Raw genomic sequence first — 230,686 nt, forward strand, 5'->3', positions numbered from 1 at the left:
CATAAAAAATTCAAAAAAACTCAAATTAATTTTAAATCGCTCAAAGAACCATCAACACCGATCAAAAAGCACTCAAAACCACCCTATCCAAAGCACAAACCTCCGACAACAACTCAACATCTGGACAATATTCGACCAGCGTAAATTTTGGCGAATACTTCTAACTTTAAACAAAGACTCAAAATAACCACCAAAAAACTAAAAACATTTCCCCATAAACGAAAAAAGACGAGCTTAGCTCGTCTTTTTCTTTACATCAGTAGACCATCTAGTACTTTTCATTTATTAACGAATAGGCGTAGCTGTAATATTTGCACGAAGACTCACATTCTCAAACTGCGCTCCGTAAAATATAGGTTGAGCACCACCCACATGATGATTCATGTTAATTCGATCAATATTTAATTGCTCAAACTCTATTTTTGTATCCACAGCAAACCCTACCGGATTTGTATAACCAGAAGCCAGTTTACTTGCCAAATCGGCGTCAGCCACCAACTCTTCCTGACCAGTAGGATCAAGCAAAACCCGTTTCAATAAACCATCAGCCTGGTCGACATCTTTCACCACGGTTTCAGCAACATCCAAACCTAGCTCTACAGTCAATCCCTTGTCATTAGTTGAAATACCTACAGCCTCAATACCAACTTTCCCATCAGGTCGATACCAAGCAATCCTTGTATCAGCATTGGGATCCATACCATTTACAATAGCAAGCTCATCAGCAGTCAAAGAATCCTTATCAACAAACTTACTGTTAATCGCTACAGTAACACCCTGATCACCACGATCCTCCCAGCGGCCACCACTCACGCCACAAGAAGTCGAATCACCTCCAGAACCACCAATACAAACACCACCAGCACCGCCAGAGCTAATACTTAGGGTAGATTCATGCTCCAGCCTTGATAAAACCACCCGCCCAAGTGAATCACCAGACTGCTTATCACCCAACCGAACATTACCAATATCCATAGTTGATGCATACCAACCGCGATTGAAAACTAAGCCATCACTAGTTACATCTAATTTCGCATCACGCATATAGATGTCATAGGTAACATCATCTAACCACAACCCCGAACGATCCTCGTCAACAGAAATACCAAAAGTCGTATCTGTCAAATGAAGATCACTATTAAAAGTTAAACCATCATTGTCAGCCCCACCAGGCAATAAGGTTACATGACCATTTAAAGTAAAATCTGCTTCCTGAAACACTTGAAGCGGCAACAACAACTCTGTCCCACCCTGTAAAGTAGCACTATTTTTATCATCACCAACTTTAAAACCATCAATACTGTAATGAGCTACCACATCTTCAAAACCAATTCGCACACCATCAAAGAAAGGATCTTCAGAAGATGGAACTGTATTATTTGCATATAGGTAATCAGCATCGATCAGATCGAAGGTTACAGCACCAGAACCATAGCTTTGAATTCCAGACACCCACACAGTATTTCCATTATCGGTATACCCGATATCTGCATTAGCCAAACTCCAGTTAGTATTAATAGTAATCCCTTGATCACCACCATACTGATTCCCCTTCGGGGTTAATTGCAGAGAGTTGGTATAAGTTGTTCCATTTATAGTTTGATCTTCAAATAAATAATCTACATGCACCGATCCAAGACTTGTTTTACCAATGTCATTTCCGGCATTGTATTCTGTCCCCATGTAGATATTTTCTACATCGATCGTTCCTTCAGAACGCTCAGTTTGAAGCCATACACTATCGCCAATAACATCAAAAGTTAGATTTGTTACTTGCGACTGATGAGTTACCCCCGTTAAAGCAACTTCATACTGTTTGCCCTGACTATCGGTATCTATATATCTAAAATCACCATTAGAAAGGGTTTGATCATAGTTAAATGTAAGTCCTTGAACAGGATCTTTACCACCCGCACTGATATATAACTCGCCATTCACATCTGCCGAAGCAGTAATCATCCCAACATTCGGTTGAGCATCCAATCCTGAATTATTAGGGTCAGATGTGAAGTTATTATTTGCCGTATCACGGGTCTTAAATTTAATTTGATCCACAGTAAGTGAAAAGTGATGATCAGGATAAGTAATCAACAACGCTTCCTGACCAGACTTGTAAGGATCATCAACTACATCAAGAGTCCAATCTGTTCCCCAATGCTCATAATCGAATGACACCATTAAGTCGTTGCCATTATCACGATAGAAAAACTCAGCACCTTTAGTAATGGGGTTTCCACTTCCATCTACTTGTACATCACCATTTTCATCACGAAGAAGACCAAAAATCCTACTATTGTAGTTTGAAACGGTCATCCCTTTACCCGCATGGTAAAGACCACCACCAGAAAACTGGAAGTAGTTTTCCATATCAAAATCTAATGCAATCGTGCCGAAACTGTTAGGCGCTGTATTGTCGGAATCAACTCTAATATCATCTACCTGCAGATGAGCCTGCTCTGCAATATGCCTAACCTGCATTTCACCGTCTGCAGTAATGTCGATCATGACATAGCCATGTGCACCCTGGGTATCATCCCCTGTTTTATGAATACTGACACCTTCAAGAGAAAGAGGATTACCATCATCGGTATAGCTCAACTGATCAATTTCAACTTTGGCATCAATCTCTACGGTCAGACCAGCCTGCCCAGTCACACCTGATAAACTATTCTCGTCCAACCATTGTAACTCTGCATGTGTATTAGCTGAAAAAGAGGCAAGAGCAACAGATAAATAAATTGGCTTTAACGTTTTCATAAAAGCTCCTTATTTGTCTGCCGTAGGGAAAATCAATAGGTTCCCAGACATATTAACTTGACCATTGATCCTCACCCCATAAATGTTCGTTTGCTGAAATGAAGCTGAATCATTTGGCGAGGCATGAGATGCATAACCAACGTTATACTGATAATCTTTGAATTTCACAGTAGATGGCAGACCAATTTCCAACACCTCTTGATCAAAAGATGCTCCATCGCCACCGAATCCATCATTAGCCCCAAGAGCTACTGCATTTGCCTCATCTACCGGCTGGCCAGAGTTATCAACCAATTGCCCTGTAACATCACGCTGGTTACCATCAATACGACGAGTACGAATGGTCAAACCTTCAAAAGACAACTCACCTTTCCAGTCATCAATTACATACCAACCATTATCCGCATTACCACCGATTTTATAAGAAAAACGAGCCCCACATCGGCTACTTGTACCATTCGCAACATCAGAACAGGTTCCATAGGTTGCATCAGAAATAGGACCACCGTCTTCGTTAAGACTAAGTTCACCAGATAAATACAAGCCACCCTGAGCTACAGCATCAGACAACTCAGCATCATCAATAGCGGTTAATTCAGCAAAAGCAGTATTTGCAGCAAGAACACATACAGACATCAATGCTGGCAAGACTTTTTTTATTCTTTTCATTGTCATCGCCCCTAACCACCAATATCGTGGGTGGTAAATTTCAAATATTGAATTTGAAGCCCTTCTAGCTTGGAAGTTCCTAAATATGTATCACCTACCTTCAAACCACCTGCGGTTTCAAAGGTAGGATTTGAAATAGTTGGATCACCAATATAGAGACTGCTTTTCGTCTTAATCCCGGGAATGGTGTCATTGTAATAATTGTCGTAAAAATCCTTCTCAGTCGCCGCCCAATCAGACGAATCAGGCTGGTCATTTAAAACGGTACTAATACGTGTCGGCTGACCTGCTGAGGTTGGAGCAGGAAGAGCTTCTACCTCTAACTGAAAATTACCGTCAGACGTCACACTTAACATGGCAGGCTGAATTTCTCCGACACCAATAATCAAGTCCATTGCTAAATGCTTAATATGCACCGCATCCCCACATTTATTGCCATCATTGCCACAGCTGGCAATAAAAACATCAGGTGTATACATATTTAAACGAATATTGGCCAAAGTAAGGTTACGCTGATCATCTGCTGATTCTGAACCTGTAGCTGTCTCATCACCCCAGAGACGAATATAGCTACCATCGAAAACAGCTTCCTTTACATAATAAGTTAATGACGTATCTGAATCAGGGGTACCTTCAAACTCTGCATCAATCTCCAAACCATAGTCGATACGCTCACCACGGAATCCGCCATCTACCGCTTCACGACTACTAAACTTCGCACACTCTGCCGCACCGGCCTTTAAACAGGGATCCATCTTAGTGCCAATCCAAACAGGATCACCTTCAATTGCCACCAAATCCGGCTGAGCTATTTCAAGCACACCTTTGTTGGGCGCACGAATATCCAGATCATCACCATCTCGCTGACTTATCTCTAAAGGATTATTTAAACGACCAATATTTACTGTAGTTGGGTTCACAATAAAAGAGGTGGTGCCATCACCATTCTCGACAAACTCGGCACTACCTTTACCACCAATAAAGAAATTATCGGCTTTAATAGTGACATCCCGACCATCAGACGTTTTAATTCCTGTAATTTGGAACAAAGCCTCTGTGTTAGTAGGATCCACTTCGGAACCCGCATGAAATGAGTAATCTTCAAGAACAATACCTAGACCAGATCCTTTAACCTCGGCCATAGCATCATCATTCATAGGAGACAGTTCAGCCATCGTTAAACCACTGAACAACAAACTTGTAAGTAACGCCACAGGTCTTTTCATTTTTATTATTCCTATGGTTTAAGGAAACAATCCTAACGCTGCATCTGTATATCGAGTCGACTCGATATTTCCACCCACGCCTGGGACACCAATAAGTGCATCTGTCGTCGAAGTCATCCCTGTTGGTAGATTAAAAAACGCGCCTTGTGTTGTTTCAATTAAACTGTTTACATCAATAGATCCATCATTAAGCGTTTTCGCCCATCCTATATCAATGTTCTGATACGACAGGAACATGTCGCCTGCCGTCGTCGAATCATTAATGTTAAGCGTCGCAAGGTTATTTAGTGAAATACAGTTAGCAGAGCAATCCCCAGCTTCACCAAGATGAGTCGCTCGAATATTGGTTGCTGCACCAGTTGAATCTAAAAGCTGGGCAGGAATAGCAGCCGTATCAGGATTGCCATCATGATCAATCATGATCTCAAAATTGCCCGTCAAAGAATTAATATTAGCAGTTAAAGCGCCTGAAACACTACCCGCACCAATACGTAACCCTACGACATCACGAACACCATTACTTTCTGAGAAAGCAAACTCCATATAAGGATCGGTAATTACAAAAGGGACATATTCATAGGTATCAGGGTCGATATAACCCAACCGCAGATTATCAATATCGATATCAGATGCAGAGGAATATCCTGCGCGGTCATACGTCCCCAACTCAAGATTATCTATCGTGGCATTGGTTTCAATAGTTGCGCCTAGTGTGACCCGAAAAAATTCATTCGTCGTTGCATCGGCCTGAACTACATCGTAATCCTCAATGGAAATCATGGCCTGACCAGCAAAAGCAGCCAGCTCGGAATCATCCACCGGAACCAATTCCGCATGTAAAGAGGTAACAAACAGACAACTAAGAATAACAGATGCACTGGTTTTCAAGACTCTGTTCATGAATTCGCTACTTAAATTATTGTTATTGTGTTTATGCGACAAACTGTCATTTTAAATCAATAACACTTTTCCGCAAGACTGATTACAGAATTCTACATTTGGAACAAAGTGTAGTAGCTAGTTAAAAACAGATGTGTGATCTCTACCCCATTTCGGGAAGATTATTGGGAATTTACGTCTAAAAGTATGGATACCCGACAGAAGTGTGTGCGATTTCGCAATTCTGTCAGGCAAAGACAATTTACAAAAGAAAGGTTAGGATACTTTCTCGCCCTTGGCTTGTTTATCTGCATGATAAGAAGAGCGAACCAAAGGACCACTCGCCACCCGCTGAAAACCAAGCTCTTTTGCGATGTTTCCTAGTTCATCAAACTCAGATGGTTCAACAAAGCGATCTACAGGAAGGTGATCTTTACTTGGCTGCAGATACTGACCCAAAGTAATCATATCAACATCATGAGCACGTAAATCTTTCATAACATCGACAATTTCATCAAATGTCTCACCCAGACCAAGCATCAACCCTGACTTAGTAAGAACATCAGGACGACGCGCCTTGTATTGCTTTAGCAAATCCAAAGACCACTGGTAGTCTGAACCAGGGCGAGATTGCTTATACAGCCTAGGCACTGTTTCAAGGTTATGGTTAAACACGTCTGGTGGCGATTGCTCCAGAATATCTAAAGCAATATCCATACGGCCTCTGAAGTCAGGAACAAGCACTTCAATTTCGATATTTGGCGAACGCTTTCGAGTCTCGTTAATACATGCAACAAAGTGAGCCGCGCCACCATCTCTTAAATCATCACGATCAACTGAAGTAACCACCACATAACGCAACCCCATATCAGCAATAGCTTCAGCCAAATGAACAGGTTCGTTCTCATCCAGTGGATTTGGTCGTCCATGAGCAACATCACAGAAAGGGCAGCGACGGGTACAGATGTCACCCATAATCATAAAAGTGGCCGTTCCATGACTAAAACACTCACCCAAGTTCGGGCAAGATGCCTCTTCACATACAGAGTGAAGCTTGTGTTCACGAAGTTGCTGTTTGATACGACTAATTTCAGGAGAAGCAGGAACACGAACGCGAATCCAATCAGGCTTTCTCGGCATTTTATCTGTCGGTATTACTTTCACTGGAATACGAGATGTCTTATCTGCGCCTCGCAACTTTTCCCCTTGAACAACCTTAGGTCGATTGGCTCTGGCTTTAGCTGATTGAGATTGCTCTGTCATGTTTACTTCAAACCTCTAACGGTAATCCTACTTCTTTTATTACATCTGAATAATCAAGCTGCTCTTTTAGACAGCACAATAACCGTGCAGCCACTTGATCCTTATCGACGTTCTCATGAAAGTTTTCCAACTGGGTCATTTGCATCCCGGCATAACCACAAGGATTGATTCTTAAAAATGGCTCCAGATTCATATCCAAATTTAAAGCCAAACCGTGAAATGATTTTCCTCTGCGAATGCGTAAGCCAAGAGATGCAATTTTTTGATCATTAACATACACACCAGGAGCATCTGCTTTTGGATAGGCGGTAATATTAAATTGAGCCAAAACATCCACGATTGCCTGTTCGATGGCTGTGACCAAGAATCTGGGGCCTATGCCTTTTCGTGCCAAATCGATCATGCAATATACAACCAATTGCCCAGGACCATGATAAGTCACCTGTCCACCACGATCCGCCTGCACAACGGGAATATCACCGGTATCCAACAGATGCTCAGCTTTACCTGCTTGGCCTTGTGTAAATACAGGATGATGTTCAAGAAACCACAACTCATCCAACGTGTCTGCTGTTCTGGATTCAGTAAAACCATGCATAGCATCACTTACTGTGCTGTAGTCTTGTAATCCTTCAAGATAACGAGCAATTAGTTTTGCCATTAAAGAACCATTCTCACCCGACTACTGCTCATAAAGGTTTCATGAATTGTTGAAAGGTGCCCTTCACTTTGCGCCACGATTTTTACTGTAATGGATAAAAAACGCCCATTCCGGCTAGGAGCAGATCGCATACCTAACAAGTCAATATCATCTTCAGGCATTAAGCCTCTAAGCGTTTCGATAACAAAGTCCTGAAAATCATGAGCATTCTCTCCAAGAACTTTAATAGGGTAACCAGGGCAGGGAAATTCAATTTTTGGCGGTTCTTGATTTTGCATTACAACTACCTTTTTTACATATCCCTCTAGTATACCTCGTGTCAGAGTGAGTATCTGCCTTTTTGAGACGAAATGTCACTTCTCAACTAAGCACAAGTACTGAACAGCTCTGACTTATGCTTCTGATACAGTTTGGCCATGCGAGTCCAGACCGGGCCAATTTTACCCGTTCCCACAGGTAAGCCATCTAATTCAGTAATGGCACGGATCTCAGCCGTGGAACTCGACATCCAAATTTCATCTGCTTCTTGTAAACGGGACAAACTAATGTCTTCCTCTAACAGCACCATCTGATATCGGGCCGCCAACTCAAAAATAAAGTCTCGAGTAATCCCGGTCAGCAAAAAATCACTCACACAAGGCGTGATGATTTGCTGCTTTTCGACAATAAAAACATTGCTGGCGGTTCCTTCTGTGACAATGCCATCACGATAAAGAATACCCTCGTCTTTTCCGGATTCAGCCACCATCTTCTTTAGCAAGACACTGCCAAGTAAGGAGGTAGATTTAATATCTCCCCGAGCCCAACGAAGATCTTCGAGCGTTATCGCCGAACAAGGCGGGTTACGCCGGGTATCTTTCTTTTGTAAGGAAATAGATTGAGAAGAAGCAAATACAGTAGGAACCAAACCTGTTGGGTAAGTATGTGATCGCTGTGCTGTAACCCCGCGGGTTACTTGAATATAGATAGATTGCTGATCACCCTCGTTTTGATCTATGAGTCGCTCAATGATAAACCGCCACTCATGCATTCCCAGAGGGTTAGGAATACCAGTCTGATCAAGACTGCGAAAAAGTCGTGTAAGGTGCTGCTCTAATCTGAAAGGCTGACGGTTATAAACCATCACTACCTCGTAGACGCCGTCACCAAAAAGAAAGCCTCGATCAAAGACCGAGACTTTTGCTTCATCTGACGGCAACCATTTACCATCAAGATAGACAATAGAAGGCATTAGTCACCAAAGAGTCCAATGAAGAACAACTTGATTGCATCCCATAATCTGGCGAAGAAGCCTGCCTCTTCAACCGGCTTAAGAGCAACCAAGGGTTTCTCGACTAGAGTTTCACCGTTAAGATCGATCTTCAAAAGACCAAGCTCCTGACCTTGCTGTATTGGAGCTTCAATGATGGTATCGACCTCTAAATTTGCTTTTACTTCTTTACGGCTACCACGAGGTACGGTAATCACAATATCATCAATGATCCCTAAAGAAACTTGGTCTTGAACACCTTTCCAGATGCGATTTCTGGTCAGTTCAGCACCGGCTTCATACAACGACAGGGTTTCAAAGTATCTGAATCCGTAGTTCAAAAGCTTTTGGGTTTCTCTTGCTCTGGCCTCTTCACTTCGAGTACCCAACACGACAGAAATCAAACGCATCCCATCTTTTTCAGCAGACGCCACTAAACAATAACCCGCTTCATTAGTGTGTCCGGTTTTCAAACCATCAACAGTAGAATCTCGCCACAACAAACGGTTTCGGTTTGGCTGCTCAATTCCGTTGTACTTAAAAACTTTCTCAGAATAGATTCCGTAAAAATCTGGGTGATCAACAATGGTATGTTCCGCCAAAATTGCCAAATCACGAGCAGACGCATAGTGTTCTTCATGCGGCAATCCGGTTGCATTCATGAAATGAGTGTTCGACATTCCCAACTCTGAAACATACTGATTCATCAAATCGGCAAAGCCCGCTTCAGAACCGGCAACATGTTCAGCCATAGCCACGCTGGCATCATTACCCGATTGAATAATGATTCCTCTCAGTAAATCTTCGACTTTTACTTTCTTACCAACTTCAATGAACATACGAGAGCCAGGCATCCGCCATGCTTTCTCACTCACCAACACTTCATCATCCAGCGAAATATTGCCACGTTGAATTTCTTCTACCGCAATATAGCTGGTCATCATCTTAGTTAGACTGGCAGGCGGTACTCGTTCATCAGGGTTATTTTCAACAAGCACTTTGCCACTGTTTGCATCCAGCAAAATATATGCGGACGCTGCCAACTGTGGTGAAGCCGGAATCAAGGTCGCAGCCAGAGACAGACTTGAAAGACAGAAGAGAAGAAAAGAAATTAGGATATTAAAAGGTTTCGCTTTCATAGCACTCATTTTTTGGTGGAAAGTTTAAAGATAAAAACAAGAATCAGAATATCAGAGGACATCAGATTCTATCAAATACCACGAGGGGTTTTAAAATGCCATTGGACTTTGCCAAGGAGATCATATCTTGGGCTTCTTTCAAAGTTTTTAAAGGTCCAATTTGTACTTTAAAAACGCCAGATTCAGGCTTTATTCTGAAAGAACTATTAGCCCATTGCTCAGATTTTTGACGAAATCGCTTCGCATTATCGAGACTTCCAAACGCGCCGATCTGCACATACCGACTAGGTTCAGCCATGTCGATTGATTCAACCACAACATGTGCTGTTCCTTTGTTGTGATAGCCTAGTTTGGCTGCAGCCGCATAAGACAAATCGATGATTCGTCCCTCATGAAACGGCCCCCGATCATTAACCCTAACCACAACCGAGCGACCATTATCAGTATTAGTCACTCTAACGTAGGAAGGAATCGGCAATGTTTTATGGGCTGCGGACATACCGTACATATCATAGGTTTCACCATTTGACGTCAAGTGACCATGAAACTTATGCCCATACCAGGACGCAATACCTTCTTCCCGATAACCATTAGATGATGGCAATACATTATAGGTTTCACCACGTACTCGATACGTCTTATTACCGCCAGAACTGTACGGCTCCCACTTAGGAACAGCATCCGGCACTTGCGACACATCCACATCAACAGAAGGGCCGTAGTCTTGCTCAACATGATACCGGGACGGTGTGGTACACCCTACCAGATAAAGAGCAATAAAACAGAACGAAACTAATCTAACCAACGTTATGACTCTTTCTTATCCTTGGAATTACGCTTACGTTCAATCTCATCGCCTAGCTGAATCACCGACATTGCGTACAAACGACTGTGATTGTAACGGGTAATCGCATAAAAATTGTTAAATCCAAGCCAAAACTCAGCCCCTAAACGTCCTTGGTACTTAAACAAGGCCGCTTTTTCCTGATCAGGTAAGCTAGCGTCGGTCGCTGGAGTCACACCATACCCAACAAGCTCTTTTATTGTTTTAGTTGGTTCAAGTGACTCATTAGCAATTGACTGATAAGCATCACCAGAAACCCTGGCACGACTGGTAATCAGACCATTACGCACCCAACCGTGCTTTTGAATGTAGTTTGCAACACTACCTATGGCATCGACGGGATTCGCCCAAATATCCTTAGAATCATCGCCATCAAAATCGACAGCATAGGACAAATAACTGCTTGGAATAAACTGACCGAAGCCCATTGCCCCCGCATATGACCCGCGAATTGTTAGTGGATCAAGCTTGTAATCACGACACATAATTAAAAAGGAAGTTAATTCACGACGAAATAGAGGACGTTTCGGGTAGTCAAAGGCCAAGGTCGACAAGGCATCAATAACACGATAACCGCCACCTTGTTTACCATACATAGTTTCAACCCCAATGATAGAAACTATGTACTTGGCTGGGACGCCATACTCGGCTTCCGCACGTTTAAGCGTTTCTTCGTTGTTCTTCCAGAAAGTTACACCACGACCAATGCGAGTTTTATTCACAAACATAGGGCGATACTCTTCCCAGGTTTTGGTTCGCTCTGCGGGTCTGGAAATGGCATCCAAAATAGATTGTTTTTTCTTTGCTTTGCCAATCAGGGTTTCTAACTCAGCACGTTCAAAGCCATGCTTTTCAACCATTTCATCAATAAACTTTACAAACTCCGGATGCTTACTGTAGTCACCAGCCCAGACACTACCACCCCAGATCACTAACCAACACAAAACAACAATACGAAATAAACGATCCATCCTGGTTCTCTTTACCCTTACCAAACAATTAAACGAATACACCCTGTGACCACTTATGATGAAATTCTATCCCTTTATTTCGTCAATAACTTTCTATGAGTATGAATTGACATAAGTACACCAAACCCCGCCATCAAGGTCAAAATAGACGTTCCACCATAACTTACCAAAGGTAACGGAACACCTACTACAGGGAGAATACCACTCACCATACCGATATTTACAAAGACATAAACGAAGAACGTCAGCGTAATACTTCCCGCCAGCAAGCGACTGTACGAGTCCTGCGCCTTAACCGCAATGTATAAACCACGTAATACGATCAGCAAATACATAGACAACAACGCCAGAACACCAAAGAAGCCAAACTCTTCGGCAAACACAGCAATAATAAAGTCGGTATGACTCTCAGGTAAGAAATCCAAATGACTCTGCGTACCGTTCAGCCAGCCTTTACCCCACAACCCGCCTGAACCGATAGCAATTTTTGACTGAATGATATTCCAGCCAGCACCCAACGGATCACTCTCAGGATCAAACAAGGTTAATACCCGTTGTTTTTGATAGTCGCGCATCACAAACTGCCAAAACGGGTAAATCAAGGCGGACACCAAACCGACAAAACCAAAGACAATTCGCCATTTCAAACCAGCCAACAGCAAAATGAAAATACCAGAGGCAGCGATTAATAACGAGGTTCCCAAGTCCGGTTGTTTAGCAATCAACCCCACAGGCACAATAATAATAACCAATGAAATAATCACGTGCTTAAAACTAGGCGGTAGTTTTCGACCAGAGAAGTACCACGCGACCATCATAGGCACAATCAATTTCATGATCTCTGAGGGCTGGAATCGAACAGACCCCAGACTTAACCAGCGCTGGGCCCCCTTCGCCCCGACACCCACTAGCAATACAGCAACCAACAAAGCAACACCAACAACATAGAAATAGGGAGACCATCGCCGCATCGTTGAAATATCAAACTGGGCAATCACAAACATGACCAACACACCGAGTAACAATCGGACGATCTGTTTTTCTACATCCTGAATACTTCCACCACTGCCACTGTAGAGCACAAACAAACCGCCGCCACAGAGACAGAACAACAAGAAAAGCAGTTGCGTATCAATATGCATTCTTAACCAAATACTCGGACGCCGGCTAAAATGAGCCGCCGCATCAGGAAGCGTACGAGAAAAATCTCTCATCAGTTGGCTTCCTCCGTTAAGTATTCGCCCAGAATATGTGCATCAAACATTTTTCGAGCCACAGGTGCCGCCGCATGGCTACCACCACCGCCATTTTCCACAAGAACGGCTACGGCAATTTGAGGATCATCAATCGGAGCAAAGCCCATAAACCACGCATGATCCCGGTGCCACTCTGAAATTTTAGACGCATCGTATTCCTCGTCTTGAGCAATACCTAACACCTGAGCTGTCCCTGTTTTCCCAGCCATTTTATATTTTGCCCCGCGACCGGAAGCTCGAGCCGTACCGCGCGAGCTGTGCATCACGTCTTTCATGGCTGCAAACATTCGATCCCAATTCTCTGGATTTTTCAGAATGATATTTTTGGCTTCGGCCCCTTGAAGGTCCGACTGAATTTGATCCCTTACTTCATTTAGATCACTGTCCATAGTCAGACGAGGTCGCACCCATTTTCCTTTGTTTGCAAAAATGGCTGTCGCAGCTGCCAACTGCAAAGGCGTCACCAACATATAGCCCTGGCCCAGTCCCATATTCAGACTATCTCCTGGGAACCAAGGCAAACCTTTCGCGCCACGTTTCCATTGACGAGTCGGTAACAAGCCACGACGCGCCTCAGAAATATCTAGACTGGTTAAATCCCCAAATCCAAACTTGGCGAGAAAATCAGACATCCGATCAACACCCAAGCGGAATGCTAATTCATAGAAATAGGTATCACAGGATTGAACAACCGCGTAACGTAAATCGACTCTACCGTGGCCACCTCGTTTCCAGTCACGGTAAATGCGTTCATCATTCTTCAGCTGATACTGCCCATAATCCATGATGCTAAAGTTCCAATCCACAACTCCGGACTCAACACCGGCTACGCCCAACATTGGTTTGATGGTGGAACCAGGCGGGTACTGCCCTTTTAGTGCTCGGTTAAACAACGGCTTCGCTTTGGAATCCCTTAATTCTCCGTAAGACTGGTGATCAATACCAAGCACAAACAGGTTCGGATCAAAACTTGGCTCACTCACCAAAGCCAAAATACCACCGGTTTTCGGCTCAATTGCCACCACAGCGCCACGACGTCCATCGAGCAGTTTGCTGGCCGTTTGCTGAAGTCGACTATCCAACGACAGGCGTAAATTTTTTCCTGGTGTTGGCGGAACCCGTTCTATCACTTTTAAGACACGACCACGCGCATCGGCTTCTACTTTCTGAAGCCCCACCATGCCATGCAACGAGCTCTCATAAAAACGTTCTACACCGAGCTTACCAATGTGATTGGTTGCCTGATAATTGGTGGCATCTACTTTCTTCAGTTCTTTCTCATTGATACGCGCCACATAACCCACCACATGTGCAAAAGGCGCACCCAGCGGATAAGAACGAACTAACTTGGCATCCACCGAAACGGCAGGATAACGATGCAGCTCTACGGCCACCGTCGCAATTTCTTCTTCGGTTAATCGGTTCCGAATGGCCACAGGTTCAAGAGGACGACGTCGCTCTTTCAGTCGACGGTTAAACTTTTCGACGTCCTTATCTGTAATTTTGATAATGTCCCGAAGCGACGCAATCAGCGCGTCTTTATCCTTCATTTTCTCGGGGATAATTCCCAAGCTGAAGTTAGGCGTATTTTCGGCCAATAACACGCCGTTTCGATCGAAGATCAACCCTCGGGTGGGCGCAATCGGCTCAACCTGAACCCGGTTTTGTTCCGAAGCAATTTGATATTTTTGAAATTCAACGACTTGCAGATGATACATCCGCAGTAATAACACAGAAATTAAGATCAGCACGACACAAATGGCAACGACAACGCGCCAGAAGAAAATCGTCGAATACTTGGAATGATCGTGTAACGAGAGCCCTTCCATAGACTTAATTCATATCCTTAACCGGCTCTGTGATAGGGATGATTACAAATGATCGACCAGGCTCGATAGATTTGTTCTGAAACCAGCAATCGAACCATAGGATGAGGCAAAGTTAACGAAGATAAGGACCACTTCACGTCGGCTCTGGCAACACAGCGAGCATCCAGACCTTCCGGCCCACCCACCAGCAACGCAACATCACGCCCATTCATTCGCCAACCTTCCATTTGTTCAGATAATTGCTCAGTAGACCAAGACTTACCCAATACCTCAAGCGCAACCACATAATCAGAAGGGGCAATCGCGGCCAGCATGGCATCGCCTTCTTTTTGCATAGCACGAGCGACATCGCGGCCTTTACCCCGCTGCCCCGGAGTAATCTCACATAATTCGAGACTCATATCCGAAGGCATACGACGTGCGTACTCGTCATAACCCTGTGTCACCCAGGAAGGCATTTTTGTTCCAACAGCGATCAAACGTATTTTCATAGTGCGTGTATACAGTGCGTATAAATAATGATGTCTTCAAACAACAAGGCTGATCACGTCATTACCATAAGCAATAACATTGATCAGCCAAGTAAACAGCCTGTCTAATAGTAATATTAACCAGCAGGCTGCTCTTGATCGCGATTTGGAGCCAGCCCAGACCATAAACGCTCAAGGTCATAATGATCTCGGGCTGTTGGCATCATCACATGTACCACCACATCACCAAAATCAATCAACACCCATTCAGCCGCACGTTCACCCTCGGTACCTATTGGGTTTACGCCCTCTTTCTTCATTTCTTCCGCAACGTAATCTGCAATCGATTTCACATGACGGGAAGAGGTTCCAGAGGCAACGATCATATAGTCTGTAACACTAGTTTGATCTTTTACATCCAAGCAAGTGATTTCATTTGCTTTCATGTCTTCAAGTAGATCAACAACTTTTTCTTTTAAACTCTGAGAGTCCATATTTCACTTCAATTTTAAATGCTTTACAGCAATACATTAACGACGGATATGACCGTCACCCAACACAACATATTTCTGAGAGGTCAATCCGTCCAACCCAACAGGTCCACGCGCATGAATCTTGTCAGTAGAGATACCAATCTCAGCACCTAACCCATACTCAAAGCCATCAGCGAATCGAGTAGAGGCATTGACCATCACCGAACTGGAATCAACTTCGGTTATGAATTGACGACTCTTAGTATAGTTCTCTGTAATGATCGCATCCGTATGATGAGAGCCATACTTGTTGATGTGATCAATGGCTTCAGCCATAGACTCCACCACTTTCACAGACAGAATGGGTGCAAGATACTCCGTCGACCAATCTTCTTCTGTTGCCGCTATAAAAGCCGGCGAGAAATCACAACACACAGAGCAACCGCGCAATTCAACGCCTGCTTCCTGATATGCTGAGATCAATTCTGGTAACACGTCCGCTACGCGTGTCTTGGCAACCAACAAGGTTTCCATAGTATTACAGGTACCATAGCGGTGCGTCTTGGCATTCACAGCAATATTCACAGCTTTGGTCAAATCGGCCTGGTCATCGATATAGACATGACAGATACCGTCCAAATGCTTAATCACGGTCACTTTCGCATCACGACTGATGCGTTCAATCAGACCTTTACCACCACGAGGCACAATTACATCCACATATTCAGGCATAGTGATTAACTCGCCAACGGCCGCACGGTCAGTCGTTTCAACTACTTGCACAGCCGACTCAGGCAAACCTGCTTTTGCCAGACCTTCGCGAATACACTTTGCAACCGCCTGATTGGATTCAATCGCTTCGGAACCACCACGCAAAATAGTGGCATTACCTGATTTCAAACACAGGCTCGCCGCTTCAACAGTCACATTAGGACGAGACTCATAAATGATCCCGATTACACCTAGTGGCACACGCATTTTTCCGATCTGAATGCCCGACGGGCGGTAAGCCATGTCGGTAATTTCACCCACTGGGTCCTGAAGTGCTGCAACCTGACGCAAACCTTCAATCATGGTATCGATACGAGCATCTGTCAGTTCAAGACGATCAAGTAAGGCGGCGTCCAAACCATTCGACTTGCCACGCTCCAGATCTTTTTGATTTGCGGTCATTAATTCACTGCGAGATTGTTCTAGCGAATCAGCCATAGCTAACAAGGCCTGATTCTTTTGATTGGTCGTTGCTGCTGCAATGACACGGGAAGCCGCACGGGCACTCTGCCCAAGCTCTTCCATATATGCTTTAATATCCATTCAAAATCCGTAACTGAATACAATCTTCATCGATTTTTGATCAACTTTGACTAGCGATCATGGGGAAATACTTCCATTATAACGGTATTAGCAGTCAGATTGTATGTTCAGTAGTCATAATCCTTTAAGCAGTAATTAAAATAATGAAAACGCCCGGATTCGACACCCTTGTTTTTTCCAGCAGAAAGCTGGAAACCAGTATCGCCATCGCCATTATTGTGGCGGTATTCTCTGTGATCGTTATGATCAGAGCAGACAACTTATTAAACACCCAATCTCTATTTCTGACCTTACCACTGACCCTGGTGCTCATTTTACTCAGCTTCCAAACGCCGTCGAAAGGCCGTGAAGTCAGTGGCGTAGTGATCGTAGCCTCACTTTTCCTAATCACTGTAGTCTTACCCTTTTTATTACGCTCGCAGCTTTCGCCCTGGATTTATTTAATTCCGATTCTGCTGATTAATTTTATGACCTTCCGGTTAAACCTGATTTCCATTGGCATTTACTCAGCCCTGATCTTCACCATGATATATCTGATGCCAACACAGGAAAACGCTCTCCCGACCCTACTGACATTTATTATGGTGTGCGCGCTGTGTTTACTCATGGCGTTTTTAAAAGATCAGATGCTGCTGCGACTTGCAGCTCTGGACATTTTTAACAAAAAAACCGGGTGGCATTTACGCCAAGAACTGAAACCGGCACTCGACCGGGAAATTCAACGCGCCGAACGTGAAGGCAGCGGCCTCAGTTACAGTTTGATTGAATTCCCTACCCAGAAACATCAAACATTTTCCTGGGAACCAGTCATCGCCTTCATCCAGAAAAGCATTCGCCCTTTCGATCAGGTCTTTCATCACAGTCACCGAAAGATTGCCATCATCCATCCTTACGCAACAAAGGACGAAATAGCATCCCGCCTGGAACAAGCACAAAGCCAGCACCCAGACCTCCAATTCAAAGCAGGCGTGACCAGTCTTAATATCGGAGACACCAGCGCCGAGGTCATCAGCAAAGGACGAGCAGCGCTGCTTTGCTGCAAGGATAATCAGCAGGTGGTATGCCATGAAGCTTGAGCTATTTGATCGATCAATACAAAACAAGATCACCGCACTGGCGTATGGATTACTGGCCAGTGTTTTAATCATCATCAGTTTTCACCAGTTTTTTGAGGGTTACATTGCCGCGCTATCCATCAATGTTCCGGCCGGCTTGCTGTTCACCCTACTGGCTATAATTCGCTGGTTAAATAAATCCGAAGTAAATAATGATCGTTTCGGCTACGCAGGTTTTGTTCTAATTGCCTTCATTCTACTCAATGAAATCGAACTCTTACATTCAACCACCATGGTTTGGATGTACACCCTGCCAATGCTGTTTTTTATGACCCAACCACTGGCCACCGCCAGTATCAGCTCAACGATTTTTATTCTCTGCTTAATTCTCACCAGCAACGAAAACAATTTATTAGGATTACAGTATCAGGCCATTTCAGGACTGAGCTTTATGTTCCTATTCTCGGGTCTGTTTGCTTATCATCGAAAAATCCACTCAAAACAACTCTTTAAAGCCGCCAAAGCGCACCCTTCAACAAAATTACCTGACTTTTCAGTTTTCCAACAACAACTTCTGGAAGAAGTGGAACGCGCTAAAGTATCCAAAAACGCGCTATCCGTGATGCTGATCGAAATTGACGACTACCCCAAACTCAAAGAACTCGAAGGCAAAGAAGAAGCGGCGCAAGTGCTCATTAAACTCGGGCGTTTTCTGAATCAAATTACCCGTACCGGCGACATTCTATTTCACGCCGAAGACCACCAGTTCTGGCTTATCCTGCCAAACACAGGCCAAGATGGTGTTGTGGTGATTGATGAAAAGGTGGTTCGCATGGTTCGGGATGAATCCTGGGGACTGATCAGCGCAATCAAAGTCCGTACCAGCACGGCCACTCTGAACAGTAACGACACTGCGCCAATCAACCTGATTGAGCGCTGCTATCGTCGCATGGCCTCTAACTTTGGTCGGCAATAACGTTTGATTAACAAGCTTGCTCATCAATAGTGTTTGCTCAAAAACTGTCATTCCAAAAACAGAAATGACGCATTGAATGCGCTCTGTCACTGGAAATTCATTATTTAATGCATACACTTGTGGCTGCATAACGCCTGCCGATACACACCGGCATTTCAATTGACCCTGATGTTGAGCACTTATGTCCTTTGACTCAATTCTAGACTGGCTAAATCTCAACCCTGAGTGGTTTTTATTAGGTGTATTCCTGACAGCATTCAGCGAATCCCTCGCCATTATCGGACTCATCATGCCAGGTGCCTTCTTAATGTTTGCGCTGATGGTCATGGCAGGCAATCAGGACTTCTCATTGCAAGCGGTGCTCATATGGTCTTTTTTTGGAGCCGTTCTCGGTGACGCCGTAAGCTTTTACTTTGGGCGAACCTTTAAAGACCGCATCCCATCGTTCTGGCCCTTCAACCGAAATCCACAATGGTTACAACAAGGACAGAGTTTTTTCGATCAGCACGGCGGAAAAAGTATTTTCGTCGGGCGCTTTGTCGGACCGGTGCGCCCGATTATCCCAATGATTGCCGGAATGCTGGCAATGCCCAGTGGTAAGTTTCTGGCCGTAAACATTATCTCCGCCGTTGGCTGGGCTATTTGCTACGTTATCCCTGGCTACATTATCGGCGCTGCGATGCGACTCAACATCAGCCTGCCAGAGAATTTTAAAACTGTTTTCTTCACCACCATCATTCTACTCTGCGGCTTTATTGCTCTCGCCGTTTGGGTATACCAGAATCTGCATCCGGATCGTTCCATATACCGCTACATGAAGAAACTCTTCACCTCAAATGACACACTAGAGAGCATCTGGCATAAATTGTCAGCGCCTCGACAAGATGACCCCAGCTTTCCATTACCCTCACTATTAACACTATTAACTTGTCTGACGCTCTTCCTTGGCTGGGTATTCTGGGTAGATTATGCCTCTCACCCGCTTTTTACAGACACCACATTACTCAGTCTCGCCAAACAACTGCATTCAGAATCGGCACAGACCTGGTTGGTGGCTCTCACCATGCTCGGTGACCCCAACCTACTCTACTTTTGCGCAGGACTATTCAGCCTTTATTTGGTAATCAAACGACAATACAGCGTCATTATTCTAATCGCCGCAGTAACCGGATTAAGCTATGTATTAGTAACCGTATTAAAAGAAGCATTTGAGTTAACCCGCCCAGAAGTGTTGGTAACCCCTTTTCCCGGACACTCCTTTCCAAGCGGACATACGGTAGGCGCCACCGTATATTTTGGATTAATTGCCAGCTTTATGGCTCAGGAAGTTGTCACCCATCGCCGTTGGCCTCTGTATCTCGGCGCAGTGATTCTGGCGTTTTTGGTTGGCATTTCACGAGTGTTACTGGGCGTGCACTGGTTCAGTGATGTCATTTGTGGACTATTGCTCGGCGCACTCATTGTGTCACTCGCCCGACTCATCTACAGCCCGTTCAATCAACACTCTTTAACAATGAAAAGATATGACCTCTGGCTTCCTATTGCCTTGGCTGCAGGTTATGCCGGTTATTACTGGTTAGAGTTTGAGAATCAACTGCAACGCTATATCTGGCTGGACTTCGTCACCTCATAACCCCTAGACCGATAACAAAGCCTGACAAACGCAAAACAGATAAGAGTAATAAGAAAAGAAATTAGCTGGATTATTTCTGATACTTATCCAGCAATCGATAGATTTCATCCAAGCGATCGTAGGGATGATTCATTTCAAGCAGCATTTGCTTTTCCGCACCTTCAAAAGGCAGAAGCTCAGCCAAACGCCAACTAATGGAAGACGCATCGTTGTAGGCAATATCACGATGCTTGATGGCAGGGTGTTTCTCCAGGTGCTTTAGCATGATCACCAACTCTTCATGCTCCACCTCTGTGGACATCTGTAGTTCAGCATTCATCTCTTCGATATCCGCTCGCACCAAATGCTGTTTATCACAGTAGGGCGCTGACACCCGGACTCGCTCCACGCCTTCGACGGTAATACCCAACATGCCGTTTTTCAATTGAGTAAAGTCTACAATGCGAACCACTGTACCAACCGACTCAAAGGTCTGACTTAACACATCTGAACTGTCTTTTCGGATACGACACACCACAAATCCATATCCTTCCTTAAAGCATTCCGCCACCATATCGAGATAACGCGGCTCAAAAATCCTAAGATCCAGGCGCATTCCCGGAAACATAACGACATTCAAAGGAAAGATTGGTAGATGATTCATAGCTGCAAAACCCAATAAAACACTAAGCGACAAATCGATCAAAACAAATAGAGCTATTAATGATTATGAACGATGCTGGTCAGTTGTAAATCCGATCTGGATTTCATTCGTCATTTATTTGGGGTCGAGCAGGGGCGATTTCAAGTACTGGCAAGCTTCCTGAATTGGCGATCCTAACCCAAACACAGAACAAATACTTAATGCGTCCCGCACACCGGACATTCAGGGTCTTTTCGAAGCTTGATCATACGCCATTCATGATTCAGGGCATCAAACACCTGCAAACGGCCAATCAACGGCTGGCCAATTTTCGCAACCAGTTTTAGAGCTTCTAATGCCTGCAATACGCCTTGCGAGCCAACCACTGGCCCCAGCACACCGCTCTCAGAACAGGTTAACTCTTGCGCTTCCACTTCACCGTACAAGCACTGATAACACGGCGATGAGTCCACCCCCGGATGATAAACCGACAACTGCCCCTCAAAACCAATCGCCGCCGCCGACACCAAAGGCACACCAGCGCTCCAGCACTGACGATTGATTAAGAAGCGACTATCAAAGTTATCGGTACAATCCAGAACCACATCCACGCTCGCAATGGCAGCCAACAGCGATGAGTCATCCAATCGATAATCAACAGTCTCAACCGTCACCTCAGAGTTATTCGCCAAAACACGTTTAGCTAACGCCTGAACCTTGGATATCCCGACTTGCGCCTGAGTAAACGCCACCTGTCTCTGCAAATTGGTCTGATCAACAACATCGTCATCGACCAACACCAAACGACCAACGCCAGCGGAAGCAAGATACATAGCCGCAGGGTTACCCAACCCACCGGCACCAATAATAAGCATGGAGGAAGCACTAATACGTTGTTGGCCTTCAATATCCACCTGCGACAACATTATTTGGCGACTGTACCGAAGCAACTGATCATCCGACAATTCAACCGTCATAACCTACCCCTTACTTCCTACTTTATTCTTCCATCCAAAGGTAAAACGATCATTACCACCATAGTCTTGCCCCGAGCCCACGCCGAGATAACCAGCTTCAACAAATAAGGCTGCAACACTTGATGCCTGATCATAGCCGTGCTCAATCAACAAACAACCACCCTCAGCCAAAAAAACCAGAGATTCACGAACAATCAACCGAATATCATCCAACCCATCATCTCCGGCAACCAACGCGCTCTTTGGCTCAAACACCACATCCCCTTCCTCAAGATGCTTATCGCACTCAGCAATATACGGGGGATTACTAATGATTAAATGATAACTCTCTGACTCATTCGCCAAATCAAACTGTTCAAACCAGTTACTCTGGAAAAAACGAACCTTTTCAAGGCCGAGTGTTGAGGCATTGAACCGAGCGAGTTCAACCGCTTCAGGAACCCGATCACACCCTGAGATCTCCCAGGAGGGATACTCAGAGGCTAATGCCAGGGCAATGGCGCCGGTTCCCGTTCCCAAATCCACCGCTTTTTTATGAGGACCTATGCTTTGTACTGCAGTGTTGTGTGAATCAGTGTTGTGAGAATCAGTGCGTTGTGAACCTTCACTGACATCCTCCGAAAAATGATCCAGCACCCACTCAATCAAGGTTTCGGTATCAGGGCGAGGAATCAAAGTGGTCGGCGTAACCTTTAAAGGCAGTGACCAGAATTCTTTATAGCCCACAAGGTGCGCAACAGGATGCCCTTGCTGACGACGTTCAACGCACGCAGTTAACGTCAGGTATTGATCATGCGTTAACTGAGTTTCAGGCCAGGTATAGAGAAAAGTGCGGGATTTATCGAGAGTGTGGCAAAGCAGGACCTCAAGATCCAGCTTGGCCGATTCTGAATGAGGCAAAAGCGCTACTGCTTTTGCCAACCATTCTGAGATAGGAGCAGACGTTTCAGGAAACACGGTTTTTTCCAAAATTAACCGCCAAGTTCGGTCAACAATTCTGCCTGATGCTCGTTCACCAGAGGCTGAATCAAACTCCCCAGATCGCCTTCCATTACTTCTGATAACTTATACAAGGTCAGGTTGATACGGTGATCGGTAACACGCCCCTGTGGGTAGTTATAGGTACGAATACGCTCAGAACGATCACCACTTCCCACCAAACTCTTACGCTGATCGGCCTGTTCTTTTTGAGCTGCTTCTTCTTGAGCTGACTTCAAACGCGTCGCCAATAGTGACATCGCTTTTGCACGGTTCTTATGCTGAGAACGCTCGTCCTGACACTCGACCACCACACCCGTTGGAATATGGGTAATACGAATAGCCGAGTCGGTTTTGTTCACGTGCTGACCACCGGCACCGGATGCACGGAATGTATCGATACGAAGGTCGTTCTTATCGATATTCACTTCTTCCAGCTCATCAGCTTCCGGCATGATCGCCACTGTACACGCAGAGGTATGAACGCGGCCCTGAGATTCAGTTTCAGGAACACGCTGAACACGGTGCGCCCCTGACTCAAACTTCAAGCGTGAGTATACGTCCTGACCGACAACACGGGTGATAATCTCTTTATAGCCGCCATGCTCACCTTCGTTCTGACTGATAATTTCGATGCGCCAGCCTTGCGTTTCTGCATAGCGAGAATACATACGGAACAAATCGCCCGAGAAAATAGCGGCTTCATCACCACCCGTACCAGCACGAATTTCCAGATAGACGTTTTTATTGTCGTTCGGGTCTTTCGGAAGCAACAACTTCTGCAGATCCAACTCCAAGGCTTCGATATTATCCTGACAGGTGCCAAATTCTTCCTGGCCCATTGCCTTCATTTCAGGGTCCGGGTCATCCATCAACAACTTTGCTTCTTCAAGGTCGTCCTGAGCCTGCTTGTAATCACCAAAACATTTCACTACCGGCTCGATTTCCGAATACTCTTTCGACAAAGAACGGAATTTGTCCTGATCTGAAATCACATCAGGATCACTTAACAACGCGCCAACCTCTTCATAGCGATCACACAGGTTGTCTAATTTTTCTAGGATTGAAGCTTTCATAGATTACAACTTATTCGTTTACTGGTTAGCGATTCTCAGCACTTGGTTATAAAAGGTTAGACGAGCTAAGAATCCTGAGATTCATTTTGGGAGGCATCATTTAAACCGAACAACTCGCGAGCAGAGTCTATCAGTTCCAAACGACCTTCTGAACTGGCTTGGCGAATATTCACCGTCGGTTCATGTATGAGTTTATTGGTAAGACTGCGAGCCATTTGAGTAAGTACTCGCTCAGGCGATACACCTTTCTTTAACTGAGCCAAAGACTTCTCCAGCTCCGCATCTGAAATTTCAGCGGCCTGCTGACGAAACGCCGTTAAAGTAGAAACTGCATCGAGACTGCGAAGCTGCTGCTGAAACTTCTCAACCCCATAGCCAACCAGCTGCTCAGCATGCTCAGCTGCTTTCTGTCGGCTCTTGCGGTTTTCCTCTACCACTTCATGAAGGTCATCTACGGTGTAGAGGTACACATCTTCCAGATCCGCCACCTGAGGCTCAATATCCCGAGGAACAGCAATATCGGCCATAAACACCGGTTTAAAACGGCGTTTTTTCATCGCACGCTCCACCATGCCCTTCCCTAGTATCGGAAGCTGGCTGGCCGTAGATGAAATAACAATATCCGCATCCGGCAAATAATCAGGAATATCCGACAACATAATGGCTTTGGCAGAGAAGCGCTTAGCAAGCTCTTCCGCTCGCGTTAACGTTCGGTTGGCCACCACAATCTTCGACACGCCCTGCTCTTTAATATGCTTAGTCACCAAATCGATGGTTTCACCCGCACCGATTAAAAGCACATTACATTTGGAAAGATCAGAGAAGATATGTTTAGAGAGACTCACAGCGGCAAAAGCCACAGATACAGGGTTCTCGCCAATGGCCGTTTCAGTACGCACTTGCTTTGCAATAGAAAACGACGATTCAAACAAGCGCATGAGTGTTGACTGAGCACTACCCGCCTCTCGTGCGACACTGTAACTGGATTTAAGCTGACCCAATATCTGAGGCTCACCCAACACCAGCGAATCCAGACCACAGGCAACGCGCATAATATGACGACAGGCTTCTTCATCCTTATGGATATAAGCAGCCATTTCCAGATCATTCGGATCAACCTGATGAAAGTGCGCCATCCACTTAATCAACGGCGCACTGATGTCTTCGTTTGCAGAAAAATAAATTTCTGTGCGATTGCAGGTCGACAAAATAGCCGCCTCGGAAACACCCACCTGATCTTTTAGTCGATGCAATGCGTCCACAACCACTTCAGGATTGAAGGAAACTTTTTCCCTCACCTCAACGGTTGCAGTTTTATGATTTATGCCAAAAATTCCTAACGCCATGCTGTATCGACTTAAGCTCTGTGATCCCTAAGAAAACCCCTCAAATAAGCACCGCAAGATCATTGCAGACTCATTCAGAAGACCCTTAGCTTCCGAGAAATTAAAAACCAGATATTATCCATGGTTTTCCTGTATTAATGTACTTTTTTTTCTGCTTTTTTTCGCAGCATTAAGCTGGTAGTGTTAGTGCCATCGACAACAATTTCAGTTTTAAGGACACACCATGAGACACCTGCTCTGGTCAGCAATAATTTTATTAAGTGGATGCGCTACCTTTACCAATACATCCACCTCCGATCAGACGGATCAGGCACCCACTCAAGAGGCCCAATCTCAAACTCCAGAAGAGTATCCAACCCGTCCTTTTCAAACTGAAACACTCTACAACCTTTTAGTCGCCGAAATCGCCGGTCAACGCAGCCAGTACGACCTTGCGCTGAGTTACTACCTCGACGAAGCCAAAAACACCCAAGATCCGTACGTTGCGGCTCGTGCTTCCCGTATCGCCCAGTATCTCAACGAACCTCTGGCGGCGGCTGAAGCGGCTGACATCTGGCGTGAAAACGACAAACAAAACATTCACGCCCATTTAACGGCTGCCAACAGCTGGCTTAAACAACACGAAGTCGATAAGTCCATTACCGCACTCAAGGATGCGTTAGCGCTGACCGAATCCATCAGCCTTGAGCAAATTTACCTTACCGGTAAAGAACTCCCAAAAGAACTTCAACAACCCCTGATCGATGGCTTGAGCAGAATCATTTCAGAACATCCAAACCACATTCGCCTGCACTTCACCAAAGCACTACTACTCAGTGATTACGGCCGAGACCAAGAAGCACTCGAGGCGATGATCACGCTTAAAAAGTCTGGGGAGATGACGCCACCACATTACATCATGCTGGCGAAACTATACTCCCGAGCTGGCCAAAACGAAGCCACAGTCAACACTCTCGAAGAAGGCTGGGACAAATACACAGGGGACAAAACCCTGGGCCTTCTTTACGGTCAGGCATTGGCGGATAACCAACAAACCGATGATGCTCTGGATATCCTGAATTCGCTGACCCAAACTCATCCAAGCGACGATGAAATTCTAATCTCGGCCGCCCTAATTAACGCTGAGCTAGGTCAATATAAAGCGGCTGAAGATCTTTTCCTTGCCGCAACCCAAACAAAACAGCGTGATAATGCCTGGTATTTCTTAGGCCAATTACATGAACAGCAGCACCATACTGATCAAGCTATTGAGGCCTACAAATCGGTACAAGAAGGCAAAAACCTCATTTCAGCCGTTACTCGTACGGCAACCCTATTGAAAGACTCTCAATCACTGGCCAGTGCTCGCCAATACCTGAGAGAGCTACACTCCAGCCAACCAAACAAAATACCTCGCCTGATCCAAATTGAAGCGGAATTAGTTCGTGAAGCGAGCAATCTTGACGAAGCACTCGCCTTATACAACGAAGCCATCGAGCTCGAACCAACCGACGGTAATCTACTCTACGGTCGTGCTATGGTGCATGATCTAAAAGGAAACATCGAAGGCATGGAAAGTGACTTGAAGACAATTTTGATTCAAGATCCAAACAATGCCATCACGTTAAACGCCCTTGGCTATACATTGGCTGACAAGACAGATCGCTTAGAAGAAGCACAAAGCTATATTGAGCGCGCCTATATCCTGAATCCTAATGACCCAGCCATTATTGATAGTCTGGGCTGGATCTACTTTAAACTTAGAGACTATGAAAAAGCCGAAGTTCTGCTGCTAAAAGCCTATCAAATGTTTAAAGACCAGGAAGTGGCGGCTCACTTAGGTGAAGTGCTTTGGGTTCAAAACAAGAAAGACCAGGCGCTAAAGATTTGGATTGACGGTCTTCGCCACAATCCAAATGGCCCAACACTTCTGGAAACACTAAAACGTTTTAATATTAACGTTAATCACAAAAACCCACAGGAATCCGCTGAAGACGCATCACCTGCTAACCAGCAATAACCCCAAGCAGGAGAATTTAATGCGTATTTTTGGATTAGCGCTACTAATCATTCTTGGCATCTCTGGATGTACCAGCATCCATGAGTTGCCAGAGGATTCTGCGGAAACATCCACCCAAACACCTGCACAATGGCAACAACACCTGAAGCAGGTAAGCGAAGTGAAACACTGGACACTTTCAGGAAAAGTAGGCGTTATCACACCAAACCAAAGCCAAACGGGCTACATCGATTGGCAACAAGACGACTATGATTTCTCCATCAACATTCGTGGCACACTGGGGTTTGGTGGTTTAGATCTTCATGGCAACCAGGATCTGGTCACTATTCATGTAGATGAGAATAATCAACGCACCCTACCAACAGAAATTGCTCTGGAACGGTATCTCGACTGGGAATTCCCAATCAATGCGCTGAAATACTGGGTTAAAGGCATTCCCGATCCTAACTCGCCGGTAACCAGTCAGCATTTTAATCCCAGCGGACAATTAGCCCGACTTAACCAACAAGGCTGGGACATTCGCCTGGTGAATTATGAAAAGCACAAAACCAAGCAAAACACACCCATTGCCTTACCGCACAAAATTATTGCCAGATATAATGGACATAAAGTGAGCCTGGTACTGTCTGACTGGACGCTCAAATAAGTATTTTCATCCCAGTCAAAACCAGAAGTTACCCGCCATAATTGATAACCAGTCAAAATCATGAAACAAACACCTACAACTTTAAGCGTTCCCGCACCCGCCAAACTTAACCTCTTTTTACACATCACCAATCAAAGAAGCGATGGCTATCACGAGCTACAAACAATTTTCCAGTTCATCGATTTGTCCGACACACTAGAGTTCACTCTAACAGATACCGATGAAATCCGGGTTACCCAGCAGAATGCACATTCAACGTCTGAAATCATCGAAGAAAAAGACAACCTCATATATAAAGCAGCAACAGCTTTGCTGCCCTATCGACAAGCCCCCCAAGGGATACGCATTAAGTACGAAAAGCGCATTCCCTCCGGTGCAGGATTGGGAGGCGGCAGCTCAGATGCTGCAACGACGCTATTAGTACTGAATGAATTATGGCAATGCCAACAAAGCCTAGAGCAGTTGCGCGCAATCGGTTTAAAGCTGGGAGCAGACGTCCCCGTTTTTGTTAACGGCACCGCTGCTTTTGCGGAAGGTGTTGGAGAGCACCTGACACCCGTTTCTCCAAACACCCCCTGGTACGTCGTTATTAAACCTAATGCCCATATCAGCACTGCGGAAATTTTTTCCCATCCCGACTTGACTAGAAACACGCCAACCCTCAAAATATCGGCCGCTCTTGAGCATGGTGGTCATAATGACTGCGAAAATGTCGTACGGGCGCTCTATTCTGAGGTTGATCAAGCACTGAAATGGCTAGCTAAATTTAGCCCTTCAAAGCTAACCGGAACAGGAGCGTGTGTGTTCGCAGAGTTTCCTACAGAAAGCGAAGCTCTGGCCGTTGCCCAACAATATGCAGATTCAACTGCTATATTTGTTGCCAAAGGCATGAACGACAATCCTGCCCACAGAGTGTTACAGGAACTAACTTTTTAGAAAGGATTGACCTAGCTAACGCTCTGTTAATAACTTCCTGTGAAAATGTTGGGGTATAGCCAAGCGGTAAGGCAACGGGTTTTGATCCCGTCATGCGGAGGTTCAAATCCTCCTACCTCAGCCAAAAAGCAAGATTAACCCTAGTGTTCAACCAGCTCCCTTCAAAGGTGCCGCGAAGTGTCCAAACTAATGGTCTTTACGGGTAATGCCAACCCGGAACTCGCTAAAAAGGTGGTTGATCAGCTTTGCATTACAATGGGTGATGCAACAGTTGGTCAGTTCAGTGATGGTGAAATTCAGGTAGAACTGAATGAAAACGTACGTGGTAAGGATGTTTTCATCGTTCAATCCACCTGTGTCCCAACAAACGATAATATCATGGAACTGATCATTATGGCTGACGCGCTGCGTCGAGCCTCTGCAGCAAGGATTACTGCTGTTGTTCCTTATTTCGGTTACGCACGTCAGGACCGTCGTCCTCGTTCAGCTCGTGTACCTATCAGTGCGCGCGTTGTTGCAGACATGATGCAAACATCAGGCATCGACCGTGTACTAACCATGGATCTGCACGCAGACCAAATTCAAGGTTTCTTTAGCATCCCGGTAGATAACATTTATGGTTCTCCGGTATTGCTGGATGACATCGAACGTCAAGATTACGAAAAACTAACTGTAGTTTCTCCAGACGTTGGCGGTGTTGTTCGAGCTCGTGCTCTGGCAAAACTGCTGGGCGATGAGCTAGCGATTATCGACAAGCGTCGTCCTCGTGCAAACGAAGCTGAAATCATGCACATCATCGGTGACGTTGAAGGCCGTACCTGTGTATTGATTGATGACATGGTAGATACTGCCGGCACACTTTGCCAAGCAGCTGCCGCGTTGAAAGCAAACGGCGCAGAAAAAGTAGTGGCTTACTGTACTCACCCTGTACTGTCTGGCCCTGCTGTTGAAAGATTGAACTCGTCTCATGTAGATGAGTTAGTAGTAACCGACACCATTCCTTTGAACGAAGCTGCGGCGAACAGCCCACGCATCCGTCAGTTGAGTGTTGCAGGTCTACTGGCTGAATCGGTTCGCCGGATCAGCAACGAAGAATCCATCAGTGCTATGTTCCGCTAAAAATTGCGGTTCCGCTAATTAACACCATTTAATTAGCCCATACACTGAGGAATACACCCCGAATAATCGGGCTTAAACTACTTCCTATCTGACTGGTCGCAAGCAGATAGGAAATTATGAGGTATATACCATGGTTGATTTCGTATTAAACGCAGAAGTTCGCGAAGATCAGGGGAAAGGTGCGAGCCGCCGCCTACGTCGCGAAGCTGGCAAAGTACCTGCTATCGTTTACGGTGGTGCTAAAAACCGTAAGCCACAAGCAATCACTCTTGCTGCAAACGAGTTGGACAAAGCTCTTCAAAGCGAAGCGTTTTTCTCTCACGTTATTACATTGAATGTAGCTGACAAAGCTGAGCAAGTGATCATCAAAGATCTACAGCGTCACCCAGCTAAGCCAGTGATCTATCACGCTGACTTCCTACGCGTAACTAAGAGCACTGTTATCACTAAAACTGTTCCTCTACACTTCATCAACGAAGAGACATGTGTAGGTGTTAAGCAGCAAGGTGGTAAGATCACTCACAACGTTGCAGACGTTCAGATCAAATGTACTCTAAGCAACCTACCTGAGTTCATCGAAGTAGATATGGCTGAAGTTGAAGCAGGCGCAACTCTTCACCTTTCAGACATCGCACTTCCAAAAGGTGTAACTCTAGTTCAGTTGGCTCTTGGTGCTGACCACGATCTAGCAATCGCATCTATCGCTGCTAAGAAAGCAAGCGCTGATGACGAAGCTGCTGCAGAGTAATTCGAAAGAATAACTCTTCTCAGGAAGTAGCTAAGGAACCGGCATGAGTGACATTCGTTTAATCGTAGGTCTGGGAAATCCAGGCGCAGAATACGAACAAACACGTCACAATGCCGGTTTTCTTTTTCTGGATGAAATTGCCCGACAATACCAGGGTAACTTCAAGCTGGAAAAAAAATACGCAGGTGAATACTGCAAAGTAAGAATTAATGGCGAGGAAGTTCATCTTCTCAAGCCAATGACCTACATGAACCGCAGTGGTCAAGCGGTCGGCCCTCTTGCCAACTTCTTCAAAATCTCTCCCGAAGAAATTCTCGTTGTACATGACGAATTAGACATCCCTCCCGGCACAGCCAAGCTCAAAAAAGGCGGCGGTCACGGCGGTCATAATGGACTGAAAGACATTATTCGTTGTCTAGCCAACAGCAAAGAATTTCATCGTCTACGTTTAGGTATCGGACACCCTGGCGACAGTAAATTGGTCGCGAACTATGTTCTGAAAAAAGCACCAGTAACCGAAATGCAGGCCATTGAAGCCACTATCGATGAAGCGGCTCGAATATTACCAACTTTCCTGGCGGGCGACACATCGAAAGCGATGAACCAGTTGCATAGTTTTAAAGCCTAGCGCCTGAAAAGCGAACCCCCGAAAACCTGATTCCCAAACGCACCGAGCCTGAAAATACATCCTCTTGATTTAACTTCGCGTCGGGCTGTCTAGAAAATCATCTATCCCCTATACCTGATCGTAAAAAACCCTATAATACCCCCTTTCAAAATTTCTATTACATCGAACCTTTCGAGCAAACGTCTAACCAGTCCTTGCTCCTATACATACGGGAATCACTCATGGGTTTTAAGTGCGGTATCGTCGGCCTACCTAACGTAGGAAAATCAACTCTGTTTAATGCCTTAACCAAAGCAGAAATTGATGCAGAGAACTTCCCTTTCTGTACCATTGAGCCGAACTCAGGCGTTGTACCTATGCCTGACCCTCGTCTAGACAAGCTTGAAGCAATTGTTAACCCTGAACGCGTTCTACCTACAACTATGGAATTCGTAGACATTGCAGGCCTTGTGAAAGGCGCTTCCAAAGGTGAAGGTCTAGGCAACCAGTTCCTTGCCAACATTCGTGAAACCGATGCGATTGCACACGTGGTTCGCTGCTTCGAAAATGACAATGTAATTCACGTAGAAAACAAAATTGACCCTGCTGATGATGTAGAAGTGATCAACATGGAACTGATTTTGGCGGATCTTGAAAGCGTTGAAAAACAACTTCAACGAGTTCAACGTGTCGCTAAAAGCGGTAATAAAGAAGCGATCAAGCAGAAAGAGCTACTGGAGCGACTGATAGCACACTTCGAAGAAGGCAACCCAGCTCGTACTCTGGAACTTTCGGACGATGAGTGGAAAGAAGTAAAGCAATTCCACTTAATCACCAACAAACCAACCATGTACATCGCCAACGTGGATGAAGAAGGCTTCGAAGATAACCCGCATCTGGACACTGTTCGTGCCATTGCAGAGAAAGAAGGCGCCGTGGTTGTTCCTATCTGTAATAAGTTGGAAGCAGAGATCGCAGAACTGGACGACGAAGAGAAAGAAGAGTTTCTTGAAGATCTGGGTATGGAAGAACCAGGTCTGGATCGTGTTATCCGTGCAGGCTATGAGCTATTAGGCCTTCAGACCTATTTCACAGCAGGCGTAAAAGAAGTACGCGCATGGACAGTAAAAGTCGGCGCAACCGCACCACAAGCTGCTGGAGTGATCCACACAGACTTTGAGAAGGGTTTCATCCGTGCTGAAGTAATCGGTTATGACGACTTCATTGAATATAAGGGTGAATCCGGCGCTAAAGAAGCCGGCAAATGGCGTCTGGAAGGAAAAGATTACGTTGTAAAAGACGGCGATGTCGTTCATTTCCGTTTTAACGTTTAGCCCTGCAAATAGATATTAAAAAAATTGTAAAAAATTAGCGCATATATGTTGACAGAGACTTTCTCGATCCGCATAATGCGCAGCCTGAAGTGGCAACGTAGCTCAGCTGGTTAGAGCACAGCACTCATAATGCTGGGGTCGGCAGTTCAAGTCTGCCCGTTGCTACCACTTATTTTAAAAGCTCGCTTTCATAGCGGGCTTTTTTCGTATTAGCCTCTAAGAAATTTCTTTCTCACCCTACTTTACCCCTACACGACACCTGAACAACAAAACACGACAGCCAATTTCCCTAACATTTTTTAACAATACAAGTCCCGCTAAAAACACTAGACTGGTCAAAATAAGAACAAAGATAAATGATCGAAAATGGCTCAACTCAAAACTATTCTCACTCATCTCAGTGAAAGCATCTTTGATGGCAGTTACGTAGAAAAATCTCAATGCATCTGCTTTTTAATCGCTCTCGCCTTAGGCGCGTTCTCGATTTTGCTGTCTCTCACTTTGTTACTGACAGATCTGAATACGATCAATATGAATCGTGAGGGTTACCAAGAGCTATTAGAAATATCCAGCATATGCTCGCTCTATAACTTGATTCTCGCGATGCTGGGTAACCTCATCAAGAATAAAGACAATCGCGTCTATGCCCATGCCTGTATCTTCAGTTATGTACTGATTAATGTGCTGATTCTGTTTTACATTGGCGTCTATTCAATGGGGACAGGCATAGCCTTGGCAGGAGCGCCCATCATCGGCCTGATCCTGTTTGATCGCCACCTGATCTTCACGGGGTTAGGCAGTGGCGTGATCATTTTCATTGGCTTCAACATTTTCTTACTCACCAACAATCTGGAATACGCCCCCATCGTCCAGCACCAAATTGCGCCCTACCGAGATCCAATCTGGCTGATGACGATGCTGACGTTTGTCAGTGTGCATCTAGGGCTGTTGGTCTACATTGGACACACCTCGATTACACGCTGGAAACAACGTGAAGCGGAAGTCACCTTTTTATCCACAACCGACCCTCTGACCCTGTTATCTAATCGCCGTCACTTGATGGAACACTATCATCAGGAGTACCAACGGGCGATCAGACAACAATCGCCGATCTCGATCTTTCTGGTGGATCTGGATCACTTCAAACAGGTTAACGATACCTATGGACATCTCTGCGGTGATGAAGCATTAAAGATGGCGGCTAAAACCCTGAAAGATACCTTGAGAGAAACCGACCTGGTTGGCCGATATGGAGGAGAGGAATTTCTGGTGATTCTGCCCGATACCAACGGGAGAGCCGCCGTCCAGGTAGCGGATCGCTTCCGTCGAGCCTTACAGGCCAACCCGATTCATTTATCCGATGGCCATCAACTCAACATTACTGCCAGTATCGGCTTGAATACAACCACCCCTAAACACGTGAGCGAGTTAGACCACTTTTTGGCTTCTGCGGATAAAGCGCTCTATGAAGCCAAAAACAACGGACGAAATCAGGTCACGATCGCGATGGAAAGTGAGAACGCTGCTTAGCCATCTCGACAACCTCTACGTCAGGAATCGTCTCATCTGGGTAAGCGTTCCTGACTTTCTCAACCAACTGCTTTGAGAACACCTGATAAAGCAAACGCACGGAAACACTAATTTCGCCTTGATGTTCAGGCAGTTTGAAACGTTCTGTTCGCGTTTCACCGGAAGCAATTCGAGTATCCTTACCGATCTTCACATAACGCCAAAATCTCAACCCAACCGGTTTGCCATCCTCATCGACACCCACTTTGATGAATTTTCGGCTGTCTTTTGGAATATAGCCATCCCTCATCACACCACTCTCAAAAATGGTTTGCCCTTGCTCGTTGGTTGCGATGACCTCTAACCACACCTGACGTCGTGCGCCACCCGGTAGGTGATGCCCTGACCGTTCGTTGGTCACGGCAACCAATAAGTCATCACCATCCATCGACACATCTAAACTGGCGGCAGTTTTTAATATATCGACGCTCATTTTCTGATGCTCTTGGTTACGCATTCCCGTGAAGTAGTAATTACCGCCGGTAAAGTGATGAGAACGAACCTTCGACTTCATTGGCCCGCCATCGGTAGACTGTCCAACCTGACCACTAAAGTTGGTAACATCTGGGGTCATATGGCAATCAATGCAGGTCTTATGCTGATCCGGCTGCTCTGGCGAATTAAATTCAGACGCTAACCACTCACCATAGTTGTCATTAACATTAGCTCCCATGCCGGTGGTGAACTCATTATGGCAAGTCGCACAATAGAGTGAATCCTGATACAGAGACGGGTCAGAATAAGACGCCTTATGAGCTCCCGGCTGAGCATTAATTTGTTTGTCCGCCAACCACTGCATGACCGGGTTCTTCACATTCTCAAAGATATAACTGACCCGATCTTTCAGGTTCACCGTCATATCGGCATTACCCCCCGCATGTTCGGCTTTTACAATACGATGGCAAAACTCACAGCCGGTGCCACGTTCACTCACCGCTTGCCCATGAGCCAATTTATCTTTTAAGGACTGACCTCCAGCTTCATGCATATCACCAAATTCTGAGAAGGCCCGATTCTCACCATTAATTACCATCTGAGGCGCATGACAACCTCGACACAGCACCCGGAACTCTTCCCCTTCCTCTTTCGCCGCAATGTCTTCCTGGAAACGATAGAAAGGGTGGTCCATGTTCATGCCATGATTGGAGTCGGCCCATTGATCGTAAATGGTGCTATGGCAGTCGGCGCACTTGGCCGAATTGATCCAATCCTCTGGATGGGTGTAAGGCGTATCATCCTCCAACCGCAGCCAGGTCGATAAATAGGGTAAGTTCTCCGATGCTCTGACATAGCCGTTAAGCGCCATCATCTGTTTGGCCACATCAATACCAGGCTGATCGGGATCGACACTATCCATACCCCCCTGTGTTTTCTGAATGATGTCGATATAAGCGCCTACCGGATCACCTGCGATCATCTTACGCACATTTACATGCCCGGTGATCGCATTCTGATACTTATCTTTTTGTCCGTCTTTCAGCAGGAAGCGGTTGGTAAAGTTAAAACCGTCGATATGACAGGAATCACAGCTCATCCAGAAATCCCCGGCCATTGCAGGGGAATACTGATCGCTGTTGGCTGAATTAAACAATGCCTTGCCGAGACGCTGTTGAGGTGACAGTGGATCTGTCGCTACCAGTTGAGCAAATTGCTCATCCTGCAGAGAGACCTTCGAAAAAGCACCGCCCTTGCCTAAATCGAATTTAGCCAGATCAAGCGTCATCGCCTGCTGGACAAACAAATCCCGCCCTATTGCTATCAGCCCTTTAGGGTTATTCCCTGGCACATGGCGATAGATCTGTGTTGCTTTTGCGCCCCCTTGAAACTTCTTCCGACGATGACGTTTTTTATTCTTTTTCCCTTGCCGGGACAAATCAAACACCATCAAGTCGTCTGAACCCGCCAGACTCACAACCACTTTCTGATCCTGATCGGTGAACACCGCATCATGAGGATTCGACACAATTCGGGTTTTATTGCCTTTTTCCAGAAGATTAATTTGTTGAAACAGCTGTTTACGCTCATCCACCCGTTCATGTTCTTTGCCCGGAGTTAGATCCAGCACCGAGACCGTAGGAAAGACGGTCGATTGAAACTGAAAGTCATGCCCAAACGACCACAGTACGTGGGGTAACCACGCCTCGCTGCCGTCTGACGATATCGCAATATTATCCAAGCGACGCGGCTTTCCTTGCGGTGTAGTTTTTTCAGCCTGCTCCGGGCTGTCTTGCAGCTGAATCACTTTCTCAAGTGTCGGAATGTCTGAAGACGTCTGATAAATCGACACCTGCCCCGTTAACGCATGAGTAATCAACAAACGACCATCGGCAAGCCAGGCCAATCCACGAGGGGTTTCTGCCGTAGTCACTTCCGATACAAGCTCACCGTTTTTCGACACCACCAGCAACTTGTGCTGCTCAAAACTGGTCACATAGAAGCGCTGCTGTGTCTCATCAAAGACCACACCAAAGGGACGAGATGGCACAACAACTCGATTGAGTTCTTTTAACGAGGAGCCATCCAACAGGATGATTTCGTCTGCTAAATAGTCGGTTGCTAGAATGACTGGAGACCCATTGGTAGAGGAGTTCGACAGGGCAATGCGGCGAATGTCTTTGCCTATGCGAATTTCATTCAGATGCTCACCGGTATCTTTATCAACAACACTGACAGAGCCTGTATCAAAGTTGGCACTGATTAATCGGTTGCGCGTTTCATCCAGAATCAACGAACTGCTCTTGTTGTATGTCATCCCCACAGACGCCAATGGCCAGAGACTTACCCACAACAACAGCAAACAGGTAACGCAACGTCTCATGCATTACCTCCTCTGCGTTTCATTAAGAGATTAACCAGCCTGGATGACTTCAGGTTCAACACACTCCAGCGGAAGGCATGACGAAACACCAAAGGCGTGAGGATAACAGAGGAATAAAAGTGCAGATCCTGAATTAGTACGCTCAAGGCATTACCTGTCACGCCATAAAAGAACAGATACAAACCAGAGGCCACACAAACCAGCAATAACCCTTCGGTCAGCCTTCCTGTTATACGAAGAAAGGATTTCCGGGATCGCATCAATAATTGGCGGTGGGCACTCCAGAACACACCCACCACCCACAAGAACAATGAAATACCAACCATCATGTGAGCGACTAACAACCAGCGCTCAGCTGCCCAACCAACCGACAATTGATCCCAAAGCAAAAAGCCGGTGACAAACATAAAATACATCAGCTTTTCAGCGTTCTTATGTCGATACGCCTGCTTTTGCCAATACCCTTTGAGCGATTGCGCCCATGACAGGTTTTGATGTTCAGAAGAGATTACCGAAGAGGACAGAGGGGCATTCATAACAAACCATCAGACATAAAGTGTCAGCGTAAAACTCGATCGTGTACGTTTTCAGACATCCTATCCAAAATCGTCAAATGGGGTGTTGATATAACGCAAGAGGCCCGGAACTGAAGCGCCCGAGCCTCTCGTGATGCGTATTCTACTCTTAATTAGCACCGGAAATGCGAGCCTTATTTGCCAAGACCGGGGCAATTCCGTACTTACCGCCCGCATGGGTGGTTTTCTTAACACCGTCCTGATCCGAGTCGGCTTTGTCACTCACACCGACCAGCAGGATATGCTCACCACTGTCACCCAGTGCTTCTGACATCTGCATCCCACCGTTCACGACACCATTAAACCAAGACTGATAACGGCTTACCAAGGTTTGAAGATCCAGACCAGTCAGAGTTTCACCTTCCTGATTTTTTAAGTTCAACATCGCAGAGCGTAACGCTCCTGAAATTGCTGCCAAGGTATTTGGTGTGTATTCCGCGACACCCGCCTGATCCACCCAGGTTTGCAGCGTTTTGTCGTACATGGTTTGTTCCGCCGCGAGATAAGCACGACGTGCTGCCTCGAAATAGCGCTCATCCTGAGTTGCCGTGAAGGCCGCCGTTAAACCACGAACCGCAGCAAACTGAGCATCTAACTGTTTAGCCTGTGACGGAATGACTTTCGTGCCTTTGATGACCGCCGAGTCAGACACCACGCCCTGCTTATCCATCAAATGAGTAATCAGGAAATCCGCCTGACGACGTAGCATAGCCAGTGCAGCTTTCCCTTCTTCGGTATGAAGACGACTGTTGCTTGAATCCGCAGAGGCGTAACCCACCGGCATCGCATCCAATGCTCTCTGATAAATAGACAGTGCCACCAGCGAATACGCCGCATCAAACGCGGTCACTTGATTGCCAGCAACCCCTTTTGCCGAGACCTCATCCACAAAGGTTCCCAACTGTTCATTGAAATGCCCTTGCTGAAGATTTTTGAATACCAAAGATGAAACATCCGCCGCGAGAGAAAAGGCATCCTTTCCAACCACATCGTTAGATGGATCGGCATCGGTATTTGCTTGCGGTGCGGCGGCAAAAGGCGCTCCGTCAAACACGGCCAGGAACGCAGGATTTTGGTCTTTATTGGCCTGACGTTGATCGGTCATGGCAAAGAATTCAGCCAACGGCCACAACAACTGCCAATGATCACGTAAGGTAGAACGGCCATCCGCCACCGTTAATTTGCCAATGGCATTGACCCCGTTAACCTTCTTTTCTTCCACGGTTACACGGTGAGGGAACCACACTCTTTGAGTTCCTTTCACAGAGCCTACAGCATTCAAAGCACGGGTACCTAAGGTCTTGCCGTTAAAGGCCAACTGATCTCTCAGGATTAATAGTTTATCGATCGCTTCCTCGGTTAAGACCATGCCATTGAAACCATCAAAGGCAGATACACCCAGGCTGTAAGTGTCGGAATGGTCCATCACCGCACTATCCGCTTCCACCTCTTCGTCAGACTCGGTCACGTGCATTCCACCCAGAAAGTCCTGAGACCACATCACTTCTTTCAACAAGATTCCACCGATGGCCGCTGGCACGAATGCACGATCAAAGGTGTTGGTATCCCAAACCAAGGTAGAGAAGTCCCCACGATAGGCAGGCACACTCTCATTCACAAACAGATAATCTCCGTTTACTTCAACCTCAAGCCCGTGCTGACCGATGGAGGTGGTATTAACCGGCCCCTGAAAATGCGGAGAGCCTGACGCATAAGGAAGAGAAAGCAGATACAGGTTGTCAGGAACTTTCGAGCTGTCCCGTCCGACGGCGTCACTCAACGCCTGAATGCGGTCACTCAGTGATTTAAGCGTACCGCCACGCTGCTGGTTCAACGGGCCATTGGCCAAATGCGGACCCATCTGAGACTGATAATTCAGGGCGTACATTGCCTCTTCCGAATACTCATAGCTGTTGATGCCAGCCGCATAATCAAACACGGTTGGTTGGTTTAGCGCATCGGGATCAAGCACATCCAGATCCAACCCCAACGCTTCCACCAACGGCTCTCCCGACAACTCAAACTCGGTATACGCCAGGAAGTTTGATGCCGGATTCATTGTGCTATCAAGCACCTCAACCTTGGTTTGAGTTTGAGCAGTCACGGGCAGCGACAAAGAAAGAATAGCCACCGACAGAGCAGCAGAAAGACGCGTCCGAGCGACAGGGAACAGAACGGAGTGAATCATGAAAGACCTCGAATCATACAAAAGCGACCACTGCATTCGCAGAGTCATTACTAATAATGATTCTCATTCTATAAAGAAATTTGTAGAGGAAAAGACTTGGGAAAGCGTAACTCATTCTTCATTGATCCAAATCAAGAAGAATGAGTCTCATTTACAGGGGAATACAATTTTCAGCGGTTGGTGTTTCTCACTACGCTCACAGGCAGTGCGGTTATTCAAGCGAAGAAAGATACACAGCGATGTCTTTGATCTCCTGATTAGACAAGCCTTTGGCAATGGCAGTCATCGGAGATTGGTTACGATCACGATGGTCAGTCTTAAACTTTTCCAGCGTTTTGACCAAGTAGGCTGCAGGCTGACTGGCCAAGCGCGGCAGCTGATCCCAGCCTTCGGCTTTTACACCATGACACATCTGACATTTGGCCTGAAAACCGGCTTGACCTTGAGCAGGTGAGGCATTACTTAGCTTCGAGTTCGGCTTCTTAGCCACGAAAGGCTTCGCTTTTTGATGGGAAAAATGGATTGCAAGGTTTACCCGCTCTTCCAGTGATAACTTATCTGCCAACTGACTCATCACATAGTTTTTACGTTTGCCGGTAGCAAACTGTTCAAACTGATTAATTAAATACTTGGCGTTTTGCCCTGCCAGGTTTGGAATAAACTCTCGCTTTGAGTTTCCATCGGTGCCATGACAGTAGCCACACAGACTGGCCTTCTCCTCGCCCAATCGAGCCGACTCCGACTGAGTCTGAGGATTCGACTGAATCGCATCCAACAGTTGATATTGCTCATTCAGATCGGCCTGAACGTTCAGTGCCAATAATAACAAACCGCACAAGATCCATCTCGATGTAGCCCATTTAGACATAGCCCCTCCTTATGAACGCCTTATGTAACGCTTATGGTGTTAACCGCAAGAATGAGTGTTAACCGCCAATAACAGTGTTAACCACAAATAATAGTTTTAACCACAAAAATGAGTGTTAATCACAAGTATTGGTTATTCACTACAAATACTGTGGTTAATCGAAAGGGGGGCACTGTATATGGAGTCACCCAATAAGAAATTGAGACAGATCAATAACCCTTCATTTATCCATACTTCTTATACGTGTTTAACCAATGTCGATCGGAAAGATATTTCACCTCAGCGCTTCGCAACGAAGTTGCATCCGGTATAATGAGCGCCTTCTTCCGTATCTATCGTTAGACAACCGAGGCCAATGTGACTCTTTTTCGCCCCTGTATCGATCTTCATCAAGGTAAAGTAAAACAAATCGTCGGTGGTAGCCTGAATGACCAAGGTGCCGATACCAACTTTGTCAGCCCATACGACTCGACTTACTATGCCGAACTTTACCGGGATCATCAGCTCACAGGCGGACATGTCATTGCGCTTGGCCCCGGCAATCAGGAAGCCGCACTTAATGCACTCAAAGCCTGGCCACAGGGCTTACAGTTTGGCGGTGGCGTCAACAATGAAAATGCGGCGGACTATCTCGAAGCCGGTGCATCTCATGTGATCGTGACCTCTTACTTGTTCGAGGGCGGCGAATTGTCATCCGACCGTTTGGAAGCCATTAAACGGGAAACAGGCAAAGAACACCTGGTGCTGGACTTAAGCTGCCGTAAAACCGAATCCGGCTGGAACATCGCCACCGACCGTTGGCAAACCATCACTCAAACCCAAATCACTCCAGCCACGATCAAAGAACTTTCCGGGCACTGTGCAGAATTCTTAATTCATGCGGCCGATGTGGAAGGTTTGCAAGCAGGCATCGATCAAGACCTGGTAAGCTATCTGGGCGAGATTTGTGATATTCCTGTGACTTACGCCGGTGGCGCTCGTAGTCTGGACGATTTGAAACTGGTACATCAGTTATCCACAGGCAAAGTAGACCTGACCATTGGCAGTGCGTTGGATATTTTCGGGGGCAGCGGCGTGACGCTGGAAGAATGCATCGATTGGAATCAATCGAACTGATGGCATGAATAGACGTTAATCGTTTTCAGTTCGAACGGAAACGATTAACTCGCCCGACGCTTCAGTAACAAAAAACAGAATCGGTCGACAACAAACCTGACAATCTTCAATGTATTCGTCCCCAAGCATGGTCGCGTCCAATACGACCTCAAACCACTCTCCACAATAGGGGCATTGTATGGTGTGATTATCCAAGGGATTCATATACACCTCACACATTGAAACCGCTGATCGACTCGGTACTCTAATCAGTACGCCGAGCCACCAGCGGATATCGCCATTACTTTATTTGGCTAACAAGTCTTTGGCCTGAGTCTGCCAAGTCTCGAAACCTCGAACACCGTTGAACGCCTCAAGGTCTTTTGCTCGCTTTGGATCAACAATATCTTCCAACGAGTTAAAACCAGCTTCCGCCAACTTCTTAACCGTTACCGGACCCACGCCCTTCATTGCTGAAATTTTGGATGCAGAGTTACGTGGCTTGCTGGCAGCCGCTTTTGGTTTGGCTGCTGCAGAGGTTTTCTTAGCCGCAGGTTTTTCAGCCGCTTTTGGAGCTGCAGTCGCTTTAGCAGCAGGGGCTTTCTTGGCCGGAGCTTTCTTGGCAGGGGCCTTCTTCGCGGTAGCTGGCTTGGCTTCGGTCTTAACTTCTTGTTTAGTCTCTGCCTTAGCTGCCGGTTTAACCGCCTTAGGAGCTTCTTTCTTCGGGAACGCAGCCGGGAAACGCGTCGACAACTCATCTTCCAATTGCGCAATGATCTTATCTTTAGCAGCTAACAAGGCTTCCAAGCGCTGATCGAATTCTTGTTGAATCTTCTTGAGTTGCTTTTCGTATTGCTTTTCAAGTTCTTTAATAATTTTCTTGGCTTGTTTGCTCGGATCTTTACGAAGCTTACGCACTTCTTCGGTGAGCTCATCCACCTGCTTTTGCAGTTCCTTCTTGGTAGAGGTCACACGCTCATTGATGTCATTCAACAAATCAGAGCTTTTGCCTTTCGCCTTCTCAAGTTCTTTTTCCAACTTTTTTTTCAAATCTTTTGCCATGGTCATAATTCGTCCAAGTGATTTATGTCTAAGTGAGAGTTACTGTTTGCTTTAGCATAGGCCAGCAAACGCGATTCCTTAACTGACCTTAGTCAATGTTACTGCGCTCGGTTGTTCAGAAAATCTTCAATCAGACCTTCAATAAGCTTTTGTACACTGGTTTCCTGCTCAATAGCAACCATCTTCAAGGCTTTTAGGGTCTTCTTGTCTAATCGCAACGAGGTATTCTTTTTGTTTTTATCTTTTGAGACTTTAGCAGAGGCTTTGAGCTTGTGCTCAACCGACTCTGTTAACTTGGCAGGCTTAACAGATTTGTCCGCAGAATCTGACGATGTCATCTAAGAAGTACTCTACACAGAAGAAACAGGAAAGGTGGTTTCTCTCGAAAGCCCCCTTTCCGGTAGAACTACCTAAGCTGCTTTTTTCAGCGCTTTCTTCAGCTTGGCGACTTTTTTGGTTTGCTTAGCAATCTTTGCTTTGCGTGCTTTGATCTCTTTTTTAATCGCTTTAACTTTCTTAGCCATTGTTCTTTCCTTGTACTAATAAATATGTGAGATAGTCACTAACTTTGTAAGACAGTGACGTAATGACGTCACTTGCCACCCTAGATGTTCCCTAATTGATGTACAACCCTTTTAACAAAAGCTTCATGAAACCTTCATATTAGTAACAAAGTTTGACTGGATTTTTGGATCTCCCAAACCACATATGCAGCTTACCCGTTTGAGGCTTGAGCATGATGATCAAGCCAATGTTCATCAAGTCACAGTTCATCAAGCCAACGTATAAGCGTTGGCAGAAAATCAGGTGCTAACGCTTCCTCTTCCAACCACATCAGCTTTAACCACTCGGCCATACCAAAATCCGTCCCACTGAATTGATCGGCCCGCAGCATGGCATGGGTGGCATTGTTAATTTTCTTGGTGGATACCCACGGATTCGTACGCATCTGCCACTGCGCTAATTCATGTTCCGCATCCACATTCAGATCGCTGTCGCCCCACAGAAGTAACGTCGGACGCTGTATGCCGCGATAGGCTTCAGAGACATTCGATTGGTAGTTCCTCAACACGAAATAAAAACGATCTCGGTCCATTGGGCTGTCCCGAATCCATTTCAGATACTCGTCATAGCTGGGCGAGGTATCGAAGAACGCAATCTCATGATCATAACCGGCAACGCCCTGTTTAATGTCTTCAGGCGTTGCATCTTCGAGCCTCAAACGAGTGGCCGTATAGTATCGACCCTGGTCAATCCATGAGGTAGCAAACCCGATTCCTATGGCGAAACCAATACGAGATGACGAATCCGCTAACAGCTCAGGCATCACCCAACCGGCCTGACTGAACGCCAGAGCTCCCGTCTGGGCAGGCTCAAACCCGAATCGCTGCTGAACCGTAGCAGCGGCTGTGGCAACAAGACCTTGGCGATGCGTCATCGTCATCGTTAGCCAATTCCCAGTTGAACCGCCAACGCCCGGTTTATCCCAACTGAAAATTGCATAGCCCTGTTCACGCAATGGCTGCCATATCAGCTCGTAGAAGCCTTCGGCATCAAACGATGAAGCACCGTCGCCATGAACCAACAAGAGCACGGCTTTTGGTGGCTGATCATTGGTTGGTGCCAAATAATGCCCTTCCAGTTGATTAATTCCGTATTCGAAACGTACCGTTTCCGCATGAATTGAGACGGAAAGACACAACCCTAACCACGCAAGCTGACTCAAGATCCTTGTTACGTTCTTCCACATAGCCTTACGCCCCTTCTCTGTACGCGCTTTTTTCTCAAATAATGAACAGGCATCAAGACATCAGAACGCATAACTCACCCCCACCATACCCATCACGTCTTGTTGATCATAGAAATGAATATTGGAATCTCGATCATGGTACGAAAGCACCGCATCGAAACGTACGCGTTGCCAGTTAAAAGGCGTTATAACAGCTAGACTGATGACGGCTGAGGTCTGGTCATCTTCCCTGACTTTATCAAAAACAGGGTGCGTTTTATCGTAATCAGACGTCTCATACGCTACCCCGGTGGTGAGTTCAATACTCCGGGCGGTATGCACAAGAAACAACTCGGCACCATAACGATCAAAACTAAAGGCGTCTCCGTCTGCATCGGCTCGGGTGTAAATCATCGCAGGCACTAAATACAAGGAAGCGCTGAAAGGCAGAGTCAGAGATAATTCACCTTGATGAAAATCTGCATCACGCCGTAATTGATTGGCTTCCTTGGCAGATAACCCATTTGGCTGATTCATCAAGGATTGCCCTGAGCGTTCGACATCCACGTTCAGCACCGCATAGGTATACCGTAAAGACAGCGGGCCACCATATAAGTAATCCGCCGAGACATACATCCCCTGCGTATCACTGTCACTGGTCTTTCGCTTTGCACCCGTAAGGTATGGATCTTCCCAGACTTCATCAAAACCGGGCAATTTAGGTAGATAAGCCACCGTCAGAAGGGTGCCGTCCTGCTGCTGATGACGCACGCCCAACTCAAACAAAGGATTACCTTCAACCAGCTCATCTTGCGGTGTACCTGCGTACAGCTGGGTTTGTCGATTGGCCAAGGTATAAGAGATCTCTCCCAGCAGGGTGACGGTTTCACCACTGTCGGATTCTGCGTTTTGCGTTAAAGAAGTGAGACGTTCGTTCTCATCAGTGACGGCCGATAAAGAGTCCGTCTCACTCACCAGTACCGCCAACTGTACAAAACCGCCAAAGCCGGGTTCAAAATCCGGCTCAAGAGAACTTGAGAGTTCCGAACTGAAACTCATCGAAGAAAACAAGAACCCCACCAAACCCAATACAGAGGTGTATTTTTGAGTTTGGGTAAAACAGGTTAATCCTGAAGTGCATACCATCGTTAACTCCCTTTGAGCAAAATGCTTTCAAATGAGAGTTAACGGTATCTCAGAGAGGATTAAGATTAGCTTAAGCTAATCAGCCAACAGAATGGCAACTAGTGAATCTCATCCCCTACGCGCAAAATCTTCATGGTATTAGTGCCGCCTTGCGCGTTGATGTAGTTACCTTTGGTTAGGATGACCAGGTCGCCCTGTTCCACAATGCCTTTCTCCAACAAGGTATCGATAGCAAACTGATTTACCTTCTCGTTATCCACATCCGCCGCAACAAATGGAATGCTATGAACCCCACGGTAAAGCACCACCCGTCGCTGAGTACTCAGCTGTGCAGAAAATGAAAAAATAGGAATCTTGGTGCGAATCCGTGACATCAACAACGGGGTTTTCCCTGTTTCCGTCATGCTGACAATGGCTTTCACCCCTTGTAAGTGGTTGGCTGCGTACATCGCCGAGAAGGCAATCCCTTCGTCAATGACTTCAAAGGCTTCATGAATACGGTGCTGAGACACCTGAGTGGTCGGGCTACGCTCCGCGCCTTCACAGATACGATGCATGGCTTCCACCACTTCCACCGGGTACTCGCCCACCGCCGTTTCCGCAGACAACATCACCGCATCGGTACCATCGATCACGGCATTGGCTACGTCCGAGACTTCTGCACGAGTCGGCATCGGGTTGGTAATCATCGATTCCATCATCTGGGTCGCAGTAATCACCACGCGATTTAAGGAACGGGCTCGCTCGATAATGTGCTTCTGAATCGCCACCAGTTCAGCATCACCCACCTCCACGGCAAGATCGCCACGCGCCACCATCACGCCGTTAGACACTCGAATCACTTCGTCCAGCATGTCATGATCGGCCACCAGCTCGGCTCGTTCGATCTTGGCGATTAGTCCGGCATTGGAATCGGCGGCATCCAACAACGCACGGGCTTCCAGCATGTCATTATCATCACGGGGAAAAGATACAGCCACATAGTCAGCGTCAAACTGTGCTGCCACCTTAATATCGGCTTTATCCTTGTCGGTCAGCGCCTTAGCGGAAAGGCCACCGCCCTTCTTGTTAATGCCCTTGTTGTTCGAAAGTACACCACCGATCAGCACTTCACTCTCGATACGAACGCCGTCGTTCGACTTCACCAAAAGCTCAATTCGGCCATCATCCAACAACAGAATATCACCCGGATTGGTATCTCGGATCACCGCTTCATGGTCGATCCCTACCGCCTCTTGAGAACCATCGGCAACGCCCAAGCGGGTATCCAACGCGAAAGCATCGCCCACTTTCAAGGTGATTTTATCGTGCTTGAAACGGGCGATTCGAATTTTCGGGCCCTGTAAATCCGCCAATACCGCTACAAAGCGGCCTAACTTATCGGCGATTTTTCGAACGCGCTGGGCGCGCTGAATGTGATCTTCACTTTCACCGTGTGAAAAATTCAAACGAACCACATCCACGCCTGCGCGAATGATGGCTTCCAATGATTCGTCGGAATCGGTTGCTGGCCCAAGCGTTGCGACTATCTTGGTGCGTCTTAACATGATGACTCTCCCTGCCTGTATGAATTGATAACAGGGTAGCAAGTCTTTGGGGGGAATTCGACGTTGTCTTCGTTCACCGGCCTGGTTAACTAATTTGGTTAACTAATTTGGCTAACTAATTTGGCTAACCTGCTTGGCTAACCAATTTAGTAAACTGTCTTAATTAGCCAGTTGCTGCGCTCGGTATTCTTTCATCGGCCAGAATTTTGCGAGTTCATTCAGCCATGCCTGAATGACTGGCTCATGCAAACGCTGAGCGGCCACCGCAATGCTCAACGTGATTGGCGGAGTACGCCCTTTCCAACTGACACCCCAACCTTCCGCCTCTGCTTTTTCGGCATCGTCTTTTCTTAATAAAGCGATACCTGAACCGGCTTTCACCAACTCACGTATTGCATCTTCGCAATCCACAAACACCGCTTTGGTTGGCTTGGTTTTAGCGTCCTGGAATAGCGTTTCTTTTAACTGATAAAAAGGACAACGCTCAGTGGTATACACCCAAGGGAAGTTAGCCAATTCATCGATGGAAGCGTATGAGATCTTCTCTGCCCAGCAAGCAGGCGCAAGAATCGCAGTTTCAATGTCATCCAAATGAATGGTATGAACATCCAGTGTGGTACATGGCCCAAAGAAAAAACCGGTGTCGAGCTTACCCTGGCGCACATCCACCTGATTATCGAAAGACATGCCGTTAATAAACGACATCTGGAGATCAGGATAATGGGAAGACGCATCGGCCAATAATTCAGGCAGCTTGAGAAAGGCCAGATCGGAATTCAGGCCCACCGAAAGTACACCCCCCACTTGCCCTTTGATCGCTTTGGCTTCGACTTCCATCTGCTGAGACGCGTCGAGAATAGCTTGCGCCTGAACCAACAGTTTTTCTCCTGCCGCCGTCAGAGTCATCCCTTTTGCCGTCCGATTAAACAGCGGAACACCCAGCGATTCTTCCAAGGATTTTAATTTGGCACTGATGGCAGGCTGACTGGTAAATAAGCGATCTGCAGCGCGCGTCAAATGACCTTCTTCCGCCACAGTGACAAAGGCTTTTAGTTGGCTTAATTCCATGATGTTCCCCCATCGTCAATCGTTCAATCTCTCTTTAAAAACAGCTAAACGGCCGTTAACTGAGAGTAGTCTGTATTGAACCCGAATTGCGATGAAAGCTCCATCGCAATTTCAAATGAGGGATATAACAAAAGGTGATCAGCCTTCCGATAACGACTGAATAAAGGCTTCGGATTCTTTAATGGAGTTCTCCATTTCCTTCACCAAACGGGCAACATCTTTCTGAATGGTCTTCAATTCGCCTTTTAAGGAATTGATGGCCTGAGCATTGAGGTTATGTTTAAGGAACAACACCTGATCCTGAAAGGCCGCGAGCACCGGCTTCATTTTCTTTTCTGAACGACGCATGGCTTGAATCAAGCTTTTGTACTTGCGCTTGGTTGTAGCTAACTTCTGAGCACTTTGCTTACGCAGGCTAGCATTACTGTACAGAGACAGCTCGTCTTGCCACTCTTCAAACAAGGCTTCAGACACCTCTTCTACTGAGTCGATCCGCTCTGATACGGCCTCAGCGGCAGCTTTGCTGTCTTCAAATTCATCGTTCAACAAATTGTACTTATCCACAAGTGCCTGATCTTCAATGGTCACTACCGACTGATACTGTTCCAGCGCTGATGCAAACTGAGTCTTTGCTTCAGACTGGGCATCTTTGGCGTCTTCTACACGATCCACCAGGATATCGCGTTTGTGAATGCCCACTTTTTCCATCGCCCCGTAATACATGGAAGAGCAACCGGATAACAACACGAAAGAAAACAGCAGGAATAAAGACTTAATCGAAATCGTACGCATAGAAATACCTTTTGAAGAATGTCAGACAAAACCAGACGATCATAAATAACGAATGGAACGGAGGGGGTGTTTATAAACGAAATCAATCGCGATAGAAACAAACCAGAGCACAAAGAGAAAAAAGAAGCAGACCTGCCAAAGATTACTGAGCATAAGGGGCAAGAATGCTCTGATAGCGTCCGTTCTTTTTGAATGCCGCTAACCGTTCATTGAACTGAGCTAATAACGTTTGTTTAGCGCCTTTCTGAGCACCGAGATAATGAGGCCCGGTATCGATCGGAGTGGGTAAAATCTCCATTTGATCGATAATACCCAGCTCTTTAAAGGTATAGATCCCGGTTAGCTTATTATCGATAAATGCATCCGTGCGCCCCTGCAGCAGTTGATTTATCAGACTGGTACTTTCCCCTTCCACTACAGAAAACAGCCCCTCACTTCGGGCCGTATCAAACGCCTGACCGTAGCTCCAACCGAGTTTGGCACCGATCTTTTTATTTCTAAGGTCATCCATTTGAGCATAAGGGAAAGAACGGTGTTTAACCGTAAACAACACCACTTGTGTGCTGTAAAAATTCTCTGAAAAATCCAGGTATTGGGCTCGTTCCTCAGTCTTAAAGATTCCGGCCACAATCCCTTTTCCTTCTTTAGCCTGCATTAACGCGCGCTTGAACGGCAGACTGTGAACGGTATAGCTGACACCAAGGTCATCAAAAATAGCCGTCACAAGATCAAAATAGACACCACTGGGCGCTTGCCCCGCAGGATGAGACAACGGCGGATCGCCTTCATAGAAGATCAGGGTTTCTTCCGCCATAACATTAGAAGCACAGAGAAAAATGGCTAAGAACGCTATTTCGAAAAGTCTATTCATAGAATCTTTCATAACGAGTGGACTCGTTACATTATAGATGACCTGAGATTGGGAGAGTCTAAACGTGAAGGTAAGCGGTAAATTAAGATGGAAGGCGAGAGACCTCGACCTTCCAGAAAGAAAATAAAGAAGAGAAAATTTAAACCGTCGCTAAATTTCCTTTGCTTTGCAGCCAGTCTTTACGATCACCCGCACGTTTCTTAGCAAGCATCATATCCAGCATTTTGTCGGCTCGATCCTCATCGTCCAGTGTAAGTTGCACTAAACGACGGGTATCCGGGTCCATGGTAGTTTCACGTAACTGAAGCGGGTTCATTTCACCCAACCCTTTGAATCGCTGAACATTGACAGTTCCGCGTTTCTTTTCAGCCTTGATACGATCCAGTACGCCTTCTTTTTCAGCATCGTCCAGTGCGTAGTAAACGTCTTTACCAATGTCGATGCGATACAACGGTGGCATAGCAACATACACGTGACCTTGCTCGACTAACGGACGGAAGTGCTTAACAAACAAGGCACACAACAAGGTCGCAATGTGGAGACCATCCGAGTCCGCATCCGCAAGGATACAAACCTTGCCATAACGGAGCGCATCCAAGCTTTCAGCGCCCGGATCTACACCGACCGCCACCGCAATGTCATGCACTTCTTGTGACGCCAGAATTTCCGCAGAGTCCACTTCCCAGGTATTCAGAATCTTACCGCGCAACGGCATGATCGCCTGGAACTCACGATTTCGGGCTTGCTTAGCCGAACCACCTGCAGAATCCCCTTCCACCAGAAACAATTCACTGCGCATGGTATCCTGACCGGAACAATCCGCCAATTTACCCGGCAGTGCTGGCCCTTGAGTTACTTTCTTACGCGCAACCTTCTTACTCGCCTTTAAACGACGTTGAGCGTTACTGATGCACAGTTCAGCCAACTGCTCAGCCACTTCGGTATGCTGGTTTAGCCATAAGCTAAAGGCATCTTTTACGACACCTGAAACGAATGCAGCACAGTTACGGGAAGATAGCCGCTCTTTGGTCTGACCCGAGAACTGAGGGTCTTCCAACTTAGCTGAAAGCACATAACAACAACGTTCCCAGACATCTTCTGGCGTAAGTTTAATACCACGAGGTAACAAATTGCGGAATTCACAGAATTCACGCATGGCTTCTAATAAACCAGTCCGTAAACCGTTAACGTGCGTCCCACCCTGAGCAGTTGGAATAAGGTTAACGTAACTTTCCTGAATCAGTTCACCACCTTCCGGCAACCACTGCACTGCCCAATCTACAGCCTCATGCTCACCCGCCATCGAGCCTACGAATGGCTCTTGTGGCAGAACTTCATAAACCTGGGTATGACCAGCAAGATAGTCTTTCAAACCGTCCTGATAAAACCACTCTTCGGTTTCATTCAGCGCTTTTTGGACGAAGATAACTTTCAGTCCAGGGCATAATACCGCTTTGGCTCTGAGCACATGGCGTAAGCGCGCCACAGAAAACTTAGGGCTATCAAAATATTGAGGATCAGGATAAAAGCGAACAGTGGTACCTGTGTTCTTCTTACCCACGGTTCCGGTTACTTCCAGCTCTTCAACCTTATCACCATCAGCAAAGGCAATATGGTATTGCTGACCATCACGCTTGATATGAATGTCGACTCGATTAGATAAGGCGTTTACTACGGAGATCCCCACCCCGTGGAGACCACCAGAAAACTGGTAGTTTTTATTAGAGAACTTACCACCGGCGTGTAAACGGGTAAGGATCAATTCAACCCCGGACACCCCTTCTTCCGGGTGTATATCCACCGGCATGCCACGACCATCGTCCTCAATTTCCAGTGAATTATCTTCGTGAAGGGTCACTTTGACCATCTTGGCGTGGCCCGCCAAGGCTTCATCCACCGAGTTATCAATAACTTCTTGTGCTAAATGGTTGGGCCGTGTTGTTTCGGTGTACATCCCTGGGCGTTTTTTTACAGGGTCTAAACCACTCAGAACTTCAATGGACTCGGCGTTGTAATTGGAACTGGTCATAGAAACTCTTTCTTAACTACCTAATTAATCTTCAAGCGGAACGATGATGAGATTTGACGACAGATGCCCCTGGATCGGCGCAAACTGCACAAAAATAAACCAAATCATGACTAGGATAAAGTGAGGTTTTACCTTATGGAATTTTTCATCGAGATGCCAGTGATTTCTAGCACCGGAGTAAAGATTCTGAATTCAAATCAAACACGAAAAAGCACTTAAAACCCGGAATGAGAACGACCGATTTTTCCTAACACTTTGGATAAGCCATCCAGCGTATAAGGCTTGGTCAGAAAATCATTCATCCCCGCATTTAAACAACGATCACGTTCTTCTGTAGAGGTCGCAGCCGTCAATGCCACAATGGGGATATCTAAAAACTCGGACTTGGATCGCAGCAACTTAGTCGCCTCGATACCATCCATCTCAGGCATGTGATAATCCATCATGATGACGTCAAATTCGCCATTTTTCAGGGCCGGTTCAACTTCGGTGCCATTTTCGACGATGGTAACCTGATGTCCCAGTTTAGTAAGCATGGCACGGATGACCTTCTGATTGGTTTTGTCGTCCTCTGCAACCAGAATTTGTAGTGGTCCTTCCAGGATGATCGAGTTTACATCAGCGGCTATTTGCTGCTCTTGGGATAAATGAGCCAAGCATCCGAGATTGAGGGAAACAATAAAGGTCGAACCCTGCCCCTGAATACTTTTCAGAGTAATACCACCGCCCATCATCTCTGCTAACTGACGGGAGATATCCAAACCAAGCCCGGTACCACCGAATTCACGAGTGGTTGATGTATCGGCCTGAGAAAACGGGCTGAACAAGTTCTTTTGTTGTTCTTCCGTCATTCCAATCCCTGTATCCGTTACCGAAATTTCTAACTGGTAGCGCTTATGAACAGGATCAGAACTGCCCGACAATACCACTGAGATTCGCCCCTGCTTAGGGGTAAACTTAATAGCATTCCCGATTAAATTAATCAGAATCTGCTTGATGCGGATTTCATCCCCCAAAAGCTCACCAGGTACTGACTCAGAAATGCGAATCGTGAGCGTCTGCTGATTATGGTGCAACGGGGCATAGAAGGTTGCCTGCACGTCATCCAGCATGTCTTTTACCGAAAACGTCACTTCATCCAGTTCTAACTTACCAGCTTCGATCTTTTTGAAATCCAGAATGTCATTAACCACACTCAGTAAGGAATGCGCTGATTTATCAATGATTCGCGCGAAATAGTCCTGCTCTTCGGAGAGATGTGTTTGCCTCAGTAAATCCAGCATCCCAATAACACCATTCAATGGCGTTCTGATTTCATGACTCATATGAGCCAGGAATTGGGATTTTGCCTGAGATGCGGCTTTTGCAGCTTCGGATTCCTGCTCAACTTTGTGTAGCTGTTTCTGTAATTCCTGTGCCGCCATAATGTCCCGATAGGACCGCAACGCACCAAGCACCACCAGCGATAACTTATTCGCCGTCAGCTCAGTTTTTGCCACATAATCATTAATGTCGTATTCAATGTAAACACGGTCAGCAGGCGCCAACCCAGGTTGTCCGGTTCGAATGATCACTCGAACATTATGATCTTTCAGTTCATTACGAATAAAGTTGACCAGCTTCAAGCCGGCGTCGTCACTTTCCATAACGACATCCAGCAAAATGGCTGCATATTGATTGGGCTTGGACAGCTCTTTCCGAGCTTCTTCTGCGCTATACACGCTGTGAAGCTCTAAGGCTCGACCTTCAAAAGAAAAAGTGCGCAGTGCAAGGCGCGTGATCTGATGGACATCACTGTCATCATCTACAATAAGAACCTGCCAAGGTTCTTTGCCAATAACCTCCTGATCATCTTCGGAGGTTTCCAAGTGATCCGCAAATACCAACTGATCATCTGAGCCAGAAGCAAACAGCGTAGAACTAGAACTCATAACGTTGCGAGGATTCGACGTTTGATCGGGTGATTGAACATGGGTCATCACTGTTATTGCACTTCCTTAAGACAATGCTTGTGTTGGTGGACTAAAAAATTGCTTCATCAGTATTAGTTTAGACTGAAAATCCTCAAAGCTATGATTTCCACCATATTCAATCACTAACGGTGATTGCCAGAATTTATTGGTTGCCTGACGATAATCCAGTGTTTCATCATCCGTTTGTACCAACACAAGATAATCAGACGGTGATGTTACAGAGCTAATATCCAGCGCTTTGAGCTGTGCAACATGTTCTTCTGAAATATCGTATTCTTCACCCGTATAAATATTTTTATTCGGGCCTAAGTAATCCATTAGTAATTCATAGGGCCTTATCGCAGGATTAACCAACACGGTCTTCAGTCCGTATTTCTCCGCCAGGTAGGTCGCGTAAAATCCTCCCAGAGAACTGCCGATCAAGTATATGTCTTCTTGTCGTGCCAACAGGGTTTCAATGCAATCAACCAGCTTGGCAATGGCCTGATCCGGCTCATAATTAAGATCAGGTACTATGTAGTTATCAGATGAAAAACCCAGTATGTCGAGTGAATTACCTATGATCCTTGCCTTGGTCGAATTGGGGGAGCTGTTAAAACCATGAATATATATCAATGACGACATTCAATAAGCCTCCTACTGCGTTGACCAGCCTAAAGCCATCTGCAAAGTTTCTTACCGTTGTTTATTAATACCCTTTAATAGAATAGTCGATTGTAAACTCGACACCAGTTACACGATGTACTTCCGTTTCAATCGAGCCATCCGGTAGTAACTCAAGGTAACGATAACCCGGCGATAAGGTATCCACAGCAAATTCATCAGAGTATTTGGTAAATTGAATACAGGTAGAGGGCGTAGCAAGCAGGCGTTTACCATCGACAAACTCATCCACTTCTTGGTGAACATGCCCCCAAAGCACACCTTTTACTTGAGGATGGCCATCAATTACGTCCATAAACTCTGAGGCGTTCTTAACGCCAATATTATCGATCCAACGAGCGCCTACATTAATGGGATGATGATGAAAACAAACCAGGATGTGTTTGTCCGTCTCCAAGGCAGAGGTCAACAAATCCAGCTCTTGTTGTTTCAGATAGCCATGCACCTTTTGACTGACGGAAGAATCCAGCATAACAATTCGCCAAGCTGGAAGATCGATAATTTTCTGAAGAGCATTGGTGCCGTCGCTGGCTTCAGTAATGACATCATGTTGATCATGATTGCCTGACAACCAATAGAAAGGCACTCCGAAAGCTTCGAGTCTCTGGCGCATACGTCGATAACTCTCAATAGAGCCATCCTGGGAAATATCCCCCGTCGCCAAAACCAGATCAAAGTCAGGTGTCTTCTCTTGAACCAAGGAAGTTACACAGCCAAGGCTATGCTCGGTCTTCATACCCAGCAAATCACCTTCCGTGCTTTTAAACAAATGCGAGTCCGTAATCTGCACAATGCGGACGCGATCAGCTACCACTAACCCTTTCTCCTTGGCTAACAAACCGTTTCATTGTCACTGCAAAATTCAACATATGGAATAATGGATAATAGATTCAATGACCAACAGTTACGAATTTTATTTATTTTAATTATAGACAGTCTAACTATATCGTTGATGAATGACTAATAAATGATAGATAACGCACAAAATAACAGTGCGTAACAATTATAGGAAGAGGCTCAATGAAGGAAAGTCGACGGGTTCACTACGCCGACAAAATATTGGTGAAGGAACTCAGGTGACAGCCATGATCCATACAATAATTTAACCACTGGCCCAAGAAGCGATTTAACTGACATTTTTCATCACGATGATGCATATCGTCATTTGGATAAGAATAGGTGCCCTTAAAACGGCGTTTATTTTGATAGGCAATGACTTCCGCCATTCGTGCATCATGATACAAGCGCACCAACATGGTCGGTGCCGGCAGCCATTCACCCAAATCCACCAACTGAGTCACTTCAACGGTCGCAGTGTATCTGAAGCGTTCGGTGATTTTTAACTGCAAACCGCCCAATTCTCCATGTTCAGATCGTAACTCGTAACGGTATTCATCCTGCTCATCAAATTGCGGCATCAACTTCATCAGCTTCAGATAGTTTCGCTCGCATTGAGAAGACTGTTCGACCAGATCTGGAATGTAACGTTTCGATGGATTCATGTGTACCCCAAGTTTCAATCTCAAGCTGTTAAAGACAACTCAAGCATTGCAAGATTCCTATTATCTAAGTCTAACAGCTTTTGTTCGAAGACTTATTCAAAAGAAACCACTGTAATGCGATTAAGGCCATGGCGTTATTAACGCGGCCAGATGCAAGCAAAACCGGAATCTCGTTCGTCGGGACAAGATGTACCTTGATGTCCTCAGATTCTTCATCCAAGCCTGCAATGCGACCATCCAGACCGGTTGAATCTATTTGGCCATAGAAGATTTTAACATGTTCTGAACTACCACCCGTCGAGGAATAGTAATCGTGAATATGCTCCAGCGCTCCAACCTCACAATGTGCTTCTTCCATCGCTTCCATTCGGGCCACCTCTTCCGCCGGTTTGTTCTTATCCAGCATGCCGGCGACGATTTCTAATGCCCACGGAGAATCACCTTTATCAGCAACCGCAACACCAAGACGAAATTGTTCGACCATTAGGATGCACTCTCGTTCAGGATCATGAAGCAACACTCCCACCGCATGACCACGTTCGAAGAGCTCACGAGTGATCTCCTGACTCCAGCCACCATCAAACAAACGATGGCGTAATTTATAAACATTGAGCCTGAAAAATCCGCGATATCCTTCTTTCTTTTCCAGGATTTCCACATCCTGGTTGGTCATATTTGAAAATGCCATTGGTCGATCCTTCTCGTATGCGTTTCTCGGTTTAAACAGCGGCCAAACATCAACAGGCCGAAATAAAACAAGGCCAGCAATGCTGGCCTTGGAAAGCGGAAACATGTGAGTCGCTATACCTTATGATACAGCTGACTGCCTTGTTCCTTAAACTCATTCGCTTTCTCTTCCATTCCCTGCTCTACCGCTACATCAACGGCATCAATACGATTAGCAGCTGCGTAGTCTTTTACCTCTTGCGAGATTTTCATAGAACAGAACTTCGGTCCGCACATTGAACAGAAGTGGGCTACCTTCGCAGACTCTTTTGGTAAGGTCTCATCATGGAATGAGCGAGCCGTATCTGGATCAAGCGCTAAATTGAATTGGTCTTCCCAACGGAATTCAAAACGTGCTTTAGATAATGCGTTATCCCGAATTTGAGCGCCAGGGTGACCTTTCGCCAAATCAGCCGCATGAGCCGCCAATTTATAGGTGATGATCCCGGTTTTCACGTCATCTTTGTTTGGTAGGCCCAAATGCTCTTTAGGTGTTACGTAACACAACATCGCACAGCCGTACCAACCGATCATCGCCGCACCAATACCCGAGGTAATGTGGTCATATCCCGGCGCGATATCTGTCGTCAAAGGTCCCAAGGTGTAGAAAGGCGCTTCATCACATTCGCGAAGCTGTTTGTCCATGTTCTCTTTGATCAAATGCATTGGCACATGACCTGGGCCTTCAATCATCACCTGAACGTCGTGCTTCCAGGCAATCTTGGTTAATTCACCCAACGTTTCCAGTTCACCAAACTGTGCTTCATCATTAGCATCAGCCACCGAACCTGGACGTAAACCATCACCCAGTGAGAAAGATACGTCGTAGGCTTTACAGATCTCACAGATCTCTTCGAAATGAGTGTAAAGGAAGTTTTCTTTATGATGCGCTAAACACCATTTTGCCATGATGGAACCACCACGAGACACGATCCCGGTTACACGTTTTGCTGTTAATGGAACATAACGAAGCAATACACCGGCGTGAATCGTAAAGTAATCAACCCCTTGCTCGGCCTGCTCAATCAAAGTATCACGGAATACTTCCCAAGTAAGGTCTTCGGCAATGCCGTTTACTTTTTCCAACGCTTGATAAATTGGAACCGTGCCAATCGGCACATGAGAATTACGAATGATCCATTCACGGGTTTCGTGGATGTTCTTACCTGTGGATAAGTCCATCACGGTATCCGCACCCCAACGTGTACCCCACGTTAGCTTTTCTACTTCTTCTTCAATAGAAGAGCCCAACGCCGAATTACCAATATTGCCGTTGATTTTCACCAGGAAGTTACGACCGATGATCATAGGTTCAACTTCAGGGTGGTTGATATTGGCAGGAATGATCGCGCGGCCACGAGCCACTTCTTCTCGAACAAACTCAGGGGTAATCTCTTCCGGAATATTGGCTCCGAAGGATTCTCCCGGGTGCTGTTGTTTAATCAGATCACTGGCCTTTAGGGCTTGCAACTTACTGTTTTCACGGATGGCGATGTATTCCATCTCCGGCGTGATAATGCCCTGACGCGCGTAATGCAGCTGAGTCACGTTCTTGCCCGCTTTCGCTTTGCGCGGCTGACGAGTTAAATCAAAACGTAATTGATCCAAAGACTCATCCGCCATGCGCTCACGGCAGAACTCCGAACTGAAATTATCCAACAGTTCCGTATCCTGACGCTCTTCAATCCATGCGCCACGAACATCAGCCAAACCTTTACGGATATCGATGTCTGCTTGTGGATCGGTATATGGACCTGAGGTGTCATACACCATTACAGGGTCATTCTTCTCACCACCAAACTCGGTCGGGGTGTCGGCCAAAGAGATTTCTCTCATTGGTACTTGAATATCTTTACGAGAACCTTCTACATAGACTTTACGAGAATTAGGAAAAGGCTGAATCGACGCCTGATCTACTTTGGCGTTCTTACTTAGAAAATCTTCTGGAATTGCACTCATATCGTCCTTCTCCTAATCGTAGCCATGAAGCTCAACAAACTTATTTTCAAAACAGAAATCATCTAACACACAAACTCTAAAGGAACTTCTGAATAAGCCAATGTAGCCTATCTGGGACTTTTTGTAATTTTAAAGGCGCTATTTTGTTACAGCTGAGCCAAGCAAACAACCACAAAATCTTTAACGGCATTTTTAAGAAACCATTGGCACAATCCATTTGAACTTAAATTTCATTTGAACACTCTAATTTCCCATCCATTAGAGTCGCCCCGATTCATACAAAGCTTCTATTTTGTTTAGCGTTATATAGTGCGTCTTCATCGCTGGGTCGTATATACTGTGGCGGGGATCGATTTTTAACCAAGACTTCTAACTAAAAGACTAAGGTCACTATCACATGCTGAAAGGACATTTAAAATATTCTGCGCTTTTGCTGACGTTGGGCGTTGCGCCTGCCTGGTCTGCAAACTTGGTCGACATCTACCAAGACGCCATTGTTAAGGATGCAGAGATTGCGGCATCGAAAGCACGTTTCAACAGCAATAAAGAAGTTGAAGAGCAAGCCTTCTCTAGCTTGCTTCCTCAAGTCGGTCTCGGCGCTAGCTATACAAATTCAGACACCACCAACTCCAACATTCCGGATACGGACAGCGAAATTACCGAGTGGAACGTTCAAGGCCGCCAGGTACTGTTTGATGGTTCTGTTTGGAACAACTGGAAAGCAGCACAGAATTCCACTCACGCCGCCCAATACACTTATTTGGCAGATCAGCAAAGTCTGACCCTGCGTACGGCAACAGCGTACATCGAAGTGCTCAGAGCGCATGAAAATTTAACGCTTCGTATTGCCGAAGAAAAAGCCGTTGGCCGCCAGTTAGAACAGACAAAGCAACACTTTGAAGTGGGCTTAATTCCGATTACTGACGTACACGAAGCACAAGCATCTTTCGATGGTGCACGAGTAAATCGTATTGTGGCCCAGAATGATCTCAACATTGCCTTTGAGGATCTGACCAAGCTCACTGGCGAGGTTTATCCTAACCTGGACGCATTGTCACAAGAGTATCCAATCACCGATCCAATTCCGGCATCAGCGGGTGAATGGGTAACCAAAGCACTGGAAAAAAACCCGTCGTTGGCAGCCAGTCAATACGCGGTCAGTGCAGCACAAGAAAGCTTGGATTCATCTCGCGCAGGTCACTACCCTACAATTGATCTAACCGCTAAGTACGGTCAACAAACCATTGATGGTGAAAACCAATTGGCTGATACCGACCCAGAAAACACGGTTGTTTCATTAAACTTCAGCCTGCCTCTTTATGCAGGCGGCGGAGTCAGTGCTTCGGTTCGTCAAGCAACAGCCAACCTTGAAGAAGCACAATACAATCAGATCTTTGCTAATCGCAACATTACTCAGCAAACTCGTACACTCTACTCTCTGGTGACCTCCAGTGTGCTGCGCATCGATGCTCGCAAACAGTCCGTTATCTCGAGCCAAAGTGCCTTGGAAGCAACTGAGTTAGGCTATGAAGTGGGAACACGTAACATCGTTGATGTTCTGATTGCACAGCGCAACCTTTACGAAGCACAACGAAATCTTGCGGATGCACGTTATGATTACATCGTGGCCTATTTCCAGTTGAAGTTGGTATCGGGTGAACTCGCTCAAACCGATATTGAAGAGCTGAATAACTGGTTAACTGGCGGTAAAGTAACCACGGTTGAAGTGACTAAGAATTTATAACTCAAACGTCATTCGGTATTCACACAGAAACATCAGTGAAACACCTATAGAAAAGGCGCCAAATGGCGCCTTTTCTATTTCTACAATTAAATGCTTAGTAACTATCGTTTCAACTCATTATCAATTAATTCCAACAAATAGCTCAGTGCGCCCTGATTCTTTTTAACTACATCAATACTGGCTTTTGACATACGCTGATACAGGTCTCCATCGGTAAACAACTGCTGAACTTCCGACATCAACTCAATGCTGTTCTTAATTTGTTTCACTGACCCTGACTCAATCATCCTTTTCATGATTTCATCAAAGTTAAAGGTATGAGTTCCCGTTAAAATCGGCTTACCTAAGGCAGCAGGTTCCATAGGGTTATGACCACCATGTTCGACAAGACTCCCCCCCATAAAGACTACGTCAGAAGCTTGGTACATCAACATCATCTCACCCATGGTATCGCCAAGGTAAACATCAGTAGAATCACTACATGCTTCACCCTTGCTTCGACGAGCCACTGACAACCCTCTGCGAACAATCAATTGCTCAACAGATCGAAACCGTTCTGGATGGCGGGGAACGATAACCAGAAGCAACTCTGGTAACACACGTTTTAATTGTTGATAGAGATCGAGAAGCTGACTCTCTTCACCTTCATGCGTACTGGCCGCAATGAAAATATCACGATCATTCCCCAGACACTTACGCAACTGGAATGCTTGCTCCGACAATCCATCCGGGATCTGTACATCAAACTTAATACTGCCCGTCACATACAACTGCTGATCAGAGACGCCCAAAGATCTGAATCGTTCGGCATCAGGTTCATTCTGTGCAGCAATAAGCGTCAAACACTTAAGCATTTCTTCTGAGACAAAGCCCACTTTTTTATAACCGGCGGCTGATCGTTCAGACAAACGAGCATTGGCCAAGACCACAGGAATATGCTGTTGATCGGCAATCTTTAGCGTATTGGGCCATAACTCGGTTTCCATAATAATGGCCATCTTAGGGCGAATCTTTTTATAAAAGCGTTTAACCGCAATCGGAAAGTCATACGGAGCATAGACATGGAATACCGAGTCGCCAAATAGGGCCTTTACACGCTCAGACCCTGTCGGTGTCATGGTCGTTACCACCACCTGGCATTCTGGATATTTCTTAAGTAGCTGCTTCACTAACGGCGCTGCAGCAAGTGTTTCACCCACAGATACGGAGTGAACCCAAATCGCTTCTTTTGACGAATCGTAGCGAAACAGACCAAATCGTTCAGCTACCCTTTCACCATAAGCAGGTGCCTTCCTTGATCGATAAGCCAACCTCAACATCACCAAAGGCAAAAGAACATACCAAAGAACACTGTATAAAAACCAAATGGCTTTCGCTTTAGGTGACACACTGACCTCAACTTACATACCAACGAACAATTCTGGGCGAATTATACAGAATTATTTAAGTGATTAATGATGAATCCACGCCAATTCATTAATTTCTTTTAACTGGCCCCAAAGCAGTGAATTTGATAGCATTCTGCCCAGTTTTAAGTTTATGAGATGATTAAAGAATGAAAGCCGTAATTCCTGTTGCAGGGCTGGGTACTCGCATGTTGCCAGCCACAAAAGCAATTCCAAAAGAGATGCTGCCCGTTGTTGATAAGCCCTTAATTCAATACGTGGTCAATGAAGCGATTGCCGCCGGAATCACTGAAATCGTACTGGTCACTCACTCCAGTAAAAATTCCATTGAAAACCACTTTGACACCAGTTTTGAGCTGGAGACCCAACTTGAACGCCGGGTTAAACGTCAACTGCTTGAAGAAGTACGAGCTATCTGTCCAGAACACGTTACTATCATCTCCGTAAGACAAAACGAAGCCAAAGGCTTAGGGCATGCCGTGATGTGTGCTCAATCCGTCGTTGGTGATGACGATGTTGTTGTCTTACTACCCGATGTTTTAATTGATGATGCCTTATCAAATCCGAAAGAAGATAATTTATCGGCAATGATTAAGCGCTTCAAAGAGACGCGATCCAGCCAAATCATGGTGGAAGAAGTCCCTGAAGAATTAGTTCATAAATACGGTGTCGTTAACATTGGTGGAGAGTCTCTGAAATCAGGCGAAAGCAAAGCCATGAGCAGCATTGTGGAAAAGCCAAAACAAGAAGAGGCGCCTTCAAATCAAGCCGTGGTTGGTCGTTACGTACTGTCTAAATTTATCTGGCCGCTTTTGCGTAAAACACCACTAGGTGCTGGAGACGAAATTCAACTCACCGACGCCATTGCCATGTTAATGGATGTCGAGACTGTTGAAGCCTATCGCATTGTCGGAAAAAGCCACGATTGCGGAAGTAAACTAGGCTATATGAAAGCCAATATCGAATATGGCTTACGCCATCCGGAGCTGGATGGGGAATTTGCAGAGTATCTTAAGAGCCTATAAGGCTCTTTATCTTATCTCATAAAGTATCTTACAAACGATTTACCAGAGTATCTAAGAATGAAAATTGCCGTCGCCGGAATTGGTTATGTAGGCCTTTCTAATGCAGTATTACTAGCCCAGCATAACGAAGTAGTAGCCATAGACTTAGTTCAAGACAAAGTAGATCAATTAAATAACAAGATATCTCCAATCGAAGATACTGAAATCAGCGATTATTTAACTAATCACACTCTAAACTTACAAGCGACCACAAACAAAGAGCAAGCTTACAGCAATGCTGACTTCGTAATTATTGCTACGCCCACCGATTACGATCCTGAAACCAATTATTTCAATACAAAGTCGGTAGAAGCCGTAATTCAAGATGTACAAGCCATTCATCCTGATGCAATTATGGTGATTAAATCAACCATTCCGGTGGGTTATACCAAAGACATTAAGAGTCGTTTAAATCTTGATAACTTAATGTTCTCACCAGAATTCCTCCGTGAAGGCAAAGCTTTGTATGACAACCTTTACCCATCTCGAATCATTGTTGGAGAACAAAGCGAACGAGCAGCAACATTCGCACAACTATTACAGCAAGGCGCCATCAAAGAAGATATTCCTGTGCTCTTTACTGACAGTACAGAAGCCGAAGCGGTTAAGCTCTTTTCTAATACATACCTGGCACTACGTGTAGCCTACTTCAATGAACTCGACACCTACGCCGAAACTCATGGTTTAAATACTAAACAAATAATTGAAGGTGTTGGATTAGATCCACGAATCGGCAGTCACTACAACAACCCATCGTTTGGTTATGGCGGTTATTGCCTTCCAAAAGACACCAAACAGCTCAGAGCAAACTACGAAGATGTGCCAAATGAAATTATTGGTGCGATTGTTGAAGCGAACCGTACTCGTAAAGACTTCATTGCTGACTCTATTATTAAGCGAAAGCCAGAAGTTGTTGGTGTATATCGACTAATTATGAAGTCGGGATCTGATAATTTCCGGGCCTCAGCGATGCAGGGTGTGATGAAACGAATCAAAGGCGAAGGCATTGAAGTCGTTATTTACGAACCTGTGCTTGATGAACATGAGTTTGCACACTCTCGGGTAATTAAAGATCTAGAGGAATTCAAACGTATGTCAGATGTCATCATAACCAATCGCATGGCGGATGAACTAAAAGATGTAGAAGACAAGGTTTACACTAGAGATCTGTTCGGTGCTGATTAATACCACAGTATTCCAAAGAGGATAAATGATGCTTAAAGATAAATCAGAGCCACTGTCACAAGATATATGCATCGTAGGTAATGCAACAAGCCTTTTAGAAAAAAACTATGGAAATATGATAGATCAACACACAAGTGTAGTGCGACTGAATAAAGGCTTCCCCCAAAAAAAAGAATCTCAAGGAAAAAAAACGACTCTTGTGGGCACATCATGCCCAATATCCTGGCTTTCATTTCGTTGGTACTTCGGTAAATGTCCTTTAATGTGGATGTCGCCCTCCCAAGAATATTTTCCTAAATGGGTAACAAAGCAAAAAAATTTCTCCCGCTATCCCAAAGAACGATGGGAGGCTCTCAGCCAACGCCTGGGAGGTAAACGCCCATCAACTGGCGCTATGATGATTGATTATATTTGTAATGTTATCAATCCTGATCACCTTCGAATATATGGTTTTGATTTTAAAAGCTCTGACACATTATTTAAGAAAAAACAAAACCTTGGCCCTCACGATTGGGTAGCAGAACAAAAATTCACACAATCAATTATTATTCAAGGGAAAAAATTAGGTAAAGACTGGGACATTGTCCCCTAAGCTCTACGAAAAGCAAATAACAGTATTGAGATAATTACTATACAATAATAACCATTTCAAACCCTCAAATATTTCCACGACACCTTGCTCTATAAGGGATTTAAATGAAAGTTGCATTTATCAACGACACCAGCCTTTTTAGTAATCACTTTGGTTGTCAGTTAGTCGGTCAGGTATATAGAGAACAATTTAAACGTACAGGCCTGGACTTAGTAATTAGTTTGCCTAAAAACTTCAACATCGAAGACTATAAGTCTCAACTAGACTCGGTAGATTTAGTCGTGGTGAATGGAGAGGGATCAATTCACCACGGAAGAAACCCTCACTTACTAGAAATAGCAAAGAAGTATCCCTCTGTTCTTCTAAACTGCGTATATCAGGAAAACCCTAGAAACGACGCACTAAAAGAATTCCTACATATTTCAGCAAGGGAAAGCTACAGTGCCGAAGAGATACAACTGCAAGGTGTAAATTGTCACGTCGTTCCTGATGTCATTTTCGCATCAAGCTTTGTTCGTTCCTTCCCTAAGCCCAACCCAATCAAAGATCTAGGCATCACTGACAACGTGAGAAAAGAATACCAATATAAGTTCGGCCCATTTAAGAAAAGAGTTAAGGGTGACTTCTCTGCTCATAATCACTCTCCAGCCGAATACATTTATCAACTAACTCAATACAGTCGTATTTGTGCCGGTCGCTTTCATGCCGCAGTAATCTCAGCTTTACTTGAAATACCTTTCGCCACATGGGACAGCAACACGTGGAAAACCGAAGCCATGTTAAAAGACATGGGAGTTCCAGAGTATCACTTCAATTCCCGAGAATCAGCCGTTAAAAATACACCCAAAGAGTTTGATCCTCAGATTAAAGAATTCACGAATGTAGCAAAAATTCAAATTGAAGAGAACTTCAATAAAGTCGCTGAACTCGCTAAAACAATGGCTAAATAAATGATTACCAAAGACAACTTACTCATCTGTATTTTTTCTTACAATCAGGACAAGGAGCTGAGTATGCTTCTATCCTCTATTAGAGAGTTCGCTGCCGGTTACGATTGCATCGTGTATGACGACGGTAGCACAAACCCGAATACAGTCACCACGCTCAAAAATAACTCAGATCTCTTTAAAGAACTCTTTTTACTTTCTAAGGAAAAGAAAACTTCATCTAGAGGCCGATTACACCAAAACATACAAAGCTCATATGAGTATGCTCTAGAAAAAGGATATAAGTACCTCTTCTTTGTTCAGGATGATATGCAGTTCGTGCGCCCTCTTAACGAGTTAGTGTTAAACGAGTATTCACAGTATTTCGACGCAGATGAAAACATCATTCAAGTTGACCCTAGATTTTTACGTAGACTCGGCGCCATAAAGATAAATAATGAATTACATGCGTACAGTTTTGAAGATGATGACGATCGTGGTTCCTATGCAGATGTAGGCATCCTGAATGTCGAGCGACTTAACTCTTTAAATTGGAGCTTCGAACCCTCAGAAAGAAAGAATAAAGTCAAAGCTCATAACATGGGATTAAAAAGAATTTTTCCTTTTACACCCATATTTATGCATTTACCTTACCCCGTGATTTACAGGAAAGGGAAAAAGAAAAATAAATTTCCTTACCCATTTGTGAAAAGAGGCCATGTGTTTTATAAGCCTCTATCCGAAAAGGAAATTCAAGAAATGGATAACAGAGATCTGACGGTCATTCCTTATGCCCGAGATCTACTGACTCCTAAAGGATTAAACTTGGCGTTTTTACATTATAAATACGCCAACGAAGGAAAAATCTTCTCTTAATTAAAAAACGTCGATAATCTGAAAGCCTGGTGAGCTAACATCAGGCAGGCTTTCTAAGACCCAAAGTTTCACAATCAGAAAGAACATCTGACCAGCAACATTCCAGCGGAGAGAAATCACCTACCACCCAGTTCTCAATAGAAGTTCGCTCTGATAGAACAGATTCCAATGAAATACGAACAATGTGAGCCTTTTGAGCATGATATTCTGCCAGCGGAGTGGTCAAGGCATTATACTCTGAACTTTCTGGCCTTAAGCTAATAACAGGAAGTCGAGTATTAACCGCTTCTGAAAGCATTGAAGCACTGTCTTCAGTGACATAAACCCTATTCGCGGTGGCAAGCATAGACATCACAGAAGGCTGTTCTATCGTCTTCGATTTCTGCCATAGGATCACCCGACCATTGAATCCTGCCTCTGGCGTTAATCGTTGTTTAAGATAATCTTCAGCACGCTTACCCGTTCTGGGAGAAGTAGAAATTAACCATTGAACACCCTGTGAGCTACAACAAGATAAAATATAATCTGCAATAGCCTTCCAGTGTCTCTCTTCATAAGAAAAGCCTCTGGCATTTCCTCCAATTAACAAACACCAGCCATCCTCTTGATTTGCTAAATTAACTTGCTCAGCCAGGAATTCCTTATAAGTAAAAGATGTAGGTAACATCTCCAGCTCTAATGAAGTCCCTTTGACCGGTGTTGACGGTGTAGAAACCAACAGATCATAGTTCGAAGACGGAAGTCTTTTGGGCTGACCTACAAAATAGGTCTTGGCCCCGGTGCCTGCAGCCATTATATGCATAGGAAACTCAAAGGGAGGAGTCTTAGCTAAAATTATATCCTTATCCCCACAACGGACTGAATTTTTTAAGACAATCTGAGCTAACCAACCAGATAGAAGGTTCGCTCCCCCGAGTAAATTTCGCAGCCAAATTACCAAAAGATAAATCCAACTAAACGCCGTACTTCTCGAGCGTAATTCACAGCGAATAGGTACAACATCGCCATAATTCAAATTCTTCGCAATAGCCAAAAGCTGGGAATTACTGCCATGATACTTTGACAAAAGAACAACAACTCGAGGTATTTGGACTTTATGCATATACACTCACACCTTCCATTGCCTTTTAAAAACTAAAATCATATATGTATAAAACACAACCTTCAAAATTTTGCCTTGCAAACAACTCAACTTAAAACAGCATGTTAAACAATATAAAAGTTAACCCTACATGTTAAGAATTTTTATACTAGTAGATTAATACTTGAATCATCACACTAAAGACTTTTAAAGCCATGCTATTTTTTAACTTTTTCCCTAAAGTTATCGTATAAATTAAAAGCATCAAAAACTGCCTTTAGCTTTGAATCATTCCCTTGACCTATCGCCTTATTTTTCCTTTTTAAAGCAACTAATTGACTCCCCTCTACTACCAGATACCGCTCTCCCCAAGGCCTTATATCTGTAATTGGTTTACAAAACACTCCTTTTTTTAAAGACATTGCTTTTAGCCATACATCATCAGCCCCTGGAGACATTTTCATAAATGTCTCTTTATCCAAAATTTCCTCAGCAAAGCAACCTGGAAAATAAAGAACACCACCAACACCAGTAGGAAAGACATCCAAGCTTGGTTCATCAACCATATACCCCTTCTTCCATTTTTTATATGGAATTAAGTTCCCGCGAGTATCTAATGTTATTCTTTGGGCGCGCTGACAATGAATTACATTCGGCATCGATTGATATGCGCGGTATAATTGGTCAATCATATCGGACGGATATAGGACGTCATCATCGACAGTAAGAATCAGACTGTTAGAATACTCCTTTAATGTATAAAAAAACTTTTTATAAGGCCCTAAATCCTCATCACAAAACCTTACTGACAAGCCTCTTTCCATTTGTTTAATTAAGCTTCTAGGCAAATCTTTTTCTTTATTTGGGAACTCATCAATAGCTAACCACAGAATAATTTTCGATGCTTTTTGCATCTGTTGAAAAATAGATTCTATAGTTAAATAAACATCATTCACTCGATGCCCAAAACTTGTAAGAGACACAACAATTTCATGTGCATTCGCCTGCACCCCAGAATCTTTACAAGTTAATGCCAGCTGATGAAACATAGAAGTTGCTACTATCGTTTTTTGCCTCAGCAATAACGTTCGCTCACTCTTTAACTTTTTCTTTCTATTATTAAACACAACACCCTCAAAATATAAATGCCAATACACGCGATAACCGATTAGAACATTTAAATCAGCCCCATATAACAGCTAAGCAACTTCCCGATTTTTTAAATAATAGAACAAACGAATGTATTCTGAAACGATGTAATCTTGGCTATACCCTTTTTGATAGCCTTCATACGCCTGATTCACTAATTGGTTCCTTAGCTCTTCAGATGCTAATACCTGGTTAATTGCCCCGGTCAGCTCTTCTACGTCATCAATTTCCGTAAGAATACCAGTCACATCATGCTCAATGACTTCACCCGGACCTTGCGATTTAGTCGCAATAATCGGACATTTGTGAGCCCAGGATTCCATGACAATCGAGCCTAATCCTTCATGGCGAGACGGACATACGAATACATCTGCAGTACGCATCAGAGCCGTTACATCGGTACGCCAACCAAGAAAACGAACACGTTCCGAAACACCAAGAGTACTAGCCAAGCTCTTAAGACTTTGCTCCTCTGGGCCTGCACCTGCTAACCACAAGATTGCATCAGGTACATCCACCAAAGACTTTAATAGCACATCAAACCCTTTATTCACATGCAACCGGCCTGCAGCAAGAATTAATGGTTTATCTGTGGGTGTATCAAAACTGTCTCTTGGAAGCGGGTCTACTTCTGTTTCATCAGCGAAATTAGGTATATGAAACACACGCTCTTTTGGCATGCCTCCATCAATAAGATGCTGACAAATTCCTTTAGAAATACCAATCCAGTAGTCCGAGTGTTTGTAATATTTAAGGTTGTAATAATGTCCCAACCTGTTTACCAATATGTAGTCGCCTTTTGGGGTATTACCACTGGCCCGATTCATCCACGTCAGAACGATATCGGGCTTATAGGCGTTTAATGCCCGTCGATACTTGAATCGACCCAACACATCTAACTTCCCACCAAAACTGAACCCTTCAACCTCAATACCAGCCTTAGCCAAGTCATCCACACGTGATTTATGATCTCTGATGAAGGCTTTTTGCTGATAACCGGCTTGTCCTTCAAGCCCTTTGACTAACCGAACAAAAAAATTTTCAGCACCACCCTTCTCTGCTCCAGATAGGACTTGTGCAACTTTTAAGGTTGTTTGAGCCATAAAACTTCTCAATAATTAATTTACTTTTCCGGACTGGACGCCTTCATGAATCAATAAACCATGCGTTCCAGGAAACTCCCCTTTTTCCCGAGCCACGAGTAGATTCTGAATGCGGACCCGGAGATTTTCCGACTTTCTGCAGGCTTTTTTAATGAAGTAGGATTTAGGAAAAAAGACGTCAGGAATAATACTGGAACTACCCAAACCATCAATAACCACCAGGCGATTAATCGTTCCATCCAGCAGCCTTTGGACAACAATGTTATGAACCAGAAGGTCTCTTGAAGGAATTCCCAACAGATTCCAACCAGCAATAAACTCATCAACTGCCCGCTGGCAATCGGGTGTAAACCCTTCATCCCATACATACTGTTTCAAGGTATGAGAAACCGAGCCTGACTCATCACGAATAAGTTCAGAAACCAACCCCTTCCCCATGTCCGTATTTTCAAAGCCAAAACATCGACTAACATAACGATACATTGGCTCACCGATACGCTTATGCAGAGCATTCATAACACGAAACTCTTCCGCATTGTCATCAAAACTGGATAGCGGTCTCAGGTTTTTAGGAAACCCCTTCTTACGTCTCAGATCCTCTAGCGTGAAATCAGGTCGCCTAACTTTCACGCACCGACCAGAATCATTTGGGTGAATAAAACAAAGACGATTACCACCTCTGGCAAACGGCTGTAAGTCAGAGACTTTTAGTGTCATTTCATCGAACCGTCTAAGTTAATATCTCTCGCCCACACATAATCGTGAGAAAAAGGAATTTCCAACGAAGCTTCCAGGATATACTGCGAGTTCAGCTTTGAGCTCATCTCGTCCTGGAAAAACGCACGTGCATTTGCCGCCCACTGCATACGTTTTTCATCATCCGCATGAAATTCCAATATTTTCTTATTTAAATCGTCTTCATCCTTAAAGTAGACCGCACTTTCCTTTGGTAATAACTCATCAAATCGAGGGGACTCATGGGTAAACTGAAGAATGCCATTCCCGGCCAACTGAGCCATACGAGCACTGGAATACCAATAAAAGCCTTCCTGACGATTAAAATTCAGCCCCATTTTGGTATTCTCTAAGGCTCGGTCATAATCCCGGCCCCAAACAGGATCTTCACCAAAACTTCCGTAAGTTTTAAAGGTCATATGAGGATCAAGCACTTCCTTCATTCGACCAACCATCTCTAAACGCTTGGTAAAGTTGGTACTGTTACTACAGAAGAGAAGGTCAATAGGTAACTCATCACTGCGTTTCACCGAGTTATCAAAGCTTTCGATAGACGGGTCAACCGGATTTGGCATGTGATACACCCGAGCTTTCCTACCTTCAAAAATATTCAGCTCTTTACGCCCCGTCGAAACAAACACGGCATCACAAACATCTGCTCGATACTTAATACGTTCTACATTGCTAGGTACGAATAATGGATCATTATTACAATGAACAATTTTACACGCGGGCATTAACTTTCTGATTTCCAACAAGGTCTCGTTAGAAATCATGTCACAATGGCCTGCAATCACCAGATCCGGCTCAAAGGCCGCTACTGTTTCCAGCAACCGTTTATTTGCAGCTTTCTTCCCAAGATCGCGAATACCTAGCGGCGCCTCAAACGCAGCAACATCCCGATCACTGAATACCTGAGTGAAGTGATCATTTTTAATCAAGCCGAACGTTAACTTTTGCGCCCAACTTACACGGGTTTTCCCATAACGGCGCAACTGCTGATAAGCAATATGTAGAACTCTCATTATTAACTCACTTACTCTAGATATTATTTTTAACTTTGCAGAGCTTTTCGATAAACCTTCAATGTCTCTTGAGATTGGTGCTCTAAATAAAATTCTTCCGGCAAGGATATCTCTGGTGGTGAATCCATTGTCGTTAATTCAAAAATACGATCAGCAAAGGCTTGAATATTATCCGCCTCAACTAAACCCCTGGGAAAAGCAGCATTCAGAGACTCACTTGCACCACCACGATTATACGCAACCACCATACATCCCGTTGCCAAAGCTTCCGGCACCGTTCTCCCAAACGGTTCAGATTTATTCGACATATGACAGGTAACATCTGCCAACTTATAGAAATACTGAATATCTGACCTATGCCCCAAGAAACTAACGTGCTCAGTTAATCCTTTAGATTGACAGATCTGCCGTAGTTCATCCTCATAATGGGCTTTATTAGGATCAGCCTCACCAACAATCACTCCGTGATAGGTAGCATCTTTAGCCGCCAATAACGCCATCATATCCAAAAATGCTTCCTGGCCTTTCCAACGGGTTAATCTGCCCGGCATCAAGATGAGCTTTTTACCCCGCAGTTCGGGTTGAGCATTATACAACTCGTCACACCACCCTTCCGGGATAGAAATATCAGAAAAGGCAGAGCGATCCAGTCCCCGATATATACGGGTAATCTTACTTGGCTCTATCTGATAATTATCAAGAATATAGCTGTACACACAGTCAGAGATCGCAATGACCTGCTCTGCCCTCGCCATAATTGCGCTATAGGCATTGACGGAATACATACCATGGAAGGTAGAAACTAGTTTAGGGCGGGAGTGTTCAGGCAGTTTTCTCCAAGCCAACCACACGATCCATGCTGGGACTCTGGAACGAACATGAATGATGTCAGGCTGAAGCTCTTTTAAAAGCTCGCGCATAGCCCGAACTTGGAGTAAAGAGACGGGCGACTTTTTATGCACCGGCATTTCAATATGGCGAGAACCTTCACGCTCTAAACGCTGAACTTGCCGCCCCCCGTTAGAAATCACAATAGACTCATGTCCCTGAGCAACCAGAGTTTTGGCAAACTCAATAGTACCTCGCTCTACGCCACCAGAGTTGAGTTCGGGGAGAACTTGGACTACTTTGAGAGTTTTATTCACTCAAATACCCTTTAATTAACTAAAAGAACAACTATTCATTGAATATCCAATAAAGCGCCACATCCATACACTTGCATTAAATAATGCAATCAAGAAGCCACTTTGCGGCTCGATCTGCCTCAGAGCCAAAAACACTACCAGCCCTAATTTTTAGCATATTATCTACTGACATTATGCGCTGGTCTCGCCTAAGACTGTCCACTCCCTTTGTGATTCTATTGTTCTTTTTAACTGGTAAATCAAATACACCCACCTCAGCACCTGAAGTTAACGCTTCATAAACCATTGAAACACTATCTGGAGTCACCCAAATACAGTCCGACTTGGACATCTGCTCAGGCAGCCATTCAGGTGAAGTATCATAATGACTGATGTAGGTAATCACATCTTTCATTAACTCGTGAACTTCTAACTCAAACGATACAGGTGTTCGCCTTGAATCTGCAATCAACCAGTCTTTTACATTCCTTGTTTTTGAAATTACTCTCTCAATTTGAGAGCAAACCAAAGAAGAATCCCATTGATAATGCTTTGAATCACCTCCTATCAAAATCAACCCACGCCCTGTTGTACGATAATCAACACCTCGAGGCCGAATTTTATTCAACACTCCACAACTTGAGTAAACATTGACATGAGAAGAAGGGTTATCATGCTCAGGGACAATCAGGGCATCAAACCACGACATAGGAATCAAACTTGGCTTCATCAAAATTACAGAAAAACACTGAAACTTACGTTTAATGGCCAACACCAGCTTATGTGTTGAATTTCCTGCCCCAACGACAACATCAGGTATCCAATCCAATTCTACCTGACAACGTTTTGCAATCACATCAAACCAGGAAGCAGTTGTTTCTCGAGCTGAGATCCAGATACTTTCAATCTGTGTTTGCATTCTTAACGATTGTTCTAACCCAAGCAACTGGTTCTTATGCCCTGGCTTTTCATCCGTAACAAAGCAAATTTTAATAGGTATATCAGACATTAAAATTATTCTTCAAATTGACTGTGGTACAGCTGCGCATAGATGCCATCTTTAGCCAATAACTCGTCATGAGTGCCGACCTCTTCAATCTCACCAGAAGCCATAACCACAATACGGTCAGCACCTACAATAGTAGAGAGGCGATGAGCAATCACGATGGTGGTTCGTCCCTTCATCACTTCACTCATAGCAGACTGAATAAAACGTTCAGAAGCGTTATCGAGTGCAGACGTTGCCTCATCCAAAATTAAGATTGGGGCATCTTTTAAAATCGCACGCGCTATCGCTAAACGCTGGCGCTGCCCTCCAGAAAGCATCAAGCCTCGCTCTCCGATAGTGGTATCTAGGCCATGCTCTAAGTCTTTGGCAAATTCCATGACATAAGCAGACCCTGCGGCCTTTAGGATTTCTTCATCAGTAGCACCACTCAACTCACCATAGGCAATATTGTCTTTCAGGGTTCCTTGGAAAAGGAAAACATTCTGACTAACTAACGCAATCTGTTCACGTAAGAACTTCAAATCCAACTCTTGAATTGAAACACCATCCAACAGAATCTGCCCAGATTGAGGCTCATTAAACCGGGGAAGTAAACTCGCTAAAGTACTCTTACCACTTCCAGAATGCCCAACAATGGCAACCATCTCTCCCGCATGAATATCGAGCGAGAAATCGTTAAGGACCTGCTTTCCTTTTTCATAAGCAAAGTTCACGTTTTGCAGTGACAAACCACCTTGCACGTGCTCAATAGTCTTATCCCCATGATCTTTTTCGATCTGAGTATCCAGCAACTCAAATAAGGTACCTGCAGCTGCAATACCCTTTTGCATTTTGCTGTTAACGTTAGTCAAAGTACGAATCGGCTTAGCTACTAATCCAGCAGCCGTAATATATTGAATAAAAAGAGCTTCATCTATCTCCGTTAAATATTCAGGATTCAAACCAATATAAACAAGAATGGCCATTGGAATGGCAATCAACATCTGAACCGCAGGTGTATTAATTGCTCTCACCAAAGCCAGCTTAATGCCCTGCCTGGCAGAGTAGGTACTTGCACCGTTGAAACGGTCATACTCATATTCTTCTCCACCAAAGATGCGAATTTCCTGAAACCCTTGAACAGACTCTGAAGCGGACTGAGTAATGTCCCCCATTGAGTTTTGAATTCTTTTACTTAACAAACGGAATCGCTTGGACGCATAGCCAACTGCCAACGCAATAAACGGCATCGACGTCATAAAAATTAAAGTCAATTCCCAACTCAAATAAATCATGTATCCAAGTAACGCAATTACCGTCATCCCCTCACGTAACAGGACAGTAATCGCTTCGGTCGCGGCACCCACCACTTGCGTGGTATTGTAGGTAATTTTTGAAAGTAAGTGTCCGGAAGACGTCGAAGTAAAATACGAGGCAGGCAAGGATAAAACCTTTTTAAAGACCTCCAACCTCAGAGCATGCACCAACTTCTGGGCGACAATCGAGATGGTATATTGCCCAAGAAAGCTACCAAACCCTCGGACAAAAAACATCAATAAAACGGCGGCAGGTAATGCGAGATATTTTTCCAGCCCAAATGGAATATCAGGGTTATCCTCAACAACCAAGCCAATAATTTCAGGCCAGCCGGCTTGCGAGGAGGAATAAATTGCATAACCGATAAAACTTAAAACAAACAACCACCACTGAGACTTTACGTATGTAAGTAATCTCAGATATACCTGAACCGGTGTTAAATCACCGTCTAAATCTTTTCTTTTCGACATCACATCAACTTTTCAAATTTAGTAGATATCTCACACCAGCAAATAACTGCGGGTAAAAAGCAAAAAACCACATATTGACGACTAACTAACAAATAGGGTTAATAGCCAATATGTGGTTTTTATAATTATTTCAAAAACTTATTTAACCAGCGCCAACCATTCAGGATAAGCTTCACGCTTGCCCATGACCTGATCAAAATACATTGTTTGAAGCTGTTCTGTGATTGGACCTCTCACACCGGTGCCAATCTTACGTCCATCCAGCTCACGAATAGGTAATACTTCCGCAGCTGTTCCGGTAAAGAATGCTTCATCAGCAACATACACTTCATCACGAGTTATGCGCTTTTCTTTAACTTGATAACCAAGATCTGCCGCAAATTTGAAGATAGTATTGCGGGTAATACCGTCCAGGCAGGACGTTAATTCCGGTGTATAAAGCACGCCGTCACGAACGATAAAGATGTTTTCACCGGAGCCTTCCGCCACATAACCTTCGTTATCCAACAGTAGAGCTTCTTCACAACCGCTGTCCAAAGCTTCACGCAACGCCAGCATAGAATTCATGTAGTTACCGTTTGCTTTGGCTTTACACATTGTGATGTTTACATGGTGACGAGTATAAGATGATGTACGAATGCGAATACCTTTGGTCTTCGCTTCCTCACCCATGTACGCAGGCCATTCCCACGCAGCAACCATCACATGAACCTTCAGGTTATCCGCACGTAAGCCCATACCTTCAGAACCGAAGAACACCATAGGACGCAGGTAAGCTTGTTTCAGATTATTCTTCGCTACTGCATCTTTCTGAGCTTGATTCAGTTCTTCTTTAGAAAACGGAATTTCCATACCCAAAATATGTGCAGAGCGATACAAACGGTCGGTATGTTCCTGCAAACGGAAAATCGCAGCACCACGGTCAGTCTCATAAGCACGAACGCCCTCGAAGCACCCCATACCGTAATGCAACGTGTGGGTAAGGACATGGACTTTGGCTTCACGCCAGTCAACCATTTCACCATCAAGCCAAATCAGACCTTCACGATCAGCCATAGTAGGCAAAGCCATGTTCTTACTCCTTTGTAAATGTCATGTACAGTTTTTTAATTGGCGGAACATTATACGTCATCTTCCATAAAATGCTGCCATATTTTAACCACTTTTTGACGATAATCTTGATAACTTGTCAGCTCATCTTCTTCCAGAACCACTTTTTGGTTATCCAGGATTTTACGATGACCTTCAATTCGGAATGCCTTGTATGCATCAATCAGCAAATTGACCTCGGATTCGTCCATAAGTTTCAACGATTCCATCGTCTCCAGAATCCGAATATTGTCAGACCATGTCAGCATATCCGGGTAATCAGCACCCCACTTGAGTACTGCATATTGAGTCATAAACTCAATATCTACAATACCGCCAGCATCATGCTTGAGATGAAACACACCTTCTTTCATGCCATCTTCAGCCGATGCCATACTGGCACGCATCTTTTTCCGCATATCGACCACTGACGCTTTTAAGGTATCTTTTGGAACATTGGCCAAAACCTCTTTACGAACACGATCGAACTGCTCGGCAAGTGCAGATGCGCCAGCGACCACTCTAGCCCTCACCAACGCCTGATGTTCCCATGTCCAAGCATTTTTGAACTGATAATCCTCAAACGCTTTTAAGCTGGCAACCAACATTCCCGAGTTTCCTTCTGGACGAAGTCGCATATCGACCTCATACAAATCCCCCGAAGGCATCATGGTCGTCATGATATGAACAATCCGCTGAACCATTCGCGTATAAAAGGTTTGATTATCTACCTGCTTGGCGCCATCCGTATACTTATTCACATTGGCATTGTGGATAAATACGATATCCAAATCCGAGCCATAGCTAAGTTCAATTCCCCCCAACTTACCATAGCCCACCACTATCAACTGCGGTTCGGAAACAGATCCCTCTTCGTCAGTTGGATAGCCATATCGCTCCACCATTTGATGCCAGGAGATTTCAACCACAGTCTCTAAAATCACTTCTGCGATATAGGTCAGATAATCGCTAGCCTTCATCAAGGGTAATGCCCCCGTCACTTCGGCTGCTGCGACTCGCAATACATGCGCATTTTTAAAATATCGGAGCGCCTCCATTAATGCTTCAAGATCGTCTTCAGGAATGCGAAGCATGTGCTGGCGCAATTCATCTTGCAGCTCTTGTTTATTCGGCGGGGAATAGAGAGATGAAACATTGATCAACTCATCCAGAATAACCGGTGTTTTCGCTAACTGGTTTGCAATCCAGGGGCTGGCATCACACAGCTTAATTAACTGCACCAAAGCCACCGGGTTTTCCATTAACAGCACCAGATAGGCGGTTCTGCGTATCACCGACTCTACAAGAATCAACACCCGCGACAAGGTTTCTGTAGGACGTTCAGAACAGGCCAGCTGGTGAAGTAAGTTCGGAATAAACTGATTTAAACGTTCCTGACCTTCACGCTGTAAGGTTCTGACTTTCTTACTTTGCTTTAAGTCCCTAATCAGCTTCCATGCAGCGGCAGGATCATCAAAGCATTGAGCCTCAAAGACAGCAATCGCCTCATCGTCATCCATCTCGTCCAACCAAACTGAACGCCAACCATCACAGAAACTGGATTCCTGCGTCTGACGTTCTTCATCAGCGGGTTGAATCAAGTCTACAAATTCTGCCGCCACATTTTGTCTGTGTTGATCCAATGCATTACTGAATTCACTCCAACCAGCAAACCCCATTACGTGCGCAACTCTCGCTTGGGCAAAAGCGTCCTCGGGAAGTAATTGTGTCTGACGATCCTGAAGTGCTTGAAGCGCATGCTCTGTATCTCGTAAAAAGTGATAGGCCTTGACCAGATTCTGATAGGCATCAGCACTTAATACACCGCTGTTTTCTAATTGCGCTAAAACAGCCATTAGAGAACGATTCTGTAATCGAACATCCATACCACCATGAATCAGCTGAAACACTTGCGCGATAAACTCCACTTCACGAATACCGCCTCGTCCCAGCTTGATATTGTGTTCCATCCCCTTGCGACGAACCTCACGATTGATCATGTCTTTCAATCCGCGAAGCGCCTCAATCACACTAAAATCAATGTATTTGCGATAGACAAAAGGGCGTAGCATAGTCACTAACTCTTGGGCACGTTCAGCCCCACCAGCCATGACTCGCGCTTTGATCATGGCATAACGTTCCCATTCCCGCCCCTGGCTTTGATAATAACTTTCCAACTGATTGAAGCTCATCACCAAAGGCCCACTGTCGCCATAGGGTCTTAGACGCATATCTACGCGGAATACAAACCCTTCAGCAGTGATAGAATCCAATGTCTGAATGAGCTTCTGACCAACCTTTGTGAAGAATTCCTGATTAGATATTTCACGCTTCCCGTTTTTAGTCCATCCAGATTCAGGAAATGCAAAAATCAGATCAATATCAGAGGATAAATTAAGTTCATCCGCCCCTAATTTCCCCATGCCCAACACCAACATCCGCTGGGGAATCAAATTCCCCTCATAATCCTTGCTGAAAGGCTCGCCCCAAATCGGCATAAGTGCTTCCGTATGCCAATTCATCGTATGTTCAACACAGGCATCTGCGAATCGGCTTAAATCCCTCGTGGTTTCAAATAACTCAGCCAACCCATTAATATCGCGCCAAATCACTCGTATCATCATTTCATGACGAGCCAATCTCAGCTGTTTTGACAAGTTCACTTCAGAATCGACGGAACGAACTAACGCGCCTATTTGTTTAGAATAATAATCCTCGGGAAGCGATTTTCTGAGTGTTTGCTTTTCGATTAACGCCTGAAGAACAGAAGGGTATCGAAGCAGACAATCCACCACATAATCGCTACCGACTACACAGCTCACAAATTCTTTGGCTATCCCATCACCCCCTTGCAGTAACTGACATACCGCATCAATCGAGGATGACTCTTTTATTTGCTGCCACTGCTGCCGCACATGGTTCTGCAACTCCACTGAACTTAATGCTTCAACTTCGTCATTCACTCGACGATCTAATTCATGCAAACCAGACATACATACTCCATGCTCAACACCGCGAGACTTTCAAAAACTTCACCTTAAATAGGCATCCTGACACTTTCAATACTTTTAACAAGGGAATAACAACAAACACGAACTACTTACAAGGACCCAGCCATTAAAACCTCAACCACCTCGTCAGACCACTCCAACCACGCCCTTTCTGAAGACAAACCTCGCTTTAAAGTCAGGTAAGGTAATCGATAACTGTTCTTTTGAGTCGAATCCAATGACAAGTATAGAGATTCTATTGCCTCTAACTTCTGAAGATTCTTTTGATGCAACAACTGATGGCGTTTCACTTCCCGAAGCAACACCGCATCATCGACATGCTTTCCGCCATATAGCATCACTAATAACGCATCATTGGTTTTACTCGGCTTGATCTCGGAAGACAACCAAGCCCTCAAGCCAGCAAGCCCCTTAGATGTGATCTGGTATTTCTTTTTATCTGGCTTTCCCGCTTGCAGTTCTTCCTCAAACGTTACCCACCCTTGATCTGCTAAGTCTTTGAGTTGCTTATAAATCTGCTGATGACTGGCCTTCCAAAAAAAACCAATCGCCTCTTTATACTTCTGAGACAACTCATAACCTGTGGCTGGCCGGTCTGCCAACAACACCAACAACGAATGTTTTAACGACATTTAACGCTCTCAACTCAAATCCAATACTCAATATGCAATAAGTTGCATAATATATAATTTATCTCTACATTAGAACTGAATAAAAATAACACAACTAGAGAATACCCCATGGTTAGAACAGGCAAGCGATATCGTACAGGCAGAGCAGACAATCATTATGATGCCATCGTAATTGGTTCAGGAATTGGCGGACTCTGTAATGCAGCACTCCTATCCAAACTTGGAAAAAAGGTATGTGTACTGGAACAACATTATACAGCGGGTGGTTATACCCACAGCTATGAACGCAACGGCTATGAATGGGATGTGGGCGTTCATTACATCGGTGAAGTACACAAACCTTGGTCAATGATTAGAAAAGTATTTGATGCCATTTCTGATAAAAAACTGGAATGGGCGCCAATGGACGATCTCTATGACAAGATCATCATTGAGGATGAGGTCTATGACTTTTATGCCGGTCGCGGCCCGTTCAAAGAAGAAATCAAAAAGCACTTCCCGAACGAAGCAAAAGCGATCGACAAATACGTCGATCTGCTAAGCGAAGTCAGCAGCAAAGTCCCTAAATTTTTTGCAGGGCAAGCCATGCCACGAAACTTTGGCAAGCTTTATAACAAAGTCAGAAACTTAATACTGCCCAAATACTTTTTCCAAACTACCCGGGAAGTACTGGAAGAGTTAACTCAAGATCAAAAGCTTATTGGAGTTCTAACCGGTCAATGGGGCGATTACGGCCTCCCTCCAGGAGAAGCCAGCTTTATGATGCATGCAATGGTCGCCAAACATTACATTGCAGGAGGAAACTATCCGGTGGGCGGGTCATGGCAAATTGCCAACACCATTATTCCTGTCATACAAAAAGGCGGGGGTGAAGTATTTACTTACGCAGGCGTCGATCAGGTTATTGTAGAGAACAACAAAGCAACCGGTGTACGACTCCAAAACGGTGACATCATTCATGCCGACCAGGTCGTTAGCAACATCGGAGTTCTCCCGACACTTCAACGTCTTTTGCCAGAAACCGCCAGTAAGAAGTACAACCTTAAAAAAGTAGAAAGCGGCGTCAAACTGTCTTCTGCACACTTATGTATTTACGCAGGATTCAAAGGTACCGCTGAAGAACTGGGTATCAATAAAACTAACCTTTGGATCTACCCCGGTTACGACCACGATCGAAACGTTAAAGTCTATAAAGAAAAACCGGAAGGTAATCTTCCTCTGATTTACATTTCCTTCCCGTCAGCAAAAGATCCAACATGGAATGAGCGTTACCCGGGGCGGTCAACCGTAGAAATCGTCACCGTCGGTGAGTGGGATAACTTCTCACAGTGGTCTGAGTCTACATGGAATAAACGTGGCGAAGAATATAATGCGATGAAAGAGCAAATTGCTCAGCAAATGCTGAATGTGCTTTACAAAGAAATGCCTCAGCTACAAGAAGCGCTCGATTATTACGAACTCTCCACCCCGATATCCACCCAATGGTTCCAATGGAATCTAGAAGGTGAAATTTACGGTATCGATCACACGTTGGAACGCTTTAAGCAAGATTGGCTTCATCCGGAAACCCCTATTAAGAATTTCTATCTCACTGGTGCGGATATTGTCACGGCTGGGGTAGGAGGCGCACTCATGGGAGGCGTCATGACAACCTCCTGCATGCTGGGCCTAAAGGAAGGCTACAAGGTGATTAAACTAATAAAAAACGCTTAGTTTTATCTACTCATGGCTAGCAACTCGGCTAGCCATCTCTCATTTTCCAATTAAATTACAAAGACTTGACAAAGCTCTGGTTATTTTTCAACCATCTGTCATGTAATCACAACGAAAAGCCCTCTATAATCTGAAATAATATCTGTTACAAATAATAACTCTAAATTACATTTCGGGATCATGCCATGAAAGCGCTCAAACCAATCAAAGAATTGTCGTTCGCCTCTCTCGCGATTTTGGCGGTTTCAGGTTCAGTTTATGCGGTAGAACCGTTAACTGATGAAGAAATGGGTAAGGCTATCGTGATTGACCCATTTGGAGCAACAGCAGCTGGAGGTCAAATTGATACCACCTTGGCAGGAAGAGAAGACAGCGCTACAAGTGCTGACGAGACAAATCAAGCGTTAGCAACCGACCCCAATTTGAACCCTAGTGAGAATTACTCTCCTATTCCAGAGTTAGGCCTGAGCGACTCCCAAACAGAGCATAGAACTACCATTTTTGGAGACGGAATTAAAATACAAACTCAAGGCAATGTACAAACTATCCATATTGATGCATTAGTTGATAACACTGGAGCCAACAGAGGTTCCCAGACCTACGAAGGACTAAGAATTAACAACACGACTATCATTCGTGAGTATAGATAATTGCTGTTCTAACGTTCTTAATAGAAAGCCCTCGATAAGCGAAAGACTCCATTTCTCAATAAATAATTCTCAAGATACCAATATCAACAAGATTCAAAATTAACATAAAAAAGGCTCCCGAAGGAGCCTTTTTAATCTTACAGAAGATCTTACTTCTGAGTGAACTCTGGGTATGCATCCATACCACATTCTGCCAAGTCCACACCTTCGTATTCTTCTTCTTCGCTTACGCGGATTCCGATTACAGCTTTCAGGATACCCCACACAATCAAGCTAGTTACGAATACCCAGCCGAAGATCGTTGCTGCACCGATTAGCTGACCAGAGAAGCTCACGTCAGAGTTAGTTACAGGTACTAGTAGAAGACCTAGAAGACCAACCACACCGTGTACAGAGATCGCACCTACAGGATCATCAATTTTTAGCTTATCAAGAGTAACGATTGAAAGAACAACCAGAACACCACCTAGCGCACCAAAGATAGTTGCTTCAAGTGCAGTTGGAGTTGATGGCTCAGCGGTAATTGCTACCAGACCAGCTAGCGCACCGTTCAATGCCATAGTTAGGTCAGCTTTCTTGAACATGATACGAGCAAGAACAAGTGCACCTACTACACCACCAGCCGCTGCTGCGTTAGTGTTTAGGAAAACCATTGCTACAGAGTTAGCGTTTGCGATGTCGCCCAGTTTAAGCACTGAGCCACCGTTGAAACCAAACCAACCCATCCAAAGAATGAATGTACCCAAAGTCGCTAGTGGAAGGTTCGCACCTGGAATTGCGTTTACTTCACCGTTAGGACCGTATTTACCTTTACGAGCACCTAGTAGCAATACACCCGCCAGTGCAGCCGATGCACCTGCCATGTGAACAATACCAGAACCTGCAAAGTCAGAGAAACCAAGGTCGCCTAGTGTGTATAGACCGAATACACTGCCACCACCCCAAGTCCAGTTACCTTCCATTGGGTAGATGAATGCAGTCATCACAACAGCGAATGCAAGGAATGCCCATAGCTTCATACGCTCAGCAACGGCACCAGATACGATCGACATTGCTGTTGCAACGAAGACTACCTGGAAGAAGAAGTCAGATGCACCAGAGTAGATTGAACCACCCTCAAAGCCATCTTCACGACCAGCAAATTCACCAAGAACTGCTGCTGTGTCTACGTTAGCGATTCCTGATAGGAAGATTTCGCCACCGTACATAATTGAGTAACCACATACCAAGTACATGATGCAAGAAATCGCAAAAAGAGCGACGTTTTTCGTTAGGATCTCAGTCGTGTTTTTCGCACGTACAAGACCCGCTTCAAGCATGGCGAAACCAGCCGCCATCCACATTACCAGTGCACCACACACTAGGAAATAAAATGTATCAATTGCGTACTGCAACTGATAAACGTTATTTGCTACCTGTTCCATCTTCAGCCCTCCGAATGAGCCTGTTCTAACTTATAAATTTGTAACTAATCTGTTTTCAGGTGTGTTGGAGTAATACGGCTTACACCGCGTCAGCACCTGTTTCACCTGTACGAATACGAATCGCTTGCTCAAGGCTGGTTACGAAAATTTTACCGTCACCGATTTTGCCTGTGTTAGCTGCTTTGCTGATCGCATCGATTACTTGATCTGTCAGATCTTCTGAGATTGCTGCTTCAATTTTTACCTTTGGTAGAAAATCAACAACGTACTCAGCACCGCGATAAAGTTCGGTATGACCTTTTTGACGACCAAAACCTTTAACTTCAGTTACGGTGATCCCTTGAACGCCGATCTCGGAAAGTGCTTCACGCACATCATCCAATTTGAACGGCTTAATAATTGCGGTTACCAATTTCATGGTGTTCTCCCTAAGAGTTATTAGCCTAAAAATGTAAATCTAAAAGTGTTGAATCTGTCTTCGTTAACTCCATCGAAGACTAAATTCGGTATACCGCTCTTGAGCATGGACCGTGCCCATTTTCAAAAAGCTTTATTTTTCATCTAGTTACAAAAGAAAAAATAGAACAGACCTAAATCATTCGGATTAACTCAGGCCATTGGCTAAAAATTATGCACAAATATGAAGCACAAAATTTCAAGTCGACACCACTATAGCGCATTTAGATAATTTTCCGCTATACAGGGGCCCATAGATGGTTCATTTAGAGAAACTGGGTTAGGATGTTTCCAGCCAATTTATGAGTGGAGAAAAAGATGATTCCAAACGAGCTACTGAATACCCTGGCCTCACAGCTAACCCAGGTACTGCCTGGTGCCTCAGGCGCTGCAAGACTGGCTCAGGAAGAAATTCAAAATAACGTAAAAGTCTTGCTGTCTTCGGCACTTAGCAAGCTGGATTTGGTAACCCGTGAAGAATTTGATGCTCAAACCGAAGTTCTTCATAAAACACGAGAAATGATTGAGCAGCTGGAAAAGAAAGTAGCCGAAATGGAGCAAAAGGAGGCATAAACGCCCCTTTAACGAAGCGTCAAAATAGTGCAGTGCCCATTATCGTTCATAGCGACGCACTATTTTGGCGATCTCCTGGGTTTTATAGAGTTGGGTTAATTCACTCTGAAGCCGGTTTACCATCTCATCTGACATCCCCCGATGGCACGCCATCGCACTGAGACTGGTAAAGAACACGTACTCTTCATCAAACGCTTTTGTTTGCTGACCAATAGTATAAGGCGCGCTGAATACATCGGTCGCCCACACAGGTACACGCCCAATCGAGACCATCGTTGCGGCTACCTCATCTTTCAGCGCTTCTATCGTATTAATGCCAAACCCCGATAAATACTCTCTGAGGCCACTGCCCAGATAAGTTACCACAGTATATTTTTTAACATCCTCCAAGGTTTCCAACGCAATATCTGCGTCTGCCAACGTATAGAATGCATATTTATTAATCATAATCGGACCTACCCATTTAAAGTCGGCCTCACGCTCCTGATTTCTCTGTAAAGGGAAAATACAGGTATTTGATTTACTCTTGGCGTAATTGTACGCACGTTTTGAGGGCATAATTTTCCAGCTTTTCTTAACTTTTGCTCTCTCAAACATCAGGTTTGCAATTTCAACCGTCAAGCCCTTCACTTCGCCTGAAGCATTATCCACCCAGCTATAAGGTTTATATTCGTGCGTTACCAGTGTAATAACCTCACCACTCCACACTGGCAGCATCCAAAGATACAACAAAAAAACGGACGCAACTCTACTCAACATCATTACTCGCCCCTTGCGCCAAGCCAACTGGATAACGATTGTTCGTAACTGAAGGTCAATCCCTGCGGTTTCTCATTCGGCAATTTCGGTTTAGGCGCACCTTCCTGTTCTAGCCAGTAGTCCCTATAACGACGAACATTCAGTTTTGGAGAGCACTCCGATCGAGGGAAGTTCATTTCTTGCATGTCTTGTTCCATTCCCAGCGCCATCTTGGTCATGGCTTCTTGAGGAGAAACCTTACCTTCAACGGCATCGGCCACGTTATTCCACCAGTGTTGAGACAAGGTAGGATAGTCTGGCACGTTGATGCCTGTCGGTGTCCACAGGATTCGAGCAGGGCTACGGTAGAACTCAACCAGTCCTCCCAACTTCGGAGCAATCTTGGTCATCGCTTCAGAATTAATATCCGAAAGACGAATAGGGGTTAGTCCAACCAGGGTCTTTTTCAAAGACACCGATTTCGACACAAGAAACTGAGCGTATAACCAAGCTGCATTTCTCTGAGTCTCCGGTGTGCTTTTCAGAAATGTCCAGGAGCCCGCATCCTGATAGCCCAGTTTCATTCCTGACTGCCAATAAGCACCTTTAGGCGACGGCGCCATCCGCCACTTGGTCGTACCATCTTCATTAAGAAGACCCAGTGAGGGATCAGATAAAGCAGCCGTGAACGCCGTATACCAGAAAATTTGCTGAGCAATATTGCCTTGCCCCGGAACACTTCCCGCTTCGGTAAAATTCATTGTTTTCGCTTGTGGCGGAGCAAATCGTTCTAACCAATCGATGTATCGATCCAATGCATAGACAGCAGCCGGGCCATCCAAGGCACCACCGCGCTCAACCGACACAGCTACTGGCCGACAACCCCTCATTCGAACGCCCCATTCATCCACAGGCAATCCATTTGGAATACCTGGATCTCCCGCCCCCGCCATAGACAACCAGGCATCAGAGAATCGCCAACCAAGGGACGGATCTCGCCGTCCATAATCCATGTGGCCATAGACTCGCTGACCATCCAGATTCTTCACATGAACAGAGAAAAACTCGGCAATGTCTTCATACGCAGACCAGTTTTGTGGAACATTCAACTCATAACCATAAATCTCTTTGAAACGGCTTTTTAAATCCGGACGCGAAAACCAGTCATGACGATACCAATACAAATTAGCAAACTGCTGATCCGGCAACTGATAGATCACACCATCAGGACCGGTGGTGAAGCTGAGCCCAATAAAGTCTTCAACGTCCAATGTAGGTAAGGTCACCGAGGTGTCCTGAAGCAAATCAGAAATGGGGTACACCGCTTCTTGCCGATAATGCGTACCGATTAAATCGCTGTCATTGATATAGGCATCGTATAAGTTCATGCCATTTCGAATTTGAGTAGAAATTTTCTTGATGACATCATCTTCACCAGTCAACTCATGAACAACTTGAATACCGGTAATGTCTTTAAAGATTTTTGTTAACTTATTGGCCTCATACCAATGAGTATCAATTCGTTCTGACACCACCCGAATTGTCATGCCTTTATAAGGCAATGCAGCATTAGCAAGCCAGGTAAATTCATCACGCTGGGCATCCCGGCTTAAGGTCGATTGCGTAAACTCATTATGAAGCCAATACTCAATGGCCTTTCGTTGTTGGTCTGATATTTCTCCCTCTGCGTTCACCGGTTCAGCCCCCTGAGATAATCCGCTCCACAGAGAGAAGGTTAAGCACATCAGGCAAAGGTACAAACGAGATAACAGCTGAAAACCATTAGCTAGAAAATAATCAGATAAAGAACGATCAACCAGAGATAGCGTCTTCAAAAATGCTTACTCCTAATGAGAACAAGACCCATGACCCGTATATATACCCTTAAATTCAGGTCACCTTCTCATCAGTTTAGGAAAGAACTGCCTGCTCAGCTAATAAGAATTCCTCATCAAATTAAACTTTGTTTCTTACCTCATCACACCAAGGTGTGATTTCCTGTCGAGCTCACTGCCAGGTTCAAATCAATAGCCCATAGAGTAATCACTGAGAACAAAAAGAAGCATCAATCATAAGGAAACAACATGTCACTGGCCGTCATTCATACGAGAGCCGCACTGGGCTTAAATGCACCGTTGGTAACGGTAGAAACCCACATTTCAGGAGGACTACCGTCATTATCCATTGTTGGTCTACCTGAAACGGCAGTGAAAGAAAGTAAAGACAGAGTTCGAAGCGCCATCATCAACAGTGAGTTTGAATTTCCTCTGGGAAGAATCACCATCCATCTCGGGCCTGCTGACCTCCCAAAAGAAGGCGGGCGATATGACTTGGCCATTGCCATCAGCATTCTGGCCGCATCCAATCAAATCAAAGCAGACAAGCTTTCAAACTATGAGATCATCGGTGAACTGTCGCTGTCAGGAGAAGTTCGTCCCGTCAAAGCGGTACTACCTTCCGCGATCGCTTCACATCAGGCTCAAAAGATTGCGATCGTTCCAGTATTTAATGCGGAAGAAGCCTCACTCCCCGGAAACAACCCTGTAATCGCCGTAAAACAGCTGTCGGAACTGTGTGCCCATTTAAATGAATTAACCACCTTGCCGTTTTTTCACCCCCAAACAAACAGCGATACTCCCTCAGCCCCCCCATCTCAGCTCTGTCTATCGGACATCAAAGGACAACCTCAAGCCAAACGAGCCTTAGAAATCGCTGCAGCCGGGGGTCATAATCTGTTAATGAGCGGCCCTCCCGGCACAGGCAAGACCATGTTAGCAAGCCGCTTAACCAGTATCCTTCCGGAAGTCTCTCATCATGAGTCGTTAGAGATTGCGAAGGTTCAATCAATCAGCAATCCATTGAACATGAACCAGTGGCGTCAGCGCCCGTTTAGATCACCACACCATTCATCTTCCGCAGCGGCACTGGTAGGCGGTGGCTCAACTCCGAAACCCGGAGAAATCACCCAATCCCATTTAGGGGTTCTATTTTTGGACGAATTGCCAGAATTTGATCGGAAAGTATTAGAAGTGTTAAGAGAACCTTTGGAAAGTGGTGAAATTACCATTTCACGAGCCCGACATCAGATTACCTACCCCGCCCAGTTTCAGTTGATTGCCGCGATGAACCCAACCCCCTGTGGAAAAGTCTGCGGCCCCAACGACATTTGCTACTGCACTCCGGCGAAGATCGACAAATATCGGAGTAAATTATCCGGACCCTTACTGGATCGAATCGATCTCCAAATTGAAGTAAACCCCATTCCTAAAGAACTGTTAGTCGCCGGCAGTTCACATCAAGAAGAAACCAGTGTCTCGGTCAAGCAGCGGGTTACCTCAGCCCGAAATCGCCAACTGGCGCGCTCCGGTAAGCCCAACAGCATGCTCACAACCAAAGAAATTGAGGAACATTGCCAAATCAGCCAAGCCGATTTTGACCTGATGAATCAAGCCATTGAGCAGTTAGGTTTATCCGCGCGCTCGTATCATCGCATATTAAAAGTGGCCCGCACGGTGGCGGATTTAAACGACTGCGACACTTTATCCACAGCACATTTAACCGAAGCGTTAAGTTATCGAAAACTGGATTTTCATCGCAGACAATAGATACACAATCAAGAATGGCAGTGTCTATGACCACAGCGGTTAATAATGCCAATGAAATCGAATTCCGGTGTTGTCCAACCCTTGATTGCGATCCTCACAAAAACCGCCGTGCGACAGATGATCGGTCAAAATCGACAAAGCCCAGCGCTCTGAGAACCGCCATCCAACTTCTATGGCTTCACGAAACAATACCCGACAGCCCAACCCCCGCCGTTTGCTTTCAGGCTCTCGTTTTCCGTTATGAACGGTTAACCCGAAAAACGGAATCACAAACAGACCGGAATCAGCTTCGTCCTCAAAGACATCCAATTCCCAGCTATATCCAGCGTATAAATAGCTGGTATTGCCTATGCCGTTAAGCATCAACCCATAGGTGGGTTCCGCATTGAACAACCAATCCACAGGTTCAGTAACCACTTCGCCATTGGCGTCAGTGCCATGTTCAACCCGACTGGCAACCAATCCTTTATTGTGAGCAAAGATGCCGACTCGAAGTTTGGTGATACCATACTCGGAAGCCATATCGGAAGCCATGTCTGAAGTGTCAGTGGATGCGGAATCCGAACTTATGCTTGTACCCGTGTCCGCTGACAGTGGCGGCAGGTAACCCACGCTCAACATCAGTACACCGACAACACAATACACTCGCCTCGTTAGCCGCATAACACCTCGCATTTGAAAGAGCCCAGACATGCCCCGGATCGTCTACAGACCATCTCGACCGACAGAGTCCTTTCCAATAAAGGCATAAAATTAAGTATTAGTCGGAATCCACAGTTAACCAATCGGATTTTTAGATCGATCCCGCCTTCCCTTTCCAGTAAATCGTCGGGAAGTTGCCTATAAAACGTTCGAATAGTCGCCCTTTTTAAAACGACTTCTGTTAGAATTCGCGGATTCCCTTCACCTTGACTTCAAGCCTGCCAGACACTTCATGACACCGATTGAAAAACGCATTCAACAGCTTAACGACCGACAACAAGAAGCGTGTAAATACATCAGTACACCGCTGTTAGTAATTGCCGGTGCAGGCAGTGGTAAAACCAGTGTTATTACCACCAAGATCGCTTATCTCATCGATACCTGCGGGATTAAGGCTCACAACATAGTCGCGGTGACCTTTACCAACAAGGCCGCCCGTGAAATGAAAGAGCGGGTTGGGCAACTGATTCAAGGTAAAGCCAGCCGAGGTTTAACCGTATCTACCTTCCATAACCTGGGTTTGAACATCATTCGAAAGGAATGCAAAACCTTGGGCTATAAATCCGGCTTTTCCATCTTCGATCAACAAGATGCACTCAGCCTGATCAAAGAAATCATGATTCGCCAATACGACGATGACGGAGGTATGGCAGATCAGGTTCAAAACCAGATCTCAAACTGGAAGAATGAAATGCTGATGCCGGAAGACCTGATGAACGTATCAGGTTCTCCCGAAGAAGTGGCTGCCGCAGTGGTTTACGAGCGCTACAATCGCTACTTAAAAGCGTATAACGCGGTTGATTTTGACGACCTCATTTTATTGCCGACGTTACTTTTCCAGAACCATCCTGAAGTGCTGGAAAAGTGGCAACGTAAAGTACATTACATGCTGGTGGACGAGTACCAAGACACCAACACCAGTCAGTACTTACTGGTTAAACAATTGGTAGGCATGCGCGCCAAATTCACCGTAGTAGGTGACGACGATCAGTCCATCTACGCATGGCGTGGCGCCCGTCCCGAGAACCTTACTCAACTAAAGGTCGATTTCCCAAGCCTGAAAGTGGTCAAACTCGAACAAAACTACCGTTCGACCAGTCGCATTCTGAAAGCGGCAAATATTCTGATCGCCAATAACCCACACGAGTTCGACAAGAAACTCTGGTCCGATTACGGCATGGGCGAAGAAATCCGGGTAATTGCCTGTAAGAGTGAAGACGCCGAAGCCGAACGAGTGGCGTCAGACATCATCGAACAACGTCTGCGACGGGGAAATCACTACAGCGATTACGCCATTCTCTACCGCGGGAATCACCAATCCCGTCTGATAGAGATGAAACTCCAGTCCTATCAGATTCCCTACAATCTGTCCGGCGGCACCAGTTTCTTCTCTCGCACCGAAGTCAAAGACATCATGGCGTACCTGAAACTGATCGTGAACCCGGACGATGACAACGCCTTTCTTCGAATCATTAATATCCCGAGACGAGAGATTGGCCCGACCACCCTCGAAAAGCTGAGTGCATTAGCCAACCAGCGGGACGTCAGCTTATTCACAGCCTGTGACGACATAGGCCTCGATCAGGTTTTATCCGAAAAAGCGACAGCGCGTATACGCCAGTTCCATAATTGGATGCAGCGTGTCACTCAAAACTGCTATCAGGGCAACGCCATTGATGCCGTCACCGAAATGATTCGGGACATCGACTACGAAGCCTGGTTACATCAGACCAGCAACAGTCCGGCACAAGCCGAGAAGCGCATGAACAACATCTGGTTTCTGGTGGAATCCTTACAGCGCTCTATTCATCGGGCACAGGAAGACGGCGACGAAGGTGACATCGAAGACGCCATCGCTAAGCTGGTACTGCGTGACATGATGGAACGACAGGAAGAAGAGGAAGAAACCGATAAAGTTCAGTTGATGACACTGCACGCGTCTAAAGGTCTGGAGTACCCCAATGTCTACATCATGGGGATGGAAGAAGAGTTGCTCCCCCACAGAAACAGCATCGATGATGACAACATCGAAGAAGAGCGCCGTTTGATGTATGTGGGAATTACTCGTGCCAAGCGAGTGTTAACACTTACTTACGCTGCAAAACGTAAGCAATATGGTGAGATTTTTAACACCACGCCGAGTCGTTTTCTAGAGGAACTGCCTCAGGAAGATCTAACTTGGCAAGGTGTGAAATCGAAAGAAGATCCTGAAAAGCTTAAAGCCCACGGGCAGGCCACACTCAGCAGTTTGAAGTCATTATTGGGGGACTGATCAGTCCCCTAGACGTTTTCGTCTTCCGTCAGAATAGTCAGCACATCCGCATTCAAATGGCTCTTCGCCATTTGCTGAACATCGCCCTTAGCCAGAACATCCGGCAGTTCATCTTCATCAATAGGACGAGATAACAGGAAGCCCTGAGCACTGTCGCATTGATGTTCCTGCAAGAACAATAAATGCTCTTTGGTCTCAATGCCTTCAGCCACCACATACTTATTGAGTTTGTGGGCCAGGTCGATCACCGAAGTCACGATATGACGGCTTTCTTCACTTTCGTTGGTCGGAGCGATGAAACTGCGGTCGAGTTTAATCACATCCACCGGCAACTGACGAAGATAGCTCAAGGAGGAGTAACCCGTACCAAAATCGTCCAATGCCACGGTTACACCTAAGTTGTTGGCCTGTTTCATTACAGAGGCCGCCAACTCACTGTTGTGGATAAGTACGTTCTCGGTAATTTCCAGCTCCAGTCGGTCACCCGGCATGTCTTGTAAACAGGCTTGCAAATGATCCACCAGCTTATCATCACAAAACTGACGCGCGGATAGGTTAACTGCCAATTTATAGCTGCCGAGTCCGGCACGTTCCAGACCTCGAATGATATTCAAACCGTGGCTGATCACCCAGCGCCCCAGCTGGAAGATCATCTCACCCTGCTCCATCTGAGGGATGAAATGATTGGGCATGATCAGTCCTTTTTCAGGATGACGCCATCGCACCAAAGCTTCAAAGCTGTCGAGATCTCCCGAATCCAGTCGATACTTAGGCTGCAAGAACAGACAAAACTCTTCGTTATCCAACGCCGTTTGCAGCGCAGATTCCAGCTCCAATGCTTTGGAGATATCAATCAGCATCTGATCATTAAAGAAGTGGAAGCTATTTTTACCCTCTTCCTTGGCAGCGTACATCGCCATGTCAGCCTGACGAGTTAAATCTTCAGGGCTGCTGTCCGGGTTATCACAACACACCACGCCAATACTGGCCGTAATCGTCAGTACCCGATTATCGATTTCAATCGGCTGACGGAACTCAGTCAGGATTTTTCTTAGGAAAATATGAATGTCATCCGGGTCTTTGAGGTGACGACAGATGATCGCAAACTCATCCCCGCCCAAACGGCATAAGGTATCTTTTTCTGAAATCAGCTTTTCCAGACGTCGCGCCATTTGCACCAGCAGATGATCACCTGTCATGTGTCCCAGGGTTTCATTGATGCGCTTGAACGAATCCAAATCCAGGAACAACAGACCAATCGACTCTTCCGGATGATCTTTTAATTCACTCACCGCTTCCCGTAATTCGTGCACATACAAGGAACGATTCGGTAAATGCGTTAACGTGTCATACATCGCCAGTCGTTCCAGCTCACCGGTTCTCAGCTCAACTTCCCGACTCAAAAACTCTAAACGACGGGACAAGTCCACGGTCGCAATATCCAACTGATCCACTTCATTAAAGTGACTGCCATGATCCGGAGCCAACCGGTTTCTCACCAGCTCATATTCACCGTCTGCCAGTAATGGCAAGGTTTGATTATGTAAGGTAATTCGCTGAACAGGACGCCAAAGTAAAGCGACTCCAACCAACACCGACAGCATCCCGGCTAACAAAGCAAACAACAGAGAGAAAAGCATCAGTTGCTTACTACTGGCCTGTTCTTCCGTGAGATCGGAAGCAACCAACAGTACATCGCCCAATTGGTTGATCTCCATCGCCCATAACGCCCACGCTTTATCTTTCATCAGCACCTGCTGACCCGAAGACAACAACTCTTTAAGGCTATAGCTGCGGTTCGCAAACACCAATACCTCATTGGTTAACACCTGACTAGTGGACGACATCAACCCCACATTCCAGTTAGCCAAACGACCAAGATAACTCGGATCAGTGCCAACAACGGCCAACGCCAATTCAACACCAAATGAGCGCCCCATCGCGGCAACCACATCCGAAATCGATTGGGCAATCACCATCACATAGCGAGTACCACCATCAAGCAAAATAGGCACACCTATATAAAGGCGACAATCATCAGAACAATGAATAAGAGATTCAGGGCGACTTTTTTGAGGGACCCACTCCAAAAGCTCAGTCACAGGTTTCATACTCACCTGTCCCTTCTGGGCCAACACTTCGGCGCGATCACCCAATAACACGATAGCATCCATCTGGCCGAAGAGATTGAGATTATCCCATTGCAAGTCAATCGCTCGCATTAAGGCAGTCAAATCAGGGTCGGGTACTTTTGCAGAATCGGGAGCGATGTGATTGGCAGCACTCACCGCCAAAGACTCGGTACTGGCAAGCAACATAATCTGGTCAGCAACATCAACTAACCCATCACCAGTCATCGAAATCAGTTGCTTAAAATTTGTACGGTATTTATTTAGCTCAGTTTCAAGGTATCGGTCTTGTCGCTCAGCCGACCAGATATAGGTGGCAACCGCAAACACCAATACAATCAAGGAAGCCACCAGAGCAAAAGCACTCGCCACTTGAAATTTCAAACTGATGAATTTTGAATCAGCTAATCGAGAGCTCATAACACCTAACTCTTTTTTAACGCTCAGAACGTGACGGTAGCCAGTTCGAGTTCTGAATAACACTCGTCCAAGGCCATACCAACTGGGTTTGCTTCAACTTGTTAAATTTTGATCCAAGGGAAAGAAAAGACCCTCAGACAGGCTTTTCACCATAGCTTGTAAGCCAATGATATTCCAGAACTATTTAGCACTTTCTAATGAAACACCGGCGTCAAATCACAAATATCAAATGATTCTCGGCAAGAAACTTCATTGTCTATCGGCTAATGCAGAAAAACCATGAGAAGAAAGCTCAATAATGATCAATGCAACCAACAAAAAGGGCTTCTCATCCCACTACTCAATCATACAAATGACATCAATATAAAGAAGGTCTACACATAAGACAGAATCTATAGGCATAAAAAAAGTGGGCTAATGAATCATTAACCCACTTTTTATTGAGACAAGATCGATACTAGAACTTGCTCATGAACTCAATCGCAGCAGACAACTCTTCATCAGAACAGTTACCACAGGTGCCTTTAGGAGGCATTGAGTTGATACCGCTGATCGCGTTTGCCAATAGCGTATCAAGACCTTTCTCTAAACGAGGTGCCCAGTCAGAAGTACCTTTCTTCGGCGCACCCAACACACCAACACCATGACACGCGCCACAAGAAGCGTTATAAACTTCTTCACCAGAACGAGGACCTGAGGCCGATGCAGTCGCTGCACCAGAAGCCGCAGCACACTCTTCACCCTGAATACACGCAGAACCTACTGGCTGAATACGCTCGCGAATTGCTTCATCACTGTTTGAACTCGCCATTGCCAAGGTAGATAGGATTACACCTGCAAGTACCGCAACAACTGAACGAATGGCTTTCATCATCTTTCAAGACCCCTGTTATCAGCTAATCAGCCTCATTCCTTCTTGAATAAGACCATATAAATTTTGGATCGCGCGATTATACCTGCAATAACCCTAAAGACCAAACGGTTGATATTAAAAGCATAGAGCTATATCAAGAATTCATGGATTAACAGGGCAATGACTCAAAATCTAACACCTACCCTGTCTGTTTTTCGACCAGTTCACATAAATTATTGATCCTACACGACAGGCACGACAAGCAAGTCATTTCTGACTGATTCAGTCACTTTCTAACCGGCAGAAATTCCTGAGACTTGCTACCTTCTTTGCTCACACTCAACAAGTTAATCCTTCGAGGAGACACACAAGCCACCCGTTAAGACGTACAAAAAGCAAAGACCCACACTCAAAACAGAGATCCACAACAAAAATAACAACATCTGGAGATAAATATGAGTACTAACCGAGTCGAAAGACAGTCACGTCTTTTGTCGACACAATTCTTTGCCACTCTGATGGCATTATTACTGATTGGCTTAAGCAGTTATGGCCATGCAACCAATCTATTGGCGGGATTCACCTCCATTCCCGGGCAATTCCCTGAATCCGACTTGTATACCGTCAATGACGACATTGTGGTTACCAGCTTTGACGGAGTTGAGCTGACCGCCAACGTCTTGGTTCCGACCACTGGCGAAGAAAGCTATCCGGCCATCATCTTTATCAACAGCTGGTCGCTGGATGAATACGAGTACATCCCACAAGCCGCGAAACTGGCAGAACAGGGCTATGTGGTTCTTAGCTATGCGACGCGTGGTTTTGGTGAATCCACAGGTGAGATCAACACCGCCGGCCCGAAAGACATGATCGACTTCAGCCGTATGATCGATTGGCTTTTGGCAAATACGCCTGCAGACGCAGAGCGCATTGGTGTCTCCGGGATTTCCTACGGTTCAGGCATCAGCCTGTTAGGTGCGGCTCATGACAGCCGTGTTTCTGCAGTTGTTGCGATGAGCACCTGGGGCGATCTGGTTGAATCACTGTATGCACAGGAAACGCCACGCCTTATCTGGGGCGGTCTGTTAACTTTATTGGGCGAACTCACCGGCAACCCGGAAGAAGACATTGCTAAAAACTACGGCAACCTGATTGTTCACAAGAACATTCCTGAAACGCTGGAATGGGCCTACGGTCGCTCAGCGGTAACCTATGTCGACATCCTCAATGCGCGTAATGTACCGATTTATATTGCCAACAACTTTGGCGACAACCTCTTCCAACCGAACCAAGCACTAGCGCTGTATGAAAAACTGACGACGCCTAAGCGCATCGATTTAAGTCAGGGCATGCACGCGAGCGCCGAATTGTGGGGCTTAATCAACGCAGACAAAGACCACTATCTATGGACCAACACGCAACGCTGGTTTGATCGTTATCTGAAAGGCGAGCAAAACGGCATTGATCAAGAGTCCGCGTTCAACGTTGAACCGAAATACGCCAATGACCAGTATGAGCAACTAGAACAATGGCCAAGCCCACTGGTACAAGATCAGCGTTTGTATCTGCATTCTCGCGGCCTGTTCACCAACGGTGGTCTAAAGACAGAGACCTATCGCCCTTGGTGGACACAAACCGATACCATCCTGTCCGGCCTGGACACCTTGGCTAATACCGGGGTTCCTATGCTGTCGAGTTTGATAGAAGCTGAAATTGATGCCCCTGTGCTTACTTCAATTCCGCTGATCAGCCGTGTCAATGGCATCGTTTTCCAAACAGACCGTCTGGATCAAACCATGAAACTACGCGGTATTCCTAAGCTGAAACTGAACATTCAGCCAAGCAAGTCAAAATACCAGATGGTGGCTTATCTCTACGATGTAGACTCTGTAGGTATTGGTCGTCTGATCACTCATGCTCCATTAACAGATTATGAAGCGGCAGAAGACCGTCGCCAAACAGTAGACCTTAACTTGGTAGCGGCCGCCTACGATGTTCCGGCAGGTCACCGAGTGGCGCTGGTCATTGATACCTTTGACCTTCTGTATGCTCCGCCTACCCTGGAACTGTATTCTCTTAAATTCAAATTCAATAAAGACTACCAGTCCTGGTTGGATTTGCCGATTAAGAACCAGTAATCGGATAATTAGACACGCGATCAAAACCCGGCGCCGGATTTCATGGCGCTGGGTTCATCATACAAATAATAATCACTTGAGAAACAAGCACATAAAACGCCTCTTTTCTCCTGCCATCAATGCACCCCCGCCTCCTCTCATTCTCGTATGAGTCTATAACCAAAAATTATTATCCAATCAGTCAGAAATCTTTAGAATACGCCGCTTTTTTATCGGAGTTCAATCAATGACCAAAGGCTCTCCTTGGGCACTGTTGCCCATGTTGCTGTTCCTAACTTTGTTCATCGGAAGCGGTGTGTATTACCAGGACGCAGGGGTTGATTTCGCCTTTTATGAAATTTCAGCTCCCGTGGCGATTTTACCGGCAATCATTCTTGGCTTGCTCCTAACCAGGGGCAGTATTAATCAACGCTTTGAACACTTCATTAAAGGCTGCAGCGATCCAACCTTGGTCACCATGCTCCTGATCTTTTTGCTGGCCGGTGGTTTTGCCAGTGTTGCCAAAGCCATTGGCGGCGTCGAAGCAACAGTGAATTTTGGTCTCAGTGTTATCCCATCTTCGTTAGTCTTACCCGGACTCTTCGTTATGACCGCCTTTATGGCGACCGCCATGGGTACATCAATGGGCACCATCGCCGCCGTTGCACCCATTGCCGTGGGCTTGGCGGACGCTACCGAATTACCTCTGGCATTAACAGTCGGTACAGTAATGGGTGGGGCTATGTTCGGTGATAACCTGTCGATTATTTCCGACACCACCATCGCCGCCACTCGCACTCAAGGCTGCTCTATGGCCGATAAATTCCGATTAAACTTAAAGATCGCGTTTCCCGCCGCACTGATCACGCTGGTTTGGTTGTTCTTTCAAGGCAGCGAAATCAACAATGCTCCAGTGGAGGAATATAACCTCATCAACATGCTGCCTTATATTGTGGTCTTAGTTCTGGCCGTGGCTGGCTTGAACGTCTTAGCCGTATTACTGACGGGTATTGTTCTGGCAGGCGTTGTGGGTCTTACCATGTTGCCTGACTATCACATCGCTCAATGGTCAAAAGACATTTATGCCGGCTACAGCAGCATGCAGGAAATCATGATTCTATCGCTTCTCATTGCCGGGCTTGGTGCCTTAATGAAGGTCGGAGGAGGCCTAACCTGGGTAGCGAACCAAATCGATAAACTAAGCCGTCGAACGGAAGACACAACAAACCTCAGTGATAATAGCCCTCAGCGCGCAGGGGAAAGCAGCATTGCTTTATCAGTCGCCATCTCAAACCTTTGCACCGCTAACAACACGGTTGCCATCCTGATTTCAGGCAGCTTAGCGAAAGACATTGCCGAACGTTATCGGGTTGACCCTCGTCGCAGTGCCAGCCTAATGGACATTGTGTCTTGTGTGATTCAAGGAATGATTCCGTGGGGTGCTCAGATGTTGTTAGCCGCGTCGATTGCCAAGTTATCACCACTGCAACTAATTGATACCGTCGTCTATTGCTGGGCTCTAGGCGCCATGGCCATTCTTTCGATTGCGTTCCGCTGGCCACGCTTAAAGCCCCAATAGCGGTTTTCATTACGACTAATATTTTCAGATAAGGCTTCTTTCTCAGAAGCCTTATTTTTATCCCGCTCACCAAGGGTTGCTCACATTCGTCATTTACAGACTGTAACCATTTAACCCGGGTTAACGCTCTCGACACCAAATCCACTCTGATATCATACCTGACCAAACTTACAAACTATTAGTTATGGAAAGTAAAGTTAAGGACAACCAATGAAGCAGTTCGATAAGTCCATCCAAATCCCGATCTACCTCAACCAACCCGAATCCCTGCGCTCCGCATTACAGCAATACCAGCAACACCTAACGGCTGGAACGGCCTTCAACAAACATCAGTTTGACATTGAATTTGTTGCCCGCGAAGAAGATGGCACCCGTCGCTTGCAGTTTCAGGATATTGAAAGTGAACACTGGCGTAAGCTGGCTTATCTTTCTTATCGAAAAGGACCGGAATCATGGACCTTTAAGAAAGATGAAACCATCGCCGATGACGATGAATTCTATGTGTCGGAAGCTATTCTGTTTGCCATCGCGTTGCAACACGAGTCCGTCCTCGACGAGCTGGTGAACACGGCCGAAGCCATCGTCGCCTATGCGCGAAAATACAACGACACCAGCGCCATGTGGACTGACGACATGCGAGTATTCGGTGCTGAAGCGCTATTTTTATTGGGCTGCCACGACAGCCAATACCTCACTTTGTTGGCGCAGTTTTTTATCCCATACTGGGACGATGAACACGCCGGCGGTTACAGTGATTATCTGGCCTATTTTGTTCATCAGCATGGCTGGAGCCGGGATGTCATTAACGCCTACATTTGGTGTGATAACGGAGCTGTTCGTTATCAGATGTTTGGCAATGAATGGGAAAGTGATACTCACTATCAGCCGTTGGGCGACTATTTAAAAGCCAACCCGGAAGAATACTCTTGGTTCAAGCAAGCCTTAACTAAACGTCTGTTGACCAGTCCGAAAATGCTGTACTGCGAAGACAGCGACTTTGACAACGCCGACCCGGTGCTCGACTTTTATTTAACCCTGTTGCCCGAAGAAGGTGACCCGTTCAACGAAGAAGACCAGGAAGCACACCGCCAGCAGCATTTTATAACCGCCAGCCTGGAAGACGAGGCACTCGACTTACAACAACAGATCAAAGCACAAACTGACAAACCGTTGGTGTGTTACGCGACGGGTAATTTTTATCAAGAAGAATACTGGGACAACGACACAACAGGTCAGCATCTGCGTAATGTGAAACCGCTGATTTTAGCGTTACCTCAGGGGGATATGGTCTGGCAACATATAATTGATGGCAGCCAGCCGGCAACCGTTGAGGCCTTAACCGAAATCCCTCTGATAGAGCTGGCACAACGACACGCTCCGGCGTTTTATCAGCAACTCAGCGACGATCTGCTTGGCACCCATAACAATCAGGACATCGCCCCGGAACTTGGCCCATTACTGTATGAGCTGCTGGATGAAATGTATTGTGACGATGAAGATGCCGAAGTACTGGCCGACATTATGCCATCCTCCAGTCAGCAACAACGTGGCGAACAGGTATTGCGTCTGCTGGATGTATTCTACCGCCTGTTGGGTCAACGTGAGTTGGGGAGTTTTCTCCCTGTCCGCCTGATTGAGAATTATGAACTGCTGGATACACGCGCCTATTTCAATCGTTACAGCCAGGCGTCAGCAGAGGATCAGGACAAGCTGATCCACGCCCATTTATTAAACGATATTGGCCACACCTTTTGCGACATGGACGAGCTGCTGTGTCATGAGAATTTGGAAGAAGCTCGCGAGCTGTTCAGTGAACACCCGGAGCTGACCAACCCTGCTATCTGGCCGAAAGACAATGATACCTTCGCCATCGGCCAATACGCGCTGATGGCGTTGTTATTACACGATGCCTATAAAAATAATGCGACCAACTCCAACAGCAAAAAACTGGCCGCCGAATTTGCATCGACAAAACCCTGGCAGGCGATGCTCGATTACCTGCGTGAAAATCTCGATATTCTCGGGCAGGGAATTTTTGATCAGCAAGGTATGACGGCAACACAGGTCGAACAGTTGTCCGACTATTTCACTGCCGACGAACCGCAATTAACTCAGCCACAGGTAATAGAGTTATTTCAGCAGTATGCCCATCGCGAAGAAGTGGTGCGCGGTCCTCTGAATATGAACCAGTTCAATCAACAACAGATTGGCTATCACTTTTTAAGTGACCACGATGACAATTATCAGCGTTGTTTATTAATTTGCTTCTGGCTCCTCAAGGCACCTAAAGACTGTGCCTTTAAACAACAAGCCAAACGACTTTGGCAATTGATGGTGGCGTTAGCGCCGGTACGGGTAACCCGGCTGGTGTCCCAGGCCTATTCTACCAACGGTTACCATGTTGAATTCGACGACGGTGCCGATGCGCTGGAGCACTACCGCATCAGGATGTTAGATGCCGGCATCGATCGCGCTTATCTACAGGCTTTTCAGGTGAGCCAATGTCGACTGAATAATTACGACGGTCCGGAAGAATATGAAGAATGGCTGGATAAATTCGCCCATATCGACAGTGATGATCAGTCGGTCTTTGGTCCGCTGCAGCGCCGCGATGCTGAGGCCTTACATCAGGGCCTGCGTTACATTAACGAAAGCACCAAAACCGAATTTTACCGCCGTTTATTACTGAAATACCCGCGTTTCAGCGAGCTCTATCAGCAAGAACTGAACACCGATTTACCCCAAGCGCTGTTGCGCAGTATTCAGCTCAGCCTGAATACGATGAAATGGGAAGACTTCAACGCGACCTTAACAGACGAATTTAGCACCGAGTTTGTTGAGTTGAATGATGAGCGTCTGGCGCTGAAACCGCATCAGGTCAGTGAACAGTTCCGCACACTGAAAGACCTGTCACCACTGGATATCGACTGGCAGAGCCTGTGGTTATTACAAGACAGTGGCGATCACTGGGAAATTATCGGCGGCTCGGAAAAACCGGCCAAAGCATTAAACCAGATTGGCGGTTTTGTGTTGTTGGTGAATAACGAGGTTAACAGCGACCAACTGCTGCAGCGCTGTTATGAGCTGAGCGATCGCGATTTCCGCAGCCAACAACTGCTGGATCAAATCATGAGCTATCTGCAGGGTGACGCCGACTACCAGACGACCCTGGCAATGAGCAAACAGTATCTGCATGGCGAATACTTGAAAGTGCAGGCACCGGATTATCGCCTCAACGGTCTCGATACTCTGATCTGGTTACTGGACGACACCCGCCGAGATCGCCTGACCAAATTACTGCTTAACGTCAATTACCGGGGCTTTAAACTCTTTGAACGCAACCTGGTGGGCCAGCTGCTCGACCAACAGGTACGCGAGGGTAAATTATCCTTACTCAAACGCCTTGCGCTGGACGATGATGAGGATGACTACCAGGAACAAGCCACCGCTCAATTCCTGATATGGATACATGAACTAGGTGTGTGTTATGAACACATCCTCTTGTACTGTATTAAACATTCTCACCTGCAAGCCTGCCAGTTATGGGTACTGGCGTTAACCAGAACCGATGAACTGAAAAAGGTTGCCAAGTTCCTGCGTGCTGATAATCGAACTCGGTTAATGGAAATGCTCGCCGAGCATCCGGAAGCACACGCCTACATGGTTAACTTTGCCAAGGATAAATCACGAGCAGTGCGGGATGTGGTCGGCCGTTTTCACCAGATGTAAAGCCAAAAAGAGTAAATATTCTTTTTAATCAAAGAATTAAGCGTCAAAGTTCGCTTTCTGAGTGCCTAACACCTACACTCCATATACAGTAAGTGTTAGGCATTTTTTAGGTAAAAAAGCAGTATGGATACAAAAATAACAACAACGGATACACAACACACGATCACCAATAAATACGGACAAACCCTTGGCGAGGCATTGGAACATTGGACGCCGCCCAACTCCCCCACCGAGATTCCAACGTCCGGACGCTTTTGTCGACTCGAACGACTGAACCCAAAGCTTCATGGGCAAGCCTTGTACCAAGCAAACGCTGAGGACATTACCCCTGAAAGCTGGACGTATCTGCCTTACGGCCCTTTTCGAGACTTTTCGGAATATCAGGATTGGTTGTCTGAACAGATTCAACAGTCAGATCAAAAGTTCTATGCCATCACTGACCTCAAATCCGGTAAAGCAGTGGGCTTAGCAGCTTACCTTCGGATTGCCCCTAATGCTGGCTCCATTGAAGTGGGTCACCTGAAATTTTCCCCAAGCATGCAACGAACACCAATCTCCACAGAAGCCATGTATTTAATGATGCAACACGCGTTCTCCTTGGGCTATCGACGGTATGAATGGAAATGCAACGACTTCAATGAACCGTCTAAACGTGCAGCACTTCGACTGGGCTTCCAATTTGAGGGTGTTTTTCGACAAGCTCAGGTTGTAAAAGGACATAACCGGGATACCGCCTGGTTCTCCGTCATAGACAAAGAGTGGCCTGTGCTTGAAACCGCATTTCAACAATGGTTGAGCCTTCAGAATTTCGACGACGAAGGAATGCAGGTGGAACGACTATCAGACATCAGGCAGTCCCTAGAGCCTTGATCCTAGTCACTTACAACCAGACAGATAAGTCTCGTACAAAAAAAACTAAAAACCGTTACACAACTGAGGTTGTGTAACTTTTCAGCTCATCTACGCTTAGGGAAGGAAGTTGAAACCATAAAAAGAAGAACAACAAAAAAGGTAGAAACGGATGCAGCGTATTACATGGATTTTGGCGGTGCTCATCTTCTTCGGCAGCTCGATAGCTCAGGCCGCTGATTTTATTTCTCTTAAAGAAGGTCAGCGACGCATCAGTATTGATGAGAACATCTCATACATTAAAGATCAAACGCACGAACTTACCTTTCAAGAACTGTTAACCACACCCGACCAACGCTGGCAAAAGAATGAACGAAGCCAGGTAAACTTTGGTTACTCCGATGCGAGCTATTGGATCAAGTTTTCATTACATAATCAGGACGCTCTCGCGCTCGATCGTATTTTGGAAATCGGCTACGCCGTGCTGGATAACATTGATATTTACTTGGTGAGAGATGGTTTGTATACCGACCATTACATCCTGGGTGACAAGCTTCCTTTCTATGAACGACTGGTTCAGAACCGAAATTTCCTGATTCCGATGCGACTCGAAGTAAACGAAAAAGTCGACGTGTACCTGAAACTACGTACCACCAGCTCGGTTCAAGCCCCAATGGATCTGTGGAACCCCATCGACTTTCATCAGGTGGATCAATCCCGTGTGATATTTCAAGGCATCTACTTCGGCATTGCCTTGGTCATGATTCTCTACAACCTATTTGTTTATCTGGCCGTCAGTGAGAAGACGTATCTACACTACGTCGCCTACATCAGTTGTATGCCGTTATTTCTGGCGTCCCTGAACGGTCTTAGCTTTCAATACCTCTGGCCTACCGCCACTTGGTGGAACGACCAATCTATTGTCTTCTTCCTGAACGGCGTGGTCGTCTTCGGTACCTTCTTTTCACTGCGATTCTTATCCTTAAAACGGGAAGCGCACCGGTGGATCTATCGTTCATTGCATGCCGTTGCCTGGTTAGCCGCACTACTGATGGTATGCTCACTGCTGTTCACTTACCAAACGATGATTCGCCCTACTATTTATGTCGCCGTTACCGCCTGTATCGCCCTGCTGATTGCCGGCATCTATCGCTGTATTCAAGGCGATGTCTCCGCCCGCTACTTCACCGTGGCCTGGACCGCCATGTTGTCAGGCGGAATTGTGTTGGCCCTGAACAAATTCACCTTATTACCTCAAAATGTGATCACAGAAAGTGCCACTCAAATTGGATCAGCCCTGGAGATCATCTTACTGTCCATTGCCCTGGCCGATCGCCTCAATCAGGAAAAGCGCAAAGCTTTTAATGCTCAGATCGAAGCGTTGGAGCATGAACGGGAAGCCCGACAAGCGCAGGAAGAAACATTAAAGATTCAAAAAGAAGCCAACCAAATGCTGGAACAACGTGTCAACGAACGTACCTCGGAACTGGCTGAACTCAACGCGCAACTGATTGAGCTGAACGCCAAAGACGCATTAACCGGGTTAAAGAATCGAGGCTATTTTGATGAGAAGTTCCAACATTACTACACCACAGCGTATCGCTTGCAGAAGCCATTATCGCTATTGATCATCGACATCGATCACTTCAAGCAATTCAATGATAACCACGGCCATTTAGTCGGGGATGAATGTTTAGTCATGGTCGCCACCGCCATCAAACAAGTCATCTCACATCCAGAAGACATAACCTGTCGTTATGGTGGGGAAGAATTTGTGGTCATCCTGCCAGAAACCGATCAACACGGTGCCTATCAAGTTGCAGAAAAGATTCGACAGAAAGTGGCAGAAACGCCGTTCCAAATTGCAGCAGAGCAACTGCAAGTCACTGTCAGTGTGGGAACGAATTCCTTAGTGCCGGTCACGTCGGAAAACAGAAACCAGATGTTTGATCAAGCGGATGAAGCGCTCTACAAAGCCAAGAATCAGGGAAGAAACCAAGTCGCTGGCTATCAACCCAAAGTCATGTTACATCAGGTCTAGGGAGCCTCTGAATAGATAACAAAGAGCCCGACTTACACTTGGTAGCAAGTTCGGGTTCCATTCCAGACCTTATAGGCCAGAGTTTCAAGCTTACGGCCAAGCAGGATTGCAAACACCACATAAGCGGAACTCAGTACCACACGAGCCGGTTCAAACGCAACGTGCAGCCACACCACCAAAAACGCAAAGCTCACCGCACAAAAACCAAACAGCAATTTACTTGCTAACCGATCCTTCAATACAACCTGTAGCACTGGCGTACGTTGACTCCAGAAAAAGATCAAGGCCATCAACACAGGATAAACCAGCAAATGAATCATGCCACTCACGATGACAGGTAGATATAAGCACATCAAACACTTATACCAAAGTTTGCTGGCTTGTGAAGGGCTCAACTGGAAGCTGCTGTCAGGTTTCATAGGGATAATTGTTTCGCCTGGGAGAAAAAGGCGCCCATACTACCAGACTGACCGCATTTGAAAAGAAATTGATCAAAAAATCGACGAAACGGTCATCATCAAACTCAACAATATCGTTCCTTAAACCCTGAGTATGGAATGCAATCAGTTTCAATTATAACGGGAAATAAGAAGCGTAGAAGGAAAGAGAGAATGGCACACCCGGCGCGATTCGAACGCGCGGCCTTCGCCTCCGGAGGGCGACGCTCTATCCAGCTGAGCTACGGGTGCACTTAAGACAAACGCACAGTTTGTCAAAAGAAGGCGGAATTCTAACTTCCTGAACCTTCGCCGTCTAGCTTTAAGCTCATATTCTCTGGAACCTTTTCCACCACCCCTCGACCCTTTTATACTTATGACCTCATTCTTCACTTAATTAGCCAAGCAGGTATTCGTATGTCTTCACCGGAATTAACTCAAGAACAACAAGATAAACTCGACGCAGCTGCGTTCCGACGCCTACTGGCGCATCTCGATAATCGTAAAGACGTACAAAACATTGAATTAATGATCCTCGCAGGGTTCTGCAGAAACTGTTTCTCTAAGTGGTACAAGGCAGCTGCTGACGACCTCGGCGTAGAAGTTACCGATGATCAAGCACGTGAGCGTATTTACGGAATGCCGTACAGCGAATGGAAAGAAAAACATCAATTACCTGCGACCGAAGAACAAATGGCCGCATTTAATGCTCAACAAAAAAGTAAGTAACGATAAGAAATTTTATTGGAAGTGGTTGTAGATTGCATCGTAGCGACCACTTTCTTTCAGTTGCGTTAGCCCCTGATTAAAGCGCTCTAACATTTGCTGCCCTTGTTTGGTTTTCAAGGTGATTAAGTACAAGGGATTCTTCGATATCCATTGAGGGTGAATGGCAATGTCTTTTTCTTGTTCCGGCGCATACTTACGAATCAACTCCTTCCCGACCACATGCGATGCTGGAAAGGCATCAATTCTTCCCGCCAGCAACAGGAAAACCAATTGTTTCTCGTCGACCACTCGATCGAGCTTTAGATCACCAGCTGCCTCCGCCTCAACCAGCTCGTTGGAATAGGCATAATCCTGAACACCTGCAATCTTGTAGGCTTTTAAGTCTTCCAGTGTTTCCCAGTCAAAAGGATACCCTTTACGATAGAAGAACACGTTTCCGGTATCGTAGACAGGTTCACTAAAGAAGTACTTTTCTAAACGCTCATCGGTAATGCGCCAAGCGTAACTGGCATCCACATTGCCTTCATTGAGATTTTCAATCGCACGGCTCCACGGCCAAAAGCGAATACTGGGAGCAATTCCCACTTGCTCAAAACTTTCAACAACGATTTGGGATATAGGGCCGAAGCCTTTGGCTTCAGGACTGATCAATGGTGGCCAGTCACCTGTACCCAAACTGACGGTACTGACAGACGCACCGGAGCCGGCAAAGCTGAGATAGGAACACAACAGCAAGCCCACGAGTGCGGTGACTCGAAGGCTAAACTGTCTATGTAATTGATTCACTAATGAAGCCATACTCAACTCAAACAACGAATCTCGGTCAATACATCCCAACAACGAAAGTCATACAATCAAAGTCAAACAATCAAAGTCAAACAACCTTTTGTTCAATAATCCCTTGAATCAGCTCAATGAGTGAATATCTGACACCGTTACTTCAGGAAGAGTTGGTAGGCAGGATTATCCGTTTCTTCCCAATAACGATAGCCCAACTTGTTCATATATTCTTGTAAAAGTTCACGTTCGCCTTCAGGCACCTGCAAACCAGCCAACACGCGACCATAAGCCGCACCGTGGTTACGATAATGGAACATCGAAATATTCCATTTATGACCCAACTGGTTCAAGAAACGCATCAATGCGCCAGGGCGTTCAGGGAACTCAAAGCGATAAATCACTTCGTTTACTGCGTTCTCAGCACGACCACCCACCATATAGCGAACATGTACTTTCGCCATTTCGTTTTCAGTGAGATCCACCACCAGATAATCATTGTGATTCAATGTCTCAACCAGGGCATGACGATCATTTTGATCCGAAAGTTGAATACCAGCAAAGATCTGAGCCTGATCATCGTCGGCATAACGATAATTGAATTCAGTGATGTTACGTTTACCCAATAGTTCACAGAATTTACGGAAGGCACCCGGGCGCTCAGGGATAGTCACCGCTAATAAGGCTTCTCTCTGCTCACCTATTTCTGCGCGTTCAGCCACATGACGAAGACGATCGAAGTTAGTGTTGGCACCACTGACCACCGCCACTAAATTCTTATCAGTCACACCTTCCCGAGCCACATATTTCTTCAGACCAGCAACACCTAATGCCCCTGCAGGTTCGGCAATCGCACGGGTATCATTGAAGATGTCTTTCATCGCGGCACAAATTTCATCGGTCGAAACGGTCACCACCTCATCGACATAATCGCGCGCGACTTTCCAGGTGTTTTCACCAATCTGAGCCACCGCAACCCCATCAGCAAAGATGCCTACCTGATCGAGAATCACACGTTCATCAGCCTTCATTGCTTCATACAGACACGCCGACTCATCCGATTCCACACCAATCACTTTGATCTCAGGACGCAAATACTTGATGTAAGCCGCAATCCCGGCAATCAGGCCACCACCACCAACAGGCACAAAGATCGCGTCCACATTGCCTTTGGTCTGATGAAGCAGTTCCATCGCGATAGTGCCCTGACCCGCAATAACGTCTTCATCGTCGTAAGGATGGATATAGACATAACCTTTTTCTTCCACCAGCGTCTGACTATACGCATAGGCTTCATCAAAGGTGTCTCCACGCAATACGGCCTCAGCACCGCGTGCTCTGACCGCTTTCACCTTGATGTCCGGAGTGGTGTTCGGCATCACAATGGTACAAGGCAAACCGAGTTGCTGCGCCACCAGCGCCAACCCTTGTGCGTGGTTACCAGCAGACGCGGCTACCAAACCTCGTTTACGCTCTTCCTGCGGCAACTGCATTACCTTATTGCAGGCACCACGAAGCTTAAATGAATAGACCGGCTGGAGATCTTCACGCTTCAGAATAATCTTGTTACCCAAACGCTCTGAGAGAAAACCAGCGTGGTCAATTGGCGATTCAATCGCCACATCGTACACACGCGCCGTCAGGATTCGTTTGATGTATTGCTGAAGCATGATATTACCTTATCAATAACTAGAAATGAGTTGCTCTTCAGAGCACGATTTTGGGAACCCGCTAGCATAACCTGTTTACCCAGAACTGTTAAGCCGTCGGCCCATCTCATGAGGGGTTCAATTTGCCACTCAGGAACTCAGTGAGCGCTATAAAAGTCTGCTACCGTTTGATATGATTCGCGCCAATTCATTCACATTCTTCGGAACCGGAAACATGACACAAGATGAACTCAAACAAGCCGTAGCTAACGCCGCTCTGGAATACATCCTTCCTAAGCTGGATAAAGACAGCGTGGTTGGCATTGGAACCGGTTCCACTGCAAACTTCTTTATCGATGCATTGGCCGAACACAAAGAACTGTTTGATGGCGCCGTTTCCAGCTCCAAAGCGTCAGAAGATCGCTTGAAAGCCCACGGAATTCCGGTCTATGACCTGAACTCTGTGGGTTCTTTCGAGTTCTACATCGACGGTGCCGATGAAACCAACGAACGCCTTGAACTGATCAAAGGCGGCGGTGCGGCACTAACCCGCGAAAAGATCGTTGCCGCCTGTGCGAAAGAGTTCATTTGTATTGCCGACGACAGCAAGATGGTGCCGTTATTGGGCCAATTCCCGCTGCCGGTGGAAGTAATCCCAATGGCACGCAGCTATGTAGCCCGTGAAATTGTGAAGCTGGGTGGCGACCCGGTTTATCGCGAAGGCGTGATCACCGACAACGGTGGCGTCATTCTCGACGTTCACAATCTGAAAATTGCCTCACCGATGGAACTCGAAGAAAAGATCAATCAAATCACCGGCGTCATCACCAATGGCCTGTTCGCTCTTCGCCCTGCGGATGTCTTGATGCTCGGAACAGCCAACGGCGTAAAAACCCTTAAGGCTAACGGATAATGGCGAACTTTCTACGCAAACTTGTCAGCTACCTGCCAGGCACCAAAGCCTGGCAAAAGCGAAAGAAGCTTCAGGAGCTGCGGGTTCTGCTAAAAGCCCAAGGGCAAGACGTCTCTAACCTTAGTGACGATCAACTCGAATACGTGGCGATGGAAGTCCGTCGCCAAGTGAAAGAATCCACTCAAGAATCTACATCCTCGTCAGACAAGAAAACCCTTCACTAACGTCATAGCGCTTAATCCTTTTCTGCCCAGTAATAACCTGTCCGCTCTAGCTAACAAAATCGATAGACTCCTATAACACTTGAGTTACCATAGGAAGACCAGACACTGCAAAGCTGAGCTACTCATGGCATCTGATCACGTTCACGGCGTTATTTTCGACCTCGACGGCACCCTGGTCCATTCATCTCTGGATTTTCAGGCTCTAATGAATGCCGTTAAATGTCCTCCCGGCATCGATCTACTCAGCCATGTGAATGACCAGCCAGAAGCACAGAGAACAGCCTATCTCGAGTTAATTCAACACCACGAATTACAAGATGCCTACGATGCGAGCTGGATAGAAGGGGCGGAACTATTTGTCCAACAAGTCCGCGAGCAAGGACTGCCAATGGCGATTGTAACCCGTAACTATTCAGACGCCGCTCACCTGAAAATTTCTAACAACCAGATTCCCATCGACTTAATTATTACTCGGGAAGATGCACCTGCCAAACCGGACCCAACGGCGCTACTAAACATAGCCAAACAATGGCAGCTGGACCCCAAACACCTAATTTACGTGGGCGATTACCTCTACGACGTACAAGCGGCTGCGAATGCAGGCATGAGATCCTGCTTGTACGTCTCGGATGATCTGCCACACTACTCAGATCAAGCCGATATTGTGTTTAGCTGCTACCAGCAGCTGCATCAACGTTTATTCTCAGACTGAAGACACAACTACTGATCAGTTGCTTCGTTCATCCAACCAGTCGGCGCTCATTGCCCAAGCAAACTGAGAGGCACTGGAGCCACCGAATACGCCGGCATGACCGCCAGGCACCACGTAGAATGACTTATCCTGACTGCCCACCACATCCAGCAAGTGACGCGCGGCACGAATGCCGACAATCTTGTCGTTATCACCAGCAAATGACATCAAGTTCGCTTTGATATCGCTAAAGCTTGCGGTTCCGCCGTTGATTCGAACCCGCCCTTGGGCAAACTGATTGCCTACCGCCAACTTACTGATGATTTCCTGAATCATACCGCCAGGATAATCCGCCATATCCTCAAACCAATTGGACATCGTAGTGTGCTCAGACAACGCCTCACGATCACTAAGGGCGGTCAGTAAATCCCAATAACTGATTAAACTGCCAAGAGGGTTGGTCAACTTAAAGGACAACGCCACCAAACGACCAGGCACATGCAAATGTTCCGGCCGTACCATTGACTTCAACGGGGTATTATTCACACGAGACAACACCTTGGAAGCATGATGCATCACATTCAATAATTGTCCCGCAGGGCCCACTTGCCGAACATCAATAGGGCTTGCCACGGTCACTAGGTTTCTCAGATCCGGGTTCTTAGACCACGCCGCATACAGCAAGCAAAACAAGCCGCCCATGCAATAACCAAACAAGCTGAACTCTTTCTGGCCAGTTAATTCCTGAACCGATTCAATCGCCGCAGGCATCCACTCAGTCACATAATCTTCAAAGGTCAATCCAGCATGACTGCGATCAGGATCACCCCAATCAATCAAATAACAATCGTAACCTCGTGCCAGGTAATAACGTACCAGACTGCGAGTTGGCATCAGATCAAAAATTTGAGCAGTCGCCCCCAGCGGCGGCACGAAAACCAAAGGAATCTTCTTTTTCTCGGAACTGACAGGAACGCTTTCACCATCGACCACAATCGCATCTTCTTGCAATGGGTGATAACGCTTCAAACTCATCAAGCCCTTTTCACACACAACATCGTAGGCACTTTTATCTGACAGGATGAGATTGTCTTTATAAAGCATGCGTTCAGCGGCGTTATTGGCAATGATGAAGCCTTTATTAATCCACTCTTGGGACTTGGCTTTGCCCAATTTAATCAATCCATTCATATTCAACACGCGCATCTCCGAACAACGATTCCAAACAGTTATCCAGACATCCTCTTCCGAATAACAATTCATTTTTAACAAACTTGTTTTAATAGACTCGTCTTAACTAATAGCCTCAGTGTATCGACTCAGTCTAAAAATACATTGACCGTACAGACGAAACCGGTCGGTATATTCAGTCATTTTAATGATATCTAATGACAGAACACCATCAAAACAGTCCCGAATCACTAGAGTCCTCTCGTGATAACTTAAGCTCTCTGGTCATATACAACGCAGCAACGGCCCGGGCTTCTGTAATTTCATTGCCATTGGCGTATTCAATCGCCAAATCAAAATCCGTCGGCACCACTTCGATCGGTTCCGGCTCATCCCCTTCCAAACGCTCTGGATATAGCCCTGTCGCCACTACGACCTGTAGACGGTAGGACATGTAGCCTGGGGAGACCGTCATTTCAGTCAGAAATTCAATGTTCTCCGCACCATAACCAATCTCCTCTTTCAGCTCTCGATTGGCCGCATCAAAAATGGTCTCACCATGTTCAACAAGCCCTTTAGGTAAAGACAATTCGTAACTTTCCGTCCCGGCAGAATACTCTCGAATCAACATCACCTGATTTTGATCGTTGACCGCAACGATCATCACCGCGCCGGCATGATTGCCTTTAGGAACTAAACGCTCATAAGTACGTTCAACACCATTGCTGAACTTCAATTTCTGAGACTGAATCCGAAAAATTGCTGTATCCGCAATGATCTCTTCACTTAGAACACTGGGCTTGATGGGCGTTTTATTGGGCATGGCGACCTCGCTAGGAAACGAACAAAGAGGTCTTTATAATGAGTGAACTGAGTGGCGATTAAAAGCCAAATATGATTTTCTTCCACGATCTATTTGAGCCAATTCCATACCGTCACAACGCCTTGAAACCGGTACTTTATTAACCAAAGGTGCATTTTCTGATATGCCATCATCTTCAACAGCCTCCGTCAACTGGGATCAAATTGACACCGTGTTATTAGACATGGACGGTACTTTACTGGATCTCCATTTCGACAACCATTTCTGGCTCAACCACGTTCCTATGAGATATGCAGAACTGCAAGGCATTACGCTGGAACAGAGCAACGCGGAACTGGTCGAAACCTTTGATGCCTACCGAGGCCGTCTGGAATGGTACTGTCTCGACTTTTGGTCAGAGCAGTTGAAGCTGGACATCGCCGCCTTGAAGAAAGAAGTCGAGCACCTGATCGCCATTCGTCCCGGCGTCGAGCAGTTCTTACAGCAACTATCAGAGTCGCATAAACGCGCCGTACTGGTAACGAACGCACACCAAGGCAGCCTGTCACTGAAACTTGCTAACACCAACATAGATCGCTACCTCGACATGGTGATTTGCTCACACGACTTTGGAAAACCCAAAGAGGACCGTTCCTTCTGGCAGTCACTTCAAACGGTAGAGTCCTTTGACCCGGAGCGAACGTTATTTGTGGATGACAGTGAAAGCGTGCTCGACTCAGCCAGTGATTACGGCATTCGTCATCTTCGCGCGATTGTGAAACCGGACAGCAAACAGCCGGAAAACTTCGACCGACGTTACCCTGCGATCCTTGATTTTTCAGATTTACTCCCCATTTACTGAAATATCCCTAACTCATTCAATGAACGGTGTTCTGATAAATTCCAGAGCACCGTTCAGCAGCACTAACTTCAGGCCAGCTAATGGAAAAAAACGCCCCTCAAAATTCTGATAAAGTTCGTTTGGACAAATGGCTCTGGGCCGCACGTTTCTACAAAACACGGAATTTAGCCAAACAATTCATTGAGGGCGGAAAGGTTCATTACAACGGACAAAGAACCAAACCGAGTCGTTTTGTCGAAGTTGATGCGCTCATCACCTTACGTCAGGGACACACTGAGAAAACCGTACAGGTGTTGGCTCTGGAGGAAAAGCGCAAGAGCGCACCAGAGGCTCAAGCCCTCTATCAAGAAACCGATGAGAGCATCGCAAAGCGTGAGAAAGAAACCGCTCTACGCAAAAGCATGGGGGCAGCCGCCTTCATTATTGATCACAAACCGAACAAGAAAGAACGCCGACAGATCAGTCGTCTAAAGTCCGACATTTTTGAATAGATCGAGCGTCTACACTTAAAGCATTTCAAGAACATCCACCCTTTGGGTTTATAGCAAAAAGGTATCGTTAACTCATGAGTAATTCAGATCAGATCCAACGCTTTATGTTTGAACATCACGACATTCGTGGTGAATTGGTTGGTCTCGATGAAGCCTATCAGGCGGTAATCAACAAACATGATTACGCCGATTCCGTTAAAATCCTGCTGGGCGAATGGATGGCTGCGGCGTCCCTATTAAGTCAAATCCTGAAATTTGAAGGTTCTGTGATTCTTCAGGCTCGCGGCGCAGAAGGCATTGGCCTCCTGATGGCAGAATGTACTCATAAGCAACAAATCCGAGCCATTGCCCAGGTCAATGGAGACGTAACCACCACAAGCATCAAAGAGTTATTTGGTGCCGGTCATTTAGTCATCACTATTCAGCCGTCCAAGGGCAGCCGTTATCAAGGCATTGTACCGATGGACAGTGACTCTCTGGCAGAATGTCTGGAGCACTATTTCCAACAGTCAGAACAGTTACCAACACGCATTTGGCTACAAGCCGATAGAAAGCGAGCAGCCGGACTGTTTTTACAAAAACTCCCAACCGAACAAGATGCCACCGACAGCGAAAAAGAAGAAAGCGATAATCAATGGCAACATGCGGTAACACTGGCAGATACCATCAAAGCCGAAGAACTGTTGAATCTCGATAATGAAACGATATTACATCGTCTCTACCATGAAGAAGACATTCGGTTATTCGACATCGAAGACATTGAATTCCATTGCACTTGCTCAAGAGAGCGTACCGCCGAGTCCATCAAAACCGTTGGAAAAGAGGAATTATTGAGCATTCTTGAGGAAGAACCAGAGATCAAGGTTACCTGTCAATTCTGCAACGAAACCTATCGTTTCGATCAGGTCGACGTTATCGCACTGTTTGAGGGCACCCACTCTGGTGAAGGGCAAAATTCACAAGATGGCTCTGTTCACTAAGACGAGCTAACGTGAAGAATTTGTTGCGTTTTCAAGAATCATTCACATTAACACACACTTTTTTTAGCGTTAACGATAATTTTCTGGCATAATGCCGCGCCTAAAAGTTTATCATGCTCGACTCGCTGAGCGAGTCGAGAAGGTGTTTATTCGGTCACTGCTCTTGAGCAGTTGTTCATTTTATCCGGGGAAATAACAGAATGACCACAACAAGTGACAAGGTTAACTACAACCTATCATCTGCAATACTGGTAGAAGAAGCGCTTGCTCGCGGAGAAGGCCGTCTAGCTGCTAACGGTTCTCTAGTTGTTGAAACTGGTAAGCGTACTGGTCGCTCACCAATGGATCGTTTCATTGTTCAAGAGCCAAGCACTGCAGACGCAATCGATTGGGGCAACATCAACCGCCCATTCGACGCAGATAAGTTCGATGCCCTTTGGGAGCGTGTTGAAGCTTACCTAGCTGAGCAAGATTCTTTCGTTTCTGACGTTCACGTTGGCGCGGATCCTGAGCACTACCTACCTGTTCGCATGACTACGCAAACAGCTTGGCAGAACTTGTTCGGTCGCAATCTGTTCATTCGTCCAACCGAATACAACCCTAAAAACAAACAAGAATGGCAAATTCTTAACGTTGCTGGTTTTGAGTGTGTACCTGAGCGTGACGGCACTAACAGCGACGGCTGCGTCATCATCAACTTCGCAGCACGTAAAGTTCTTCTTGCCGGTATGCGTTACGCAGGTGAGATGAAGAAAGCGATGTTCTCTGTACAGAACTTCCTTCTTCCTGAAAAAGACGTGCTACCAATGCACTGTTCTGCAAACGTTGGCGAAGACGGCGACACTTGCCTATTCTTCGGTCTGTCTGGCACAGGTAAAACTACCCTTTCTGCAGACCCTGAGCGTTACCTAATCGGTGACGACGAGCACGGTTGGGGTGAAGGTACTGTATTCAACCTGGAAGGTGGTTGTTACGCGAAATGTATCGATCTTAGCCAGAAGAACGAACCAATCATCTGGGACGCAATCCGCTTCGGCGCGATCGTTGAGAACGTAATGATCGACAACGATACTCGTCTACCAGACTACAACGACGTATCTCTAACCGAGAACTCTCGTTGTGCTTACCCTCTAGAACACGTTGAGAAGCGCGTTGAAGAGAACCTGGCAGGTGAGCCAAAAGCAATCGTTTTCCTAACGTGCGATATGACAGGTGTTCTTCCTCCTGTTTCTATCCTGACCAAAGAAGCTGCGGCATACCACTTCCTAAGCGGTTACACAGCATTGGTTGGTTCTACCGAAATGGGTTCTGAAGCTGGTCTTAAATCGACTTTCTCTACTTGCTTCGGTGCACCGTTCTTCCCACGTCCAGCAGGCGAATACGCAGAGCTTCTAATGAAGCGTATGGACGCATTCGGCTCTAAAGTTTACTTAGTAAACACTGGTTGGACTGGTGGTGCTTACGGTAAAGGCGGTGAGCGTTTCAGCATTCCAACAACTCGTGCAATTATCGCTGCAATCCAAAGCGGTGCTATTGCTAACGCTGAGACAACTCGCCTACCTATCTTCAACCTGGACATCCCAACTGAAGTTCCAGGCGTAGAAAGCAAGCTTCTTAACCCAGCTGAGTGTTGGGCTGACAGCGCAGCTTACCAAGACACTGCACGTAACCTTGCTGGTCAATTCGTTGAGAACTTCAAGAAGTTCGACGTCTCTGACGAGATCGTTAATGCAGGTCCAACTCTAGACTAACTCTTCTTTAGAGAAGTACTAGAGACAAAAAAGGCGGGATCAATTTTGATCCCGCCTTTTTTATGCCCGATTATTAAGCCTAAGAAAATGCGATTTAAATTTCCTTCTCTGAATAAGCTCGCAGAAACTCACGATCAGGATCTGTAATACGGGTAAACATCAACCCCGTCTTGAAACCAACACTGGACGCCACGGCGTAGCGCACTTCGACAATGGCCTCGATCTGCTTTTTATGCTCTCGATAGATCAAAGGCATTCGAACGAACAATTTTGTACCATTCGGAAACGAAGTATCAGCAATAATCTGAAGCCCACCAGCCGACACATTATCAGTCTTCGCTCGTGACCACTTACCGGACAGATCCTGAAAGCTAACAGTCCAAAACGCCATTCTTCTTGCATCTCTACGACGGTTACTACTTCCGCTATCTTCGGATAGATCAGTGATTGCAAAGGATTCTGTCATACTGCTATTTTTTCTAATTGGTTAAATTTCTGACTCGACATACGTTAATAAATATCACGCATAATAACGACCAATTTTTGTAAGAGTTTGGTAATCATCGTGTTACCAACAAGACCTTTTAGTCTTCTATCAGCCAACCCAATAGTACCTTCTGATACTCCTTACTCAAAGGGTACAAATGCCCCTCGGAGGATAAAAATTCCAGCTGAGCCCCAGGTATAGCCTGAGCCATATGAAACACAAACTCCTTAGGAACGAGCTTATCCTCTCCCCCCTGCACCAGCAAAACCTGAGAGCTTACATCTCGTAACCCAAAAGGCCAGGGCTGCCATTGCGTTGTAAGATCCTGTATGGCCCCATGAGCCCCCTGGGCAAACGCCTCTTCCTGATTTAATAGAAACAACGCCTTAACACCCGGTTGCTCCAAAATAGTTCTATCCGAGAGAGACACCTCTTGTTCCGTAACCTTAAAATAGACATTTGGCAGTTTATGACTGGCCCAGCCAACCATAGAAATCAATCCGTGAAATAATCGAGGCGTTTTATCGGACAGCAGCGGTCCTGGTCGATGGTATTGCTTCATAAGCGCTTTAGCACTTGGCATTTCTCCAAAATTGGAATAACTCGATGCCACCACCACTCGACGAACCAACGCCGGATAATAAGAAGCAACCGCCAGCGACGGAGGTCCTCCGCTGGACCACCCCATCAAAGATACTGGCTGATTTAGCCCCAACCTTTGGTAAAGCCACTTCGTATCCTCCGCATAATCCGACAGTGAATACTCCGCTTTATAATCCGAGCAACCAAACCCCGGACGCTCTAGAACATATAAAGTAATGCCTGCGCTTAGCGCATAATCATGAAAAAATAGTGCTTCAAATCGGGAGCCAGGATTCCCGTGTGCATAAAATACAATACGCTGATTTGAAGCCCCCACACGACTCCATGAGATTTGGCGCCCCTGCTGATTCCTGGCCTGAAATTGTTCATAACTGCCGTAACGCAAGGACAGCTCATCAGGCAATGGCGCACACAATTCGTCAGCTACCACTTCAATATAGCAGCCGAGAAATAGCATCATAAATACCAACAATCGGAAAGCACTGTTAATTCTCAAAAAGAAAATATTAACCATTGAGTCAACTTTTTAAATCCAATACCATTCATCATATTTGTGATAAATCTACGATAATTAGCATTAAAACGTAAGCAGAGAACTCATAGATGACCTACCCAAGAGATATGATTGGCTACGGCCAGCACACCCCAGATCCAAAGTGGCCAAATAAGGCCCGAATCGCAGTCCAATTCGTAATTAACTATGAAGAAGGCGGTGAGAACTGCATCCTGCATGGTGATAAAGCGTCCGAAGCGTTCCTGTCAGAAATCGTAGGAGCACAAGCGTTGGAAGGCGTTCGCCATATGAATATGGAATCCATTTACGAATATGGCAGCCGAGCTGGCTTCTGGCGCCTTCATCGCATGTTCACCGAACGTAACATGCCGGTAACAGTGTATGGTGTGGCAACCGCGTTAGAGAAGAATCCGGATATTGTAGCTGCAATGAACGAAGCCGATTGGGAGATAGCATCACACGGCCTCAAATGGATCGATTATCAGTACATCGACAAGGAAGTAGAACGCGAGCATATCCAACAGGCTATCGATATCCACACAAAAGTAACCGGACAACGTCCACAAGGCTGGTACACAGGACGCATGAGCCCAAACACTCGTGATTTAGTCGTTGAAGCCGGTGGATTCATGTATGACTCAGACGCTTACGCCGATGACCTACCCTATTGGTCGCACGAACACAAAGATCACCTGATCATTCCATACACCTTGGATACAAACGACATGCGCTTTGCCACCAACCAAGGGTTTAACTCAGGCGATCAGTTTTTTAGTTACTTAAAAGACTCTTTTGATGTTTTATACGCTGAAGGAGAAACCGCACCGAAAATGATGAACATTGGCCTACATTGTCGATTGGTCGGTCGTCCTGGTCGTGCAGCCTCTTTAATGCGATTCCTGGACTATGTTCAGTCTCATCAGGATGTATGGGTTACCCGAAGAATTGATATTGCTGAACACTGGCACACACACCATAAGCCTAAGTAAACTCAGCACGATAAGATAACCCTTACCCAGAAACGAAAAAAGCCACGCTGGAGAAACCTCTCCAGCGCGGCTTTTTATTTTGAATCAGGATTGGACTGCTGATTACTTAGCTATTCACCAAGATGTTTCGGCAAAACCAAGTTCAGAACAATTGCAGCAATCGCTGCAAGGCCGATCCCCTTCAGCATCAAATCACCCACTTGCAACGCCATTCCACCAATACCAAACACCAGAGTTACCGCAACAATCACCAGGTTACGAGGCGCGGTAAGATCCGCTTGTGCTTTCACCAGTGTATTCATCCCAATCGCAGCAATGGTGCCGAACAACAAAATCAGGATACCACCCATCACAGGCACAGGAATGGTCGATAACATCGCACCCAGCTTACCGCAGAAGGACAATACGATGGCAAACACCGCCGCCCAAGTCATGATCACAGGGTTAAAGGCTTTCGTAAGCGCAACCGCACCAGATACCTCGGAATAGGTAGTGTTTGGTGGACCACCCACCAGTGCCGCAGCGGAAGTCGCCAGACCATCACCCAACATAGTGCGATGCAAACCAGGCTTTTTCAAAAAGTCTTTGTTTGCTACAGCACTTATCGCCGTCACATCACCAATATGCTCCACCGCTGGCGCAATTGCGATTGGCAAGATATACAGCACCGCCTGCCAGTTCCACTCAGGTAAAGTAAAATTCGGTATCACAAACCAAGCCGCTTCGTTCACCGCCTTGAAATCCACCATGCCATAGGCAATTGCTGCTGCATATCCTGCAATGATTCCGCTCAAAATTGGCAATAACCGGAACAAGCCCTTCGCAAACACCGACACACCGATAGTGACAAACAATGAAATCGCCGCAACAACTAACGCATCCGTTTGATCAACCAACTGAGCCGAACCATCACCGGCTTGCCCCATCGCCATATGAACAGCCACTGGCGCCAAACCAAGACCAATCACCATGATCACAGGCCCAACCACAACTGGCGGTAATAAACGATGAATAAATCCTTGTCCACGCCACGCGATCAGTGCACTCAGTACCATGTACAACACACCTGCGGCCGCCAGACCTGACATGGTCGCAGCTATGCCCCATGTTTGGGTGCCATAAATAATCGGTGCGATGAACGCAAAAGACGACGCCAAAAAGACCGGCACTTCTCGTTTCGTCACCAACTGAAAAATCAGGGTACCGATCCCGGCCGTAAATAATGCCACAGCAGGATCCAAGCCCGTTAAAATAGGCACTAACACCAAGGCGCCAAATGCCACAAACAGCATCTGACCGCCCAGCAGCGCAGTCTGCCAGGTTTTCATGTTATTCATTCAGTTTTCCTTGTATCAGGTAGTAGAGCGTTGGTTCTTATTAGAATCGATTATCGAGTACCAAAGATTTTATCACCGGCATCGCCCAAACCAGGGATGATATAAGCGTTCTCGTTCAAGTGACTATCAACTGATGCCACATACAAATCTACATCAGGATGCGCTTCTTGCACCTTAGCCACACCTTCCGGAGCAGCTACAAGGAACAAGCCCATGATTTTGGTACAACCCGCTTTCTTAAGCAGATCTACGGTAGCAATGAATGAACCACCCGTTGCCAACATAGGATCAATAATCATCGCCACACGCTGATCGATGTCTTTTACCAGTTTTTCAAAGTAATAAACAGGTTCAAAGGTTTCTTCATCACGATACAAGCCAACCACAGAAATCTTGGCACTAGGCATCATCTCAAGGACGCCATCCAACATCCCGATGCCTGCACGAAGAATAGGTACGACAGTTACTTTCTTGCCCTTCAATTTTTCAACTTCAGCAGGTCCGGACCAACAATCCACCGTTACCAATTCAGTTTCAAAGTTCGCCGTTGCTTCATAGGTTAAAAGTGCACCAATTTCTCCCGCTAACTCACGGAAACGCTTAGTGCTGATCTCTTTTTCACGAAGAATGGATAATTTATGTTGGACAAGGGGATGCTTAATTTCATGAACAGCCATGAAGAACTCCAATTAATGCGATGGGCGATGAAAGAAAAGTATTGCCAGATAGGTATAGACTAGCAAAGCTAATGCCACCACCTGACTAATTGGGCAGCTATTTTGCCAAAGGGCGCGTCCGAAGAAAAGCTGTCTTCACAGTCAAAACAAGCTTTTCGTCTGAATTTGTCGATTTTTTGAACAAACAAAACCGTACCTCACGTCACATTTTTACAAAACTTATAATTTCATTTTCTAGACGCAGTGTTATTATCGAAGCAACAATCTAATTTTATCGATACATCTTTCGTTCATATTCATACAAAAATAATAAAAACAGGATGCCAGTCGTGACCAAGCAATTCGTCTATCGCACTTCCATTGTTCTATTTTCTGCAATTCTGACTGCCTGCGGTGGCGGCGGTGGAGGTGGAAGCTCAGACAACACTTTCAAGGGTACGTTTTATGACAGCGAAGTGTCGGGTTTAAGATATGTATCGCCCTCTTTTTCCGGAAAAACAGATAGCAAAGGCCGCTTCGACTATGAACCAGGAGAAACTATTAGCTTCTATATCGGCGACATGCTCCTAGGCACCACAACAGCTCGACAAGCGGTAACACCTATAGAAATCATTGATAGCGTCTATCAGGATGTCATTGAAGAAACCACAACAGACACTACGACGCCAGAAGACCCAGATGCAGAGCCGCAACCTGAACCGGAGCCAGAAACAGATCAAGAGCGAGAAGCTAGAGAAGCCAAGGAGCTAGCTGAATTCACAGAACGAAGAGAAAAGAGACGCGACCGTGGTACGATCAACATGGTTCGCTTTTTAATGAGCCTCGATTCAGATAAAAACCCTGATAACGGAATCCAAATTTCAAATTCCGTCCACAGTTTATTCACCCAAAACAATATCGCTACACCTTACTTTCACAATACCCTGATTGAATTTGGCAAGTCGGATGAAGTTATTAACATCCTAAGCCAAGTTCAAGGAGTTCAGTCTGCATCGAATATTGAGACACTCACATCAGCTGAGGAAGCAAGATTTCATTTCGGAACAACCTTAAAGAAAAAACTAGGAAAAACGGATACCGACCGCGATGGTGTTCCTGATGTAATTGATCAATCTCCTAAAAAAGCCGAAATGTATTCAGATATTGATGGCGATGGCACCCATGACAGCAGCGATGCATATCCGGAGAACCAATTAGAATCGCAAGATACTGACGGAGATGGTACTTGCAGCGAAGAGGATGGCGAGCTAGAGCAAGCATTAATTGATTTTGAGACCAACAACCGACCTAAATGTATCAGTGACTTTTATACCATCAACTTAACGGCTGACACGGGCTATTGCCCATTAGATGAGAATGGCAACCCTCTCGACTGTACCGGAAAATACCGACTTTGTGTTGATCTTGATTCAACCGATGATAAATCCGAGTGCATCGCCGGTGACGGCTGGGGTGACCGAAGTGATCGTTTCCCTACTGACAAGCTTGACAATATAGATTCGGATAACGACTTATACGGTGATAATGCCGAAATTCAATTCTGGGCTGAACGAGACCCAACGGTTGTTGACCCTCACCTGAACAAAAACATTGGCATCGATACCGATGGAGATGGTTATTACGATAAAAGTGAAAAATACCCGAATAACCCAAATGAACACGCGGACGAAGATAAAGATGGCTTATGTACAGCCGCTGAAGTTGCTCAAGCGAAAGCTGATTTCAAGGAAGGCAAAGCACCCAAGTGTGTTTCCGATAGTTTTATAATCAAGAAAGCAAGGCTTCTCGAATGTCTAGCTCTAGGATCAGATCATGCCACAAGTTGCGCTGCCTCCATCTGTCCTAGGGAGCTAGATGAGAATGGAAATATAGTTATAGAGGATAATAAAGAAAAATTAGACGAGAATTGCGTTGGCGGCTTTAAAATCTGTTTAGACCTTGATGGCGATGGTGTTTGTATTGCTGGCGATGGATTTGGTGATAATGACGATGCCTTTGATAAAAATCCCTCAGAACAGATAGATGCCGATAATGACGGCTATGGTGCCAACGAGGACCCAAACGATAACGACCCTAATGTAGGGCTCGATTCGGATAAAGATGGGGTATTCGATCATGACGATGAGTTCCCCTCGGATGCAAATGAACATACAGATACCGATGGGGACGGGTTTGGTGATAACGGTGACGCCTTCCCTAATTACCCTTATGAGTGGTTAGATTTTGACAGGGACGGTGTTGGTGATAACACAGACTACTTTATTTTGGACCCTACCGAGTATCTCGACTCTGATAATGATGGTGTAGGTAACAACGCTGACCTATTCCCTCTTCACAAAGACTACTCTATAGATACTGACTCGGATGGAATGCCTGACGAGTGGGAGACACTGTATGGTCTAAAACCATTAGTAAGTGAAAATGCATTCGCTGATTCAGACAATGATGGCATCACCAATCTTCAAGAGTTTATTAATGGGACGATTCCTACCCTTCCTGATGAAGGAGAGTCCAAATCACCGTCCGATGCTAATACCCTTCATTCTTGGAGCTATCGCGATATCTATACAGGTAAAAACCTGTTTAGAGCCTTTGCAACTCAAGATGCCTCATTAATTGAAGTGATGAATCTAGGCGAAACAGATGCAAATAGCTCGGTAATTGCTCATAACGGCATTGCCTACACCACCCAATCGGGTGCAATGAAGGCAACGAAAGTAGCCACTCAGTCAGAAATTTGGACTGGAACAAATGTTTCAGCCGATCCAGACGCATTATCGCTCAATGAATACTCTATCTGGATAACCAACAATTCGTTTTCTTCAGTAAATATCAATAACGGGCTAAGAACACCGAACTTTAACTTACCTAACTTTCCAAAAGACAAGGAAACCCTCAAAGACTTTATTATCTATCAACCGGATGAAGAGTCTGACACAACCAAGCGTTATCACTTAACTAAAAACAAAACCATTAACTTCCATCCTGCGGTATTTAAGACCGTCAGCTATAAAACAGCTGGATCAGATGACATAGTCACAGCACGTCGAAACAAGTCTAAGTTGTATCAGGATCATTCTTACATCTATCAAGTGATTCGAGACGAGCTAGGCGGCAATGGTTATTTGACCAATGAAATTCAACTCGCTATTTACAACAAAGAGAACGGACAACCTCTACAGAAACTGACTTTTGACGAAGACGGACAGGTGGTAGACGATGAGCCTGAAGATACAGAAATCACGCTAGACACCGACTTTATGGGTATAGCCGAAGCTGAAAGTAATTGCGGAATTAACCTACAAAAGAAAGATCTTATTCTTGTTCAGTGTTATTCCTCGACAGACCATAAAGTATACGCTGTTGCTCACAATAGAAATTATGCTGTCCCTGGTGTCGAGCGTTACACACTCATTAGTACAATTGACTTAAGCGATTATCCGACTGACTTTTTATCAATGGAATCCATTAGCGAAGACAGCCACGTATTAGTACTAACCAATAATTATGTACTAACGATAGATACAACCAATACGAAGGTTAGTGGAGAGCTTGGGCTTTCGGCACAATTAATAAATAACGACCCAGGTTTCCAAGGGGCGAACGGGCGCATCATCCCTCTTCAGACCAACAACAATATGTCATCTGCGTATATAGCCAGCTTCGATAACTTCACTGTATTTGCAGTGAATGGCGGGATAACAACAATTCCTGAGTCACTGGAGGCAATAGATGAAGTCGGCTTAATCTACACAAGAGATGACTCTAATGAGGTTCATGCCTATCGATTGAATGAGTCAGACAACGAAATCCCTAATTGGTGGAAACGCACGTTCGACTTGAATATCTTTAATACTACGAATGACTTTACCTACTCAGTGCCTGACGGTGGAGACACACCAGTGGTGGACAATGCAGATATTGTTGACGCCGATGGGGACAACTTTTCACTAATAGACGAGTATCAAAACCATACAGATCCGACAGTAGCAAATCAAAATAATGATTCAGCTAACTGATCGTTAATAAAATCTGTCAGCAAAGCCGCTCACCTGAGCGGCTTTTTTATGCAGATCATTTCTTACCTGACTATCAACAATCAACAATCAACAATCAACAATCAACACGGCAGTCTAGTTGGCCAAACCTCAGACTAATGTAGAATTAAACAAAACAGGAATAGGAAATACACAGGAAAAAACGGGGCACACACAGCTCAAAAACTTGGTAAGTTCATAGCTTCAGGAAAGCCGTGTGGTTGATGGTCAACACCTAGCCTTGTTGAGTCATCAAGCCCCTTAAAAAGTACAACTCTCGTTGTATTACTCGGAGGGAGTATAAAAACAGAACACCGGAGCGCGGCGTTGCAATCACCAAAACCGTGCCCCACGTCCATTCCCATGGTCGGTAACGGACGTAGTATGACATCTCACTTTATTTGACTTACGCCATTACTTCGACAACCAGCCAATCACTTGCTGACGTTCTTCTTCCGTCATTTGTGTCAGGTTGCCTAACGGCATGTATTTGGAATTAATGACTTCCACTAACTTAGGTTTCAAGAGGTTCACCTGATCCAGCGTTTCAAGCATTACACCGGCCGGAGGCGACGCAAACCCGGCTTGCGTTGGCGATGCCGCATGGCAGCTAGCACAACGTGCTTGAATAATCGCCATACCTTGCTGATCAGTGAAGCCTGCAACAGCCTCTTCATTCACTTCCACCGGCTTTGGTGCAATCCAAACAGCAACGCCCGCCATCATGATGACTGCGATCACCAGAATGGATGGTTTGAATTCACCACGATGACGCAAGTTAAAGAAGTGGCGAGCAAAAGCCAAAATGAAACAGATCGCAGACAACACCAACCAGTTCAGCTCATGGGAATAGGTCATTGGGTAGTGGTTACTGATCATGATGAAGATCAGAGGCAGCGTGAAATAGTTGTTATGGGTTGAGCGCAGTTTTGCAAAGGCCCCGTATTTCGGGTCCGGCGCTTCGCCACGCTGTACCGCTTCTACTAACGCGCGCTGAGAAGGCATGATCCCAAGGAACACGTTGCCCGCCATGATGGTGCCAATCAACGCACCGACATGAATGAAGGCACCACGCGGAGAGAACACTTCACTGGCAAACCACGCCATAAACACTAAGAAAGAGAACAACACCAAGCCAAACGCTTTACCATTATGGCGCAACGGCGTTTTAACCAACATTTCATATACCGCAAAGCCTACTGCGATGTAGCCCATGCCAAGGCCGATGGCTTGCCATTGGGTCAGCTCAAGACGAGAGTTATCGATCAAGAAACTTTCTGCACCGATGTAGTAAACAATCCACAACATGGTCATACCGGTTAACCAGGTAGTGTACGCCTCCCACTTAAACCAGTGCAGGTTTTCCGGCATTTTTTCAGGCCCTAACTTGTACTTGGCCACCTCATAGAAGCCACCGCCATGAATGGCCCACAAGTCACCACCGATGCCTTTGTCTTTCTTCCATTGCGGCGGATTTTCAAGACTGTTGTCCAACCACACAAAGTAGAAAGACGCACCAATCCAAGCGATCCCCGCTATCACATGAAACCAGCGGAAGAATAAATTCGCCCACTCTAATAGATACGCTTCCATTAAGCCGCTCCTACTTCTTTATTTTTGTTAGCTTCCGAGACACTTGAATTGTCACGGTCGTGAACACAGTTACCCGCCACATAAGTCGCACGTACAGCACGGTCATCACCGAGAATGATCATCGCGAACAGCTTCTCAGCCAAGGTCTTACACTTCGACTGCTTTAAGCTCATCAGCGGTGTACTGTTGAAATCCAGTACTGCGAAATCGGCTTCATTGCCTTCTTTGAAGGAACCAATTTTGTCTTCTAATTGAAGCGTCTTGGCATTACCCAAGGTGGCAAGATACAAGCTCTTCAATGCCGACAACTTGTTGCCATTCAACTGAGTCACTTTATAGGCTTCATTCAAAGTTTGGAGCATAGAGAAACTGGTACCACCGCCCACATCGGTAGCCACACTGTAAGCCACCTGCTCCTCTTCCAGCTCTTTGATGTCCAGCAAGCCACTGCCCAAGAACAAGTTAGAAGTCGGACAGAAAGAGACACTCGACCCGGTTTCACGGAAACGCTGATGCTCACGCGGTGTTAAATGAATACCATGCGCAAAGACACTGCGTTTACCCAACAAACCGTATTGATCATAAACGTCCAGATAGTCTTTGCTGTCCGGGAACAACTCCTGAACAAAGGCCACTTCGTCTTTGTTTTCCGAAATGTGCGTTTGCATGTACACATCCGGGTACTCTTCCATCAACTGACCGGCTTTTTGAAGCTGCTCTTCGGTTGAGGTAATGGCAAAACGTGGCGTTACCGCATACAACTGACGGCCATTGTTATGCCAGGCTTCAATTAACTCCTTGCTGTCTTGATAACTGCTTTCCGGAGTATCACACAAGAACTCCGGCGCATTGCGATTCATCATCACCTTACCGCAGATCATACGTGTGTTACGTTGCTCAGATGCTTCAAAGAACGCCTCTACAGACTGCTTATGCACTGTGCCGAACACCAACGCTGTGGTGGTGCCGTTCTTAAGCAATTCATCCAGGAAGAAGTTGGCAATGTTTGATGCGTACTCTTTGTCTTCAAACTGACGCTCTGCCGGAAAGGTGTAGTTATTCAACCAATCCAACAATTGCTCGCCGTAAGACGCAATCACTTCTACTTGAGGAAAGTGAATGTGAGTATCAATCATCCCAGGAATGATCAGGTGATTTTTGTACTCAACCACAGGAATGTCCGAAGACAGTGATGCCAAAACGGCGGCGGCCTCACCTACTTGCGATACCTTACCGTTTTCAATCAGCAAGGCGCCGTCTTCAAAGAATTGGTAGGCATTTTCACCATCCACATCCGGGTCGGACAGGAAGTGCAGAATAGCGGCTCGATAAACAGTCGGGCTCTGTGCATTCATTTGATTCAATCTCTCTAATCAGCTTTTTGTTGATCCATAGTGCCTAGAAGGCTAAAGATCTATCGTTATGTTCAGTGCTTTATCGAAGAAAAACTCTTCGCAGTTATTACCTTCGCCCTTGCGATCCACCACCAGGAAGTCACACACTTTGTTCAATCCAAGGACGGGGTGATGCCAGGTATTCAAATGGTAATTAATACCCTGCGTGCCCTTAGCCAAAAACAAGTGCAAATGCTCAGGGGTTAGCGCTTCCACCGAATCAGCCACCAGCACCAAATAATCTTCACCAGACAGAGGATGAAATGACTGACTGCCTCGCGGATGACGCTCCATCATCTCGATGTTCATCGGCATCGAGCGAGGTTGCGCGCGAAAGATATTGATTACAGCCGTATCTTCCGGCGATGACAATTGCACCTTAGCCAAGGAATCGTAACGCTCAGTATTGCCGCCATTAATCATGATCAGATTATCTTGGGAAATATTCCCAGTCTGATCTTCTATCTCAACCACATCACCAAACGGCGCAAACGCCTCTTTGGTTAATGGCTTTGGTGTTAACTTGTAGCTAGTCATTAACTGCCTCGATACGTCGAGATACCGTAAGCGGATACCAGAAGCGGCACATGATAATGCTCTTCCGGCTTCTCAATACGGAAATCAAAAGTCACCACTGGGTAGAAACAGGTCTTACCTTGCTTCTCAAAATACGGGTCCGTCGCAAATTCAATGCGGTAGATCCCTTTTTCACGTTGCTGACCATCCAACCAGTCGGTAATGCGGCCATCGGCATTGGTTTCACCAGACGCAATCTCAACCAGCTCGCCATCAATTTGCTTGTACAGCTTTACAGCCATACCTTGAGCCGGGCCACCAAGGTTGGTATCTAGAACATGTGTTGTGATAGGGCTTGCCATCGTTAAGTCATCCTTCTAGTAAAGAGCGTTTTACCTCGGTAAATCCGCTCTTATAGATTCATAATCAGCTTATCGTTCAGAAACCTTGGTTTCAGGATTCACATCCGTCGGTAATAACTTATTGATACGGATTGCGGTAATCTTTGCTTGCTCACCGGCTGCAGTTTGCAGCTCCTGTTCGCGAGAATTTGGCAAACGACTCTGCAAAATTTCCAACATTTCTTCAGCGCTTTTACCGGTAGCACACACGATAAAAATAAAGCCGTTTTGCTGTTCGTACTGAGTATTACCATCCGCCAACGCCTGAATGGTTGCTTCATTCGCTTCATTAACCGAGGACTGCTCACCCGAGGCCAACTTCTTGGTATGAGCAAACTTTTTACGAAGGCTGCTGACATCACCAATTTTCGGGTGACCTTCAAACGCTTCTAGAAAATCTGCTTCACCTAAGCCATTCCAAACCTCTAATGCCACTTCCTGACATTGAGCGATGGACACAAACGGACGACGCGCCACCATGCCCTCAATCCAACGGGAAGAAGTACAGCAGTTCTCAAACGCAAAACGCGCATCCTCCTCCGACAGATTATTTAGCTGACTCAAGGTGTAGGTTAGCTCGCTCATACAGGAAAACCCCAAAGGCGAAGTCTGCTAATCCCACCATCTGGATACATCTTGATACGCACATGAGTAAAGGCCGCTTCACCACTGACCAATTCGTCTTTAAAAGTATGCTCACGGTCTTCGTACAACTTGGTTCGACCTATGATTGGCTGCCAATTGATGTCGGCGTTGTTTTTCGTAGTAAGGGTTGCCGCACTCTCGCCACCCTCTTGATTCACAGAAAGTGCATCCGCATGGGCATCGGCTTTCAGCATCTCGATGTCTTTGGCTTGCGCTTCGGTTAATACCGCACCTTCGATAGAGAAGGCATCCGGGTAGTTACCTTTAAAGTGACAGGTATCCACAAGAATCTTTTGGATCGAACCTTTCGCCGCCAATTGAAGAATGTACCAATCGTTATCACGATCTACCGTTGCATCACCAATGGCACGACGACGTTTGGTTTCCCAACCATCACCCATATTGGCGCCGCGCTCAGGCATGATCAGGTTTTCCATGTGACTGAAAAACATGTCTGAACAGACCAATGGGCGTGCACCGTTCTTGATGTAAGCAAGGTCCACCGGCTCACCTTTAAGGAACCAACCCCAATCCGGCGCGATGTCACCATACACACGCAAACGCGCCACACCACCGTCTGGGTAGATATGGAAACGAACGTGCGTCCAAACGCCTTCACTGTCTTCATCAACAACGGCATCAATCAGGTTTTCACTGCCTGGCTGAACTTCTGTAATTGGTACGATTTCAGTCCATTCAGTACTCTCGTCCGGCTCACCTTTGATACGACAGGCTTCCATCGAAACCTTCTGAGGTGCGTTACCCAAGAAATGATTGGTATCGGCATTAATGCCTACGATTTTGCCCTGTGCACCCAATTTAATGATGCACCAGTCGTGGTCCAAACCATCAGACGACGAACCGTCAGGGCGGAAACGACGACGGCGAGATTCCCAGCCGTCCATCCACTTACCGCGATCCGTGTATTTATCATCAATAAAAACGCCACGACCCGGCTTCAGCAGGTTTTCCATCTCAGCGAAGAAATCATCACTGCATGACAGGGTTTGACCACCCAAACGACGACTTGCTAAATCGGTGTATCTTTCAGAAAAGCGATTTGTTTCTACTTTCAATGACATCAGTTCTACCTACTCATAACCCTAGATGAGATAGCCCCTAGATAAGAGCTGTCTTTAATTTCTACTATTTCAATTTCGCACTTGGCGCTTAATTCAAGAGCAAGATCACTATCTGTTTTCTGAAACAGCAGCATGGATGCTGCGGTAGTTCAGAGGCACATGGATGTGCCTTCTGAACGGTGAAAGAAAATACGATAGAATCTTGCTCAGCAAATATGTCGGGAAGTTCAAAGCAACTTTCTGTCGACGTTTAAAAAAGAATTAACTTTTAACCGTCGTATTCTTTATGGTTTCATTCTTAACAGTAAGCACCGCACCTTGCCCTTCCGTGTTGACCTCAGCACCTAACTCGCTGCCCAGCTCTTGCTTAATATCTTTCCAGGCCAGCCCACGTTTTTGTTGCGTCACCTTGCCATCGTTTTCAATGGCAATGAGTTCACCGGCGATGGACACGGCCACTTCCATCGGAAGTTTGCCCGGCACTTCACTCAAGCCAACCGGGCATTTGATCTGGTTAATTTCATCCAATGAAAAGCCGCGATGTTCAAGGCGCTTAACGAAACGCTGAGCTTTGGTGTCCGAACCGATCAGCCCAACATGACGCAATGCGTTACCGGCTTGCAGACGCTTCAACGCCGCCACACATAATTCATAATCTAACTGATGATTATGAGTCAGAATCAACACGTCCGCTCCTTCCGGCAAGGTAGCAATCTCACCACAAGGATCGTCCGTGACGACTTTGGAAACATTGGCAGGCACAGACGCAGGAAACTCCTCTTCACGAGAATCCACCCACGTCACTTTGCATGGCAGACCAGAAAGAATCGACACCAAAGACTTCGCCACATGACCGGCACCAAACAGACCAATGTTGAACTGACAACCGGCAAAGGTTTCCACCAACACCGTGGCACTGCCGCCGCAGCACTGACCTAAAGAAGCACCTAAAGGAAAATGCTGGATTTCTTGAACAGAACGACCTTCGGCAATCATTTCACGGGCTTTGTTGGTCACCACAAATTCGAGATGACCACCCCCAATGGTGTCGAAGGTAGCATCACCGGTAATGACCATTTTGGAGCCCTGATCCCTTGGCGTAGAACCTGTGCATCCCAAGACCGTAATCAAGGCATAAGCCACACCCGACTGCTGACAGTGTTGAATCGCATCAAACCACTTCATCGCAGGCGAGAACTTTTTATTTTCAAAACGGTTACTTTCAAAACTGCCATCATCAAACGCTTTCATAGTCATGACCTTTCTTACTTAACCTATTAAGCGTCCGCTGCGTCTGTATTTGCCATCTGCTCACGAACGGCCATCACCGAGTTCAACACACACTCAGGTGTCGCCGGCGTGTTCATTGGCGGGCTGATGGTGTAATCCGAAATGCTGGAAACTGCATCACGTAAAGCCGACCACACAGCAATACCCAACATGAATGGTGGTTCACCCACAGCTTTCGAACGGTATACCGTCTCTTCACCGTTCGGGCGGTCTTCCAACAGCTTCACTCGGAAATCCATTGGTGTATCACCCACGGCAGGGATTTTATAAGTCGCCGGGCCGTTGGATTGCAGTTTGCCAAGGTTATCCCACACCAGTTCTTCAGTGGTTAACCAACCCATGCCCTGAACAAAGGCGCCTTCAATCTGACCAATATCAATGGCCGGATTCAATGAACGACCCACATCATGAAGAATGTCGGTTCGAAGCACCTTGTATTCACCCGTTAAGGTATCAACCAAGACTTCAGAAACAGCGGCACCATTCGCGTAGTAGTAGAACGGGCGACCTTTGCCGGTTTCACGGTCGTAGTGGATCTTCGGTGTTTTATAGAAGCCGGTCGATGACAGAGGCACGCGCCCCATATACGCCTGCTGAACGAAATCAGCAAACGGTACCCATTGCTCTTCGCCAGCATCATTGGTCACAACTAAGTGATTCGATTGCAGACGAACTTTGTCTTCTGCAACGCCATAATGCTCAGAGGCAAACTTGAACAGGCCTTCTTTAATACGCAGACAGGCATCACGTGCCGCCATACCGTTCAGATCAGAACCCGACGAGGCCGCTGTTGGCGAAGTGTTCGGCACTTTATCGGTACGGGTTGAAGACACCTGAATGGTATCCAAGTCCACCTGAAACTCTTCCGCCACTACTTGCGCCACTTTCAGGAACAGGCCTTGGCCCATTTCGGTACCACCGTGGTTTAGGTGAATACTGCCGTCTGTGTAGATATGAACCAACGCACCGGCTTGGTTCAAGAACTGAACCGTAAACGAAATACCAAATTTAACCGGCGTTAACGCCAAGCCTTTTTTCATGAACGGGCTGTTGGCGTTGAAGGCTTTGATCTTTTCACGACGCTGCCAGTAGTCAGAACTGGCTTCCAGCTGTTCGATCAACTCCGGCAACACATTGTGTTCTACGGTTTGACCGTAATGGGTTTGGTTACGCTCATCGACCTGACCATCGGCGGTTTTGATATGGTCGTGCTTTACGCCATAGAGGTTGCGCTTACGGATGGTCAACGGGTCTTCACCCACATGACGAGCGATGTCGTCCATCATCAGTTCCGCAACCATCATCCCTTGCGGGCCACCGAAACCACGGTAGGCTGTTGCAGACACGGTATGAGTCTTACAACGATGACCCGTTACCGTAGCGTTATTCAGGTAGTACGCGTTATCGGAGTGGAACATGGCACGATCGACAATCGCGTCGGATAAGTCTGGCGAGTTACCACACTTACCGGCCACCATGATTTCGGCACCTTGGATGATGCCGTGTTCATCGACCCCCACATCATAGGTGTTCAGGAAGTCATGGCGCTTACCCGTCATCACCATGTCGTCATGGCGAGACATACGATACTTCACCGGCTTACCGGTTTTGTTCGCCAATAATGCAGCAATACAGGCCAAAGGAGCCGCCTGGGTTTCTTTACCACCGAAACCACCGCCCATACGACGTACTTCCACCTGCACTTTATTGATGCTGACGTTCAATACTTCGGCAACCAGCTTTTGAACTTCGGTCGGATGCTGACTGGAGGTATACACCATCATGCCGCCGTCTTCAGTCGGCATTACAGAACTCACCTGCCCTTCTAAGTAGAAGTGCTCCTGACCTTTTACATACTGCTGGCCTTGAATGCGGTGTGTCGCTTCAGACAAAGCTTTGGCAGAATCACCACGTTTATGCTGATGGGTCGGGCGAACAAAGTGATTCTTTTCTAACGCTTGCTCTACGGTCAGCACCTTATCCAGCACTTCGTATTCGATTTCAGCCAATGCGATCGCTTTCTTCGCTTGCTCAAAACTCTTGGCTGCGACGGCGAAGATGGGTTGACCGACGTATTCACAAATCTCTTCAACCAAAACCGGGTCACCCGGGAATACAGGTCCAATGTCGGTATGACCAGGCACGTCTTTCACCGTAATTACCGCTTCAACACCCGGTGCGGCGCGAACGGCCGAAAGATTCATCAGCTTGATACGCGCATGCGCGTGTTGGCTACCACCAACTGCCACGTGCAACTGATTCGGATATTCCGGCATATCATCAACATACACCGCTTTACCGGTCACATGTTTTTCAGCACTTTCGTGCTTCATGCTCTGCCCTGTTTTACCCTTAGAAGGACGCTCGCGCACTGGTAAGTCTTGAGAGCCAGCAACATTATCAGGAAGATCAATTAACTTACGCATGATAAAACTCTCCCGTCAGGCTGGTTTGGTTGATGATGTCAGAAGTAGCAAGTTCGGAGGTATGCACTTGTTCGATGCGAGAAACCAGTTGAGGATTCAACAACTCAACCGCGCACTTATGAATCAAGCCTTTAGCCACATTGATACGGTAGTCGGCAGTCGCGCGAACATCCGTTAATGGCGTAAAGTCTTTGCTTAACTCGCTTGCCGCTTTAATAAAGGCACTTTCAGAAATGGTTTGACCCAGCAAGGCTTTTTCCAGCTTGCAGGCCGATTTAGGAATCGCCGCCATACCACCAAAGCCAGAACGAACATCCGTGACCTTGTTGTCATCAATGGTAAAGACAAAAGCCGCCAGCACCGCTGAAATATCATCTTCAATACGCTTGGAAATCTTATATACCTTAAGCGCTTGGTTTTCTTTCAAGCGAGGAATTCGAATAGCGCGAATGTATTCGCAAGATTGCAACGCGGTTTGTTTGTAATCGAGGAAGAACTTATCCAAAGACAACCAACGGTGGGTGTTCTTACTGACCAGTTCAATCTCAGCACCTAACGCAATCAATACAGGCGGTGTGTCACCAATCGGTGATGCGTTACCAATGTTGCCACCCAAAGTGCCATTGTTACGCACTTGGCGAGAGCCCAGACGATCCAATAACGCAGCAAATTCCGGGTAATGGGTTTTCAGAGTCGGTTCGATCTCGGCATAGGTCGCGGCCGAACCGATGGTAATGAAGTCGTCCTGAACCTCGATGGTTTTCAACGATGGAATAGAACCAATCGACACCAGCTTGTTGATCGACTTATGAAATTGCGTCACTTCCAAGGCAAGATCGGTTGCACCGGCTACCATACGTGCGTCCGGATGTTCAGACAGTAATTCCTGTAATTGAATTTCATCGTCCACAACCCACGCTTGACCTTTCTTCATAGCGCGGAAGCGCGTACGGGTTTCCGCTTCCACACCGGCGTGTTCAACCGGTTTGGAGACCAATTCTTCCGGCTGCCAGATTTCAACATTGTTTGTGGCTGGGTAGGCATGCATGTTTTTCGCGGCGTCGATGATCGGACGATAGCCGGTACAGCGGCACAAGTTACCAGACAAGGCATCGAGGATTTGATGCTGAGACGGCTCGCCTTCGACGTTTTGATGCAAGGCCGCCAATGACATGATGATGCCCGGCGTACAGAAACCGCACTGGGAACCGTGATAATCCACCATCGCTTGCTGCGCGGGATGCAGTTGTTGACCATCCGCTAAGGCATCAACAGTAATGACGCTTTTGCCATGCAATTGAGATAAGAAAGTGATGCAGCCATTGATGGCTTTATAATGCCATTTGCCTGCATCAACATCGTTATCGTCTTTTGAAACGGGAATTTTCTCACCCAACAAAATACTGCATGCACCACAGTCTCCAGACCCACACCCTTCTTTGGTGCCCGTCAAAGATTGCTGTGTACGTAAATAGCGCAACACCGTCATATTCGGTGAAATATCGGCTTCTTCTACCCACCGACCATTTAGACAAAATTTAATCACGTCAAAACCTGCATCGAGTCTTCAACTTTCCGACAAACGTACAGAAAGCCTGATTTTTATTGTTGGCCTGTATTAATTATGACCTATTTGTAGCATCTGGTATGATCAGACATCCGAAAAAGTAACATTTCCAAATTAATTCCTGACCAAATAGACAAGATTTAAAATAAGATACAATTTTTATTCCAAAAAGAAAACAGGCATCGCATTTTCTTTTTAACCGCCTATCTATTTTAGGTTTATTACGAACGATCACTGAATCCCCCACCAATATAAAATTTCTATTAGCACCAAACATGACCAATTGGTTACATATATGCACCATTCGCACGCACACTTTTACACACCCACCAAAATTGATCATTTAATAACCTAACAATTAATTTACAATATCGTGCTTCGATATTTTTTATCACTCCCTAAGCCATTGATCTAAGTTGACTTTCTGGACAATTTTTACAAAAAGTACTATTTTTCGCACAACTTTTTGAGAGATTGGCAAAGAACTTGCCTTCAAAAACTGTCCATTTGGTCAGGTTAGGTTATGAAACGTATTGAATTAACGAATATCACCAAGCGATATCCAGGCTGTATTGCCAATCAGTCTGTGGCGCTATCTGTGGATGCGGGAGAAATTCATGCACTGCTTGGTGAGAACGGTGCAGGTAAAAGCACCTTGATGAAGATTATCTATGGTGTGGTCAAGCCGGATGAAGGCACCATGCTGTGGGAAGGCCAGCCTGTTACCGTTCAAGGTCCAGCTCATGCCCGAAAACTAGGCATTGGTATGGTTTTCCAGCACTTCTCATTGTTCGAGACCCTAACCGTCGCGGAAAACATTGCGCTTAGCCTGCCAAAAGAAGAAGTGTCCTCACTTGATGCGCTTAAAGCTCGTATCGTTGAAGTCTCCGGTCATTACGGCATGCAGTTGGACCCGGATCGCTATGTTCATACCCTGTCTATCGGTGAGCAACAACGGGTAGAGATTGTTCGCTGTCTGCTGCAAGACGTAAAACTGCTGATCTTGGACGAACCGACGTCAGTACTTACACCGCAAGAAGTGGACACCCTATTCAAAACACTTCATCAGTTATCGGATGAAGGCTGCAGCATTCTGTTTATTTCACACAAGCTGGATGAAGTACGCGCCTTGTGTGATGCCGCGACCATCCTTCGCGGCGGCAAAGTCAGTGGCGATTGCATCCCTAAGGACACCACCACCGAAGAAATTGCTCGGTTGATGGTAGGTGATGACACACCACTGACCGAAGATTATGAGAAGGCCATTGGTAAAGATCCGTTCTTAACCATTCATGCGCTGGATTTTAAATCCGATGACCCGTTTGCTACCGCCTTAAAAGGCATCGACCTGGAAGTAAAAGCCGGAGAAATTCTCGGCATTGCCGGCGTTGCAGGGAATGGGCAGGAAGAATTACTGAACCTGATCAGTGGCGAAGAAACCACCAAAGCGGACAGCATTTGTTTCGAGGGAGACAAGGTCGGTAACCTGACCCCGGAGAAACGTCGCCTTAAAGGTTTGGGCTTTGTTCCGGAAGAACGTTTAGGCCGTGGCGCTGTACCGGATATGTCACTGGAAGAAAATGCCCTGCTCACCGGTTACCAAGGTGAGCTGACCAATAAAGGCTGGATTAACACCGCGAAAGTCAAAGCCTTCGCCAAAGACATCATCGAAAAGTTTAACGTCAAGACCGCCGGTTCGCAGGCCCAAGCCAAGAGTCTTTCTGGCGGGAACCTGCAAAAATACATCATTGGCCGTGAAATTCTTCAGAACCCTAAATTACTGGTGTGTTCACACCCTACCTGGGGCGTCGACATTGGCGCGGCCATTTTGATTCGTCATGCCTTGATTGATTTACGTGATCAAGGCGCTGCCGTTTTAGTGGTCTCGGAAGACATCGACGAGCTGTATTCCATCAGTGATCGTATCTGTGCGATTTGTGATGGACGCCTGTCTCCAATCAAGCCAACTAGTGAAGTATCCATCAATCAACTGGGTATGTGGATGGCAGGGGATTTCAATGCACCGGCCAGCAAAGAAGCAAGTGCAGAGTCAAACCGTTCAGCCTCAGCCAATACCTCACCATCGAATGACACACCATCAAATGACTCATCTTCGAACGAAAGTCCTTCCAACGCAGCGGGAGGTCACTAGCCCATGCTTCATCAATTAACTCTAGAAAAACGGCCTTCTGACTCGAAAACAATGGCCTATCTGTCTCCGGTTTTGGCCATCGTACTAACCCTGGTTAGTGGTGGGCTACTGTTCGCGTCTTTGGGGAAAAGCCCGATGGACGCGCTATACACGTTTTTCGTGTCTCCGTTAACCGATCTCTATGGCTGGACAGAACTTTTCACCAAAGTCGCACCATTGCTGTTGTGCGCTATGGGCTTAACCCTGTGTTTTAAAGCAAAAATCTGGAACATCGGTGCCGAAGGCCAGTTTATTCTCGGTGGTCTTGGCGGTGGCTATCTGGCGCTGGAATTGCTGAGCGTTGAGTCTTACTGGGTACTGCCGGCAGTTCTCTTCTTTGGTGCAATCTGCGGCATGTTATGGGCAGGTTTGGCCGCGCTGTTGAAAACCAAGTTTGGTGCCAATGAAATTCTGACCACCATCATGCTCAACTACATTGCCTTGAACTGGTTGTTGTATGGCGTGCACGGGCCATTGAAAGATCCGGAAGGATTTAACTTCCCGGAATCCGCGATGTTCTCCGAGTTCAGCACATTGCCTTTGGTGTTCGAAGATTACCGACTGAACATCAGCATTTACTTTGCGTTGTTTGCCGTTGCCATCATCTGGGCGCTGCTGTCCAAATCGCTGATTGGTTTCCAGATTTCGGTGATGGGTGAAGATAAATCTGCGGCTCGCTTTGCCGGGTTCAAGGAGAAGCGCCTAACCTGGTTTGCACTCCTCGCTTGTGGCGCGTTAGCCGGTCTAGCAGGCGTGTCTGAAGTGACCGGTCCGGTTGGGCAGCTCACCCCACATATTTCTCCCGGCTATGGTTACGCAGCCATCATCGTGGTGTTTCTTGGCAGAATGCATCCGGTAGGAATTCTACTTGCGTCTATGTTGTTAGCACTTACTTACATGGGCGGTGAGATGGCTCAGATGGATTTATCGTTACCCAAATCCTTAACCGGGTTATTCCAAGGCATGTTGCTGTTCTATCTGCTGGCCTGCGATTTATTAATCAGTTATCGAATTGTACGTACACGAGCTACGAAAACAGCAGTGCAATAGCGAAAACAGCGGTGCAAAAACCGGCTAGGCATAAGCAATACGTAACGCAACACGAACGAAGAAAAGATTATCATTATGGATATCGATTTAATTACTAACATCTTATTTGCGACCGTGCGTACCGGCACCCCGCTGATTCTGATCGCGTTGGGCGAGATGGTCTGTGAGAAATCCGGCGTACTCAATCTCGGTCAGGAAGGCATGGTCTTAATGGGCGCTGTGCTTGGGTTTATCGCTGCGGTCGTCACCGGTAATGCAGGCTTTGGCATCATGGCCGCCATCGTTGCGGGCATGTTAATGTCGGCGCTGTTTGGCTTCCTAGCGATCTCTCTGGTGTCTAACCAAGTAGCCACCGGTCTTGCATTAACCATCTTTGGTATCGGTTTGAGCGCCTTCTTAGGTTCCAACTACGTCGGCATGGGCTTGGAAGGCATCTCAGCTTGGGAAATCCCACTGCTTAGCGACATTCCTATCATCGGCAAGATTCTCTTCTCTCACGATCCATTGGTTTACCTGTCCTGGATCATCTTCGGACTGCTGTTTTGGGTGTTTAAACGCTCTCGTATTGGTCTAACCATTCGTGCCGTCGGTGAAAATCCGGAAGCCGCTAACGCAACCGGTATCTCGGTAATGAAAGTGCGTTATGGCGCAGTGTTATTTGGTGGCGCAATGGCCGGTCTGGCTGGGGGTTACTTGTCCCTTGCTTACACCCCGATGTGGAATGAAGGCATGTCCGCCGGACGCGGCTGGATTGCTCTGGCCCTAGTGGTATTCGCCAGCTGGAAGCCAGAACGCATTCTGTTGGGTGCCTACCTGTTTGGAGCGGCTAGCATCATGCACCTGGTACTTCAGGGATTAGGTTTTGAAGCATCACCCAACCTACTGGCGATGCTGCCGTACGCTGCAACGATTTTAGTACTTGTACTGCTTGCCAATGATTCCATCAAGGCCAAGCTCAGCACGCCATTGGCTCTGGGCCAACCGTATCGTCCACAGGTTTAACGGTAGCCATAGCCAAGAATCGTCAAGAGAGACAACAAGATAATTACAAACAGAACGCTCACCAATTACGTTGAACGTTCTGAATAAAGAAAACAGAAAACGAAAACTCACAATTTAAAAAACTAACAAACTAAAAACGTAAACAGTTTTTACACATTAATGAGGAAGCACTATGACTCGCAACATCACTAAGCTGTTCTCAGCAGCAGCTTTGGCACTTGGCTGTTCATTAGCTAACGCTGATGACCCACTTAAAATCGGTTTCGTATACGTTGGCCCAACCGGTGACGCAGGCTGGACTTACTCGCACGATGAAGCGCGTAAATATGTTGAAGCGCAATTGGGTGACAAGGTTCAAACCAGCTACGTTGAAAGCGTGGCCGAAGGTGCGGACTCCGAGCGAGTAATCCAACAGTTGGCGAAGAAAGGTCACGACCTGATCTTCACTACATCCTTTGGTTATATGAACCCGACCCTGAAAGTTGCGAAACGTTTCCCTAAAGTAAAATTCGAGCACGCGACAGGTTATAAGCGTGGCAAGAACACCGGGACCTACTTCACTCGTGCTTATCAAGGCCGTTATTTATCTGGTTTGATCGCCGGTAAAATGACTAAAACCAACACCATCGGTTACGTTGCGTCATTCCCGATCCCGGAAGTTATTCGTGGCATCAACGCCTTCACTAAAGGCGCTCAGGAAGTAAATCCAGACATCAAAGTTAAAGTGGTTTGGGCAAGCACTTGGTATGACCCTGCCAAAGAGCGTGAAGCAGCGGAAACCTTGATCCTTCAAGGCGCTGACATCTTAACTCAGCACACCGACTCCGCAGCGGTGATTCAAGCGGCTGAATCAAAAGGCGTTTACGCCATCGGTTACCACTCAGACATGTCTGTTTACGGTAAGAAAGCACACTTAACCTCAACCATTCACAACTGGGGCGAACTGTATCTGGCAAAAGCCAAAGCCGTTATGGACGGAACCTGGAAATCTGAAGATGTATGGCCTGGTATTGCTGAAGGCACAACCGACCTGGCACCTCTAAACCCGGTTATCCCTGCAGACGTTCAGCAATTGGTTGCAGAGAAGAAGCAAGCCATCAAAGAAGGCAAGCTGCACGTATTTGATGGCCCGGTATACAACCAAGCGGGTGAAGAAGTGGTTCCTGCTGGTTCAACGCTTGAAGACGGCAAACTGCTTGGCTTCGACTGGTATGTGAAAGGCGTTGAAGGCAAATTGCCTCAGTCTTAATGACCTAATCGAGTCTTTCAATCCTCTGTTCTGGCTGTAGGGAGCCATAGCCCAACCAGCCAGAACAGAGACCCAAACCGACGTGATGATGCGCTTTACCAGATAACAAATAGGCTGAACCAGACACGCTTTAAGCGTTGGATTCAGTGCTGTCGCGCTCGGCTTGAATAACATGACAATAAGAGAAGTAACAACAAGGAAACATCATGAAAACACTTAAAACTTTACCATTAGCAGCTGCTATCGCTGCAGGTTCTATGATGGCTGCAAACGCACAAGCAGAAATGTTCTGGAGCGATAACAGCATTACGTTGCTATACGGATCTGATTACGAGATCACTGATGAAGATATGACGACGATCACGCTTGAGCACGTGTCTGGTCATAACTGGGGTGATGTATTCCTTTTTGTTGACCGTCATAACGGCAGTAACAACGAATACAAAGAAACCTACGGTGAAATTTCTCCACGCATCAGCATCGGTAACCTAGTTGGTTCAAAACTGGAATTCGGTCCTGTAACAGACGTATTCCTGGCTGGTACTTATGAGTTCGGCACAGCGGAAGACAATTCAGGTTTCTCTTTCAGCCAAGACAACTACCTATACGGTATCGGTTTGGACTGGAACCTTCCTGGCTTCAAGTTCTTCCAAACTAATTTCTACTACGCGAACAACGAACAAGTAGAAGACGATCAGCAAGTAACCATCGCTTACGGCGTACCGTTCTCTGTAGGTTCATTAGACATCATGGTCGATGGTTACATTGATTGGTCTACAGGTGAAGAAGATCACGCCTCTGACTTCCACTTCAACCCACAAGTACGTGCAGACGTTGGTAAGTACATGGGTATCACCAAGTCTAAACTGGAAGTTGGCTTCGAGTACTCTTACTGGCACAACAAGTTCGGCAACGGCGACAATGCATTCCCGGTTGCAGTTCTTGGTAATGACAACGACGAAAGCGTATTCAGTGCCTTGGTTAAATTCCATCTTTAATGGAAATAAGTACTCTCTACTGAGTTAAGTCAGTATTTATGTACTTAATGGCCCATGTCCTCTGGGCACGGGCCAATTACCCTGACTATAATTTTTTGACCTTGTCGCACAAAGAATACGAACAATCTGCTAAAATGCGCCACATTAATCAAAATAACAGAAATGATTAGCTTAATGCGCCTTGGACGCATCGTATAAAAGAGGTTTGTTTTGAGTACTGAACCACGTAAATATAAGCCCGGTAAGATTCGTGAACACAACAGCCAGAAGATTCTGGACGCTGCGGAACGAGAATTCGTAAAACACGGCTACAAAGGCACCAGCATGCAATCCATCGCAGATGCAGCCGAACTCCCCAAAGCGAATGTTCACTACTACTTCAAAAGCAAACAGAAACTCTACAGCGCCGTTCTTGAAGAGATCCTGGAGCGCTGGAATGAAGTCATTGCAGACATGAGTGCTGACGGTGACCCGGCCGAAACACTGGAAAACTACATCCGCGCCAAAGTTGACTTATCCATTCGTTTTCCACACGCGTCAAAAATCTTTGCCACTGAAATCATTCAGGGCGCACCAAATCTAAAAGAACACCTACGCACGGAAATGCGTCAGTGGGTTCGTGAAAAAGTAAAAATTATTGAAAGCTGGATTGCCCAAGGCAAGATGGCCAATGTCGACCCGGAACATCTGATCTTCATGATCTGGTCAACCACACAGCATTACGCTGACTTTGAAACTCAAGTGCTGACCATCACCAACAAACTTGAATACGAAGCCGACGACATTCAAAAAATCAGCGACTTCTTGTGTCATATGATTTTGAGTGGCTGTGGATTGAAACCTGCGGCATAAAACGCAGAGTCATAATTAAGAAATACCTAGAAGAAAGGCAACCTAACCTTGCTTTGCCACTCCTTACGTTAAGAAATTTAGGGCAAAAAAAACCGGACTTAATAAGTCCGGTAAAGGTTGGATTCGAGAAATTAGCCGAAGAAACTAACTAACTTGTATACATAGACCGGCCTATTTCAGAGAAGTTCAGAAAAATTGAAAAATTTTTAAAGTTTTTTATAAATTTTTAATAATCCTTTCATTTACAAGGATTTTTACTTAACGCTGAACAGTCAAGCGCAGCAGCGATAAAGGCAGATTAACACGCAAGTCACTGCCATTACCCTAACCCGGTACATGGCAGAAATCCGTCCAACGACTAGAGTTATCCACAACTCTAACCTCTCCTGTACCAGTTAGCCCATTAACACGGAAGCTTCAGCGCTTCGTTAACACTAAAGGCAACTGACATGATACTAACTTCAGAACACACACCCCCTCAGGCGTCCCAGACCCTGTGGATAAAACAGCCGTTGGCCGTCTTTACCGCCAATAATCAGGACGCCAGCAATGGTTTGGTGATTCGCGATGGCAAAATTCTAGAACTGGTCGCCAAAGGTCAAACACCCACTGTGCCTGTGGATAACATCTTCGACGCCTCACGACACGTGCTTCTGCCTGGCTTGATCAATACTCATCATCATCTCTACCAAACCCTCACGCGGGCGTTTCCACCCGCCCTGAATAAACGTCTTTTCCCTTGGTTACAAACCTTATATCCGGTCTGGGCCAAGCTACAACCCGAGATGCTTTCGGCAGCGACCCAATTAGGCTTAGCCGAACTGATGTTGTCAGGCTGCACAACCGTAGCCGACCATCATTACCTGTTTCCAGAAGCCTTAACCGAAGCCATCGACATTCAGGTGGATACTGCAAAACAAATCGGCAGCCGAGTGTTATTCACCCGAGGTTCCATGAGCTTAGGTCAGGATCAAGGCGGCTTACCGCCGCAATCAACGGTCCAAACCGATGAAGTCATTCTGAGAGACTGCGAGAGAGTGATTAAGGCCTTCCACCAGCCTCATGAAGGTGCCATGGTACAAATTGCCTTGGCCCCCTGCTCGCCCTTCTCAGTCACCACAGAACTGATGAAGCAAACGGCGTCCTTGGCCCGACAGCATGGCGTTCGACTTCATACCCACTTGGCAGAGACGGAAGACGAGAATAATTTCTGTCTGAAGGCCTTTGGCTTGCGACCATTGGATTATCTGGAGTCGGTCGATTGGTTAGCCGAAGACGTATGGTTGGCTCATGGGATTCACTTTAACGATGAAGAGGTACAACGCTTAGGCCAAGCCAAAACCGGCATCTGTCACTGCCCGTCTTCGAACATGGTATTGGCATCGGGCATCTGTCGAACCAAAGAGCTGCAAGCCGCCGGTGCGCACGTGGGCTTAGGGGTTGATGGCTCTGCTTCTAACGACTGCTCCAATATGATTCAGGAAGTCCGCCAAGCGATGATGATCAATCGCCTGCGCTACGAAGCTGATGAAGTCAGTCACCTGGATGCGTTGTACTGGGCCACCAAAGGCTCCGCACAAGTGATTGGTCGGTCTGACATTGGAGAGCTTGCGGTGGGCAAACAGGCCGATCTCGCGCTGTTCAATCTCGATGAGCCTAGATTCTCGGGCGCTCATGATCCTCTGGCTGCATTAGTACTGTGTGGGGCTCATCAAGCCGACCACGTAATGGTCTCAGGTAAGTGGCTAGTTACTAACCGTCAGTTTATTAATACAGAAATTACTCAAATTCAGTCCTATCATAGAGAAATGGCTATAAAACTTGTAAATTAGCAGTTATTCACCCGATTAATATTCAAGTCATTAATCGGGTGTCTTTATGTCAACTTCTCACTAAAGGATTAAGCGCTCATGGTGCCGAACAGATTCTATTCACTCCTTGTCCTGCTTATAGGCTCAATTCTGGTATTAAGTGGCTGTGCAAGTAGTACGTCTTCCTTCACCTCACAAGAGCGTCCGCCTCTTCATCAAGCTGCGTTGATGGGGGACATCAATAAGATCAAACAATTACTCGCCTCCGGAGCAAACCCGAACGAACCAGATCACAGTGAGTTCACCCCAATCCATTGGGCTGCTGCAAGTTCATTGGGGCACAACCGTGAAATGATCGAAGTACTTGTTGAGCATGGCGCTAACCCGAACCTCACAATAAATAGTGCAAAGATGGTTCCGCTTCAATTTGTTCATAATGCCGAAGCCGCCAAAGCCCTTATAGACGCTGGAGCAAGGCTAGATACCAGAGATATTGCTAGCGGTACGCCCCTACACAATGCAACAAAGCCAGACATAGCCAAAGTTCTGCTGGATCATGGCGCCGATAGAAACGCCAAGAACGGATTGGGACAGACCCCGGTAGATAAGCTTCGCCAAGCATTGCCATACTTTAATAAAGGCGGTATCTACGACACCATCAGACAACAATACCAAGACACCATCGAGGTGCTGACGAACTATTATCCTAATCAGGCAAATACACCTGTGAACACATCAACGACTGCCTCCACATCAGGCGATGTTTGGCTTGATGAGACACCCAGTCAAAACCCGGCACCAGAAGCGTTCTTAACCCCGGCGGCGATGGCTGCAGTTGAACCGTTAAGCCCGGAACCAGATTTCGACAAAGCGGAAAAAAGAGCCAAAGAACTGGAAGCCAAACAAGCATGCCCAATGTACGACTACGATTGGTTTTATTTGGGTAAGGATTGTCAAAACGAGCTAGCTCAAGGGACTGGCTCCGCCGAAAACCCGTATCAGGAGCTAAAATTTGAAGGCAAGATTGTTGATGGCCTGAAAGTCGAAGGCACACTCTACAAAGGCAAGAAACAAATATACGAAGGCGGCTTCAAAGACGATCAGCCTCACGGATCAGGCGTATGTTTTTATCAAGGGTCACCAGAAGAGTGTCGTTACTACAAAGGCGAGCGAATCGATACGCTGCATAAGCAACGTGAAGAGTTTAAAAAACAACAAGAAATTCTTTCCGAACAAACCAGTCAGCAAAAAGCACAGCCGACCACCACCTACAAGCAGGACGCTTACACCCAAAGTAACTATACAAATAACAACTACTCGCAGCCGGATTACTCCACTCAAGCGCCCAGATACAACACCAGTTACTCAGAACCTGCGAGCACATCCGATCCGGTGTCGGATGCTATTCAGGATGAGCTGATTGAGCAAGGCACCAAGATGCTATTGGATCAATTTTTCTAGGGAAGGATCTGAACAAATCGTTATACCATTAATAAAGCCAGCGTCTCAGCTGGCTTTTTCATTAGCGTCCCCTTTGTTCAGCCATTTTCTTTTGCATAAAGAATACTTACGTGTGATGCATCCTTCGCATGATCTTCAACACGCCTTAACCATTTAGTCCTTTCTTCCTGTAGTGCACATCCACCCTCCCCGATTGTCGAGAATGGCTCGACAGTTTGCGTTATGAATCGAACGTTTCACGCCTTTGTCCGATTGCCTCCCCCTGCTCACTTCTTTAAACAAGGAGCATTCATGCCCAAGGAGCTCACATGTACTACCTATCCATCCTGTTGTTAATCACCGTCTGTCTTTGGCCTGTCATAAGTTACGCTCACACAAGCCCGCCATTGGCCTTATCCAAGTTTTATCAGGCCACTGAAGATCTGACGCATTATTGGGTCAGTGAAAAATACGATGGTGTACGAGCCTACTGGGACGGAAACAAGCTGCTCACCCGCTCAGGGAAAATCATTCACGCACCAACCGAGTGGCTGTCTCAACTACCAGACATTGCGCTGGACGGTGAGCTATGGATAGCGCATCAGCAATTCGATCACGTATCTGGCCTGATCAGACAAAAGCACCCCGATAGCTCGGCATGGCAAGCTATCCAGTTCATGGTCTTTGATCTCCCCAAATATCCGGGCACATTTTCTGAACGATATCACCAGTTAGAAGCCTTGGTAGCGGCATCCCAAGCTCCGAATTTAAGGCTCGTCAAACAAACCTCAATTTCCTCACATCAAGCGTTAGACGCCTTACTTAGCGAAGTTACCCGCAAAGGTGCGGAAGGGCTGATGCTGCGTCGTATCGATACCCTGTATGCATCCGGCAGAACCAATGACCTATTAAAAGTGAAACCCTATATGGACGATGAAGCCGTGGTCATCGACCATCAGCAAGGCCAGGGTAAGTACACTAATCAGCTAGGCGCCTTGATCGTTATGGACAAAAATGGCCGGGAATTTAAGATAGGCACAGGTTTCAGTGATGATCAACGAGCAAATCCACCGGAAGTTGGTGACACCATCAGCTATCAATATCATGGGCGAACCAGTACCGGCCTTCCTAGATTCGCCAGTTTCCTACGTGTCCGATCAGACGAATAAGCCACATTGATACTAAAATGCGGATACCAAAGGTGCCATCCATACTAAAAATTTAAGTGCCAAGTGCAAAATTCTGACCAACCTGTTAGAATTTTCCGCCACAATTTTAGGACTTCATTTGTTTAAGCTTACATTCGTTTTGGCTTACATTCGTTTTGGCTTAAGTCGGTTGGAGAAGGACTCCGAATCGTCAAAGCAGGTATTGAGGACACACTATGAGCAAATATGAACTGGATTTTTTCGTCTCTTGGGAAGAACTCCACAAAGCGGGCCGCCTACTAGCAAAGACCCTTCATGAACTGGGCGAATGGAAAGGCATCCTGACGGTGACCCGAGGCGGTATGGTTCCTTCAGCCATTATTGCTCGTGAACTGAATATCCGCATGATCGACACCATCTGTATTTCCAGTTACGACGGTCAGGATCGAGGCAATTTCCAATTAACCAAAGCACCTAAACTAGATAATCAGGGCAAAGGCTGGTTAATTATTGATGATTTGGTCGACACCGGGAAAACCGCCGCAGAAGTTCGCGCCCGTTATCCAAAAGCACACTTCGCCACCATCTATGCCAAGCCTGCCGGCATTGAGTATGTCGACAGCTACGTTGAAGAAGTGACTCAAAACACCTGGATTCGCTTCCCTTGGGATATGAAACTGAGCTATTCCGACCCGATCGTGAAAGGCGGCTAATTCAAGTCGATCACGGTGATCTATGAGTGGCTGTGATCACAACGGTACGGCGTTATTTCCGTACCGTTTTATCCTTCAGGATCGTAGAACATGTCAGGGTGCTTCAACATAAACTGTTCCATCTCTTCTGGCGGTAACGGTTTACTGAACAGAAACCCTTGGGCCAAATCACAGTTCGTATCCACTAAATAAGCAAACTGCTCTTCCGTCTCCACACCCTCAGCAACCACCTTCAACCCTAATCCATGAGACATCGCAACTGCCGCATTCACCAGTTTAAAATCGGCCGAATTCGTCGCTATATCATTAATGAATTCGCGATCAATTTTGAGGGTATTAAATGCGTAGCGACGAAGGTAGCTTAACGAAGAATACCCCGTTCCAAAATCATCAATCGCCAATCGTACGCCTAACTCCTTCAGATCATTAAGTGCAGTCTGGACATGACGAGTACTGTTCATCAAAACCCCTTCGGTTATCTCCAATTCCAGTAACTGTGTGGATACACCAGCGTCATAGATAATATCCCGAATCTTGGTCACTAAATTTTCACACTCAAACTGTTGCGGTGACAGGTTGACCGCAAAATGGAAACGCTGACCAAACATTTGATGCCACTTGTTGGCCATCTGCACCGATGCTTCCAAGACAAATTCACCAATAGGGACAATCAAACCACTGTGCTCAGCGATTGGTATAAATTCCATCGGCGACACCAATCCCAATTCAGGACTTTGCCATCGGAGCAGAGCTTCAAAGCCAACAATTTTACGGGTCTTCACCTCCACTTTTGGCTGAAAATAAGTGATAAACTCGCCTCGCGCCAAGGCGCCTGTCATATGCTCTTCGAGTGTTAAGCGTCGTGTTACTGCAAGATTCATCTTCCGGGTATAGAAAGAAATTCGATTCTTGCCTAATTGTTTGGCGTGGTGCATGGCCGCATCTGCATGCTTCAGTAAGAACTGAGCCGAATCCGCATCATCAGGAGAAATTGCAATCCCAATACTCGCGGTCAAAATCAAAGGATGCTCATCAATATAATAAGCCCGCTGAAAACTGTTCAATAGATCTTCCGCCAGCGAGGTTACTTCCTCCACACTTCTCACATGCCCTAACAGAACCACAAAATGATCACCGCCGGTTCGCCCCAAGGTATCACTGCCCTTTAAATACTTAAGTAAGCGTCGAGAGACTTCCACCAGCAACTTATTACCCGTTTCGAAATCAAGCGAGTCATTGATCTTCTTGAAATCATCAATATCCAACGACATCACCGCTACTTGCTGGTTGTTGATAGCCGACTCTCTTAGTAATTGCGTGGTACGATCCAGCACCAGATAACGGTTAGGTAAATCCGTCAAGGCATCAAAGTTGGATTGGTAGATAAGCTGCGACGCATGAGCCTTCACCTTGCGATTCAGCATGAAATTCCAATACAAGACAGCAGCAATAATCAGCAGACTGATCGCGCTAATTTGCCAAATCAGCTGATAATTAATCGCTTCCTCTACCTCAATCGATATCCATTTTCTGGCAATGGCCTGTCGCTCTTCCAGACTGATGGAATCCAGCGCTTTTTGTAGAATAGGAACCAACGCTGGCCAATCATTTCTGACGCCCATCGCCAGTTGAAAGTTATAGGGCGTTTGACCAGATACCTTCACATTCTCAATGCCATGCTTGCGAAGTAAATGGCTTGCTGTGGCAATATTGCCGACATAGGCATAGGTTTTACCTTGTGAAACAGCCAGGATCGCCGAGAGAGAGTCTTCAAAAGGAACCAGATTAATCGCGGGGTGGTTCGTGGATAAAATATCTGCGGAGGCATAGCCTTTTTCAATCGCCACCTCTTTCCCATACAAACCACTGATCCCGTCTATGTAACCAATATCATCGCGGGTAATGATCATCATCGGATGGGTTAAGTAAGGTTCGGTGAAGTTCGCATATTGTTTGCGCTGCGGCGTTGCCATTGCACAACTGTAGACATCCAACTGCTTATTTTTTACCAGCTCTGTCAATTTGCTCCACGGTTGTTTGGGGGACGGTACAAACTCAATGCCTAATCGCTTCTCGATCAGTTTCATATAGTCTGCGGCAATCCCCGAGTAGGTTTCACCGTTATAACTTTCAAAAGGTAACCAGGAAGGGTCAGAAGCCAACCGAATCTTGGGATGTGTTTTTAACCACTCTCGCTCCGCACTGGTCAATTGATCCATCACGGATAAAAAGCCCGATTCAGGTTTGGCTGATCGAGGTACGTTCCAACGGGTATAAATCGTCATTAGCTCTTGGTATGAAAACGATTCCAACGCCTTGTCTAAAATAACCGCCAACGTCTTCCAATCTTTTCTGACACCAAAACGTTGCTTCGAGAGATCACGAGTATATAACTGGGCATAGGCCAGATTATCCAGCCCCCGGAGCATTCGAATGTGATTCGACATGGCAATATCAGCAACCGTTGCATCAACCTTGCCAATCGAAACCGCTTCTAATGCATCCACCAGAGTAGGGACATACACAGGTTCGATGTCGGGTATTTGCTCCATGACCAGTGCAGTGGTTGAATAGCCTTCAACCAGCGCAACTGATTTCCCCGACAGAGCCTGAGGCGATGAATAGTCACCAACCTTATCGGGTTGAGTAATAATGAATTGCGACAATGAAATATAAGGTCGGGTGAACTCAAACCATTGCGCCCGCTCAGGTCGTTTGACCAAGGTTGCGATGACATCCACCTTCTTATCGAGCGCTGCGTTATACAAAGTTTTCCATTCATGCTCAGGATACGCTTCGAGTTCGATACCAATTCTACTGGCCAGCTCATTGGCCATATCCACAGCAATCCCGACCAACGCACCTTGTTCATTCAGATAGCTGTATGGGGGATAGTTCCCATCAAAGGCAATGGTGACTTTAGGGTGGGCCTTAAGCCACTGCTCTTCACTGTCGGTCAGTTTCACCGGAGTCGCATCGTCCACCCCACCCAACCAGCGCTGCTGGATCTGACTCTTCTCTTCTTGAGTAATATCGGCCAATGCCCGATCGAGAAGATTTGCAAGAATAGACCAATCTTTTCTCACGCCTATCGCCAAAATCGATCCGTCTTTTTTCAGTCGTCCATGCGCTTTGAGGTTGGTCATCAACTCCTGCCCCATGATGTACAAAGCCACACTGCGATTGCCTGCATAGGCATCGGCTTCACCACGAGCAACCGCATCGAGTGCATGCTGGGTATCAGGGTATTCCTTGATTTGAACATACGGAAACTGCTCAAAGTACTTAACATTGCCAAAGCCTTTTTCAAGGGCCACCACTTTGCCATTGAGATCCTGCTCATCATGCAGGTACGGGGCTGTCTTCTGGCCGATGATGACATGAGGAATGTTGAGATAGGGGGCTGTGAAGTTGAAGTCCACCATTCTCTCTGGTTTAGGCGTTAAATCCATCAAGGCGTCCAACCGTTTTTCCTGAACGTCTTTATATAACTGATGCCACTCGCCCGGCATCAATTTCAGGTGTCCGCCAATACGTCGATTAAGGAGCTCCACATAGTCCGCGCCAATCCCGGCCGACACGCCTTGTTTATTCACAAAATTAAACGGCGGCCAGCCGTTCATGACACCGACATTGATCACGGGGTTGGCATCAAGCCAGTTCCGTTCTTCCTCGGTAAGTTCAAATCCAACAGATGATTCAGAAGCCTGTAATGTCAACGGCATGACAGACATAAACACCAGCCATACCAAAAGCATGACAAGTAAACGTCGGTCTACTCTGGAAACGGTGATGCTTGGTGTTGAGCGGGGACAAAGTGCATTCAATGGAAAAGATCCTGTAAAGTCCTTTTCTTACTCACACACTATAGGTGGCTCTGCCGCTCACCGCCAAAATCAAAAAAAGTTTCTCTTAGGTGTCACATTCTCAACCACTGATTCGTCATATAGGTAACCCACTTTTAATTGATCAAAAAATGGAGATCTATATGTCTAACTATCAAGAACAACTACAACAACTTACAGATTTCGAAAATCATTATCAGTATGATGCTCAATACCTGAAAGATATGTTAACCCTTGCCTACTCAAGCTATGAGAAATTTGCAGGCTTCCAACCCATGGCAAGTCACCGTGACCTACTGCCATTAGAAGCCTTTTGGGTAGCAAAAGTAGCAGGCATGCAAACGGAAGATTGTGGTGGTTGTCTGGAGCTAACGATCAAAATGGCCAAAGAACAAGGCGTCAGCAGCGACATTCTAAACGCAGCACTGAAAGGTGGTCAGGCATTACCTGAGGCACTTCAAGTGGTCTATCAATACGCTCGCCAAGTCGCAGGACAAGGCCAGGTCGACCAAGAAGTAATGGACGCTATCTCGGAATCCTTCAGTAAGGGACAATTGTTAGAATTTGGCGTCATCATCGCAGCAACCAAGGTGTTCCCCACAGTTAAACGCGCAGTTGGAATGAAAGAGGCGTGTGCGTTAATTTCGGTAGATGCAGCCTGACGCGACACTCGACATTCAGCACTCGACACACAGTATGGACAAAATTTTCGAACAATCACGCCAGCGCCTTTTCGGGCTGGCTTATCGCATTACCGGCTCGATCAGTGATTCAGAAGACATTCTTCAAGAATGTTTTCTACGCTGGCAGGCTCAAACCCATGTCATTCAATCGGATCAGGCGTGGTTAACCACCGTTGTGACACGTTTGGCGCTGGATCACATCAAAAGTGCCGAAGAAAAGCGCAAAAGTTACATCGGCCCCTGGTTACCCGAACCCTTGGCAGAACCTGAGGACGAACCCGACAGTCTGCATGAACTGGATCAATCCATTACCATGGCGTTATTAGTGGTACTGGACCAACTGTCCGCAAGTGAACGCGCCGCTTATATTTTGCATGATTTGTTTGATTACAGCTTTGACGAAGTCGCTGACATTCTAGACAAGTCTGCTGCAGCCTGCCGTAAACTCGCCAGTCGGGGGCGCGCCAAGGTTCAGGAGCAACCCACCGTATCCAGCGTTCCTACAGAACAACACAACGCCATGATTGAAGCATTCTTTAATGCTACTCGTCAGGCCGACTCGGAGGGTTTACTGAAACTCTTGAGCAAAGACGTGATCTTTCATTCGGATGGTGGAGGCAAAGCCGCTGCCGGCAGACGAATCTTCCAAGGACAAGCCGATGTGCTGGATTGGATCGAACGCGTTCTGTTTCGCTTCTTTCACCAACCGGACGCCGATATCCAATTCAAACAACATTGGTTTAATGGCGCACCGGGCATGTTGGTGTTCCATGAAGGCCAACTCGTTACCGCATTCAACTTCACGGTGGATGACACGGGTATCCGTCATATTTATGCGCTGCGTAACCCGGACAAACTTCGATTTTTCCAGACCCATTAACTCAGACGACTACCCTGAGATTCTGTCTGGAATCCTTTCGGGCACTACTTCCGGCGACCAGAATCTGGTCGCTATCATTTCCTCCATTGCTTTCCAACTCTTGATGTCCAACTCTTGATGTCCAACTCTTGATTGCGGACCCAGGATTGCCTGCCATACTTACTTCGGAGACTAACGGATTTCCTGGCCCCCAAAATGTTCAGACACCCTTACAACTTACTGAACAACTTACAGAACAACTTACTGAACAACTTGCTGGCATTTTGCATTTGCCTGACGTTAACACCTGCCTACGCTTATCAACTGACAATCATTGATCAATCTGGAGCACCTCTGCCAGATGCCGTCGTCGAGCTGCATACATCGACGAAACCAAAACCGATGAAGGCAACGCAAATGAAAGTAATGCCATCCATCATGGATCAAATCAACAAGGCGTTTGTCCCTGATGTTCTGGTTATTTCGAAAGACAGTTTGGTGGAATTCCCTAACAGCGACAACATCCGCCACCACGTCTACTCCTTCTCAAAACCCAAACCCTTTGAGTTACGGCTCTATTCCGGAAAGCCCGAAGCGCCCATTCGTTTTGAAAATCCGGGTATCGTAGTGCTTGGCTGCAATATCCACGACTCCATGGTGGGCTACATTTACGTTGCCGATAACAACACCACCTACCAGTCCAACCACCGGGGTCGTGTTCAAATTGAAGCACTGCCCGATGCACTGGAACGAGTCTATATCTGGCACCCCAATCTCAGCCAAGGTGTCGACCAACGTATTGAGTTAAATCCGGAACAGCTCTCCCCTGAACACCCTATCCAGTTAGACATCATCAAACCACCGCCGAGAAATACCTTTGAGGCACGCTTCAAACGAAAATTTAACTGATTGAGTCGAATATTCCCTATGCGAGAAACAGTCATAGTCTTTCTATTATTCGTATCCACCAGCACCCTCGCTGGCGGTAAGATTCTGGCCACCCCCGGTGTTTCTCAGGTGGAAGGGTCAGCCGGTGGCGGTCTGGTACCTTGGGCACAACTGGCTGGCTATGCCACTGAAGAGGAAGTATCCGCCTCGGCCTTTTGTACCCGAGCAAAGGTCGATGATTTCCAGTTGGATGTCTGCGGCGCACAGATCAACCTCTATGATCGAATAGAGTTCTCTTACGCCGAACAACGCTTTGAAGTTGACCCGTTGTCGCTGGAATTAAAGCAGCGCATTTTTGGCACCAAGTTCCGGCTCTTTGGCGATGTAATTTACAGCCCCTGGCCACAAGTGGCCTTGGGGGTTCAACACAAGTTTCTTGAGACCGAAGATGTCGCATTTGCGTTAGGGGCCGAGGAAGATCAAGGCACCGATGTATACCTCGCGGCAAGTAAACTACACCTCGGCGCAGCCTTCGGCTACAACCTGTTATGGAACCTCACCCTACGCCACACCAAAGCCAATGAAATGGGGTTATTAGGCTTTGGCGGGCCGGACAAAAGTAACCCGATCCACGCCGAAGCCTCTGCCGCCATCTTACTGAACAAACATCTGGCGATCGGCATCGAGTACCGACAAAAGCCCGACAACCTAGGATTGGAAGAAGATGATTGGCAAGACCTGTTCGTTGCCTGGTTTCCCAACAAACACCTCAGTCTCACCGCCGCCTATCTGGATTTGGGTGCCATCGCCGCCGTTGAAGATCAAACGGGCTGGTATATCTCTTTGACCGGGTATCTTTAATATGGAAGCCACTAACAGAAAGTCACTAGCAGGAAACCACGTTGTGAAACAGATCTTATCGTCTTTACTGATCAGTCTGGTACTCATCGGCTGCTCAACATCCCCTAACCAGTCGACCAACAGCACGCTCTATGAAGAATTAAACGGTCACACAGGTTTAGAACAATTGGTCGATGCCTTTATTGAGCAGATTGCCTACGATGAACAGATCTTTCCCTACTTTGCCAAAGCCAATGTCGATCGATTCAGAGACAACTTCATTACTCATATGTGTGATGTCTCAGGCGGGCCATGCAAATACCAGGGCGATTCCATGATTGACATTCACACCGGCATGAACATCAATGAAGCCGACTTTAACCGGGTGGTCGAGTTACTGATCAATGCCATGGAAGAGATCGGTATCGCTTACCCTACTCAAAACAAGCTGCTGTCTCGATTGGCACCGCTACGCCCAGAGATCATAAATAAGTAACAAGCCATGTTAAGCAACCCTGTTCTCAAGGCTTCTTGCCTCAGACGACACTTGATCCAACCAGGTTTGCCGTTGCGTCTCATCCGACATGATCACCGAACCCAACAACGTACATTGAGTCGTTTCTACGCCACAAAATTTTAGGGTAAAACGATCTAACTGTTCGAGTACCGGCGCGGCCTGAAATTCCAACAACGCGTCAGGGGCATCCATCGTCAATACCAAGTGTGCCGTTTTACCAGCGAGCAACGGAATTGGCTCAGGATTATCTTCTTCAAACTTAAAGGCCACCCCCGGCAAAAAGGTTCGATCAAGCAATCCCTTAAACTTCGCCGGTAAACCGCCCCACCATATCGGAGAAACAATAACGAGATGATCGGCCCAAAGAACGGCGTCCTGAAATTCTTTTAAACAAGGTTCAAGCGGTTGAATGGCATCATAGCCCGTATCCAGACTTGAATTAAACGACATATCTGAAAGATTAAAGCGTCGAACCTCTGATATCTGAGTTGCCCCAGCCTCATAGGCGTTTGCTAATTCGAGGGAAAAACTGTGAACTTTCGGGTTGGCATTAATTAGGAGTGTCTTCATCATTTTAAATCCTCAAGGAGTGAAAAATGATGAGTCTACCGTCTGCCCTATAGGGCAGAGTCAAGACATAGATGAACACTCATTTAGAGAATCTAGACACTCACTGACGTGTTCGATATTACGTTGTATGGTAAGTAGCTGCTGTTGAAACTCCGCTTTCACCTCACGCAGAAAGGTACGAATGCGGGCCCAATCCACCTCACCCTTGTCATAGACAATGACATTCTTCAAACGGGAAAGCGTCACGCCCAATTGCTTCGCTTCGAAGATTAGGCGCAACACCTCAACATCCTGTTCAGCATACACCCGATAACGCCCTTGTCGCTTAGGCGTGCGAATCAAACCCATTTCTTCGTACAAACGAATGGCTTTAATGCTTAACCCGGTTTGTTTTGCGACTTCGCCGATGTACATCTCAAATCCTTTTACTAAGTACTTAACAAAAAGTACGCAACGAAAAGCACTTCACTAAAACGTACATAACGGGCTTCCGCTCTATTGTGTCTCTGAATTCGAAAAATTATAGGAACGAGTTTCTCTCGACCAAGTAGACCAGATACCAATGTCATAGCCATAAGTCAAAGTGACATTTACCGCGTCCATCTCTCTTGAGGCAGGATAAAGATCAAAAACGATATCCGAAATGTTCTTTGAAAGCGTCTGATCAGAGATATTATTTTCCGTCAAACTCGCACTCACATTCACAAATTCAAAAGATTGCTCACCATTAGTACTAGAAGAAACAAATCGCTCACTTTGAACGACAGAAGCCTTTCTTACAGATGGAACGTTAAGAACTTCGACTTGAATATTCAGAAGTTTTTTAAAAGGTTCTTGCGCTACCATATCCTCCATAAAAAACATCACAACAACAGTGACCACAGGCAAGGTACTAATGATTGCAAAATGGGGTTTCCATACGTTTACCGACGACTGAAATGAGCCTTCAGCCTGAACCACATAACTACCCACCACTAAATCATGCAGTGATTGTCTCGTTCGTTTATTGAAAAGATATAAATATGCGGTTGAGAAAATACCGCCAAAAATCACAATCGCCAGAAGATAATGAACAATGGAAAGACCTTCCATAAACTCTGGCGATAGATTTAGACCATTCAGATAAAAAGGAGTAGCAAAAACAACGTATCGAACAACCGACCTTAGTGGAGAAATATAGTCCCCACTTCGATTGACCACCTTAATATCTAATGCTCTTTTACCAAGAGTCTGTCCCTGTCCTATACGGCTATTCAAGATTCCGAAATAACATAACGCTATTGAAAAACCGATTAAGCGAGCGGCGTCTCCCAGGCTCACAAACCAACTTTCAAAAAACAGCCCAAGAAGGAACCCTAAGCCACCCAAAAAAAGTCCATCTAAAACTAGTGCACCGATTCTTCGCCAAAAACCTGAAATGGATGATTCCACTTTCTGTTCTGCGTCCATTCTTTCTTCCACTATTCAGTCCTTTAAATTAAATATTCACGTTTATTCATTAGAACTTTTTCAGCCCTTAAACCCTTTAGCCACGATATAGACCTCGCGAGAACGCGGGCGAGAAGCTGCAGGTTTGCGGATCATCACTTTGTTGAATGAACTGCGAACGTCTTTCAGGTATTCGTCATAGCCCACGCCCTGAAAGACTTTTGCACAGAAGCTGCCATTGGGTTTTAGGACTTGTCGAGCCATGTCCAGCGCCAGTTCCACCAAGTACATAGAAGAGTACTGATCGGTGGCATTTACGCCACTCATGTTTGGGGCCATATCGGAGATCACCACATCCACCGGACGATCATCCAACACCGCCATAATTTCATCAAAGACGCTTTCTTCGGTGAAATCGCCCTGAATGAAGTCGACATCCGGCAGTGAATCCATCGGCAGAATATCCGACGCAATCACCTTACCTTTGTCACCCACCCAAGGGCCGACGATTTGCGACCAACCACCCGGCGCAGAACCCAAATCCATCACGATCATGCCTGGTCGAATGAGTTTGTCTTTCTCATTAATTTCGATCAGTTTATAACTGGCGCGCGAACGATAGCCATCCACCTGAGCACGTTTCACATAAGGGTCATTTACGTGTTCGTCTAACCATTTTTGACTGGTCTTGGATCTCGCCATACTGTTGTTCGCTCTCGGTGTTTATTTTCAAGGAAATGTTTTTAAATAAATGAGTTCAATAGCCGGTTTAAAAACTGTGGTCCAATAAAGGTCGCAGGACGGCATTGTACTCGTCCGACCAGCTTGTCGCAAAACTACCCAAACTGGCTAAAACTCTCTGTATTTTAGCCTGACTTTTAAACACGCTGCGGCTACAATTCGCGCTATTGTTAAATCGACACTATTTGTCTCACTGCTCCCGATTACCTTTGCCGGAGACACCGGCCAGGACACACATTATGATTCGCATTACTGAACTTGCTCTCCCTCTCGATCACCCGGAAGACGCACTCAAAGCCGCCATTCTGAAACGCCTAAAGATCAAAGACGCCGATCTTAATGAGTTTACGGTGTTCAAACGCAGTTACGACGCGCGTAAAAAGAATTCAGAGATCAAATTCGTTTACATCATTGATGCGGATATCAACAACGAAGCGCAGGTGTTAGCGCGCTTTGAAGACGATCATAATGTGAAGGTTGCGCCAGACACCAACTACTACCCTGTTGCTAAAGCGCCGGAAGATTTAAAAGAACGCCCAATCATCATTGGCTTCGGCCCATGCGGTTTGTTTGCTGCCTTAACACTCGCACAAATGGGCTTCAAACCCATCGTATTAGAACGCGGTAAAGAAGTTCGTGCCCGCACCAAAGACACCTGGGCCCTGTGGCGTAAACATCAGCTGACAACCGAATCGAACGTACAATACGGTGAAGGCGGCGCCGGGCTGTTTTCCGATGGCAAACTTTACAGCCAGATTAAAGATCCGAAATTCTATGGCCGTAAGGTGATGAGCGAATTCGTTCGCGCTGGTGCGCCGGAAGAAATCATGTACGTCAGCAAGCCACACATCGGGACCTTCCGTCTGACCGGCGTGGTGTCGAGAATGCGTGAAGAAATTAAAGCGCTTGGCGGTGAAGTTCGTTTCGAAAGCAAAGTCACCGATTTCGACATTGAAGACGGTCAAATCACCGGCGTCACCCTAGCCAATGGTGAAAAACTGCATAGCCGCTATGTGGTGTTAGCACTGGGCCACAGTTCGCGTGACACCTTCCGTATGCTGGAACGCCAAGGCGTGTATCTGGAAGCCAAGCCGTTTGCGATTGGTTTCCGTATCGAACACCCTCAGCCTATGATTGATCAGGCACGCTTGGGTAAATACGCAGGCCACCCGGAACTGGGTGCCGCCGATTATAAAGTAATCCATCACGCCAAAAATGGTCGTGCAGTGTACAGTTTCTGCATGTGCCCTGGCGGTACTGTCGTTGCTGCGACGTCCGAAGACGGCCGCGTAGTGACCAACGGCATGAGCCAATATTCCCGCAACGAGCGCAACGCCAACTCAGGCATTGTGGTTGGTATTCATCCTGAAGAAGATTTCCCTGGCGGCCCACTGGCCGGTGTTGAGCTGCAAGAACAACTGGAAAGTAATGCCTTCCTGATGGGTGGCGAAGACTACACCGCACCAGGCCAGTTGGTCGGTGACTTCATTAAAGGCGTACCGTCTACCGAATTGGGTGACGTTGTCCCGTCTTACAAGCCCGGTATTAAACTGACAGACCTAGCGCCATCATTGCCAGACTACGCCATTGAAGCCATTCGCGAGGCGTTAACCGCCTTCGGTAAGAAGATCAAAGGCTTTGATCGTGACGACGCCATCTTAACCGGGATTGAAACGCGCACCTCTTCGCCAGTTCGAATTAAACGGGATAATGACAGCCTGCAAAGCTTAAACACCCGTGGCTTATACCCGGCCGGTGAAGGCGCAGGCTACGCCGGTGGCATTCTGTCTGCAGGCGTGGATGGCATTAAAGTCGCCGAAGCCTTAGCGAAACAAATGATGGCAGATCTGGAAGGCTAGCAAAGGGGAAAGTAACTCATGAAATTCGACGACATCAAAAAGCTCCACCAGAAAAAATATCGCCAGCAGTTTGGTCACTATCTGGTGGAAGGTGAACATCTGATTCTTGAGTTACAAAAAGCGGTTGCCCAATCCGGCATTGATCTACACACCATTCAGTTGTTTGTGACGGAGAAGTATCAGGATTGGTCTTCCCCTTTTGAAAAGCGTGTCGTGTCATCCAAACAAATGACGCTGCTTTCAGATACCAAATCCCCTCAAGGCATTATCGCCTGTGTGCCTTTGCCTGAGTCAGCCCCAGCTGCCGATCAAAGTGTGTCTGATCAGAGTAAAAGCGAACGCTGTATCTACCTTCATGAAGTGCAAGACCCTGGCAACCTTGGGACCATCCTTCGAACACTGGCTTGGTTTGGCGGCTTTCGCTTATTGCTCAGCCCTAACAGCGTTGATCCGTACAACTCCAAAGTCGTGCGTTCCAGCATGGGCGCCATCTTTCATGTGCCGATGGAATTAGAGGTGTCACTGGATGATTTGGCTGAGCGCTTTGATCGCTTCGCCTACCTTGATATGAACGGAGAAATCATCAAATCCGAAGCCTTTGCCGACTTCCCATGTTATCTGTTTGGCAACGAAGCCCGTGGTGTGCCGAGAGAAGCACTTACCGCACTCAATGCCACCGCCTTTACCATTCCCGGCAACGGTGCCATTGAATCGTTGAATTTAGCGAGTGCGGTGAATATGAGCGTGTTTCAGTTGTCGGTGTGAGGAAAGAAATAACGCTCCCTTTACAGAACTACAGACACTTTATCACTCTTGGCAAAAATCACTTTTTATATTCAACAGTGATTGCTCATCAAAAATTGGTGATAGCAGTAGTCTTGAAGCGTATGGCGAAATAAATAATGAGTGAAGACGCAAACGACTATCCGCCCCACTCAACGAAATAACCTCTGCCACAGTGTTAGCAGGTACAACATTCACATGTTGAAGCTCATACTTTATAAAAGAGCCTCCATGAAGGTAAAACCGCCAAGCCTTAAACTGATCCGTTCGCCATATAACCATTAGCGTTCCCTGACACCCGGCAAAAATTTCTTTTGCATCGACTAACATCACATGCATATCAGATGCGTCACTTCCATCTTCAAATACATTGCCAGAATAAACTTTAGCTTTGTAATCAGTAAGATTAATCCCTCTCTCCTTCAACCCCTGTATAACCTTTGTATACGTTGTAATCCTTTTCTTTTCTTTCTCAGCCACCCACGGCCATACCTCTCTATTTAACTCATTTAAATTTAAAATCTCAGAGGTAGCTTGCTGATAATTGCCCTCAAAATAGCGAGTAACCTTAGCATCAACATTCGAAAAGGCTGCAGGAACAATGGTTGCTACTCCATACACAGAAAATGTCAGTAAACTGTTTTTGAGAACATACAACGCTTCATCTTCTGCTAACTCAGAGTAATTCAGGTCTTTAGAGGCTTCGTGACCAAACTTAATTTCCATCTCCGACGCATTGGTTAAGCTCGCCAACGCGATAAATAAACTAAAGACTATGCCTTTTAAAGCCTTTGTCATCCTGCCTCCGAGTTGTATTAACGCCCTGTCATAAGCCGAACCACAATATCACCACCTTTTCCCAGGCACAAAAAAGGCCTCCGAAGAGGCCATAGGTATAGAACAACAAAAAATTGTTTTTGGCAGTGAATCGATTACTGACGAATACCTTCAACATGAAGTTCCAGCTCAACCGTTTCAGACGCTGGGCCAAGGTTGTAGTCGATACCGAAGTCTTTCAGTTTGATCGTCGTTGAACCGGCGAAACCGTTACGGAAACCACCCCAAGGGTCGTTACCACCACCGATGTGTTCTGCATCAATGGTTACTGATTTAGTAACACCGTGCAGCGTCAAATCACCCACCAATTGGAAAGTGCCGTTGTCACCCGTAACAACCGACTTGCTTTGGAAGATGGCTTTTGGATAAGTGCTCACGTCCAGAAAATCATTGCCACGAAGATGTTTGTCACGCTCTGCGTGGTTTGAATCGACACTCTTGGTATCGATCACAACATTCACTTGGCTTGCCGCCAGATTCTTCTCATCAAAGGTAAATTCACCTTTGAAGTCATTGAAACGGCCTGTTAACCAGCTGTATCCCAGGTGTTTGATTCTGAATTGAATCGAGGCATGTGCGCCTTTGGTATCAATCACATATTTATCAGCCATTGCAGACATTGACATAAGTGAAGCTAACGATGCAGCCAATAAAGTTTTAGTGATCTTGCCTAATTTCATTTGAGTCTCCTATAAGTTTGTTCTTGTCAAATGTGTTCTTGTTAAATGTGTTCTTGTTACGTTCTTTCTAATCCGTGTTCATTGCAGAGTTTTTGAATACTATTGTTTTGACTTACGAGCCTTTGATCATTCGAAGTAACGTCCGATCTTTGTCTATGAAGTGATGTTTCAACGCGCCCAGCGCATGCAGTACCGCCAAACCAATTAAGGTATACGCCACATACTCATGAATCATGCCAGCGATATCGCCCTGGCTTTCGCCACCCGCGATCAGTGCAGGCACTTCAAACAGCCCAAACACATCAACACCATGCCCTTTCGCGGTAGAAATCAAATAGCCGCTGAACATGACCACCAGCATCAATAAATAGAGGCCAAAGTGCGCCAGCTTCGCGCCAACTTTTTCCGCCTTTGAGTGATTTTCCAATGGCTTAGGGTGAACATTGATCATTCGCCAGACCAGACGAAATACAATCAGTATGAACAGCAACACGCCAATGCCTTTATGTATTGGGGGTAAGGTCTGATACAAACTGTCGTAATAGCTCAGCGAACGCATATAGATGCCTGAGGCAAACAGTCCGATGATGGTCAGCGCTGCAATCCAATGTACAGAAATGGTTACCACACCAAAGCGATTTTCAGAATTTTTTAACTGCATTTTAAAACCCTGTTATCCGATACAAGGCCAGATGAAGGCCGCACCGTTGAATGTCTTTCGTAAATTTTTAGCAAGATTATCAATTAACAATCCGATAATCTTCTAGAAAATATAGGCTAGTAATATCGAAATGATCGATATTACTTTTATCTGTTTCTCAGCTAACCGTCTAAAAAGTCAATTTCGTTCTAAACACTATCATGAGAAAGTTTTACACTCTGACCAAAAGATCAGAAAATTGTTCAATAGCCACCGTACCTACAACCTGAACAGCCATAAGCGATGACACATTTAACGTCTGAATCTGCCCGATATCATCATGTTAAGCAGCTGAATAACTTAGAGTTGTTGGACGCACGCTTTCGTCGTCAGACCTTTGGAAAGCACGTGCATGAAGGGTTTTGTATTGGAGTGATTGAAGACGGCGCCCAGGCGTTCTTCCGATCAGGTGAAATTCACGTTGCAGGCACAAACCGCATCATTCTGGTCAATGCTGATCAAGTGCATACCGGATATTCGGCAACAGATCACGGCTGGTCGTATCGGGCCATTTATCCAACGCCGGAACACTTTGAATCGGTAACCAATGAATACGGATTAAATACCGGCACACCCTACTTTGATGCCTCAGTCGTTCATGACCCGTTGATGGCGAATCAACTGCGCCATTTATTCAATGTGATGGCCTCAACTGACAGCTCCACGCTGGAAATTCAAACCTGCTATCTGCAGGTCATCAGCCACTTGATTCAGCGACACAACCGTAGCCGAGCCATGCCGTTAACGACAGGTTCAGAACATTGGGCCATTGAAACCGTTAAGGAATTCCTGACGGCCAATGTAGATCAAAATGTTTCTCTTGATCAATTAAGCGATCTGGTCAATCTAAACCCACATTATTTGGTACGAACATTTCAGAAAACGACGGGGATGCCACCCCATGCGTATCATGTTCAGATTCGCTTACAACAAGCCAAAGCGTTATTATCTCACGGAATGAAACTTCATGACGTGGCCTTAGAAACGGGCTTCAGCGATCAAAGCCATCTGTCTCGCCATTTCAAAAAGGCTGTAGGTGTGACGCCTGGCGTGTTCCAGCGGCAAGTAAATGCATCACCAGTGATTAACCCGCCATTAAATAGCCATCCCCATTAATCTATTTGGTTCTTATTCATCATGTTTCGATAACCTCCATGTGCTAACATCTGTACCAACACTGATAACAAAAGACGAGGTGAAATATGGACACAAGAATCCAATTTCGAGTCGATGAAGAAACCAAACGTTTAGCTCAACAAATGGCTGAAAGCCAAGGCAGAACGCTAAGTGAGGCCTGTCGGGAACTGACAGAGCAATTAGCCGAGCAACAGAGAAAAATTGAATCGCATCAAGAATGGCTAGCAAACGAGGTCAATCAAGCCTTTGCCAAACTGGAAGAAGGTAATGCCCATTTTATTGAGCAGACAGACGCTCAAACAGAAATGGAACGCCGCAAAGCCAACATTCGCAGCAGGTTCAATAAGGCATGATATTCTGGGAAGAAGAGGCGCTTAACGACCGAGAAAAAATATTTGAATACCTTTACCGTTTTAATCCTCTAGCTGCAGAGCAAACTGATTCCCTTATTGAACAAAGAACGCTTATGCTACTAGAACAACCCGAAATGGGCGTTGTTCGAAAAGGAATTAAAGGCCGTTTGCTCATTATTCCTGAGATATCAATGACAGTGTCGTATTGGATCGACGAGCAGCATATTCGAGTCATGCGAGTATTGCATCACAAGCAAAAATTTCCCTTACGATAACTCAAACATGCCCTTCTAAATCACGGCAACGCTAAAACCATCGATTGAATCGTAAGAACACCACTTGTAGAGCGGCGATTAACGTCATTAACCCCGCAACGATCCAAAAGGCATCAGAGTTATCCGCCCCCGGCATTCCTCCGACATTGATTCCCAGCAATCCGGTTAAGAAACCTAGCGGCAGGAAAATCGCAGCAACAATCGAAAGCATGTACATGCGATTATTCATTTGCTCCGACATGGCACTGGCAATTTCATCTTGAGTGATGGACGCTCGTTCGCGAATGGAATCCAAGTCCTCGATATAACGAAGCAAGTGATCTGAAGTCTGTCTTAAATGGATGTAATCATGGTCGCTGATGAAGGAGAAACGATCCGAAATCAGTTTCTGCATTGCCTCACGTTGAGGCGAGAGATAACGTCGTAACACTATGGCCTGACGACGTAAATCCGCCAAATCAGAACGTAACGAGTGAGAGGCACTGTCGATGACCTTTTCTTCCAAAGACGCGATGGTTTCTTCTTGCGCGTGCAAGGTGCCCTGCATACGGCTGATCAATCGGTCGGTCAGCATCACAATGAATTCACCCACCGTAGTCGGCCCAGCCCCTTGCTCAATTTGTTCGACGATGTCTTGTGCCGACAGCAATCGACGCTTGCGGGTGCTGATGATGCGATACGGCTCGATCCAGATCCGAATCGACACCATATCTTCAGGGTCAGAGTTAGGCGCCAGATTTACCCCTCGCAAGGTCAGCAAGGCACCTTGGCCGAATCGGGTACAGCGAGGGCTGGTTTCATCACACAACAAGCCATCGATGATCACCTGATCCAAACCGCTTTTCTCATTCAACCATTGCTGTGCTTTCTCAGAGGTGTAATCCAGATGAATCCAGGCGGGCGCCCCTTCACTGCCAGCGGTTTCCAGGTCACTCCAATTCAGTGTCTGCCCTTTCTGTGCGCCATTCAAACAATAGGCGTACACCAATCCATCGTTGTCTTTCTGCATTTCTTATTTCTCTAGAGATCCTTACCCAACAGCAATAGTAGTTGAGCTATTCAAATCAAACTAGAGAAACAAAAACTTCAGTTAATAAAGACTCACCCCCACGCCTGCCACAAGCCCATCAGACTGATGACAATCAACACCGAACCCAGCACTCGGAAAAAAGTCGGCGTTTCGGCACTGACCATCTTCTCGTGGAAATGCATTCCAATAAAATGACCTACCGTTGCACAAGGTAATAGCCACAAATGGTGAATTAACTGGAAGTCGACGCCCGCCCAAACAAACGCAGCACATTTGATGATGACCAAGATAAACCAGAGTACAAACAGCGTGTCTCGCAGTTGATGTTTTGCCACATGAGAGGCATACACCGCCACGATAAGCGGAGCACCAATCAACGATGTACCACTGATGTAACCGCCCAACATGAGAAAACCGGTGTCGAGCGTTTTACTGTTACTTTTGAAAGGTTTGTTGAGCACATAGCCGATGGCATAGACGGTCACAATAGCAAAGATGATGCTACTCATAATATGGGAAGGCAGACTTAACAAGCCAAACACACCGATCAGCTTAGGAACAATCATTACCCCAAGCGAGTACTTGAGGTATTTCCAGTCGATGGTCGACACCGACTTGTCGGCATTATCATTTGCCAAACCACTCGCCAATGTCTCTTTCTTTACCTTTTGGTGATTGGCTTTTCTGTGACTAGCATTTCTATGACTAGAGAACGCGATCCAAGAGGAGAACACCAACAGGTGCACCGCAATAATCGGCAGGAACACCAGTGGATCATTTACGATCAAGAGCAAGAACGGCAAGCTCAGTACGGCGCCACCAAAACCTAACCCAGAGCGAACAAAGCCACTCCAGACAAACAACAAACCAATGGCGATGTATTGCCAAGTTTCAAGGTTTTCCATTGAACACATCCTTGTCTGAAAGAGGCTGGATTATGCCTGAAGGTCATGTGGCCCACAATTTCCTGCATCTTAATTTCTAACCAGTTACTCAATAGTTCAAAGTCAATTTCGTACAATCTTTCACGGACGGCTTTCACTAAAATTAAACATCAATTCACTCTATTTTTTTATGTACTGTTTTTTAATTATGAACAAATCAACGCTGTTTCTTCATGGGGTACGCGACACCCTTCCGCTGGTCTTGGCCGCTGTGCCCTTTGGCATTTTATTCGGGGCTTTGTGCCAAGCCTTCGAATTGCCTTTGGCACTTTGTCTGGCGATGTCAGTGTTTGTGTTTGCAGGCTCGTCCCAGTTTGTGGCCGCTAACTTACTGGGTATTGGAACGCCCTGGATGATCGTGGTCGGTGCCACCTTCATCGTGAACCTGCGACACATGATGTACAGCGCGAACCTGATGAAACACGTTCGCCCTTACTCGCAATTAAGACGAGCTATGATGGCTTTTGGCTTAACGGATGAAACCTTTGCCACGGTGCTTAATCGTTTGAATCAGTATCAGGACGAACCCTTTTCCGGCAGTTACTACTTCGGTTCCTACGGGTTCATGTACAGCAACTGGATCTTTTGTAGCTGGCTGGGATTTGTATTGGGCGGTCAACTGGATGACCCTCTCGCCTGGGGGCTGGATGTAGCGATGGTGGTCGCCTTCATCGGAATTGTCACTCCTTTACTGGTAAATCATCTGATGTGGTTGAGTGCCATTCTGGCGGGAACCACCGCCGTTTTGTGTCATGACCTGCCGTTTCAATTAGGCATCGTAGCCTCGGCGTTGGTCGCCATCCTGATCCCCACCTGGTTAAGCCTTCGTCAAAAGGCATCTACCCCGGCTCCGACATCGACATCGACCACAGCGTCGGCATCCAGCCTTGAAGACAGTTTTTAGGAATTAATCACGATGAACACAGAATCACTGACAACCGTTATGACAGATACCGAAATGGTGTTGCTCATTGTAGGAATGATGATGGTTACCTTTGGCGTGCGTTACTTCCCGTTTGCCTTGGCATCAAAAGATAACCTGTGGGGGAAATACCAGAACGTGGTCGAAACAGCGCTGGGTTTTGTGCCGGTCGCGGTACTCACCGCGATCATAGTACCAACTGTACTGATCAGAGATGGGGAAACTGTATCTGTCTCTTTGGACAACTTTCATCTATTGTCCTCCCTTGTGGCATTTGCCGTTGCCTATATAACTCGACACACCTTGCTCACAGTAGTGTCCGGTCTTGCCACCTTTGGACTGTTAAAACTTTTCTTTTAGTCAGTCGACTAATATGAACCACAGCTTGTCATAATCTAACCCTCGTATGACGCAAGGTTGGTTCGCACCACTCCGCTTCATCTATCAGTTTGAGGTCTTTGTGAATCGAGACGCACACCTTACTCCGCAACAACTGACACAAGGGATTCTCTTTGGGCTGATCGCAGCCCTGATCTGGGGAGCCTGGCCAGTGGTCTCTGCGCTGGGCGTTCGTCAATCTTTGGGTGCAAACGACCTGATCTTTTTGCGCTTTACCGTATCCGGGCTTATTTTGTTGCCGCTCTTTTATAAACTCCGGTTTCAGGGCGTAAATCTCGGTAAAGGTTTGGTGTTGGCCTGTGGCGCCGGCTTGGGTTACATCTCACTCTGTTTGTACGCACTGTCATTTGCACCCGCCAGCCACTTCGGTATCATCACGCCCAGCTGCATGCTGACCTTTACCACACTCGGCAGTTGGTTGCTGCTCGGAGAAAAACTGTCGCTCAGTCGAGTATTCGGCTTCATCATTATTATTCTCGGCGTGCTATCGATCGGCTGGTCCAGCCTCCACTCCGACATCAGCAACCCGAATTATCCGGAAAGCTGGAAAGGCGACATCATTTTTGTCTTCTGTGGTTCCCTCTGGGCGCTGTACACCATCAGTAGTCGGGTTTGGCAGGTCGAAGCCTTCCATGCCACTACGCTGGTGTCCGTATTATCGATGTTCATTTACGCACCTATTTATTTTTTTCTGACCGATCCCAAACTGTTCAGCGCTCCGGTATCCGAAGTCGCCTTTCAAGGCGTAATGCAGGGAGTGCTGACCGCAGTCCTGGCTCTGCTGTTCTTCAGTAAATCGGTCAATCTCATCGGTGCCAGCAAAGGGGCCGTGTTTGGTGCTTTAGTTCCGGCGGTTGCCCTGCTACTCTCCATCCCTGTATTGAATGAATTTCCGAGTCTGGTGGAAATCATTGGCGTGATGGTGGTAAGTCTGGGAATGCTGTACGCGCTCGGATTACTTAAAATTAGAAAGCTGGAATACACATCACAACGTGGTGGAAGCTGACAACCTAGAAGTAAGCGTATGAACGAACAACAGAAGCAACAACTAAAAGCGATGCTGGCGCAATTTTCGGAACAAGAGAAGCAGGATCTAAAACAGCAGATGGGCATTGATCTGGACACAGAACTGGACCCGGACAACATAGATCCTGAGCTTGCCAAACTGTTGGTCGACAGCGGTGTCTTATCTTCCCGACCAAAACTTTCCAAGGTCGTAGGCACGGACGTAAGCTGTTCATTTTGTGGTAAGCCCAGTGCCGAAGTTGGCGCATTAATCACATCGCCACAAGGCGCAAAAATCTGTCGCCAATGTATTATTCAATATCAGAAAAGTTAGCAATACCCCAAAAGTTAGCATTAAGTATTACTTCACAGCTAAACACCTTTATTCACCAAACCGAAAGGCAAGCTTCCTCAAGCGCCAACGTCAGATTAAAGAGGAAATTTTCCAAAAAACAGCTATAACTAGGGAACCTTTAGAGAAGAGTCGCCGCTCAAGCCAATGCTTTTCTAGAGTGATAACAACGATAAGGAGTCATCGAAATGAAAGTCAAAACTGCATTATTTCTTAGTGCACTGAGTGTGGGTCTATCCGGTGCGTTTGCAACGCAAGCACAAGCTGAGTGTGGTCATTGCTCAGAGGCACCTGCGAATGCCCAAGCGTATATTATCTCTCCTCAACATGGAGAAACCGTAGACCAAACCTTTACCGTAAAATTCGGTCTTACAGGAATGGGAGTTGCACCCGCTGGGATGGATCGCAAACACACAGGTCACCATCACTTGCTGGTGGATGGCAAGCTGCCTCCGATGGATCAGCCAATGGGCAAAAACGTGAAGCACTTTGGTGGTGGTCAAACCGAAACCACGCTAACGCTAACGCCAGGCACACACACCCTGCAATTAATTCTGGGCGACATGAAGCACCAACCGCATAATCCGCCGGTGGTGTCTGAGCCAATCACGATTACAGTGAAATAGTTTTAATACCCATCACAGTCTCGTTTTCCTTGCTGTGGTGGGTTCCCTTCCCAAAACATTAATCAGTTCCTGATAAATTGATCAATGTCACTTAGACTTAATCAAAATGTATTAGTTTTTATATTCTAGAAACAAAGAACACAATCGCTCGAAAAGAGACTGAAGCAATGAGTCATTCTGAATTTGCTGATTATCTGTGCGAACAACTCATGCCGATTGGCCCGGTGCGGGCAAAACGCATGTTCGGTGGATATGGGCTTTTTCTGGACGACCTTATGTTTGGTTTGATTGCGGACGATGTGCTCTACTTAAAAACTGATGAGCTGACGCGACCGAACTTTGAAAGCCTCGGACTGGAACCGTTTTCCTATTCGAAAAAGGATAAAGTCGTTTCACTGAGCTATAGTCAAGCGCCTGAGGATGCGATAGAAGACCCACATTTATTATGCGAGTGGGCAAATGCAGCCTTTGGTGCAGCGCTTCGATCTGCAAACAATAAGAAAAAAAATAAGTAACAAAAGGCGAGCTATGTTCCAAAAAATCCTGCTATGGGTTTTCGTTGTGCTGTTTATTTTATGTGCCGCGTTATACACCCGTTTTTATACATTAGGCCAAGAGTCAAAAGACTATACGGCAATGGGCCTCGAACAAGGCTCATTAATGCCCTGCCCGGACACGCCAAATTGCGTGAACAGTGAATTTCCGGATGATCAGGAGCACTATATTGCGCCGTTGCTCATTACCGATGGCGAATGGACCAGTCTGCAAATTCTATTACGTCAGGCAATTCGCCAGCACGGCGGTATCGTTAAAAACACAAATGAACATTATATGGCCGCCGAGTACACCAGTGGCTGGTTTGAGTTTGTAGACGATATCGAACTGCGTTTCGACCCGGAGATGAAGCTACTGCACATTCGTTCTGCCTCACGAGTAGGTTACAGCGACTTGGGTGTAAACCGGGAGCGTTCCGAACGATTGAAGGGTGTGATCGAGAAACTATTGGTCAGTAATTAATCGATTACGCAATAATCCATCGATTTTCTTCATGTCATAGATACAGAAAATTGACTGGAAGCCTGCCCTCAAGATCTTTATCCTAGCGGTCAACTTTTTCTCTTTTTTGACCGTTAGGTATCCCTCCTGAATGAAACAGACCTCTGACAAGCTCATTATTTGGATCATCATCCTGACCCAATTTGCCAGCCCCTTCATGTTTTCCGGAGTCGCAATCACTCTGCCACAAATGGGTCGCGAACTGGATGCCAGTGCCGTAGCACTGGGCCTGGTTGAGTCTGTGTATTTGGGGCTGTCTGCCGCACTACTTTTACCAATGGGCCGAATTGCTGACGCCACCAGCCGGGAAGTATTGTTCAAAATAGGGTTGGTCGGATACGCGATCTGTACCTTCACCATCAGTCTGCTTCCTGATATCTATACGGTCATTCTGGTTCGAGCCGTTCAAGGCATTTTTGCAGCGTTTATGATGGCGACTGGTATGGCCATCATTTCGCACAAGGTGCCCAAAGAACAGTTGGGCCGCACCATGGGCTTTTGCATTGGTGCCATCTATGCGGGTCTTTCCGCTGGCCCACTCATCGCAGGTTGGGTGACAGAGCATCTGGGCTGGCGAGCGGTCTATATTCTGACCTTTGTACCGTTAGCCATATCCACAGCACTCGCGGTCTGGATTCTTCCTCACCAATGGAAACCAATGGAAGAGAAATTCGATTGGTTTGGCAGCTTGCTGATCTGTATTTCAATCGGCTTGCTGATCTTTGGCAGCGCCTCACTGCATCACGGTCATGGGGGCTTTTTGATTACTGCCGGTGTGGTGGTGTTAGGGTTATTTTTTGCTCTGCAATCCAAGCTGACGCATCCGCTGTTGGATCTTCAAGCAATGAAAGCCAACAAAGATTTCAGCCATGCACTGATTACCCAACTGTTCATGTACGCAGGTGCCTTTGGCGTCACCTTCCTATTGGGTTTATATTTGCAATCGGTGCGTCACTACAGCGCTCAACATGCCGGGCAAGTTTTAGTGCTTGGCCCAGTGCTAATGGCGATCATGGCTCCGATTTGCGGTCGACTTGCCGACCGTTTTAATAAACGCGCGATGACCAGTTTAGGGGTCACAATGGCCATCATCAGTCTGGCTCTGTCGTTACAACTGGACGATCAATCGGGATTAGCCATACTAATAGCAATCATCTTGACGCAGGGCTTGGGTTTCGCCCTGTTTTCGTCGCCCAACATGGCTATCGTGATGAGCAGCGTGCCACCCAGTCAGTACAGTCTGGCGTCGGCTCTAGGGGCTAAAATGCGGTCACTGGGAATGGTCCTGGGGATGATTTTAATTACCACTATTACCTCAGTATATCTGGGCGAACAAAGCATTGATGATGCGCCGCAACAGTACATGCAGGTGATGGACACCACCTTCCTGATTTTTATTGGATTACTAGCCGTAGCATGTTGGCTGTCGGTTACTACCATTAAAGATCACAAGGTCACAACAACGCACAGAGAAACCTCAAACGCCACCGAAGGTAATTAATATGTTAACGCTTGAAACCATTACGTTATTCTTCACCGCCAGCGTGTTGTTATCAATCTCCCCCGGCCCGGACAATATCTTTGTGTTGATGCAATCCATCACCCAAGGTCCGAAAGCCGGTATGGTGACAACGTTAGGGCTGTGCACCGGCTTATTGGTTCATTCCACCGCTGCCGTATTGGGCGTGGCGGTAATTTTTCAAACCTCAGAAATCGCATTTACGGTGTTAAAACTGGTGGGGGCCGCCTATCTGCTTTATCTCGCCTGGGGCGCCTTCCGGGCTAAAAGCTCTGAATTGAGCAAATCACAAACTAAAACGCCTCTGAAAAAGCTGTATTTCCGAGGCATTGCGATGAGCACCACCAATCCGAAGCTATCGATCTTCTTTTTGGCGTTCTTACCCCAGTTTGTTGATCCGGCGTTAGGCTCCGTCAGCCTGCAATTGACCTCATTAAGTGCCATCTTCATCGTGTCTGCATTGCTGGTATTTAATGCCATTGCGTTAATGTCCGGCCATCTTCGTAACTATCTGGCGGACTCAGATAAGGCACAAACCGTGCTGAATCGAGTTGCCGGCTTTGTGTTTGTGGGACTGGCTCTGAAATTAGCCACCACACGCTGATTCATCTCAATCATCAAAAACTTAATGCCATGACTCTTGCTCATGGCATTAATTCAGCACTTTCATTGGTTCTTCTCCCTCGGTACTCAGTATGATGAGCGGAAGATCATCAGCGGAGCCCTTCGTCATGCAACGATTCCATGAAATTATTAAACAGATTGCGAGCCAACAGCAGGAATACGACATTCAAGTTCCGGAGCACTGGGGACAAGGCCGAGCAACCTTTGGCGGGCTTATTGGCGGTATTCTGTATCGGGCCATGCGCTTCCATGTGGATCAAGACAGACGCATTCGCTCGTTAAATATTTCTTTCGTAGGGCCAGTTTCGCCGGGGCCAATGCAGGTAATCGTAAATGTCCTGCGTAATGGCGGTTCGGTGACTCACGTAGAAGCCAGAGCCGTTCAGAATGATCAGGTTCAATGCATGGCATTAGCCAGCTTTGGCAGTGACAGGGAATCCAGCATCGAAGTACCCGCCAAAAGAGCACCCGAAGCCAGAATACCGGTGGAAGAGGCAAAAGAGCTGCCATACATCAAAGGCGTGACCCCGGAGTTTGTTCAGCAAATCAGAATGCGCTGGATTGATGGCGGTTTTCCTTTCTCTGGCAGTCAATCGAATATAATTGATGGCTATATGCAGTTCAGAGATCAGGCAGAACAACTGGATGATCAAGCGTTCGATGAAACAGCCCTGATTACCCTGATTGATGGCTGGCCACCGATTCAACTGTCTAAGATGAAGAAACCTTCACCCGCCAGTTCACTCACCTGGGCATTGGAATTCATCCAACCCATTGAAAATCTAACGAAAGACAGCTGGTTACGTTATCAGGTAGACATTGACCACTCCCATAATGGCTATGGTCAAAACCATGCCCAAATTTGGTCTGAAAGTGGTGAACTACTGGCCATCAGCCGACAAACCGTCACGGTCTTTGGCTAGGTCTTTAGCTTATGTCTAAGAACTTAACTCATAGTTAAGTTCTTAATCCATCTGATTGGCATAGGGACTGTTTGCGCCGTCTTGCATCACGCCGGCAATGATGGTGTAGGCTTCCACCCAAGCGGCTTTTACCTCAGGTGTGAAAGCCGATTGCAGTCCTTGTTCCAAGGTCCACAACAGCGCCGTTGCTACCGTTTGATAATGGTGGGGTTCGACTTTATAGACAGTGTGCCGGCGACCTAATTGCCAGACATGGAGCTTTAACTGCTCGAATCTCTGAAGACCACGTACCACCAGCGTGATGATTTTCATCAGCTTCCGACCCTGCTCCTTGATATCGCCTGAGAACAGAGGTTTCAAAGATGGGTCCAGTTCAAATAAACGACCGTAAAAAAGCTCTGCGGCTTGCTCTGAAATAGGCACAACTTTTTCCCATGATTCTTGAACTAATTGCACTTGTTCCGGTGTCATCTGCACATCCTTATCGTATTATTTCCAAGCCACAGGTAGAGTAAATACCTTCACATACCAACGGCCCATAAATACAGTTAACCAAGTCTGATAGATCGATTACTATGATTTAATTATCGGCCAGCTAACGCATTGCTGGAATTTTGAACACTCAAACGGAGATTCTTATGTCGATTGCACCGTCCATCAGTGCCTTTCACCAATTTTTCACTTGGATACTATTAACTGTAGCTGTCATTTCAGTGGCTGCCTGTTCAAGTTTCTCCGGCCCGGACAATGCCCCGCTTAGAGAGACGCACTGGCAGGTAACCGAGATTTTTTCCTACCCGGTGACAGCCAAAGAAGAGCAACAAAGTGCCTACTTACAGTTTTCAGCCAATGGAAAAGTCGAGGGGCATTCGGGCTGTAATCAATTATTCGGCCAGTACCACCTACAGGATTCCATCATCTACTTCACGCGCATGGCCAGCACGCGCATGGCCTGTGTTGGCCAGGCCGATGAAATCGAAGGTTATATGCTGGATCTTCTGAAAGAGCCGAAACTCTGGATCATCAAAGGTGAAACGCTGGTGTTGTTTAACAAAGAGCAGCAGGTTCAAGCGCGGTTCAAATCGGTCTATTAATGCGCGCATCCTAGCAATAGCTCATCAAGAATCCCGACTGATACTCTAACCCCCATAAGGTAGTGCTTCATCTATAGTATAAGAATAACCTCATGGGTCTCCCTTTCTGGGCTAGGAGGTCAGTCGCATGTCACAGAATACCTCGTCATCCGATCACCAAAACACGGGTCACACGGATGAACAATCTAATGGATCATTTGATCAATGCTCTTCGACGAATCCACCCATCAATCAGGTGGATCAATCAATCGAACAACCAAACGATCAACCAGGCAACCAACAAAGCTATCTGGCACGGGAAGAAGTTCAGGCGCTGAGAAAAGCCAATGATTTGAAAGCGGTCTGGGGACTTGTCTTCAACTGGCTTTTGGTGGCGGCTTCCTTTGCCTTGGTGGGCTATGATGCCAACCCGATTACGATACTGGTGGCGATGATCATTATTTCCGGCCGTCAGCTCGGCTTTGGGATTCTGTTGCACGATTGTTCTCATCGCTCCTGGTTCTCCAAAAGCTGGATGAACGACCATCTGGGTCATTGGTTAGCAGGGGTTCCGATTTTGGTACCCATGCGCTTTTATCGCCCTTACCATTTTATTCACCACACCAAGACCGGCACGGAACTCGACCCGGATGTGGATAACATTCGGAACTACCCCGTCACCAAAGCCAGTATGCGTCGAAAAGTCTGGCGAGACTTCACGGGCCGCTCCGGTTTGAAAGCCTTATATGGCGTGTTATTTTTTGCCAATACCGGCCGAGTTGGGAACACCGTTTCTCTCGGGAATAAGCAAAATCAGCGCACAGCTCAGGAAACCCGCGATTTTGCCTTTGCCAACTTCCGCGACATTCTGATCTTTCACAGTGCCTTCTTTGGCATTTTCTGGATGATCGGTGAACCTATGCTCTACCTACTGTGGTGGGCATCTTATATCTTCACCTATCCGTTCATCATTCGTCTGAGACAAGTAGCAGAGCACGGTGCTATGCCGAAGTTATCGAGTAAGGATGTTCGGGAGACCACCCGAACAACCCTCGCCAGTTGGTGGGAACGCCTGACCTTTGCGCCAAATTATGTGAATTACCATTGCGAGCATCACTACCAACCGACTGTGCCGGGCTACAATTTGCCGGAAATGCACCGACTGCTAAGACAACGGGGGTTCTATGAAGACCACTCTGCGGCGTTGGTGCAAGGCGGCTATCGGGAAGTTTTTCGCCTTGCTTCGTCCCAAAAGAGATCCCGTTCCAAGTGATCCTCTTATGCCAGTTAACTCTTTTGCTCGTTAACCCCTCATGCCACTAAGCTGATCATCCGAGCTTCACGGATGATCAGACTTCAAGCGCCGACTGTTCTATTTTGAAACGATCACTGAGCCCTTCCAGAAACGCAGAGACCACTTTCTGAGGAGCTTCCACTTGCGGATAATGGCCGATCTCTTCCAACTCGGTGACTTTAGCTCCCGGAACCAGCTTCCTAAAACGGTTAACCAGATGTTGACCGGAAATCGGGTCAATCACGCCATCAATGAGATGCAAGGGCATCGCTACCGCATCAGACTGCTGTAACGCCCCCACCCAACGCTCACGAAACTCCCGACGTTCCTGCATGTAATAAATTAACTGCGGAACGACCAAGCGCCCTTGTTTGTACTCAAGCAACGTCCATAGCTCATCGATATCCGACAAAGTTAACCCGTCAGAACAAATCCGCTGAAGACTGTCCGTAAACTTCTTCTTACTCATCAACTTCGCCAGGATAGATCCTATCGGACTCATCAGTAACTTTTGAATCAGTAAGGGTTTATGGGTTTCCGGGAATAACCCGCCATTTAATAAACTGACGGACTTAATCTCAAAGCTCAGACTCCCTTCAATATGACGTGCCAACAGCTCTTGCGACACCGTATCGCCATAGTCATGCCCCAGAATATGAACCGCCGGTAACTTCAGTTGCTCCACTAAATGCACAATGACATCGGCCTGCTTCGCAATGGAATAACCAAACGACGTAGACTTGTCCGAAAAGCCGTAGCCCATCATGTCTGGTGCAATTAAATCAAAGTTCGGGGTTAATAGCGGCCAGATGCCCTTCCAGTCGATACTGGCGGAAGGAAAACCATGCAGTAGTAACAAAGGGTCGCCAGCCCCTTCCCTTTTATAGAACACCCGGTGCCCCTGATAAGAGAAGTAGTCACCTGAACGCTGCCACTCTAGTAATACTTCAGAGAGCATATCATCCTCGTTTTATGAGCTTTTATTCATTATTATGGCCCCACTTTAAATTGATACTCGACCAGACACAAGAACTGATACTATTATCAATACCTTATTTTCACTGGGAGGGCTGCATGCACATCTACCGTACTCAAGTCACCGATCAGGACCTCGACCATAACCACCACGTCAACAATGTGGTCTACATTCAGTGGATGCAAAACGCCGCTGAAGATCACGGCCAGACCGCAGGCATTATCGAGCTGTCCGATAAAGATAATGGCACCTGGTTTGTTCGAGAGCACAACATCGTTTACAAACAACCTGCCATGCCCGGTGACGAGGTGATGATTGAAACCTGGATCGAAAACATCAAAGGCTTCCAATCGTTGAGAAAATACGAGATCAAACGTACTTCGGATCAAGTTCTATTAGCCAGTGCCTACACTAACTGGGTCTATGTGGATAAGGATCAAGGCAAGCCGAAGAAAATCCCTGCCGAATTCAAAAACATGTTCAACTGCCCTGCTTAGTGGATCGGCCAAATAGACTCGGCTACATACACTTGGCTATACATACTTGGCCATAAAAGCAGAGCACGAATAGCATCAAAGAGATGACATAAACAGAGTGATCATTTAAGCACGCATTTTATTGATCTAGGCGGACTTTCTCCGATAAATATCTGCTAGTGTTTAAGTCATCACATAGCACTTTAAATCCCTAGCGAATATCAATCAGCAGGGTGGAGGCCAATATGGAATACAATTCGTTAAAGTCACTGGGCGTCAAGCACATAGAAGACATTGAGAAATATTCTCTACGCAGTGAATTAGATCAGGACGTCCTCAAAATTTACCATGTCCGTAAAAAAGGCGAGCTGTTTCAGCGCAGTGAAAAGTTTAAATTCCCTCGCAGAAAACGAATGGTTCGTTCGGATGTAAATCCTTCCGAATACAAAGAAATCAGTGAGGTCTCGTCCGTACTGACTCACGTACTGGCGGAGCTGGATGACATCACCAACCACGTACATGATGAGAAATCGGTAAAAGAGCAAATCTTGTCAGATCTCAGACATCTGGAAAAAGTTGTTCAGAACAAAATCGCCGAAATAGAGTCAAAGCTGGATCGCCTTTAACGCTATTCTTGGGCTATCGCCAGATCTAATATCCTTCAAGACACCGGATGATGCTTGGTAAAGTTGCTTTACCAAGCGCGATCACGCCACTAAGATAGCCCCCATCAAATATCAACGAAAGGGATTCTCATGAAAGCACCTATCTCACACAAACTCTCTTCGGCCCTAACATTGGCTTGCGCCGTGGCTTTCTCTGCATCCGCACAAGCAGGAGATTTCGAGCTTCAATTAAGCGATGACTCGGTGTACGCAGAAGTTTCTTCGCCTGATTCCACGCCAATGAGATTCTCAGCGGGCTATCTGTATCACGAAGACAGCCGCAATGTAATGAATCTTGATTTTCATGCTCAGAATAAATCAAGCTTTCAAGGCAATGACACGCACGTGGGCTTAGGTATGAAAGGCATTGGCTACCACGAGCACAACCTTGATGGCTTGGGCATGGGATTAGGTGGCTTTGGTGAGATTGAATTGAATCAAGTGCCAGGTTTATCGCTGGGTGGCTCACTGCATTACTCGCCAAGCATTCTGACCTTCAGCGATGTGGATGATTTCCTGTGGCTTGAAGCCTACTCAAATTACGCAGTGATGCCTAATGCAGCTGTGCAGTTCGGTTATCGTTATATCAAAGCCGATATGGAAGAAGGTAAAGACCGCTCGCTTGAGTCTTCAGCGTTTCTGGGGATTCGCTTCCAGTTCTAAGTGAAGCTTATTCCGTTTCTGTATCAGGAACGGAGATAAATCCTTCCCATAAAAAAAGCGCCGGATGATCTCACCCGGCGCTTTTTTCGTTTTCTGGATCTGATCCTGACGATTAAATCCAGAACAGCTCATCTAGCAAACTAATCTAGAAAGCTCATCAGAAAACTCATCTAGAAAGCTCATCCAGAAGAACTACGCAATCAGAGATTAATCTTCTGTCTTGCGCGGCTTTCTCGGCTTACGCGGCCCTTTAGGCGCTTCACCTTCCGGGCGACGACCTTTGCTGGCTAAACGCTTATCACCACGAGGCTTGTCACCCCGAGGCTTGTCACCAGAACGTCCACGATCAGAGCGACCTTTCTTAGGCTTAGGCCCTTGAGTGGCTTTTGCCAAGCGCATTTGCTTACCAACGATTCTCACACCTTTCAGATGCTCAAATACCTCTGCTGGCATGCCTTCAGGCAATGACACATAAGAATGATCTTCGTGAATGTCGATGCTACCAATGTAACGGCTTTCAATGTCCGCTTCGTTAGCAATCGCGCCCACAATATGCTTAGGCTCAACACCATCGGCACGACCGATTTCCATACGGAACTCTTCCATCGGAACACCTGTGTCGCGTGGCTGACGCTCACCGCGTTCACGCTTAGGACGGTCACCACGATCGCGGCCACGGCCATCTCGTCCATCCCGACCTTCTCTGCCATCACGCTCTTCGAAGTCTTTACGACGTTCACGCTTAGGACGATCTTTCAACAACAGCGGCTCATCACCTTGAACCAGCTTCGCCAATGCCGCCGCGATTTCAAGCGCAGGAATGTTCTTCTCTTCCTGATACTGCTCGATCAATTCCTGGAAGAACTGAAGATCTGTTTCAGAACCCAGCGCTTCAGTAATGCGATCTTTAAAGCGAGACACACGACGATCATTCACGTCTTGCGTTGACGGCAAGGTCATCTCTTCGATGGTCTTATTAGTTGCACGCTCAATAGCACGCAACATACGACGCTCACGCGGCGCAGCAAACAGAATTGCTTCACCACTACGGCCCGCACGACCAGTACGGCCAATACGGTGAACGTAAGCTTCAGTGTCATAAGGAATGTCGTAGTTGATTACGTGAGTAATACGCTCAACGTCCAAACCACGTGCCGCAACATCGGTTGCGATCAAGATGTCCAATTGACCGTTCTTCAAACGCTCAACGGTACGTGCACGGGATTGCTGTGCCATGTCACCGTTCAACGCCGCTGCTGAATAGCCACGGGCTTCCAGCTTCTCAGCCAATTCTTCGGTCGCATTCTTGGTACGTACGAACATGATCATGCCGTCGAACGGCTCGGTTTCAAGGATACGGGTCAACGCATCCAGCTTGTGCATACCACTTACCATCCAAACACGTTGACGGATGGTAGACGCCGTCTGAGTTTTTACCTTGATGGTAACTTCTTTCGGGTCATTCAGATAATTAGTCGCGATACGCTTAATTTCTTTCGGCATGGTTGCCGAGAACAACGCAATCTGACGTTGCTCTGGTGTTTGTTCCAGAATCCATTCAACGTCATCAATGAAGCCCATGCGTAGCATTTCGTCGGCTTCATCCAGAACCAAGGTCTGAAGATCGGACAGATCCAGCGTACCACGACGCATGTGATCCATAACACGGCCCGGAGTACCTACAACCACGTGAACGCCACGCTTCAACGCGCGAATCTGAGAGCTGTAGTCTTGACCACCGTAAATAGGTAACACGTGGAAACCTTTACGACGAGCTGCGTATTTTTGGAATGCTTCTGCTACCTGAATAGCCAGCTCACGCGTTGGAGCAAGAACCAAAGCTTGAGGCTTGCTCTTACGAATATTGATGTTCGCTACCAGAGGAACAGCGAACGCAGCAGTTTTACCGGTACCGGTTTGCGCCTGACCAAGGACATCGTGTCCTTCCATGACGTAAGGGATAGTTTCTGCTTGGATTGGAGAAGGGGTTTCATAACCCACGTCTTTAAGCGCCTTCAGCACATGATCGGGTAAACCCAGATCGCCGAAGGTCACATTTAACTCATCTGACATTTGGAGGCCTTATAGAGAAAGGAAAAAAATAACGGACCACCCTAGGATCTAGACAGATCAACATCAGACACGATCGCCACCCTGGCAATCTCACAATCCTTAAGTGGATACGTTTCACAGGCGCGCAGTATAGCGACTAAACGTATATAATGCATGTTCCTTTTCGTATCAAATTAACTTCCGGGAAAAAATCATGCCTATATGGGTCGATGCCGATGCCTGCCCACGAGTCATCAAAGACATCTTATTTAGAGCGGCTGATCGCGCTGCCATAGAGTTGATTTTAGTTGCTAATCAGCCGCTTGCTACTCCACCTTCAAAATTTATTCGATCGGTACAAGTGATGCCCGGCTTCGACGTGGCCGACCACTACATTGCTCAAAACATCATCGAAGGCGATTTAGTGATTACCGGTGATATTCCTCTGGCCGGTGAAGTCATCGAGCTCAAAGCAACTGTCCTGACACCGCGCGGCGAAAGCCTGCACAAAGGCAACATCGGCCCACGCTTGACCATGAGAAACTTTATGGAAGACATGCGAAGTGCCGGTCAAGTAAGCGGTGGGCCACCCGCGATGAATCAAACCGAGCGTAGGGATTTTGCGAATAAACTGGATCAGTGGATTGCGAAGTTGAGGAAGTAGATAATCTAAGGCAGTTTAAGCAGGCGTTCACTACGCCATACACGAATAACTTTAATTGCCTGACTCTCGCGGAGATACACAACTCGAAATGGCGAATGAATCAGTTCACGAATAGATTCATCATTAAACTCCGGCACAACCCTCCCAATTTCAGGGTGGGTTGCCAGAGTTTCGACATGCTCAATGATGGATGCAACAAAATCCTGGCCTATTTGAGGAACACCCTGCTCCGAATAATACTCTTTGATGCTCTTAAGGTCTTCGACTGCCGATGCTGAAAAAGAAATATTCACGCACTAAAGACCTAACTGCTTTTTCACTTCATCGATATCAGAAGTATCACCTTCCTTAATCTCCATTAAACCTTGAGCAACCGCCTTTACAAACTCAAGTTCTTCTTTAGCACTTTCGTAATCATCCAATCCCTGAACCACCGCTACACCACGACCTCTGCTCGTTAAAAGCACTGGTCGATGCGTATCCTTAGCATGATTGACTACTTTACCGGGATTAACTTTAAGGTCAGACAATGGAATAACGTCTTCAGAAAATTTTGTTTGCATCGAGAAAGCCCCCATCAAAGACCTACTTATAGCACCTATTAACAGGTCTTTTCAAGAAAATCGACAACCAAAACGGAGAATAGGGATTTTTCGAATAAGCAGGATCTGAAGATTGAGAAGTTGCCTAGAACGCCCGCTTAAAATGCACCGCCAGGCGTTATTTTTGAAGCCTTTGTTATGTTCATTTACCTCGAATCTTAGGGCCAAAAAATCGCTCCACCTTCCTAACCGACTCAATTATCTTTTGGCTGAATTCGTCATCATCCGAAACAAAGTACACAACCTTGTTATTCTCAATAACTCGATCAGGGCTACTATCAACTTTAGCTCCAGGGCCGGCATAAGCTCCTTTCATCCAGAAATGCAGCCAAATGGCACCTCTTAAATCCCCAATACGTTGCTGCATTTCATTGAAACAGTTATGAGCACTATCGGACCATATCGCCTTTGCTTCAAGACGTATTGTTTGTAACTCTGTCCACTTTTCATAAAGTGAAGACATACGTTCATCATATATCCTTTGCTCTTCTTCAAGTCTACGCCCAGCATCAACCTCTTCTTTACTTAGGTACAACATTGGATTTCTAACAACTTGAAGGGCCTGCTGGACTTCATAAGCTTTTAAAACTGCCTTTTTAGCGAGTTCATATTCGCTTGTTCCTCGCAGTTGTCGCCTCCAAGTGAATAGACCGCATGTACCAATAATAAGAGCACCAACAGTGCCTATGATTGAAAATACATCCTTGGTCAATGACCAGTCGATTTCACTTATAGCGATGCATAAATTCAATATATTCTCCTAAGCATATAACGTGCAGCTTTACGGTAATTGAATGACGGACTTTTTGTGCAACAAAGCGAAATGCACAAAAAAGACCGACTGAAATTTGTCCGTAACAGCGCCTGACAAGCCCCGGTCATATAGAAGTTAGGCTTTCTCTCGCAGTAGGGATAGAATCTCTCTTGTATGATCTGCATTATCAACTATTGCTCGTGTAACCTGTGCAGCTACAACCATAAATAAACCAGAGATGACTAGGCCAAGTCCAGGCAACATAGCAAAAACATCAAAGCTAGACCCTTGCGAAGCCAAAGCAAGGGCACTAAATACTCCAATAACAACTGTAAGCCAGCCGATTACGGATAATACGTCAGCTATAGTACGAGCTGAACTATAGCTCGATTGGTAACCTAGGCTCTTTTGCTGAGTTAAATTACTCTGCGGTTTCACTTCATCAACTTCATCAGGTAAATCATTTTCATCGATACCCAACAGAAATTTCTTTATAGGACTTCCTTGATTACTCATATTATTCTCCTTTATATGACTTAAGCCTAAAGTTAATTCTACGTACGCATATCCACTTTCGTATGATGCATACCATTATTCATGGAAAGCTATATAAATCAAAGAGACTGTTCATAGTTATCTAAAGCTAAAATCAATGCGTATTGAATGCGCTTCCCCCGAAAAACTTGTACACAACACGCTCACCCACTAAAGTGTCGTCTGCTTAATTAAGGAACCTCTGAACAAGTCCACTCTAGCTCAGCGGGCGCCCTTCGGGGCCTTAAGAGAAATGCCTCTTTTTTGTTGCGGCTTTTTGACGTAACCCTTCGGGTCGAACCCGTTAGCCTTCAAAACCGCGCCTCAAATAGACATTTCTCTTATAGGCCTGAGCAGAGAGGGAGTTATTCAGAGGTTCCTGAAGTGCTCACGCAGTCGTGACATCACTGAAACCATCGCATAGGAAATCCGATCATGTATCAAGACATTACCTTGACCATTGAAAACCGTATTGCTCACCTTCAGATTAATCGCCCTGAGTGTTTGAACGCCATTCGTATTCAAACCTATCAAGACATCATTGCGGGCCTGAAAGAAGCTGATGCGTCAGATGATGTATCCGTGATCGTGATATCAGGTGCGAACAACGTGTTCACTGCCGGTAATGATCTAGCGGATTTGGTAGATGGCGACACTGAAACTTTGATGGCGTGTGTTCAAGGCATCATCGAGACCAGTCACGCAGTCACTAAACCAGTGATTGCAGCGGTAGAGAAAGTGGCCGTAGGCATCGGTTCTACGCTGCTTCTGCACTGCGATATGGTCATCGCTGCTGAGAACACCAAGTTCCGTATGCCGTTTTCTCTATTGGGTGTATGTCCGGAAGGTGCTTCAAGCTATCTGTTGGAAAAACACGTTGGCCCTAAAATTGCCGCTGAGTTGCTAATGACTGGCCGTTTCTTTAGTGCCCAGGAAGCGGAAAAATGGGGTTTCATCAATCAAACCTGTGAAGCGAAAGAAGCCATCAATAAAGCGATGGAGCTTGCCGGTGAGTTGCTGAAACTACCAATGCCTTCGTTGTTAGAAACAAAACGTTTACTAAGAGCTGAAACGGCAGGAAAAGTACCTCAGGTTTCAAGAGACGAGCTAAATGCCTTCGTACCACTTTTGGTATCAGACTCAACCCAGGCTCGTATTTCTATGATGCTGAAAGGCGCTAAATAAGCACCTGAGGCTAGTGTAGAATGACACTTTCCTGAGCTGGTGTATCGGCCAGTTCAGGTATCTCTTCTTTCGGTTTTTCCAGGTTGGGTAAACTGATCCGGAAGGTTACACCCTGACCGACTTTACTTTCACACCGAATATCACCATGCAGTTTATTTTTAACTAGGTTGTATACGATGTTCAATCCCAAGCCACTGCCGCCTTCACCCATCTTGGTGGTAAAGAACGGATCAAAGGCTTTTTGTACCGTAACCTCGTTCATGCCCTTACCGTTGTCCTGATAGGTAATTTCAACGCTTTCTTCTTTGACGTCCACCTCAATGCGGATTTGACACAGGGTCTTCTTGGTTTCAAAGCCATGAACCAGGCTGTTAATAATCAAGTTAGTAAAAATTTGGGAGATAGCCCCCGGATAAGTTGTGAGCATGGCATCGTTGTTCCCGACCACTTCAACTTCAACCCCTTTGAGTTTCAGTTTGGGAGACAGGCTCAGAGCAATGGCCTTAATGTAATCTACCGTATTGAGTTCCCGACACTTCTCATCACTCTGATCAACCGCCACTTGTTTGAAGCTTGATATGAGTTGCGCCGCTCCCGACAGGCTACCGAGAAGGATATCCGACCCCTCTTTGCAGTTATTGATGAAGACTTCCATCTGACGCTTCGAGAGTTCACCCGAGTTATAGGCGCGTTCGATATCATCAAACAAGCTTTGCAAATAGGTGGTCGTCGTAACCCCGACGCCGACCGGGGTATTAATCTCATGAGCCACGCCTGCGACCAAACGGCCCAAGGACGCCATTTTTTCCGAGTGAACCAAATCATCATAGGTTTTTTTTAGCTCTTCTGTTTTTGCCTCATAGGCTATTTCCAAGCGGTTTACGTCTCTTCTACGCATCCAGATAAAGACAAACAGCGCAGAAATAACAAACAAACAGACCAAGATAGTCGCGACCGCAACCCAATAAGCTTGAGGGTTCGATTCACGTAAGGTAATAGGCTTATTGAACCACTGGGTGGACTCAGGAATGAGAGCCTCTGAAAGACCGTAATCTTTGAGTTTCGCATAATCAAACATGTACACATTGGGGCTTTCAGCGATGACAGAGAAATCTGACACCGGCGTTCCTCGTAGAATCTCTCCCGCCATCTTGGCGGCAATTCGTCCCTGCTCAAAGTGACTAACGACTTTACCGCCGAACAAACCATCCCCTACGCCATGACGCCAAAAGTGATAGATGGGGCTGGGCGAGGCAGCTTCGAGAAATGCGGTTAATTCATAGAAATCTTTCTTCGTTCCGACGGCATCACGGAAGCCACTGAGCAATAGCACCGCATCACTGGAAGACGTTTCCAGTTCTTTTGCCAACTGGGGATAGGTCATTCTGGAAAGATCCAACACGTTCAGGTCTACACCTTCTGCTCGCACCTGATACGCCATAATTGATTTGAGATTGGACTGCCCAGACGGAGTCTCATCGACAATCACCTGAAGTGATGTTTTATCGCCATAAATTCGCTTGATCACATCAAAGGTTTCTTTGATGGAAATTCCTTCCACCACCCCGGTAAATTGCGGATCAGCATCAAGCAGTAGCGCTTTATTTACGTTATTCACACCAAAGAAAACAACCGGGATATTGTTAAAGAGGGTCGATCTATTCTGGAGCGCAAAATCGAGCGCATTGTCATCCGCCACTAAGACCACATCATAAGGGCGCGATAACTGAGACATTTTATAACGCAGCGAAGCCGTAAAATTGGCAAGGTTTTCTTCGGTCAGAAAGCGTTTGGAATCCATGTATTCATAATCGAGATCCATATTGGTTTGATCAAAGCCCTGTTCTTTCAAGCCTTGATGAACCCCTCGATTCTGACGATAGAAGGTTGGGAATGCAGGATGATACGCGCTAATAACCAATACTTGCTTACGTTCAGAGGCCAATGCCTCAAACGATAACAAGCACAATATCAACAAACAGATAACACTCAGTATTCTTTGCATATTTCTCCCCACTCTTATTTATAAGGGTAGTTCAATCAACTCTGCAAAGAAGCGTGGTATTGCTAGCTTTTGTAAGAACTTCGTTGCGCTTTTTTACCTTTTTCTTGTAGGAATACCACCAGCCGGTCAGTTAAGCCCGGGAATAGGTTACCTAATTTAGCCAACACGCCTCGACTGAATGGAATCATCGCTTCGGCAGGCGCTTTTGGAATAACCCGATCAAAGATCAACAGCTCGATATCTTCCACCTTCAGGACTTTATTACCTGAGAAGGTCATGGCAGCTTCTTCATAGGTCTCTTGCAAGGTCAACATCGGCGTTTGTATGGCATCAGGACAAATCACAGAGACGTTAACCCCATAAGGTTTGAGCTCATGTCGAATGGCCAAACTGAACGCGCGAACTGCAAACTTGGAGGCACTGTAGAGATTTAATCCGGGCACCGAAGCCAGCGCAGCAGTAGAGGCGATATTGATGATGTGTCCGGATTTCTGTTTAGTCATTTGCTGCCCGACCAACTGACATCCATACATCAGGCCTTTGACATTAATGTCGAGATGACGATCTATCTCATCAAGTGATTGTTGATGCGCGTAACCCGGTTTTAAATAGCCTGCCACATTAAGTAGGTAATCAATCTGCCCCCACTTTTCGAGCACATCAGAGAGCAATGCAGACCACTGCTCGGCAGAGGTAACATCCAACGGCGCACACATCACGGAATCGTCCGGCCATCGCTCGGTAAGGGCATGTCGGGTCAGAGCACCGCTGTTGATATCAGTTGCCACCACTCGATAGCCCCGCAAATAAAACGCTTCTACGAGGTGCTTTCCTAAGCCACTGGCACAGCCTGTGATCCATACAACCGATGACATACGCGTCTCTCCAAGATTGAGTGAAACGTTAATTTATGAGCTTTTACTCATGAAATCAACCATCCTAAATCTTAGTGAAGTAGACGACGAGATTCCATCATCACACTGGTGGCCGTTCCCTGACGATCATGACGCTCTAAAAACTGCACTAACGTATCCAGCGAACGCTCACAGATAGAACGCATTTTTTCCTGCCAGGACAGCGTTCCTTTGACACTTTCAGTCACCAGCGCCAAGAACTTATAGTGAGCACGAGAAAGATACTGTTCTGCTTTGGTTAAATCCCCTGACATGGCAAACGCATGAGAGGTATTTTGACAAGCGATAAAGTAATGCTGGCAAACACTTTGATCCTGTTTTGCACTGCTTTTCTGTCTACGAAACATCCTTACCACCTCATAATAATGATAACCATTTTCATTTATATCATAATAAGAATGATTCTCAAGTAGAAATTAAGGACACGTGATCTACTCTTTAAGAAAACATGAAACAGACATCATCATGAAGATCCCCTTACTCTCGATATTTTTCTGTCTTTTTACCCACCAATCTATGGCCATGGAGATCATCCTCGCCAAGCCAAAATCCGAAAAAGATCCACGACAAGAGTATGTGTTGTTGCTTCTGGAAACTGCCTTGAACTACCAACAAACCCAACCTCCAATCAGTATCCGATACAGCGATACCATGCACAGCCGTGAACGGCTCAAAGCACTGTTAAAAGAAGGCCGCGCTGTAGATATTCAAGCCACCGCAACTCGCCCGGATTGGGAAGAAGACCTACTGACAGTCCGAATTCCAATCTTTAAGGGGTTACTGGGATATCGACTGCTATTGATCCATAAAGATCATCAACAAAAATTCTCGGCCATTAACAACATAGAACAACTGAAATCGATGACTGCCGTGCTTGGAACCCAGTGGTCAATTACCCCGGTCTGGAAAGGATACGGTTTTAATACCATTACTAATGTGGACTACGAAAGTCTGTTCAAAATCATTCACTTTAACCGGGCGGATTACTTCCCCAGAGGCGCCAATGAGATCCTTCAGGAATACAATAAATTTCATCCTGACTTTCCGAATCTGGAAATAGAAAAGGATCTGGCAATTTACTTGCCCTTACCCATGTACTTCTTCGTAACGCCACATAAACCGACGTTAGCAAAACGCTTAGAAGACAACATGGAGCGGATGATTGCCGATGGAGAATACGATCGTTTTTTCTTTCAGAATTACGGAAGAAAAGTGAATCAGTTGCGGATCAACCAGCGTCGAACCTTCTTCTTAAAGAATCCAAACCTGCCGGAAAAAACACCGCTAAATCGCAAAGAGCTTTGGTACTCGACCAACTAGAGACGCACTGATTCAGCTAAGAGACATAAAAAAACGCTGTGACGTCGATAACCTCACAGCGTTTTCATACAGATCACACAACGGGATTTTAGTCTTTCATCAAGCCCGTTTCGCGTAACATGCCCTGCTCAATAATAAAGCGAACAATCTCTTTTACGCCCTGACCACTTTTCAGGTTGGAGAACACAAACGGACGATCACCGCGCATCTTCTTCGCATCTCGATCCATCACTTCCAAAGACGCGCCTACGATCGGCGCCAAGTCCGTTTTGTTGATAATCAACAAATCCGACTTGGTAATGCCCGGGCCACCTTTGCGTGGAATCTTATCGCCCGCAGACACATCGATCACATACAAGGTCAGATCCGACAATTCCGGGCTGAAGGTTGCTGACAAGTTATCACCGCCCGACTCCACCAGCACCATCTCCAAGCCTTCATGACGATCCTGAAGTTCTTTCACCGCCGCCAGGTTCATCGACGCATCTTCACGAATCGCCGTGTGCGGGCAACCGCCGGTTTCCACACCCAAGATACGGTCTTCACTTAACGCTTCATTACGGGTTAGGAACTGTGCATCTTCTTTGGTGTAAATGTCGTTGGTCACCACCGCGATGTTGTAGTGATCACGCATCTCACGACATAAAGTTGTTAATAACGCCGTCTTACCTGACCCAACCGGGCCACCTACACCCACGCGTAATGTTTGTTTACTGCTCATAATTCTTTCTCACTTAACTGTTTCTATAGTCTAAAAATCGAATTCGTATATAAAAGCCTGAAAATTCTGTGCTTCTGAATCTTCATCAAGATCTAAATAATCGCGAATACTGATGCTCATGCAGCGACGACGACATTGCCAAACCCACCAAGCCAGATCCGACCTCTTCATCCGGTAACGTCATCGCGTGAGCCACTACTTCGTCAATCACCGGGATCAAACGTCGCATGATTCTCTGCCCATCCGTCTGCCCCATCGGCATGGCTTTACTGGCTGCGGCGATTTGGTTTTCCAACCAGGCCCAACAGAAACCGATCAGACATTCCTCCACCGGAATGTCAGTCAACACACCATGCAACGCATACATTGCGACCACCGACGGTTTTTCCAGCCATTCCAGCTTTGCTTCAATATCATCAGCTTGCTTAAGAGACTCGCTTTCCGAGAGTTGAGCTAGATGCCACTGTTTGAAGGCTGCACCTACTTGCACGTCTTCCAGGTACAGTTCTTTGGTTTCCCGAAAGGCCAGAAGCATGTCATTCCAATGTTGAACCGCCTCTTGGTCATTCGTCTGCCAAGCCTGATGCAAACGCTGTAAAATCGGCAAATCCACACCCGCAAGACCAAACCTGAGAACAGACTCAATCCACTGCTCGACATCCTTCGCGGTCTTACACCAACCGGCATCCAGGGTGTATTCCAAGCCTTGCGAATAAGCAAAGGCACCGATCGGCAAGGCTGGGCTGGAGATATGAAGAAGGCTTAATAAGCTTGTGGTTTTCACTCAAATCCCTTTCGTCATCTAGTGGTGATGGCCATCGTCGTGTGAATGGCTATGCGAGTGATCATGACCATGCCCATGTGAGTGACCACCATGTGAATGCCCATGATGAGAATGTCCGCCACTGGCGTGCTCACCATACGCGCCATTCTCCGGCTCAAAGGGGGCTTGCTCATGTTGTACATCCAGGCCCAACTGACACAGCATATCATCCAGCACATAATCGTTTTGATAGCGCAGCCAACCGTCGCCTACCTGCAAAGGCACATGGCGATTCCCTAAGTGATAACAGGCACGAGCAAACAAATGCGCGTCTGCCGTTGAGGCCGTGGTGACCTCTTCATTCGCTGCAACCACTTGGAAAATGTCACCCGACTCGGCCTTCAACAAAGTACCGTCGCGCATCACTTCGCCACGCTCAACAAAAATACCGACATCCTCACCCGAGGCGGTCACTGTTTTTAAGCGACCTCGTTTGCGCTCATCAAAAGGCAAACAAATGGTGTCTTTGATGTCTAACCCATCGGTTTCCGTTTGGGTTAGTTTTTCTGAAATTGTGATCATAAATATCCAAATACTTGAATAACCTTTTCTCAAACAGATACTTTATTTTCAAACAGCTATCTATTCGGGAAAGTTCACCAGAAAGATGACAGGATTAAAGATTTTCTGCCGAACGACATACTAAAATAAGCCATCACGTGAGCGATCAGAGGCACACGGATGTGCCTTCTGATCGAGCAAAGAAAAACTGAATCCTGTTAACTTTCCATAATGTTTCTTATCTTTTCTAACCTATTTGAATTACTGGCTAGAAAACTTGCCCATTAAAACTGCTTATCTACTAGAACAAGTAATAACGCTGAGCCAATGGCAGCTCTTCCGCAGGCTCACACTTCAACTCAACGCCATCGGCTTTCACCACATAGGTTTGCGGATCAACTTCTACGGTCGGCTGATAATCGTTCAACACCATGTCCGACTTACGCACTGAACGGCAGTTCTGAACCGGCGTTAAGGTCTTCTCCAAACCAAGGTGAGATAAAGACTCTTTCTCAATCGCCGCTTTAGACACAAAGGTCAGACTGGTGGCCGACACCGCTTTGCCCAACGCACCAAACATCATGCGGTAATGCACCGGCTGAGGCGTAGGAATCGACGCATTCGGATCGCCCATTGGCGCAGCCGCAATCATTCCGCCTTTCATAATCAAAGAGGGTTTGGTGCCGAAGAACGCCGGTTTCCACAACACCAAGTCCGCCAGTTTACCCACTTCAATGGAACCCACATGCTCAGAAATACCATGAGTAATGGCCGGGTTGATGGTGTACTTGGCGATGTAACGACGGGCACGGAAGTTATCGGCACCCGATACGGTAGTCGTCTCTGCTTCTTCCGGCAGCGCGCCACGTTGCACCTTCATTTTGTGCGCGGTCTGCCAGGTGCGAGTAATCACTTCACCGACACGGCCCATCGCTTGGGAATCCGAAGAGATCATGCTGAACGCGCCTAGATCATGAAGAATGTCTTCCGCCGCAATGGTTTCACGACGAATACGGGAATCCGCAAAGGCCACGTCTTCAGGAATGTTTGGATCAAGGTGGTGACACACCATCAACATGTCCAAATGCTCGTCCACCGTATTGATGGTGTAAGGACGGGTTGGATTGGTTGAAGAAGGCAAAACATTGGATTCACCACAGGCCTTGATGATGTCCGGCGCATGACCACCACCCGCACCTTCGGTGTGGTAGGTGTGAATCACCCGGCCTTTCAACGCCGCTAAGGTGTCTTCCACAAACCCGGATTCATTCAGAGTATCGGTGTGAATCGCCACCTGAACGTCGAGCTCTTCCGCCACCGACAAACAACAGTCGATAGACGCAGGCGTCGTGCCCCAATCCTCATGCAGTTTTAAGCCAATGGCACCGGCTTCCACCTGCTCTCTCAAGGCATCTGGCAAAGACGCATTGCCTTTCCCCAGGAAGCCAAAGTTCATCGGTAACTCGTCCACCGCTTGCAGCATTTTACCAATATGCCACGGCCCCGGCGTACAGGTAGTCGCATTGGTGCCTGTGGCTGGGCCGGTACCACCACCGATCATAGTGGTGATGCCCGACATCAAGGCTTCTTCCACCTGCTGTGGACAGATGAAATGAATGTGCGCGTCGATAGCACCAGCGGTAAGAATTTGACCTTCGCCCGCAATCACTTCAGTACCCGGCCCGACATTAATGGTCACACCCGGTTGAGTATCCGGGTTGCCTGCCTTACCAATGGCACAAATGCGACCATCGTTAATGGCAACGTCGGCTTTGATGATGCCGGTGACATCCAGAATCAAGGCGTTGGTGATCACGGTATCCGGCACTTTGTCTGAGGTATCCTGACTCTGGCCCATGCCATCACGAATTACCTTACCGCCACCGAACTTCACTTCATCGCCATACACGGTGAAATCTTTCTCTGGCGAAATGAATAACTCGGTGTCGCCCAAACGGACTTTGTCACCGACGGTTGGGCCGTACATATCTACATAGGCTTTACGATCTATGGTTGTCATTTTGTTCGTCCTATCCCTTATAACTTGCCCGATTTATACCTTACCCATGACATCGCCACGGAAACCGTATACAGTTTTCGTCCCCGCATATTCCACCAGCTCAACCTCTCGGGTCTGGCCCGGCTCGAAACGCACCGCCGTGCCCGCAGGAATATTTAAGCGATAGCCTTTGGTCACTTCGCGATCAAACTGCAGCGATAAGTTAGTTTCATAAAAGTGATAGTGAGAGCCCACCTGGATGGGACGGTCACCCGAATTCGACACTTGAACCGTCACTGTCTTGCGCCCTACGTTTAAGGTAATGGGCTCATCAGCCACTATGTATTCGCCTGGAATCATAATGCGTGCTCCTTACGCAATGGGGTTATGAACGGTGACTAACTTAGTGCCGTCCGGAAAGGTCGCTTCCACTTGCACTTCATGAAGCATGGCATCAATTCCGTCCATCACCTCGTCCCGGCTGATCACCTGACGACCTTCATTCATGAGCTGGGCAACGGTCTTACCATCACGAGCGCCTTCCATAATGTACGCAGAGATAAGGGCGATACACTCCGGATAGTTCAATTTGACGCCTCGTTGTCTTCGCTTTTCTGCTAACTCGGCGGCTACAAAAATCAGTAACTTATCTTTTTCTCTGGGTGAGAGTTCCATAACATCCTCGTTGAGTGATCCATAACCATGCAGCTACTACACACCAATCAACCACATATAGTGCAGCCCATGATTTGTTATTAATAAAAACTTCGTTTTTTGTGCGTTTAGTTTAATGCCTTTACATCAATTACTTAGCTGATCAAGTAATCAATAAACCTAAAAATTGAGATCAGGTATTCCAAATTCTCGGCGGACATGCACCACGTTGGTTTACCTCTTCACGTACCCACGCCCAATATTGGGTAAACACTTTTTTAGCCGTTTCCGAACAAGCGCCAAGATAGCGCACGACGGTAATCCCCGGTTTCACAGTCACAGACACCAAAGCGCCTTTGGCCATTTCCTGTAAGAAATCTCGTTGTTCTTCCGTTAATTCAGTTAAGGCATCACAGGTAATCATGAAGCTGCCAAACACCGGCTGACCGGCCAAACCAGCGCGCACGTTCATAATTCCGGAGTTAGCATCAATCAGGTTATTCTCGATATGGATCAGTTTGCCTTGGCGTTTAATAGATAAGAGCTGACGTACTGAGCCTCGTTCAAACCAATCTTCACTGCTCGGCCGCCCCATGCAGACGATATCCCAACCGACAAAGGTCCCATTCTGTTCAAGCTCTACTTCAGTAACTAGCTCACCGTTCGCGCCATCAAAAACAATGGTTTCCTGCGGAAGCCACTCCATTACAGCCTCATCGGCAACGGTGAGATGCACCTTTTGATACTGCTTACGGTCAGTAATGTTGTTGTAGATCTTCCCTGCGGAAGGCGTGGTGACCAAGGCCTGCGCTTTAGGCCCAAGATGAAAACCGATGGTGAGATAATCCCCGGCTACCAAGCCACCCGGCGGGTGTAACAGATAAAGATGGGCACAGACATCGCCCTCTGGATAAAAAGGTCGTTGCACCCGTAATGGTCCAAAGCTGTCTGTTCGTCCCAGCCGTGTTTTTCCATCCAGATACACCAACTCCGCTTGATAGTTCGCCAACCAATGCAAACTAGGGTCAAGCTGGGAATCCGGTAATAGTGCAGCTGTCTTGAGTTGATCGTTCAAACGTCTTCCTTCAATCATTCCGTTTCTAAACGTTATTCTTTAAAGCCTTATTCCTTGAATAACTTATTCTTTGAAACCTTACAGCCAAAACTCTCTGCAAAGTGTTTGCCAGTTAAATACCTAACCAACAAGACAACTTTTAATAATACTTTAGTGCTAGGTTTTCTGCACTCTCTCTGCACTTGGCTTGTGCAAGTTAGCTTTAAATTCAATTAGATACAAAAGCAAGAAAGCCCAGCTTGACCCAATTTAGTGCCGATCAAATTTTATTCGCACCACAAAGCAGCACTAACAAACCAAATAGACAACTTTTTCATTAGTCAAAGTCAGTCTCCATGCGCTTTTGCACAGTATGGCACAGCCGTTGCAAAACCTGCCTCAGCTTTAGGGGACTTTTTACAAGCGCCCAAGACTCACAATCAAAAAGCTTAGGTTGGCTATCCAAAGAAAGGAAAACACCACCAAAGTAGAAAAGGACATTCAGAGGCAACCCATATTATTTCAGCCCGTCCCTTTCATCGCTTTGTTTCCCTTTGGTTTAGCCCAACCTGTTTGGCTCAGGCCCAAGCTTTAACGACTAGAAATCGAATTAAAACCATAACAAGGAATCACGATGAAAAGCATAAAAAGACTCACACAATTCTCTGCTCTGGCGTTGTCGGTATCATTTGGCTCTGCTGTGATGGCGGCTGATGACACCATCAAAGTGGGTGTATTGCACTCGCTTTCGGGCACCATGGCGATCTCTGAAACCACGTTGAAAGACACCGTATTGATGATGATCGAAGAGCAGAACAAAGCTGGCGGTCTTCTTGGTAAGAAACTGGAGCCTGTGGTTGTAGACCCGGCTTCGAACTGGCCTTTATTTGCAGAGAAAGGTCGCGAGCTGCTTTCAAAAGAAAAAGTAGACGTAATCTTCGGTTGCTGGACATCGGTATCTCGTAAGTCAGTGCTTCCAGTCGTTGAAGAGCTGAACGGTTTGATGTTCTACCCGGTTCAGTACGAAGGTGAAGAATCCTCGAAGAACGTGTTCTACACAGGGGCTGCGCCAAACCAACAGGCGATTCCAGCGGTTGATTACCTAATGAGCGAAGAAGGTGGCAGCGTTGAGCGATTCGTTCTTGCAGGCACAGACTACGTTTACCCTCGAACCACAAACAAGATTCTTGAAGCCTATCTGAAAGCCAAAGGCGTGGCTGAAAAAGACATCATGATCAACTACACGCCGTTCGGCCAATCTGACTGGCAAACCATCGTAAGCGACATCAAAAAGTTCGGTGCTGCTGGCAAGAAAACGGCAGTAATCTCAACCATTAACGGTGATGCAAACGTACCTTTCTACAAAGAATTGGGTAACCAAGGCGTATCAGCTGAAGACATTCCGGTGATTGCGTTCTCGGTAGGTGAAGAAGAACTGTCTGGTATCGACACCAGCCCATTGGTTGGTCACCTGGCGGCTTGGAACTACTTCCAAAGTGCTGAAAGCGAAGCCAACGAAGAGTTCATCGAGAAGTGGAAGAAACACGTCGGCAATGCTGAGCGCGTAACCAATGACCCAATGGAAGCCACGTACATCGGCTTCAAAATGTGGGCAAAAGCGGTTGAAATTGCAGGTACAGAAGACGTGGACGCAGTGCGCGAAGCCATGTACGGCATCACAGTACCTAACCTGACCGGCGGCACAGCCGTAATGAACACCAACCACCACCTTACCAAACCGGTATTGATCGGTGAAATCCAGGACGACGGTCAATTTGAAATCGTTTGGCAAACCAAGAAAGGCGTGATCGGTGATGCCTGGACTGACCACTTGCCAAGCAGTGCCAAGGTGGTTGCAGATTGGACCGCTCCAATCAACTGTGGTAACTACAACATCGAAACCAGCGTATGTTCTGGTCAGAACTACGAATAATCGATCGTTAATCACTTTGATGATTCAGGCCGAAACGGACTTGGCCTGAATCATCCTTAAAAGCATTCCCTCTGAACTCTTAATATACCCATTCCTTGGGTAGGGGTATTTTTGGTTCTGAGATCATGAATTGAACGAATCTTTGGAATACATCATGACCAGGTTCAAACTCATTTTCGCGTTGTTCACATCGCTTCTCCTGGCAAGCATAAGCTACGGCTCGCCCACATCCTTACAATCTCAATTTGAAGGGCTTAAATCTAAAAAAGCCAACGACCGTATTGAAGCGGTTCAAGCCATTGCCTCCACCGGAGACGCACAAGCTTCAACCGTGCTGAACCAAATGTTGGACGGCAAACTTTATTACGTTAAAGCCACTGGCCAATTTGTTTACATTGAAAAAGGCGAAGGTAAGCAATACACCGCCTACAGTGCTCTAACGAATGAAATCATTGGCGATTTCAAGAAAAGCAAACTTCAAAAAATCAAAGTAAATAACAAGATTCGTGGTGAAATTCGAAACGCACTTGCTGGCTTACAACTGAATGCCAAAGATGAAGACACTCGGCTGACTGCCGTTCGCAATCTCAGAGATGCGTTAGAAAGCGAGTTATTACCAACACTTACAGCAAAGCTGGACACAGAAACCTCTCCCGATGTGTTAGAAGCAATTACCACGACCATTGCTGCCATTCAACTCAAACACGGTGACTTATCAACACAAACCTCCGCTGCTAAACAACTGGAAAGCAGTGACGATCCTAAAGTACTCGTTTTACTTAACCAAACTAAAACCAGTGCCAAGGATAAAACCTTAATCGCCACTATCGACAAATCCATTGAAGCCATTGAATCCCGGCAAGAGTTATATGGCGTGGCGGAGAACCTGTTCTTCGGTTTGAGCCTTGGTTCGGTATTGCTGCTAGCAGCGATTGGTTTAGCCATTACTTTCGGTGTAATGGGTGTAATCAACATGGCTCATGGCGAAATGATGATGCTTGGCGCCTATACCACCTTCGGCATTCAGTGGTTGTTTCCAAACCTCATCGATTACTCCTTATTCATCGCCATTCCAGCTGCCTTTTTGGTATCGGGTTTGGTGGGCATTCTGATCGAGCGCACGGTGATTCGTCACCTGTACGGTCGTCCATTGGAAACCCTGTTAGCCACCTTCGGTATTAGTTTAATTCTGCAACAAGCCATTCGTACCTTGGTGTCTCCACTCAACCAAAGTGTTGAAAACCCAAGTTGGATGAGTGGCTCGCTGGAAATCACTGAATCCTTCGCGCTGACCTACAACCGCCTCTACATCATCATCTTCAGTGTGATCATCTTCTTTGCTCTGATGATGCTATTGAAGAAGAGCTTATTCGGTCTGCAAATGCGCGCAGTAACTCAAAACCGCGCGATGGCGAACTCCATGGGTATCCGTTCGAGCTGGGTTGATGCATTAACCTTCGGTTTAGGTTCGGGCGTAGCCGGTATCGCCGGTGTGGCGCTGTCTCAAATCACCAACGTAGGGCCAAACCTGGGTCAGAACTACATCATTGATTCCTTCATGGTCGTGGTGTTCGGTGGTGTGGGTAACCTGTGGGGCACCTTGGTTGCGGCCATGGGCTTGGGCGTGGTCAACAAACTGATCGAGCCTTGGGCCGGAGCCGTGATCGCTAAGATCATCGTATTGGTATTCATCATTCTATTCATTCAGCGTCGCCCGCGTGGTCTGTTCGCGCTGAAAGGCCGAGCAGTGGAGGGTTAAGCAATGAATAAAGATTCCTTCTTAATGAAAGGCTCGTTCCTTTCAAAAGACTCTTTCCTTTTAAAAGACAAAGCAGGCCTAAGAATGCTCTCCATTCTGGGCGCCGCCTTAGTCATCATTACCTTCTTAAACCAAGCAGTACCGGAGGGTAACCCGCTGCACATGAGCACCTACACGGTGACACTGTTTGGTAAGTACTTGTGTTATGCCCTGCTCGCTTTAGCCGTGGATTTGATCTGGGGCTATTGCGGAATTCTGTCACTCGGCCACGGTGCCTTCTTCGCACTGGGCGGTTACGCCATGGGCATGTATTTAATGCGTCAGATTGGTGATCGCGGTGTGTATGGTAATGCCGAACTGCCGGACTTCATGGTGTTTCTGAATTGGCAGGAACTGCCTTGGTACTGGCAAGGCTTCGATATGTTCTGGTTCGCCATGTTGTGGGTATTGCTGGCACCCGGGATTCTCGCCTTTGTGTTCGGTTGGCTGGCCTTCCGCTCTCGTGTAACGGGCGTATATCTGTCGATCATCACCCAAGCCTTAACCTATGCCTTAATGCTGGCCTTCTTCCAGAACGACATGGGCTTTGGTGGCAACAACGGCTTGACCGACTTTAAAGACATCCTTGGCTTTGATCTGCAATCCGACCAGACCCGTATTGGCCTCTTCCTCTGCTCCGGCATCGCCTTGGCTTTGGGTTATATCCTGTGTCGTTGGATCGTTTCGTCTCGCTTGGGTCGTGTATTAGTGGCGGTGCGTGACACCGAAAGTCGAACGCGCTTCCTGGGCTATCGTGTTGAACATTACAAACTGGTGGTATTCGTATTATCCGCCATGTTGGCCGGTATCGCTGGAGCCTTGTATGTACCACAAGTGGGCATTATCAATCCGGGCGAATTCTCTCCGATCAACTCCATTGAATTGGTGATCTGGGTGGCGATGGGCGGTCGAGGCACGCTGTACGGTGCAATCATCGGAGCCATCTTAGTGAACTACGCCAAGACCTGGTTTACCGGTGTATTACCGGATGCCTGGTTGTTCATGCTCGGCGCATTGTTCGTGGTAACGACGCTGTATCTTCCGAAAGGCATCGCCGGTTTGTATACACAGATCAAGCAACGTCAGGCGGAGAAAAAAGCAATGTCCGGCAGTGGTTCAGCATCCGAACAGGACACCACCAGCAAGCCTGCAACACAAACCACCGAATTAGTTGAGGAGGTGTAACATGGTCGATAAACATATTCCTAACGACACCATCCTCTATCTTAACGGAGTGAGTGTCAGCTTCGATGGATTTAAAGCCATCAATGGTTTGTCCATCGTGCTGAAAGAAGGTGAATTACGCGCCATCATCGGCCCCAACGGGGCGGGCAAAAGTACCATGATGGACATCATCACCGGCAAAACCCGCCCGGACGTGGGCGACGTGTATTTCAAACAAGAAATTGACCTGACCAAGCACGACGAAGCTGACATCGCCAATTTAGGCATTGGTCGTAAATTCCAAAAGCCGTCGGTGATTGAAACGCTCAGCGTTTGGGAAAACCTCGAACTGGCTTTGGCAGGTAACCGCACCCCTTGGCAAAGCCTGGTCTTCAAATTAACCAACAAAGACAAAGATCGCTTAGATGAGATGGCCAACTACATCAATCTCGGCGATCAAAAGAATACCCTGGCGGGGGACATCTCCCACGGGCAAAAGCAGTGGTTAGAAATCGGAATGCTATTACTGCAAGAGCCCGAAGTACTCTTGGTGGATGAACCCGCTGCGGGTATGACCGACGAAGAAACCTTCAAAACCGCAGACCTGTTACGGGATGTGGCGAAGAGCCGCTCGGTCATCGTGGTTGAGCATGACATGGAATTCGTGAAGGCACTGGACTGTAAAGTTACCGTGCTGCACGAAGGCTCCGTGCTATCGGAAGGGCCGCTTGATGTGGTTCAGCAGGATGAACAGGTTATTGAAGTATATTTAGGGAGATAACAGCATGCTCACAGTAGATAACATCGACATCTTTTACGGCGCCAGCCAGGCGCTTAAGAAAGTCTCCCTGACCGCTGAAACCGGTAAAGTCACCACGGTACTTGGCCGCAACGGTGTGGGCAAAACTACGCTGTTGAAATCCATCACCGGTCACTTATCACCTCAATCCGGCGATATCAGCTGGGATGGAAAACAACTCAACAAACTGGGCGCGACTGATCGTGCTCACATGGGCATTGCGTCGGTTCCACAAGGCCGAGAGATCTTCCCGCAACTGACCATTCTGGAAAACCTGCAAACCGGCTTTGCCTGCTTGCCGCGCTCAGAACGACACATTCCTGATCATATCTTTGAACTCTTCCCTGTGCTCAAAGACATGCTCAAACGCCGTGGCGGTGACCTCTCCGGCGGTCAGCAACAACAACTCGCCATCGCACGGGCATTGATCACCCGCCCTAAACTTTTAGTCTTGGACGAACCCACCGAAGGCATTCAACCCTCGATCATCAAGGACATTCAACGCGTGATCGCCATGCTGCGTGACCAAGGCGAAATGGCCATCGTATTGGTGGAACAGTACTTGGACTTCGCCAAAGAACTGGCCGATGATTATCTGGTGATGGACCGTGGTGAAGTGGTGTTGTCCGGCAAAGGCGAAGACATGAACGAAGAAGAAGTTCGCTCGTTTATGATGGTTTAGGGGTTGTTTAAGACGGGCTCTTGAGGAAGAGCCCGATTTTTATGTCAGTAGCATCGCCTTTGTTTTGGCCGCACAGCTCTTAGTGACATTCCAACGAGCCCAATTTAGCTCCGCTAATTTCAATAGAACAATCCAGGTTATATTCTTCAGGCCCTCTTAGAGCAAACAATTGAAGCTCAAACTCAAAAGCGCTCTCGGTTATTCTCGGGTTGTTAAAACTGACGGCAGCAAAACCCTCACTAAACGACTTTCCGTCGTATGCACAAACATCCAAGTTATCAACTAACGCTCTGTTATTAATAGGATCAAGCAACTCTGTTCGGATGCACGGAAAATCAGACTCCGTGCTAAATAAAACGTATCGGAATATATAATCACCGACCCGAGATGTTTCGAGAGTGTTGATGTACGAAGGAATACTAATTTCGCCAGCTTGAACAATAAAAGACAAACTTAGACCCAATACTACAGAGAAGCAGTTTTTCATAGATAACCTTCCTTTAAAAACAGCGTTTCAAATCAGCCCCTGCTCTTCTAAACCAGGAAAATACGGATGAACAATGTAAAGTCTATTCATCTATCAGCTCAGATTGGAAATTTCAGGTACGATGATGGCTGCGTTTTATTTGGTCCACAAACTCTACCAGATTGGCTTTGAAAGGAAGTACTCATGAAACATTTAAAAGGTCTTTTGTGTTCACTGGTGTATTCACTTCCTGTTGCTTTCGGTACTTACTGGTTTCTTAATCAGGTTCATGAAATCCAAAGCCCTCAAATACCAATGGGGATAGCTGTCGTCCTTTTTTGTGTGATATCACTTTGGGGATTAATACGCCCAACGGGTTTTATACACTCTGTTAAATCACTCTGGATTGCTCTCGCGATTCTTAATGGCCTGTAAAATACGAATAAAACATCAACCAAATATCTTAGACCCTAAGAAGCTCGATATTTGATGTTCAGACAGTTTTGTGAATAAATAAGCTTCCAAAATACCACAAGGATTTGCGGATCTAATTCGCTGAATACACTGTGAAGCAATCACAGAACATTAATAGACTAAGGAGTAGTCATGAGAAATCTAATCATCAAAATATCAACCTGGGCCTTTCTCGCAGGCCTAGTCTTCACAGGCATGGGTGTCTGGGAGATCATCAAAGAACGTAATGTCAGCCAAACCCCAAGTGCAATACAATCATCTGATGTAAATAAAACCACCGAAGAGCTTGCTTATGCCACCATCCAAGGTGGACGACTCGACTTAGCAAACACTTACGAATATAGCCTTCAAACGAAAAAGTCCGATGTAAAACTTAACTCAGATTATTTCATTCCAGTTAAGGACACTGAAACTGACGCCGTCATTTATGTCTTAAAAACATCAGATGAACCGAGCATCGAAGACGTACTAAAAACGGCTAATTTCTCTGGCCTATTACAGAACAGATCTGAACTTCCTTCGAAAATTCTAGATGCCTATAAGAAAGAATTCCCTAACGTAGATTTCGCCTACCTTGATACAACGTACAAACCTGAAACCCTAATTGAAAAGATCAAAGGATTAGGCATCTTTCTTGGTTTATTACTTGGTGGTCTGGTTATTCGCACTTTAGCGACGAAAAAGCCTGAAAGTATTGCAACTGAAAACGCTGCTAATCCATAAGCCTAATGCATAGCGCCAAGGCCTTATTTATTTAGGGCTTTGGCTAAAGTCATTTAGAAATACACACTAAGAAAGTATCTAAACATTCGTTTTATCATGAAGACAACAATTGGCGAGACAAAGACAACATCATTCTACATGCCTGCTTTCAACTCCTAAAAGATTGTGTAGAAAATGAAAATTTACTCAGTGGAAACACAGACTGGGAAGCAGATGAAAGACATTCTAAAGCACGTACCGAGCTAAAGGCCCTGTATCACTGGTGGCTTACAAGGTCTAAAGAAGATGGTAGTTGGGGCGAATCTGAACAGCAATATGAAAAAGACGATGAAATGCTTCATCGCCTAATTAATGTTCGCTGGGCGATGTGGACATAAAAGCTCCATTTTTAGTAGTAATCTAAACAGCAACTAAACCTTCCTTCCATTCCAGATCACCTTACCCGCCACTCGGTACTGATCTGCGTTCTGCGGGTCAATCGTCCACGACGGGTAATCCGGATTATCACTGATTACCTGAAGTGCGTTTTTGTCGGACTTCAATCGCTTAGTGACTAGACCATCTTCAGTGGTAATCAGATAAATACCTTCTCGGTGTACTTGTTGTTGAGACATGTCGACCAGAATCATGTCGCCATCTTCAAGTGTTGGCACCATGCTATCGCCGTTAACGGTGACAAATGCCAGATTATCTGAAGACACTCTCAGATGCGAAGACAACCAGTTTTTGTTGAAGCCAAAGTGTTCAACAATGTCTTCACTTTGAACAAGTGCCCCGGCTCCGGCACTGGCTTCCACATCAAACATGGGCGCGAATACCAAATCCTTACTGGACGCCGTTCCTGCCTTTTGCCCGCTGCTTTCTTCCCCTGTCAGCAACCAATTCAAGTCCACTTTGAATTCGTCATACAGCTCTTGCAGATAGGTCATCGAAGGACGGCTCGCCCCGCGACAAATACGATAGATATGAGACGCTGATTTACCGGTTAATTCGGCAAACTGCTTTTTATTGCCCTGACAGATTTGTTCGACAACTAACTGGAAACGACGAGAAAAAGGCGTGCTCATACGACGGACTACTCATGAGGTAATTGAAAGGGCGCGTAGTATACGCATATATAGAAAATGGTATATAGCCAAGCTACATACCGCCTAATCAACCTCATTGATTGTTTTCTTCGATTTCAAGCCATCTAAGCAAGCGGCTTGAAAACCATCCAATAAATATTCAACAGCGGCAGAACCGTTGCCAGCATCCCAAAGCCCATCCAGAGTTTATTTAATTGCCAGTAACGCTCGGGGATTGCCTGTTCCTTACCAAAGGTTTTTGCCAACTTCGCCTGCTTCCACTGCAAGGGTACCAGCACCGCCGCCCAGATAATGCCTGAAGCGATGAATAACCCATAACCCCAGCTCAGCCAGTAAGTCGCCTGAACATCTATGCCTTGCTGGATCACCTGCAACATCCCTGTTCCGATGATTAATCCAGCCCCTGTAGCGGTAAAAATGAAATCGGTCAGGGTGACTTGCCGTTGAGCAAAGGCGACAATGCCAGGGTGGCGGGTGCGGTCGGCCATTACCTTCCACCAGGCAGTGACAATGATATTGCCCAAAAACAACACCACGCCCAGTATGTGCAAGCCTTTTAATACAAGGTAACTGTTTAGTTCGAGTGAGGAATCCATGTCTTTTTCTCCTTTATTCATCCATTAACTATCAATCGCCAAAGTTGACACTGTAAACATAGAGAAACTTAGATTCATATGTTGTCATTGTCAACATCAACTTGTTTAGCCAAGTCATAACCTACCAGATGTCTCATGCCATCATTACAGCCACAACATGTAAGCCACATAACTGATGGACTATTCTTGTTATGAAATGGGTCGTAATGAGAGATCAAGATGCACATAGAAAATGCGCGAAGAGAGGATGCCAAGGCATTAGCTTATTTGGTTGATTTGGCTGGTGAAGGACTACCTCGATATCTATGGTCTGAAATGATGACTGACGAAGCTAGCCCCTACGATGTAGGTGCTCAGCGCGCATCAAGAGACGAAGGCGCGTTCAGTTATAAACATGCCCGTGTAGTTTGTAGAGATTCAAGAGTTGTAGGTATGATGCTTTCTTATCAACTTGATGATCCATATGTGGTGGGTGATTTAAAGAGCATACCCAAGGTTATCCAACCATTAATTCAGCTTGAATCAAACGTACCTGGATCCTGGTATATTAATGCCATCGCAACCGACGAATCTTTTCGAGGGCAAGGCATTGCAAAACGTTTAATGGAAGATGCCGAAACAACCGCGCAAGAACGAGGTATTCATCTGATGAGCCTGATCGTTGCATCTGAGAATACCGCAGCAAAGCACCTCTACCAAACGCTAGGCTATCAATGTCAAGCATCATTACCTGTTATTCTCTATCCCGGCAGCCTGCATGGTGGTGACTGGGAATTAATGACGAAGCAGATCATTTAATGTTCAATTAAACAAAATTGTCCGCTAGGATAAGAGCAATCACAGACAAGGAATGTAGAAAGGGTTTCTACAGATTTGCTAAGGCGATATTCACAAGGAGGAACCATGCCTAGTGTCATGATTGAGGTCAGACAACAATACCCCCGCGAGACAGAACAAGGCATCATGGAAGCAGTGCATTCAGCACTTAGAGACAGTTTCAAAATCAAATCAGGGGATCGCAATGTTCGCTTGCTGGTGCATGAACCGCATCGCTTTGAGTGTCCACCGGACCGAGAAAAGCCGGAACTCTATACCCACATCAGCATTGACTGTTTTGCAGGCAGATCGCTCGACGCAAAACGGAAACTGTACCGCACCATTGTGAGCAACCTGGAAACCTTCGGCATTCCACCGAGCCACGTCAAAATTATGCTTCGTGAAATTACCGCTGAAAACTGGGGCATCAGAGGAGGCCAAGCCGCCTGTGATGTTGATTTGGGTTTTAAGGTTGATGTTTAGACAAATCACAAAGAGCGCTAAGCATGGAGACTGTATTTGGCCTGATGTTGCTGTGGCCGCGTAGCTTGCTCTCTGAAAATTAAAAAGGGCTGAGTAACTCAATTACTCAGCCCTTTTCGTTTCGTAATACGTTCAGCCCCAGATCCAACTACTCCTCATATGGCTTCACTAACATCGCCGTCATTGAGTAGCTGGACGCGCCCATGCCGTTATCGAAGGTTTCCAGCTTTAGCGTACCTTCAATCACGAAGGGATACCAAATGCCTTCGACCTCGGCACCTTTCGGGAACTTCACGTGAATCATTTGATTTGGCGGCGGTGGTGGCACGTGAATACACGCCCCCATGTATGGCGCCAGAAAGAACTCTATCAGTTCACCTTTGTCATTGGTCTCCAACGGCACCATATAACCCGCAATACGGATGTGTTTATTTTCGAACTTGTCGACTACCTTGCTGGAGAACATCACTTCCGGCAGTGAGTTCTTATCGAAGGGATTGTCATGACCAATTTCCGGCATCTTTTCCATTGCTTCAATGTCTTCTTCAGGCATCAAATCCAGCCAGTTAATTTCCGTAATTTTCCCGTCGGAGGCTGCCCAAGCCGTTAGAGTCAACATCGTAAATACGACAAATACGAGAGACGAAATGATCTGTTTCATAAGTAAACTTTTCTCTTTAAGTACGGACGGTCAGTCCATCAAACAAACTGTTTTTATACGCTCGCCAGCCAGGAATCAAACTCATTATCAAAGCAGCAAACACAATTACCAGCACAATTCCCGCCTCTTTCAAGTTCGGCGCACTGATCGCAAGGTGAATACCAAACCAATCCACAAAGTAAGAGCTTAATCCATACAAGCTCAAGTACAAAGCAGCCCAGCCCAACAACGCGCCTAACACCGCAATAAATAAGGCTTCATTGGTCAGTAAAAAGAAAATGTGATGAGGCCGCGCACCCACTGCACGAAGAATAGCAATTTCCCGACGGCGCTCCTGCAACGATGACAGCATGGTAATCATCATACCTAACAGAGTACTAAACACGACGAGAGCAGACACCACCAGCAGAGACTTTTCTGCGATGCCAATTAGCTGCCAAAGCTCCTGTAAGGTCAGTGCCGGCATGATTGCCAACAATGCTTCTTCCCGATACTCATTGATCGCACGCTGTAACTGAAACGCAGCCATACGCGATTTCAGTCCGACAAACGCGGCAGTGATGGTCTCCGGTTGCAGATCTTTGCCTTCAAAGTCCTGATGACTGAGTTTCAAACTTTTCGCACTGGGGGAACCACTTTGCCAACCTTCGTGAATGGCTTCAATACCGGCCAGCGATACAAACACAGTGCGATCAGAAGGCGTACCGGTCGGCGCAAGAATACCAACAACTTTGAAGGGAAGATTATCGTGTTTTACAAAACTGACGGTTCCTGCACCATGAGCAATGACGATATTTTCGCCCAATTGATAACCGAGCGTCTTCGCAACATCCGCCCCGAGTACCACATCAAATACCTCGTCAAAGGTGACACCTTGAGCAAAGGTCAGCGACTGTTTCGCACCATATTGAATATGTTCAAAATACGCCGGTGTGGTTCCTAAGACCCGGAAACCTTTATGGGAATCCCCCAATGCAATCGGCACCGACCAAGCCACCGAACGACTGGATGCAATGTCCTGATAGCTCTGCCAACTGATGTTATTGGTGGCGTTACCTATGCGAAAGACACTGTAGAGGAGTAAATTCACCGGGCCAGAACGGGCTCCGATAATTAAATCTGTTCCAGATACCGTCGATATAAAACTTTGCCGTGTTTCAGTGCGAACCTTCTCCACACCGAGCAATAACAACACACCCAACGCAAAAGACAACACCGTTAACACACTGGTTATTTTACGGTTTGCCAAACTCTTCCAGCTCAATGCCCAAAGATTCACAGTGCACCTCCCTGCTCATTGTTCATCGATGTGTTTGACCACCGAACCACATCAGAGATATTCACCTCGCGATCAAACAGAGAGGCCAAGGTGCGGTCGTGACTGACGAAAACCAAGGTTGCACCGTGGCTCTGACACTGGTGAAAGAGCAAGTCGAGATAACCATCACGTGTTTCTTCGTCCAATGCAGACGTTGGTTCATCGGCAATGATTAGCTGAGGTTTACCCGCCAATACCCTTGCCGCAGCCACGCGTTGCTGCTGACCAATGCTCAGGTGAAATACTTGTTTCTCAGCCAACTGGGAGTCAATACCTAGTTCGTCGAGCAGGGTAAACGCATCCTTTTGGGAAATCTTACGTTGTTTGGAAAAGCGTCCGGTAAGCAAGACATTCTCAAGCGCCGTTAAATACGGAATTAAATTGAATTGCTGAAAGATTAACCCCAGATGATCGGCTCTGAAACGATCACGCTGCTTGGCGGACATGCTCTGTAGATCCTTCTGTAATACAGCCAACCGCCCCGTCGTGGCCGTGGTCACGCCGCCAATCAAACTTAACAAGGTGGATTTTCCTGAACCACTGGCACCTTTGAGAAACACCCGTTCTCCTGCCAACACCTCAAGCTGATCGACGTGCATAACAGGTGATTGTTTGGACCATTGAAATTCCAGCCCCGAGATTTCTAATACGGTCTCTGATAAAACTGCATCTGACATGGCGTACTTTTTTAACCCTGGTTGTCCTGAGCAATCCGCTGAGCAATCCAGATTGACGAAGCATTGCTCGCTGTGAACTGACATATGAAAACGGCAGGACACTACTCCTGCCGCATGACAATAAGATGACAAGACAAGTGTGCGACGAATGGACGGACTAGCGCAAGTCCATGCTTGGTTGGTTAGGAGTCAATTCTGATTTTTTCACCGCCGTCTCACCAAACCAATTGGCTTCAATCTCTTGTAAGGTCGGCACTTGCTTAAATAACAGGATATTCAGCTCTGCAAGTTCAGAAGGATCAGCACATTCAACGTGATAGGTGATCTCAAACTCACTGTGTCCGTTCTCTTCCTCATGATCATGCTCTTTATGCGTGCGCTCGTCATCGTGATCTTGGTGCATACCGTGATGTCCATCATGCTGACCATGCTCTTCATGATGATTATTTTCTTCGTGGTGCTCATGGTCATCGCCTGACAACAGTGCACTTTCAATGGTGGCCTGTTCAAACTGACAGTGCGCTTCCTCATTAAACGACACCACGTTCTGCCCTTGTTGTAAGAAGGCATGAATTATTTCGATTTGGTCTTTCTGCGCCTGAGTTTCAGGCTGGTGCTCAAACCCCACCATATCCATTGCCGGTATTTCAAACGACAGCTCGACCTCATTTCCTTCCTGAGCTGCATTCAATATCGCATGGCCGTGTTCATGCGCCTGATGTTGACGTAGCCCTTGTTGGCTTAGGTCTGGTTGTGTTGGTTCTGGTTGTGTTAGCTCTGCGAACACGCCATTGGATGCCATCAGCCCAAATAACCCTGCCATGCGAACGGCTCCCGATAAAGACACAGATCTCTTTAATTTCATCGATGAAAACTCCAAAACATCTCAATATTTTAAATATGTTATAACATAACATTTTAAGAAGAAACAACAATGCACAGGAAAGATGACAAACAAGTAACAGCAGAATGACAGACAAGAGTTATTTTTCGATGGAGAAGTTATTTAATTCATTAAGATCCAAAGTAAAGGGCACCACTAAATCTTCCAAGCCATACTCAGCCAAGACGTTTACCCACTCTTTATTGTGCGGTAATGAGGAGATGAAAAAGTTGAGCAACTCTTCCATGTACTGATACTCAGGCGTAATCAGAATATGGCGACTGTACGAGTCCTGAGGAACAAAGGATTGATAAAAAGAAACGCTGGGGTAATCCGGTTTAACAAAGTTAAAAGCGGTTTGAGTAATGATGATGGCGTCCACTTTGCCCTCAATCAATCGTTTCAGGTTGGTCCGGTCATTGATAGCGTTACTACGCAATATCTTGCCCTGATCCACTAACTGATTTACCCCGTGATAATAATGTCCGGGTAAACCACCAATGTGCTTCCCAATCAGCGACTCCGGCTCAACGTATTCCATAGGGGATTTGGACAAGGACACTACAGCATCGTTATCCCAGTATATGGGAGCAGAGGCAATGAAATACGGCTGCTCAAACAATCGCTTAAACCAAAGTAGATTGGCCCACAGAATCAACCCTTGCTGCCCATCTTTTAGAATTTGATTCAATTCCGGGCGAGCGATCGGTTGTAGCCTGAAATAAATTTTTAAATCAGGGCGCCGTTTTCGGAAGAACTCATTGAGCTGTTCCACCAAGACCAGAGAAAAGCCTTTCTTCGAAGCGCCTTCCTTGAAATAGAAAGGCTCCCAGTTGTGGTAATGGTAGACAGGAATGTACGTAACCTGGGAAGCATGAACGGAAACCAAAGGCACACTCAAACCGATTAGCACCCACAGCAGAAATAAGATCGAATGCAGTTTCCTGGCCCCTGTTTTCATAAGTCTCTCACAAAAATGAGTCACTCTCCCAGTTTAGTTCAGGATCAGCTCACAGAGAGAATTTCAATCAGGGTATCTTGACCAGGCAACATGATTTCATCACCTTCAAATGCCCCGAGCAACTGTCTAGCCAAGGGGGCCTGCGGGGTTAATAGCTGAATAATCTCACCGTCGACATTGCACTCCAAGCCACCCGCACAAGGGCCAATAAAAAATGCTTTGCGCGCGTCAGGGTATTGAAGGTGCACCAAGGCCGTTAAGGCGATTTCATCTTCATCGGTGAACGCCCTGAATACCTGCTTACGATAGGTTTGAATCATTACTTCCAAGTCAAAGACTCGTTGAGACTGCCCATGCGCTAAATACGATGCTTCCAGCCCAACCGTATCGTATTGGGTTTCAGGCTGGCTCTGCTCATGAATGGCCAAATCTCGGGCTTCATTAGCGGCTTTGATGGCGAGCTGAAGTTGATCTTCGAGCTTGAGTAAAATGGCGTGACGGAGGGTTTCTTTGTTCATCCGCAGAGTGTATCAGGAAGTCAGGAAAGAGAAACACATTCTCTTTCCTGGTCAGACAGTAGAGAAAAGAACTGAGGGCTTATTTTTCCACAAAAGCACGCTCAATGACGTAATGCCCCAACTCACCACCGCGAGTTTCTTTGAAGCCTCGGGCATTCAGCATGGTGGTTAATTCATCCAACATGGCAGGGCTACCACACAGCATGAAACGGTCATTCTCAGGGTCAATTTCCGGCAAGCCTAAATCCTCAAAAATCTTACCGTTGTTGATCAGATCCGTCAGACGGCCCTGGTTCTTATAGTCCTCTCGCGTTACCGTCGGGTAATACTTTAGCTTCTGCTGAATCTCCTCACCAAAGTACTCATTTTTCGGCAGCTCGTTCTCGATCAAATCCTGATACGCTAATTCAGACACATAGCGCACTCCGTGGGTAAGAATTACATTATCAAACTGCTCGTAGATCTCATGATCTTTAATGATACTCAGGAAAGGAGCCAACCCGGTGCCTGTGCTTAACAACCATAGATTACGCCCTGGCAGCAGATTATCCGCAATTAAAGTTCCCACCGGCTTGGTGCCAACCAGAATCTCATCACCCACTTGTAAATTTTGTAGACGAGAAGTCAGTGGGCCGTCTTGTACCTTGATACTGAAGAACTCCATCTCTTCTTCATAATTGGCACTGGCAATACTGTAGGCACGTAATAAAGGTTTATTTTCCACTTCCAAGCCAATCATAGTGAAAAAACCGTTTTTAAAACGTAATCCCTGATCACGGGTTGTCTTGAAGCTGAATAAAGTGTCATTCCAGTGATGAACGCTGGTTACGGTTTCTCGGATTAGATTGCTCATTAGGTGCTCCTTGTTTGTTCAGTGCTGGCGATCTATTACTCGCCTAAATCACAGCGTCATACCACCAGTTACTCTACAAAGGTCTCTCTGGGTATACGCTTGCATTTGCTATGCTTTTAACTGTATTCTTCGACCAATAATCTGTAAAACAGATAATTCATCTTTTATATATCGGATTTACAAATAATGCGTTATACCTTTCGCCAACTTGAAGTCTTCCTTGCTGCCGCCCATTTTCAGAACATCACCAAGGCGGCAGATAGCCTATCAATGTCTCAGTCCGCTGCCAGCAGTGCATTGAAAGACATCGAATCGCAATTCGACCTGCCCTTATTCGATAGAATCGGTAAGCGATTACAACTTAATGAGCAAGGCCGATTAATCCGGCCTAAAGCCGAACAGCTTATCGAGCAAGCGAAGGAACTGGAGCGAATCATGGCGCAGCATAAAGACGCCGGACACCTCAAAGTGGGCGCAACACTGACCATAGGAAACTATCTGGCTGTCTCGACCATGGCGGAAATGATGCAGGAACAGCCTGATGCCGAAGTCAGTCTTTCGGTGGCAAACACCTCTGAGATTGGCCAAAAAGTACTTAACTTCGAAATTGATATCGGTCTGATTGAAGGGGAACTGCAACATCAGGATTTGGATGTAATTCCTTGGCGAGACGATGAACTGGTGGTGTTCTGCGCGCCAGAACACCCCTTTGCAGATCAACTGCAACTGACTGACCGTCAACTTAAGGAAGCGGAATGGATTTTACGCGAAAGCGGTTCTGGTACACGCCAAGCCTTTGATCGGGCTATGCACGGTGTCCTCCCTGAGATTCAGGTCAAACTGGAGCTGCAACACACCGAAGCCATTAAACGAGCAGTGTCCGCAAATCTCGGCATTGGCTGTCTGTCCAGAGTGGCATTGGAAGACGCATTTAAACGTGGCAGCCTGATTCCACTCCCTGTGCCCCACAGAGACTTCAGCCGGAAATTTTACTTTGTGATTCATAAGCAAAAGTACCGCAGCGCCGGCATTGAACGCTGGATGGAACTCTGTCGTTCCAGCTTCTAACAAATAACGCTACCAAAGCGAGTTACATTTGGCAGGAAATCGCACAAATTAAAGCCCTCTGTTACTGCGATTTCCTACACAAAAACCAAGCTTCTCGTGAAGATTATTTTTCCCCTTATGCTTTACTTAACAGAAGGCAACGCATGAGGGATCGATTATGCAAAAACCAATAACTATAAGCCTGCTTGTGACCATAGCCGCCGTACTTGCTACCTGGTTCATGCTCTTCCAATCAAAAGCCATTGCAAACAAGTCATTACCTTCTGACCTATACGGACACATCACGCCATTCCATTTGCCGGACGCAAATTTGGCGACTCAAGCCCATCACAACACCAACTGGATGGATCTTGCTAACAAACCTTTATTTATCACGACCGGTTTTACCAGCTGTACAAATAGCTGCCCTATGACCATGTCGTTTTATCAACGCCTTTCAAAGTCTGTAGGCAATGAAGCGACCTTGGCTTTTTTAACCATAGATCCGGACAAAGACACGCCGGAACATCTGGCAAACTATTTATCTCAGTTCGGGCCGGATTTTGTCGGGGTTCAGATCGCCAACAAGAAACAACTCACAGATACCCTGCAAGCGTTAAAGCAAAGCTTCACATTAAGCCAGCTCAGTGAACTGCTGGAACATCAAAGTTACGTTTATTTGATGCATCCAAAGGTTGAAGGGTTATTGGTATATACCGATGCCAGCCCCGATCCAATGAAAATCCGGGAGGATTTATTGAAACTGGATCGGTAATGCATTGTGATGCTGGATAATGGACTGCGGCGTTAACAATTAACTCAATTGGAATTTATTCAGCTGACCGCTTAGCTGATGAGTCACAGACTGCAGATGCTCAACCTGCAGATGAATGTTTTTAGCGCCACTCACCGTCGTATTAGTAACGGACTCAATACTTCGAACACAGTCAAAAACACTTTCCGTTTTATCCGCTTGTCCATAGGCTTCTTGTTCGATCAACTGATTACTTTCCGCCAGTTCAGTAACCGATCTGGCAATCTGAGAGAACGAAGATTGAGCTAAATCCGCATGTTCAACAGATTCTTCTACGTGAGCCCGACTCTGCTCCATCGCTGTGACCACTGAATTAGTCAGCTCGGCAAACTTATTGAGGATGTCACCGATTTTATCGGTAGCCTCATGGGTTTTACTGGCGAGACTACGAACTTCATCCGCAACGACCGCAAAACCTCGACCTTGTTCACCGGCCCGCGCTGCTTCAATGGCCGCATTCAACGCCAACAGATTGGTTTGCTCTGAGATACTTCTAATGACTTCTACAAAACCACTGATGCTGGTGCTGTCTTCTGCCAGTTGATTTACTTGAGTGGAAGTTTGCTCCACATCCCCTGCAATGACTTTCGTGGAAGAAATAATTTGTTCGATGGAGGATCGACCTTCATTCAACACCTCTTCCGCATGTTCCGATACTCGCTTAGCGGTTTGTGCACTCGATAACACCTGATCCGAAGACGCTTTAAGTGTTTCAACTTCCGACATTACACGAGAACTTACTTGTTGCTGCCCGTTCAGAGAACTGCACGCTGTTTCCGTTTGGTATTTAAACTCATCCGCCACCTGATTCACTTCTGAGGTAGCTTGCTTCACATCAGAGACAATGGAAGAAAAAGTGGCTTGCATGTTGTTGAAACTGGCAGCCATTTGACCAATTTCATCGTTACAGTCTTCCACAACCCGAATGTTCAAATCTCCTTTTTCAGCCGCTTGTCTCATGGCTTTTTTCAGCACTTTGACATGTTGATGCACGAAGGAAATCAGAATCTGGGACGCCCCCATCACCAAGCACATCAGGACGAAAACCCACAACGCATAGCCCAAAGCCTGATCAGAGAAATATTGCCAATACTCGGCAGACGCGACTTCACCATTGGGATGAACTTGGTTAAAACTGCTGGTAATAGCGTAAATGGAAAGAACGCTCATCCCGATAAAGGAAAAACAATTGACCATCCAAAACTTAAATCTAAGCGGCATATCTACTATGGTGCGATACATACTGTCGAACTCTTATAGTTAGTTACAGAATTGGAAAAGATTGTATTAACAAATGAAAACAAACACTTAGTACAGCCAACTTCAAAAAAACGAGAGGCCAATACCTCAAGATGTTTAGGCTAACTTAAGAGTTATCGGCGCCCACCAGTGGAGCTTGAGGCCACGCTATTATTAATAGTAATTCATTCCCTGCACTGATCTTCATCAATAACACCAGCCCCCGATCTTCGTAGAATAACCACTTGTCGATAAAAGACGTAATGCATTTGATAATATTTATCATTTGCAATATTATCTCCACCCAAGTTAATTGATCTCTATGTATGAGGCTTGAATTATGTTCGTATGTCTTTGCAACCAAGTTACTACGCACGATATTGAACAAGTAATGGCAGAAGGCAATCTTTCTTTTGATCAGGTTCAGGAGCAACTGGGCGTTGCTAATTGCTGTGGTCAATGTGAAGACTTCGCACGTGAGTTCATTTCTGAAAAAGCCTCGGAACAGAAAGCAGACCTATTCTACGAAGCAGCCTAATCAGGGCTGCTTTTCTATTGCACATCAACGCTCTGATCAGGACTGACTGGTCAATAAAGCACTTCTTTTTCTCACACGATCAGAACTGGTCATTTCCTCCTCGTTGGGCTCGTATCTTGTAAACGGTCAGTTTTTGAGACTTTTTCTCCCATAGAACCGCCTACCACTTATTCTAAAATACGCTAATCTCCTACTCAGATGACCTCGTTTTATTATTTACACTGGTCAAATTCTTTTTCTGGCCGATAACCCAGAAAAGAAAGACAAAAGCAGTAAGGTAGTGTTTATGCGGATATCAACCAAGCTCATCTTAGGGGCGACGTTACTTGCAGTTATACCCGTTGTTGTTTCCAATTTTCTCGTGGGCACCAAAGCAACATCGACCAGTCACAATGCTCTCGAAATGACCTCTCAAGATCGCCTAAAAAGTGTTAGAGATACCACCAAAGCTCGTCTCGATGATTATCTACAGAATCTGGAAAACCTGATCGTCACACTGTCGGCCAATCCGGGCACGGTTCAGGCCGCGATGAGTTTTTCAGGTGCATTTAAAGACCATACAGCCCAAGCCGGATTATTCGGCAAAACCGATGAGTTTAAGCAAGACATTAGCGGCTTTCTTTCCAGCGATTTCCAAGGCCAATACCGCGCCTTAAACAATGGTAAACAGGCTCCGGTTCAGAACTGGGTATCCCAGATGAGCGAAAAAGCCCTGGAATTCCAAAGCATCTTCATTGCAAAGAACCCGAATCCTTTAGGGGAAAAACATAAACTCGTCGATATCAAAGACTACACAACCTACGAGCAATTTCATGAGATGTACCATCCGATGATGGTCCAATATCTGGAGACCTTTGGCTTTTACGACATCTTCATTGTTAACCCCAAGAATGGTCAAATAGTTTACTCTGTCTTCAAAGAAATTGACTTTGCTACCTCGCTGGAAACAGGGCCATTTAAAGACACGGGCATTGCAGAGGTTTACCGACAAGCCAAAAGCGCGCAAGACCCAAACTTTATCGCCTTTACCGATTTTGCCCCCTATCCGCCTTCGTATGAATCTCCGGCGTCGTTTATGGCGTCCCCGATTATGGATGGCAATGAGACCTTTGGTGTTCTTATTTTTCAGATGCCACTGAACATCATTAATAACATCATGACACACGACAAGAATTGGTCGAACGTAGGATTAGGTAGCTCAGGGGAAACCTATCTGGTCGGTAAAGACTTCAAACTACGTAGCGACAGTCGCTTTTTACTGGAAGACATTAATGGCTATACCGAGGCTCTTTCAAATTCAGGTCTAGCTCAAGACACGATCGACCTCATCAAAGCCAGAGAATCCAGCATTGGTCTTCAAGAAGTTAACAGCGAAAGTATTAAAGCCGCACTCAATGGCGAACAAGGGTTCAAACACATCTTTGATTATCGGGACGTTGAAGTGCTTTCTGCCTTTACGCCACTAAAATTCAAGGGCATCACTTGGGCATTAGTTGCCGAAATTGACGAAGCCGAAGCGTTCGCAAGTGCCAATGAAGTCTCCAGCACCATTATTACTAACGCCATCATTGTATTTGTGATTGTGGTGATTATTGCGGTGGCAAGCAGCTACGTGTTTTCAAGATCTCTTAGCAATCCCATTATCCGCCTTAAAGATCACCTAGAAACCGTAGGTAATAACGCAGACCTTACCTTAACGCTGACAGCCACCGGCAAAGATGAAATTGCCGACATCACCAACAGCTTCAACGGCATGATGAGTCAGTTCCGGGACAGTTTGCACAAGGTCGCCGATGCCTCACAACAATTGAGTACCGCCGCCTCCCAAACCATGTCGGCTACCGAGCAAACCGTTAATCGAGCACGGGAACAACTTGATCAAAGCAACCAAGCCGCCACCGCGATGAATGAAATGACAGCCACAGTACAGGAAGTGGCTAACCATACCAATGAAGCAGCCGAAGCCACCAATCAAGCCAACAGAGCAACGCAAACAGGTCAGGCCAATGTTGATGAACTGATCAGAACTATTGAAAGCCTGGCGGCTCGCTTGAACTCCGCTGGCGAAGTTACCGATCGTCTGGCAAAAGAAAGCGAGCAAATTAATACCGTGGTAGATGTCATCCGAAGCATTGCCGAACAAACCAACCTCCTGGCGTTGAATGCGGCCATTGAAGCAGCAAGAGCCGGGGAACAAGGTCGGGGCTTTGCGGTGGTTGCCGACGAAGTCCGCTCCCTTGCAGGGAAAACTCACGACTCAACCCAAGAAATCAATCAGATGGTAGAAGCGCTTCAGAAAGGCTCCAAAGACACTGTGGATGCCATTGAGGCCAGCCTTTCAGAAGTACAGTTGGCGGTTTCAAAAGCCGACGACGCAGGCAGTTCATTGAATGACATTACAAACTCGGTGAACACAGTGAATGAAATGAACCTTCAGATTGCCACCACAGCGGAAGAACAAATCTCGGTGTCAGAAGAGATCAATAAAAACATCACCCACATTGCTGAAATGGCAGAAAAAACCGATGTCGATGCCAAGGAAACATCAGAGTCTGCGCTCGCCGTGGCCGATCTGTCCGAGCAGCTTTCCAAACTGATTTCCCGCTTTAAAATCTGATTTCCTTCTAGTCTCTTTCCGAATGCAGGGCAAAACAACCCTGCATCGGTTCGTAGTGCCCTGGCAGACCACGACTACCGTGAACTAGTATTGATAGACGGATTCACGACACGAAATCCATACACAGCACTCGATAAAAAATAACAATAAATACGCTGGACAACCTCATGACACTAAAAGCTTCGTTCAACTCGCTCAGCGATTCGCTGTGCTTTGCGTCGGCCATAACACCATTGCTGCTGACTGTTTTAATAACGTCAGGCTGCCAAGAAACAGAAACCTCAGCTCCACCCCACGGTTCTCAATCGACGGTTTATGACAGCGCTCCCCAAACACACGGCACATCCATCGGAGTAAGTACTCCCTCACCGTCCAAGACCATTGCCCGGGTAAATGGCTATCCGATTGAGCTGAGCGAAGTAGATCAGAAGATTCGTTTTGAACTGCATGACTTAAATTGGCAAGCATACCAATTGCGACAAGCGGCACTAAACAAGCTGGTGCAAAAACAAGCGGATACCGGATCGCAAACCCAAGCCCAGTCAAAACAACAAGCCATAGAGAATCTGCTGACACCGCCGATTCCTCCGGTAACCGAATTACCCAAGAGCAGTGTCTCAGCAAAAGGCCAGATACATGCGCCACTCTCTGTCGCCGTGTTTTGCAGCTTCCAATCCCCGCACTGCAAACGTATGCAACCTGTCTATCAGGCACTTGCTCAACAACTTGGCGATCAAATACGGTTTGAACACTTTGATTATCCGCTATCGTTCCATCGCAACGCCCGCCCTGCTGCGAATGCTGCACGCTGCGCCAATAGCTACGGTAAGTTCTGGGAATATTCAGACGCGCTCTATGCTCATCAGGACGATCTCACTCCTGAACGATTTCTTTCCATCGCCACACAACTCCATATCAACACACCCGAATTTAAAGCCTGCCTTGAGAATCTGGAATATCGAGAGTATGTGGAGCAAGACGTTACCTTTGGAGAAAGCCTGGGCTTGAGCAACGTGCCCATCACCTTTATTAACGGCCTTTACATCAAAGGGCCGGCATTACTTTCAACGCTGAACTTTTACAGCCAATACGCGCTGTCTCAGGTGGCAGATCAAGCGCTATCCAAAGACCAGAAAAGAGACAAACAACAGCAAATAGAGAAAAGTCAGCTACCTCTAAGATTGGTAGCCATTAATTTAGCTAGTGATGCAGAACACTCAACGGCTGTGATTGAACTGATTGACGACGAATCTCAGGCTTTGTTCCGGAACAACCAACCCATTCAATTCAGTGACTATTTCAGTGAACCTCCGATCTTGGTAACCATTGAAGCCCAACGTGTATTGATCAAACATCAAGGCGTATTATCCTTCTTATCATTAACCGCCCCATCCTCAGATACAGCCTCGAACGCTCAAAACACTACCCAAAAGGCCACCGCTGTCACCTCAACAGGCACCTTCAACGAGGATCAGCAAACAAACCAGGATTCCCTGGAGTTATACCCGGAACGTCGCTTTAACGAAGGAAATCGAGAACTGCCGGTGACCACACTGACGCCCTTGTCGCGCGAGTGGTTGGATGAGCAATTAATGAATCAATCGCAATTGGAAGAACACTTCCAGCCTGCCTCTCACAAGGTAGAAGGCCAGAGTCTGCTCAAACTCAGCGATGTACAGCAACAAGAGTTTTATCAAACCCTCGGCCTGCAAGAAGGCGATGTGGTGCTTAGGGTGAACGATGCCTGGGTTTATGATGGGCAAAACACACTCTGGGAAACACTCGATCAGGAAAAGGATGTCACCATTCAGCTGATACGACACGGTTTACCGGTACGTTACGATTACAGTGTTCAGTAACCCAAACAGGACATACCATTTATCCATGTATGGCAAATTTCCTAAGGTATAACACGTAAAGTTCTGTTTGCTGATTCGCATCGGCTCTTCGATAGTTACAAGTAGCTACGGCAATTTTCAAGATCGACAATGTTCAAGATCGGTAAGGTTCAAGGTCGACAACGTTCAATGCCTGCTGCTAACCAAAACTATCAACGAGCCGTGCGTATGATTACCTTTTGCGAAACCATAGAACTGCTCCTGAAGCCTTATGAAAATACATTGGGTAAGGATTTCCAAGGGTACAAAAACCACCTCTATCGGGTGATAAACTTTTGTAACCTTCAGGCCGAGATGTCACCCGAAGAACAAGGCAAACTTGAGATCGCCGCCGTATTTCACGATCTTGCGCTGTGGACCAGTCACACCGCAGATTATGTCACGCCCTCGGAGGATCTGGCGAAACAGTACCTGCAACAAATCGATTGCCCGGAGTGGTCGGAAGACATCTGCCGCATTATTCGGGAACACCATAAAATCACAGCGGCGGACAATAAAAGATCCCTCGTCGAGATTTTCCGAAAAGCCGACTGGATCGATGTAACCTTCGGGCTTAGGAGTTTTGGCGTCGACCAGCAGCAGATAAAGCAGATCTACAAGATTTTCCCCGATAACGGCTTCCATCCGTTACTGGTCAAAATCATTCGTATGCAGATCTTCAAAAACCCTCTTAATCCTCTTCCTATGATGAAGTGGTAACACAAAGAAGTGGTCGATGATGGCGATCACCGCTATTTCACACAAAAAACAGACATCTCACTCTGAAAACAAATAAAGAACAGAAGCCACTCAGGAGAATGGCTTCTGACCGGGCTGATTCTTTATCATTTCAGGTTTTGACAATTACTTACTTGGGTTACTCATCCACAAGATGTCAGACACCAGATTTTGACCTTTAATGCTTGGATGGAAGCAATCACCACCGTCGATTTCAGATGCACCAAACGAGCGGGTACCCGCAGATAAGGTGTTCTCATCCACATAATCTGCCACTACCTCAATACCGCGAGGGTTTTGGCCTGCATTGTTGGCATTGTAAGCCTCCGCTTCTTCACGAAGAATCTCGTTATAACGTTGCTGTGCTACAGACACACCGGCATAACGGGTTGCATGACTCTCGCCATTAAAGGTTCCACCAGCGGTAGCGACTTCACACACACTGAAAGAAGACCACAGACTCTCACAGTTTATAGAGCCTGAACTGCTCTGCTTCTCCAGACCGGCCGCACGCAAATCCTGAACCCGAGGCACACTGCCCAAATGCACAGATGAACCAGCCGGTAAGCCGTCCACCAATACATTCAGACCATTACGAACCGCTTCACGCCACTCAGCATCGGTGTACAACGGATCGTCGCAGTTATTTGGATCAACACAGCCACGATTACAGATATCGTTCCCGCCCAGTTCCACGGACACATGATCCGGTTTGGTGGTCATTGCGACAATTTGCTGCGCCTGATAAGCAAAGTTATTGTCCCCACCACGCATTTCAGAGCCGGACTTCGCTGCCGCTTTGGTGGAATTTACCCCCGAACTGATCGAGTCCCACTTATCATCAAAACTTTGAACATTACTGGACGAACCATCAAACCAACTGTGCTCTGGCTGATCGCCACCCAATAAACAGAACAGATCCCAGAACCAGACATTGCCTGTACAGTCTGCTGCAAACCCCATGGTAATACTGTCACCAACCACAGCAGCTTTTGACGGCGTTTCTGCCTGAGAAAATTGAGAAAATACAGCCAATGACGTCACCAACACTGCCATCGCCGTACGTGCTAGCGCGTTACTTGTTAGTACTTTATGTGATAGTGCCTTATGTATTAGTGCTTTTTTAACTGTTACAGCCTTATGAGAATGTGTAGTACTCATCGTATAACCTCTATGTGCTTTATATTTATTTTTGTTATCAGCCCAACAGGCAGTCTAGATGCTATTCGAGACCCGAATGTTTGGAGGTGACAGCAATTGTTCCGAGAGCGACACTTATGACTGATCAAAAGACAGACAGGACACAAAAAATAGGCACAAACATTGGGAACAAAGGAACCGTGCAAAGGTCATTCTTTAGGGATAGACTTGCCACTAGATGGATACATGGACAGGTAATGCAATGAAACAGCTACGAGCGCGTCTTTTTTCAAAGGTTAAGCAGCACCCAATCGTCACCACCTTGATCACGCTATATGTTCTGTACCTGGTGTCTGCAGGGCTGATTATGCCCTATGTGCTCAAAACAAAACTGCCTCAATGGATGGCACCGTTTCCCGAGCTTCAGGCGTCAGTGAAAGACGTGCGATTCAACCCCTTCTTGTTACGCTTGACCATTGAAGGCATTCAAATTGACGAATTGAAGGAACAACAAGCCATTAAACTTGCCGGACTCGGCCAAGTCTCAGTAAACCTTCAATTAAGTTCGGTTATTCATCAGGCATTGGTGTTATCGGAGTTAAACATCACAGACCCGTACAGCCGAATCACCAAAAACGCTCAGCAACACTTCATCTGGGATGCCTGGATTGCCGCCTCGGCAGCGGAATCAAACGAGGATCAACCCGCAAATGAAGCGAACGAAACGCAACCGTTTCCCGTGCTGATTGAATCCTTGAGCATCAATAAAGCGGTGGTCGATTTTGAGGATTTCTCCCGAGCTACGCCATTCCGCAAGCACATCGGCCCGATGGATCTGGCACTGAATCACCTATCCACACTGCCTAATGACGAAGGCAATTACCAACTGTCCATTGCCTTACCACAAGATCAACGTACCGCTGAATTTAAGTGGCAAGGCCGGATCGGTCTGCATCCGTTCTTTAGTGAAGGTACCTTAGAGTTAAACCAATTAGCCGTTCGCACACTCTGGGAATACATTCAGGACGACGTGTTTTACGAGCCTCTGGATGGCTATCTTGCCGTCGGCTTTGATTATCAGTTACTCACCAAAGAGCAAGTTGATCTGGTCTTAAACAATGGTTGGGTCAAGCTGTCGGACCTCTCGATTGCCGGAAAAGGGGAAACCGACGCGGTGCTCAAGCTCGCCTCACAACAGGTTCAGGGGCTGTTCTTTGATCTTCAGGAGAAGCAAGTTCAGATCGATCAGACCAAAACATCGGGCCTGACCGTGTCGGCAGAACGTCTTAGCGATGGACAGATCAAGTTAGCAAAACTCTTTGCTCAACGTCCGGTTCAAGAGAAAGTCAAAACCAAGGTGAAAGAGGAAACGGACAACGCGCAAGACTGGCAGGTGTCGGTGACCGACATTCTTCTGGAGCAAGCCGCCGTCACCTTTGAAGATCACACCACCTCACCGTCGGCGCAACTGACCCTTGATCAAATTGCAGGGCATATTCAAAACCTGACGTTGACTGAAGCGCCAGCGAATTTTAGTTTGTCACTGAGCAGCCATCGTCCTTCAAAACCGGATTACCAAAGCCACCTGAAACTGGAAGGGGCGTTCGTCATTCCAGAGAAAGCCGTCGATGTACAGCTGGATTTGAAAGACTTCCCGGTAGCCATGATTCAGCCTTATTTGACGCCTATAACGTCACTCTCCATTAATAGTCTTTTATTCGACATCAACGGCAAAGCCAGCTTCAAACGAGAGCAACTGAACTTTGAGGGTTCAACCCAGTTCCGGGATCTTCAGCTCACCAACCAAGCCCAATCTCAGGCTGTCCTTGCAGGCCAAGGCATTTATTTTGAAGACATAAATTTCAGTCAATCCCAGAAGTCATTGTCTATTGGTGAAATCCTCCTCGACGAGATGCTTTACCCCATCAGCGTACTGAAACGAAACGAATCAGGCACCACCACCAATTTCAGTCAACTGATGAAAACAACAGAGGCGTCTGAAACCGGCGATACGCCAGACAGCAAAGCCTCTGATACGGAATCAAATAAAACAGATTCAGACACTACCGCGCCGAAAACCGCAGACGAAGACTGGCTGGTGAACATCGGGAAAGTCTCGATCAAGAACAACAAACTGCAATTCAGCGACCGAGGTCTGGACGAGCCCGTCTACTTCAATATCGAGCAGCTCAATGGTGTGATCGATCAACTGTCGAGTAAGAATCTCAGCCGAGCCGACATCAATCTGGCCGGTCAGATTAATGGCTATGCGCCGTTTATGGTAAAAGGCCAGATTAACCCACTGAGCGAGCAAGCCTACACCAACGTTGATGTTTCGATGACCGACATCGCGCTATCAACCTTCTCCCCATACAGCCGTCACTTTCTTAACTATCCGCTGGTCCAAGGCAAGTTCTCCACCGATCTCAAATACAAGCTGAATCAAAGTGAGTTAGTTGCAGATAACCAACTCTTTATCGATCAGTTACAACTGGGAGACTACGTTGAAAGTGAGGCTGGATTAGGGCTGCCCTTGCCATTAGCGGTCAGCCTGTTACAAACCAACAGCGGTGAAATTGACATTAACTTACCGATCCAGGGCAACCTCAATGACCCCGACTTCAAATACGGTCAGGTGGTGGTCAGCGCCTTGGTTAATATCATCACCAAAGCGATTACGTCACCATTCCAGCTCATTGCCAATCTGGCCGGAAGCGATGCAGATTTGAGTGCTCTGGAATTCCAGACAGGAACCTCCGAGCTTACGGCGGACTCCCAACAGAAAATTACCCAGCTGGTGACCGCGCTGAAACAACGTCAGGCATTGAAGCTCAGCGTTATGGGGCAAACCGATATTGCTGACGTTACGACGCTTAAGTCGCAAAGCTGGCGCCGTTATGTGGACAGCCAAGGCATCACCATTGATCCACAGAATCCGAAATATCTGGCGTTGCTGGCACAACAGAGCGGGCAACCACAGCCAACAGGACTGAAACAGGTCTACGATTTGGAGCAAGTGGTTATCAAGCAACAGACTCTGGCACCAGAGCTCTTAGCTTCGCTGGCCCAAGAACGGGCCTTGAAAACCCGCAAGTTGCTGATCGATGCAGGATTAACAGAAAAACGCATTTTCATGAAAGCGTCGGCATTGAATCAACCTTCGGACAGCTCGCCACCAAACGCCGTTGGCATTAAGCTCGAAATCAAATAGCTCAAACCCGTTGGTACAATTGACAGCATTCTCACACATGCGTCGATTGTACCGGCGCCTAACAAAACTGTGTTTCAGGCCGATTCTTTCAGAACGAACCCATTCAAACCAAGCCTTTGAGACTGTCCCCATTTCCGCCAACTATTTTCGGTTCAGCCAATCACCCTAGATCACGGCTTGGGACACCCCAGTGAGACACAAAGCGTCGATCTCTTGCCAGAGATCATAAAGTTCTGCCTTATACCGGTCGATATATGTTCTACACTGAACAACTTAACCTGATACAAACCATTAATCACTGAGCCGCTGCCCTACCTAATATCGTACCAATGGCTTAGTCGATGAGTATTGGCATATCTAAGGACAGACAAAACCTCATGAGTAACAGTGCCAGCCTCTCTATAAAAACCGCCTCTGTCGCGGCCGAGCTAGACAAAGCCGAATCCATTGCTAGAGAGTTGTCTCTAGCCGCAAAGAATGCCCGTTTTGTGGTATTTCGTGCCGGCAGCCAGGCGGCCGGGTTAACGGTAATCACCAGCTATTTTGCTGAACTGGCAGAGAACACCATCCAGCTGGTGCATACCATTAACGATATCTCCATGCGTGTCGCCACAGACTCAGTAAAAGAATGGAAAGCTCGTTTGCTACTGGATCGCTTGAAGAGTGCCCGGGAGGACTTGTTTGAAGATGAGCACAAGCAAACGCTCAAACGAGTAATTCAGCAAGCGATGCAGAGAATGCACAGTATCTCAGACAACCTGAAACGGGAACTCAACAAACTGGATGCCCAGTTGGAAGAAATTCAGACCCTGATGCGAGCAGCCAGTGTCATTGTTGTCACCTCTCGTTTAGAGTCCAACCGCACCGGAGAGTTTGAGCAAAACTTACGGGAAATGGCCGATAACATTCAGCGCCTGACCAACCAGATTAAAGAACGTGCCACCGAATCACGACGTATTTTAACCAGAGATGACTTATGAAAAGCCGGAAAATCTACCAAGGAAATCATGAATGGATTCTGTTCGGAAGGGATCCCAACAAGCCAGAGAAAATCATCGACACTAACCAGTATATGATTGTCTCCGACGGACAAGCCCTGATTCTCGATCCCGGCGGCATTGAGTTATTCTCTTCCATGTTTGCGAATGTCTTAAAACACGTAAAACCTGAGCAAGTAACGGCGTTGTTCGCCTCTCACCAAGACCCTGACATTATCTCCTCTTTGGGCCTGTGGGATCAGGTATTGCCTCATGCCAAGCTCTACAGCCCTTGGCTATGGGAAGGCTTTATCCGACACTTCGGCATGGAAAACATCGAATATATGCCGATCAAAGACGAAGGTGGCACCTTGAAGTTAGGTTCGTTGGAACTGCAATTGATTCCGGCGCATTATTTACATTCGTCCGGTAACTTCCATGTCTATGATCCGGTGGCCAAGATTCTCTTTAGCGGTGACGTTGGGGCAGCATTAGAGGATGGCGACTTCCCATTATTCGTCGAGGACTTTGAGCGTCATACCGAAAAAATGCGTTACTTCCACCAACGCTGGATGCCGTCCAATACCGCCAAACAAAGTTGGATCAATCGGGTTCGTCGCCTGGACATTCAATACATGTGTCCACAACACGGACGCATCTTTAAAGGCGAACAGGTCAAAGAATTCCTGGACTGGTTTGAAGGGCTTGAAGTCGGAATCGCCAGTAACAATTCCTGATCCTGCGTAATCCGCGCAGCCAATTCAATAAAAAGCCAGCCTGTTTACTGTTCAACAGGCTGGCTTTTTTATGACATGCTTGGCATCAAAGACAACAAATTAATCCACAAAAACAGAAAGCTAATCCACTACTGTTTTGGTCAGCTCAATGGATAAATTCTTGGCATCATTAATGATTCGATCCATCAACACTTGTACCGACTCGACATCATTAATCACACCCTGAGACTGGCCAATAAACTGCACGCCCTTCTCAAGATCACCATCAATGGTCGCCGCTTCCAATTTCTCGGTGGCCGCGCCAAATAACGACAACATACGAATCTTATCGAATTGAGCCAACATCCCTAGCATCAGCTTCCATAATGGCATATCGACCATTTTCGCAGCTTTAAAGGATTTCAGCGCCGCCATGATGAAATTCATCGGACGTTTAGTGGCTTTTTCAGCCATCGGAGTTTTCATCACGCGCGCATATAAACCATCAAAATTCTTCGAGTAAATGGTGTCTTCCACACGTTTAGTCACCACCGTATCTTTCACTCGGTTATGTAACGGGCTTTCTAAACTGGTCGCAAAACGAGATCCCATCGCCACACCTTCAGCCCCCAAGGCCAGGGCAGCAAGCAAGCCGCGTCCGTCACCAAACCCGCCAACAGCAATGACCGGAATATCGACCAAGTCAGCAATGGCTGGCACTAAACATAAAGACGTCACCGAACCACCGTGAGCAGCGGCTTCATGACCGGTCACCATCAGTGCATCAACACCTGATTTCTGTGCCGCCAACGCATGCTTTTCGGTCACTACGGTGGCAATCACTTTACCGCCGTATTTCTTAGCACCTTCCACCAGCCAATCACCTTTACCCAGTGAGAAGTTGATCACGGGTACTTCTTCTTCCAAGGCAATTTTGGCGTTTTCTTCGGCACCCGGCATCATCAAGGTCACACCAATACCGAAGGGCTTATCTGTGAGTTCTCGAATACGACGAATGGCGTCTCGTGTTTCCTGACGACTTAAAGGTCCCGATGCTAAAATACCCAGGCCTCCGGCATTGGAAACGGCGGCTACCAATTCCGGCACAGAAATCCAACTCATGCCTGGCAACACAACCGGATGTTCAATGCCTAATAATTCAGTGATTCGAGTTTTCATACATTACCTTTCGTCATAGTTAAACCGCTTGGCCAGTCTTTTCAGCCCTAACTCAAGCCAACAACCCATGTAAAACAAGTTCCAGGTTGTGTTTCATGATTTCTTCAAACGAGCACATATGTTTCATCGGACAGGGTACTTTGTCTTCACGGAACATCTGAAACTCTTCTTCAAAAAAGCCATCAATCAACAAACTGGAGATGCCGTGCATCATCGACCAAATTGGATCTGCCAGCGTTTGAACCGGGCGATTTTTGAAGATACCGGCATCGATGCCTCGCTGAATGCT

General features: G+C 46.3%; 212 protein-coding genes and 3 tRNA genes (1 of these 215 cut by a window edge). 95 read left to right on the plus strand and 120 right to left on the minus strand.

The window, feature by feature from the left end; genetic code table 11:
* Positions 1 to 285 precede the first annotated feature (285 nt).
* The 16 genes from QQL66_RS14795 to QQL66_RS14870 form a co-directional block, all read right to left on the minus strand.
* On the minus strand, positions 286 to 2,757 hold the full coding sequence (locus QQL66_RS14795) for a DUF6160 family protein (protein WP_284382437.1): 2,472 nt from the start codon (positions 2,755 to 2,757) through the stop codon (positions 286 to 288).
* 9 nt (positions 2,758 to 2,766) lie between these two features.
* Complete coding sequence (locus tag QQL66_RS14800; RefSeq protein ID WP_284382438.1) at positions 2,767 to 3,426, minus strand: hypothetical protein; 660 nt, start codon at positions 3,424 to 3,426, stop codon at positions 2,767 to 2,769.
* An 11-nt stretch (positions 3,427 to 3,437) separates the two neighbouring features.
* Entirely contained in the window at positions 3,438 to 4,652 is a 1,215-nt protein-coding gene (locus QQL66_RS14805; protein ID WP_284382439.1) for a hypothetical protein, read from the minus strand.
* Positions 4,653 to 4,670: 18 nt separating this feature from the next.
* A complete protein-coding gene (locus tag QQL66_RS14810) occupies positions 4,671 to 5,552 on the minus strand; it encodes a hypothetical protein (RefSeq protein ID WP_284382441.1) in 882 nt (293 codons plus the stop codon).
* Positions 5,553 to 5,807: 255 nt separating this feature from the next.
* The gene (lipA, locus tag QQL66_RS14815; RefSeq protein ID WP_284382443.1) at positions 5,808 to 6,794 is read right to left on the minus strand and encodes a lipoyl synthase; all 987 of its coding nucleotides are present in this window, start codon (positions 6,792 to 6,794) and stop codon (positions 5,808 to 5,810) included.
* Positions 6,795 to 6,801: 7 nt separating this feature from the next.
* The gene (lipB, locus tag QQL66_RS14820; RefSeq protein WP_284382445.1) at positions 6,802 to 7,455 is read right to left on the minus strand and encodes a lipoyl(octanoyl) transferase LipB; all 654 of its coding nucleotides are present in this window, start codon (positions 7,453 to 7,455) and stop codon (positions 6,802 to 6,804) included.
* Complete coding sequence (locus QQL66_RS14825; protein WP_284382447.1) at positions 7,455 to 7,733, minus strand: YbeD family protein; 279 nt, start codon at positions 7,731 to 7,733, stop codon at positions 7,455 to 7,457. Before QQL66_RS14825 ends, lipB begins: the two co-directional genes overlap by 1 nt.
* Positions 7,734 to 7,819: 86 nt before the next feature.
* The gene (locus QQL66_RS14830; protein ID WP_284382449.1) at positions 7,820 to 8,686 is read right to left on the minus strand and encodes an aminotransferase class IV; all 867 of its coding nucleotides are present in this window, start codon (positions 8,684 to 8,686) and stop codon (positions 7,820 to 7,822) included.
* Positions 8,686 to 9,843, minus strand: a complete 1,158-nt coding sequence (locus tag QQL66_RS14835; RefSeq protein WP_284382451.1) for a D-alanyl-D-alanine carboxypeptidase family protein — start codon at positions 9,841 to 9,843, stop codon at positions 8,686 to 8,688. Before QQL66_RS14835 ends, QQL66_RS14830 begins: the two co-directional genes overlap by 1 nt.
* A gap of 61 nt (positions 9,844 to 9,904) precedes the next feature.
* Positions 9,905 to 10,648 (minus strand): septal ring lytic transglycosylase RlpA family protein, encoded by a 744-nt coding sequence (locus QQL66_RS14840; protein WP_284382452.1) that lies wholly within the window; start codon positions 10,646 to 10,648, stop codon positions 9,905 to 9,907.
* 2 nt (positions 10,649 to 10,650) lie between these two features.
* Positions 10,651 to 11,658, minus strand: coding sequence for a lytic murein transglycosylase B (gene mltB / locus QQL66_RS14845; RefSeq protein WP_284382453.1), 1,008 nt, complete (start codon positions 11,656 to 11,658; stop codon positions 10,651 to 10,653).
* 74 nt (positions 11,659 to 11,732) lie between these two features.
* Positions 11,733 to 12,872, minus strand: a complete 1,140-nt coding sequence (gene rodA, locus QQL66_RS14850) for a rod shape-determining protein RodA (RefSeq protein ID WP_284382454.1) — start codon at positions 12,870 to 12,872, stop codon at positions 11,733 to 11,735.
* Entirely contained in the window at positions 12,872 to 14,743 is a 1,872-nt protein-coding gene (gene mrdA, locus QQL66_RS14855) for a penicillin-binding protein 2 (RefSeq protein ID WP_284382455.1), read from the minus strand. The genes rodA and mrdA overlap by 1 nt, the downstream gene beginning before the upstream one ends.
* Positions 14,744 to 14,760: 17 nt before the next feature.
* Positions 14,761 to 15,234 (minus strand): 23S rRNA (pseudouridine(1915)-N(3))-methyltransferase RlmH, encoded by a 474-nt coding sequence (rlmH, locus tag QQL66_RS14860; protein ID WP_284382456.1) that lies wholly within the window; start codon positions 15,232 to 15,234, stop codon positions 14,761 to 14,763.
* 116 nt (positions 15,235 to 15,350) lie between these two features.
* A complete protein-coding gene (gene rsfS, locus QQL66_RS14865; protein WP_284382457.1) occupies positions 15,351 to 15,707 on the minus strand; it encodes a ribosome silencing factor in 357 nt (118 codons plus the stop codon).
* Positions 15,708 to 15,743: 36 nt separating this feature from the next.
* Positions 15,744 to 17,000 carry a glutamate-5-semialdehyde dehydrogenase gene (locus QQL66_RS14870; protein ID WP_284382458.1) on the minus strand — a complete coding sequence of 419 codons (1,257 nt, stop codon included), beginning with the start codon at positions 16,998 to 17,000 and terminating at the stop codon, positions 15,744 to 15,746.
* 143 nt (positions 17,001 to 17,143) lie between these two features.
* Between QQL66_RS14870 and QQL66_RS14875 the strand changes: the two genes are divergently transcribed.
* The 3 genes from QQL66_RS14875 (at position 17,144) to QQL66_RS14885 (ending at position 20,664) form a co-directional block, all read left to right on the plus strand.
* Positions 17,144 to 18,076: a hypothetical protein gene (locus QQL66_RS14875; RefSeq protein ID WP_284382459.1), complete on the plus strand. Its 933-nt coding sequence runs from the start codon at positions 17,144 to 17,146 to the stop codon at positions 18,074 to 18,076.
* Positions 18,066 to 19,031, plus strand: a complete 966-nt coding sequence (locus QQL66_RS14880; RefSeq protein ID WP_284382460.1) for a diguanylate cyclase domain-containing protein — start codon at positions 18,066 to 18,068, stop codon at positions 19,029 to 19,031. The genes QQL66_RS14875 and QQL66_RS14880 overlap by 11 nt, the downstream gene beginning before the upstream one ends.
* A 181-nt stretch (positions 19,032 to 19,212) precedes the next feature.
* Positions 19,213 to 20,664 (plus strand): bifunctional DedA family/phosphatase PAP2 family protein, encoded by a 1,452-nt coding sequence (locus QQL66_RS14885; RefSeq protein WP_284382461.1) that lies wholly within the window; start codon positions 19,213 to 19,215, stop codon positions 20,662 to 20,664.
* A 70-nt stretch (positions 20,665 to 20,734) separates the two neighbouring features.
* Here the strand turns inward: QQL66_RS14885 and QQL66_RS14890 are convergent, their stop codons facing one another.
* The 5 genes from QQL66_RS14890 to hemA form a co-directional block, all read right to left on the minus strand.
* Positions 20,735 to 21,307: an LON peptidase substrate-binding domain-containing protein gene (locus QQL66_RS14890; RefSeq protein ID WP_284382462.1), complete on the minus strand. Its 573-nt coding sequence runs from the start codon at positions 21,305 to 21,307 to the stop codon at positions 20,735 to 20,737.
* 197 nt (positions 21,308 to 21,504) lie between these two features.
* Positions 21,505 to 22,263 carry a HesA/MoeB/ThiF family protein gene (locus QQL66_RS14895; protein WP_284382463.1) on the minus strand — a complete coding sequence of 253 codons (759 nt, stop codon included), beginning with the start codon at positions 22,261 to 22,263 and terminating at the stop codon, positions 21,505 to 21,507.
* Positions 22,264 to 22,266: 3 nt separating this feature from the next.
* Positions 22,267 to 23,232, minus strand: coding sequence for a peptide chain release factor N(5)-glutamine methyltransferase (gene prmC / locus QQL66_RS14900; protein WP_284382465.1), 966 nt, complete (start codon positions 23,230 to 23,232; stop codon positions 22,267 to 22,269).
* Positions 23,233 to 23,234: 2 nt separating this feature from the next.
* Positions 23,235 to 24,317, minus strand: a complete 1,083-nt coding sequence (gene prfA / locus QQL66_RS14905; protein WP_284382466.1) for a peptide chain release factor 1 — start codon at positions 24,315 to 24,317, stop codon at positions 23,235 to 23,237.
* Positions 24,318 to 24,382: 65 nt separating this feature from the next.
* On the minus strand, positions 24,383 to 25,663 hold the full coding sequence (hemA, locus tag QQL66_RS14910) for a glutamyl-tRNA reductase (protein ID WP_284382467.1): 1,281 nt from the start codon (positions 25,661 to 25,663) through the stop codon (positions 24,383 to 24,385).
* A gap of 223 nt (positions 25,664 to 25,886) precedes the next feature.
* Between hemA and QQL66_RS14915 the strand changes: the two genes are divergently transcribed.
* The 10 genes from QQL66_RS14915 (at position 25,887) to QQL66_RS14960 (ending at position 34,582) form a co-directional block, all read left to right on the plus strand.
* Complete coding sequence (locus QQL66_RS14915) at positions 25,887 to 27,662, plus strand: tetratricopeptide repeat protein (protein ID WP_284382468.1); 1,776 nt, start codon at positions 25,887 to 25,889, stop codon at positions 27,660 to 27,662.
* A 19-nt stretch (positions 27,663 to 27,681) separates the two neighbouring features.
* Complete coding sequence (gene lolB, locus QQL66_RS14920; protein ID WP_284382469.1) at positions 27,682 to 28,308, plus strand: lipoprotein insertase outer membrane protein LolB; 627 nt, start codon at positions 27,682 to 27,684, stop codon at positions 28,306 to 28,308.
* 60 nt (positions 28,309 to 28,368) lie between these two features.
* Positions 28,369 to 29,244 (plus strand): 4-(cytidine 5'-diphospho)-2-C-methyl-D-erythritol kinase, encoded by an 876-nt coding sequence (ispE, locus tag QQL66_RS14925; protein ID WP_284382470.1) that lies wholly within the window; start codon positions 28,369 to 28,371, stop codon positions 29,242 to 29,244.
* A gap of 49 nt (positions 29,245 to 29,293) precedes the next feature.
* Positions 29,294 to 29,368, plus strand: a tRNA-Gln gene (locus tag QQL66_RS14930).
* A gap of 53 nt (positions 29,369 to 29,421) precedes the next feature.
* Complete coding sequence (locus tag QQL66_RS14935) at positions 29,422 to 30,363, plus strand: ribose-phosphate pyrophosphokinase (RefSeq protein ID WP_284382472.1); 942 nt, start codon at positions 29,422 to 29,424, stop codon at positions 30,361 to 30,363.
* 130 nt (positions 30,364 to 30,493) lie between these two features.
* Positions 30,494 to 31,111, plus strand: a complete 618-nt coding sequence (locus tag QQL66_RS14940) for a 50S ribosomal protein L25/general stress protein Ctc (protein WP_284382473.1) — start codon at positions 30,494 to 30,496, stop codon at positions 31,109 to 31,111.
* A gap of 43 nt (positions 31,112 to 31,154) precedes the next feature.
* Complete coding sequence (pth, locus tag QQL66_RS14945; RefSeq protein ID WP_284382474.1) at positions 31,155 to 31,739, plus strand: aminoacyl-tRNA hydrolase; 585 nt, start codon at positions 31,155 to 31,157, stop codon at positions 31,737 to 31,739.
* 221 nt (positions 31,740 to 31,960) lie between these two features.
* Positions 31,961 to 33,052 (plus strand): redox-regulated ATPase YchF, encoded by a 1,092-nt coding sequence (gene ychF / locus QQL66_RS14950; protein WP_284382476.1) that lies wholly within the window; start codon positions 31,961 to 31,963, stop codon positions 33,050 to 33,052.
* Between the two features lie 91 nt (positions 33,053 to 33,143).
* Positions 33,144 to 33,220 (plus strand) — tRNA-Met (locus QQL66_RS14955).
* A 198-nt stretch (positions 33,221 to 33,418) separates the two neighbouring features.
* A complete protein-coding gene (locus QQL66_RS14960; RefSeq protein WP_284382477.1) occupies positions 33,419 to 34,582 on the plus strand; it encodes a GGDEF domain-containing protein in 1,164 nt (387 codons plus the stop codon).
* Here the strand turns inward: QQL66_RS14960 and QQL66_RS14965 are convergent.
* The 4 genes from QQL66_RS14965 to QQL66_RS14980 all read right to left on the minus strand — a co-directional run bounded on the left by QQL66_RS14965 (position 34,548) and on the right by QQL66_RS14980 (position 41,070).
* Entirely contained in the window at positions 34,548 to 37,439 is a 2,892-nt protein-coding gene (locus tag QQL66_RS14965; protein ID WP_284382479.1) for a multiheme c-type cytochrome, read from the minus strand. The genes QQL66_RS14960 and QQL66_RS14965 overlap by 35 nt on opposite strands.
* Positions 37,436 to 37,975, minus strand: coding sequence for a hypothetical protein (locus QQL66_RS14970; RefSeq protein WP_284382480.1), 540 nt, complete (start codon positions 37,973 to 37,975; stop codon positions 37,436 to 37,438). The genes QQL66_RS14965 and QQL66_RS14970 overlap by 4 nt, the downstream gene beginning before the upstream one ends.
* Before the next feature lie 148 nt (positions 37,976 to 38,123).
* Positions 38,124 to 40,202, minus strand: coding sequence for a hypothetical protein (locus QQL66_RS14975; protein WP_284382483.1), 2,079 nt, complete (start codon positions 40,200 to 40,202; stop codon positions 38,124 to 38,126).
* Positions 40,203 to 40,413: 211 nt separating this feature from the next.
* Complete coding sequence (locus QQL66_RS14980) at positions 40,414 to 41,070, minus strand: c-type cytochrome (protein WP_284382485.1); 657 nt, start codon at positions 41,068 to 41,070, stop codon at positions 40,414 to 40,416.
* 357 nt (positions 41,071 to 41,427) lie between these two features.
* On the opposite strand from QQL66_RS14980, the gene hisA reads away from it, so the two are divergent.
* On the plus strand, positions 41,428 to 42,186 hold the full coding sequence (hisA, locus tag QQL66_RS14985) for a phosphoribosylformimino-5-aminoimidazole carboxamide ribotide isomerase (protein WP_284382487.1): 759 nt from the start codon (positions 41,428 to 41,430) through the stop codon (positions 42,184 to 42,186).
* 15 nt (positions 42,187 to 42,201) lie between these two features.
* Here hisA and QQL66_RS14990 read toward each other — a convergent pair whose 3' ends face one another.
* From QQL66_RS14990 to thiC, 16 genes are all read right to left on the minus strand, one after another.
* Positions 42,202 to 42,390 (minus strand): CPXCG motif-containing cysteine-rich protein, encoded by a 189-nt coding sequence (locus QQL66_RS14990; protein WP_284382488.1) that lies wholly within the window; start codon positions 42,388 to 42,390, stop codon positions 42,202 to 42,204.
* A gap of 81 nt (positions 42,391 to 42,471) precedes the next feature.
* A complete protein-coding gene (locus QQL66_RS14995; protein WP_284382489.1) occupies positions 42,472 to 43,233 on the minus strand; it encodes a helix-hairpin-helix domain-containing protein in 762 nt (253 codons plus the stop codon).
* Positions 43,234 to 43,325: 92 nt separating this feature from the next.
* Positions 43,326 to 43,565, minus strand: coding sequence for a hypothetical protein (locus tag QQL66_RS15000; protein WP_284382490.1), 240 nt, complete (start codon positions 43,563 to 43,565; stop codon positions 43,326 to 43,328).
* A 425-nt stretch (positions 43,566 to 43,990) separates the two neighbouring features.
* Positions 43,991 to 44,977 (minus strand): alpha/beta hydrolase family protein, encoded by a 987-nt coding sequence (locus QQL66_RS15005; protein ID WP_284382491.1) that lies wholly within the window; start codon positions 44,975 to 44,977, stop codon positions 43,991 to 43,993.
* A 60-nt stretch (positions 44,978 to 45,037) separates the two neighbouring features.
* Complete coding sequence (locus QQL66_RS15010) at positions 45,038 to 46,102, minus strand: DUF2860 family protein (protein ID WP_284382492.1); 1,065 nt, start codon at positions 46,100 to 46,102, stop codon at positions 45,038 to 45,040.
* A gap of 98 nt (positions 46,103 to 46,200) precedes the next feature.
* Positions 46,201 to 47,649 carry a pyruvate kinase gene (gene pyk, locus QQL66_RS15015; RefSeq protein WP_284382493.1) on the minus strand — a complete coding sequence of 483 codons (1,449 nt, stop codon included), beginning with the start codon at positions 47,647 to 47,649 and terminating at the stop codon, positions 46,201 to 46,203.
* Between the two features lie 159 nt (positions 47,650 to 47,808).
* Positions 47,809 to 48,717 carry a LysR family transcriptional regulator gene (locus QQL66_RS15020; RefSeq protein ID WP_284382494.1) on the minus strand — a complete coding sequence of 303 codons (909 nt, stop codon included), beginning with the start codon at positions 48,715 to 48,717 and terminating at the stop codon, positions 47,809 to 47,811.
* A gap of 138 nt (positions 48,718 to 48,855) precedes the next feature.
* Positions 48,856 to 49,509 carry a DUF2959 domain-containing protein gene (locus tag QQL66_RS15025; protein WP_284382495.1) on the minus strand — a complete coding sequence of 218 codons (654 nt, stop codon included), beginning with the start codon at positions 49,507 to 49,509 and terminating at the stop codon, positions 48,856 to 48,858.
* A gap of 142 nt (positions 49,510 to 49,651) precedes the next feature.
* Positions 49,652 to 50,380: a substrate-binding periplasmic protein gene (locus tag QQL66_RS15030; RefSeq protein WP_284382496.1), complete on the minus strand. Its 729-nt coding sequence runs from the start codon at positions 50,378 to 50,380 to the stop codon at positions 49,652 to 49,654.
* 139 nt (positions 50,381 to 50,519) lie between these two features.
* Entirely contained in the window at positions 50,520 to 52,409 is a 1,890-nt protein-coding gene (gene parE / locus QQL66_RS15035; RefSeq protein ID WP_284382497.1) for a DNA topoisomerase IV subunit B, read from the minus strand.
* Positions 52,410 to 52,624: 215 nt separating this feature from the next.
* Complete coding sequence (locus QQL66_RS15040) at positions 52,625 to 54,340, minus strand: response regulator (RefSeq protein ID WP_284382498.1); 1,716 nt, start codon at positions 54,338 to 54,340, stop codon at positions 52,625 to 52,627.
* 66 nt (positions 54,341 to 54,406) lie between these two features.
* On the minus strand, positions 54,407 to 55,006 hold the full coding sequence (locus QQL66_RS15045; protein ID WP_284382500.1) for a YqiA/YcfP family alpha/beta fold hydrolase: 600 nt from the start codon (positions 55,004 to 55,006) through the stop codon (positions 54,407 to 54,409).
* A gap of 64 nt (positions 55,007 to 55,070) precedes the next feature.
* Entirely contained in the window at positions 55,071 to 55,859 is a 789-nt protein-coding gene (gene cpdA / locus QQL66_RS15050) for a 3',5'-cyclic-AMP phosphodiesterase (RefSeq protein WP_284382502.1), read from the minus strand.
* A 229-nt stretch (positions 55,860 to 56,088) separates the two neighbouring features.
* The gene (locus tag QQL66_RS15055) at positions 56,089 to 56,547 is read right to left on the minus strand and encodes a DUF1249 domain-containing protein (protein WP_284382503.1); all 459 of its coding nucleotides are present in this window, start codon (positions 56,545 to 56,547) and stop codon (positions 56,089 to 56,091) included.
* Between the two features lie 70 nt (positions 56,548 to 56,617).
* Positions 56,618 to 57,235 carry an NUDIX domain-containing protein gene (locus tag QQL66_RS15060; protein WP_284382505.1) on the minus strand — a complete coding sequence of 206 codons (618 nt, stop codon included), beginning with the start codon at positions 57,233 to 57,235 and terminating at the stop codon, positions 56,618 to 56,620.
* 113 nt (positions 57,236 to 57,348) lie between these two features.
* Complete coding sequence (gene thiC, locus QQL66_RS15065; RefSeq protein ID WP_284382506.1) at positions 57,349 to 59,232, minus strand: phosphomethylpyrimidine synthase ThiC; 1,884 nt, start codon at positions 59,230 to 59,232, stop codon at positions 57,349 to 57,351.
* Positions 59,233 to 59,629: 397 nt separating this feature from the next.
* Between thiC and QQL66_RS15070 the strand changes: the two genes are divergently transcribed.
* The gene (locus QQL66_RS15070) at positions 59,630 to 60,976 is read left to right on the plus strand and encodes a TolC family outer membrane protein (RefSeq protein ID WP_284382507.1); all 1,347 of its coding nucleotides are present in this window, start codon (positions 59,630 to 59,632) and stop codon (positions 60,974 to 60,976) included.
* A gap of 101 nt (positions 60,977 to 61,077) precedes the next feature.
* Here the strand turns inward: QQL66_RS15070 and waaA are convergent, their stop codons facing one another.
* Entirely contained in the window at positions 61,078 to 62,364 is a 1,287-nt protein-coding gene (gene waaA, locus QQL66_RS15075; protein WP_284382508.1) for a lipid IV(A) 3-deoxy-D-manno-octulosonic acid transferase, read from the minus strand.
* A 167-nt stretch (positions 62,365 to 62,531) separates the two neighbouring features.
* On the opposite strand from waaA, the gene galU reads away from it, so the two are divergent.
* From galU to QQL66_RS15100, 5 genes are all read left to right on the plus strand, one after another.
* Positions 62,532 to 63,407: a UTP--glucose-1-phosphate uridylyltransferase GalU gene (galU, locus tag QQL66_RS15080; RefSeq protein WP_284382509.1), complete on the plus strand. Its 876-nt coding sequence runs from the start codon at positions 62,532 to 62,534 to the stop codon at positions 63,405 to 63,407.
* A gap of 57 nt (positions 63,408 to 63,464) precedes the next feature.
* On the plus strand, positions 63,465 to 64,631 hold the full coding sequence (locus QQL66_RS15085; RefSeq protein ID WP_284382511.1) for a nucleotide sugar dehydrogenase: 1,167 nt from the start codon (positions 63,465 to 63,467) through the stop codon (positions 64,629 to 64,631).
* A 25-nt stretch (positions 64,632 to 64,656) separates the two neighbouring features.
* On the plus strand, positions 64,657 to 65,223 hold the full coding sequence (locus QQL66_RS15090; RefSeq protein ID WP_284382513.1) for a glycosyltransferase family 29 protein: 567 nt from the start codon (positions 64,657 to 64,659) through the stop codon (positions 65,221 to 65,223).
* A gap of 104 nt (positions 65,224 to 65,327) precedes the next feature.
* Positions 65,328 to 66,173: a polysaccharide pyruvyl transferase family protein gene (locus QQL66_RS15095; protein ID WP_284382514.1), complete on the plus strand. Its 846-nt coding sequence runs from the start codon at positions 65,328 to 65,330 to the stop codon at positions 66,171 to 66,173.
* 63 nt (positions 66,174 to 66,236) lie between these two features.
* Complete coding sequence (locus tag QQL66_RS15100; RefSeq protein WP_284382515.1) at positions 66,237 to 67,025, plus strand: hypothetical protein; 789 nt, start codon at positions 66,237 to 66,239, stop codon at positions 67,023 to 67,025.
* A 40-nt stretch (positions 67,026 to 67,065) separates the two neighbouring features.
* On the opposite strand, the gene QQL66_RS15105 is transcribed toward QQL66_RS15100, so the two are convergent.
* From QQL66_RS15105 to QQL66_RS15155, 11 genes are all read right to left on the minus strand, one after another.
* Positions 67,066 to 68,127, minus strand: a complete 1,062-nt coding sequence (locus QQL66_RS15105) for an ELM1/GtrOC1 family putative glycosyltransferase (protein ID WP_284382516.1) — start codon at positions 68,125 to 68,127, stop codon at positions 67,066 to 67,068.
* Positions 68,128 to 68,324: 197 nt separating this feature from the next.
* A complete protein-coding gene (locus QQL66_RS15110; RefSeq protein ID WP_284382517.1) occupies positions 68,325 to 69,263 on the minus strand; it encodes a hypothetical protein in 939 nt (312 codons plus the stop codon).
* A 42-nt stretch (positions 69,264 to 69,305) separates the two neighbouring features.
* Entirely contained in the window at positions 69,306 to 70,358 is a 1,053-nt protein-coding gene (locus tag QQL66_RS15115; protein WP_284382518.1) for a glycosyltransferase, read from the minus strand.
* Positions 70,359 to 70,373: 15 nt separating this feature from the next.
* A complete protein-coding gene (locus QQL66_RS15120) occupies positions 70,374 to 71,075 on the minus strand; it encodes a YrbL family protein (RefSeq protein ID WP_284382519.1) in 702 nt (233 codons plus the stop codon).
* Complete coding sequence (locus QQL66_RS15125) at positions 71,072 to 72,118, minus strand: glycosyltransferase family protein (RefSeq protein WP_284382520.1); 1,047 nt, start codon at positions 72,116 to 72,118, stop codon at positions 71,072 to 71,074. The genes QQL66_RS15120 and QQL66_RS15125 overlap by 4 nt, the downstream gene beginning before the upstream one ends.
* Before the next feature lie 29 nt (positions 72,119 to 72,147).
* Positions 72,148 to 73,263, minus strand: coding sequence for a glycosyltransferase family 4 protein (locus tag QQL66_RS15130; protein WP_284382521.1), 1,116 nt, complete (start codon positions 73,261 to 73,263; stop codon positions 72,148 to 72,150).
* 76 nt (positions 73,264 to 73,339) lie between these two features.
* Entirely contained in the window at positions 73,340 to 74,251 is a 912-nt protein-coding gene (locus QQL66_RS15135) for a mitochondrial fission ELM1 family protein (RefSeq protein ID WP_284382522.1), read from the minus strand.
* A 5-nt stretch (positions 74,252 to 74,256) separates the two neighbouring features.
* Positions 74,257 to 76,017: a lipid A export permease/ATP-binding protein MsbA gene (gene msbA, locus QQL66_RS15140; RefSeq protein WP_284382524.1), complete on the minus strand. Its 1,761-nt coding sequence runs from the start codon at positions 76,015 to 76,017 to the stop codon at positions 74,257 to 74,259.
* A 138-nt stretch (positions 76,018 to 76,155) separates the two neighbouring features.
* On the minus strand, positions 76,156 to 77,088 hold the full coding sequence (locus QQL66_RS15145; RefSeq protein ID WP_284382525.1) for a branched-chain amino acid transaminase: 933 nt from the start codon (positions 77,086 to 77,088) through the stop codon (positions 76,156 to 76,158).
* A gap of 50 nt (positions 77,089 to 77,138) precedes the next feature.
* The gene (gene glnE, locus QQL66_RS15150; RefSeq protein ID WP_284382527.1) at positions 77,139 to 80,099 is read right to left on the minus strand and encodes a bifunctional [glutamate--ammonia ligase]-adenylyl-L-tyrosine phosphorylase/[glutamate--ammonia-ligase] adenylyltransferase; all 2,961 of its coding nucleotides are present in this window, start codon (positions 80,097 to 80,099) and stop codon (positions 77,139 to 77,141) included.
* A gap of 107 nt (positions 80,100 to 80,206) precedes the next feature.
* Complete coding sequence (locus QQL66_RS15155; RefSeq protein WP_284382529.1) at positions 80,207 to 80,749, minus strand: PadR family transcriptional regulator; 543 nt, start codon at positions 80,747 to 80,749, stop codon at positions 80,207 to 80,209.
* Positions 80,750 to 80,857: 108 nt separating this feature from the next.
* On the opposite strand from QQL66_RS15155, the gene QQL66_RS15160 reads away from it, so the two are divergent.
* Positions 80,858 to 82,462 (plus strand): phytoene desaturase family protein, encoded by a 1,605-nt coding sequence (locus tag QQL66_RS15160; RefSeq protein WP_284382530.1) that lies wholly within the window; start codon positions 80,858 to 80,860, stop codon positions 82,460 to 82,462.
* 185 nt (positions 82,463 to 82,647) lie between these two features.
* Positions 82,648 to 83,112 (plus strand): hypothetical protein, encoded by a 465-nt coding sequence (locus tag QQL66_RS15165; protein WP_284382531.1) that lies wholly within the window; start codon positions 82,648 to 82,650, stop codon positions 83,110 to 83,112.
* Between the two features lie 149 nt (positions 83,113 to 83,261).
* Here the strand turns inward: QQL66_RS15165 and QQL66_RS15170 are convergent, their stop codons facing one another.
* Together QQL66_RS15170 and glnK are read right to left on the minus strand one after the other, a co-directional pair.
* The gene (locus QQL66_RS15170; protein ID WP_284382532.1) at positions 83,262 to 84,536 is read right to left on the minus strand and encodes an ammonium transporter; all 1,275 of its coding nucleotides are present in this window, start codon (positions 84,534 to 84,536) and stop codon (positions 83,262 to 83,264) included.
* Positions 84,537 to 84,615: 79 nt separating this feature from the next.
* Positions 84,616 to 84,954, minus strand: coding sequence for a P-II family nitrogen regulator (gene glnK / locus QQL66_RS15175; protein ID WP_284382534.1), 339 nt, complete (start codon positions 84,952 to 84,954; stop codon positions 84,616 to 84,618).
* Positions 84,955 to 85,310: 356 nt separating this feature from the next.
* Between glnK and QQL66_RS15180 the strand changes: the two genes are divergently transcribed.
* Positions 85,311 to 85,565 carry an accessory factor UbiK family protein gene (locus QQL66_RS15180; protein ID WP_284382536.1) on the plus strand — a complete coding sequence of 85 codons (255 nt, stop codon included), beginning with the start codon at positions 85,311 to 85,313 and terminating at the stop codon, positions 85,563 to 85,565.
* Between the two features lie 39 nt (positions 85,566 to 85,604).
* Here QQL66_RS15180 and QQL66_RS15185 read toward each other — a convergent pair whose 3' ends face one another.
* Positions 85,605 to 86,327: a substrate-binding periplasmic protein gene (locus QQL66_RS15185; RefSeq protein ID WP_284382538.1), complete on the minus strand. Its 723-nt coding sequence runs from the start codon at positions 86,325 to 86,327 to the stop codon at positions 85,605 to 85,607.
* The gene (locus tag QQL66_RS15190) at positions 86,327 to 88,048 is read right to left on the minus strand and encodes an ABC transporter substrate-binding protein (RefSeq protein WP_431356925.1); all 1,722 of its coding nucleotides are present in this window, start codon (positions 88,046 to 88,048) and stop codon (positions 86,327 to 86,329) included. Before QQL66_RS15190 ends, QQL66_RS15185 begins: the two co-directional genes overlap by 1 nt.
* A 339-nt stretch (positions 88,049 to 88,387) precedes the next feature.
* On the opposite strand from QQL66_RS15190, the gene QQL66_RS15195 reads away from it, so the two are divergent.
* Positions 88,388 to 89,908, plus strand: a complete 1,521-nt coding sequence (locus QQL66_RS15195) for a YifB family Mg chelatase-like AAA ATPase (RefSeq protein WP_284382540.1) — start codon at positions 88,388 to 88,390, stop codon at positions 89,906 to 89,908.
* A gap of 39 nt (positions 89,909 to 89,947) precedes the next feature.
* Here QQL66_RS15195 and QQL66_RS15200 read toward each other — a convergent pair whose 3' ends face one another.
* Positions 89,948 to 90,571 (minus strand): acyloxyacyl hydrolase, encoded by a 624-nt coding sequence (locus tag QQL66_RS15200; protein ID WP_284382541.1) that lies wholly within the window; start codon positions 90,569 to 90,571, stop codon positions 89,948 to 89,950.
* A gap of 271 nt (positions 90,572 to 90,842) precedes the next feature.
* Between QQL66_RS15200 and rep the strand changes: the two genes are divergently transcribed.
* Positions 90,843 to 92,882, plus strand: a complete 2,040-nt coding sequence (gene rep / locus QQL66_RS15205) for a DNA helicase Rep (RefSeq protein ID WP_284382542.1) — start codon at positions 90,843 to 90,845, stop codon at positions 92,880 to 92,882.
* Between the two features lie 8 nt (positions 92,883 to 92,890).
* Here rep and QQL66_RS15210 read toward each other — a convergent pair whose 3' ends face one another.
* Positions 92,891 to 95,431, minus strand: coding sequence for a bifunctional diguanylate cyclase/phosphodiesterase (locus tag QQL66_RS15210; protein WP_284382543.1), 2,541 nt, complete (start codon positions 95,429 to 95,431; stop codon positions 92,891 to 92,893).
* 457 nt (positions 95,432 to 95,888) lie between these two features.
* The gene (locus tag QQL66_RS15215; protein ID WP_284382545.1) at positions 95,889 to 96,305 is read right to left on the minus strand and encodes a c-type cytochrome; all 417 of its coding nucleotides are present in this window, start codon (positions 96,303 to 96,305) and stop codon (positions 95,889 to 95,891) included.
* Positions 96,306 to 96,739: 434 nt separating this feature from the next.
* Between QQL66_RS15215 and QQL66_RS15220 the strand changes: the two genes are divergently transcribed.
* The 5 genes from QQL66_RS15220 to QQL66_RS15240 all read left to right on the plus strand — a co-directional run bounded on the left by QQL66_RS15220 (position 96,740) and on the right by QQL66_RS15240 (position 106,599).
* Positions 96,740 to 98,422, plus strand: coding sequence for a CocE/NonD family hydrolase (locus QQL66_RS15220; protein ID WP_284382546.1), 1,683 nt, complete (start codon positions 96,740 to 96,742; stop codon positions 98,420 to 98,422).
* Positions 98,423 to 98,648: 226 nt separating this feature from the next.
* Complete coding sequence (locus QQL66_RS15225) at positions 98,649 to 99,980, plus strand: Na+/H+ antiporter NhaC family protein (protein ID WP_284382548.1); 1,332 nt, start codon at positions 98,649 to 98,651, stop codon at positions 99,978 to 99,980.
* A 210-nt stretch (positions 99,981 to 100,190) separates the two neighbouring features.
* On the plus strand, positions 100,191 to 103,709 hold the full coding sequence (locus tag QQL66_RS15230; RefSeq protein ID WP_284382549.1) for a hypothetical protein: 3,519 nt from the start codon (positions 100,191 to 100,193) through the stop codon (positions 103,707 to 103,709).
* Between the two features lie 123 nt (positions 103,710 to 103,832).
* Entirely contained in the window at positions 103,833 to 104,579 is a 747-nt protein-coding gene (locus QQL66_RS15235) for a GNAT family N-acetyltransferase (protein ID WP_284382550.1), read from the plus strand.
* A 151-nt stretch (positions 104,580 to 104,730) separates the two neighbouring features.
* Positions 104,731 to 106,599: a sensor domain-containing diguanylate cyclase gene (locus tag QQL66_RS15240; protein ID WP_284382551.1), complete on the plus strand. Its 1,869-nt coding sequence runs from the start codon at positions 104,731 to 104,733 to the stop codon at positions 106,597 to 106,599.
* A gap of 32 nt (positions 106,600 to 106,631) precedes the next feature.
* On the opposite strand, the gene QQL66_RS15245 is transcribed toward QQL66_RS15240, so the two are convergent.
* Positions 106,632 to 107,018: a hypothetical protein gene (locus QQL66_RS15245; RefSeq protein WP_284382553.1), complete on the minus strand. Its 387-nt coding sequence runs from the start codon at positions 107,016 to 107,018 to the stop codon at positions 106,632 to 106,634.
* Between the two features lie 193 nt (positions 107,019 to 107,211).
* Positions 107,212 to 107,288, minus strand: a tRNA-Arg gene (locus QQL66_RS15250).
* A 165-nt stretch (positions 107,289 to 107,453) separates the two neighbouring features.
* On the opposite strand from QQL66_RS15250, the gene QQL66_RS15255 reads away from it, so the two are divergent.
* Positions 107,454 to 107,765, plus strand: a complete 312-nt coding sequence (locus QQL66_RS15255; protein ID WP_284382555.1) for a DUF1244 domain-containing protein — start codon at positions 107,454 to 107,456, stop codon at positions 107,763 to 107,765.
* A 12-nt stretch (positions 107,766 to 107,777) separates the two neighbouring features.
* Here the strand turns inward: QQL66_RS15255 and QQL66_RS15260 are convergent, their stop codons facing one another.
* Together QQL66_RS15260 and ilvA are read right to left on the minus strand one after the other, a co-directional pair.
* Positions 107,778 to 108,563: a substrate-binding periplasmic protein gene (locus QQL66_RS15260; RefSeq protein ID WP_284382556.1), complete on the minus strand. Its 786-nt coding sequence runs from the start codon at positions 108,561 to 108,563 to the stop codon at positions 107,778 to 107,780.
* Between the two features lie 137 nt (positions 108,564 to 108,700).
* The gene (gene ilvA, locus QQL66_RS15265; protein ID WP_284382558.1) at positions 108,701 to 110,212 is read right to left on the minus strand and encodes a threonine ammonia-lyase, biosynthetic; all 1,512 of its coding nucleotides are present in this window, start codon (positions 110,210 to 110,212) and stop codon (positions 108,701 to 108,703) included.
* Between the two features lie 214 nt (positions 110,213 to 110,426).
* Here ilvA and rpiA point away from each other — a divergent pair, with 214 nt between their 5' ends.
* From rpiA to QQL66_RS15280, 3 genes are all read left to right on the plus strand, one after another.
* Positions 110,427 to 111,104, plus strand: a complete 678-nt coding sequence (gene rpiA, locus QQL66_RS15270) for a ribose-5-phosphate isomerase RpiA (RefSeq protein ID WP_284382560.1) — start codon at positions 110,427 to 110,429, stop codon at positions 111,102 to 111,104.
* Positions 111,104 to 111,328 (plus strand): hypothetical protein, encoded by a 225-nt coding sequence (locus QQL66_RS15275; RefSeq protein WP_284382561.1) that lies wholly within the window; start codon positions 111,104 to 111,106, stop codon positions 111,326 to 111,328. Before rpiA ends, QQL66_RS15275 begins: the two co-directional genes overlap by 1 nt.
* Positions 111,329 to 111,452: 124 nt before the next feature.
* Complete coding sequence (locus QQL66_RS15280) at positions 111,453 to 112,040, plus strand: HAD family hydrolase (RefSeq protein ID WP_284382563.1); 588 nt, start codon at positions 111,453 to 111,455, stop codon at positions 112,038 to 112,040.
* Positions 112,041 to 112,055: 15 nt separating this feature from the next.
* Here QQL66_RS15280 and QQL66_RS15285 read toward each other — a convergent pair whose 3' ends face one another.
* Both QQL66_RS15285 and nudE read right to left on the minus strand, forming a co-directional pair.
* Entirely contained in the window at positions 112,056 to 113,282 is a 1,227-nt protein-coding gene (locus QQL66_RS15285; protein WP_284382564.1) for an alpha/beta fold hydrolase, read from the minus strand.
* A gap of 139 nt (positions 113,283 to 113,421) precedes the next feature.
* A complete protein-coding gene (gene nudE, locus QQL66_RS15290; RefSeq protein WP_284382565.1) occupies positions 113,422 to 114,012 on the minus strand; it encodes an ADP compounds hydrolase NudE in 591 nt (196 codons plus the stop codon).
* A 163-nt stretch (positions 114,013 to 114,175) separates the two neighbouring features.
* Here nudE and yrfG point away from each other — a divergent pair, with 163 nt between their 5' ends.
* The 4 genes from yrfG to QQL66_RS15310 all read left to right on the plus strand — a co-directional run bounded on the left by yrfG (position 114,176) and on the right by QQL66_RS15310 (position 118,075).
* On the plus strand, positions 114,176 to 114,853 hold the full coding sequence (yrfG, locus tag QQL66_RS15295; protein ID WP_284382566.1) for a GMP/IMP nucleotidase: 678 nt from the start codon (positions 114,176 to 114,178) through the stop codon (positions 114,851 to 114,853).
* Positions 114,854 to 114,933: 80 nt separating this feature from the next.
* Positions 114,934 to 115,344, plus strand: coding sequence for a ribosome-associated heat shock protein Hsp15 (gene hslR / locus QQL66_RS15300; protein WP_284382567.1), 411 nt, complete (start codon positions 114,934 to 114,936; stop codon positions 115,342 to 115,344).
* A gap of 74 nt (positions 115,345 to 115,418) precedes the next feature.
* The gene (gene hslO / locus QQL66_RS15305) at positions 115,419 to 116,324 is read left to right on the plus strand and encodes an Hsp33 family molecular chaperone HslO (protein ID WP_284382568.1); all 906 of its coding nucleotides are present in this window, start codon (positions 115,419 to 115,421) and stop codon (positions 116,322 to 116,324) included.
* A gap of 200 nt (positions 116,325 to 116,524) precedes the next feature.
* Entirely contained in the window at positions 116,525 to 118,075 is a 1,551-nt protein-coding gene (locus tag QQL66_RS15310) for a phosphoenolpyruvate carboxykinase (RefSeq protein WP_284382570.1), read from the plus strand.
* 94 nt (positions 118,076 to 118,169) lie between these two features.
* On the opposite strand, the gene QQL66_RS15315 is transcribed toward QQL66_RS15310, so the two are convergent.
* The gene (locus QQL66_RS15315) at positions 118,170 to 118,541 is read right to left on the minus strand and encodes a PilZ domain-containing protein (RefSeq protein WP_284382571.1); all 372 of its coding nucleotides are present in this window, start codon (positions 118,539 to 118,541) and stop codon (positions 118,170 to 118,172) included.
* A 118-nt stretch (positions 118,542 to 118,659) separates the two neighbouring features.
* Complete coding sequence (locus tag QQL66_RS15320) at positions 118,660 to 119,625, minus strand: alpha/beta fold hydrolase (RefSeq protein ID WP_284382572.1); 966 nt, start codon at positions 119,623 to 119,625, stop codon at positions 118,660 to 118,662.
* 143 nt (positions 119,626 to 119,768) lie between these two features.
* Here QQL66_RS15320 and puuE point away from each other — a divergent pair, with 143 nt between their 5' ends.
* Positions 119,769 to 120,668, plus strand: coding sequence for an allantoinase PuuE (puuE, locus tag QQL66_RS15325; RefSeq protein WP_284382573.1), 900 nt, complete (start codon positions 119,769 to 119,771; stop codon positions 120,666 to 120,668).
* 110 nt (positions 120,669 to 120,778) lie between these two features.
* Here puuE and QQL66_RS15330 read toward each other — a convergent pair whose 3' ends face one another.
* Both QQL66_RS15330 and upp read right to left on the minus strand, forming a co-directional pair.
* Entirely contained in the window at positions 120,779 to 122,005 is a 1,227-nt protein-coding gene (locus QQL66_RS15330) for a uracil-xanthine permease family protein (protein ID WP_284382575.1), read from the minus strand.
* 50 nt (positions 122,006 to 122,055) lie between these two features.
* Positions 122,056 to 122,682: a uracil phosphoribosyltransferase gene (gene upp / locus QQL66_RS15335; RefSeq protein ID WP_284382576.1), complete on the minus strand. Its 627-nt coding sequence runs from the start codon at positions 122,680 to 122,682 to the stop codon at positions 122,056 to 122,058.
* Positions 122,683 to 123,011: 329 nt separating this feature from the next.
* Here upp and QQL66_RS15340 point away from each other — a divergent pair, with 329 nt between their 5' ends.
* A complete protein-coding gene (locus QQL66_RS15340) occupies positions 123,012 to 126,701 on the plus strand; it encodes a hypothetical protein (protein ID WP_284382577.1) in 3,690 nt (1,229 codons plus the stop codon).
* A 432-nt stretch (positions 126,702 to 127,133) separates the two neighbouring features.
* Here the strand turns inward: QQL66_RS15340 and QQL66_RS15345 are convergent, their stop codons facing one another.
* The 9 genes from QQL66_RS15345 to xdhA form a co-directional block, all read right to left on the minus strand.
* Entirely contained in the window at positions 127,134 to 128,312 is a 1,179-nt protein-coding gene (locus QQL66_RS15345) for a urate hydroxylase PuuD (RefSeq protein WP_284382578.1), read from the minus strand.
* On the minus strand, positions 128,312 to 129,667 hold the full coding sequence (gene guaD / locus QQL66_RS15350; RefSeq protein ID WP_284382580.1) for a guanine deaminase: 1,356 nt from the start codon (positions 129,665 to 129,667) through the stop codon (positions 128,312 to 128,314). Before guaD ends, QQL66_RS15345 begins: the two co-directional genes overlap by 1 nt.
* Positions 129,668 to 129,718: 51 nt before the next feature.
* Positions 129,719 to 130,243 (minus strand): ureidoglycolate lyase, encoded by a 525-nt coding sequence (locus QQL66_RS15355; protein ID WP_284382582.1) that lies wholly within the window; start codon positions 130,241 to 130,243, stop codon positions 129,719 to 129,721.
* On the minus strand, positions 130,243 to 130,584 hold the full coding sequence (gene uraH, locus QQL66_RS15360; protein WP_284382583.1) for a hydroxyisourate hydrolase: 342 nt from the start codon (positions 130,582 to 130,584) through the stop codon (positions 130,243 to 130,245). Before uraH ends, QQL66_RS15355 begins: the two co-directional genes overlap by 1 nt.
* Before the next feature lie 69 nt (positions 130,585 to 130,653).
* Positions 130,654 to 131,208 carry a 2-oxo-4-hydroxy-4-carboxy-5-ureidoimidazoline decarboxylase gene (uraD, locus tag QQL66_RS15365; RefSeq protein ID WP_284382584.1) on the minus strand — a complete coding sequence of 185 codons (555 nt, stop codon included), beginning with the start codon at positions 131,206 to 131,208 and terminating at the stop codon, positions 130,654 to 130,656.
* Positions 131,205 to 132,350, minus strand: a complete 1,146-nt coding sequence (alc, locus tag QQL66_RS15370) for an allantoicase (protein ID WP_284382585.1) — start codon at positions 132,348 to 132,350, stop codon at positions 131,205 to 131,207. The genes uraD and alc overlap by 4 nt, the downstream gene beginning before the upstream one ends.
* Positions 132,351 to 132,611: 261 nt before the next feature.
* Positions 132,612 to 133,601: a xanthine dehydrogenase accessory protein XdhC gene (xdhC, locus tag QQL66_RS15375; RefSeq protein WP_284382587.1), complete on the minus strand. Its 990-nt coding sequence runs from the start codon at positions 133,599 to 133,601 to the stop codon at positions 132,612 to 132,614.
* A 26-nt stretch (positions 133,602 to 133,627) separates the two neighbouring features.
* Positions 133,628 to 136,066: a xanthine dehydrogenase molybdopterin binding subunit gene (xdhB, locus tag QQL66_RS15380; protein WP_284382588.1), complete on the minus strand. Its 2,439-nt coding sequence runs from the start codon at positions 136,064 to 136,066 to the stop codon at positions 133,628 to 133,630.
* Positions 136,059 to 137,612 (minus strand): xanthine dehydrogenase small subunit, encoded by a 1,554-nt coding sequence (xdhA, locus tag QQL66_RS15385; protein WP_284382589.1) that lies wholly within the window; start codon positions 137,610 to 137,612, stop codon positions 136,059 to 136,061. The genes xdhB and xdhA overlap by 8 nt, the downstream gene beginning before the upstream one ends.
* A gap of 544 nt (positions 137,613 to 138,156) precedes the next feature.
* Here xdhA and QQL66_RS15390 point away from each other — a divergent pair.
* The 10 genes from QQL66_RS15390 to gpt all read left to right on the plus strand — a co-directional run bounded on the left by QQL66_RS15390 (position 138,157) and on the right by gpt (position 150,087).
* Positions 138,157 to 139,785 (plus strand): ABC transporter ATP-binding protein, encoded by a 1,629-nt coding sequence (locus QQL66_RS15390; protein WP_284382591.1) that lies wholly within the window; start codon positions 138,157 to 138,159, stop codon positions 139,783 to 139,785.
* A 3-nt stretch (positions 139,786 to 139,788) separates the two neighbouring features.
* Positions 139,789 to 140,874, plus strand: a complete 1,086-nt coding sequence (locus tag QQL66_RS15395; protein WP_284382592.1) for an ABC transporter permease — start codon at positions 139,789 to 139,791, stop codon at positions 140,872 to 140,874.
* Between the two features lie 75 nt (positions 140,875 to 140,949).
* Positions 140,950 to 141,876: an ABC transporter permease gene (locus tag QQL66_RS15400; RefSeq protein ID WP_284382593.1), complete on the plus strand. Its 927-nt coding sequence runs from the start codon at positions 140,950 to 140,952 to the stop codon at positions 141,874 to 141,876.
* Positions 141,877 to 142,048: 172 nt separating this feature from the next.
* The gene (locus QQL66_RS15405; RefSeq protein ID WP_284382594.1) at positions 142,049 to 143,125 is read left to right on the plus strand and encodes a BMP family ABC transporter substrate-binding protein; all 1,077 of its coding nucleotides are present in this window, start codon (positions 142,049 to 142,051) and stop codon (positions 143,123 to 143,125) included.
* Between the two features lie 206 nt (positions 143,126 to 143,331).
* Positions 143,332 to 144,123, plus strand: coding sequence for an outer membrane protein OmpK (locus QQL66_RS15410; RefSeq protein WP_284382595.1), 792 nt, complete (start codon positions 143,332 to 143,334; stop codon positions 144,121 to 144,123).
* Between the two features lie 210 nt (positions 144,124 to 144,333).
* Positions 144,334 to 144,975, plus strand: coding sequence for a TetR/AcrR family transcriptional regulator (locus QQL66_RS15415; protein ID WP_284382596.1), 642 nt, complete (start codon positions 144,334 to 144,336; stop codon positions 144,973 to 144,975).
* Between the two features lie 449 nt (positions 144,976 to 145,424).
* Positions 145,425 to 146,807, plus strand: a complete 1,383-nt coding sequence (locus QQL66_RS15420) for an 8-oxoguanine deaminase (protein ID WP_284382597.1) — start codon at positions 145,425 to 145,427, stop codon at positions 146,805 to 146,807.
* Positions 146,808 to 146,885: 78 nt separating this feature from the next.
* Positions 146,886 to 148,247 (plus strand): ankyrin repeat domain-containing protein, encoded by a 1,362-nt coding sequence (locus QQL66_RS15425; protein WP_284382598.1) that lies wholly within the window; start codon positions 146,886 to 146,888, stop codon positions 148,245 to 148,247.
* A 308-nt stretch (positions 148,248 to 148,555) separates the two neighbouring features.
* Positions 148,556 to 149,395 (plus strand): DNA ligase, encoded by an 840-nt coding sequence (locus tag QQL66_RS15430; RefSeq protein ID WP_284382599.1) that lies wholly within the window; start codon positions 148,556 to 148,558, stop codon positions 149,393 to 149,395.
* Between the two features lie 215 nt (positions 149,396 to 149,610).
* Positions 149,611 to 150,087: a xanthine phosphoribosyltransferase gene (gpt, locus tag QQL66_RS15435; protein WP_284382601.1), complete on the plus strand. Its 477-nt coding sequence runs from the start codon at positions 149,611 to 149,613 to the stop codon at positions 150,085 to 150,087.
* A 68-nt stretch (positions 150,088 to 150,155) separates the two neighbouring features.
* Here gpt and QQL66_RS15440 read toward each other — a convergent pair whose 3' ends face one another.
* Positions 150,156 to 153,914 (minus strand): EAL domain-containing protein, encoded by a 3,759-nt coding sequence (locus QQL66_RS15440; protein WP_284382602.1) that lies wholly within the window; start codon positions 153,912 to 153,914, stop codon positions 150,156 to 150,158.
* Between the two features lie 161 nt (positions 153,915 to 154,075).
* Between QQL66_RS15440 and QQL66_RS15445 the strand changes: the two genes are divergently transcribed.
* The 5 genes from QQL66_RS15445 to QQL66_RS15465 all read left to right on the plus strand — a co-directional run bounded on the left by QQL66_RS15445 (position 154,076) and on the right by QQL66_RS15465 (position 157,698).
* Positions 154,076 to 154,594, plus strand: coding sequence for a carboxymuconolactone decarboxylase family protein (locus tag QQL66_RS15445; RefSeq protein WP_284382604.1), 519 nt, complete (start codon positions 154,076 to 154,078; stop codon positions 154,592 to 154,594).
* Between the two features lie 34 nt (positions 154,595 to 154,628).
* Complete coding sequence (gene sigJ / locus QQL66_RS15450) at positions 154,629 to 155,495, plus strand: RNA polymerase sigma factor SigJ (protein ID WP_284382605.1); 867 nt, start codon at positions 154,629 to 154,631, stop codon at positions 155,493 to 155,495.
* A 195-nt stretch (positions 155,496 to 155,690) separates the two neighbouring features.
* The gene (locus QQL66_RS15455) at positions 155,691 to 156,383 is read left to right on the plus strand and encodes a cupredoxin domain-containing protein (RefSeq protein WP_284382606.1); all 693 of its coding nucleotides are present in this window, start codon (positions 155,691 to 155,693) and stop codon (positions 156,381 to 156,383) included.
* 18 nt (positions 156,384 to 156,401) lie between these two features.
* Positions 156,402 to 157,223: a DUF3034 family protein gene (locus QQL66_RS15460; RefSeq protein WP_284382607.1), complete on the plus strand. Its 822-nt coding sequence runs from the start codon at positions 156,402 to 156,404 to the stop codon at positions 157,221 to 157,223.
* Between the two features lie 43 nt (positions 157,224 to 157,266).
* Positions 157,267 to 157,698 carry a group I truncated hemoglobin gene (locus QQL66_RS15465; protein ID WP_284382609.1) on the plus strand — a complete coding sequence of 144 codons (432 nt, stop codon included), beginning with the start codon at positions 157,267 to 157,269 and terminating at the stop codon, positions 157,696 to 157,698.
* Positions 157,699 to 157,707: 9 nt separating this feature from the next.
* Here the strand turns inward: QQL66_RS15465 and QQL66_RS15470 are convergent, their stop codons facing one another.
* The 4 genes from QQL66_RS15470 to rlmE all read right to left on the minus strand — a co-directional run bounded on the left by QQL66_RS15470 (position 157,708) and on the right by rlmE (position 160,419).
* On the minus strand, positions 157,708 to 158,292 hold the full coding sequence (locus tag QQL66_RS15470; RefSeq protein ID WP_284382614.1) for an NAD(P)H-dependent oxidoreductase: 585 nt from the start codon (positions 158,290 to 158,292) through the stop codon (positions 157,708 to 157,710).
* A 57-nt stretch (positions 158,293 to 158,349) separates the two neighbouring features.
* Positions 158,350 to 158,703: a MerR family transcriptional regulator gene (locus QQL66_RS15475; RefSeq protein WP_284382615.1), complete on the minus strand. Its 354-nt coding sequence runs from the start codon at positions 158,701 to 158,703 to the stop codon at positions 158,350 to 158,352.
* A gap of 81 nt (positions 158,704 to 158,784) precedes the next feature.
* The gene (locus QQL66_RS15480) at positions 158,785 to 159,738 is read right to left on the minus strand and encodes an RDD family protein (RefSeq protein WP_284382616.1); all 954 of its coding nucleotides are present in this window, start codon (positions 159,736 to 159,738) and stop codon (positions 158,785 to 158,787) included.
* 60 nt (positions 159,739 to 159,798) lie between these two features.
* Entirely contained in the window at positions 159,799 to 160,419 is a 621-nt protein-coding gene (rlmE, locus tag QQL66_RS15485) for a 23S rRNA (uridine(2552)-2'-O)-methyltransferase RlmE (protein WP_284382617.1), read from the minus strand.
* Positions 160,420 to 160,697: 278 nt separating this feature from the next.
* On the opposite strand from rlmE, the gene QQL66_RS15490 reads away from it, so the two are divergent.
* Positions 160,698 to 162,317 (plus strand): NAD(P)/FAD-dependent oxidoreductase, encoded by a 1,620-nt coding sequence (locus tag QQL66_RS15490; protein WP_284382619.1) that lies wholly within the window; start codon positions 160,698 to 160,700, stop codon positions 162,315 to 162,317.
* 18 nt (positions 162,318 to 162,335) lie between these two features.
* Positions 162,336 to 163,082 (plus strand): TrmH family RNA methyltransferase, encoded by a 747-nt coding sequence (locus QQL66_RS15495; protein ID WP_284382621.1) that lies wholly within the window; start codon positions 162,336 to 162,338, stop codon positions 163,080 to 163,082.
* Positions 163,083 to 163,124: 42 nt separating this feature from the next.
* Here QQL66_RS15495 and QQL66_RS15500 read toward each other — a convergent pair whose 3' ends face one another.
* The 3 genes from QQL66_RS15500 to QQL66_RS15510 all read right to left on the minus strand — a co-directional run bounded on the left by QQL66_RS15500 (position 163,125) and on the right by QQL66_RS15510 (position 165,278).
* Complete coding sequence (locus QQL66_RS15500) at positions 163,125 to 163,898, minus strand: hypothetical protein (RefSeq protein WP_284382623.1); 774 nt, start codon at positions 163,896 to 163,898, stop codon at positions 163,125 to 163,127.
* 134 nt (positions 163,899 to 164,032) lie between these two features.
* The gene (locus tag QQL66_RS15505; protein WP_284382624.1) at positions 164,033 to 164,617 is read right to left on the minus strand and encodes a YceI family protein; all 585 of its coding nucleotides are present in this window, start codon (positions 164,615 to 164,617) and stop codon (positions 164,033 to 164,035) included.
* Between the two features lie 112 nt (positions 164,618 to 164,729).
* The gene (locus QQL66_RS15510) at positions 164,730 to 165,278 is read right to left on the minus strand and encodes a cytochrome b (protein ID WP_284382625.1); all 549 of its coding nucleotides are present in this window, start codon (positions 165,276 to 165,278) and stop codon (positions 164,730 to 164,732) included.
* 282 nt (positions 165,279 to 165,560) lie between these two features.
* On the opposite strand from QQL66_RS15510, the gene QQL66_RS15515 reads away from it, so the two are divergent.
* The 3 genes from QQL66_RS15515 (at position 165,561) to QQL66_RS15525 (ending at position 167,082) form a co-directional block, all read left to right on the plus strand.
* Complete coding sequence (locus QQL66_RS15515) at positions 165,561 to 166,433, plus strand: helix-turn-helix transcriptional regulator (RefSeq protein WP_284382626.1); 873 nt, start codon at positions 165,561 to 165,563, stop codon at positions 166,431 to 166,433.
* 86 nt (positions 166,434 to 166,519) lie between these two features.
* The gene (locus tag QQL66_RS15520; protein ID WP_284382627.1) at positions 166,520 to 166,807 is read left to right on the plus strand and encodes a type II toxin-antitoxin system RelB/DinJ family antitoxin; all 288 of its coding nucleotides are present in this window, start codon (positions 166,520 to 166,522) and stop codon (positions 166,805 to 166,807) included.
* Positions 166,804 to 167,082, plus strand: a complete 279-nt coding sequence (locus QQL66_RS15525) for a type II toxin-antitoxin system RelE/ParE family toxin (RefSeq protein ID WP_284382628.1) — start codon at positions 166,804 to 166,806, stop codon at positions 167,080 to 167,082. Before QQL66_RS15520 ends, QQL66_RS15525 begins: the two co-directional genes overlap by 4 nt.
* Before the next feature lie 31 nt (positions 167,083 to 167,113).
* Here the strand turns inward: QQL66_RS15525 and QQL66_RS15530 are convergent, their stop codons facing one another.
* Both QQL66_RS15530 and QQL66_RS15535 read right to left on the minus strand, forming a co-directional pair.
* A complete protein-coding gene (locus tag QQL66_RS15530; protein ID WP_284382629.1) occupies positions 167,114 to 168,091 on the minus strand; it encodes a zinc transporter ZntB in 978 nt (325 codons plus the stop codon).
* A gap of 92 nt (positions 168,092 to 168,183) precedes the next feature.
* Positions 168,184 to 169,017, minus strand: a complete 834-nt coding sequence (locus QQL66_RS15535; protein ID WP_284382631.1) for a sulfite exporter TauE/SafE family protein — start codon at positions 169,015 to 169,017, stop codon at positions 168,184 to 168,186.
* A 187-nt stretch (positions 169,018 to 169,204) separates the two neighbouring features.
* Between QQL66_RS15535 and QQL66_RS15540 the strand changes: the two genes are divergently transcribed.
* The 10 genes from QQL66_RS15540 (at position 169,205) to QQL66_RS15585 (ending at position 176,482) form a co-directional block, all read left to right on the plus strand.
* Positions 169,205 to 169,960, plus strand: a complete 756-nt coding sequence (locus tag QQL66_RS15540; protein ID WP_284382633.1) for an AzlC family ABC transporter permease — start codon at positions 169,205 to 169,207, stop codon at positions 169,958 to 169,960.
* Between the two features lie 12 nt (positions 169,961 to 169,972).
* Positions 169,973 to 170,338 carry an AzlD domain-containing protein gene (locus QQL66_RS15545; RefSeq protein ID WP_284382634.1) on the plus strand — a complete coding sequence of 122 codons (366 nt, stop codon included), beginning with the start codon at positions 169,973 to 169,975 and terminating at the stop codon, positions 170,336 to 170,338.
* Positions 170,339 to 170,384: 46 nt separating this feature from the next.
* Positions 170,385 to 171,383: a DMT family transporter gene (locus QQL66_RS15550; RefSeq protein WP_284382635.1), complete on the plus strand. Its 999-nt coding sequence runs from the start codon at positions 170,385 to 170,387 to the stop codon at positions 171,381 to 171,383.
* Positions 171,384 to 171,401: 18 nt separating this feature from the next.
* Entirely contained in the window at positions 171,402 to 171,716 is a 315-nt protein-coding gene (locus QQL66_RS15555; RefSeq protein WP_284382636.1) for a ClpX C4-type zinc finger protein, read from the plus strand.
* Positions 171,717 to 171,922: 206 nt separating this feature from the next.
* Positions 171,923 to 172,360, plus strand: a complete 438-nt coding sequence (locus tag QQL66_RS15560; protein WP_284382637.1) for a DUF4399 domain-containing protein — start codon at positions 171,923 to 171,925, stop codon at positions 172,358 to 172,360.
* Positions 172,361 to 172,527: 167 nt separating this feature from the next.
* Positions 172,528 to 172,875 carry a TfoX/Sxy family protein gene (locus QQL66_RS15565; protein WP_284382638.1) on the plus strand — a complete coding sequence of 116 codons (348 nt, stop codon included), beginning with the start codon at positions 172,528 to 172,530 and terminating at the stop codon, positions 172,873 to 172,875.
* A 13-nt stretch (positions 172,876 to 172,888) separates the two neighbouring features.
* The gene (locus tag QQL66_RS15570) at positions 172,889 to 173,377 is read left to right on the plus strand and encodes a DUF1499 domain-containing protein (RefSeq protein ID WP_284382639.1); all 489 of its coding nucleotides are present in this window, start codon (positions 172,889 to 172,891) and stop codon (positions 173,375 to 173,377) included.
* 130 nt (positions 173,378 to 173,507) lie between these two features.
* Positions 173,508 to 174,917, plus strand: coding sequence for an MFS transporter (locus tag QQL66_RS15575; RefSeq protein WP_284382640.1), 1,410 nt, complete (start codon positions 173,508 to 173,510; stop codon positions 174,915 to 174,917).
* A 1-nt stretch (position 174,918) separates the two neighbouring features.
* Positions 174,919 to 175,539, plus strand: a complete 621-nt coding sequence (locus QQL66_RS15580) for a LysE family translocator (protein WP_284382641.1) — start codon at positions 174,919 to 174,921, stop codon at positions 175,537 to 175,539.
* Between the two features lie 127 nt (positions 175,540 to 175,666).
* Complete coding sequence (locus QQL66_RS15585; RefSeq protein ID WP_284382642.1) at positions 175,667 to 176,482, plus strand: acyl-CoA thioesterase; 816 nt, start codon at positions 175,667 to 175,669, stop codon at positions 176,480 to 176,482.
* A gap of 42 nt (positions 176,483 to 176,524) precedes the next feature.
* Here QQL66_RS15585 and QQL66_RS15590 read toward each other — a convergent pair whose 3' ends face one another.
* Entirely contained in the window at positions 176,525 to 176,953 is a 429-nt protein-coding gene (locus QQL66_RS15590) for a globin family protein (RefSeq protein WP_284382643.1), read from the minus strand.
* Between the two features lie 167 nt (positions 176,954 to 177,120).
* On the opposite strand from QQL66_RS15590, the gene QQL66_RS15595 reads away from it, so the two are divergent.
* Entirely contained in the window at positions 177,121 to 177,576 is a 456-nt protein-coding gene (locus tag QQL66_RS15595) for an META domain-containing protein (protein ID WP_284382644.1), read from the plus strand.
* 127 nt (positions 177,577 to 177,703) lie between these two features.
* Positions 177,704 to 178,828, plus strand: coding sequence for a fatty acid desaturase family protein (locus QQL66_RS15600; RefSeq protein ID WP_284382645.1), 1,125 nt, complete (start codon positions 177,704 to 177,706; stop codon positions 178,826 to 178,828).
* 76 nt (positions 178,829 to 178,904) lie between these two features.
* Here QQL66_RS15600 and QQL66_RS15605 read toward each other — a convergent pair whose 3' ends face one another.
* Entirely contained in the window at positions 178,905 to 179,807 is a 903-nt protein-coding gene (locus QQL66_RS15605; RefSeq protein ID WP_284382646.1) for an alpha/beta fold hydrolase, read from the minus strand.
* Positions 179,808 to 179,923: 116 nt separating this feature from the next.
* Between QQL66_RS15605 and QQL66_RS15610 the strand changes: the two genes are divergently transcribed.
* From QQL66_RS15610 to QQL66_RS15620, 3 genes are all read left to right on the plus strand, one after another.
* Positions 179,924 to 180,322 carry an acyl-CoA thioesterase gene (locus QQL66_RS15610; protein WP_284382647.1) on the plus strand — a complete coding sequence of 133 codons (399 nt, stop codon included), beginning with the start codon at positions 179,924 to 179,926 and terminating at the stop codon, positions 180,320 to 180,322.
* A gap of 224 nt (positions 180,323 to 180,546) precedes the next feature.
* Positions 180,547 to 180,927, plus strand: coding sequence for a DUF3461 family protein (locus QQL66_RS15615; protein ID WP_284382648.1), 381 nt, complete (start codon positions 180,547 to 180,549; stop codon positions 180,925 to 180,927).
* A 129-nt stretch (positions 180,928 to 181,056) separates the two neighbouring features.
* Positions 181,057 to 181,629: a YfaZ family outer membrane protein gene (locus QQL66_RS15620; RefSeq protein WP_284382649.1), complete on the plus strand. Its 573-nt coding sequence runs from the start codon at positions 181,057 to 181,059 to the stop codon at positions 181,627 to 181,629.
* A gap of 207 nt (positions 181,630 to 181,836) precedes the next feature.
* Here the strand turns inward: QQL66_RS15620 and QQL66_RS15625 are convergent, their stop codons facing one another.
* Entirely contained in the window at positions 181,837 to 183,702 is a 1,866-nt protein-coding gene (locus QQL66_RS15625; RefSeq protein ID WP_284382650.1) for a DEAD/DEAH box helicase, read from the minus strand.
* A 193-nt stretch (positions 183,703 to 183,895) separates the two neighbouring features.
* On the opposite strand from QQL66_RS15625, the gene QQL66_RS15630 reads away from it, so the two are divergent.
* A complete protein-coding gene (locus QQL66_RS15630) occupies positions 183,896 to 184,345 on the plus strand; it encodes a YaiI/YqxD family protein (protein WP_284382651.1) in 450 nt (149 codons plus the stop codon).
* 5 nt (positions 184,346 to 184,350) lie between these two features.
* On the opposite strand, the gene QQL66_RS15635 is transcribed toward QQL66_RS15630, so the two are convergent.
* The 4 genes from QQL66_RS15635 to QQL66_RS15650 form a co-directional block, all read right to left on the minus strand.
* Positions 184,351 to 184,638 carry a type II toxin-antitoxin system RelE/ParE family toxin gene (locus QQL66_RS15635; RefSeq protein WP_284382652.1) on the minus strand — a complete coding sequence of 96 codons (288 nt, stop codon included), beginning with the start codon at positions 184,636 to 184,638 and terminating at the stop codon, positions 184,351 to 184,353.
* A 3-nt stretch (positions 184,639 to 184,641) separates the two neighbouring features.
* A complete protein-coding gene (locus tag QQL66_RS15640; RefSeq protein ID WP_284382653.1) occupies positions 184,642 to 184,908 on the minus strand; it encodes a type II toxin-antitoxin system Phd/YefM family antitoxin in 267 nt (88 codons plus the stop codon).
* A 181-nt stretch (positions 184,909 to 185,089) separates the two neighbouring features.
* Complete coding sequence (locus QQL66_RS15645) at positions 185,090 to 185,698, minus strand: hypothetical protein (protein WP_284382654.1); 609 nt, start codon at positions 185,696 to 185,698, stop codon at positions 185,090 to 185,092.
* A gap of 138 nt (positions 185,699 to 185,836) precedes the next feature.
* Positions 185,837 to 186,217, minus strand: a complete 381-nt coding sequence (locus tag QQL66_RS15650) for a hypothetical protein (RefSeq protein WP_284382655.1) — start codon at positions 186,215 to 186,217, stop codon at positions 185,837 to 185,839.
* Between the two features lie 453 nt (positions 186,218 to 186,670).
* Between QQL66_RS15650 and QQL66_RS15655 the strand changes: the two genes are divergently transcribed.
* Entirely contained in the window at positions 186,671 to 187,420 is a 750-nt protein-coding gene (locus QQL66_RS15655; protein ID WP_284382656.1) for an enoyl-CoA hydratase/isomerase family protein, read from the plus strand.
* 10 nt (positions 187,421 to 187,430) lie between these two features.
* Here QQL66_RS15655 and QQL66_RS15660 read toward each other — a convergent pair whose 3' ends face one another.
* The 3 genes from QQL66_RS15660 to QQL66_RS15670 all read right to left on the minus strand — a co-directional run bounded on the left by QQL66_RS15660 (position 187,431) and on the right by QQL66_RS15670 (position 190,686).
* Entirely contained in the window at positions 187,431 to 189,425 is a 1,995-nt protein-coding gene (locus QQL66_RS15660) for a sensor histidine kinase (RefSeq protein ID WP_284382658.1), read from the minus strand.
* A 62-nt stretch (positions 189,426 to 189,487) separates the two neighbouring features.
* Entirely contained in the window at positions 189,488 to 190,300 is an 813-nt protein-coding gene (locus QQL66_RS15665; RefSeq protein WP_284382659.1) for an SDR family NAD(P)-dependent oxidoreductase, read from the minus strand.
* Between the two features lie 71 nt (positions 190,301 to 190,371).
* Positions 190,372 to 190,686 carry a hypothetical protein gene (locus tag QQL66_RS15670; protein ID WP_284382660.1) on the minus strand — a complete coding sequence of 105 codons (315 nt, stop codon included), beginning with the start codon at positions 190,684 to 190,686 and terminating at the stop codon, positions 190,372 to 190,374.
* A 118-nt stretch (positions 190,687 to 190,804) separates the two neighbouring features.
* Between QQL66_RS15670 and QQL66_RS15675 the strand changes: the two genes are divergently transcribed.
* The gene (locus QQL66_RS15675; RefSeq protein ID WP_284382661.1) at positions 190,805 to 191,659 is read left to right on the plus strand and encodes a type 2 periplasmic-binding domain-containing protein; all 855 of its coding nucleotides are present in this window, start codon (positions 190,805 to 190,807) and stop codon (positions 191,657 to 191,659) included.
* Between the two features lie 88 nt (positions 191,660 to 191,747).
* Here the strand turns inward: QQL66_RS15675 and ureG are convergent, their stop codons facing one another.
* From ureG to QQL66_RS15710, 7 genes are all read right to left on the minus strand, one after another.
* Positions 191,748 to 192,380 (minus strand): urease accessory protein UreG, encoded by a 633-nt coding sequence (gene ureG, locus QQL66_RS15680; RefSeq protein ID WP_284382663.1) that lies wholly within the window; start codon positions 192,378 to 192,380, stop codon positions 191,748 to 191,750.
* Positions 192,381 to 192,465: 85 nt separating this feature from the next.
* The gene (locus tag QQL66_RS15685; protein WP_284382664.1) at positions 192,466 to 193,164 is read right to left on the minus strand and encodes an urease accessory protein UreF; all 699 of its coding nucleotides are present in this window, start codon (positions 193,162 to 193,164) and stop codon (positions 192,466 to 192,468) included.
* Between the two features lie 18 nt (positions 193,165 to 193,182).
* Positions 193,183 to 193,725: an urease accessory protein UreE gene (gene ureE / locus QQL66_RS15690; RefSeq protein ID WP_284382665.1), complete on the minus strand. Its 543-nt coding sequence runs from the start codon at positions 193,723 to 193,725 to the stop codon at positions 193,183 to 193,185.
* 280 nt (positions 193,726 to 194,005) lie between these two features.
* Entirely contained in the window at positions 194,006 to 195,724 is a 1,719-nt protein-coding gene (gene ureC, locus QQL66_RS15695) for an urease subunit alpha (RefSeq protein WP_284382667.1), read from the minus strand.
* Between the two features lie 33 nt (positions 195,725 to 195,757).
* A complete protein-coding gene (locus tag QQL66_RS15700; RefSeq protein WP_284382669.1) occupies positions 195,758 to 196,063 on the minus strand; it encodes an urease subunit beta in 306 nt (101 codons plus the stop codon).
* Positions 196,064 to 196,075: 12 nt separating this feature from the next.
* Positions 196,076 to 196,378 (minus strand): urease subunit gamma, encoded by a 303-nt coding sequence (ureA, locus tag QQL66_RS15705; protein ID WP_284382670.1) that lies wholly within the window; start codon positions 196,376 to 196,378, stop codon positions 196,076 to 196,078.
* A gap of 172 nt (positions 196,379 to 196,550) precedes the next feature.
* Positions 196,551 to 197,450 (minus strand): urease accessory protein UreD, encoded by a 900-nt coding sequence (locus QQL66_RS15710; RefSeq protein ID WP_284382671.1) that lies wholly within the window; start codon positions 197,448 to 197,450, stop codon positions 196,551 to 196,553.
* A gap of 595 nt (positions 197,451 to 198,045) precedes the next feature.
* On the opposite strand from QQL66_RS15710, the gene urtA reads away from it, so the two are divergent.
* From urtA to urtE, 5 genes are all read left to right on the plus strand, one after another.
* Positions 198,046 to 199,344 (plus strand): urea ABC transporter substrate-binding protein, encoded by a 1,299-nt coding sequence (urtA, locus tag QQL66_RS15715; RefSeq protein WP_284382672.1) that lies wholly within the window; start codon positions 198,046 to 198,048, stop codon positions 199,342 to 199,344.
* A gap of 154 nt (positions 199,345 to 199,498) precedes the next feature.
* Complete coding sequence (gene urtB, locus QQL66_RS15720; protein WP_284382674.1) at positions 199,499 to 201,103, plus strand: urea ABC transporter permease subunit UrtB; 1,605 nt, start codon at positions 199,499 to 199,501, stop codon at positions 201,101 to 201,103.
* Positions 201,104 to 201,187: 84 nt separating this feature from the next.
* A complete protein-coding gene (gene urtC / locus QQL66_RS15725; RefSeq protein WP_284383465.1) occupies positions 201,188 to 202,327 on the plus strand; it encodes an urea ABC transporter permease subunit UrtC in 1,140 nt (379 codons plus the stop codon).
* A 1-nt stretch (position 202,328) separates the two neighbouring features.
* Positions 202,329 to 203,087, plus strand: coding sequence for an urea ABC transporter ATP-binding protein UrtD (gene urtD / locus QQL66_RS15730; protein ID WP_284382676.1), 759 nt, complete (start codon positions 202,329 to 202,331; stop codon positions 203,085 to 203,087).
* A gap of 4 nt (positions 203,088 to 203,091) precedes the next feature.
* Positions 203,092 to 203,787: an urea ABC transporter ATP-binding subunit UrtE gene (urtE, locus tag QQL66_RS15735; protein WP_284382678.1), complete on the plus strand. Its 696-nt coding sequence runs from the start codon at positions 203,092 to 203,094 to the stop codon at positions 203,785 to 203,787.
* Between the two features lie 79 nt (positions 203,788 to 203,866).
* Here urtE and QQL66_RS15740 read toward each other — a convergent pair whose 3' ends face one another.
* Complete coding sequence (locus QQL66_RS15740; RefSeq protein ID WP_284382680.1) at positions 203,867 to 204,274, minus strand: hypothetical protein; 408 nt, start codon at positions 204,272 to 204,274, stop codon at positions 203,867 to 203,869.
* A gap of 585 nt (positions 204,275 to 204,859) precedes the next feature.
* Here QQL66_RS15740 and QQL66_RS15745 point away from each other — a divergent pair.
* Positions 204,860 to 205,450, plus strand: coding sequence for a hypothetical protein (locus tag QQL66_RS15745; RefSeq protein WP_284382682.1), 591 nt, complete (start codon positions 204,860 to 204,862; stop codon positions 205,448 to 205,450).
* 410 nt (positions 205,451 to 205,860) lie between these two features.
* On the opposite strand, the gene QQL66_RS15750 is transcribed toward QQL66_RS15745, so the two are convergent.
* Positions 205,861 to 206,517 carry an XRE family transcriptional regulator gene (locus QQL66_RS15750; RefSeq protein WP_284382685.1) on the minus strand — a complete coding sequence of 219 codons (657 nt, stop codon included), beginning with the start codon at positions 206,515 to 206,517 and terminating at the stop codon, positions 205,861 to 205,863.
* 125 nt (positions 206,518 to 206,642) lie between these two features.
* Positions 206,643 to 207,134 (minus strand): DUF2269 family protein, encoded by a 492-nt coding sequence (locus QQL66_RS15755; protein WP_284382687.1) that lies wholly within the window; start codon positions 207,132 to 207,134, stop codon positions 206,643 to 206,645.
* Positions 207,135 to 207,353: 219 nt separating this feature from the next.
* Here QQL66_RS15755 and QQL66_RS15760 point away from each other — a divergent pair, with 219 nt between their 5' ends.
* Both QQL66_RS15760 and QQL66_RS15765 read left to right on the plus strand, forming a co-directional pair.
* On the plus strand, positions 207,354 to 207,932 hold the full coding sequence (locus QQL66_RS15760; protein WP_284382688.1) for a GNAT family N-acetyltransferase: 579 nt from the start codon (positions 207,354 to 207,356) through the stop codon (positions 207,930 to 207,932).
* Between the two features lie 105 nt (positions 207,933 to 208,037).
* The gene (locus tag QQL66_RS15765) at positions 208,038 to 208,433 is read left to right on the plus strand and encodes a tautomerase family protein (protein ID WP_284382689.1); all 396 of its coding nucleotides are present in this window, start codon (positions 208,038 to 208,040) and stop codon (positions 208,431 to 208,433) included.
* A 148-nt stretch (positions 208,434 to 208,581) separates the two neighbouring features.
* Here the strand turns inward: QQL66_RS15765 and QQL66_RS15770 are convergent, their stop codons facing one another.
* From QQL66_RS15770 to QQL66_RS15800, 7 genes are all read right to left on the minus strand, one after another.
* Positions 208,582 to 209,094: a DUF3299 domain-containing protein gene (locus QQL66_RS15770; RefSeq protein ID WP_284382691.1), complete on the minus strand. Its 513-nt coding sequence runs from the start codon at positions 209,092 to 209,094 to the stop codon at positions 208,582 to 208,584.
* A 16-nt stretch (positions 209,095 to 209,110) separates the two neighbouring features.
* Positions 209,111 to 210,373, minus strand: coding sequence for an ABC transporter permease (locus tag QQL66_RS15775; protein WP_284382692.1), 1,263 nt, complete (start codon positions 210,371 to 210,373; stop codon positions 209,111 to 209,113).
* Entirely contained in the window at positions 210,370 to 211,173 is an 804-nt protein-coding gene (locus tag QQL66_RS15780) for an ABC transporter ATP-binding protein (protein ID WP_284382693.1), read from the minus strand. The genes QQL66_RS15775 and QQL66_RS15780 overlap by 4 nt, the downstream gene beginning before the upstream one ends.
* 73 nt (positions 211,174 to 211,246) lie before the next feature.
* Positions 211,247 to 211,954: a DUF2796 domain-containing protein gene (locus QQL66_RS15785; RefSeq protein WP_284382695.1), complete on the minus strand. Its 708-nt coding sequence runs from the start codon at positions 211,952 to 211,954 to the stop codon at positions 211,247 to 211,249.
* Between the two features lie 118 nt (positions 211,955 to 212,072).
* Complete coding sequence (locus tag QQL66_RS15790; protein ID WP_284382696.1) at positions 212,073 to 212,933, minus strand: type 2 periplasmic-binding domain-containing protein; 861 nt, start codon at positions 212,931 to 212,933, stop codon at positions 212,073 to 212,075.
* 44 nt (positions 212,934 to 212,977) lie between these two features.
* Positions 212,978 to 213,451, minus strand: coding sequence for a transcription elongation factor GreAB (locus QQL66_RS15795; protein WP_284382697.1), 474 nt, complete (start codon positions 213,449 to 213,451; stop codon positions 212,978 to 212,980).
* Between the two features lie 79 nt (positions 213,452 to 213,530).
* Positions 213,531 to 214,304: a ferredoxin--NADP reductase gene (locus QQL66_RS15800; protein WP_284382698.1), complete on the minus strand. Its 774-nt coding sequence runs from the start codon at positions 214,302 to 214,304 to the stop codon at positions 213,531 to 213,533.
* A 186-nt stretch (positions 214,305 to 214,490) separates the two neighbouring features.
* Between QQL66_RS15800 and QQL66_RS15805 the strand changes: the two genes are divergently transcribed.
* On the plus strand, positions 214,491 to 215,372 hold the full coding sequence (locus tag QQL66_RS15805; RefSeq protein WP_284382700.1) for a LysR family transcriptional regulator: 882 nt from the start codon (positions 214,491 to 214,493) through the stop codon (positions 215,370 to 215,372).
* A 157-nt stretch (positions 215,373 to 215,529) separates the two neighbouring features.
* Positions 215,530 to 216,126: an SCO family protein gene (locus QQL66_RS15810; protein WP_284382703.1), complete on the plus strand. Its 597-nt coding sequence runs from the start codon at positions 215,530 to 215,532 to the stop codon at positions 216,124 to 216,126.
* Between the two features lie 39 nt (positions 216,127 to 216,165).
* Here QQL66_RS15810 and QQL66_RS15815 read toward each other — a convergent pair whose 3' ends face one another.
* Positions 216,166 to 217,407, minus strand: coding sequence for a methyl-accepting chemotaxis protein (locus tag QQL66_RS15815; protein WP_284382704.1), 1,242 nt, complete (start codon positions 217,405 to 217,407; stop codon positions 216,166 to 216,168).
* Between the two features lie 337 nt (positions 217,408 to 217,744).
* Between QQL66_RS15815 and QQL66_RS15820 the strand changes: the two genes are divergently transcribed.
* From QQL66_RS15820 to QQL66_RS15835, 4 genes are all read left to right on the plus strand, one after another.
* Entirely contained in the window at positions 217,745 to 217,942 is a 198-nt protein-coding gene (locus QQL66_RS15820; protein ID WP_284382706.1) for a (2Fe-2S)-binding protein, read from the plus strand.
* Between the two features lie 286 nt (positions 217,943 to 218,228).
* Positions 218,229 to 220,559 (plus strand): methyl-accepting chemotaxis protein, encoded by a 2,331-nt coding sequence (locus tag QQL66_RS15825; RefSeq protein ID WP_284382708.1) that lies wholly within the window; start codon positions 218,229 to 218,231, stop codon positions 220,557 to 220,559.
* Positions 220,560 to 220,726: 167 nt separating this feature from the next.
* On the plus strand, positions 220,727 to 222,418 hold the full coding sequence (locus tag QQL66_RS15830; protein ID WP_284382710.1) for a thioredoxin domain-containing protein: 1,692 nt from the start codon (positions 220,727 to 220,729) through the stop codon (positions 222,416 to 222,418).
* 129 nt (positions 222,419 to 222,547) lie between these two features.
* Positions 222,548 to 223,156, plus strand: a complete 609-nt coding sequence (locus QQL66_RS15835) for an HD domain-containing protein (RefSeq protein ID WP_284382711.1) — start codon at positions 222,548 to 222,550, stop codon at positions 223,154 to 223,156.
* A 144-nt stretch (positions 223,157 to 223,300) separates the two neighbouring features.
* Here the strand turns inward: QQL66_RS15835 and QQL66_RS15840 are convergent, their stop codons facing one another.
* The gene (locus tag QQL66_RS15840) at positions 223,301 to 224,335 is read right to left on the minus strand and encodes an SGNH/GDSL hydrolase family protein (protein WP_284382713.1); all 1,035 of its coding nucleotides are present in this window, start codon (positions 224,333 to 224,335) and stop codon (positions 223,301 to 223,303) included.
* Between the two features lie 241 nt (positions 224,336 to 224,576).
* Here QQL66_RS15840 and QQL66_RS15845 point away from each other — a divergent pair, with 241 nt between their 5' ends.
* The 3 genes from QQL66_RS15845 to QQL66_RS15855 all read left to right on the plus strand — a co-directional run bounded on the left by QQL66_RS15845 (position 224,577) and on the right by QQL66_RS15855 (position 229,239).
* Positions 224,577 to 227,525, plus strand: a complete 2,949-nt coding sequence (locus QQL66_RS15845) for a DUF748 domain-containing protein (protein WP_284382715.1) — start codon at positions 224,577 to 224,579, stop codon at positions 227,523 to 227,525.
* Positions 227,526 to 227,902: 377 nt separating this feature from the next.
* Positions 227,903 to 228,505, plus strand: coding sequence for a hypothetical protein (locus tag QQL66_RS15850; protein ID WP_284382717.1), 603 nt, complete (start codon positions 227,903 to 227,905; stop codon positions 228,503 to 228,505).
* Positions 228,502 to 229,239 (plus strand): oxygen-binding di-iron domain-containing protein, encoded by a 738-nt coding sequence (locus tag QQL66_RS15855; RefSeq protein ID WP_284382718.1) that lies wholly within the window; start codon positions 228,502 to 228,504, stop codon positions 229,237 to 229,239. The genes QQL66_RS15850 and QQL66_RS15855 overlap by 4 nt, the downstream gene beginning before the upstream one ends.
* A gap of 120 nt (positions 229,240 to 229,359) precedes the next feature.
* Here the strand turns inward: QQL66_RS15855 and QQL66_RS15860 are convergent, their stop codons facing one another.
* Positions 229,360 to 230,397 (minus strand): NAD(P)H-dependent flavin oxidoreductase, encoded by a 1,038-nt coding sequence (locus tag QQL66_RS15860; RefSeq protein ID WP_284382720.1) that lies wholly within the window; start codon positions 230,395 to 230,397, stop codon positions 229,360 to 229,362.
* Between the two features lie 52 nt (positions 230,398 to 230,449).
* A protein-coding gene (locus QQL66_RS15865) for a TetR/AcrR family transcriptional regulator (protein WP_284382722.1) crosses the window boundary here: on the minus strand, positions 230,450 to 230,686 show its 3' end. It continues 408 nt past the right edge of the window; 237 of the gene's 645 nt are visible here — the last part of the coding sequence; the start codon falls outside the window, past its right edge; it ends in the stop codon at positions 230,450 to 230,452.

The sequence above is a fragment of the Litoribrevibacter albus genome (genome assembly GCF_030159995.1).
Lineage (GTDB): Bacteria > Pseudomonadota > Gammaproteobacteria > Pseudomonadales > Litoribrevibacteraceae > Litoribrevibacter > Litoribrevibacter albus.

Bases quoted from the DNA above. Each gene is read 5' to 3' on its own strand.
- QQL66_RS14795 (WP_284382437.1), bottom strand. From the start codon at position 2,757: ATGAAAACGTTAAAGCCAATTTATTTATCTGTTGCTCTTGCCTCTTTT.
- QQL66_RS14800 (WP_284382438.1), bottom strand. From the start codon at position 3,426: ATGAAAAGAATAAAAAAAGTCTTGCCAGCATTGATGTCTGTATGTGTT.
- QQL66_RS14805 (WP_284382439.1), bottom strand. From the start codon at position 4,652: ATGAAAAGACCTGTGGCGTTACTTACAAGTTTGTTGTTCAGTGGTTTA.
- QQL66_RS14810 (WP_284382441.1), bottom strand. From the start codon at position 5,552: ATGAACAGAGTCTTGAAAACCAGTGCATCTGTTATTCTTAGTTGTCTG.
- lipA (WP_284382443.1), bottom strand. From the start codon at position 6,794: ATGACAGAGCAATCTCAATCAGCTAAAGCCAGAGCCAATCGACCTAAG.
- lipB (WP_284382445.1), bottom strand. From the start codon at position 7,455: ATGGCAAAACTAATTGCTCGTTATCTTGAAGGATTACAAGACTACAGC.
- QQL66_RS14825 (WP_284382447.1), bottom strand. From the start codon at position 7,733: ATGCAAAATCAAGAACCGCCAAAAATTGAATTTCCCTGCCCTGGTTAC.
- QQL66_RS14830 (WP_284382449.1), bottom strand. From the start codon at position 8,686: ATGCCTTCTATTGTCTATCTTGATGGTAAATGGTTGCCGTCAGATGAA.
- QQL66_RS14835 (WP_284382451.1), bottom strand. From the start codon at position 9,843: ATGAAAGCGAAACCTTTTAATATCCTAATTTCTTTTCTTCTCTTCTGT.
- mltB (WP_284382453.1), bottom strand. From the start codon at position 11,658: ATGGATCGTTTATTTCGTATTGTTGTTTTGTGTTGGTTAGTGATCTGG.
- rodA (WP_284382454.1), bottom strand. From the start codon at position 12,872: ATGAGAGATTTTTCTCGTACGCTTCCTGATGCGGCGGCTCATTTTAGC.
- mrdA (WP_284382455.1), bottom strand. From the start codon at position 14,743: ATGGAAGGGCTCTCGTTACACGATCATTCCAAGTATTCGACGATTTTC.
- rlmH (WP_284382456.1), bottom strand. From the start codon at position 15,234: ATGAAAATACGTTTGATCGCTGTTGGAACAAAAATGCCTTCCTGGGTG.
- rsfS (WP_284382457.1), bottom strand. From the start codon at position 15,707: ATGGACTCTCAGAGTTTAAAAGAAAAAGTTGTTGATCTACTTGAAGAC.
- QQL66_RS14870 (WP_284382458.1), bottom strand. From the start codon at position 17,000: ATGGATATTAAAGCATATATGGAAGAGCTTGGGCAGAGTGCCCGTGCG.
- QQL66_RS14875 (WP_284382459.1), top strand. From the start codon at position 17,144: ATGAAAACGCCCGGATTCGACACCCTTGTTTTTTCCAGCAGAAAGCTG.
- QQL66_RS14880 (WP_284382460.1), top strand. From the start codon at position 18,066: ATGAAGCTTGAGCTATTTGATCGATCAATACAAAACAAGATCACCGCA.
- QQL66_RS14885 (WP_284382461.1), top strand. From the start codon at position 19,213: ATGTCCTTTGACTCAATTCTAGACTGGCTAAATCTCAACCCTGAGTGG.
- QQL66_RS14890 (WP_284382462.1), bottom strand. From the start codon at position 21,307: ATGAATCATCTACCAATCTTTCCTTTGAATGTCGTTATGTTTCCGGGA.
- QQL66_RS14895 (WP_284382463.1), bottom strand. From the start codon at position 22,263: ATGACGGTTGAATTGTCGGATGATCAGTTGCTTCGGTACAGTCGCCAA.
- prfA (WP_284382466.1), bottom strand. From the start codon at position 24,317: ATGAAAGCTTCAATCCTAGAAAAATTAGACAACCTGTGTGATCGCTAT.
- hemA (WP_284382467.1), bottom strand. From the start codon at position 25,663: ATGGCGTTAGGAATTTTTGGCATAAATCATAAAACTGCAACCGTTGAG.
- QQL66_RS14915 (WP_284382468.1), top strand. From the start codon at position 25,887: ATGAGACACCTGCTCTGGTCAGCAATAATTTTATTAAGTGGATGCGCT.
- lolB (WP_284382469.1), top strand. From the start codon at position 27,682: ATGCGTATTTTTGGATTAGCGCTACTAATCATTCTTGGCATCTCTGGA.
- ispE (WP_284382470.1), top strand. From the start codon at position 28,369: ATGAAACAAACACCTACAACTTTAAGCGTTCCCGCACCCGCCAAACTT.
- QQL66_RS14940 (WP_284382473.1), top strand. From the start codon at position 30,494: ATGGTTGATTTCGTATTAAACGCAGAAGTTCGCGAAGATCAGGGGAAA.
- pth (WP_284382474.1), top strand. From the start codon at position 31,155: ATGAGTGACATTCGTTTAATCGTAGGTCTGGGAAATCCAGGCGCAGAA.
- ychF (WP_284382476.1), top strand. From the start codon at position 31,961: ATGGGTTTTAAGTGCGGTATCGTCGGCCTACCTAACGTAGGAAAATCA.
- QQL66_RS14960 (WP_284382477.1), top strand. From the start codon at position 33,419: ATGGCTCAACTCAAAACTATTCTCACTCATCTCAGTGAAAGCATCTTT.
- QQL66_RS14965 (WP_284382479.1), bottom strand. From the start codon at position 37,439: ATGAGACGTTGCGTTACCTGTTTGCTGTTGTTGTGGGTAAGTCTCTGG.
- QQL66_RS14970 (WP_284382480.1), bottom strand. From the start codon at position 37,975: ATGAATGCCCCTCTGTCCTCTTCGGTAATCTCTTCTGAACATCAAAAC.
- QQL66_RS14975 (WP_284382483.1), bottom strand. From the start codon at position 40,202: ATGATTCACTCCGTTCTGTTCCCTGTCGCTCGGACGCGTCTTTCTGCT.
- QQL66_RS14980 (WP_284382485.1), bottom strand. From the start codon at position 41,070: ATGTCTAAATGGGCTACATCGAGATGGATCTTGTGCGGTTTGTTATTA.
- QQL66_RS14990 (WP_284382488.1), bottom strand. From the start codon at position 42,390: ATGAATCCCTTGGATAATCACACCATACAATGCCCCTATTGTGGAGAG.
- QQL66_RS14995 (WP_284382489.1), bottom strand. From the start codon at position 43,233: ATGACCATGGCAAAAGATTTGAAAAAAAAGTTGGAAAAAGAACTTGAG.
- QQL66_RS15000 (WP_284382490.1), bottom strand. From the start codon at position 43,565: ATGACATCGTCAGATTCTGCGGACAAATCTGTTAAGCCTGCCAAGTTA.
- QQL66_RS15005 (WP_284382491.1), bottom strand. From the start codon at position 44,977: ATGTGGAAGAACGTAACAAGGATCTTGAGTCAGCTTGCGTGGTTAGGG.
- QQL66_RS15010 (WP_284382492.1), bottom strand. From the start codon at position 46,102: ATGGTATGCACTTCAGGATTAACCTGTTTTACCCAAACTCAAAAATAC.
- pyk (WP_284382493.1), bottom strand. From the start codon at position 47,649: ATGTTAAGACGCACCAAGATAGTCGCAACGCTTGGGCCAGCAACCGAT.
- QQL66_RS15020 (WP_284382494.1), bottom strand. From the start codon at position 48,717: ATGGAATTAAGCCAACTAAAAGCCTTTGTCACTGTGGCGGAAGAAGGT.
- QQL66_RS15025 (WP_284382495.1), bottom strand. From the start codon at position 49,509: ATGCGTACGATTTCGATTAAGTCTTTATTCCTGCTGTTTTCTTTCGTG.
- QQL66_RS15030 (WP_284382496.1), bottom strand. From the start codon at position 50,380: ATGAATAGACTTTTCGAAATAGCGTTCTTAGCCATTTTTCTCTGTGCT.
- parE (WP_284382497.1), bottom strand. From the start codon at position 52,409: ATGACCAGTTCCAATTACAACGCCGAGTCCATTGAAGTTCTGAGTGGT.
- QQL66_RS15040 (WP_284382498.1), bottom strand. From the start codon at position 54,340: ATGAGTTCTAGTTCTACGCTGTTTGCTTCTGGCTCAGATGATCAGTTG.
- QQL66_RS15045 (WP_284382500.1), bottom strand. From the start codon at position 55,006: ATGTCGTCATTGATATATATTCATGGTTTTAACAGCTCCCCCAATTCG.
- QQL66_RS15055 (WP_284382503.1), bottom strand. From the start codon at position 56,547: ATGAATCCATCGAAACGTTACATTCCAGATCTGGTCGAACAGTCTTCT.
- QQL66_RS15060 (WP_284382505.1), bottom strand. From the start codon at position 57,235: ATGGCATTTTCAAATATGACCAACCAGGATGTGGAAATCCTGGAAAAG.
- thiC (WP_284382506.1), bottom strand. From the start codon at position 59,232: ATGAGTGCAATTCCAGAAGATTTTCTAAGTAAGAACGCCAAAGTAGAT.
- QQL66_RS15070 (WP_284382507.1), top strand. From the start codon at position 59,630: ATGCTGAAAGGACATTTAAAATATTCTGCGCTTTTGCTGACGTTGGGC.
- galU (WP_284382509.1), top strand. From the start codon at position 62,532: ATGAAAGCCGTAATTCCTGTTGCAGGGCTGGGTACTCGCATGTTGCCA.
- QQL66_RS15085 (WP_284382511.1), top strand. From the start codon at position 63,465: ATGAAAATTGCCGTCGCCGGAATTGGTTATGTAGGCCTTTCTAATGCA.
- QQL66_RS15090 (WP_284382513.1), top strand. From the start codon at position 64,657: ATGATGCTTAAAGATAAATCAGAGCCACTGTCACAAGATATATGCATC.
- QQL66_RS15095 (WP_284382514.1), top strand. From the start codon at position 65,328: ATGAAAGTTGCATTTATCAACGACACCAGCCTTTTTAGTAATCACTTT.
- QQL66_RS15100 (WP_284382515.1), top strand. From the start codon at position 66,237: ATGCTTCTATCCTCTATTAGAGAGTTCGCTGCCGGTTACGATTGCATC.
- QQL66_RS15105 (WP_284382516.1), bottom strand. From the start codon at position 68,127: ATGCATAAAGTCCAAATACCTCGAGTTGTTGTTCTTTTGTCAAAGTAT.
- QQL66_RS15115 (WP_284382518.1), bottom strand. From the start codon at position 70,358: ATGGCTCAAACAACCTTAAAAGTTGCACAAGTCCTATCTGGAGCAGAG.
- QQL66_RS15120 (WP_284382519.1), bottom strand. From the start codon at position 71,075: ATGACACTAAAAGTCTCTGACTTACAGCCGTTTGCCAGAGGTGGTAAT.
- QQL66_RS15125 (WP_284382520.1), bottom strand. From the start codon at position 72,118: ATGAGAGTTCTACATATTGCTTATCAGCAGTTGCGCCGTTATGGGAAA.
- QQL66_RS15135 (WP_284382522.1), bottom strand. From the start codon at position 74,251: ATGTCTGATATACCTATTAAAATTTGCTTTGTTACGGATGAAAAGCCA.
- msbA (WP_284382524.1), bottom strand. From the start codon at position 76,017: ATGTCGAAAAGAAAAGATTTAGACGGTGATTTAACACCGGTTCAGGTA.
- QQL66_RS15145 (WP_284382525.1), bottom strand. From the start codon at position 77,088: ATGGCTTTGCCTACTATGGCTGATCGTGAAGGTCTGATTTGGCTTGAT.
- glnE (WP_284382527.1), bottom strand. From the start codon at position 80,099: ATGTCTGGTTTGCATGAATTAGATCGTCGAGTGAATGACGAAGTTGAA.
- QQL66_RS15155 (WP_284382529.1), bottom strand. From the start codon at position 80,749: ATGTCGTTAAAACATTCGTTGTTGGTGTTGTTGGCAGACCGGCCAGCC.
- QQL66_RS15160 (WP_284382530.1), top strand. From the start codon at position 80,858: ATGGTTAGAACAGGCAAGCGATATCGTACAGGCAGAGCAGACAATCAT.
- QQL66_RS15165 (WP_284382531.1), top strand. From the start codon at position 82,648: ATGAAAGCGCTCAAACCAATCAAAGAATTGTCGTTCGCCTCTCTCGCG.
- QQL66_RS15170 (WP_284382532.1), bottom strand. From the start codon at position 84,536: ATGGAACAGGTAGCAAATAACGTTTATCAGTTGCAGTACGCAATTGAT.
- glnK (WP_284382534.1), bottom strand. From the start codon at position 84,954: ATGAAATTGGTAACCGCAATTATTAAGCCGTTCAAATTGGATGATGTG.
- QQL66_RS15180 (WP_284382536.1), top strand. From the start codon at position 85,311: ATGATTCCAAACGAGCTACTGAATACCCTGGCCTCACAGCTAACCCAG.
- QQL66_RS15185 (WP_284382538.1), bottom strand. From the start codon at position 86,327: ATGATGTTGAGTAGAGTTGCGTCCGTTTTTTTGTTGTATCTTTGGATG.
- QQL66_RS15190 (WP_431356925.1), bottom strand. From the start codon at position 88,048: ATGTGCTTAACCTTCTCTCTGTGGAGCGGATTATCTCAGGGGGCTGAA.
- QQL66_RS15195 (WP_284382540.1), top strand. From the start codon at position 88,388: ATGTCACTGGCCGTCATTCATACGAGAGCCGCACTGGGCTTAAATGCA.
- QQL66_RS15200 (WP_284382541.1), bottom strand. From the start codon at position 90,571: ATGCGGCTAACGAGGCGAGTGTATTGTGTTGTCGGTGTACTGATGTTG.
- rep (WP_284382542.1), top strand. From the start codon at position 90,843: ATGACACCGATTGAAAAACGCATTCAACAGCTTAACGACCGACAACAA.
- QQL66_RS15210 (WP_284382543.1), bottom strand. From the start codon at position 95,431: ATGAGCTCTCGATTAGCTGATTCAAAATTCATCAGTTTGAAATTTCAA.
- QQL66_RS15215 (WP_284382545.1), bottom strand. From the start codon at position 96,305: ATGATGAAAGCCATTCGTTCAGTTGTTGCGGTACTTGCAGGTGTAATC.
- QQL66_RS15220 (WP_284382546.1), top strand. From the start codon at position 96,740: ATGAGTACTAACCGAGTCGAAAGACAGTCACGTCTTTTGTCGACACAA.
- QQL66_RS15225 (WP_284382548.1), top strand. From the start codon at position 98,649: ATGACCAAAGGCTCTCCTTGGGCACTGTTGCCCATGTTGCTGTTCCTA.
- QQL66_RS15230 (WP_284382549.1), top strand. From the start codon at position 100,191: ATGAAGCAGTTCGATAAGTCCATCCAAATCCCGATCTACCTCAACCAA.
- QQL66_RS15235 (WP_284382550.1), top strand. From the start codon at position 103,833: ATGGATACAAAAATAACAACAACGGATACACAACACACGATCACCAAT.
- QQL66_RS15240 (WP_284382551.1), top strand. From the start codon at position 104,731: ATGCAGCGTATTACATGGATTTTGGCGGTGCTCATCTTCTTCGGCAGC.
- QQL66_RS15245 (WP_284382553.1), bottom strand. From the start codon at position 107,018: ATGAAACCTGACAGCAGCTTCCAGTTGAGCCCTTCACAAGCCAGCAAA.
- QQL66_RS15255 (WP_284382555.1), top strand. From the start codon at position 107,454: ATGTCTTCACCGGAATTAACTCAAGAACAACAAGATAAACTCGACGCA.
- QQL66_RS15260 (WP_284382556.1), bottom strand. From the start codon at position 108,563: ATGGCTTCATTAGTGAATCAATTACATAGACAGTTTAGCCTTCGAGTC.
- ilvA (WP_284382558.1), bottom strand. From the start codon at position 110,212: ATGCTTCAGCAATACATCAAACGAATCCTGACGGCGCGTGTGTACGAT.
- rpiA (WP_284382560.1), top strand. From the start codon at position 110,427: ATGACACAAGATGAACTCAAACAAGCCGTAGCTAACGCCGCTCTGGAA.
- QQL66_RS15275 (WP_284382561.1), top strand. From the start codon at position 111,104: ATGGCGAACTTTCTACGCAAACTTGTCAGCTACCTGCCAGGCACCAAA.
- QQL66_RS15280 (WP_284382563.1), top strand. From the start codon at position 111,453: ATGGCATCTGATCACGTTCACGGCGTTATTTTCGACCTCGACGGCACC.
- QQL66_RS15285 (WP_284382564.1), bottom strand. From the start codon at position 113,282: ATGAATTGTTATTCGGAAGAGGATGTCTGGATAACTGTTTGGAATCGT.
- nudE (WP_284382565.1), bottom strand. From the start codon at position 114,012: ATGCCCAATAAAACGCCCATCAAGCCCAGTGTTCTAAGTGAAGAGATC.
- yrfG (WP_284382566.1), top strand. From the start codon at position 114,176: ATGCCATCATCTTCAACAGCCTCCGTCAACTGGGATCAAATTGACACC.
- hslR (WP_284382567.1), top strand. From the start codon at position 114,934: ATGGAAAAAAACGCCCCTCAAAATTCTGATAAAGTTCGTTTGGACAAA.
- hslO (WP_284382568.1), top strand. From the start codon at position 115,419: ATGAGTAATTCAGATCAGATCCAACGCTTTATGTTTGAACATCACGAC.
- QQL66_RS15310 (WP_284382570.1), top strand. From the start codon at position 116,525: ATGACCACAACAAGTGACAAGGTTAACTACAACCTATCATCTGCAATA.
- QQL66_RS15315 (WP_284382571.1), bottom strand. From the start codon at position 118,541: ATGACAGAATCCTTTGCAATCACTGATCTATCCGAAGATAGCGGAAGT.
- QQL66_RS15320 (WP_284382572.1), bottom strand. From the start codon at position 119,625: ATGATGCTATTTCTCGGCTGCTATATTGAAGTGGTAGCTGACGAATTG.
- puuE (WP_284382573.1), top strand. From the start codon at position 119,769: ATGACCTACCCAAGAGATATGATTGGCTACGGCCAGCACACCCCAGAT.
- QQL66_RS15330 (WP_284382575.1), bottom strand. From the start codon at position 122,005: ATGAATAACATGAAAACCTGGCAGACTGCGCTGCTGGGCGGTCAGATG.
- upp (WP_284382576.1), bottom strand. From the start codon at position 122,682: ATGGCTGTTCATGAAATTAAGCATCCCCTTGTCCAACATAAATTATCC.
- QQL66_RS15345 (WP_284382578.1), bottom strand. From the start codon at position 128,312: ATGGAAGCGTATCTATTAGAGTGGGCGAATTTATTCTTCCGCTGGTTT.
- guaD (WP_284382580.1), bottom strand. From the start codon at position 129,667: ATGAATGCACAGAGCCCGACTGTTTATCGAGCCGCTATTCTGCACTTC.
- QQL66_RS15355 (WP_284382582.1), bottom strand. From the start codon at position 130,243: ATGACTAGCTACAAGTTAACACCAAAGCCATTAACCAAAGAGGCGTTT.
- uraH (WP_284382583.1), bottom strand. From the start codon at position 130,584: ATGGCAAGCCCTATCACAACACATGTTCTAGATACCAACCTTGGTGGC.
- uraD (WP_284382584.1), bottom strand. From the start codon at position 131,208: ATGAGCGAGCTAACCTACACCTTGAGTCAGCTAAATAATCTGTCGGAG.
- alc (WP_284382585.1), bottom strand. From the start codon at position 132,350: ATGTCATTGAAAGTAGAAACAAATCGCTTTTCTGAAAGATACACCGAT.
- xdhC (WP_284382587.1), bottom strand. From the start codon at position 133,601: ATGAAAGCGTTTGATGATGGCAGTTTTGAAAGTAACCGTTTTGAAAAT.
- xdhB (WP_284382588.1), bottom strand. From the start codon at position 136,066: ATGCGTAAGTTAATTGATCTTCCTGATAATGTTGCTGGCTCTCAAGAC.
- QQL66_RS15390 (WP_284382591.1), top strand. From the start codon at position 138,157: ATGAAACGTATTGAATTAACGAATATCACCAAGCGATATCCAGGCTGT.
- QQL66_RS15395 (WP_284382592.1), top strand. From the start codon at position 139,789: ATGCTTCATCAATTAACTCTAGAAAAACGGCCTTCTGACTCGAAAACA.
- QQL66_RS15400 (WP_284382593.1), top strand. From the start codon at position 140,950: ATGGATATCGATTTAATTACTAACATCTTATTTGCGACCGTGCGTACC.
- QQL66_RS15405 (WP_284382594.1), top strand. From the start codon at position 142,049: ATGACTCGCAACATCACTAAGCTGTTCTCAGCAGCAGCTTTGGCACTT.
- QQL66_RS15410 (WP_284382595.1), top strand. From the start codon at position 143,332: ATGAAAACACTTAAAACTTTACCATTAGCAGCTGCTATCGCTGCAGGT.
- QQL66_RS15420 (WP_284382597.1), top strand. From the start codon at position 145,425: ATGATACTAACTTCAGAACACACACCCCCTCAGGCGTCCCAGACCCTG.
- QQL66_RS15425 (WP_284382598.1), top strand. From the start codon at position 146,886: ATGGTGCCGAACAGATTCTATTCACTCCTTGTCCTGCTTATAGGCTCA.
- QQL66_RS15430 (WP_284382599.1), top strand. From the start codon at position 148,556: ATGTACTACCTATCCATCCTGTTGTTAATCACCGTCTGTCTTTGGCCT.
- gpt (WP_284382601.1), top strand. From the start codon at position 149,611: ATGAGCAAATATGAACTGGATTTTTTCGTCTCTTGGGAAGAACTCCAC.
- QQL66_RS15445 (WP_284382604.1), top strand. From the start codon at position 154,076: ATGTCTAACTATCAAGAACAACTACAACAACTTACAGATTTCGAAAAT.
- sigJ (WP_284382605.1), top strand. From the start codon at position 154,629: ATGGACAAAATTTTCGAACAATCACGCCAGCGCCTTTTCGGGCTGGCT.
- QQL66_RS15455 (WP_284382606.1), top strand. From the start codon at position 155,691: ATGTTCAGACACCCTTACAACTTACTGAACAACTTACAGAACAACTTA.
- QQL66_RS15460 (WP_284382607.1), top strand. From the start codon at position 156,402: ATGCGAGAAACAGTCATAGTCTTTCTATTATTCGTATCCACCAGCACC.
- QQL66_RS15470 (WP_284382614.1), bottom strand. From the start codon at position 158,292: ATGATGAAGACACTCCTAATTAATGCCAACCCGAAAGTTCACAGTTTT.
- QQL66_RS15475 (WP_284382615.1), bottom strand. From the start codon at position 158,703: ATGTACATCGGCGAAGTCGCAAAACAAACCGGGTTAAGCATTAAAGCC.
- QQL66_RS15480 (WP_284382616.1), bottom strand. From the start codon at position 159,738: ATGGACGCAGAACAGAAAGTGGAATCATCCATTTCAGGTTTTTGGCGA.
- rlmE (WP_284382617.1), bottom strand. From the start codon at position 160,419: ATGGCGAGATCCAAGACCAGTCAAAAATGGTTAGACGAACACGTAAAT.
- QQL66_RS15490 (WP_284382619.1), top strand. From the start codon at position 160,698: ATGATTCGCATTACTGAACTTGCTCTCCCTCTCGATCACCCGGAAGAC.
- QQL66_RS15495 (WP_284382621.1), top strand. From the start codon at position 162,336: ATGAAATTCGACGACATCAAAAAGCTCCACCAGAAAAAATATCGCCAG.
- QQL66_RS15500 (WP_284382623.1), bottom strand. From the start codon at position 163,898: ATGACAAAGGCTTTAAAAGGCATAGTCTTTAGTTTATTTATCGCGTTG.
- QQL66_RS15505 (WP_284382624.1), bottom strand. From the start codon at position 164,617: ATGAAATTAGGCAAGATCACTAAAACTTTATTGGCTGCATCGTTAGCT.
- QQL66_RS15510 (WP_284382625.1), bottom strand. From the start codon at position 165,278: ATGCAGTTAAAAAATTCTGAAAATCGCTTTGGTGTGGTAACCATTTCT.
- QQL66_RS15515 (WP_284382626.1), top strand. From the start codon at position 165,561: ATGACACATTTAACGTCTGAATCTGCCCGATATCATCATGTTAAGCAG.
- QQL66_RS15520 (WP_284382627.1), top strand. From the start codon at position 166,520: ATGGACACAAGAATCCAATTTCGAGTCGATGAAGAAACCAAACGTTTA.
- QQL66_RS15525 (WP_284382628.1), top strand. From the start codon at position 166,804: ATGATATTCTGGGAAGAAGAGGCGCTTAACGACCGAGAAAAAATATTT.
- QQL66_RS15530 (WP_284382629.1), bottom strand. From the start codon at position 168,091: ATGCAGAAAGACAACGATGGATTGGTGTACGCCTATTGTTTGAATGGC.
- QQL66_RS15535 (WP_284382631.1), bottom strand. From the start codon at position 169,017: ATGGAAAACCTTGAAACTTGGCAATACATCGCCATTGGTTTGTTGTTT.
- QQL66_RS15540 (WP_284382633.1), top strand. From the start codon at position 169,205: ATGAACAAATCAACGCTGTTTCTTCATGGGGTACGCGACACCCTTCCG.
- QQL66_RS15545 (WP_284382634.1), top strand. From the start codon at position 169,973: ATGAACACAGAATCACTGACAACCGTTATGACAGATACCGAAATGGTG.
- QQL66_RS15550 (WP_284382635.1), top strand. From the start codon at position 170,385: ATGACGCAAGGTTGGTTCGCACCACTCCGCTTCATCTATCAGTTTGAG.
- QQL66_RS15555 (WP_284382636.1), top strand. From the start codon at position 171,402: ATGAACGAACAACAGAAGCAACAACTAAAAGCGATGCTGGCGCAATTT.
- QQL66_RS15560 (WP_284382637.1), top strand. From the start codon at position 171,923: ATGAAAGTCAAAACTGCATTATTTCTTAGTGCACTGAGTGTGGGTCTA.
- QQL66_RS15565 (WP_284382638.1), top strand. From the start codon at position 172,528: ATGAGTCATTCTGAATTTGCTGATTATCTGTGCGAACAACTCATGCCG.
- QQL66_RS15570 (WP_284382639.1), top strand. From the start codon at position 172,889: ATGTTCCAAAAAATCCTGCTATGGGTTTTCGTTGTGCTGTTTATTTTA.
- QQL66_RS15575 (WP_284382640.1), top strand. From the start codon at position 173,508: ATGAAACAGACCTCTGACAAGCTCATTATTTGGATCATCATCCTGACC.
- QQL66_RS15580 (WP_284382641.1), top strand. From the start codon at position 174,919: ATGTTAACGCTTGAAACCATTACGTTATTCTTCACCGCCAGCGTGTTG.
- QQL66_RS15585 (WP_284382642.1), top strand. From the start codon at position 175,667: ATGCAACGATTCCATGAAATTATTAAACAGATTGCGAGCCAACAGCAG.
- QQL66_RS15590 (WP_284382643.1), bottom strand. From the start codon at position 176,953: ATGACACCGGAACAAGTGCAATTAGTTCAAGAATCATGGGAAAAAGTT.
- QQL66_RS15595 (WP_284382644.1), top strand. From the start codon at position 177,121: ATGTCGATTGCACCGTCCATCAGTGCCTTTCACCAATTTTTCACTTGG.
- QQL66_RS15600 (WP_284382645.1), top strand. From the start codon at position 177,704: ATGTCACAGAATACCTCGTCATCCGATCACCAAAACACGGGTCACACG.
- QQL66_RS15605 (WP_284382646.1), bottom strand. From the start codon at position 179,807: ATGCTCTCTGAAGTATTACTAGAGTGGCAGCGTTCAGGTGACTACTTC.
- QQL66_RS15610 (WP_284382647.1), top strand. From the start codon at position 179,924: ATGCACATCTACCGTACTCAAGTCACCGATCAGGACCTCGACCATAAC.
- QQL66_RS15615 (WP_284382648.1), top strand. From the start codon at position 180,547: ATGGAATACAATTCGTTAAAGTCACTGGGCGTCAAGCACATAGAAGAC.
- QQL66_RS15620 (WP_284382649.1), top strand. From the start codon at position 181,057: ATGAAAGCACCTATCTCACACAAACTCTCTTCGGCCCTAACATTGGCT.
- QQL66_RS15625 (WP_284382650.1), bottom strand. From the start codon at position 183,702: ATGTCAGATGAGTTAAATGTGACCTTCGGCGATCTGGGTTTACCCGAT.
- QQL66_RS15630 (WP_284382651.1), top strand. From the start codon at position 183,896: ATGCCTATATGGGTCGATGCCGATGCCTGCCCACGAGTCATCAAAGAC.
- QQL66_RS15640 (WP_284382653.1), bottom strand. From the start codon at position 184,908: ATGCAAACAAAATTTTCTGAAGACGTTATTCCATTGTCTGACCTTAAA.
- QQL66_RS15650 (WP_284382655.1), bottom strand. From the start codon at position 186,217: ATGAGTAATCAAGGAAGTCCTATAAAGAAATTTCTGTTGGGTATCGAT.
- QQL66_RS15655 (WP_284382656.1), top strand. From the start codon at position 186,671: ATGTATCAAGACATTACCTTGACCATTGAAAACCGTATTGCTCACCTT.
- QQL66_RS15660 (WP_284382658.1), bottom strand. From the start codon at position 189,425: ATGCAAAGAATACTGAGTGTTATCTGTTTGTTGATATTGTGCTTGTTA.
- QQL66_RS15665 (WP_284382659.1), bottom strand. From the start codon at position 190,300: ATGTCATCGGTTGTATGGATCACAGGCTGTGCCAGTGGCTTAGGAAAG.
- QQL66_RS15670 (WP_284382660.1), bottom strand. From the start codon at position 190,686: ATGTTTCGTAGACAGAAAAGCAGTGCAAAACAGGATCAAAGTGTTTGC.
- QQL66_RS15675 (WP_284382661.1), top strand. From the start codon at position 190,805: ATGAAGATCCCCTTACTCTCGATATTTTTCTGTCTTTTTACCCACCAA.
- ureG (WP_284382663.1), bottom strand. From the start codon at position 192,380: ATGAGCAGTAAACAAACATTACGCGTGGGTGTAGGTGGCCCGGTTGGG.
- ureE (WP_284382665.1), bottom strand. From the start codon at position 193,725: ATGATCACAATTTCAGAAAAACTAACCCAAACGGAAACCGATGGGTTA.
- ureC (WP_284382667.1), bottom strand. From the start codon at position 195,724: ATGACAACCATAGATCGTAAAGCCTATGTAGATATGTACGGCCCAACC.
- QQL66_RS15700 (WP_284382669.1), bottom strand. From the start codon at position 196,063: ATGATTCCAGGCGAATACATAGTGGCTGATGAGCCCATTACCTTAAAC.
- ureA (WP_284382670.1), bottom strand. From the start codon at position 196,378: ATGGAACTCTCACCCAGAGAAAAAGATAAGTTACTGATTTTTGTAGCC.
- QQL66_RS15710 (WP_284382671.1), bottom strand. From the start codon at position 197,450: ATGATTGAAGGAAGACGTTTGAACGATCAACTCAAGACAGCTGCACTA.
- urtA (WP_284382672.1), top strand. From the start codon at position 198,046: ATGAAAAGCATAAAAAGACTCACACAATTCTCTGCTCTGGCGTTGTCG.
- urtB (WP_284382674.1), top strand. From the start codon at position 199,499: ATGACCAGGTTCAAACTCATTTTCGCGTTGTTCACATCGCTTCTCCTG.
- urtC (WP_284383465.1), top strand. From the start codon at position 201,188: ATGCTCTCCATTCTGGGCGCCGCCTTAGTCATCATTACCTTCTTAAAC.
- urtD (WP_284382676.1), top strand. From the start codon at position 202,329: ATGGTCGATAAACATATTCCTAACGACACCATCCTCTATCTTAACGGA.
- urtE (WP_284382678.1), top strand. From the start codon at position 203,092: ATGCTCACAGTAGATAACATCGACATCTTTTACGGCGCCAGCCAGGCG.
- QQL66_RS15740 (WP_284382680.1), bottom strand. From the start codon at position 204,274: ATGAAAAACTGCTTCTCTGTAGTATTGGGTCTAAGTTTGTCTTTTATT.
- QQL66_RS15745 (WP_284382682.1), top strand. From the start codon at position 204,860: ATGAGAAATCTAATCATCAAAATATCAACCTGGGCCTTTCTCGCAGGC.
- QQL66_RS15750 (WP_284382685.1), bottom strand. From the start codon at position 206,517: ATGAGCACGCCTTTTTCTCGTCGTTTCCAGTTAGTTGTCGAACAAATC.
- QQL66_RS15755 (WP_284382687.1), bottom strand. From the start codon at position 207,134: ATGGATTCCTCACTCGAACTAAACAGTTACCTTGTATTAAAAGGCTTG.
- QQL66_RS15760 (WP_284382688.1), top strand. From the start codon at position 207,354: ATGCACATAGAAAATGCGCGAAGAGAGGATGCCAAGGCATTAGCTTAT.
- QQL66_RS15765 (WP_284382689.1), top strand. From the start codon at position 208,038: ATGCCTAGTGTCATGATTGAGGTCAGACAACAATACCCCCGCGAGACA.
- QQL66_RS15770 (WP_284382691.1), bottom strand. From the start codon at position 209,094: ATGAAACAGATCATTTCGTCTCTCGTATTTGTCGTATTTACGATGTTG.
- QQL66_RS15780 (WP_284382693.1), bottom strand. From the start codon at position 211,173: ATGTCAGTTCACAGCGAGCAATGCTTCGTCAATCTGGATTGCTCAGCG.
- QQL66_RS15785 (WP_284382695.1), bottom strand. From the start codon at position 211,954: ATGAAATTAAAGAGATCTGTGTCTTTATCGGGAGCCGTTCGCATGGCA.
- QQL66_RS15790 (WP_284382696.1), bottom strand. From the start codon at position 212,933: ATGAAAACAGGGGCCAGGAAACTGCATTCGATCTTATTTCTGCTGTGG.
- QQL66_RS15795 (WP_284382697.1), bottom strand. From the start codon at position 213,451: ATGAACAAAGAAACCCTCCGTCACGCCATTTTACTCAAGCTCGAAGAT.
- QQL66_RS15800 (WP_284382698.1), bottom strand. From the start codon at position 214,304: ATGAGCAATCTAATCCGAGAAACCGTAACCAGCGTTCATCACTGGAAT.
- QQL66_RS15805 (WP_284382700.1), top strand. From the start codon at position 214,491: ATGCGTTATACCTTTCGCCAACTTGAAGTCTTCCTTGCTGCCGCCCAT.
- QQL66_RS15810 (WP_284382703.1), top strand. From the start codon at position 215,530: ATGCAAAAACCAATAACTATAAGCCTGCTTGTGACCATAGCCGCCGTA.
- QQL66_RS15815 (WP_284382704.1), bottom strand. From the start codon at position 217,407: ATGTATCGCACCATAGTAGATATGCCGCTTAGATTTAAGTTTTGGATG.
- QQL66_RS15820 (WP_284382706.1), top strand. From the start codon at position 217,745: ATGTTCGTATGTCTTTGCAACCAAGTTACTACGCACGATATTGAACAA.
- QQL66_RS15825 (WP_284382708.1), top strand. From the start codon at position 218,229: ATGCGGATATCAACCAAGCTCATCTTAGGGGCGACGTTACTTGCAGTT.
- QQL66_RS15830 (WP_284382710.1), top strand. From the start codon at position 220,727: ATGACACTAAAAGCTTCGTTCAACTCGCTCAGCGATTCGCTGTGCTTT.
- QQL66_RS15835 (WP_284382711.1), top strand. From the start codon at position 222,548: ATGTTCAAGATCGGTAAGGTTCAAGGTCGACAACGTTCAATGCCTGCT.
- QQL66_RS15840 (WP_284382713.1), bottom strand. From the start codon at position 224,335: ATGAGTACTACACATTCTCATAAGGCTGTAACAGTTAAAAAAGCACTA.
- QQL66_RS15845 (WP_284382715.1), top strand. From the start codon at position 224,577: ATGAAACAGCTACGAGCGCGTCTTTTTTCAAAGGTTAAGCAGCACCCA.
- QQL66_RS15850 (WP_284382717.1), top strand. From the start codon at position 227,903: ATGAGTAACAGTGCCAGCCTCTCTATAAAAACCGCCTCTGTCGCGGCC.
- QQL66_RS15855 (WP_284382718.1), top strand. From the start codon at position 228,502: ATGAAAAGCCGGAAAATCTACCAAGGAAATCATGAATGGATTCTGTTC.
- QQL66_RS15860 (WP_284382720.1), bottom strand. From the start codon at position 230,397: ATGAAAACTCGAATCACTGAATTATTAGGCATTGAACATCCGGTTGTG.